The 230,686-nt window shown below is 38.0% G+C and carries 243 protein-coding genes, 3 pseudogenes and 2 riboswitches (1 of these 248 cut by a window edge); of the genes and pseudogenes, 202 read left to right on the plus strand and 44 right to left on the minus strand.

The window, feature by feature from the left end; all coding sequences use genetic code 11:
• Positions 1–259: 259 nt before the first annotated feature.
• Together J2Y03_RS00005 and vrrA are read right to left on the minus strand one after the other, a co-directional pair.
• Complete coding sequence (locus tag J2Y03_RS00005; RefSeq protein WP_310189626.1) at positions 260–1,198, minus strand: 4-hydroxy-3-methylbut-2-enyl diphosphate reductase; 939 nt, start codon at positions 1,196–1,198, stop codon at positions 260–262.
• Between the two features lie 164 nt (positions 1,199–1,362).
• Complete coding sequence (gene vrrA / locus J2Y03_RS00010; protein ID WP_310189629.1) at positions 1,363–2,022, minus strand: VrrA/YqfQ family protein; 660 nt, start codon at positions 2,020–2,022, stop codon at positions 1,363–1,365.
• Between the two features lie 255 nt (positions 2,023–2,277).
• Between vrrA and J2Y03_RS00015 the strand changes: the two genes are divergently transcribed.
• Both J2Y03_RS00015 and J2Y03_RS00020 read left to right on the plus strand, forming a co-directional pair.
• Complete coding sequence (locus tag J2Y03_RS00015) at positions 2,278–3,588, plus strand: DEAD/DEAH box helicase (RefSeq protein WP_310189632.1); 1,311 nt, start codon at positions 2,278–2,280, stop codon at positions 3,586–3,588.
• Positions 3,589–3,610: 22 nt separating this feature from the next.
• Entirely contained in the window at positions 3,611–4,504 is an 894-nt protein-coding gene (locus tag J2Y03_RS00020; RefSeq protein WP_310189633.1) for a deoxyribonuclease IV, read from the plus strand.
• A 35-nt stretch (positions 4,505–4,539) separates the two neighbouring features.
• Here the strand turns inward: J2Y03_RS00020 and J2Y03_RS00025 are convergent, their stop codons facing one another.
• Positions 4,540–4,794, minus strand: coding sequence for a DUF2624 domain-containing protein (locus J2Y03_RS00025; RefSeq protein WP_132088427.1), 255 nt, complete (start codon positions 4,792–4,794; stop codon positions 4,540–4,542).
• Between the two features lie 161 nt (positions 4,795–4,955).
• On the opposite strand from J2Y03_RS00025, the gene J2Y03_RS00030 reads away from it, so the two are divergent.
• Genes J2Y03_RS00030 through J2Y03_RS00040 form a run of 3 tightly spaced genes read left to right on the plus strand, consistent with a single transcriptional unit; the run spans position 4,956 to position 7,002 of the window.
• Positions 4,956–5,735, plus strand: coding sequence for a metal ABC transporter ATP-binding protein (locus J2Y03_RS00030; RefSeq protein WP_310189636.1), 780 nt, complete (start codon positions 4,956–4,958; stop codon positions 5,733–5,735).
• A complete protein-coding gene (locus J2Y03_RS00035; protein WP_132088421.1) occupies positions 5,732–6,595 on the plus strand; it encodes a metal ABC transporter permease in 864 nt (287 codons plus the stop codon). Before J2Y03_RS00030 ends, J2Y03_RS00035 begins: the two co-directional genes overlap by 4 nt.
• Positions 6,592–7,002, plus strand: a complete 411-nt coding sequence (locus tag J2Y03_RS00040; RefSeq protein WP_310189643.1) for a Fur family transcriptional regulator — start codon at positions 6,592–6,594, stop codon at positions 7,000–7,002. Before J2Y03_RS00035 ends, J2Y03_RS00040 begins: the two co-directional genes overlap by 4 nt.
• Positions 7,003–7,082: 80 nt before the next feature.
• Here the strand turns inward: J2Y03_RS00040 and J2Y03_RS00045 are convergent, their stop codons facing one another.
• A complete protein-coding gene (locus J2Y03_RS00045; RefSeq protein WP_132088415.1) occupies positions 7,083–7,646 on the minus strand; it encodes a hypothetical protein in 564 nt (187 codons plus the stop codon).
• Between the two features lie 108 nt (positions 7,647–7,754).
• Here J2Y03_RS00045 and J2Y03_RS00050 point away from each other — a divergent pair, with 108 nt between their 5' ends.
• Positions 7,755–8,135, plus strand: coding sequence for a DUF4190 domain-containing protein (locus tag J2Y03_RS00050; RefSeq protein WP_310189646.1), 381 nt, complete (start codon positions 7,755–7,757; stop codon positions 8,133–8,135).
• A gap of 70 nt (positions 8,136–8,205) precedes the next feature.
• Here J2Y03_RS00050 and ispG read toward each other — a convergent pair whose 3' ends face one another.
• The 3 genes from ispG to J2Y03_RS00065 form a co-directional block, all read right to left on the minus strand.
• Complete coding sequence (gene ispG, locus J2Y03_RS00055; protein ID WP_310191258.1) at positions 8,206–9,309, minus strand: flavodoxin-dependent (E)-4-hydroxy-3-methylbut-2-enyl-diphosphate synthase; 1,104 nt, start codon at positions 9,307–9,309, stop codon at positions 8,206–8,208.
• A 116-nt stretch (positions 9,310–9,425) separates the two neighbouring features.
• A complete protein-coding gene (locus J2Y03_RS00060; RefSeq protein WP_132088406.1) occupies positions 9,426–9,755 on the minus strand; it encodes a LysM peptidoglycan-binding domain-containing protein in 330 nt (109 codons plus the stop codon).
• Positions 9,756–9,843: 88 nt separating this feature from the next.
• Complete coding sequence (locus tag J2Y03_RS00065; RefSeq protein WP_310189649.1) at positions 9,844–10,623, minus strand: DUF1189 domain-containing protein; 780 nt, start codon at positions 10,621–10,623, stop codon at positions 9,844–9,846.
• Between the two features lie 138 nt (positions 10,624–10,761).
• Here J2Y03_RS00065 and J2Y03_RS00070 point away from each other — a divergent pair, with 138 nt between their 5' ends.
• Positions 10,762–11,244 (plus strand): DUF456 domain-containing protein, encoded by a 483-nt coding sequence (locus J2Y03_RS00070; RefSeq protein WP_132088400.1) that lies wholly within the window; start codon positions 10,762–10,764, stop codon positions 11,242–11,244.
• A 45-nt stretch (positions 11,245–11,289) separates the two neighbouring features.
• Here J2Y03_RS00070 and J2Y03_RS00075 read toward each other — a convergent pair whose 3' ends face one another.
• On the minus strand, positions 11,290–11,985 hold the full coding sequence (locus tag J2Y03_RS00075; protein ID WP_132088397.1) for a Crp/Fnr family transcriptional regulator: 696 nt from the start codon (positions 11,983–11,985) through the stop codon (positions 11,290–11,292).
• Between the two features lie 293 nt (positions 11,986–12,278).
• Between J2Y03_RS00075 and J2Y03_RS00080 the strand changes: the two genes are divergently transcribed.
• From J2Y03_RS00080 to J2Y03_RS00175, 20 genes are all read left to right on the plus strand, one after another.
• The gene (locus J2Y03_RS00080) at positions 12,279–12,887 is read left to right on the plus strand and encodes a superoxide dismutase (RefSeq protein WP_132088394.1); all 609 of its coding nucleotides are present in this window, start codon (positions 12,279–12,281) and stop codon (positions 12,885–12,887) included.
• A 107-nt stretch (positions 12,888–12,994) separates the two neighbouring features.
• Complete coding sequence (locus tag J2Y03_RS00085) at positions 12,995–14,212, plus strand: MFS transporter (RefSeq protein WP_310189653.1); 1,218 nt, start codon at positions 12,995–12,997, stop codon at positions 14,210–14,212.
• A gap of 161 nt (positions 14,213–14,373) precedes the next feature.
• Positions 14,374–16,494 carry a peptidoglycan D,D-transpeptidase FtsI family protein gene (locus J2Y03_RS00090; RefSeq protein ID WP_310189655.1) on the plus strand — a complete coding sequence of 707 codons (2,121 nt, stop codon included), beginning with the start codon at positions 14,374–14,376 and terminating at the stop codon, positions 16,492–16,494.
• 223 nt (positions 16,495–16,717) lie between these two features.
• On the plus strand, positions 16,718–17,695 hold the full coding sequence (locus tag J2Y03_RS00095) for a PstS family phosphate ABC transporter substrate-binding protein (RefSeq protein WP_310189658.1): 978 nt from the start codon (positions 16,718–16,720) through the stop codon (positions 17,693–17,695).
• A gap of 119 nt (positions 17,696–17,814) precedes the next feature.
• A complete protein-coding gene (pstC, locus tag J2Y03_RS00100; RefSeq protein ID WP_310191262.1) occupies positions 17,815–18,723 on the plus strand; it encodes a phosphate ABC transporter permease subunit PstC in 909 nt (302 codons plus the stop codon).
• Positions 18,723–19,601, plus strand: coding sequence for a phosphate ABC transporter permease PstA (pstA, locus tag J2Y03_RS00105; RefSeq protein ID WP_310189660.1), 879 nt, complete (start codon positions 18,723–18,725; stop codon positions 19,599–19,601). The genes pstC and pstA overlap by 1 nt, the downstream gene beginning before the upstream one ends.
• Positions 19,602–19,628: 27 nt before the next feature.
• Positions 19,629–20,429, plus strand: coding sequence for a phosphate ABC transporter ATP-binding protein PstB (pstB, locus tag J2Y03_RS00110; protein ID WP_132088379.1), 801 nt, complete (start codon positions 19,629–19,631; stop codon positions 20,427–20,429).
• A gap of 12 nt (positions 20,430–20,441) precedes the next feature.
• On the plus strand, positions 20,442–21,101 hold the full coding sequence (phoU, locus tag J2Y03_RS00115; protein ID WP_132088376.1) for a phosphate signaling complex protein PhoU: 660 nt from the start codon (positions 20,442–20,444) through the stop codon (positions 21,099–21,101).
• 265 nt (positions 21,102–21,366) lie between these two features.
• On the plus strand, positions 21,367–22,041 hold the full coding sequence (locus J2Y03_RS00120; protein WP_310189664.1) for a DUF4912 domain-containing protein: 675 nt from the start codon (positions 21,367–21,369) through the stop codon (positions 22,039–22,041).
• On the plus strand, positions 22,034–23,266 hold the full coding sequence (locus J2Y03_RS00125; protein WP_310189667.1) for a glycosyltransferase family 4 protein: 1,233 nt from the start codon (positions 22,034–22,036) through the stop codon (positions 23,264–23,266). The genes J2Y03_RS00120 and J2Y03_RS00125 overlap by 8 nt, the downstream gene beginning before the upstream one ends.
• 130 nt (positions 23,267–23,396) lie before the next feature.
• Positions 23,397–23,546, plus strand: a complete 150-nt coding sequence (gene rpmG / locus J2Y03_RS00130) for a 50S ribosomal protein L33 (protein WP_015594975.1) — start codon at positions 23,397–23,399, stop codon at positions 23,544–23,546.
• A 56-nt stretch (positions 23,547–23,602) separates the two neighbouring features.
• Positions 23,603–24,169 (plus strand): 5-formyltetrahydrofolate cyclo-ligase, encoded by a 567-nt coding sequence (locus J2Y03_RS00135; RefSeq protein WP_310189669.1) that lies wholly within the window; start codon positions 23,603–23,605, stop codon positions 24,167–24,169.
• Positions 24,166–24,957: a DUF92 domain-containing protein gene (locus tag J2Y03_RS00140; protein WP_310189671.1), complete on the plus strand. Its 792-nt coding sequence runs from the start codon at positions 24,166–24,168 to the stop codon at positions 24,955–24,957. Before J2Y03_RS00135 ends, J2Y03_RS00140 begins: the two co-directional genes overlap by 4 nt.
• Positions 24,958–25,082: 125 nt before the next feature.
• Positions 25,083–26,033 carry an L-lactate dehydrogenase gene (locus J2Y03_RS00145; RefSeq protein WP_132088361.1) on the plus strand — a complete coding sequence of 317 codons (951 nt, stop codon included), beginning with the start codon at positions 25,083–25,085 and terminating at the stop codon, positions 26,031–26,033.
• Positions 26,034–26,089: 56 nt separating this feature from the next.
• A complete protein-coding gene (locus J2Y03_RS00150) occupies positions 26,090–26,296 on the plus strand; it encodes a hypothetical protein (RefSeq protein WP_132088358.1) in 207 nt (68 codons plus the stop codon).
• A gap of 87 nt (positions 26,297–26,383) precedes the next feature.
• Positions 26,384–27,994: a rhomboid family intramembrane serine protease gene (locus J2Y03_RS00155; RefSeq protein WP_310189674.1), complete on the plus strand. Its 1,611-nt coding sequence runs from the start codon at positions 26,384–26,386 to the stop codon at positions 27,992–27,994.
• A 287-nt stretch (positions 27,995–28,281) separates the two neighbouring features.
• Positions 28,282–28,494: a YqgQ family protein gene (locus J2Y03_RS00160; RefSeq protein WP_132088352.1), complete on the plus strand. Its 213-nt coding sequence runs from the start codon at positions 28,282–28,284 to the stop codon at positions 28,492–28,494.
• A gap of 5 nt (positions 28,495–28,499) precedes the next feature.
• Entirely contained in the window at positions 28,500–29,474 is a 975-nt protein-coding gene (locus J2Y03_RS00165; protein ID WP_310189678.1) for an ROK family glucokinase, read from the plus strand.
• A gap of 101 nt (positions 29,475–29,575) precedes the next feature.
• A complete protein-coding gene (locus J2Y03_RS00170) occupies positions 29,576–30,763 on the plus strand; it encodes a M14 family zinc carboxypeptidase (RefSeq protein ID WP_310189682.1) in 1,188 nt (395 codons plus the stop codon).
• Positions 30,764–30,947: 184 nt separating this feature from the next.
• Positions 30,948–32,084 carry a YqgU-like beta propeller domain-containing protein gene (locus J2Y03_RS00175; RefSeq protein ID WP_310189685.1) on the plus strand — a complete coding sequence of 379 codons (1,137 nt, stop codon included), beginning with the start codon at positions 30,948–30,950 and terminating at the stop codon, positions 32,082–32,084.
• Between the two features lie 33 nt (positions 32,085–32,117).
• On the opposite strand, the gene J2Y03_RS00180 is transcribed toward J2Y03_RS00175, so the two are convergent.
• Positions 32,118–32,294: a DUF2759 domain-containing protein gene (locus J2Y03_RS00180; protein WP_132088340.1), complete on the minus strand. Its 177-nt coding sequence runs from the start codon at positions 32,292–32,294 to the stop codon at positions 32,118–32,120.
• 197 nt (positions 32,295–32,491) lie between these two features.
• On the opposite strand from J2Y03_RS00180, the gene J2Y03_RS00185 reads away from it, so the two are divergent.
• Positions 32,492–33,127, plus strand: coding sequence for an MBL fold metallo-hydrolase (locus tag J2Y03_RS00185; RefSeq protein WP_310191264.1), 636 nt, complete (start codon positions 32,492–32,494; stop codon positions 33,125–33,127).
• Positions 33,128–33,129: 2 nt separating this feature from the next.
• Positions 33,130–34,215, plus strand: a complete 1,086-nt coding sequence (locus tag J2Y03_RS00190) for a class I SAM-dependent methyltransferase (RefSeq protein ID WP_310189689.1) — start codon at positions 33,130–33,132, stop codon at positions 34,213–34,215.
• Positions 34,216–34,262: 47 nt separating this feature from the next.
• Here the strand turns inward: J2Y03_RS00190 and J2Y03_RS00195 are convergent, their stop codons facing one another.
• The gene (locus J2Y03_RS00195) at positions 34,263–34,505 is read right to left on the minus strand and encodes a DUF2626 domain-containing protein (RefSeq protein ID WP_132088334.1); all 243 of its coding nucleotides are present in this window, start codon (positions 34,503–34,505) and stop codon (positions 34,263–34,265) included.
• Between the two features lie 80 nt (positions 34,506–34,585).
• On the minus strand, positions 34,586–35,281 hold the full coding sequence (locus J2Y03_RS00200) for a helix-turn-helix transcriptional regulator (protein ID WP_310189694.1): 696 nt from the start codon (positions 35,279–35,281) through the stop codon (positions 34,586–34,588).
• Positions 35,282–35,586: 305 nt separating this feature from the next.
• Here J2Y03_RS00200 and comGA point away from each other — a divergent pair, with 305 nt between their 5' ends.
• The 8 genes from comGA (at position 35,587) to J2Y03_RS00240 (ending at position 39,840) form a co-directional block, all read left to right on the plus strand.
• The gene (gene comGA / locus J2Y03_RS00205; protein WP_310189697.1) at positions 35,587–36,669 is read left to right on the plus strand and encodes a competence type IV pilus ATPase ComGA; all 1,083 of its coding nucleotides are present in this window, start codon (positions 35,587–35,589) and stop codon (positions 36,667–36,669) included.
• Positions 36,656–37,687 (plus strand): competence type IV pilus assembly protein ComGB, encoded by a 1,032-nt coding sequence (comGB, locus tag J2Y03_RS00210; protein WP_310189698.1) that lies wholly within the window; start codon positions 36,656–36,658, stop codon positions 37,685–37,687. Before comGA ends, comGB begins: the two co-directional genes overlap by 14 nt.
• A gap of 18 nt (positions 37,688–37,705) precedes the next feature.
• Positions 37,706–38,023 (plus strand): competence type IV pilus major pilin ComGC, encoded by a 318-nt coding sequence (comGC, locus tag J2Y03_RS00215; RefSeq protein WP_310189700.1) that lies wholly within the window; start codon positions 37,706–37,708, stop codon positions 38,021–38,023.
• Positions 38,023–38,457 (plus strand): competence type IV pilus minor pilin ComGD, encoded by a 435-nt coding sequence (gene comGD / locus J2Y03_RS00220; RefSeq protein ID WP_132088321.1) that lies wholly within the window; start codon positions 38,023–38,025, stop codon positions 38,455–38,457. Before comGC ends, comGD begins: the two co-directional genes overlap by 1 nt.
• The gene (locus tag J2Y03_RS00225) at positions 38,447–38,779 is read left to right on the plus strand and encodes a hypothetical protein (protein ID WP_310189703.1); all 333 of its coding nucleotides are present in this window, start codon (positions 38,447–38,449) and stop codon (positions 38,777–38,779) included. Before comGD ends, J2Y03_RS00225 begins: the two co-directional genes overlap by 11 nt.
• The gene (gene comGF / locus J2Y03_RS00230) at positions 38,727–39,203 is read left to right on the plus strand and encodes a competence type IV pilus minor pilin ComGF (RefSeq protein ID WP_310189704.1); all 477 of its coding nucleotides are present in this window, start codon (positions 38,727–38,729) and stop codon (positions 39,201–39,203) included. Before J2Y03_RS00225 ends, comGF begins: the two co-directional genes overlap by 53 nt.
• Positions 39,200–39,583, plus strand: coding sequence for a competence type IV pilus minor pilin ComGG (gene comGG / locus J2Y03_RS00235; protein ID WP_132088316.1), 384 nt, complete (start codon positions 39,200–39,202; stop codon positions 39,581–39,583). The genes comGF and comGG overlap by 4 nt, the downstream gene beginning before the upstream one ends.
• Before the next feature lie 71 nt (positions 39,584–39,654).
• Positions 39,655–39,840 (plus strand): YqzE family protein, encoded by a 186-nt coding sequence (locus tag J2Y03_RS00240; protein WP_132088313.1) that lies wholly within the window; start codon positions 39,655–39,657, stop codon positions 39,838–39,840.
• A 27-nt stretch (positions 39,841–39,867) separates the two neighbouring features.
• On the opposite strand, the gene J2Y03_RS00245 is transcribed toward J2Y03_RS00240, so the two are convergent.
• Both J2Y03_RS00245 and J2Y03_RS00250 read right to left on the minus strand, forming a co-directional pair.
• Entirely contained in the window at positions 39,868–40,659 is a 792-nt protein-coding gene (locus J2Y03_RS00245; protein ID WP_310189709.1) for a YqhG family protein, read from the minus strand.
• Positions 40,637–42,325, minus strand: a complete 1,689-nt coding sequence (locus J2Y03_RS00250; protein ID WP_310189711.1) for a DEAD/DEAH box helicase — start codon at positions 42,323–42,325, stop codon at positions 40,637–40,639. The genes J2Y03_RS00245 and J2Y03_RS00250 overlap by 23 nt, the downstream gene beginning before the upstream one ends.
• Before the next feature lie 155 nt (positions 42,326–42,480).
• Positions 42,481–42,569: riboswitch (glycine riboswitch) on the plus strand.
• 184 nt (positions 42,570–42,753) lie between these two features.
• On the opposite strand from J2Y03_RS00250, the gene gcvT reads away from it, so the two are divergent.
• Genes gcvT through gcvPB form a run of 3 tightly spaced genes read left to right on the plus strand, consistent with a single transcriptional unit; the run spans position 42,754 to position 46,678 of the window.
• Positions 42,754–43,857 (plus strand): glycine cleavage system aminomethyltransferase GcvT, encoded by a 1,104-nt coding sequence (gene gcvT / locus J2Y03_RS00255; protein WP_310189714.1) that lies wholly within the window; start codon positions 42,754–42,756, stop codon positions 43,855–43,857.
• Positions 43,858–43,878: 21 nt separating this feature from the next.
• The gene (gene gcvPA, locus J2Y03_RS00260; protein WP_310189716.1) at positions 43,879–45,225 is read left to right on the plus strand and encodes an aminomethyl-transferring glycine dehydrogenase subunit GcvPA; all 1,347 of its coding nucleotides are present in this window, start codon (positions 43,879–43,881) and stop codon (positions 45,223–45,225) included.
• The gene (gene gcvPB, locus J2Y03_RS00265; RefSeq protein ID WP_310189720.1) at positions 45,218–46,678 is read left to right on the plus strand and encodes an aminomethyl-transferring glycine dehydrogenase subunit GcvPB; all 1,461 of its coding nucleotides are present in this window, start codon (positions 45,218–45,220) and stop codon (positions 46,676–46,678) included. Before gcvPA ends, gcvPB begins: the two co-directional genes overlap by 8 nt.
• A 259-nt stretch (positions 46,679–46,937) precedes the next feature.
• On the opposite strand, the gene J2Y03_RS00270 is transcribed toward gcvPB, so the two are convergent.
• Positions 46,938–47,321 (minus strand): rhodanese-like domain-containing protein, encoded by a 384-nt coding sequence (locus tag J2Y03_RS00270; RefSeq protein WP_132088295.1) that lies wholly within the window; start codon positions 47,319–47,321, stop codon positions 46,938–46,940.
• Between the two features lie 190 nt (positions 47,322–47,511).
• Between J2Y03_RS00270 and J2Y03_RS00275 the strand changes: the two genes are divergently transcribed.
• Positions 47,512–48,348 carry a lipoate--protein ligase family protein gene (locus J2Y03_RS00275; protein ID WP_310189722.1) on the plus strand — a complete coding sequence of 279 codons (837 nt, stop codon included), beginning with the start codon at positions 47,512–47,514 and terminating at the stop codon, positions 48,346–48,348.
• 41 nt (positions 48,349–48,389) lie between these two features.
• Here J2Y03_RS00275 and J2Y03_RS00280 read toward each other — a convergent pair whose 3' ends face one another.
• Entirely contained in the window at positions 48,390–48,869 is a 480-nt protein-coding gene (locus tag J2Y03_RS00280) for an SRPBCC family protein (protein ID WP_310189725.1), read from the minus strand.
• A gap of 386 nt (positions 48,870–49,255) precedes the next feature.
• On the opposite strand from J2Y03_RS00280, the pseudogene J2Y03_RS00285 reads away from it, so the two are divergent.
• The 4 genes and pseudogenes from J2Y03_RS00285 to J2Y03_RS00300 all read left to right on the plus strand — a co-directional run.
• Positions 49,256–50,071 (plus strand): annotated as a pseudogene (locus tag J2Y03_RS00285) (ribonucleotide reductase N-terminal alpha domain-containing protein); the annotation flags it as partial.
• Between the two features lie 333 nt (positions 50,072–50,404).
• Positions 50,405–51,025, plus strand: a pseudogene (locus J2Y03_RS00290) (vitamin B12-dependent ribonucleotide reductase); the annotation flags it as partial.
• Between the two features lie 176 nt (positions 51,026–51,201).
• A pseudogene (locus tag J2Y03_RS00295) lies at positions 51,202–52,314 on the plus strand (vitamin B12-dependent ribonucleotide reductase); the annotation flags it as partial.
• A 288-nt stretch (positions 52,315–52,602) separates the two neighbouring features.
• On the plus strand, positions 52,603–53,559 hold the full coding sequence (locus J2Y03_RS00300) for an LAGLIDADG family homing endonuclease (protein ID WP_310189729.1): 957 nt from the start codon (positions 52,603–52,605) through the stop codon (positions 53,557–53,559).
• Positions 53,560–53,710: 151 nt separating this feature from the next.
• Here the strand turns inward: J2Y03_RS00300 and J2Y03_RS00305 are convergent, their stop codons facing one another.
• Positions 53,711–54,895 (minus strand): chromate transporter, encoded by a 1,185-nt coding sequence (locus J2Y03_RS00305; protein ID WP_310189732.1) that lies wholly within the window; start codon positions 54,893–54,895, stop codon positions 53,711–53,713.
• 217 nt (positions 54,896–55,112) lie between these two features.
• On the opposite strand from J2Y03_RS00305, the gene J2Y03_RS00310 reads away from it, so the two are divergent.
• From J2Y03_RS00310 to J2Y03_RS00330, 5 genes are all read left to right on the plus strand, one after another.
• Complete coding sequence (locus tag J2Y03_RS00310; protein ID WP_310189735.1) at positions 55,113–55,847, plus strand: urease accessory protein UreH domain-containing protein; 735 nt, start codon at positions 55,113–55,115, stop codon at positions 55,845–55,847.
• A 173-nt stretch (positions 55,848–56,020) separates the two neighbouring features.
• Positions 56,021–56,227, plus strand: a complete 207-nt coding sequence (gene copZ / locus J2Y03_RS00315; RefSeq protein ID WP_310189738.1) for a copper chaperone CopZ — start codon at positions 56,021–56,023, stop codon at positions 56,225–56,227.
• 80 nt (positions 56,228–56,307) lie between these two features.
• Positions 56,308–58,722 carry a heavy metal translocating P-type ATPase gene (locus J2Y03_RS00320; protein ID WP_310189741.1) on the plus strand — a complete coding sequence of 805 codons (2,415 nt, stop codon included), beginning with the start codon at positions 56,308–56,310 and terminating at the stop codon, positions 58,720–58,722.
• Positions 58,723–58,851: 129 nt separating this feature from the next.
• Entirely contained in the window at positions 58,852–59,538 is a 687-nt protein-coding gene (locus tag J2Y03_RS00325) for a response regulator transcription factor (protein ID WP_310189742.1), read from the plus strand.
• Positions 59,539–60,909, plus strand: coding sequence for a sensor histidine kinase (locus J2Y03_RS00330; protein ID WP_310189744.1), 1,371 nt, complete (start codon positions 59,539–59,541; stop codon positions 60,907–60,909).
• 54 nt (positions 60,910–60,963) lie between these two features.
• Here the strand turns inward: J2Y03_RS00330 and J2Y03_RS00335 are convergent, their stop codons facing one another.
• The gene (locus tag J2Y03_RS00335; RefSeq protein WP_310189747.1) at positions 60,964–62,754 is read right to left on the minus strand and encodes an urease accessory protein UreH domain-containing protein; all 1,791 of its coding nucleotides are present in this window, start codon (positions 62,752–62,754) and stop codon (positions 60,964–60,966) included.
• Between the two features lie 196 nt (positions 62,755–62,950).
• Between J2Y03_RS00335 and splB the strand changes: the two genes are divergently transcribed.
• Together splB and J2Y03_RS00345 are read left to right on the plus strand one after the other, a co-directional pair.
• Positions 62,951–63,976, plus strand: a complete 1,026-nt coding sequence (gene splB, locus J2Y03_RS00340; RefSeq protein ID WP_396954152.1) for a spore photoproduct lyase — start codon at positions 62,951–62,953, stop codon at positions 63,974–63,976.
• Positions 63,977–64,072: 96 nt separating this feature from the next.
• Positions 64,073–64,957: a patatin-like phospholipase family protein gene (locus tag J2Y03_RS00345; protein ID WP_310189751.1), complete on the plus strand. Its 885-nt coding sequence runs from the start codon at positions 64,073–64,075 to the stop codon at positions 64,955–64,957.
• Positions 64,958–64,992: 35 nt separating this feature from the next.
• On the opposite strand, the gene J2Y03_RS00350 is transcribed toward J2Y03_RS00345, so the two are convergent.
• Positions 64,993–65,385: an SA1362 family protein gene (locus J2Y03_RS00350; RefSeq protein ID WP_310189753.1), complete on the minus strand. Its 393-nt coding sequence runs from the start codon at positions 65,383–65,385 to the stop codon at positions 64,993–64,995.
• A gap of 348 nt (positions 65,386–65,733) precedes the next feature.
• On the opposite strand from J2Y03_RS00350, the gene J2Y03_RS00355 reads away from it, so the two are divergent.
• The 16 genes from J2Y03_RS00355 to J2Y03_RS00430 all read left to right on the plus strand — a co-directional run bounded on the left by J2Y03_RS00355 (position 65,734) and on the right by J2Y03_RS00430 (position 77,882).
• Positions 65,734–66,228: a YqhR family membrane protein gene (locus J2Y03_RS00355; protein WP_310189756.1), complete on the plus strand. Its 495-nt coding sequence runs from the start codon at positions 65,734–65,736 to the stop codon at positions 66,226–66,228.
• A 95-nt stretch (positions 66,229–66,323) separates the two neighbouring features.
• Positions 66,324–67,385 carry a M24 family metallopeptidase gene (locus J2Y03_RS00360; protein ID WP_132088250.1) on the plus strand — a complete coding sequence of 354 codons (1,062 nt, stop codon included), beginning with the start codon at positions 66,324–66,326 and terminating at the stop codon, positions 67,383–67,385.
• Positions 67,386–67,405: 20 nt separating this feature from the next.
• Entirely contained in the window at positions 67,406–67,966 is a 561-nt protein-coding gene (gene efp, locus J2Y03_RS00365) for an elongation factor P (RefSeq protein ID WP_132088247.1), read from the plus strand.
• A gap of 169 nt (positions 67,967–68,135) precedes the next feature.
• Positions 68,136–68,579 carry a PCYCGC motif-containing (lipo)protein gene (locus J2Y03_RS00370; RefSeq protein WP_132088244.1) on the plus strand — a complete coding sequence of 148 codons (444 nt, stop codon included), beginning with the start codon at positions 68,136–68,138 and terminating at the stop codon, positions 68,577–68,579.
• A 9-nt stretch (positions 68,580–68,588) separates the two neighbouring features.
• Complete coding sequence (locus J2Y03_RS00375) at positions 68,589–69,272, plus strand: c-type cytochrome (protein WP_310189761.1); 684 nt, start codon at positions 68,589–68,591, stop codon at positions 69,270–69,272.
• A 343-nt stretch (positions 69,273–69,615) separates the two neighbouring features.
• A complete protein-coding gene (locus tag J2Y03_RS00380; RefSeq protein WP_310189763.1) occupies positions 69,616–70,680 on the plus strand; it encodes a hypothetical protein in 1,065 nt (354 codons plus the stop codon).
• 13 nt (positions 70,681–70,693) lie between these two features.
• On the plus strand, positions 70,694–71,146 hold the full coding sequence (locus tag J2Y03_RS00385) for a cytochrome c maturation protein CcmE (RefSeq protein WP_310189764.1): 453 nt from the start codon (positions 70,694–70,696) through the stop codon (positions 71,144–71,146).
• Between the two features lie 28 nt (positions 71,147–71,174).
• Positions 71,175–73,157 (plus strand): heme lyase CcmF/NrfE family subunit, encoded by a 1,983-nt coding sequence (locus J2Y03_RS00390; protein ID WP_310189767.1) that lies wholly within the window; start codon positions 71,175–71,177, stop codon positions 73,155–73,157.
• Between the two features lies 1 nt (position 73,158).
• Positions 73,159–73,662, plus strand: coding sequence for a cytochrome c-type biogenesis protein (locus J2Y03_RS00395; RefSeq protein ID WP_310189770.1), 504 nt, complete (start codon positions 73,159–73,161; stop codon positions 73,660–73,662).
• A 12-nt stretch (positions 73,663–73,674) separates the two neighbouring features.
• Entirely contained in the window at positions 73,675–74,052 is a 378-nt protein-coding gene (locus J2Y03_RS00400) for a hypothetical protein (RefSeq protein ID WP_132088226.1), read from the plus strand.
• A complete protein-coding gene (locus J2Y03_RS00405; RefSeq protein ID WP_310189773.1) occupies positions 74,049–75,044 on the plus strand; it encodes a hypothetical protein in 996 nt (331 codons plus the stop codon). The genes J2Y03_RS00400 and J2Y03_RS00405 overlap by 4 nt, the downstream gene beginning before the upstream one ends.
• A gap of 24 nt (positions 75,045–75,068) precedes the next feature.
• Complete coding sequence (locus tag J2Y03_RS00410; protein WP_310189776.1) at positions 75,069–75,773, plus strand: ABC transporter ATP-binding protein; 705 nt, start codon at positions 75,069–75,071, stop codon at positions 75,771–75,773.
• Positions 75,773–76,447, plus strand: coding sequence for a heme exporter protein CcmB (locus tag J2Y03_RS00415; protein WP_310189778.1), 675 nt, complete (start codon positions 75,773–75,775; stop codon positions 76,445–76,447). Before J2Y03_RS00410 ends, J2Y03_RS00415 begins: the two co-directional genes overlap by 1 nt.
• A 3-nt stretch (positions 76,448–76,450) precedes the next feature.
• A complete protein-coding gene (locus J2Y03_RS00420) occupies positions 76,451–77,212 on the plus strand; it encodes a cytochrome c biogenesis protein (RefSeq protein WP_310189780.1) in 762 nt (253 codons plus the stop codon).
• A gap of 12 nt (positions 77,213–77,224) precedes the next feature.
• Entirely contained in the window at positions 77,225–77,350 is a 126-nt protein-coding gene (locus J2Y03_RS00425; RefSeq protein WP_132088212.1) for a CcmD family protein, read from the plus strand.
• Between the two features lie 22 nt (positions 77,351–77,372).
• The gene (locus tag J2Y03_RS00430) at positions 77,373–77,882 is read left to right on the plus strand and encodes a TlpA family protein disulfide reductase (RefSeq protein ID WP_310189784.1); all 510 of its coding nucleotides are present in this window, start codon (positions 77,373–77,375) and stop codon (positions 77,880–77,882) included.
• 47 nt (positions 77,883–77,929) lie between these two features.
• Here the strand turns inward: J2Y03_RS00430 and J2Y03_RS00435 are convergent, their stop codons facing one another.
• The gene (locus J2Y03_RS00435) at positions 77,930–78,604 is read right to left on the minus strand and encodes an SIMPL domain-containing protein (protein WP_310189787.1); all 675 of its coding nucleotides are present in this window, start codon (positions 78,602–78,604) and stop codon (positions 77,930–77,932) included.
• 162 nt (positions 78,605–78,766) lie between these two features.
• Between J2Y03_RS00435 and spoIIIAA the strand changes: the two genes are divergently transcribed.
• The 13 genes from spoIIIAA to J2Y03_RS00500 all read left to right on the plus strand — a co-directional run bounded on the left by spoIIIAA (position 78,767) and on the right by J2Y03_RS00500 (position 86,933).
• Positions 78,767–79,690 (plus strand): stage III sporulation protein AA, encoded by a 924-nt coding sequence (gene spoIIIAA / locus J2Y03_RS00440; protein ID WP_132088203.1) that lies wholly within the window; start codon positions 78,767–78,769, stop codon positions 79,688–79,690.
• The gene (gene spoIIIAB, locus J2Y03_RS00445; RefSeq protein WP_132088200.1) at positions 79,691–80,206 is read left to right on the plus strand and encodes a stage III sporulation protein SpoIIIAB; all 516 of its coding nucleotides are present in this window, start codon (positions 79,691–79,693) and stop codon (positions 80,204–80,206) included. It abuts the gene before it with no gap.
• An 11-nt stretch (positions 80,207–80,217) separates the two neighbouring features.
• Positions 80,218–80,421 carry a stage III sporulation protein AC gene (gene spoIIIAC, locus J2Y03_RS00450; RefSeq protein ID WP_007084610.1) on the plus strand — a complete coding sequence of 68 codons (204 nt, stop codon included), beginning with the start codon at positions 80,218–80,220 and terminating at the stop codon, positions 80,419–80,421.
• A gap of 16 nt (positions 80,422–80,437) precedes the next feature.
• Positions 80,438–80,827 (plus strand): stage III sporulation protein AD, encoded by a 390-nt coding sequence (gene spoIIIAD, locus J2Y03_RS00455; protein WP_095247152.1) that lies wholly within the window; start codon positions 80,438–80,440, stop codon positions 80,825–80,827.
• 39 nt (positions 80,828–80,866) lie between these two features.
• Positions 80,867–82,066 (plus strand): stage III sporulation protein AE, encoded by a 1,200-nt coding sequence (gene spoIIIAE / locus J2Y03_RS00460; RefSeq protein ID WP_310191267.1) that lies wholly within the window; start codon positions 80,867–80,869, stop codon positions 82,064–82,066.
• A gap of 11 nt (positions 82,067–82,077) precedes the next feature.
• The gene (gene spoIIIAF, locus J2Y03_RS00465) at positions 82,078–82,710 is read left to right on the plus strand and encodes a stage III sporulation protein AF (protein ID WP_132088197.1); all 633 of its coding nucleotides are present in this window, start codon (positions 82,078–82,080) and stop codon (positions 82,708–82,710) included.
• Positions 82,700–83,353, plus strand: coding sequence for a stage III sporulation protein AG (gene spoIIIAG / locus J2Y03_RS00470; RefSeq protein WP_310189793.1), 654 nt, complete (start codon positions 82,700–82,702; stop codon positions 83,351–83,353). The genes spoIIIAF and spoIIIAG overlap by 11 nt, the downstream gene beginning before the upstream one ends.
• 15 nt (positions 83,354–83,368) lie before the next feature.
• Positions 83,369–83,923, plus strand: a complete 555-nt coding sequence (locus J2Y03_RS00475) for a SpoIIIAH-like family protein (RefSeq protein WP_310189796.1) — start codon at positions 83,369–83,371, stop codon at positions 83,921–83,923.
• Between the two features lie 129 nt (positions 83,924–84,052).
• Positions 84,053–84,568, plus strand: coding sequence for an acetyl-CoA carboxylase biotin carboxyl carrier protein (gene accB, locus J2Y03_RS00480; RefSeq protein WP_310189798.1), 516 nt, complete (start codon positions 84,053–84,055; stop codon positions 84,566–84,568).
• A 15-nt stretch (positions 84,569–84,583) separates the two neighbouring features.
• Positions 84,584–85,939, plus strand: a complete 1,356-nt coding sequence (accC, locus tag J2Y03_RS00485) for an acetyl-CoA carboxylase biotin carboxylase subunit (RefSeq protein WP_132088185.1) — start codon at positions 84,584–84,586, stop codon at positions 85,937–85,939.
• An 18-nt stretch (positions 85,940–85,957) separates the two neighbouring features.
• The gene (locus tag J2Y03_RS00490) at positions 85,958–86,365 is read left to right on the plus strand and encodes an Asp23/Gls24 family envelope stress response protein (RefSeq protein WP_310189801.1); all 408 of its coding nucleotides are present in this window, start codon (positions 85,958–85,960) and stop codon (positions 86,363–86,365) included.
• Between the two features lie 210 nt (positions 86,366–86,575).
• Positions 86,576–86,719, plus strand: coding sequence for a hypothetical protein (locus J2Y03_RS00495; protein ID WP_310189803.1), 144 nt, complete (start codon positions 86,576–86,578; stop codon positions 86,717–86,719).
• 64 nt (positions 86,720–86,783) lie between these two features.
• Positions 86,784–86,933 (plus strand): hypothetical protein, encoded by a 150-nt coding sequence (locus J2Y03_RS00500; protein ID WP_310189805.1) that lies wholly within the window; start codon positions 86,784–86,786, stop codon positions 86,931–86,933.
• A gap of 37 nt (positions 86,934–86,970) precedes the next feature.
• Here J2Y03_RS00500 and J2Y03_RS00505 read toward each other — a convergent pair whose 3' ends face one another.
• The gene (locus J2Y03_RS00505) at positions 86,971–87,876 is read right to left on the minus strand and encodes a nuclease-related domain-containing protein (protein ID WP_310189807.1); all 906 of its coding nucleotides are present in this window, start codon (positions 87,874–87,876) and stop codon (positions 86,971–86,973) included.
• Positions 87,877–88,136: 260 nt separating this feature from the next.
• On the opposite strand from J2Y03_RS00505, the gene nusB reads away from it, so the two are divergent.
• From nusB to J2Y03_RS00565, 12 genes are all read left to right on the plus strand, one after another.
• On the plus strand, positions 88,137–88,526 hold the full coding sequence (gene nusB, locus J2Y03_RS00510) for a transcription antitermination factor NusB (protein WP_310189808.1): 390 nt from the start codon (positions 88,137–88,139) through the stop codon (positions 88,524–88,526).
• Positions 88,527–88,553: 27 nt separating this feature from the next.
• Positions 88,554–89,408 (plus strand): bifunctional methylenetetrahydrofolate dehydrogenase/methenyltetrahydrofolate cyclohydrolase FolD, encoded by an 855-nt coding sequence (gene folD / locus J2Y03_RS00515; RefSeq protein WP_132088176.1) that lies wholly within the window; start codon positions 88,554–88,556, stop codon positions 89,406–89,408.
• Between the two features lie 13 nt (positions 89,409–89,421).
• Positions 89,422–90,780 (plus strand): exodeoxyribonuclease VII large subunit, encoded by a 1,359-nt coding sequence (xseA, locus tag J2Y03_RS00520; protein ID WP_310189811.1) that lies wholly within the window; start codon positions 89,422–89,424, stop codon positions 90,778–90,780.
• Positions 90,770–91,003 (plus strand): exodeoxyribonuclease VII small subunit, encoded by a 234-nt coding sequence (locus J2Y03_RS00525; protein WP_132088170.1) that lies wholly within the window; start codon positions 90,770–90,772, stop codon positions 91,001–91,003. The genes xseA and J2Y03_RS00525 overlap by 11 nt, the downstream gene beginning before the upstream one ends.
• Positions 91,004–91,006: 3 nt before the next feature.
• A complete protein-coding gene (locus tag J2Y03_RS00530) occupies positions 91,007–91,900 on the plus strand; it encodes a polyprenyl synthetase family protein (RefSeq protein WP_310189813.1) in 894 nt (297 codons plus the stop codon).
• Between the two features lie 138 nt (positions 91,901–92,038).
• On the plus strand, positions 92,039–93,934 hold the full coding sequence (dxs, locus tag J2Y03_RS00535) for a 1-deoxy-D-xylulose-5-phosphate synthase (protein ID WP_310189814.1): 1,896 nt from the start codon (positions 92,039–92,041) through the stop codon (positions 93,932–93,934).
• Between the two features lie 2 nt (positions 93,935–93,936).
• Positions 93,937–94,776, plus strand: a complete 840-nt coding sequence (locus J2Y03_RS00540) for a TlyA family RNA methyltransferase (RefSeq protein WP_310189816.1) — start codon at positions 93,937–93,939, stop codon at positions 94,774–94,776.
• A 145-nt stretch (positions 94,777–94,921) separates the two neighbouring features.
• Positions 94,922–95,371 carry a transcriptional regulator AhrC/ArgR gene (ahrC, locus tag J2Y03_RS00545; RefSeq protein ID WP_132088158.1) on the plus strand — a complete coding sequence of 150 codons (450 nt, stop codon included), beginning with the start codon at positions 94,922–94,924 and terminating at the stop codon, positions 95,369–95,371.
• Positions 95,372–95,384: 13 nt separating this feature from the next.
• Positions 95,385–97,085, plus strand: a complete 1,701-nt coding sequence (recN, locus tag J2Y03_RS00550) for a DNA repair protein RecN (RefSeq protein ID WP_132088155.1) — start codon at positions 95,385–95,387, stop codon at positions 97,083–97,085.
• 112 nt (positions 97,086–97,197) lie between these two features.
• Positions 97,198–98,487 (plus strand): SpoIVB peptidase, encoded by a 1,290-nt coding sequence (gene spoIVB, locus J2Y03_RS00555; protein ID WP_310189819.1) that lies wholly within the window; start codon positions 97,198–97,200, stop codon positions 98,485–98,487.
• 468 nt (positions 98,488–98,955) lie between these two features.
• Positions 98,956–99,747 carry a sporulation transcription factor Spo0A gene (gene spo0A, locus J2Y03_RS00560; RefSeq protein ID WP_132088148.1) on the plus strand — a complete coding sequence of 264 codons (792 nt, stop codon included), beginning with the start codon at positions 98,956–98,958 and terminating at the stop codon, positions 99,745–99,747.
• A gap of 203 nt (positions 99,748–99,950) precedes the next feature.
• A complete protein-coding gene (locus tag J2Y03_RS00565) occupies positions 99,951–100,109 on the plus strand; it encodes a hypothetical protein (RefSeq protein ID WP_310191381.1) in 159 nt (52 codons plus the stop codon).
• 61 nt (positions 100,110–100,170) lie between these two features.
• Here the strand turns inward: J2Y03_RS00565 and J2Y03_RS00570 are convergent, their stop codons facing one another.
• Entirely contained in the window at positions 100,171–101,580 is a 1,410-nt protein-coding gene (locus J2Y03_RS00570; protein WP_310189821.1) for a sigma-54 interaction domain-containing protein, read from the minus strand.
• Positions 101,581–101,794: 214 nt separating this feature from the next.
• On the opposite strand from J2Y03_RS00570, the gene pruA reads away from it, so the two are divergent.
• The 3 genes from pruA (at position 101,795) to J2Y03_RS00585 (ending at position 106,052) form a co-directional block, all read left to right on the plus strand.
• Entirely contained in the window at positions 101,795–103,342 is a 1,548-nt protein-coding gene (gene pruA / locus J2Y03_RS00575) for an L-glutamate gamma-semialdehyde dehydrogenase (RefSeq protein ID WP_310189822.1), read from the plus strand.
• 176 nt (positions 103,343–103,518) lie between these two features.
• The gene (locus J2Y03_RS00580) at positions 103,519–104,721 is read left to right on the plus strand and encodes an ornithine--oxo-acid transaminase (protein WP_310189823.1); all 1,203 of its coding nucleotides are present in this window, start codon (positions 103,519–103,521) and stop codon (positions 104,719–104,721) included.
• Positions 104,722–104,768: 47 nt separating this feature from the next.
• A complete protein-coding gene (locus J2Y03_RS00585) occupies positions 104,769–106,052 on the plus strand; it encodes a Glu/Leu/Phe/Val family dehydrogenase (RefSeq protein WP_310189825.1) in 1,284 nt (427 codons plus the stop codon).
• A gap of 142 nt (positions 106,053–106,194) precedes the next feature.
• On the opposite strand, the gene J2Y03_RS00590 is transcribed toward J2Y03_RS00585, so the two are convergent.
• Entirely contained in the window at positions 106,195–107,613 is a 1,419-nt protein-coding gene (locus J2Y03_RS00590) for a sigma-54 interaction domain-containing protein (protein WP_310189826.1), read from the minus strand.
• Between the two features lie 293 nt (positions 107,614–107,906).
• Here J2Y03_RS00590 and J2Y03_RS00595 point away from each other — a divergent pair, with 293 nt between their 5' ends.
• The 4 genes from J2Y03_RS00595 to J2Y03_RS00610 are packed head-to-tail and all read left to right on the plus strand — an operon-like array spanning position 107,907 to position 111,891.
• Positions 107,907–109,082 (plus strand): aminotransferase A, encoded by a 1,176-nt coding sequence (locus J2Y03_RS00595; protein ID WP_310189828.1) that lies wholly within the window; start codon positions 107,907–107,909, stop codon positions 109,080–109,082.
• 1 nt (position 109,083) lies between these two features.
• A complete protein-coding gene (locus J2Y03_RS00600; RefSeq protein ID WP_310189830.1) occupies positions 109,084–109,281 on the plus strand; it encodes a DUF3311 domain-containing protein in 198 nt (65 codons plus the stop codon).
• Entirely contained in the window at positions 109,278–110,756 is a 1,479-nt protein-coding gene (locus J2Y03_RS00605; protein WP_310189832.1) for a sodium:solute symporter family protein, read from the plus strand. Before J2Y03_RS00600 ends, J2Y03_RS00605 begins: the two co-directional genes overlap by 4 nt.
• 1 nt (position 110,757) lies before the next feature.
• Positions 110,758–111,891 (plus strand): M20 metallopeptidase family protein, encoded by a 1,134-nt coding sequence (locus tag J2Y03_RS00610; protein WP_310189834.1) that lies wholly within the window; start codon positions 110,758–110,760, stop codon positions 111,889–111,891.
• Positions 111,892–112,047: 156 nt separating this feature from the next.
• Here J2Y03_RS00610 and J2Y03_RS00615 read toward each other — a convergent pair whose 3' ends face one another.
• A complete protein-coding gene (locus tag J2Y03_RS00615; RefSeq protein ID WP_310189835.1) occupies positions 112,048–112,653 on the minus strand; it encodes a TetR/AcrR family transcriptional regulator in 606 nt (201 codons plus the stop codon).
• Positions 112,654–112,946: 293 nt separating this feature from the next.
• On the opposite strand from J2Y03_RS00615, the gene J2Y03_RS00620 reads away from it, so the two are divergent.
• The 7 genes from J2Y03_RS00620 (at position 112,947) to J2Y03_RS00650 (ending at position 121,224) form a co-directional block, all read left to right on the plus strand.
• Positions 112,947–114,545, plus strand: a complete 1,599-nt coding sequence (locus J2Y03_RS00620) for an ABC transporter substrate-binding protein (RefSeq protein ID WP_310189837.1) — start codon at positions 112,947–112,949, stop codon at positions 114,543–114,545.
• A 64-nt stretch (positions 114,546–114,609) separates the two neighbouring features.
• A complete protein-coding gene (locus J2Y03_RS00625; RefSeq protein WP_132089980.1) occupies positions 114,610–115,554 on the plus strand; it encodes an ABC transporter permease in 945 nt (314 codons plus the stop codon).
• 12 nt (positions 115,555–115,566) lie between these two features.
• Positions 115,567–116,466: an ABC transporter permease gene (locus tag J2Y03_RS00630; RefSeq protein ID WP_132089977.1), complete on the plus strand. Its 900-nt coding sequence runs from the start codon at positions 115,567–115,569 to the stop codon at positions 116,464–116,466.
• Between the two features lie 20 nt (positions 116,467–116,486).
• A complete protein-coding gene (locus J2Y03_RS00635) occupies positions 116,487–118,532 on the plus strand; it encodes an ABC transporter ATP-binding protein (protein ID WP_310189840.1) in 2,046 nt (681 codons plus the stop codon).
• On the plus strand, positions 118,529–119,329 hold the full coding sequence (locus J2Y03_RS00640; RefSeq protein WP_310189842.1) for an HpcH/HpaI aldolase family protein: 801 nt from the start codon (positions 118,529–118,531) through the stop codon (positions 119,327–119,329). The genes J2Y03_RS00635 and J2Y03_RS00640 overlap by 4 nt, the downstream gene beginning before the upstream one ends.
• A gap of 147 nt (positions 119,330–119,476) precedes the next feature.
• Entirely contained in the window at positions 119,477–120,007 is a 531-nt protein-coding gene (locus J2Y03_RS00645) for an RraA family protein (protein ID WP_310191269.1), read from the plus strand.
• A 44-nt stretch (positions 120,008–120,051) separates the two neighbouring features.
• Positions 120,052–121,224 carry an aminotransferase A gene (locus J2Y03_RS00650; RefSeq protein ID WP_310189844.1) on the plus strand — a complete coding sequence of 391 codons (1,173 nt, stop codon included), beginning with the start codon at positions 120,052–120,054 and terminating at the stop codon, positions 121,222–121,224.
• A gap of 245 nt (positions 121,225–121,469) precedes the next feature.
• On the opposite strand, the gene J2Y03_RS00655 is transcribed toward J2Y03_RS00650, so the two are convergent.
• Positions 121,470–121,604 (minus strand): YycC family protein, encoded by a 135-nt coding sequence (locus tag J2Y03_RS00655; protein ID WP_179157054.1) that lies wholly within the window; start codon positions 121,602–121,604, stop codon positions 121,470–121,472.
• A gap of 42 nt (positions 121,605–121,646) precedes the next feature.
• Here J2Y03_RS00655 and J2Y03_RS00660 point away from each other — a divergent pair, with 42 nt between their 5' ends.
• Positions 121,647–122,375 (plus strand): glycerophosphodiester phosphodiesterase, encoded by a 729-nt coding sequence (locus J2Y03_RS00660; protein ID WP_310189846.1) that lies wholly within the window; start codon positions 121,647–121,649, stop codon positions 122,373–122,375.
• A 151-nt stretch (positions 122,376–122,526) separates the two neighbouring features.
• On the opposite strand, the gene J2Y03_RS00665 is transcribed toward J2Y03_RS00660, so the two are convergent.
• Positions 122,527–123,156: an FMN-binding negative transcriptional regulator gene (locus tag J2Y03_RS00665; RefSeq protein ID WP_310189849.1), complete on the minus strand. Its 630-nt coding sequence runs from the start codon at positions 123,154–123,156 to the stop codon at positions 122,527–122,529.
• Positions 123,157–123,293: 137 nt separating this feature from the next.
• On the opposite strand from J2Y03_RS00665, the gene pdxR reads away from it, so the two are divergent.
• Positions 123,294–124,673 carry a MocR-like pyridoxine biosynthesis transcription factor PdxR gene (gene pdxR, locus J2Y03_RS00670; RefSeq protein WP_310189852.1) on the plus strand — a complete coding sequence of 460 codons (1,380 nt, stop codon included), beginning with the start codon at positions 123,294–123,296 and terminating at the stop codon, positions 124,671–124,673.
• 292 nt (positions 124,674–124,965) lie between these two features.
• Here the strand turns inward: pdxR and J2Y03_RS00675 are convergent, their stop codons facing one another.
• Entirely contained in the window at positions 124,966–125,202 is a 237-nt protein-coding gene (locus J2Y03_RS00675) for a DUF2627 domain-containing protein (protein ID WP_310189854.1), read from the minus strand.
• 186 nt (positions 125,203–125,388) lie between these two features.
• Between J2Y03_RS00675 and J2Y03_RS00680 the strand changes: the two genes are divergently transcribed.
• The 17 genes from J2Y03_RS00680 to J2Y03_RS00760 all read left to right on the plus strand — a co-directional run bounded on the left by J2Y03_RS00680 (position 125,389) and on the right by J2Y03_RS00760 (position 145,767).
• Entirely contained in the window at positions 125,389–127,470 is a 2,082-nt protein-coding gene (locus J2Y03_RS00680; RefSeq protein WP_310189856.1) for a sigma-54-dependent Fis family transcriptional regulator, read from the plus strand.
• 133 nt (positions 127,471–127,603) lie between these two features.
• A complete protein-coding gene (yqiS, locus tag J2Y03_RS00685) occupies positions 127,604–128,515 on the plus strand; it encodes a phosphate butyryltransferase (RefSeq protein ID WP_310189857.1) in 912 nt (303 codons plus the stop codon).
• 229 nt (positions 128,516–128,744) lie between these two features.
• The gene (gene bcd / locus J2Y03_RS00690) at positions 128,745–129,839 is read left to right on the plus strand and encodes a branched-chain amino acid dehydrogenase (protein WP_132089948.1); all 1,095 of its coding nucleotides are present in this window, start codon (positions 128,745–128,747) and stop codon (positions 129,837–129,839) included.
• Between the two features lie 118 nt (positions 129,840–129,957).
• Entirely contained in the window at positions 129,958–131,040 is a 1,083-nt protein-coding gene (gene buk, locus J2Y03_RS00695) for a butyrate kinase (RefSeq protein WP_396954163.1), read from the plus strand.
• Positions 131,041–131,060: 20 nt separating this feature from the next.
• The gene (lpdA, locus tag J2Y03_RS00700; protein WP_132089942.1) at positions 131,061–132,482 is read left to right on the plus strand and encodes a dihydrolipoyl dehydrogenase; all 1,422 of its coding nucleotides are present in this window, start codon (positions 131,061–131,063) and stop codon (positions 132,480–132,482) included.
• A 33-nt stretch (positions 132,483–132,515) separates the two neighbouring features.
• On the plus strand, positions 132,516–133,511 hold the full coding sequence (locus J2Y03_RS00705; RefSeq protein WP_310189863.1) for a thiamine pyrophosphate-dependent dehydrogenase E1 component subunit alpha: 996 nt from the start codon (positions 132,516–132,518) through the stop codon (positions 133,509–133,511).
• A 12-nt stretch (positions 133,512–133,523) separates the two neighbouring features.
• Positions 133,524–134,507 (plus strand): alpha-ketoacid dehydrogenase subunit beta, encoded by a 984-nt coding sequence (locus tag J2Y03_RS00710; protein ID WP_310189865.1) that lies wholly within the window; start codon positions 133,524–133,526, stop codon positions 134,505–134,507.
• Positions 134,508–134,522: 15 nt separating this feature from the next.
• Positions 134,523–135,812 carry a dihydrolipoamide acetyltransferase family protein gene (locus tag J2Y03_RS00715; protein WP_310189867.1) on the plus strand — a complete coding sequence of 430 codons (1,290 nt, stop codon included), beginning with the start codon at positions 134,523–134,525 and terminating at the stop codon, positions 135,810–135,812.
• Between the two features lie 232 nt (positions 135,813–136,044).
• The gene (locus J2Y03_RS00720; RefSeq protein WP_310189869.1) at positions 136,045–137,925 is read left to right on the plus strand and encodes a methylmalonyl-CoA mutase subunit beta; all 1,881 of its coding nucleotides are present in this window, start codon (positions 136,045–136,047) and stop codon (positions 137,923–137,925) included.
• 37 nt (positions 137,926–137,962) lie between these two features.
• A complete protein-coding gene (scpA, locus tag J2Y03_RS00725; protein ID WP_396954164.1) occupies positions 137,963–140,104 on the plus strand; it encodes a methylmalonyl-CoA mutase in 2,142 nt (713 codons plus the stop codon).
• A complete protein-coding gene (meaB, locus tag J2Y03_RS00730; protein ID WP_310189872.1) occupies positions 140,105–141,223 on the plus strand; it encodes a methylmalonyl Co-A mutase-associated GTPase MeaB in 1,119 nt (372 codons plus the stop codon).
• Between the two features lie 78 nt (positions 141,224–141,301).
• Entirely contained in the window at positions 141,302–141,739 is a 438-nt protein-coding gene (locus J2Y03_RS00735) for a BrxA/BrxB family bacilliredoxin (RefSeq protein WP_310189874.1), read from the plus strand.
• A gap of 215 nt (positions 141,740–141,954) precedes the next feature.
• Positions 141,955–142,731 carry a transporter substrate-binding domain-containing protein gene (locus J2Y03_RS00740; protein WP_310189876.1) on the plus strand — a complete coding sequence of 259 codons (777 nt, stop codon included), beginning with the start codon at positions 141,955–141,957 and terminating at the stop codon, positions 142,729–142,731.
• A 76-nt stretch (positions 142,732–142,807) separates the two neighbouring features.
• On the plus strand, positions 142,808–143,467 hold the full coding sequence (locus J2Y03_RS00745; protein WP_132089908.1) for an amino acid ABC transporter permease: 660 nt from the start codon (positions 142,808–142,810) through the stop codon (positions 143,465–143,467).
• A complete protein-coding gene (locus J2Y03_RS00750) occupies positions 143,460–144,182 on the plus strand; it encodes an amino acid ABC transporter ATP-binding protein (RefSeq protein ID WP_310189881.1) in 723 nt (240 codons plus the stop codon). The genes J2Y03_RS00745 and J2Y03_RS00750 overlap by 8 nt, the downstream gene beginning before the upstream one ends.
• 65 nt (positions 144,183–144,247) lie before the next feature.
• The gene (locus tag J2Y03_RS00755; protein WP_310191272.1) at positions 144,248–145,231 is read left to right on the plus strand and encodes an aromatic acid exporter family protein; all 984 of its coding nucleotides are present in this window, start codon (positions 144,248–144,250) and stop codon (positions 145,229–145,231) included.
• Positions 145,232–145,254: 23 nt separating this feature from the next.
• The gene (locus tag J2Y03_RS00760; RefSeq protein ID WP_310189882.1) at positions 145,255–145,767 is read left to right on the plus strand and encodes a L,D-transpeptidase; all 513 of its coding nucleotides are present in this window, start codon (positions 145,255–145,257) and stop codon (positions 145,765–145,767) included.
• Positions 145,768–145,818: 51 nt separating this feature from the next.
• Here J2Y03_RS00760 and prli42 read toward each other — a convergent pair whose 3' ends face one another.
• Positions 145,819–145,914 carry a stressosome-associated protein Prli42 gene (gene prli42 / locus J2Y03_RS00765; protein WP_165903066.1) on the minus strand — a complete coding sequence of 32 codons (96 nt, stop codon included), beginning with the start codon at positions 145,912–145,914 and terminating at the stop codon, positions 145,819–145,821.
• Between the two features lie 161 nt (positions 145,915–146,075).
• On the opposite strand from prli42, the gene mce reads away from it, so the two are divergent.
• The 4 genes from mce (at position 146,076) to J2Y03_RS00785 (ending at position 150,736) form a co-directional block, all read left to right on the plus strand.
• On the plus strand, positions 146,076–146,480 hold the full coding sequence (gene mce, locus J2Y03_RS00770; RefSeq protein WP_310189884.1) for a methylmalonyl-CoA epimerase: 405 nt from the start codon (positions 146,076–146,078) through the stop codon (positions 146,478–146,480).
• A gap of 7 nt (positions 146,481–146,487) precedes the next feature.
• Positions 146,488–148,038 (plus strand): acyl-CoA carboxylase subunit beta, encoded by a 1,551-nt coding sequence (locus tag J2Y03_RS00775; RefSeq protein ID WP_132089896.1) that lies wholly within the window; start codon positions 146,488–146,490, stop codon positions 148,036–148,038.
• A 224-nt stretch (positions 148,039–148,262) separates the two neighbouring features.
• Positions 148,263–149,384: a tripeptidase T gene (locus J2Y03_RS00780; protein ID WP_310189886.1), complete on the plus strand. Its 1,122-nt coding sequence runs from the start codon at positions 148,263–148,265 to the stop codon at positions 149,382–149,384.
• 74 nt (positions 149,385–149,458) lie between these two features.
• On the plus strand, positions 149,459–150,736 hold the full coding sequence (locus tag J2Y03_RS00785; protein ID WP_310189888.1) for a DNA polymerase IV: 1,278 nt from the start codon (positions 149,459–149,461) through the stop codon (positions 150,734–150,736).
• Between the two features lie 232 nt (positions 150,737–150,968).
• Here the strand turns inward: J2Y03_RS00785 and zwf are convergent, their stop codons facing one another.
• The gene (zwf, locus tag J2Y03_RS00790; RefSeq protein ID WP_310191275.1) at positions 150,969–152,438 is read right to left on the minus strand and encodes a glucose-6-phosphate dehydrogenase; all 1,470 of its coding nucleotides are present in this window, start codon (positions 152,436–152,438) and stop codon (positions 150,969–150,971) included.
• Between the two features lie 200 nt (positions 152,439–152,638).
• Here zwf and rnz point away from each other — a divergent pair, with 200 nt between their 5' ends.
• On the plus strand, positions 152,639–153,562 hold the full coding sequence (gene rnz, locus J2Y03_RS00795; protein WP_310189890.1) for a ribonuclease Z: 924 nt from the start codon (positions 152,639–152,641) through the stop codon (positions 153,560–153,562).
• Positions 153,563–153,698: 136 nt separating this feature from the next.
• Positions 153,699–153,833, plus strand: a complete 135-nt coding sequence (locus J2Y03_RS00800; protein ID WP_310189891.1) for a hypothetical protein — start codon at positions 153,699–153,701, stop codon at positions 153,831–153,833.
• 391 nt (positions 153,834–154,224) lie between these two features.
• Here the strand turns inward: J2Y03_RS00800 and J2Y03_RS00805 are convergent, their stop codons facing one another.
• Both J2Y03_RS00805 and proC read right to left on the minus strand, forming a co-directional pair.
• Positions 154,225–155,364 (minus strand): glycosyltransferase family 2 protein, encoded by a 1,140-nt coding sequence (locus J2Y03_RS00805; protein WP_310189893.1) that lies wholly within the window; start codon positions 155,362–155,364, stop codon positions 154,225–154,227.
• A 58-nt stretch (positions 155,365–155,422) separates the two neighbouring features.
• Positions 155,423–156,268, minus strand: a complete 846-nt coding sequence (gene proC / locus J2Y03_RS00810) for a pyrroline-5-carboxylate reductase (RefSeq protein WP_132089879.1) — start codon at positions 156,266–156,268, stop codon at positions 155,423–155,425.
• A 453-nt stretch (positions 156,269–156,721) separates the two neighbouring features.
• On the opposite strand from proC, the gene J2Y03_RS00815 reads away from it, so the two are divergent.
• On the plus strand, positions 156,722–157,684 hold the full coding sequence (locus J2Y03_RS00815; protein ID WP_310189895.1) for an MBL fold metallo-hydrolase: 963 nt from the start codon (positions 156,722–156,724) through the stop codon (positions 157,682–157,684).
• 10 nt (positions 157,685–157,694) lie between these two features.
• The gene (locus tag J2Y03_RS00820; protein WP_132089873.1) at positions 157,695–158,492 is read left to right on the plus strand and encodes an SDR family NAD(P)-dependent oxidoreductase; all 798 of its coding nucleotides are present in this window, start codon (positions 157,695–157,697) and stop codon (positions 158,490–158,492) included.
• A 35-nt stretch (positions 158,493–158,527) separates the two neighbouring features.
• Here the strand turns inward: J2Y03_RS00820 and J2Y03_RS00825 are convergent, their stop codons facing one another.
• On the minus strand, positions 158,528–158,722 hold the full coding sequence (locus J2Y03_RS00825; RefSeq protein WP_132089870.1) for a YqzH family protein: 195 nt from the start codon (positions 158,720–158,722) through the stop codon (positions 158,528–158,530).
• Positions 158,723–158,901: 179 nt separating this feature from the next.
• On the opposite strand from J2Y03_RS00825, the gene J2Y03_RS00830 reads away from it, so the two are divergent.
• Together J2Y03_RS00830 and J2Y03_RS00835 are read left to right on the plus strand one after the other, a co-directional pair.
• Positions 158,902–160,161 (plus strand): Y-family DNA polymerase, encoded by a 1,260-nt coding sequence (locus J2Y03_RS00830; protein WP_310191278.1) that lies wholly within the window; start codon positions 158,902–158,904, stop codon positions 160,159–160,161.
• Positions 160,162–160,178: 17 nt separating this feature from the next.
• The gene (locus J2Y03_RS00835; protein WP_310189897.1) at positions 160,179–160,514 is read left to right on the plus strand and encodes a YolD-like family protein; all 336 of its coding nucleotides are present in this window, start codon (positions 160,179–160,181) and stop codon (positions 160,512–160,514) included.
• Between the two features lie 52 nt (positions 160,515–160,566).
• On the opposite strand, the gene J2Y03_RS00840 is transcribed toward J2Y03_RS00835, so the two are convergent.
• From J2Y03_RS00840 to J2Y03_RS00850, 3 genes are all read right to left on the minus strand, one after another.
• The gene (locus J2Y03_RS00840; RefSeq protein WP_310189899.1) at positions 160,567–161,691 is read right to left on the minus strand and encodes a cupin domain-containing protein; all 1,125 of its coding nucleotides are present in this window, start codon (positions 161,689–161,691) and stop codon (positions 160,567–160,569) included.
• 79 nt (positions 161,692–161,770) lie between these two features.
• Positions 161,771–162,721, minus strand: a complete 951-nt coding sequence (locus tag J2Y03_RS00845; RefSeq protein ID WP_310189900.1) for a fumarylacetoacetate hydrolase family protein — start codon at positions 162,719–162,721, stop codon at positions 161,771–161,773.
• Between the two features lie 102 nt (positions 162,722–162,823).
• Entirely contained in the window at positions 162,824–163,585 is a 762-nt protein-coding gene (locus J2Y03_RS00850) for an IclR family transcriptional regulator (RefSeq protein ID WP_310189902.1), read from the minus strand.
• A gap of 180 nt (positions 163,586–163,765) precedes the next feature.
• On the opposite strand from J2Y03_RS00850, the gene J2Y03_RS00855 reads away from it, so the two are divergent.
• The 3 genes from J2Y03_RS00855 to J2Y03_RS00865 all read left to right on the plus strand — a co-directional run bounded on the left by J2Y03_RS00855 (position 163,766) and on the right by J2Y03_RS00865 (position 166,024).
• A complete protein-coding gene (locus tag J2Y03_RS00855) occupies positions 163,766–164,959 on the plus strand; it encodes an FAD-dependent monooxygenase (RefSeq protein WP_310189904.1) in 1,194 nt (397 codons plus the stop codon).
• 81 nt (positions 164,960–165,040) lie between these two features.
• Entirely contained in the window at positions 165,041–165,535 is a 495-nt protein-coding gene (locus tag J2Y03_RS00860) for a DinB family protein (RefSeq protein ID WP_310189906.1), read from the plus strand.
• A 156-nt stretch (positions 165,536–165,691) separates the two neighbouring features.
• Positions 165,692–166,024, plus strand: coding sequence for an iron-sulfur cluster biosynthesis family protein (locus J2Y03_RS00865; RefSeq protein WP_310189908.1), 333 nt, complete (start codon positions 165,692–165,694; stop codon positions 166,022–166,024).
• Between the two features lie 136 nt (positions 166,025–166,160).
• On the opposite strand, the gene J2Y03_RS00870 is transcribed toward J2Y03_RS00865, so the two are convergent.
• Both J2Y03_RS00870 and J2Y03_RS00875 read right to left on the minus strand, forming a co-directional pair.
• Positions 166,161–167,072: an alpha/beta hydrolase gene (locus J2Y03_RS00870; protein WP_310189910.1), complete on the minus strand. Its 912-nt coding sequence runs from the start codon at positions 167,070–167,072 to the stop codon at positions 166,161–166,163.
• A 108-nt stretch (positions 167,073–167,180) separates the two neighbouring features.
• Entirely contained in the window at positions 167,181–167,321 is a 141-nt protein-coding gene (locus J2Y03_RS00875) for a hypothetical protein (protein WP_165903065.1), read from the minus strand.
• A 264-nt stretch (positions 167,322–167,585) separates the two neighbouring features.
• On the opposite strand from J2Y03_RS00875, the gene J2Y03_RS00880 reads away from it, so the two are divergent.
• The 12 genes from J2Y03_RS00880 to J2Y03_RS00935 all read left to right on the plus strand — a co-directional run bounded on the left by J2Y03_RS00880 (position 167,586) and on the right by J2Y03_RS00935 (position 180,411).
• Positions 167,586–168,773: an acetyl-CoA C-acetyltransferase gene (locus J2Y03_RS00880; RefSeq protein WP_310189912.1), complete on the plus strand. Its 1,188-nt coding sequence runs from the start codon at positions 167,586–167,588 to the stop codon at positions 168,771–168,773.
• A gap of 28 nt (positions 168,774–168,801) precedes the next feature.
• Entirely contained in the window at positions 168,802–169,491 is a 690-nt protein-coding gene (locus J2Y03_RS00885) for a CoA transferase subunit A (protein ID WP_310189914.1), read from the plus strand.
• A 23-nt stretch (positions 169,492–169,514) separates the two neighbouring features.
• On the plus strand, positions 169,515–170,171 hold the full coding sequence (locus J2Y03_RS00890) for a CoA transferase subunit B (protein ID WP_310189915.1): 657 nt from the start codon (positions 169,515–169,517) through the stop codon (positions 170,169–170,171).
• A gap of 93 nt (positions 170,172–170,264) precedes the next feature.
• Positions 170,265–170,519, plus strand: a complete 255-nt coding sequence (locus tag J2Y03_RS00895) for a YqkE family protein (protein ID WP_310189916.1) — start codon at positions 170,265–170,267, stop codon at positions 170,517–170,519.
• Between the two features lie 91 nt (positions 170,520–170,610).
• Positions 170,611–171,510, plus strand: a complete 900-nt coding sequence (locus J2Y03_RS00900) for a LysR family transcriptional regulator (RefSeq protein WP_310189917.1) — start codon at positions 170,611–170,613, stop codon at positions 171,508–171,510.
• A gap of 139 nt (positions 171,511–171,649) precedes the next feature.
• Entirely contained in the window at positions 171,650–172,642 is a 993-nt protein-coding gene (locus J2Y03_RS00905) for an ABC transporter substrate-binding protein (protein WP_310189919.1), read from the plus strand.
• A 68-nt stretch (positions 172,643–172,710) separates the two neighbouring features.
• The gene (locus tag J2Y03_RS00910; RefSeq protein ID WP_310189920.1) at positions 172,711–174,870 is read left to right on the plus strand and encodes a hydantoinase/oxoprolinase family protein; all 2,160 of its coding nucleotides are present in this window, start codon (positions 172,711–172,713) and stop codon (positions 174,868–174,870) included.
• A complete protein-coding gene (locus J2Y03_RS00915; protein ID WP_310189922.1) occupies positions 174,867–177,056 on the plus strand; it encodes a hydantoinase B/oxoprolinase family protein in 2,190 nt (729 codons plus the stop codon). Before J2Y03_RS00910 ends, J2Y03_RS00915 begins: the two co-directional genes overlap by 4 nt.
• A gap of 21 nt (positions 177,057–177,077) precedes the next feature.
• On the plus strand, positions 177,078–177,962 hold the full coding sequence (locus tag J2Y03_RS00920; protein ID WP_310189924.1) for an alpha/beta fold hydrolase: 885 nt from the start codon (positions 177,078–177,080) through the stop codon (positions 177,960–177,962).
• A gap of 16 nt (positions 177,963–177,978) precedes the next feature.
• Positions 177,979–178,803: a DODA-type extradiol aromatic ring-opening family dioxygenase gene (locus J2Y03_RS00925; protein WP_310189925.1), complete on the plus strand. Its 825-nt coding sequence runs from the start codon at positions 177,979–177,981 to the stop codon at positions 178,801–178,803.
• On the plus strand, positions 178,796–179,053 hold the full coding sequence (locus tag J2Y03_RS00930; protein ID WP_310189926.1) for a hypothetical protein: 258 nt from the start codon (positions 178,796–178,798) through the stop codon (positions 179,051–179,053). Before J2Y03_RS00925 ends, J2Y03_RS00930 begins: the two co-directional genes overlap by 8 nt.
• A gap of 113 nt (positions 179,054–179,166) precedes the next feature.
• Entirely contained in the window at positions 179,167–180,411 is a 1,245-nt protein-coding gene (locus J2Y03_RS00935) for an MFS transporter (RefSeq protein WP_310189927.1), read from the plus strand.
• Between the two features lie 74 nt (positions 180,412–180,485).
• On the opposite strand, the gene J2Y03_RS00940 is transcribed toward J2Y03_RS00935, so the two are convergent.
• The gene (locus tag J2Y03_RS00940; protein WP_310189929.1) at positions 180,486–181,397 is read right to left on the minus strand and encodes an aldo/keto reductase; all 912 of its coding nucleotides are present in this window, start codon (positions 181,395–181,397) and stop codon (positions 180,486–180,488) included.
• Positions 181,398–181,460: 63 nt separating this feature from the next.
• Complete coding sequence (gene mciZ / locus J2Y03_RS00945; protein WP_310189930.1) at positions 181,461–181,592, minus strand: Z-ring formation inhibitor MciZ; 132 nt, start codon at positions 181,590–181,592, stop codon at positions 181,461–181,463.
• Between the two features lie 73 nt (positions 181,593–181,665).
• On the opposite strand from mciZ, the gene J2Y03_RS00950 reads away from it, so the two are divergent.
• From J2Y03_RS00950 to J2Y03_RS01045, 20 genes are all read left to right on the plus strand, one after another.
• The gene (locus tag J2Y03_RS00950; RefSeq protein ID WP_310189931.1) at positions 181,666–182,220 is read left to right on the plus strand and encodes an NUDIX hydrolase; all 555 of its coding nucleotides are present in this window, start codon (positions 181,666–181,668) and stop codon (positions 182,218–182,220) included.
• Entirely contained in the window at positions 182,217–183,380 is a 1,164-nt protein-coding gene (locus J2Y03_RS00955) for an endonuclease Q family protein (RefSeq protein ID WP_310189932.1), read from the plus strand. The genes J2Y03_RS00950 and J2Y03_RS00955 overlap by 4 nt, the downstream gene beginning before the upstream one ends.
• Positions 183,381–183,663: 283 nt before the next feature.
• Complete coding sequence (gene spoIIM / locus J2Y03_RS00960; protein ID WP_132089785.1) at positions 183,664–184,308, plus strand: stage II sporulation protein M; 645 nt, start codon at positions 183,664–183,666, stop codon at positions 184,306–184,308.
• A 110-nt stretch (positions 184,309–184,418) separates the two neighbouring features.
• On the plus strand, positions 184,419–184,883 hold the full coding sequence (fur, locus tag J2Y03_RS00965; RefSeq protein ID WP_132089782.1) for a ferric iron uptake transcriptional regulator: 465 nt from the start codon (positions 184,419–184,421) through the stop codon (positions 184,881–184,883).
• A gap of 186 nt (positions 184,884–185,069) precedes the next feature.
• Positions 185,070–186,260 carry an IS200/IS605 family element RNA-guided endonuclease TnpB gene (gene tnpB / locus J2Y03_RS00970; RefSeq protein ID WP_310189935.1) on the plus strand — a complete coding sequence of 397 codons (1,191 nt, stop codon included), beginning with the start codon at positions 185,070–185,072 and terminating at the stop codon, positions 186,258–186,260.
• 187 nt (positions 186,261–186,447) lie between these two features.
• Complete coding sequence (locus tag J2Y03_RS00975) at positions 186,448–186,675, plus strand: YqzK family protein (protein WP_310189936.1); 228 nt, start codon at positions 186,448–186,450, stop codon at positions 186,673–186,675.
• Between the two features lie 5 nt (positions 186,676–186,680).
• A complete protein-coding gene (xerD, locus tag J2Y03_RS00980) occupies positions 186,681–187,577 on the plus strand; it encodes a site-specific tyrosine recombinase XerD (protein ID WP_310189937.1) in 897 nt (298 codons plus the stop codon).
• 215 nt (positions 187,578–187,792) lie between these two features.
• Entirely contained in the window at positions 187,793–188,977 is a 1,185-nt protein-coding gene (deoB, locus tag J2Y03_RS00985; protein WP_310189939.1) for a phosphopentomutase, read from the plus strand.
• Between the two features lie 12 nt (positions 188,978–188,989).
• Positions 188,990–189,811, plus strand: coding sequence for a purine-nucleoside phosphorylase (locus J2Y03_RS00990; RefSeq protein WP_310189941.1), 822 nt, complete (start codon positions 188,990–188,992; stop codon positions 189,809–189,811).
• A 37-nt stretch (positions 189,812–189,848) separates the two neighbouring features.
• Positions 189,849–191,153: a pyrimidine-nucleoside phosphorylase gene (locus J2Y03_RS00995; protein WP_310189943.1), complete on the plus strand. Its 1,305-nt coding sequence runs from the start codon at positions 189,849–189,851 to the stop codon at positions 191,151–191,153.
• 126 nt (positions 191,154–191,279) lie between these two features.
• Positions 191,280–192,449, plus strand: coding sequence for a D-alanyl-D-alanine carboxypeptidase family protein (locus J2Y03_RS01000; RefSeq protein WP_310189945.1), 1,170 nt, complete (start codon positions 191,280–191,282; stop codon positions 192,447–192,449).
• A 125-nt stretch (positions 192,450–192,574) separates the two neighbouring features.
• Positions 192,575–192,925 (plus strand): anti-sigma F factor antagonist, encoded by a 351-nt coding sequence (gene spoIIAA / locus J2Y03_RS01005; protein WP_132089761.1) that lies wholly within the window; start codon positions 192,575–192,577, stop codon positions 192,923–192,925.
• A gap of 1 nt (position 192,926) precedes the next feature.
• Entirely contained in the window at positions 192,927–193,367 is a 441-nt protein-coding gene (gene spoIIAB / locus J2Y03_RS01010) for an anti-sigma F factor (protein WP_132089757.1), read from the plus strand.
• A gap of 12 nt (positions 193,368–193,379) precedes the next feature.
• Positions 193,380–194,138 (plus strand): RNA polymerase sporulation sigma factor SigF, encoded by a 759-nt coding sequence (gene sigF, locus J2Y03_RS01015; protein WP_132089754.1) that lies wholly within the window; start codon positions 193,380–193,382, stop codon positions 194,136–194,138.
• Between the two features lie 83 nt (positions 194,139–194,221).
• Entirely contained in the window at positions 194,222–194,842 is a 621-nt protein-coding gene (locus J2Y03_RS01020) for a stage V sporulation protein AA (protein WP_310189948.1), read from the plus strand.
• Positions 194,832–195,254 carry a stage V sporulation protein AB gene (locus tag J2Y03_RS01025; protein ID WP_132089748.1) on the plus strand — a complete coding sequence of 141 codons (423 nt, stop codon included), beginning with the start codon at positions 194,832–194,834 and terminating at the stop codon, positions 195,252–195,254. Before J2Y03_RS01020 ends, J2Y03_RS01025 begins: the two co-directional genes overlap by 11 nt.
• A gap of 25 nt (positions 195,255–195,279) precedes the next feature.
• Positions 195,280–195,879 carry a stage V sporulation protein SpoVABEA gene (gene spoVAEA, locus J2Y03_RS01030; protein WP_310189950.1) on the plus strand — a complete coding sequence of 200 codons (600 nt, stop codon included), beginning with the start codon at positions 195,280–195,282 and terminating at the stop codon, positions 195,877–195,879.
• Entirely contained in the window at positions 195,842–197,326 is a 1,485-nt protein-coding gene (locus J2Y03_RS01035) for a spore germination protein (RefSeq protein ID WP_310189951.1), read from the plus strand. The genes spoVAEA and J2Y03_RS01035 overlap by 38 nt, the downstream gene beginning before the upstream one ends.
• A gap of 167 nt (positions 197,327–197,493) precedes the next feature.
• Positions 197,494–198,798: a diaminopimelate decarboxylase gene (lysA, locus tag J2Y03_RS01040; RefSeq protein ID WP_132089742.1), complete on the plus strand. Its 1,305-nt coding sequence runs from the start codon at positions 197,494–197,496 to the stop codon at positions 198,796–198,798.
• A 379-nt stretch (positions 198,799–199,177) separates the two neighbouring features.
• A complete protein-coding gene (locus tag J2Y03_RS01045; protein ID WP_132089739.1) occupies positions 199,178–199,528 on the plus strand; it encodes a GNAT family N-acetyltransferase in 351 nt (116 codons plus the stop codon).
• Positions 199,529–199,551: 23 nt separating this feature from the next.
• On the opposite strand, the gene J2Y03_RS01050 is transcribed toward J2Y03_RS01045, so the two are convergent.
• Entirely contained in the window at positions 199,552–200,073 is a 522-nt protein-coding gene (locus tag J2Y03_RS01050) for a DUF309 domain-containing protein (RefSeq protein WP_310189953.1), read from the minus strand.
• 108 nt (positions 200,074–200,181) lie between these two features.
• On the minus strand, positions 200,182–200,274 hold the full coding sequence (locus J2Y03_RS01055) for a YjcZ family sporulation protein (RefSeq protein WP_132089733.1): 93 nt from the start codon (positions 200,272–200,274) through the stop codon (positions 200,182–200,184).
• Between the two features lie 197 nt (positions 200,275–200,471).
• On the opposite strand from J2Y03_RS01055, the gene J2Y03_RS01060 reads away from it, so the two are divergent.
• The 18 genes from J2Y03_RS01060 (at position 200,472) to J2Y03_RS01145 (ending at position 217,291) form a co-directional block, all read left to right on the plus strand.
• On the plus strand, positions 200,472–201,224 hold the full coding sequence (locus J2Y03_RS01060) for a segregation/condensation protein A (protein WP_310191281.1): 753 nt from the start codon (positions 200,472–200,474) through the stop codon (positions 201,222–201,224).
• 5 nt (positions 201,225–201,229) lie between these two features.
• Positions 201,230–201,817: an SMC-Scp complex subunit ScpB gene (scpB, locus tag J2Y03_RS01065; protein ID WP_132089728.1), complete on the plus strand. Its 588-nt coding sequence runs from the start codon at positions 201,230–201,232 to the stop codon at positions 201,815–201,817.
• Positions 201,818–201,917: 100 nt separating this feature from the next.
• Positions 201,918–202,337 (plus strand): hypothetical protein, encoded by a 420-nt coding sequence (locus J2Y03_RS01070; RefSeq protein WP_310189956.1) that lies wholly within the window; start codon positions 201,918–201,920, stop codon positions 202,335–202,337.
• Positions 202,338–202,370: 33 nt separating this feature from the next.
• Positions 202,371–202,859, plus strand: coding sequence for a YpuI family protein (locus J2Y03_RS01075; protein ID WP_132089722.1), 489 nt, complete (start codon positions 202,371–202,373; stop codon positions 202,857–202,859).
• A 121-nt stretch (positions 202,860–202,980) separates the two neighbouring features.
• Positions 202,981–203,871 (plus strand): superoxide dismutase, encoded by an 891-nt coding sequence (locus J2Y03_RS01080; RefSeq protein ID WP_310189959.1) that lies wholly within the window; start codon positions 202,981–202,983, stop codon positions 203,869–203,871.
• A gap of 144 nt (positions 203,872–204,015) precedes the next feature.
• Positions 204,016–205,161, plus strand: coding sequence for a D-alanyl-D-alanine carboxypeptidase family protein (locus tag J2Y03_RS01085; protein ID WP_396954153.1), 1,146 nt, complete (start codon positions 204,016–204,018; stop codon positions 205,159–205,161).
• Complete coding sequence (locus J2Y03_RS01090) at positions 205,154–205,741, plus strand: nucleoside recognition domain-containing protein (RefSeq protein ID WP_132089716.1); 588 nt, start codon at positions 205,154–205,156, stop codon at positions 205,739–205,741. The genes J2Y03_RS01085 and J2Y03_RS01090 overlap by 8 nt, the downstream gene beginning before the upstream one ends.
• Positions 205,742–205,746: 5 nt before the next feature.
• Positions 205,747–206,283 carry a spore maturation protein gene (locus J2Y03_RS01095; RefSeq protein ID WP_132089713.1) on the plus strand — a complete coding sequence of 179 codons (537 nt, stop codon included), beginning with the start codon at positions 205,747–205,749 and terminating at the stop codon, positions 206,281–206,283.
• 230 nt (positions 206,284–206,513) lie between these two features.
• Complete coding sequence (rluB, locus tag J2Y03_RS01100; protein ID WP_310189963.1) at positions 206,514–207,251, plus strand: 23S rRNA pseudouridine(2605) synthase RluB; 738 nt, start codon at positions 206,514–206,516, stop codon at positions 207,249–207,251.
• A 105-nt stretch (positions 207,252–207,356) separates the two neighbouring features.
• Positions 207,357–207,881 (plus strand): thiol-disulfide oxidoreductase ResA, encoded by a 525-nt coding sequence (resA, locus tag J2Y03_RS01105; RefSeq protein ID WP_310189964.1) that lies wholly within the window; start codon positions 207,357–207,359, stop codon positions 207,879–207,881.
• 23 nt (positions 207,882–207,904) lie between these two features.
• The gene (resB, locus tag J2Y03_RS01110) at positions 207,905–209,539 is read left to right on the plus strand and encodes a cytochrome c biogenesis protein ResB (protein ID WP_310189965.1); all 1,635 of its coding nucleotides are present in this window, start codon (positions 207,905–207,907) and stop codon (positions 209,537–209,539) included.
• The gene (ccsB, locus tag J2Y03_RS01115; protein WP_310189967.1) at positions 209,540–210,724 is read left to right on the plus strand and encodes a c-type cytochrome biogenesis protein CcsB; all 1,185 of its coding nucleotides are present in this window, start codon (positions 209,540–209,542) and stop codon (positions 210,722–210,724) included.
• A gap of 169 nt (positions 210,725–210,893) precedes the next feature.
• Positions 210,894–211,610, plus strand: a complete 717-nt coding sequence (locus J2Y03_RS01120; protein ID WP_132089697.1) for a response regulator transcription factor — start codon at positions 210,894–210,896, stop codon at positions 211,608–211,610.
• Entirely contained in the window at positions 211,607–213,388 is a 1,782-nt protein-coding gene (locus tag J2Y03_RS01125) for an ATP-binding protein (RefSeq protein WP_310189969.1), read from the plus strand. Before J2Y03_RS01120 ends, J2Y03_RS01125 begins: the two co-directional genes overlap by 4 nt.
• Before the next feature lie 329 nt (positions 213,389–213,717).
• The gene (sigX, locus tag J2Y03_RS01130; protein WP_132090025.1) at positions 213,718–214,269 is read left to right on the plus strand and encodes an RNA polymerase sigma factor SigX; all 552 of its coding nucleotides are present in this window, start codon (positions 213,718–213,720) and stop codon (positions 214,267–214,269) included.
• A complete protein-coding gene (locus tag J2Y03_RS01135; RefSeq protein WP_310189970.1) occupies positions 214,244–215,431 on the plus strand; it encodes a GerMN domain-containing protein in 1,188 nt (395 codons plus the stop codon). Before sigX ends, J2Y03_RS01135 begins: the two co-directional genes overlap by 26 nt.
• A 181-nt stretch (positions 215,432–215,612) precedes the next feature.
• Complete coding sequence (locus J2Y03_RS01140; protein WP_132089687.1) at positions 215,613–216,335, plus strand: peptidoglycan DD-metalloendopeptidase family protein; 723 nt, start codon at positions 215,613–215,615, stop codon at positions 216,333–216,335.
• Between the two features lie 89 nt (positions 216,336–216,424).
• A riboswitch (FMN riboswitch) is annotated at positions 216,425–216,558 on the plus strand.
• A gap of 163 nt (positions 216,559–216,721) precedes the next feature.
• On the plus strand, positions 216,722–217,291 hold the full coding sequence (locus J2Y03_RS01145) for an ECF transporter S component (RefSeq protein ID WP_132089684.1): 570 nt from the start codon (positions 216,722–216,724) through the stop codon (positions 217,289–217,291).
• A gap of 298 nt (positions 217,292–217,589) precedes the next feature.
• Here the strand turns inward: J2Y03_RS01145 and J2Y03_RS01150 are convergent, their stop codons facing one another.
• On the minus strand, positions 217,590–217,838 hold the full coding sequence (locus J2Y03_RS01150; protein WP_066060880.1) for a ferredoxin: 249 nt from the start codon (positions 217,836–217,838) through the stop codon (positions 217,590–217,592).
• A gap of 235 nt (positions 217,839–218,073) precedes the next feature.
• Between J2Y03_RS01150 and J2Y03_RS01155 the strand changes: the two genes are divergently transcribed.
• The 5 genes from J2Y03_RS01155 to J2Y03_RS01175 all read left to right on the plus strand — a co-directional run bounded on the left by J2Y03_RS01155 (position 218,074) and on the right by J2Y03_RS01175 (position 222,411).
• Positions 218,074–219,120 (plus strand): YpbB family protein, encoded by a 1,047-nt coding sequence (locus tag J2Y03_RS01155; RefSeq protein ID WP_310189973.1) that lies wholly within the window; start codon positions 218,074–218,076, stop codon positions 219,118–219,120.
• A complete protein-coding gene (locus J2Y03_RS01160) occupies positions 219,111–220,619 on the plus strand; it encodes a RecQ family ATP-dependent DNA helicase (protein ID WP_310189974.1) in 1,509 nt (502 codons plus the stop codon). The genes J2Y03_RS01155 and J2Y03_RS01160 overlap by 10 nt, the downstream gene beginning before the upstream one ends.
• A complete protein-coding gene (locus J2Y03_RS01165; RefSeq protein ID WP_132089675.1) occupies positions 220,616–221,224 on the plus strand; it encodes a CPBP family intramembrane glutamic endopeptidase in 609 nt (202 codons plus the stop codon). The genes J2Y03_RS01160 and J2Y03_RS01165 overlap by 4 nt, the downstream gene beginning before the upstream one ends.
• The gene (locus J2Y03_RS01170; RefSeq protein ID WP_310189975.1) at positions 221,217–221,867 is read left to right on the plus strand and encodes a LysM peptidoglycan-binding domain-containing protein; all 651 of its coding nucleotides are present in this window, start codon (positions 221,217–221,219) and stop codon (positions 221,865–221,867) included. Before J2Y03_RS01165 ends, J2Y03_RS01170 begins: the two co-directional genes overlap by 8 nt.
• 88 nt (positions 221,868–221,955) lie before the next feature.
• Positions 221,956–222,411, plus strand: coding sequence for a DUF2663 family protein (locus J2Y03_RS01175; RefSeq protein ID WP_132089669.1), 456 nt, complete (start codon positions 221,956–221,958; stop codon positions 222,409–222,411).
• A gap of 29 nt (positions 222,412–222,440) precedes the next feature.
• Here J2Y03_RS01175 and J2Y03_RS01180 read toward each other — a convergent pair whose 3' ends face one another.
• From J2Y03_RS01180 to J2Y03_RS01190, 3 genes are read right to left on the minus strand one after another with little or no spacing between them, the layout of a single operon-like run.
• The gene (locus J2Y03_RS01180; RefSeq protein WP_132090022.1) at positions 222,441–223,010 is read right to left on the minus strand and encodes a manganese catalase family protein; all 570 of its coding nucleotides are present in this window, start codon (positions 223,008–223,010) and stop codon (positions 222,441–222,443) included.
• A 30-nt stretch (positions 223,011–223,040) separates the two neighbouring features.
• On the minus strand, positions 223,041–223,301 hold the full coding sequence (locus tag J2Y03_RS01185; RefSeq protein WP_310189979.1) for a spore coat protein CotJB: 261 nt from the start codon (positions 223,299–223,301) through the stop codon (positions 223,041–223,043).
• Positions 223,298–223,528: a spore coat associated protein CotJA gene (locus tag J2Y03_RS01190; protein WP_310189980.1), complete on the minus strand. Its 231-nt coding sequence runs from the start codon at positions 223,526–223,528 to the stop codon at positions 223,298–223,300. Before J2Y03_RS01190 ends, J2Y03_RS01185 begins: the two co-directional genes overlap by 4 nt.
• 142 nt (positions 223,529–223,670) lie before the next feature.
• On the opposite strand from J2Y03_RS01190, the gene J2Y03_RS01195 reads away from it, so the two are divergent.
• The 8 genes from J2Y03_RS01195 to J2Y03_RS01230 all read left to right on the plus strand — a co-directional run.
• Positions 223,671–224,306, plus strand: coding sequence for a CBS domain-containing protein (locus tag J2Y03_RS01195; RefSeq protein WP_132089660.1), 636 nt, complete (start codon positions 223,671–223,673; stop codon positions 224,304–224,306).
• A 54-nt stretch (positions 224,307–224,360) separates the two neighbouring features.
• Positions 224,361–224,603, plus strand: coding sequence for a hypothetical protein (locus tag J2Y03_RS01200; RefSeq protein WP_310189982.1), 243 nt, complete (start codon positions 224,361–224,363; stop codon positions 224,601–224,603).
• 253 nt (positions 224,604–224,856) lie between these two features.
• Entirely contained in the window at positions 224,857–225,624 is a 768-nt protein-coding gene (locus J2Y03_RS01205; RefSeq protein ID WP_310189983.1) for a metallophosphoesterase, read from the plus strand.
• A gap of 47 nt (positions 225,625–225,671) precedes the next feature.
• A complete protein-coding gene (locus J2Y03_RS01210) occupies positions 225,672–226,583 on the plus strand; it encodes a MerR family transcriptional regulator (RefSeq protein ID WP_310189985.1) in 912 nt (303 codons plus the stop codon).
• A 71-nt stretch (positions 226,584–226,654) separates the two neighbouring features.
• A complete protein-coding gene (locus J2Y03_RS01215; protein WP_310189986.1) occupies positions 226,655–227,239 on the plus strand; it encodes a genetic competence negative regulator in 585 nt (194 codons plus the stop codon).
• 217 nt (positions 227,240–227,456) lie between these two features.
• Positions 227,457–228,734 (plus strand): Glu/Leu/Phe/Val family dehydrogenase, encoded by a 1,278-nt coding sequence (locus J2Y03_RS01220; RefSeq protein WP_132089640.1) that lies wholly within the window; start codon positions 227,457–227,459, stop codon positions 228,732–228,734.
• A gap of 113 nt (positions 228,735–228,847) precedes the next feature.
• The gene (locus J2Y03_RS01225; RefSeq protein WP_310189988.1) at positions 228,848–229,819 is read left to right on the plus strand and encodes a YpdA family putative bacillithiol disulfide reductase; all 972 of its coding nucleotides are present in this window, start codon (positions 228,848–228,850) and stop codon (positions 229,817–229,819) included.
• A 4-nt stretch (positions 229,820–229,823) separates the two neighbouring features.
• Positions 229,824–230,686, plus strand: the 5' portion of a protein-coding gene (locus J2Y03_RS01230) for an asparaginase (protein ID WP_132089633.1). It continues 94 nt past the right edge of the window; only the first 863 of its 957 coding nucleotides appear in the window; the start codon lies at positions 229,824–229,826; its stop codon lies beyond the right edge, outside the window.

Consider the following 230,686-nt stretch of genomic DNA (forward strand, 5'->3'; position numbering starts at 1 on the left):
TGGTAGAGCGGAAATTGGGTAACAATAGTAGCATGATTTTGCCTGAAAAACTTGGTAGAGCGGAAATTGGGTAACAATAGTAGCATGATTTTGCCCGAAAAACGTGGTGGAGTGGAGATTGGGTAACAATCCTTTTATATTCCTCTGTCCGGCCATGCCATTTGTCTGTATTATACTAAATACACATAAAAAAATAGATGACCTAATCGCCTTTGCGATAGGTCATCTATTCTTATTTACCATCAAATGCAACCAGTATTTATTTTTTTACTTTCGGCAGTATTCTATTTAACGGCACATTTTTGCGGCGTTCCCAAGTTGCTTCATTATTTGGATCGAATTGTTCTATGAATGAAATGACTTCCTTGGTGATCGGTGTTGGAGTGGAGGCTCCAGATGTAACAGCCACGTTCTTGGCATCCTTAATCCATTCGATTTCTAACTCAGAGATATCTGCGATCCGATAGGCCTTTGTTCCGGCAATTTCTTCTGAGACTTGTGCGAGTCGATTGGAGTTGTTACTCATCGGATCTCCCACTACGATGGTGACATCAGCTTCAGGTGCTTGACCCGCTACAGCTTCTTGACGTACTTGTGTTGCCATGCAAATTTCATTATGAGCTTCAGCGTGAGGATATTTTTCTAGCACCTTTTTCATGGTATCAGCAACATCCCACTGGCTCATGGTGGTTTGATTGGTAACAATCAATTTATCACTAGTAATGGTTAAGGCTTCTACATCTTTGGGTGTTTCAACAAGATGGACAGCACTAGGTGCTACACCTACAGCTCCTTCAGGCTCTGGATGACCTTTTTTACCGATGTAAATCACCTGAAAGCCCTGCTTTGTTTTCTCTTCAATCAAAACATGTGTTTTTGTAACATCAGGACAAGTCGCGTCAATCGTAACGAGACCTTTCTTTTTGGCAAGCTCTCTTACTTCTGGTGAGATACCGTGGGCTGTAAAAATAACAGTTCCCGTATCTACCTTCTCAAGTATGTCCTTACGATTTTTACCGTCAAGGGTAATAATCCCTTCTTCGGCAAAGGCATCGGTAACATGTTTATTATGAACGATCATTCCTAAAATGTAGATAGGGCGCGGTAATGATTTATCTAAAGCAGCATTTCTTGCTATTACCATGGCGTCAACAACACCATAACAGTATCCGCGTGGTGAAATCTTTATGATTTGCATATTTTAAGTCCTCCTAAGGAACATGTGACTTTGAATCTATGTAATTATTATATAAAACTAATAGAAATAATACAAAGATACATTTTTCCTATGAAATTTCTGTAAAAATTTCCTGTGAAATTTACAGAAAAATAAAAAGATGCTGTTTTTTCAGCACCCATTCATTAAATGTATAGTTTTGGCATAGATGTTCCGCCATTTCGTTTTTTTACTTTAACCATTTCCGGATCAATATCCTCTTTCTTTTTAGTTCTTTTAACCGGTTCAGATTTTGATAGGTCGGTCTCTTCTTCCATTAGTGGCGTTTCTGCGATACTTTCATCTGCCTTTTCTTCTGTTGGTAGGTCTTTAAACCCCTTATATAATTTCCACATCATAGGAAGATTCTTGACGATGGGTCCATATTGTTGAATCATTGGTCCAAACGATTCTGCAGTCTTCAAAACCTGTTGGGTGTTATTAAGAAACCCTGTAACACTGTCTGGATTGCTCAGGGTCCGCAGGATGGACCCAACTCCTCCTGAACCACTTTGAACAGCACGACCAGCCCCCTGGATACCTTGACGACCTGCTAGTTGACCACCTTGCTTTTTCCCGCCAAGAATTTTAGATAGTAATCCTCCGCCATTTCTTCTTTCTTGTCCTCTTCCCATCGCTTGACCCATCATATGTCTTCCGCCGTTCATTGGCTGCTGCAATCCCATCATTGGTCCACTGCCTCCATAGGGATTCATCATCTGTTGTTGATGACGTCCAAATGGCCCCGAACCCATCATTTGTGGACCCATATGCCCATGCTGGGAATATCTTTGTCTCGAGTACATACGAATGTCCTCCTCTCAAATAAAAGCCTTATTATTTAAGGTATGCAAATTCCTAAATATGGTTTAGGAATAAACACAAGGATAAACTTAAAATTTTCGTGATTAAAAGTAGTTCAAAGGTAAAAGATGATATTAACTGGTTATTTAGAGGAATTTTGTCTATAATTACATGATGGAAATAAAAGTGGAAGCTCTTGCTATTGTAAGAAAACTACTCCATAAACGGAAATTCATTAATATATGAGGAGCAATAACATGAAGGAAAATCGTTTTGAACGTTTTAATTTTCAACCTTTTATCATAGAAGCAGTTAAGGAACAAGGTTTTTATGAACCGACTGAAATTCAGGAACGGATGATTCCATTAGTTCTAAAAAATGAAAGTGCGATTGGTCAATCCCAAACGGGTACAGGGAAAACACTTGCTTTTGTCTTACCTATACTCGAAAGGATTAATCCAGAACGCCCAGAAGTCCAAGCTGTCATCACTGCACCAACGAGAGAGCTTGCTTCGCAAATCTATCATCAAATTTTAAAAGTAACAGAGCACTGCAGCCCTGACAAGTCAATCATGACCCGATGCTATATTGGTGGAACAGACAAGCAAAGAACGATTGATAAATTAAAGGTGCAGCCACACATCGTTGTAGGTACCCCAGGAAGAATTAAAGATCTTATGATTGAAAAAGCTCTTTTTGTTCATACTTCAGAAGTACTTGTAGTTGATGAGGCAGATATGATGCTTGATATGGGCTTTATCGAGGATTTGGATCAAGTAGCTGCAAAAATGCCTGAGAAATTGCAAATGCTTGTATTCTCTGCAACCATTCCAGAAAAGCTCAAGCCATTTCTTAAAAAGTATATGGAAAATCCGAAAATGATTCAGATTGATGCTAAAAGAAAAACAGCAGAAAATTTGACTCATTATCTCTTGCCGTCAAGGCACAGAAATAAAAAGCAGCTTGTTCACGATATGCTCATTCATTACAACCCATATTTAGCGATTGTTTTTACAAATACTAAAAAAATGGCTGAGGATGTTGCCAACTTTTTAATCGAAAAGGGATTAAAGGTTGCACGTGTCCATGGAGATCTAAACCCGCGTGAACGAAAAAAAATGATGAAACAAATACAAGATTTAGAATTCCAATATATTGTGGCAACTGATCTTGCTTCAAGAGGAATTGATATTGAAGGAATAAGTCATATAATAAACTATGAGTTACCTACAGACTTGGACTTTTACATCCACAGAGTAGGAAGGACCGCAAGAGCTGGAAATTCGGGAATTGCCCTTACTATCTATGATATCTCTGATGAAGATGCACTAAATCGATTAGAAAAGATGGGAATTCAATTCAAGTATGTAGATATTAAAAAAGAGGAATTTGTTGAATTAGAGGATCGAAACAAACGAAAGACTCGTGTAAGGAAAGAGGATGAAGTAGAAAAGACTGCTAAATCGATGGTTAAAAAACCTCAAAAAGTAAAGCCAGGCTACAAAAAGAAAATGCAATGGGAACTAGACAAAATAAAAAAACGTCAACGAAGACTAAATAAGAAGTAAGAATAGAAGGGAGAGAGAAGGGTTGTTGAAAATTGGTTCACATGTTTCAATGAGCGGAAAGAATATGCTTTTAGCAGCAAGTGAAGAAGCAGTTTCCTATGGTGGAAATACATTTATGGTCTATACCGGTGCACCTCAAAACACTAGACGGAAGAAAATAGAGGATTTGAATATTGAAGCTGGAAGACGGCATATGGAGGAGAATGGGATTTCTGACATTGTTGTCCATGCGCCATACATCATCAATATCGGCAATACCACAAATCCAGATACGTTTGAATTAGGGGTTAGGTTCCTTCGCACAGAAATTGAAAGAACTGAGGCCATTGGTGCGAAACAAATCGTGCTCCACCCTGGTGCACATGTTGGTGCTGGTACGGAAGCGGGGATAAAGAAAATTATCGAAGGCTTAAATGAAGTATTAACGGGGAAAGAGCAAGTGCAAATTGCTTTAGAAACAATGGCTGGCAAAGGGTCTGAATGTGGCAAGTCGTTCGAGGAATTGGCGATGATTATGGATGGTGTAAACTATAGTGACAAGCTATCTGTTTGTTTTGATACCTGCCATACACACGATGCCGGATACAACATTGTCGAGGATTTTGATGGTGTATTGAATGAATTTGATAAAATTGTTGGCTTAGATAAATTAAAGGTCCTTCATATTAATGATAGTAAAAATGCAGTAGGAATGAGAAAAGACCGTCACGAAAATATAGGATTTGGTCATATCGGTTTTACAGCACTTAATTATATCGTACACCATCCACAGTTGACTGACATACCGAAAATTCTTGAGACACCATATGTTGGTGAAGATAAGAATAATAAGAAGCCGCCATATTTATTTGAAATCGAAATGCTCCGGGAACAGAAGTTTAACGAAAATTTACTTGATAGAATCATACAAGGTTAACAAAAAGCTGTGCTCTTGGGCACAGCTTTTCGATTTTACTTCGTAAACTTTACAAGGAGCTTATTTACCTCTCTTGCTGTTTCAGGGCCAGCAATTTTTGCTATTTCTTTAATTAATGCCGATCTTTCTCGATCATCAAAAATATTTACATTTTTTCCTCTTAAGTACTGAGCGACCTTATAGGCTTGCTGCCGATTTACTTTAATATTAAATTGTTCTGCATACTTGAATAGTTCGTCACCGGTAATGGTATTCATCTTATGATTTATGACATTCTCAAAAATCTTCATACTCATCACTCCTTCATCTACTGTATGAAGGAGGAAATTAGAGTGTTACAAAACAAAACCTAAATTCGTGTAAAGGTAAAAGCTTTACATTAGGAAATTCATATTGTATACTACTTTAAGTTAAATCGGAATGATTCTTAAAATTAAAGGTGAGATTGTCTATGAACTCGCAGTCTATTATTGAAATAAAGCAGCTTTTTTATCGATATGAAAAGGATACAGTCCTTGAGAATATTAATCTAACCGTACCAAGTGGCTCATTTCTAGCAATTGTTGGTCCAAACGGTTCTGGTAAATCAACATTGTTAAAATTAATTTTGGGGCTTCTGAAGCCCCAAAAAGGCGATATTTCCTTATTTGGGCAAGAAATTAATAAATTTAATAATTGGCAGAAAATTGGTTATGTTTCACAAAAGGCTAACTCCTTTAATACAGGTTTTCCAGCTACTGTCTTTGAAGTGGTTTCCAGCGGCTTAACTAAGAAACTTGGATTGTTTCGTTTTTTTAAGAAAGAGCATGCCCAAAAAGTATATGACGCATTAGACTCTGTGGGAATGAAGGAGTTTACTAATCGAAATATTGGGGAGCTTTCAGGAGGGCAGCAGCAGAGAGTTTTCATTGCCCGGGCACTTGTGAGCGAGCCTAAGCTATTGATACTAGATGAACCAACCGTCGGAGTTGATGCTGAAAATGTCAATGCTTTCTACCTTATGCTTACTGAACTAAATCAAAAGCGGGGGATTACTCTCCTATTAGTTACACATGATATCGGAACCATTTCAGATAAAGTGACCCATGTGGCTTGTTTAAATAAACATTTACATTTTCATGGAGATACAAGTGAATTTGAAAAGCAGCGAATGGAGGGGATGTCTGAATTCTATGGAACGGATGTCCATCTTCTAGCCCATCAACATGACCACGGAGGCGTTTTTAAATGATTCAATCAATATTTCAATATGAATTTTTACAAAATGCCTTTTTAACAGGAATCCTAATTGGTTTTCTTGCACCATTATTGGGTGTCTTCATTGTGGTCAGGAGACTTTCTTTAATTGCAGATGCCTTAAGTCATGTTACCCTTGCAGGAATAGCCGCCAGTCTCCTTCTTGAAAAATACTTTGTTGCCTTACATGGACTCAACCCTCTTTACCTAGGTATGGCCTTTTCAGTCGGAGGCTCATTGTTCATTGAAAAGCTAAGAGGGGTTTACAATCATTATCAAGAGCTGGCTATACCCATTATATTATCCGGTGGTATAGGCCTTGGGGTGATTTTCATATCACTTGCTGATGGTTTTAATACAGATTTATATAGTTATTTGTTTGGTAGTGTGTCTGCTGTAAGCCGAACAGATTTATGGGTTATTTTCATTATTAGTATCGTGGTCGTTATAACCATCATTTTATTATATAAAGAGCTTTTTTTATTATCGTTTGATGAAGAGCATGCTAAGGCGTCCGGAATTGCTGCAAAAAGCATTCATTTTATTTTTATAATTATGGTTGCACTTGTGATTGCGGCGTCAATGAGAATTGTAGGGATTCTGCTTGTTTCTTCGTTAATAACATTGCCAGTTGCAGCAAGTATACGTATAGCCAAAGGATTTAAACAAACCATCTTTTTGTCAATCATTTTTGGAGAAATAGCCGTCCTCGGCGGGCTGTTTACATCTTATTATATTGACCTTGCCCCTGGTGGAACGATTGTTATAATCGCCGTGGTGATTTTAGTGTTTACAATCGTTTATAAAAAAATGCTGATAAAAAGTCAGATTTCAAAAGGGGGGACAGCAGGATGAATGTAAATGAAGCCATTCAATTCTTAAAAGAAAATGGATTTAAACAAACAGGAAAAAGAGAAGATATGCTTCAATTGTTTGCAGATAGTGATAAATACTTAACAGCAAAGGAAGTCTTAGATGAGTTAAAGGAAGACTACCCAGGGTTAAGCTTTGATACCATCTATCGGAATCTTTCACTTTTTGTTAAAATGGGAATTCTTGAAATGACGGAACTATCTGGTGAAAAACATTTTCGCTTTTCCTGTTCACGCCATCAACATCATCATCACTTTATCTGTATGGATTGTGGTAAGACGAAAGAAATTGAAACCTGCCCAATGAACAGTTTAAGTGAAGATTTAAAAGGGTACGATATCTCAGGACATAAATTTGAAATTTATGGACGCTGTCCAGATTGTAACTAGAAAAGCTGCAGCCCCTATGCGCTGCAGCTAGACATAAAAAGCAAAACAGCAGGCTTGCCTATGCTGTTTTGCTTTTTATTTTATCCAATCCAATTTTTTACCCAATGGTTGGCTTCATGCCAATTATTTACACGAACAACACCTTTTGGGATAGGGTCCTGATTATAGGGAGTATTAAACAATAAAACAGGAATGTCACATTCCTCATGAATCATAACAGCATTGTCGTGTTTATCCTCAAGGAAAATATCCACTTCATGAAGCTTAGCAGTTGAAACTTTGTCATGGGATCCAATTAATTCAATATGGTCGTAGGACAAGCCTTTTTTATTAAACCAATCCTTTGTATTTTCTAAAAGATGTGAACCCCTGGCACTAATAAAAAATAATTCATGTTCCTTTTGCCATATGGTAAGAATCTTTTCTGCGCCCTCAGCAAGTGGAGATTCCTGATAAATAATCGGTTCGTTTTCAATAAACCACTTTGCAAATTTTTCCTCTGGGACCTTAACGACCTTATTTAAGTCATAATCCTTCACATCAGCTAATGTAATGTTTAATCCAAATCCTTCATTTATGAAGGGTATAAGCGCCGATGGACATGTTACTGTACCATCAATATCAATTCCAAATCTCTTCCTCATCTGTATTCACCTTCAAATGCCAAGTTTTTAACTTTATTTTACCATACTAAAAAGCTGAAAGTTACAAACAATAATTAATGCTCCTATTACTGAAAGTGAGGGATTCGGATGGAAGATGAAAAAGACACGAAAGTGGCTGGGTATCTCCCAAGTCCAAACACTGATGTAAAAAGTACAAATAGCCCTTCAGAATATAGAGAAGAGACTGCTGCTGAAATTGCAGCACCTGTTCCTCTAACTCGACCAACTTTCCGGGAAAGATCAAAAGATGATACCGGGGCTGAAACGGGTACAGGTACAGGAATGGGTTGGGCTGCATTAGTCCTATCTATATTATCACTGTTTGTCATGCCGATTCTTTTTGGTGCAGCAGGTATTGTGTTAGGGTTCGTTGCCAGACGCCGAGGTGCAGAGGGTCTCGGTGCATGGGCTATCGGGATAGGTGCTATATCGATTGTTGTCGGTATCTTTATCCTCCCGTTCTTTTAACAGCAGCTTGCGAATATAGGGGCAAAAAAAGAAACCCGGCAGCTCATGCCGGGTTTCTTCAATTCGTTTATTAGTTTGTAACTTCAGCTTCTTCTGCTGCCTTCTTCTGGAAATATTCCTCAGCAAGTTGATCGATTTCCTTTTTTAATTCATCGACTAATTGATTTTCAGGGACTTTACGAACGATCTCACCTTTACGGAATAGCAAGCCCTCACCACGAGCACCAGCAATTCCAATGTCAGCTTCTCTTGCTTCACCAGGACCGTTAACGGCACAGCCTAGAACAGCTACTTTAATTGGTGCTTTAATTTTTGAAATATACTCTTCCACATCATTTGCAATGCTGATTAAATCAATTTCAATTCTTCCACAGGTTGGACATGAGATTAATGTTGCAGCATTTGAAGATAGTCCAAAATCTTTGAGGAGCTCTCTTGCAACCTTTACCTCTTCAACTGGATCAGCACTTAATGAAATACGGAGTGTATTACCGATTCCTTTGCTAATAATCGCTCCTAATCCAGCAGCACTTTTAACTGTTCCTGCAAAAAGTGTTCCTGATTCCGTAATCCCTAAGTGCAACGGATAATCAAATGCCTTTGCGGCTTTTTCATATGCTTCAATTGCAAGGTTTACATCAGAGGCTTTCATGGAAACAATAATATCATGGAAATCCAAATCTTCAAGGATTTTGATATGATGGAGGGCACTTTCAACCATTCCATCGGCAGTTGGATAACCATACTTTTCAAGAATTCGTTTTTCAAGCGAGCCAGCATTTACACCAATGCGAATTGGGATTCCTCGCTTCTTAGCTGCATTTACGACTGCTTCTACTTTTTCTCTTTTTCCAATATTTCCTGGATTAATCCGAATTTTATCAGCGCCGCCTTCAATAGCTTTAAGCGCTAATTTATAATCAAAATGGATATCTACTACTAAAGGAATGTTGATTCTTTTTTTAATTTCAGGTATAGCATTTGCAGCCCGTTCGTCCGGACAAGCAACACGAACGATTTGGCAGCCTGCTTCTTCAAGACGTTTGATTTCAGCAACGGTTGCTTCAACATCATGTGTTTTAGTAGTGGTCATGCTTTGTATAAATAATTCGTTACTCCCGCCAATCGTTAAGTTACCAACTTTAACGGGACGTGTTTTCGTACGATGTGTAATTTCACTCAAGGAAATTCGCTCCTTCAAATTGGATTCGAATAATAGATAGTTTAAACTCGCACCTATTATTTTATCAGTCCTTTATTCATCTTGACAAGACTGAAGCATTTATCTGCCTATTTTGAGTAATCAGGAAACTGATAGGTTGAGCCAATTTGAATTTTTTCTGGAGCTTGTCCTGGGTTTAAGGTTTGGAAATCTTCAATTAATTGATCAATCGAGACCGGTAAGGACTTTTCTATATGACTTTCTACAATAGAAATTAACGTTTCTCCAGGTTCAACTTCCGCTTCAAATGCTTCGATAGTGTTCTCAAGGCTGGACATTGTTACTGCTGTTTTTACGGCAGGCTGGGTTTCATCCTTTGATAAAGTACCTGCTGTTAGATCGATATATATAACATAAATTGTAAGAAGTCCAAATAAAAAAAGGAAAATTCTTTTCATGTGACATGCCTCCAAAATGGAATGTTTGTACATTCCTATGCTTGTCCACTTCTAAATAGAACGAAAAAAACGCACCCAGTGGATGCGTTTAGTTCTCAAGCGTATTTTTTTGGTTTGGAATTTCTTTTATTGCTAAAAATAAGATGATTATTTGTACAAACCAATTGATAACTATACTATTTGGTACGGTTGTATTAATTGCAGCCATAATGGTAAAGAACACCGTCGGCAAAGTTACACTGTAGGCAGCCATTCGCCACGAATGCCGGTAACTTATACTCCTCCCGGCTAGATTTTTCAATGCTAAGCCAATCCAAGCCAGAATCGATATTTCAATGAAGTTTATCGCACTTGAAAAGAGGAACATAAAGGTGGACACAACCGGAATAATAATTCCCTTCATTCCATCAACCTTATCGACGATATCGGTAAAGTCGTCTTTTGTTAACGACAATCCTTCGAGCATGGAATACGAATAGGTATCAACACGTCCTCCTCCCGCTACCGCAATTTCATTTTTAAGTAAAGCAAAAGCATTATCTTCGTCATTCACATCTTCGTTTGTGATAACTCCTGTTGGATCAACAATAATGGAAAAATCCCCTTTATCGATGGTAATAGGTAAATCTGTTTCTGCAGATAAGGTTCCATTTTCAATCGTAAAGGAGGGAATGTCATCATTTATTACTGATTTTGTACTCTCAATCCCAGCAGTAAGTAGTGTACTTAAGTAATAAATGGAAGGCAAAATGGATATGAGAGTAAGAATAAATACATATAAAATCGTTTTTCCGATTCCCTGAAATCGAAAAGAGGCAATGTCCTTTGGAGAATGAGTGCTTTTATAAAATTGCTTGAAAATATTCATGATTACCACCCTAATAAAGATTCACCATTCTATTGTAGCTTGAGGAGCTGTTAGAAACAAGAATGTTGATTTATGAAACTATTTAGGGAACTTTTGCGTATAGAGTACAGAATAAATTTTCTAAAGGATGGAGAAATAATGGAGATAGTTTATTGGTCGATTATATCAATTCTCTTTATCATCGGGTTTATTGGACTTGTTTATCCAATCATTCCAAGTGTATTGTTCCTATTAGCAGGGTATTTATTATATGGTGTCTTTTTTTCCTTTGAGCCTTTTGGATGGTTCTTTTGGATTATTCAAAGTTTGTTTATCATTCTTTTATTTGTCGCGGATTATATAGCAAATATGATTGGCATTCAAAAATATGGCGGTTCGAAAGCGGGGGTGTGGGGAAGTACGATTGGTCTTTTGGTGGGACCTTTCGTCATTCCTTTTTTGGGAATTCTGATTGGACCATTTATCGGTGCAGTAGGTGCGGAGCTTTTAGTTAATAAGAGAAACTTTAAAGATAGTTTAAAAATTGGTTTCGGATCAGTTGTTGGCTTTGTAAGTAGTGTTATAACAAAAACGGTTATCCAAATTCTAATGATTGCATACTTCCTGGTGGTTGTTCTTTAATTTATAGGATAATCCTCCTTACATGATAGTGAGGAGGATTATTTATTAATTTACACCGCATATCTCATGGGCACAATTTTGGCAGTCAACTTCTTCTTTCAGATAACTTATATTTTTTATCGTGAATTTTTGCTGATCGTAAGAAATTATTTCTTTTTCCCGTAATTCTTTTAAAGCACGTTGAATGACTTCCCTAGTCCCATAGGTTAAGTTAGCAAGTTCCTGGTGGGTTAATGGAAAATCAATGAGAATACCATCTTCTGTCTTCACCCCATAAGTATTAGAAAGTCGGATTAGTATTGAGTATAAGCCACCTTTTTTTCCATTCATGATTAAATCCTGGCATTTCATTTGAGCCTTAAGGTAGCCAGTGCTCAACCAAGATACAAAAGCATTCATCGCATCGGGGTCAGTCTTAATAAATGCTTCAAATTGTTCCTTTTTAATCGCAAGAATTTCACTATCAGCAAGTGTCTTCGCATAAGCCTGATAATGGGGATTATGTTTAAATAGTTGATATTCTACGATTAGTTCTCCACTGTTTAAAATCTTTAAAATAAAATCTTTCCCGCGCATGTGGACTCTCCCAAGAGCAACTGTTCCACTGAGTAATAGGTATACATATTCAACAGAATCCTTCTCCTGAAATAAAACGGTTCCCGCTTTGACCTTTTGAATTTGCTCTGTCTTCTGGAAGAATTGATTCAATAAACTATATATAGAAAAACTGCTTCTGAGCATATTTCCCACTCCTTTTATCCCTACAATTTGATTAAATCATTTATTAACACCATTTTAATAAGTGAAACATGACAATTTATTGAAAACATTAAAATAAATTATTAAAAGAATTATGTATAAAATATCACCTGGAGGGAAATTGTAAATTTGTTAGGTGTACAAGGCATTTTATTTGAAACAATAGACTATCTCTGATAATCTTAAGCTGGAAGCTTTAGGAATATTCTAAAATCGTTTTGATTATAGACAAAACTAAAGCCAAAAAATCTTTCAATACATAGGAGGAAATAATAATGGCATTTGAATTACCACAATTACCTTACGCATATGATGCGCTTGAACCACACATTGACAAAGAAACAATGAATATTCATCACACAAAACACCACAACACTTATGTGACTAACTTAAATAATGCATTACAAGGCAATGAAGAATTATTATCAAAATCTGTTGAAGAAGTTATTGCTAACTTAGATGCAGTACCTGAAGCAGCTCGTACAGCTGTACGTAATAATGGCGGCGGCCACGCTAACCACTCATTATTCTGGCAAATTCTTGCTCCCAATGCTGGCGGTGCACCAACAGGTGAACTAGCTGACGCAATCAGCAGTAAGTTTGGCAGCTTTGAAAGCTTTAAAGAAGAGTTTGCGAAAGCAGCTACAACTCGCTTTGGCTCAGGCTGGGCATGGCTTTCTGTAAGCAATGGTGAATTAGAAGTTTCAAGCACACCAAACCAAGACTCTCCATTAATGGAAGGTAAAACACCTATCCTTGGACTTGATGTTTGGGAGCATGCTTATTACTTAAACTATCAAAACCGTCGTCCTGATTACATTTCTTCTTTCTGGAACGTTGTAAACTGGGATGAAGTTTCTAAAAGATATACTGCAGCAAAATAATAATATAATTTGTTGATAAGGCAGCTGTTTTCAGCTGTCTTTTTATTTTTTCGTATAAAGGACCAATCCTTGTTAAAGACTAACCCTTATCACAAAGGGGAGTTTTTATGGCGAAAAAGTTTAAGTTTTTAGGTGACATAAAATTTACAAAAGATTTATCCTTGCTGTTAATAATCGGTGGGTTATATTCTTTAAGTGTTGCACTATCAAATACTTTTGTGAATATCTATTTGTGGAAACAAACAGGAGAATTTTCAGATCTAGCTCTTTATAACCTTTCGATTGTTATTTTACAGCCTTTAACCTTTATCCTAGCAGGTCGATGGGCAAAAAAAGTAGATCGGGTTAAAGTGTTAAGGATTGGAGTTATTTTTCTAGCTATTTTTTACTTGACGGTGCTAATAACCGGCAAACATGCCTCAACTTATTTACTCCTTTTAGGAAGCCTCCTCGGTATTGGATATGGTTTTTATTGGCTTGCCTATAATGTATTAACGTTTGAAATAACAGAACCAGAAACAAGAGATTTTTTTAATGGCTTTTTAGGAATTTTATCCTCAACTGGTGGTATGATAGGACCCATTGCCGCTGGCATTATCATTACTCGTTTTGAGAAATTTACAGGTTATTTTATTGTATTTGGGATATCCTTGTCACTATTTGCACTAGCTGTTTTCTTTAGTTTTTCATTAAAACCACGCCCGGCAAATGGTAAATATTGTTTCAAACGGATTCTCGAAGAACGAAAACAAAATAAAAACTGGCGTCTTATTACCAATGCACATTTTTTCCAAGGTCTTAGAGAAGGGACATTTTTATTTGTTATCTCGGTACTTGTCTACATTTCCACTGGAAGTGAACTGGCTCTAGGAACGTTTGGCCTTATTAATTCCGGGATTTCCTTTATAGCCTATTTTGCAGCCTCCCGGTTAATTAAAAAAAACAAGCGAAAAAAGGCGATCCTTGTTGGTGGTATCATCCTTTATTTAGCTGTTTTGTTAATCGTCTGGGATGTTAATTATGTAAAACTTCTAATATACGCAGCGATGATTGCGGTTGCCTATCCAATCTTACTGGTGCCATATGTTTCAACTACATACGATATTATAGGAACTGCTTGGAAAGCAGCAGAAATGAGAATAGAGTATATTGTTGTTCGAGAGATTTTTGTTAATATGGGAAGAATAGTTTCAATATTGTCATTCTTAGCTGCAGTAACTTGGTTTAATGAAAAACAAAGTATTCCGATCCTGCTTTTATTTTTGGGTGCCGGACATTCAATGATTTACTTTTTTGTAAGAAGAGTACAAATACCTACAACATAATGCAATGAGTAATTCAAATTACTCATTGCGTTTTTTTATTTATAAGGTTTTCATGGTTTTTTGATGAACGTTGTCAATTGGTAAGTGTTTTTCGTAGAAAGCAGGGTGATTTTCCGTTAAAATAAAACGTATCATGTCGAAATGACAAGGAAGTGAAAAACTTGAATATTAAGAAGAAAAAGAAGGAGCATGTTACCTTTCGTTTGAACATTGTTTTTTTAGTTGTATTTCTGTTGTTTTCTGTTCTTATTCTCCGTTTAGGTTTAGTCCAGATCGTTTATGGAGAGGATTTTAAACGGGAAATTGAACGGACTGAAGATATAACGGTTAATAGCCCAGTGCCGAGGGGGAAAATGTTTGACCGTAACGGTAAAGTTATTGTTGATAATACCCCGTTAAATGCTATCACGTACACAAAATTCCAAGATACAAGTCAAGAGGAAATGCTCGAAACAGCTGAAGTTTTGGCAAAGCTAATTGACAAAGATACATCAAAAATCCGTGATCGAGATAAACAGGATTTCTGGATGTTAAAAAACCCTGAGAAAGCAAAAGAAAAAATTACAGAAAAAGAATGGACCTTGTATGATCAAGACGAATTAGATGATAAAGAAATTTACAATCTCCAGCTAAAAAGAATTACCGATAAAGACTTAGCAAGTTTAACTACCCAAGATTTAGAAACCCTTGCGATTTTCAGGGAATTTAACAGTGGTTATGCATTAACTCAACAGATTGTTAAAAATGAAAATGTCACTCCTGAAGAATTTGCTGTTGTCAGTGAAAATCTAGAGGCATTGCCAGGTGTTGATACCACTACAGATTGGGAACGATATTATGCTTTTGGAAATACATTAAAAACTGTACTTGGAAATGTATCGTCTTCTGGTGAAGGCTTACCAAAGGATAAACTAGAGGAATATCTTGCTCGTGATTATAACCGGAATGATCGTGTCGGTAAAAGCTATATTGAGCTGCAATATGAAGATGTACTACATGGGCAAAAAGGGAAAGTGAAGAATGTAACGGATAAAGGTGGTAAAATTTTGTCCACTGAAGTGGTTTCAGAAGGGCAGCGTGGAAAAGACCTTGTCTTAACGATTGATATGAATCTTCAACTTGAAATTGAAAAAATTATTGAAGAAGAACTTTGGAATGCTAAGCAAAATTCTAGGTCTGCTCTTTTAGACCGCGCCTTTGTTGTTCTCATGAATCCACATACTGGCGAAATATTAACAATGGCCGGAAAGCAAATTGCTAAAAATGAGGATACAAATAAACAAGAAATGCGTGACTTTGCTCTTGGGAATATAACGACCTCTTATGCAGTTGGGTCTGTTGTCAAAGGAGCGACGATTTTAACGGGTTATAATACAGGGGTAATTCAGCCAGGTTCAACTCAATATGATTCACCTTTATTGATAAAAAATACACAACCTAAGTCTTCTTGGAAGAACTTTGGGATGATTAATGATTTAAGAGCATTACAAGTATCATCAAACGTATATATGTGGAAGACAGTAATTGAAATGGCCAAAGGGCACTATGCACCGAATAAGCCGCTGCCATTAGACTTAACTGCTTTTGATACGATGCGTCAATCGTTCAGTCAATTTGGTCTAGGAACAAAAACAGGAATTGACCTTCCAAATGAAAGTACTGGTTATCCCGGTCCGTTGAAACAGTCTGGTTTGCTTCTTGACTTTGCGATAGGTCAGTATGATACCTATACTGTAATGCAATTGGCACAATATGTTTCAACCATTGCGAACGGGGGATATCGCGTCCAGCCTCATATTGTGAAGGAAATTCGTGAACCTGTTCTAGAGAATAATGAATTGGGTCCGATTGTACAAGAGATTGAAGCAAATATTTTAAATCGAATTGATGGTAAGGATGAATGGATTGATCGGGTCCAGGAAGGCTTTAGAATGGTTATGCAGGTAGGGGATGGTACCGGTGTTAGTACCTTTAAGGGTGCGGAGTACAATCCTGCAGGTAAAACAGGAACAGCCGAGGCCTTTTATGATGGTCCTGAACGTAAGAAGTTTGGGAAAATACCTCCTGAAGTAATGAACCTTAGTTTGGTAAGCTATGCACCATCTGATAATCCAGAGGTTGCAATGGCTGTATTAGTACCATGGGCATACCAAGGAAACAGTGGTCCAGCTACAGCTAATATTATTGGCAAAAGAGTATTGGATACCTATTTTAATCTAAAAAAACAAGATCAAACAGTTGAAGCTAAAGATATGGAACAAACTAACGAAGCTGCTGAATAATAGAAATCAAAAACATCTGTCTCAAATTTTGAGACAGATGTTTTATTTTATAAAAAAAAGTACATGCTAACAATAGTAATATATTTATGATTTACAAAAGTCATACACACATTTACAAAACCTTTACAATTCGTTAAAACAAGCTTTACAGAAGGGGTATATTATTAGTCTTGTAAGGAAAAAGAACACAATTCGACAAAACAATCTTAGGGGGAATAAAGCAATGAAAAGCTTTAAAAAATTAGCATTAACAGCAATGATGACTGGAGTGCTTGCTGTATCTGCAGCTTGTGGAGCGCAAGGAACTGATAGCAACAAGAACAATGAACAAAAAGAACAAGCTGGTGAAGAAGTAAAACAACTTCAAGGTGAAATTAAAATAGACGGTTCATCCACAGTTTTCCCAATTATGGAAGCAATTGTTGAAGAATACGGCGCAGTACAACCTGGTGTTAAAGTTCCTGTTGGTTCATCTGGAACTGGTGGCGGATTTAAGGCTATGATTGCAGGTGAAACTGACCTAGCTAATGCTTCTCGTCCGATTAAAGATGAAGAGAAAGCTGCACTTACTGAAAAAGGAATTGATGTAACTGAATTTAAATTAGCGTATGATGGTATTTCAGTAGTAGTTAATAAAGATAATAACTGGGTAGAAAGCTTAACCATTGATGATTTAAAGAAAATTTGGATCGAAGATGGAACAGTAAAAAAATGGTCTGATATCAATCCAAAATGGCCGAATGAAGAGATTAAATTATACTCTCCTGGTGCAGACTCAGGAACGTTTGATTATTTTGATGAAGTAGTTCTTGCAGAAGCTCCAATCGTTCAAAAAGCTACACTTTCTGAAGATGATAATGTGTTAGTACAAGGTGTTAAAGGTGACAAGAACGCAATTGGTTACTTCGGATATGCTTATTATGCAGAGAATAAAGACGTATTGAAAGTTGTTAAAATCGATGGTGGCAAAGGTGCTGTTGAGCCTAACAATAAAACAATCGAATCAGGTGAATACGCACCTCTTTCACGTCCTTTATTCACATATGTAAAGAACTCAGCTGTTAAGGATAACGAAGCAGTATATGATTTTGTTAAATTTGCTATTGAAAATTCAGCGACATTATCAGAGGATGTTGGCTACGTGAAATTACCTGAAGCAGAGTACAAAAAAGATTTAGAAAAACTAGAAACTCTTAAATAAGAATTAGAATAATTCAATAGGTGAGAAGCACAAAAAATGTGCTTCTCATCTTGTCATGTGAATGAAAGGGGTTTTTGAAATTGGCCACTCAAAATACAAATTCTTTCTCTGTACAGAAAATGATTCAAGAGAAGAAAAAAAGAAAGAGCGCTGGTGGAATTACCGAAAAAATTATGCCGTATATTTTGTTCTTTACCGCGGCAGTCTCTGTTTTAACAACGATTGGTATTGTTCTTACACTCATTTTTGAAACGTTCTTATTCTTTGATGCTGTATCGATTAAAGAGTTTTTTACTGGAAAAACATGGTATCCTTTTTCCGAAACCAATGGATCATTTGGTATTTTGCCGTTAGTAATGGGAACGCTAAAGGTATCATTAATTGCAGCTATTGTTGCTGTTCCAATCGGATTAGCTTCAGCCATTTATTTGAGTGAATATGCATCAGATCGAACTCGCAGAATTATTAAACCGATATTAGAAGTTTTAGCTGGAATTCCAACGATTGTTTATGGATTTTTTGCACTAACCTTTGTAACTCCAATATTACGTGACATTATTCCATCCCTTGAAATTTTTAATGCATTAAGCCCTGGTATTGTAATTGGAATCATGATCACACCGATGATTGCTTCTCTCTCAGAGGATGCGATGACTTCGGTTCCTAATGCAATGCGTGAAGGTGCCCTGGCACTGGGTTCAACTAAGTTTGAAGTAGCAATCAAAGTTGTATTACCTGCTGCTGTTTCAGGAATAGTTGCCTCCATTGTGTTGGCGATATCTCGGGCGATTGGTGAGACAATGATTGTGGCTGTTGCGGGTGGTTCTACTCCAAATCTGGAATGGAATTTGACAGGCTCGATTCAAACGATGACTGCTTATATTGTCCAAGTCAGCCAAGGTGATGTAGGTTATGGTACGACAATCTACTATAGCATTTACGCAGTTGGAATGACGCTTTTTGTATTTACGTTAGTGATGAATTTATTCGCTCAATACATCACCCGTCGTTTTAGGGAGGCATATTAATGAATTTAATTAATCATGATTCCGTTGTAAAACGGATGAAACCAAGATTATCTAAAAATATATTTTCGAAATGGATATTTCTTGCATTAACCATGTTTATATTATTAATATTAGGAGTATTATTATATCGGATATTCTCTCAAGGATTTGGCTATTTAGATTTACAATTTTTACAAAGCCTTCCGTCAAGGAAGCCTGAAAATGCAGGTGTTTATGCTGCCTTAATCGGAACCATGTGGCTTATGGCTGTTGTTGCACCTGTTTCATTATTGCTAGGTGTGGGGACTGCCATTTATCTCGAAGAATATGCAAAAGATAATTGGATATCCAATTTTATTAAAGTTAATATTTCCAATTTAGCAGGTGTCCCATCTATTGTATTCGGGTTACTCGGATTAACTGTATTTGTACGTGCTTTAGCGCTTGGGACAAGTGTTTTAGCCGCAGGTCTAACCATGAGTCTACTTGTTTTACCGGTCATTATTGTTGCTTCACAAGAAGCTATTCGTGCTGTGCCTAATCAATTAAGAGAGGCTTCATTTGGGTTAGGGGCTACTAAATGGCAGACCATTGTGCGGATTGTTCTACCTGCTGCTATTCCAGGAATACTTACTGGGGCGATTTTGGCACTTTCACGTGCAATCGGAGAAACAGCACCACTTGTTGTCCTTGGTATGCCATTATTCCTTGCGTTTTTACCAAGAACAGTATTAGATAGCATGACCGTTCTGCCATTGCAAATTTACAACTGGACAAGTCGTCCTCAAGCAGAGTTTCATGCTTTAGCTGCAGCAGGTATTATTGTTTTACTGTTCATGTTAATCGTTATGAACTCAATTGCTGTGTTAATTCGAAATAAATTTCAAAAGAGATATTAAAGGCTAGGATCAGGGAGGCAAACAATTATGGAAACATCATCAGCCACTGCTAAAATTAATAATCCAGAAGAAAAACAAATTGTCTATAAAACAAAGGACTTAGATTTATGGTACGGTGATAATCAAGCGCTAAAGAAAATAAATTTAGATATTATGGAAAATGAAGTTACTGCTATTATTGGACCTTCAGGATGTGGGAAATCCACTTATATTAAAACCTTGAATCGAATGATTGAATTAGTTCCCGGAGTAAGAACAGATGGTGAAATTCTTTACAGAGGAAAAAATATCCTTGATAAATCCTATCAGGTAGAGGAATTGCGAACAAAAGTAGGAATGGTGTTTCAAAAGCCAAACCCATTTCCAAAATCTATCTATGAAAATGTTGCTTATGGACCAAAAATTCATGGAATTCGTGACAAGAAAATCTTAGATCAGATAGTGGAAAAAAGCTTAAGAGGTGCGGCCATTTGGGATGAGGTAAAGGACCGTCTTAACCAAAACGCTTATGGGTTATCAGGAGGACAGCAGCAGCGTCTTTGTATCGCTCGCTGTCTGGCGATTGAACCAGATGTTATTTTAATGGATGAACCAACTTCCGCACTAGATCCTATCTCTACTTTAAAAGTAGAGGAACTTATCCAGGAATTGAAGAAAGAGTTTAGTATCATTATCGTTACTCATAACATGCAGCAGGCTGCACGTATATCTAAAAAAACAGCTTTCTTTTTAAATGGGGAAGTGATAGAATTTTCAGAAACTAACAAAATATTCTCTACTCCTAAGGATAAGAGAACAGAGGACTATATTACAGGAAGATTTGGATAATGAGGTGAAGAGATGAGTACGAGATCAAAATTTGACAGTAAATTAATCGAATTAAAAGAAAACCTGCTAGAGATGGAAAAGCTAGCGGAAGCAGCAGTTCGGAATTCACTTAGTGCCCTTCTCAATCATGATATTGAGAAAGCTAAACAGGTTATTGATGGTGATGATAAAATTGATGCCTTAGAACATGAGATTCACGATAAAGCATTGTTATTGATTGCAAGAGAATCACCAGTTGCAAAAGATTTGCGAACACTTAATGTGGCTTTAAAGGTCTCATCCGAAGTGGAACGTATGGCAGATATGGCGGTAAATATAGCAAAAGCTGCTATGCATATTGGCAATGAAAAGCACTTTAAAGAAATATTAGACATCCCGAAAATGATGGATAATGCTCTCGAAATGGTAACAATGGCAGTTAAAGCATATGTTGATGAAGATGTCATGCTCGCACAGAAATGTGCTGAAAAAGACGATGCAGTAGATAACATGTTCGGCAAGTTAGTTCATGAACTTATCAGTATGGTTCCAGATAATCCGAACGCTACAAATCAAATCATTCAACTTGCATTTGTTTGCCGATTTATAGAAAGAATTGCTGACCATTCAACGAATATTGCAGAAAATGTAATCTACCTAGTAACAGGGAAACGATTTAACTTAAACGAATAAAAAATATTTCACCTTAAGAATGAGACGCATAATAAACGTCTCATTTTTTTTATTTTTCGGAGAAATTTGTCGTTTTATGGAGTACTTTAAAATTTTTAATTTTTTTCCATAACCCTGCATTCTTTTATAGCAAGGGACAAGCAAAATACGACAAAATACGTTTATTGTACAGTTTGATTAGTGATGTTACCATTAAAATTATCTATGAAGGAATATTTAGATTATTTATGCATAAAATAGGAGTTTGCAGAAATGGAGGATAACAATGATAGAAGAAATTATTAAATTAAGAGGGGATGGTTTATCGTTCCGAAAAATCGCCTCGCAATTAAATACGACAGTTGGAAGAGTCCAATATAGATGGAATAAATATGTTAATACTCAGGAAAATCAAATAGAAGATTTATCGGTTGAAGGTGAGGAGCAAAAAGAAAGCGGTGTATTAATACAGGCAACAATCGATGAAGGTCCGATAAAAGGTGAACTCTCAATTAAACTTGTTTCCCAAAGAAAGGTAATCGTATATTGGGAGGCATCCAAGATACCTGAAACGGTCTTCACCTTATTTTATAATCAATCATTTGAGGAGCTCGTCCATATTGTTAGATTATATGATGTAACAGATGTTATTTTCACGGGCAATAATGCACATCATTACTATGATATTACTGTTCCTTATAATAAAGGCTATTGGTTTATTAAAGGATTAACAGCGAGTCGGAGCTACGTGGCCGAATTAGGTGTTAAAATGAATGATAAAGACTTCTTTCCTATCCTTCGCTCGAATGCGATTCAAACACCTAATATGGGTGGTTCTGGTGTTTACAATCATTTAGTACTTAATCAACAGATCGAACATTATTCGCCTAAATGGATTGATCATGTAAGTACCTACAGCTATTACGAGGAATCAAAAATTATGGGGCAGAAAAATGGATAATGATGGAATGTACCTAAAACATTCTTATAATCGGAAATTAAAAATTCTTATTCTAACCTGGGAATACCCTCCCAATGTTGTTGGCGGGCTCTCGAGGCATGTCTACGGTCTTTCTGTCCATTTGGCCCAACTTGGCCATGAGGTTCATGTTATTACTGCAGGAAATGGCGGCTTGCCTGTTTTTGAGATGATAAATGGTGTTCATGTCCATCGTGTTACGCCTTTAAACTACCAAGACGATGATTTTCTTGCTTGGATTGCAGGCCTGAATTTAGCTATGAGTTATAAAGCTGAAAAAATAGCAGCAGAAATAAAGTTTGATATTATCCATGCGCACGATTGGCTTGTAGGAACGGCGGCAATCACGTTGAAAGAAGTGCTATCCATTCCTTTATTAACAACGATTCATGCTACTGAACATGGAAGGAATAAGGGAATTCACACTGAAATGCAGCGTTTTATTCATGAAAAAGAACATCGGTTAATGAAGGATTCCGATCAACTAATTGTTTGCAGTAATTTTATGAAAGAAGAATTATTAACTCACTTCCGTTTATCTGAACATAAAATGACCATTATTCCAAATGGTATTGAACAAGGGGATGTGAAGGTAGACTCAACTGAGATTTTCCCATCCTTAAAGGACAGGAAATATGTTTTTTCTGTAGGTAGAATTGTACAGGAAAAGGGATTTGAGACGATTATTGAGGCAGCAGAATCGGCAATGGAAATCGGGAGAAAAATTTATTTTGTTATAGCAGGCAAAGGTCCGATGCTTGAAAGATATCGTAAGATGGTATCGGAAAAACAATTAGATCATTACGTTGCTTTTATTGGCTATGTTTCTGACCAGCAAAGAAATGCCCTGTTAATAAACAGTGAAATAGCTGTCTTTCCAAGCTTGTACGAGCCCTTTGGCATAGTAGCTCTTGAAGCCATGATTCTTGGTAAACCGACGATTGTATCAGAAACAGGCGGTCTCAAAGGAATTGTCAAGCATTCACAGTCTGGTATGCTTATGGTCCCTGGAAATCATGAAAGTCTCCTATCAAACATAGACTTTTTGTTGCAAAATCCAGAAAAAGCAAAAGAGATTGGTGCAAAAGGACAGCAGATTGTAAAGAGTCTTTATGGATGGAAACGAATTGCATCTCAAACCGTAACAGTCATGGAAGATACTTTGTTGAATAAACGTGCGAATTTAAATGAAAAGACAAGTAAATAAGGGGTATATAAGCAAGATAATTAATCTAAAATGGTACTTTTAAAAAACACACTAGCATTTCCTTTTGAAAAATGATATTATAGAAAAGTCGTATGAACGAACTAGCTTAATCGTTTGGAGGGAAATTGACATGCGTGTAAATATTACGTTAGCTTGCACTGAGTGTGGAGATCGTAACTATATTTCAACAAAAAATAAACGAAACAATCCTGATCGTCTTGAGCTTAAGAAATATTGCCCAAGAGAAAAGCGTACAACAGCACACCGTGAAACAAAATAAGCAGTAGGGCTTCCTGCTGCTTTTTTTGTTGTCAAAAATAAGGAGAATACCATTTCATGAGTGAAAAAAATATCATCCGGAAAGAAATGAAAGATAAACTTTCCGCACTTTCAAAGCCGCTTTATGAACATTATTCCTATAAAATTGCCAGTACACTTTATAATCATGAAGACTGGATGAATGCCAAAGTAATCGGGATTACCATCTCAAAGGAACCTGAAGTGGATACATATCAAATTATTCGACGAGCGTGGGAGACAGGAAAAGAGATTGTCGTTCCAAAATGCCATCCAACGAAAAAGGCATTAACCTTTCATAAAATTACAGAATTTTCGCAGCTAGAATCTGTTTTTTATGGGTTATTTGAACCCATAATAGAGCAGACCATGGAGGTAAGGCCTGAGAATATCGATCTTTTAATTGTGCCGGGCTTAGCTTATACAAAAGAGGGATTCCGGCTAGGCTTTGGCGGAGGATACTATGATCGATTTTTAACCCATTTTAAAGGGAAAACAATGTCTCTTTCTTTTCATTTTCAGGTTATTCCACAATTTTCTATTGAAATGCACGATATACCAGTCTCAAAAATTATTACAAATAGTGAGGTAATAAATACAAAATGACACAGAACCTTATTCTTCTCGCCATCATCGTTTTAGGAGGTTTAGCGGGTTATTTGGAACGGTCATTAAGTAGTAATGGTGCGATTGCTGCAGTATTGGTAGGAGCAGCTGTCTACTTCGGGTTTGGAGTGAAGGGACTTCTCCTCCTTGGAATTTTCTTTGCCACATCTAGCTATTGGTCAAAATATAAAAGCACCAAAAAAAAAGAAATTGAAGAGAAATTAGCAAAGGGAGCGACAAGAGATTGGCGTCAGGTAATAGCCAATGGCGGTGGCGCTGCGCTGCTTAGCATCATCTACTATTTCAATCAGGACATCATCTGGTTGGTCGGTTTTCTTGTTTGCGTAGCTAGTTCAAACTCAGATACATGGGCTTCAGAGATTGGTACCCTAAGTAAAAGTAAGCCAGTATACATACGTACCCTTAAAAGAATAGAAAAAGGGACCTCCGGTGCTGTCAGCCTGTTAGGAACTATAGCAGCAATACTAGGGTCATTATTAATCGCTTTGACGGGTACTTGGCTTTTTCAATTGGAGTTATTCCACTTCTTTATTATTTTCCTATTTGGCTTCTTAGGAAATATCATTGATACTATATTTGGTGCCTATTATCAACAGGTCTATGTCTGTAGTAAATGTGGAATTGAAACCGAGAAAAAGGTACATTGCGAAACTCCTACAAAAAGAATAAAAGGCTATCATATAGTGGATAATGATATGGTGAATTTTTTATCTGGATTTGTTGCTGCATTGTTATCAATAATGGTTATTTATGTTGTAACAAAATAGATTTAAAGACAACGATTTCACAGAAAATTTAATATTGATAAAAATTTGTGAAATAATGAACAATTAAATTGTAACAAGGTTATCCTTTATTAAATAGTAAAAACCCACTATTGTGAGGAGGAAATATCATGGTAAAAGTGAATAGAGTTGTCCTTGTTGGAACAGGTTTTGTAGGCTCAAGCTATGCCTTTGCGTTATTAAATCAGGGAATAACAGAAGAACTAGTCTTAGTTGATTTAAATGAAGCTAAAGCTGAAGGGGATGCGATGGATTTAAATCATGGTCTTCCTTTCGCTCCTTCTCGTACAAAGATTTGGTATGGCAGCTATGCAGATTGCGACCAAGCTGATCTTGTCGTGATTACGGCTGGTGCTAATCAAAAGCCAGGTGAAACACGTCTTGACCTAGTTGAGAAGAACACCAATATCTTTAAAGGTATCGTGGAACAAATAATGGCTAGTGGTTTTGATGGGATATTCTTAGTAGCAACAAATCCAGTTGATATTTTAACCTATGCAGTATGGAAATTTTCTGGTCTTCCAAAGGAAAGAGTAATTGGTTCTGGTACCATTTTAGATACAGCGCGATTCCGTTTTTTACTTGGTGAGTATTATGATGTCGATACCCGAAATGTCCACGCTTATATTATTGGTGAGCACGGAGACACGGAACTTCCTGTTTGGAGCCACGCAGATATTGCAGGTATGAAAATATCGGAATGGACAAACAAACATGAGACCAACCAAGAAGATCTAGATCGAATATTTATTAATGTGCGGGACGCAGCCTATCATATTATTGAACGTAAAGGTGCAACGTACTATGGTATTGCGATGGGACTCGTCCGCTTAACAAAAGCGATTTTACGAAATGAAAATTCAGTTTTAACTGTCTCCGCCTATTTAGATGGAGAATATGGTCATAAGGATGTTTACATCGGTGTACCGGCAGTAGTAAACCGCAGTGGGATTAGAGAAGTGGTTGAACTTGACCTGAATAAGAAAGAAAAGGAAAAATTCACGCACTCCGTTAATGTATTAAAAGAAACAATGAATCCTGTGATAAGCAAGTACTAAAAAGGGTGGATAAAAATTGACTCCTATTCACACAATATGGGTAGGAGGGGATGATAATGTCTCGTATGTTGACATCCATATTTATGATTGGGTCAATTGGCTATTTTGGATACCGCTTCAGATATCGGATTATCAACCTTTTACTGAGGTCAGGCTGGATGCGTCGATTTGCTGTAGGTTCAGTCATGAGTTTTCCAGGTGTAAAAAGTAAAATGATGCAGACTGTATTTGGGAGATATGCTGAAAGACCATCTGAATGGTGAAAGCCACAGATGGTTTTTTTTGTTCGGAATTTGCACATGCAATCATTCCTCATTTGGTATGATAATCGTTTATAATAAAATAAACTAGTGAAAAAATTTACTAGGCAGTCCTATAAGAAAGTAGTGTGGGTATTGAACTTTAAAGAGGATTATTTATTTTGGAAATTAGCTGATTTCTTTATTTCGGAGCAAGGCTACCGAATGATTCAATTATTTGAAAATCAAAAAGAATTATGGCTGGAGAAACTCGAAAATAAAAAAGCCCCAATCGTTCGTTTGTTACGAATTGATCTAGATTGGAGCAATTCCATGCAAAGAGATATAGAATTTACAGCCTCTAATGGTGAAAAAATTCGAAAACAGATTGGTCATGGTGAACTCTTAGTTGTGAATATTTATATTAGTCAATTTCCTCCTGTTGATGACTACGAGTACCGGTTAGAAAGTCCATTTGTCTTTCCTCAGGGAAAAAAAACGATAGTTAGCTCAGTCTTATTGACGAGTGATCAATACGAAACAGGATTTAAAGTTTTATCAGAAAGATTAGAAAAAGAAGTGTCCATTCAAATTCATAGTGAGTATTCAGAGCAAGAGGCTGCTCTTCAAAAGAAAACTACGTTAGAATCTGCGATACAGAAGGCAAAAAAGGAAAATGAAATATTCACGAATGGCAAGCCATTATTTACATACTTTTTTATGATTATTCAGGTTGTAGTCTTTTTAATCTTAGAGCTTCAAGGAGGAAGTACTAATACATCTACATTGATTAAGTTTGGGGCAAAATTTAATCCTTATATCTATGAGGGTGAATGGTGGCGATTCATTACTCCCATTTTCCTACATATTGGATTTTTACACTTAGCAATGAATACGTTGGCTTTGTACTTTTTAGGTCCAGCAGTTGAAAGAATATTTGGAAATACTAGGTTTTTATTTATCTATCTATTTGCAGGCATATCAGGTGTCATTGCGAGTTTTATCTTTAGCCCAAATATATCAGCGGGAGCCAGTGGGGCTATCTTTGGCTGTTTTGGAGCATTACTTTACTTTGCACTCATTTATCCAAAGCTATTTTTCCGGACAATGGGTCCAAGTGTTATCACGGTGTTGGTCTTTAATTTAATATTTGGATTCACCGTTTCAATCGTTGATAATGCCGGACATTTAGGTGGACTAGCTGGTGGTTTCCTTGCTGCTGGTATCATGCATTTCCCTAAAAAGAAAAAGCCATTATTACAGTCGTTATTTTTGTTCGTATCTGCAGCAGTTATATATGGCTCTTTAGTATATGGTTTTCAAAATTCCGAATCGGGTGGTAATGAAAGCTCGACCATGATGTTAGCCCAAGAATATATTAAGCAGGAAAACTATGAACAAGCATATGACATTTTAACGAAATACGTAGAGAACTCAAGTAAAACATCATCTGCAGAGGTATATTTTGCTTTATCTTTTATTGAAATTAAGATGGGTTTGCTTGATGATGCAAAATCTCATTTACTCCAGGTGATAAAGTTAGATTCAGATTTACCTGAAGCTTATTACAATCTCTCATTAATCTATTTAGAAGAAAATGACCTATTGAATGCAAGGGAAAATGCTGAAAAGGCTGCAGAATTAAAACCAGACCAACAGGAATACGCTGATTTGGTTCAGGAACTTACTCGTTTGCTTCCACCATCTGCTGAAGGAGAATAGGCTTAATGGCATGTAAGAACATCTTGAGGGTGGCAGGGGCATAGGGTATACTTTTAATGTTAGGCTGTTTTCGGAAAGATTGTTGTTAAATCTTACAGCCGGTTTTAATGTGGCAATAGTTATTTTGTGCTTTTGAATTTAGTTTGCAGGCTCTTTTCTTAAAAGTATTTGCTATTTTCTGCGGAAAATTTAGCAAAAACTTTAAATTTTGATTCAAAAAGCAAAAAAGTATAATAAAAGGGCCTAATGTAATGTTTCTCATCCTTTATGTAAGAGGGCTAAATAAAATGAAATCAATTTATGAAATTCAGCAATTTTTAAAGCAATATGGAACGATTATTTATATTGGGGACCGAATCGCAGACCTTGAATTAATGGAGTCAGAATTAAAAGAGTTGTATCACGCTCAGTTAATTGAACCGAAGGAATACTCGACTGCACTGTTAATTTTAAGGCATGAAGTAAGATTTTTAAAAGAAAAAGAAGAAAAAAATAGGTGATTACAATGTCGGAAAAATGGATTGTTGGTGTTGACCTTGGCGGGACAACTACAAAGATAGCCTTTATTGATATAGACGGCGAACTCCTTCATAAGTGGGAAATCCCTACTGATAACTCGAACGAGGGGCAAAATATCACAATAAATATTGCAAATGCGATAGATCAAAAACTAGTAGAGTTAAAAGAGCAGAAAACAAAATTAATTGGGATTGGTATGGGTGCGCCTGGGCCAATGAATTATGATTCGGGTGTCGTCCTAAATGTCGTAAATTTGGGGTGGAAGGATAACTTTCCATTACAAGAAAGCCTGCATACACTAACGGCCTTACCAGTAGTTATTGAAAATGACGCTAACTGTGCCGCATTAGGTGAAATGTGGAATGGTGCTGGTAAGGGGACAAACGACCTAGTGTGTGTAACACTCGGAACGGGTGTAGGCGGTGGAGTAATCGCTAATGGTAATATTGTTCGAGGTATTAATGGTGCGGCTGGTGAAATTGGTCATATTACATCTATACCCTTTGGAGGAGCACCTTGTAACTGTGGTAAGTCTGGCTGTCTTGAAACCATTGCTTCTGCAACTGGCATTGTTCGGCAGGCAGAAAATGAGCTTTCTAAAGCAGATGTAAAGGGACCGCTAGCAACAATCTTTGCGGAAAATAGAAAAGTTACAGCCAAGGATGTCTTTGATTGTGCTCGAAATGGTGATGAAGTGGCAAAAAAAATAATTGATGAAGTCGCCTTTCATTTAGGATTTGCTCTAGCCAATATTGCGAATACATTGAATCCACAAATGATCGTTCTCGGCGGAGGAGTTTCTCGTGCTGGTGATATTTTATTAGACACAGTAAAAGTAAACTTTTCAATGTTTGCTTTTTCAGCGGTTAGAGAGTCTACAAATCTAGCGCTGGCAACACTTGGTAATGATGCCGGGGTAATTGGTGCTGGATGGCTAATAAAAAATAAACTCAACATTTAAAGGCTTATTAAAGAACCTGCAATTACATGCAGGTTTTTGTTTTGCTCATTTTCCCCCTCCATTCATCATATGATTTTTATCATGGAAGGAGGGAGAATGATATGGAAGTTCGAGTACGTGAAGGTGACACTTTTTCGTATTATGGGCGATTATTTATGGTTCCTCTTGAGCTCATTATCGATGCAAATGAGAACGTAAATCCATCTAGTTTAAAACTTGGTACAAAAATAATGATTCCAGGCTACGTATCCATTCCGTATACCATTAAAGAAGAAGACACGTTATGGAAAATTGGAAATGCGAAAAATTTATCCCTTGATGCTATGATGATCTTAAATCAAATGCAAAATCCTAATCAATTAGTCCCTGGTGAAATTATTTATTTACCAGAACGGATTTCACAGCCTAATGTTAGTTCAAAATTGCCATTTAGCGCCAAGATCCTCATGAAACAAATTACTACTCTTAAGAAATCTTATCCATTTATAAATGTGAAAACAATTGGCACGAGTGTTTTAGGTCAACCGATTCAAGAAATAAGAATTGGAAAGGGATTGAAGAAAGTTCATATGAATGCCTCTTTTCATGCTAATGAATGGATTACAACAATGGTGTTAATGAACCTCGTTAATCAATATCTTATTTCTTTAACGAACCGAAGCACAATAAGAGGAATAAATACAATTAATTTATATTATGAAACTGAATTATCTCTTGTGCCAATGGTAAATCCAGACGGGGTAGACTTGGTATTAAATGGACCGCCAACAAGCCGTCATGATGAGGTGATGAATATAAATGAAGGCAGTAATGAATTTGTTCATTGGAAGGCGAATATTAGAGGGGTGGACTTAAACAATCAATTTCCGGCGAATTGGGAGATTGAGCAAGAGAGGAAAGCACCGAAGTCTCCTGCACCTAGAGACTATCCAGGTAAGTCTTCTTTATCTGAACCGGAAGCCATTGCTATGGCGAATTTGATTAAGGACAATCAATATGATCGCATTTTGGCCTTTCATACTCAAGGTGAGGAATTTTATTGGGGATATGAAGGTTTTGAGCCGCCAGAATCTGAACTTCTGGCAAAAGAATTCGAACAAGTCAGTGGGTACAAGGCCATTCGAAATGTTGATAGTCATGCGGGATTCAAGGATTGGTATATTCAAGAGTTTAAAAGGCCTGGTTTCACTATAGAACTAGGAAGGGGAATCAATCCATTACCCCTATCTCAATTTAAGGACATTCTCCAAAAAGTTGAGGGCATTTTTCTAGCTTCACTTTATTTATAATTAGTTAGTTTCATGACTTGTAAAATCAAATTAATGACATTAAAATTAACTATTGTGTTGGTTTTTATAAGAAAAAGTCGTACATGCGACTTTCTCCTTATTTTTAGAATAATTCTGTTATTTTTGAAACATTTTTGTAATAAAAACGTACTAATCTATGTAAGGAAAAGGAGGGAGGGGGAAAATGCAGCTTCACAAGGTAATAAAATTTATTTTTCAAATTTCGTTTTTGCTCGTTTTTTCCTCCATTTTTAGTGCTTGTACGCATCAACAAGATGCCAAGCATAGCCCTTCTGAAGATATTGACAAGCAAAATGTCCCGCCATCACAGCCAGTAGAAGAAGCATGGAAACTCCCAATTAAAATTCCTGAGGGTGATTTTTATAAAATTGGCGGCTGGCTTTACGACAACCAATTACTCTATATAACGAATCTTGGACAATCATCGTCTATTTACCTCTATGATCTACTCACCGGTAATAGTGAATTACTATTTAAAAGTGAAGTACCCATTGTCACCTTGCAGATTAGCCCAACAAAAAAATATATCCTAGTTCAATCATCGCCTTCCACCTATGAAGGGCAAGTTACCATAATAACGCCAGAGGGATCGGAAATCTTTAAACAATCTATCCCCTCATATGAAATGGGCTTTGAATGGAACCCATATCATGAGTCTGAGATTCTAATCTCTTCTTTTAATGAAGATTGGACATTTCAAATGCAGCTTTTAGATATTGAACAGAGTAAATTAACTGAACTATCAATTCCTCAACCATTTATTAAATGGTTAGGAGAAGAGGAGATTGCCTTTTTGAACTGGGATGAAGCCAGTCCTTCACTTTTTGCTCCACTCATGAGGAATAAATTGGGTTCTGGGAAGGAGGAAGTTATACTAAACGATGTCCTCTATTTTTCAACCTACCAAAACCTTCTTATGACGATTACCGTCAACGATGAGGAAAAGTTACAGGCTACTTATACCTTTTACAAAACAGATAATAAGCAACTTTATTCTTTTTCAATACCCCATTTGACCATGTTTTCGAGCTGGTTAGTTCCTTACTATGACTTCAATGAAAGTAAAGGGAAATTTATTACCCTAAAGCCACTGAAAAGTGGTGAAGCGGATGCTTACTCGGAAGGTTTTGAACTTGTAAGCTATGATATTAATAAGGGTAGTAACAGCATTATTTTGCAAGGTCTTAAGAACGAACCCATTCTTTTATCCCCTTCGGGTGAATTCGCACTTTATGGAAATCGATTTGAAAAAATGATTGATCTCAAAACGAAAGAAATTCATGAACTTGTAAAAAAATAAAAGACTGCCATTTGGCAGTCTTTCAATTTTAACTTAGTGTGTTCCAGTAGGAAAACCACTTTCAATAAGTGTCATGATTGCAAACCAGCCAAAAACAGCTAGTGATGCTACTGCAAAAAATGCTCCTAAGAAATTTTTATTTTTTAGGGCAGTGAATGCGCCGTAAGCAGCAAGTAAGGCAACCAAAGCAAAAATAATAACTACTCCCATTAATAAAGCCCCCTTTATTTAATAATAATTGGGCTAAGCCCAACATTCCTAAAGATAGTTATGTAAGAATATTATATACATTCGACTCTAATTTTATATTCTTTTTATCCATTTGTCGAGGGCTAAAAAAGTTAGCAATGTTGCTTAGATAGTGTAGAATAAAATTAATGTAAAAATAGTTGGAGGTAGTGTAATTGATGAAGTGGTCCCAAATACCTTTAGGGGTTTTACAAACGAATTGTTACATAGTTGAAAGTCCTGATAAATCCTGTTTGATATTTGATCCTGGCAGTGAAGGGAAAAAGCTAATTAAGTGGTTAACAAAAAGGGAACTCAAGCCGATTGCCATTTTTTTAACACATGCACATTTCGACCATATCGGTGCAGTTGATGAGGTTAGAGATTATTACAGAATTCCTGTTTATATTCATGAAGAGGAAGAAGACTGGTTAATAGACCCTGCATTAAATGGTTCGAAGTTTTTTAAAATGCAAGAGTTAATAAAAATGAAAAAAGCAGACTATACCCTCAAAAAAGAAGAGACTATAACGATTGAAGATTTCACCTTTTCTATCTTTGAGACACCAGGTCATTCTCCAGGTAGTGTATCGTATTTTTTTGAGGCAGAGGGTTTTGTTATTTCAGGTGATGCGTTATTTCAAAACAGTATTGGTCGAACAGATCTTCCAGGAGGTAATCATAAACAACTAATTAAGAGTATTCATGAGAAGTTATTATTTTTACCTGAAGAAACAGTCGTTTTATCTGGGCATGGCCCAGTAACCACCATTGGAGAAGAGATGGATAGTAATCCATTTTTAAATGGGTTTTAAGTATGTTTGCTTATTTAAGGAGTTTAATTATAAACTCACCAACTCAATTGATTTCTTATGCAGAATACATTGACGCTGTCCTTTACCATCACGAATTGGGTTACTATATGAAAAATAAACAAAAAATTGGCAGTCAAGGAGATTTTATTACTACCAGTAATATTTCTGACATTTATGGTCGAATCACTGCGAAGTGGTTCGCAAGTGTTTGTAAGCAAAATAACCTTGAGCCAACTTTTTGTGAGATTGGCGCTGGCAATGGACGTTTTGCCTATGCTTTTTTACAGGAATGGAAGGATTCCATCAAAACTCCATTAACATACATGATTGTGGAAAGCAGTCCATATCATCTGAAGTTACAAAATGATTTACTAAAACCAAAGTATTCTATAACCCAAGTAAGTAAGCTAGATGATCTTGAGCCATTTGAAGGAATGGTTTTTTCTAACGAATTATTCGATGCCTTGCCTGTTCATGTAATTGAGAAAGAAACTGGTCAATTGTATGAGGTTATGGTGGGAATTAAAAATAATACTCTGTATGAGGTCAAAGTTCCATTAACAAATCCTGCTATACACTCTTTCTTAGGAGAGACTGGATTGGAATTAAAAGATGAGCAGCGGATAGAAGTACCTTTGTTAATGGCAGGGATGGTGCAGGATATATCGAGGGTGCTAGCAAAGGGGATTGTAGTAACAGCAGATTATGGTTATACCAATGAAGACTGGAAGCACCCTTCAAGAAGAAAGGGGAGCCTTAGAGGATATTATCAGCATCAAATGATCGATAATGTTTTGGAGCACCCAGGAGACATGGACATCACCACACACATCCATTTTGATTGGTTTATTCAAAAGGGTGAGCAAACAGAATTGTTATTTCATTCGAAACTAAGACAGGATGAGTATTTATTAAAAGCAGGGATTTTAAAAGAATTAGAAAACCATTATGATCCTAATCCATTTTCAGAGATAAGCAAACGAAATCGTGCGATTCGAAGTTTGATTATGCCGTCTGGAATTAGTTCGTTTTTTCACTTAGTTATTCAACAAAAGGGTTTTAATGAGTGCAAGCTCTTTGAAGAATAAAAAACACCGGAGAACAACTCCGGTGTTTTTTATGTACTAAAATCTTCTTAATGTCCTCCACCAAGCGGCATCATAAATGTTGTCCAATAAGTGAAGCCTGCGAAGAATACGGTTAAATATGCTCCGAAAACATACATATACATACGTTCGGAAAGTTTAAGATAGCTTAACAAAACAAAGAATCCAGTTTGGGCCAAGAAAAGCATTGCAGTTTTATCCATATCACCTAGATAGAACATTACGGTAAAAATACCCGTCCAGAAACCCAAAACTCTGAACATGCGATCCATATGTATCCCTCCTTTTCCCCTACGGTACCATCAAGCAATATTATAAAGAAAAGGAGTTCAAAAGTAAATAAGCTTTCAAATTAGTTTGAAACTAGGGCCTGGTAAGAGCATGTTTCACAGCCTGTGATGATATTTTCTTTTTCAACTAACTCTACTGAATCAAACAATGCTTCAAACATTCCTTTAAGGAATTCATGATGCATAGCACAAACTGATTCGTGTTCTTCTGCCACTTCTTTGAATGGGCAATTGTAAATCTTGAAATAAATTTTTGTATGATCATCATTTGCTTCAAATTCTGGATAAAATCCAGCTAATGTCGCAGCACTTTTTAAAATTGATAACTTTTGATCAAAATCTATATCTTCACCAAATGACCTTCTTGCCATTTCCTGGTCAATTATCTCTGTGCCAAATTTCTTTCCAGTTAAGTAAAGAGCTTGTTTACCTGCTTCACCTAATGTAAGCATTGTCGAAATGGCTACCTTAGAAAGGAGCATGTAATCACGGAATGGAAAGTGCAATTGAATGACATCGTCTGATAGACGGTATAATCTACTTGGTCTTCCACCTTTACCAGTCTTCTTTGTTTCAGAAGCTAACATGTTAACATCTTCAAGCTTTGATAAATGTAATCTTGCAACATTGGGATGGATATTAAAATTTTCTGCCACCTCTTGTACTGTAACTTCTTGGTGGCGTTTAGTAATGTATTGATAGATGTAGTACCTAGTTGGATCTGATAAAACATTTGTTATCTTTAATGTTTGTTCCATCTCTGTTCACCTCGGACCCCCATAATTTAATCCAATTATAATACAGCAATTTCCACTTGGGAATGAGGTTAACAATGTTAACACTATATGTTTAGAAATTGTTCACAATTAAAGAAAAGACAAAGTGCTATGATTGTACAATTGTTATACAAAACATAAACAGTTTGTATGTCAATAGTTGTTCTTTAAGAGGTATTTGTAAAAATGGTTTAAATAAAAAAGAAAAAATATTTTTTAAAAAAAGAAGAATCTTGAAGGAAAAGCTTGAAAGTTGTCGAATAACTATAAAGACAAATTAAAAGGTGGTGTTACTCATTGTAAGCGCAATCGAAATACTAGCAAATAGGATTGTCACAGATGCTGCCAGGAACCAGGCAACAGATATTCACATTATTCCAAGGAAGAAAGACACACTCATTCAAATCCGCTTAACAAACAAACTTATTCCCCGATTATCACTTCCAAAAGATGAATGCGACAAATTAATTTCTCATTTTAAGTTTACTGCTAATATGGATATCGGAGAACGAAGACGCCCTCAAAGTGGTGCGATTTTTTGTGAAGTGGATGGCAAAATAATGGGTCTCAGGCTTTCAACTCTTCCATCCAACAATCGAGAAAGTCTTGTTATTAGACTATTGCCCCAACAAGAACAGATTCCCTTTCACCAACTCTCACTTTTCCCTGGAATGACCAGAAAACTACTAGCTCTCCTGAAACACGCACACGGCTTAATTATCTTCACAGGTCCAACCGGATCAGGAAAAACCACAACTCTTTATTCCCTTTTAAATGAAACCGCACATCTTTTTCATCGAAATGTCATCACACTTGAAGACCCCATCGAAAAAAATTACGACTCTGTTTTACAAATACAAGTGAATGAAAAAGCGGGCGTAACATACGCTGCTGGCCTTAAGGCGATTCTTCGTCATGATCCCGACATTATTATGGTCGGTGAAATACGTGATGCGGAAACGGCTAAAATTGCAGTGCGGGCTGCATTAACGGGACATTTGGTTCTCAGTACAATGCATACAAGGGATGCGAAGGGGGCGGTATATCGTCTCCATGAGTTTGGTGTAAATTGGTTAGAGGTAGAACAAACCTTAATTGCGGTAACAGCGCAGCGATTAGTGGAGCTAACATGTCCATATTGCCAAGGGGAGTGTTCGCCCTTCTGCTACTCATATGGGAGATGGAAAAGGGCGAGTGTTTTTGAACTTCTATCAGGAAGAAATCTTAATGCTGCGATGAAAGAAGCAAAAGGAGAAAATATTATATCGCGATACACGACAGTTAGGGAAGTAATAAACAAGGGGATTGCTCTGGGTTATATTAAAGAGTCTGAATACGATCGCTTGGTGTATGACCATGAAGCTCCATAATTGGACCGTAGATGAGCAGGCAAAATTTTTAAAACGAATCGGAGAATTACTAGAAAGAGGGTACCCCATTGCTGAAGCAATAGAATCTATATCCTTGCACTTACCAAAGAATCGAAAGGAGGAGTTGTATAATTGCTTGGTTGATTTGAAAAATGGAGGTTCGTTCCATGATGTATTAGGTAATCTAGGCTTTCACAAAGATTTAATTGGGTATGTCTATTTTGCAGAGCAGCATGGAAGCTTTGCAGAGGCACTCATGGAAGGCAGCAATCTAGCTTTAGTAAAGGAGAATGATAGAAAAAAACTATTAAAACTCTTACAGTATCCCGCGTTGCTAATGTTTATTACTGGTTTTTTATTTGTATTTGTCCAAAAATCATTGCTGCCCAAATTTACTAGTCTCTTTCAATCTATGAGACTAGAAGCAAATTTCTTTATGAAATTACTTTATTCGTTTGATACGTATTTTCCAATTGTTTTCGGTTTGGTGGTGCTGCTAGTAGCAATAGTTGTACTCTATTATGTTATTGTATTTCGTAAAATCTCGGTCCTGCAACAAAGGTCACAACTCGTAAGAATTCCTTTATTAGGAAGTATCCTCAAATTATTGTTTACCCACTATTTTTCTGTTCAATTAAGTTTTCTATTAGCAGGTGGAATCTCTGTTTTTGAAGCCTTACAATTATTTGAGAAGAATCACAGACAGCCGTTTTTTAGTCAGTTGGGAATGGAAATAAAGAAAAAGCTGTTAACCGGTGAAAATCTAGAGTCTATTTTGGCTTGCTTTCCATTTTTTGAAAAAGAATTCCCGATGATTATTAAACATGGGCAGGAAAATGGAAAATTAGAGCAAGAATTACTTTTCTTTAGCCAGCACTGTGTAGTAAACATGGAAGAAAAAATTGAAAAAAGTTTTAAAATGATTCAGCCTGTTCTCTATCTTTTTATTGGATTACTAGTTGTTTCAATGTACTTAGCCATATTATTGCCTATGTTCAACCTATTAGATGGAATATAAAAAATGGAGGAATTTCTAATGAAGAATGAAAAAGGGTTTACACTTGTAGAAATGATGATTGTTATGCTAGTTATTTCGGTTTTACTAATCGTAACCATCCCAAATGTTGCCAAGCATAATACAAATATTAACAAAAAAGGTTGTGAGGCATATGTGAAAATGGTACAAGCCCAGGTTCAGTCGTATATCATTGACAAGAATCAAGTACCAACCTTGGCTCAACTTAGTTCAGATGGGTATTTAAATCAAAACGCAACTGGTTGTCCAGATGGAACAAAAGTTGTATCGATCGATTCTGAAGGAAATGTAACTGCAGTAACAAAAACTACACCATAATGCTCCGCAATCAAAAAGGATTTACCTTGATTGAATCTTTGATTGTTCTCTCCATCTTTCTAATTATCTCCTCAATAACAGCCTTTAACTTCAAGCCACAGTATAATTCAGCAAATGATAAGGCCTTTATTTCCCAATTAAAAGCAGATTTATATTATGGTCAACAATACGCGATCTCACATCAGATGGAAGTGAAAGTTATCTTCTATGAATATGACCATAAGTATACGCTCGTTTCTGGCAGTAATCCGATAGTTGAGAGAAATCATTCTCCAAAGATTCGTGTAAGCCAAGGCACCATCCCACTATTTTTTAAATTTAATCCGAATGGGAATGTAGATCGATTCGGTACATTATTTATCCGAACAGCAAAAAAAAATTATCGATTAACCGTTTTGATTGGAAAGGGACGGTTTTATGTTATTGAAGAATGAGGGTTTCTTTCTGCTTGAACTCCTTTTATCATTGTCTGCATTGTTAATGCTGTGTTTGTTTTTTATGCCTTTACTAATGGATGTATCCAATCAATCACACAGGCTTGCCAGTGGAAAAAAAGCTAAACAGCTTGTATTTGAGGAGCTGCAAGCAAATTTATTGGAAGACAGGATTTCTTACAACTACTCTAAATTTCATAATGGAACAGAATATAAGATTTACTGGAAACAATCACCACTGAATGGACAAAAGGAGGTGTGTGTAGAAGTTGTTGAACAGACATTTCATCCGCGAATTGAAATCTGTGCTATACCCGAATGAAAAAGCTTTTACCCTCCTTGAAGTGCTGTTTGCATTTTCAATCTTTTCGACTATTGTATTTTTCATGATTCCATTATTACAGATTATAGAAGACACAAAAGATTCAAATGGAAAACTTCAGGAAATGGAATGGGAAGTATTTTGCAGTCAGGTAAAAAAGGAAATCCATATGAGTTCTAAAGTGGAGGTGCTTTCAGGCAGGTTGGTGTTAACAAATAACAATGAAACCATTAATTACGAGAAATATGGCAGTAATATCAGAAGGCGTGTGAATTCTACTGGGCATGAAACACTACTGCAAAATATAGCTGTGGTCACTTTTACTAGGATTGGTAACTCGGTGGAAATTATCGTAGTTGATGTTTGGGGGAAGGAATACAGTGTAGTGGTGCATTCCTATATTAGGTGGGTTTCAGCAATATGAGGAATAACGAAAATGGATTTACCTACCCATTGACATTAGTTTTGCTTATCCTATTTCTAACTGTCTTTTCCTTTCGTGTAGAACAACTAGTAACGGAAAGGAAGTTGGCTCATGAAACGGCAGTTATTCTTCAGGAGGAATATTATTTTCACTCGTCGTCAAAAAAAATAGAAAAATTAATGCAATCAGGCGCGGTTATTCCAGCTAAAGGTACATTCTCCTATTTGAAAGGCATTATAGATTTTCAGGCTGACAGTCCCATAGGATCCGTACAGAAAATTAACTTTACCCTTAGACTGCATACAGGTGAAACAGTGGTGGGACGAGGTTTTTTCGATATTGCTACCAAAAAAATGATTAAATGGACTGAGATTAATTAATGCGTGCGAAGCTGTCTAAATTTTATAAACATGGATATACTTTTAGTGTAGAAATCAAGGCAGGTGTGTCCATGAAAACGAATGATTATGTAAAATATATGACTCAAACTCTTGTTAAATATGCGGACCAGCCAAAGGATGAACGAAAACGACTCCGGGAAGAGCGAAAGCAGGCAAAAGCATCTTTTTGGTATCGTTGGTTTGGGATTCTTCCTTATATTTTTTATATTGAAGTAAAGAATAGAAGAAAAAAGTAAGAAGCAGACTCATGTCTGCTTCTTATTTTATACCGCCTGATCGGTTAAATAAAACAATCCCCCATTAATAAACGATATGTTAATTTTGGGTTCATACTGATCTCGTAATGCTTTTTTCTCGGTTTCATAACTTTCATTTTCTTCCTCTATATCCTCGTAAAAATGGTCAAGAAGCTTTAAATCCTGTTCCCAGCGCTTTCTCGCATCTTCTGCCCAGGAATGGTCATCACCTTCAATTATTGCTTTCAGATAGTTTTCAATTCTCGATAAACCACTTTTGGGTTTTACAAGTGGTGAAAGCGTAAAGGAATAGTCTGGTATTTTCGGTGTCAGCTGAACATTCTGCAGGAGTTCATCAAAATCCTCCACCATTTGTCCATTAATGAGCTGTAAACCAATGGATTTATATATATCCCGTTTACGGTCGCATTGATAGGAAATCTTAACATTCATACACAACCATGGCATTAAGGGAGTTTGTTGATTGCCATTTAAATGATTCTCATATAGCCTGATGTAGCTTGCAAGCTTTTTGGTTGTTTGGAATATTTGGTGCAGGCGGGGAGAGCCAAAATGGATGGTTTCTCCCTTAATTTTTTCAGGTGCAATCTGTGTGTTCGTAATAAAAGTAAGCTTCATCGGATTAGCTATCCCACCTGTTTTTTCTAAGTAATGCCAATAAAATGGGCGATTCATCAATTCCTTATCGAGTTCAATCGATAACTGCACAGTTAAGTAACCAGGGCCATTCTCTGTTATTGCACATTCATTCGCTTGAAAATAGCGAATGAGAAAGTTATGAATTTCCAGCTGCTGCATGTGAATCCTCCTTCTGCATATCCTTAGCCAAATCTATCATCGATGTAAGGTTTTCCATCTTTATCCGCATTTCTCCTTCAGAACAGGATTGTCCAAATATATCAATTAAATGATCTTCAATATTACCAAAGTCTAGCTTCGTTAGAATGTCGTCTAAATCACCAATTACCTTTTCAAAGAGTTCAATTTTTTCATATAGCAGCTTTAGTATATGTTCTTCAACCGTGTTCTTAATGGCGAAATTATAAATCATAACATCTTTTTCCTGTCCAAGACGATGAATCCTCCCGATTCTTTGCTCAAGCTTCATTGGATTCCAAGGTAAATCAAAATTAATAATATGATTACAAAATTGAAGGTTAATACCTTCACCACCAGCTTCAGTTGCAATTAGTACTTGAGCATGCTTCTGAAAAAGTTCCCTCATCCAGTCTTTTTTGCCGCGTTTAAAGCCGCCGCGAAACGGAACCGATGAGATCCCATGTTGCTTTAAATACCATTGCAGGTACATTTGGGTTGCTCTATATTCGGTGAAAATAATAACTTTATCATTTATTTTTTGGATTAACTCCAATGTCTTTTCTGCCTTAGAATTGGTTTGAACTGCTTCTACCTTTGTAATTAAAGACTGAATTTGATCTTCGTATACCTTTGTTGGATTTTCTTTTTTTTGCAGCATATTTTTAAGTGTATAAAATACGGACTCCCTGCTGCTGCACGCTTCTCGCTGTAAAGTCATTACCGAGAAGGCACTCGTTTGAACCCAATCACCTTCGCTCTTTAAATCAGTAATGGCATCATATAATTTTCTCTCTTCAGGGGTAAATTCAATTGCGATCGTTTCAACCTGTCTTTTTGTCCATTCAATCCCGGTATCAGCACGGCGATTTCGAATCATGACTTTATTAACGAGCTCTTTTAAATGTTCGTTATCATTCAATGACCGGGCATCCCGTTTGTATTTATCAAAAAATGTTGTTTCACTTCCTAAATGTCCAGGTTTCAATAGGGAAACAAGATTAAAGATTTCCTCGATTCGATTTTGAATCGGTGTTGCAGTAAGAAGCAGACAAAACTTCTTTTTTAAATTTTGAACAAATTCATAGTTTTTTGTTTTATTGTTTTTTAGCTTGTGAGCCTCATCGATAATGATTAAATCATAGTCCTGCTTATAAATGATATCACGGTGAGGATCGCGTTTAGCTGTATCAATCGATGAGACGACAACGTCGCATTGTTCCCATACATAGCTTTTCCTTTGAGAAACCGCAGGAATAAAAAATTTACTATTCAATTCATAGGACCATTGTGTTACTAGGGAAGCCGGGACAAGAATCAGGACTTTTTTAACGAGTCCGCGAATCATGTATTCTTTTAAAATAAGGCCTGCCTCTATTGTTTTCCCGAGCCCAACTTCATCTGCTAGAATAGCTTTTCCATTCATATTCTCTATCACTTGTTTTGCAGTTTCGAGCTGATGTGGAAGCGGAGTCAGATTAGGCAAATGTTTTGGTGCCTGTAAACCTTCAAATTCAGGGATTATTAGATTTTTTTCGACTCCAACTGCCAGCTTAAAAAGCTCCCAATTTCCCCATGGGCCATCGTTCTCAATCCTATGTAAAAATTCATCTTGCCAGGAAGAATCAAACTCTATTTGAACGGTCATGGTTCCAGCTCCTTTATTCACAAAAATTTATTGCTCAATTTGATGCTTTAATGGTAGGATGGAAATAGCTTAGAAAGTTTTAAATATTGTAATAAAATAATTTTTTTTAGATGTATATTTTAGTATGACCCGTTTGTAAAATTATTATAATGCGGATGATGACAAGGGGAGAGACTACAAATGTAGCGCCGAAGGAGCAAGCACAATGTGTGAATCTCTCAGGCAAAAGAACTCTTGTTTGACGCAGCTCTGGAGAGTGCTGACTATTAGAGAGCAGCCACCAAAGGGGAAAGCCGAGCTAGGTAAACTTTCAGGTGCAAGGACAGAGACCTTCTTTTGTTAAGGGGAGGTTTCTGTCCTTTTTTGTTGTTTAATGCGCTGTAGTCTATCAACGAATGAAAAACAACTTGTTCGAAGGGGGATTATTAATGACTGAATTAAAACGCACACCACTTTATGAAGTGTATAAGGAATATGGTGGAAAAACGATTGACTTTGGCGGCTGGGACCTGCCAGTTCAATTCTCCAGTATTAAGGAAGAACATGAAGCTGTCCGTACTAAGGCTGGTTTATTCGATGTTTCTCATATGGGAGAAGTAGAGGTAAAGGGACCAGACAGCTTAAACTATTTACAAAAGATGTTAACAAACGACATTTCGAAAATTAAAGATGGTGGAGCACAGTACAATGCTATGTGCTATGAAAATGGCGGTACTATTGATGATCTCCTTGTCTACAAAATAGAGGACAATCATTACTTATTGGTTGTTAACGCCTCAAATATTGAGAAGGATTATAAATGGCTTGAAGAGCATTTAGAAGGGAATGTATCGATAGATAACCTATCTGAAAAAATGGCACTATTGGCTCTTCAAGGACCTTTAGCAGAAAAAGTACTTCAAAAGCTTGCTGGTGATAGCAATTTAACTGAAATAGGCATTTTTAAGTTCCAACAGGAAGTGAAAATAAACGGTAAAAATGCACTTGTGTCACGAACTGGTTATACCGGGGAAGATGGTTTTGAAATATATTGTGATTCATCAGATGCAGTTGAACTTTGGAAGGCGATTCTAGCAGCTGGAGAAGAAGAAGGCGTTGTACCATGTGGATTAGGTGCGAGGGATACGCTGCGATTCGAAGCCACACTTGCCCTTTATGGACAAGAGTTATCTCCTGAAATATCTCCACTAGAAGCAGGGATTGGCTTTGCTGTTAAGTTAAATAAAGAAGCAGATTTTATTGGAAAAGAAGCACTTAAGCAGCAAAAAGAAACAGGTGCAGCTAGAAAGCTAGTCGGAATTGAAATGATCGATCGCGGTATTCCACGTCATGGGTACCCAGTCTATAAAGGTGAAGAGTTAATTGGTGAGGTAACAACAGGAACTCAATCACCATCCTTGAAAAAAAATATTGGCCTTGTCCTTATTAAAAGCGAACATGCAGGTCTTGATTCTGAAATAGAAGTTGAGATTCGCGGAAAACGCCTAAAGGCAAAAATTGTACCAACACCTTTTTATAAACGAGAAAAGTAGACACGAAGGGAGATTAGGTTTATGAAACATCGTTATTTACCTATGACTGAAGAAGATAAAAAGGCAATGCTTGAAACAATTGGCGTTAGCTCCGTTGATGAATTGTTCAGTGATATTCCAGAAAAAGTGAGATTTAATGGTGAATATAATATCAAAGCTGCGAAATCTGAGACTGCTTTGATGAAAGAATTATCTAAAATGGCTTCCCGTAATGCCGATTTAAAACAAAATGTATCCTTTTTAGGAGCAGGAGTTTACGACCATTACATGCCAGTCATTGTTGATCATGTTATTTCTCGTTCTGAATTTTATACAGCTTACACACCATATCAACCTGAAATTTCTCAAGGTGAGCTTCAAGCCATTTTTGAATTCCAGACGATGATTTGTGAGTTAACAGGAATGGATGTTGCAAACTCCTCTATGTATGATGGCGGTACAGCTCTAGCTGAAGCTGCAATGTTAAGTGCGGGACATACAAAACGGAAAAAGATCATCGTATCAGGTGCAGTACATCCTGAATCTCGTGAAGTCCTTAAAACCTATGCAAAAGGGCAGTATCTAGAAGTGATTGAAGTACCTGTTAACGATGGGATTACTGATATTGAAGCGTTAAAGGGTTTGGCGAATGAAGAAATTGCAGCAGTTATCGTTCAGTATCCAAACTTCTTTGGTCGAATTGAGCCATTAAAGGAACTTGAAGAAATTGTCCATGCTAACAAATCATTGTTTGTTGTTTCTAGCAATCCACTTTCACTCGGGGTATTAACACCTCCAGGTAAATTTGGTGCAGATATTGTCATAGGGGATGCGCAACCGTTTGGAATTCCTACTGCGTTTGGCGGACCACACTGCGGTTATTTTGCAGTAACCACTAAGTTAATGCGAAAAGTACCAGGACGTCTTGTCGGTCAGACGACAGATGATCAAGGACGTCGTGGATTTGTATTAACACTACAAGCTCGTGAACAGCATATCCGTCGCGATAAAGCGACATCAAATATTTGTTCAAACCAAGCGTTAAATGCTTTGGCCGCATCGGTTGCCATGACAGCCCTTGGTAAAAAAGGCGTGCGTGAAATGGCAGCAGCAAACTTACAGAAGACACACTATGCAAAAAATACATTTAAAGAAGCAGGATTTGAAGTTGTCTATGAAGGGCATTCCTTCAATGAATTCGTTGTTAAATTAAACAAACCAGTAAAAGAGATCAATCAGGAGCTGTTACAAAAAGGAATCATTGGCGGTTACGATTTAGGACGTGACTATCCGGAGCTTGCTAACCATATGCTGGTTGCTGTAACAGAGCAAAGATCAAAGGAAGAAATTGATACTCTTGTGAAAGAAGTGGGGGATTTGCATGCATAACCAAGACCAGGCACTCATTTTTGAATCTAGTACACCAGGAAGAATTGGATACAGTCTCCCGGAAATGGATGTACCTGAATTAGACCTTAGCAGCCTTCTGCCTGAAGGATATCTACGCAGCGAAGAGCCAGAGCTTCCTGAGGTTTCGGAGCTTGATATTATGCGGCATTACACTGCTCTATCGCGGAGAAATCATGGTGTAGATTCTGGTTTCTACCCATTAGGCTCTTGTACCATGAAATACAATCCGAAAATCAATGAAAACGTAGCTCGTTTTAACGGATTTGCTCATGTTCACCCATTGCAGGACGAAAGCTCAGTCCAAGGTGCTCTTGAGCTGCTGTATGATTTGCAGCAGCATTTGATTGAAATTACTGGAATGGATGAAGTCACTTTACAGCCAGCAGCAGGTGCGCATGGAGAATGGACTGGATTGATGATGATTCGTTCCTACCATGAAGCAAATGGAGATCTAAAGCGTACGAAGGTTATTGTTCCAGATTCAGCACATGGTACAAACCCGGCTTCTGCTTCGGTAGCAGGTCTGGAAACCATTACTGTTAAATCTAATGAATATGGTCTAGTAGACCTTGACGATTTAAGACGAGTAGTTGGTGAAGATACTGCGGCCTTAATGTTAACAAATCCGAATACCCTTGGACTTTTTGAAGAAAATATCATGGAAATGGCTGAAATTGTCCATGGTGCCGGCGGTAAGCTTTATTACGATGGTGCAAACTTAAATGCCGTTCTATCAAAAGCTAGACCGGGAGATATGGGATTTGACGTTGTTCACTTAAATCTTCATAAAACTTTTACTGGTCCACATGGAGGCGGAGGACCTGGTTCAGGTCCAGTCGGTGTTAAAGCAGACCTTATTCCATTCCTTCCAAAGCCATTAATTACAAAACGCGGGGAAGAGTATGGGTTTGATTATGACCGTCCACAATCAATTGGACGCGTAAAACCTTTCTATGGGAATTTTGGAATAAATGTTCGTGCCTACACGTATATCCGCTCCATGGGTCCAGACGGCTTAAAGGCTGTAACGGAATATGCAGTATTAAATGCGAACTACATGATGAGAAGGCTTGCTGAGTATTATGATCTTCCATTTGATAAGCATTGCAAGCACGAATTCGTCTTAAGTGGAAGACGCCAGAAAAAATTAGGTGTTCGGACCTTGGATATCGCGAAACGCCTGCTTGATTTTGGTTATCATCCGCCAACCATTTACTTCCCATTAAATGTGGAAGAATGTATCATGATCGAGCCGACGGAAACAGAATCAAAAGAGACTCTTGATTCTTTCGTGGACATCATGATTCAAATTGCTAAAGAGGTAGAAGAGAGTCCTGAAATCGTCCAAGAAGCACCACACACAACCGTTGTCGGTCGTATGGACGAAGCAACAGCTGCACGTAAACCTATCTTAAAATATCAAAAGGCATAGTAATAGAAGGAGCCAGATTCAGAGTGCTGAATCTGGCTTTTTTTTCGGGTAAAGGGGATTGTGCCCGAAAATGTGTGGAATAGGAAATAGGGGCACAATAATAGGTTTATTGTTCCCGAAAATTAGACGGGAGGGAATAGGGGTAGAATCATGGGTTTATTGTGCCCGTAAATCACTTAGTCCAGAGAGTTGGGTAACAATTAGATAAAGTGTTTGGGTAATAAAAAAAGACTTCCGTATATGGGAAGTCTTTATCGATTTATTTCTTTGCTTTAATTTTACCAGACCATTTTTTAAACCCGCCTTGCAGCTGGGTAAGATCCTTATAACCTTTACGATATAACATTTGGGCTGCCCGGGCACTGCGCAAACCATTTTGATCATATAGATATACAGGTAGATCAGGACGGAGTTCCTTCAATCTCATTTTTAATTGAGACATTGGAATATTACGAGCTCCCAAGATATGACCAGCATCGAATTCGTTTGCTTCACGAACATCGATCAGCTGTGCCTTTCTATAACCGGCGCGAAACTCCTCTTCTGTTACCGTTTTAACAATCCTTTTTTGATAAAAATAGTTGAAAACGGAATAAGCTAAAACTGCTACGATTATGACTAGTAGGGTATAAAGTGAATTCAATTTCTTTTTGCTCCTTTCAAGCTTGTTACACTATGTTTTATTATATAAGTCAATCCAGTAAAGATAAAGAATAAACGACAAAATATTTCTATTCACATATAAAATTATACCAGAATCTTCTCGTTTTGAATTCATATCAGATTTTGGTAGACTTAAACTTGAGTAAACTACATAAAGATGAGGTTTTTATATGAATAAAGAGGTATGGCGTTTTATAGATTCTGGGAATTGTTCTCCTTCTTTTAATATGGCATTAGATGAAGCTTTACTTGATTGGCATAGCGAGGGAAAAATACCTCCTGTGATCCGCTTCTATGGCTGGAAACCTGCAACACTATCGATTGGATATTTTCAAAAGGTGGAAAAGGAAATTGACTTAGAGGCAGTTAAAGCTCATGGATTAGGTTTTGTTAGAAGACCGACAGGCGGCCGAGGAGTGCTTCATGAGCATGAGCTTACCTATAGTGTCATTGTTTCAGAAGACCACCCAGAAATGCCTAAAACAGTAACTGAGGCATATCGTGTGATTTCAGAAGGAATTTTAAAAGGATTTCATCAATTGGGTCTAGAAGCTTATTTTGCAGTCCCAAAAACAGATGAAGAACGAAGTGCACTTAAGAATCCTCGTTCAGCTGTTTGTTTCGACGCACCGAGCTGGTATGAACTAGTGGTTGAAGGCCGCAAAGTTGCTGGCAGTGCCCAGACAAGGCAGAAGGGTGTAATCCTGCAGCATGGATCGATTTTATTAGATATAGATGAAGATAAGCTGTTCAGTTTATTTAAATATCCGAATGAGAGAGTAAAGGAACGGATGAAATCTGCCTTTAAAAGTAAAGCCGTGGCGATTAATGATATTAGTCCTAGAAGGATTACATTGGACGAAGCAAAAGAAGCATTTTACAAAGGCTTTGCTGAAGGGCTTAATATCGAACTTGAATCCTATGAATTAACGGACGAAGAACTAGCTTATGTAAATCAAATTGCTAAAGATCGGTATGAAAATGATGAGTGGAACTTTAAAAGATAATTTGAGCAGGCGAACCCAGTATTAAGGGTTCGCTGGTAATATTATTGTTGATTTACTTTCTCGATTTCTTTAACATATCTTTCGTACCAGATTTTCCATTCTTCTTTACGTTCAATGGTTCTGCCGTCTAGCAATGCTTCGATCACATCTAAACAGACATGCCATCCTGCAAGGTCTCTTGGAGTATGGTCAGTAATCGTATGTATTTTTTCTATTAAACGCAATGAAGAGCCTTCTGATTCTTGGGACAATTCGAAACGAACGGTATCTGCCCACCAGGAAAATTCTAAAACAGAATTGATCTTTAATTCGAGGATAGAAAGCTCATCAAATGTTCCATCCCCCATATCAAATTTAATTACCCCACCTTTACGGAGCTCGTCTACATGTAACTCTGAAAACCATTTTGGCAGTTTCTCGTTATCGGTTAAATATGACCAGACCTCTTCTATTGGATGTTTAAGATTGCGTTCAAATGTGGCGGAGTAGCCATTTTCTCCATTTTGAATTCTTGCTATCATCTAGTTTTCCTCCTTTAAATCATTCTTTATTAAGTATACCTTTTTTAATATTCTTGTTAATCAAATAAACACCTTTTTTACGGGATTCTTCCTTTTATTAAAATCGCAACCTGCGAAATTTGTTAAATTTTCCTGTATTATGCCGAAATTTAAGAGATATCGTATCTTTCCTCCTGTTTATAGTTTATTTTGAGTTTGACAAACTAAATTTTTTCTGCATAAAACACAATATATAGTGGTGTCGAAAATATTTTCGGTACTATATATTGATTTGTGCATCCAACCTGTGTTAATTTATTTATATCAAGTCAACACGATATACAAGATATAGTCTAACTTACTAGAATTTTACACAAGATATAGAATTTTTTGAAGGAGTTGTTCTCATGTCTGTTGTTTTTAGACAAAAATTGAATATTGATTTTGAAAGGTTGAATGAGGATATCCACTTATTCCCCCAGGTCCACCCAGTAACCCCAGATATGAAAATAACTCATAAGGGTGTTTCACGTTTGGTCATGTTGGACCGCTACACCTTCAAAGATACTGCAAAAATAACCCTAACAAGTGGCGACTTTGTTGTACTCACAATAAAAGAAGATCCAAAATTCCCAGCACGCGGACTTGGATACATCATGGATATAGATTGGGAGCAGAAAAAAGCAAAGGTTTTAGTAGAAGAAGAATTTAGAGGTGTCCTTGATGCCCCTGAAGAAAGTGCAACTGGTTTAATTTGGCGGTCTCTTGATGTAATTGAAAAACCTCTGGAACTGTTTTATGAGCAAATCGCTAAGCGTAATGCAACGGGTCTTGCCTCAGTTGAAGAGACAGAAGAGAAGCGAATCGAGTGGTTTGAAAAGTTTTACAATGAGTTAGTTTCGATGAACTTCATTCCAGCAGGCCGTGTCCTTTATGGAGCAGGAGCAGAAACGGATGTTACATTCTTTAACTGTTACGTAATGCCTTTCGTTCCGGATTCACGTGAAGGGATTTCTGATCATCGTAAGCAGGTAATGGAAATCATGAGCCGCGGCGGCGGTGTAGGAACAAATGGTTCAACATTAAGACCTCGAAACACCTTGGCAAGAGGCGTAAATGGAAAATCATCTGGTTCGGTATCGTGGTTAGATGATATTGCGAAATTGACGCATTTAGTAGAACAAGGTGGTTCACGGCGTGGAGCACAAATGATAATGTTAGCGGATTAACTAAAGGTGCACTAGTCCGCGTCGTTCAGAAAATGAATGACTAGAAAATCGGGTGAATTGCAGGAAAATCCTTAGAGACTTGCAAGCTACAACGTGACCGGAAACGGTGAGCGTGAATGCTTTAAAAATTGTAAGTATTGGACAATCTGCAGCCAAGCGTCATAGGGCAAAGGTTATGGCGAAGGTTCAACGACTAGAGAGTGAGTCCCAACAATAAACTCTCATAAGCGCCCGGCCCCTAACAGTTTTAAGCTGAGGGTGATGATATAGTCTAGTCCGTCTGCCTTTAGTGGGCAGAGTAATATCCTGAAAAGGACGGTATATACGTGGCATCCAGACATAATTGAATTTATTATCTCAAAAATGCAAAACCCAAGAATTCTACGGTTTTTAATTGAAAATACAAACGATGAAACTATAAAGAAACATGCAAAGGATAAACTTAAATTCACTCCTTTAACAGCACAAGAGAAGGCAATGTACCAAGGAATCATCAATTACAAACACATTCCAGGATTGGGTGGTTTCGGTGAGGATGTTATTGCTGAGGCTGAAGAGAAGCTTCAAACTGGCGGTAACTACACTGTTCATAACCCAGAATTCCTAACAGGAGCAAATATATCTATTTGTTTGACGAAGGAATTCATGGAGGCAGTTGAAAATGATAGTGAGTACGAGCTTCGTTTCCCATATGTTGAACATTATAGTAAAGAGGAAATGAAGATTTACAATGAAGAATGGCATAATGTTGGAGACGTACGCGAATGGGAGAAACTCGGTCATAAAATACGGGTTTATAAGAAATTTCAAGCAAAAGAACTTTGGAACCTTATAAACATTTGCGCTACCTACTCTGCGGAGCCAGGAATATTTTTCATCGATAATGCTAACGACATGACAAATGCAAAAGCATATGATCAGCAAGTCGTTGCAACAAATCCGTGTGGTAAAGTGCTTGCCTCACGTTAAAAACTCGACCTAATTGACTTGGAACCTGACCACGTAATGGTGAAGGCAACAGGGCGGAACCCAAGGGACCGTGAGAGACTAAAGCGGTTGAGCCAGTATTTCGATACTGTAAGCGATAGTCCAATCCTCTTAGAAATAAGAGAGCGAGAAACAAGGAGCAACCTCTCGCACCATTCTCTGTATGTAACCTTGCAGCTGTTAACCTTGCGGAAATGGCTGATAAGGAAACAAAAACAGTTGATTTTGAGAAGTTAAAGAAAACAGTTGCTATTGGCGTTAGAATGCAGGATAACGTTATTAATGCTACACCATACTTCCTTGAAGAAAATAAGAAGCAGGCTCTTGGTGAGCGTCGAGTAGGTTTAGGAGTAATGGGCTTACACGATATGCTTATCTACTGTGAAACTGAGTACGGTTCTGAAAAAGGGAATAAACTTGTAGATCAGGTTTTTGAAGTAATTGCAACCACAGCGTATAAAACATCAGTGGAATTAGCCAAAGAAAAGGGAAGCTTCCCATTCTTAAATGGTGAAACACGAGAAGAAACGAACCGTTTACGACAAGCGTTTATCGATACAGGATATATGAAAAAAATGCCTGAAGACGTTCGCCACTCTATTTTAGAAAATGGAATAAGAAATTCACATTTGCTAACTGTTGCTCCTACGGGATCGACTGGTACCATGGTTGGGGTTTCTACAGGATTAGAACCTTATTTCTCATTCTCTTATTTCAGAAGCGGACGCCTTGGTAAATTTATTGAAGTGAAAGCTGATATCGTTCAAGAATACTTAGATAAGCACCCGGAAGCTGACCCAGAAAACCTTCCAAACTGGTTTGTTGCAGCGATGGAACTGGCTCCTGAAGCGCATGCAGATGTTCAATGTGTCATTCAACGTTGGATTGATAGTTCAATCAGTAAAACTGTTAATGCACCACAAGGTTTTAGTGTTGAGCAAGTTGAAAAGATATATGAGCGATTATATCGCGGTGGTGCAAAAGGTGGTACAGTTTATGTAGATGGTTCACGCGATTCACAAGTTCTTACCCTTAAAGCAGAAGAAAACGAAATTCCAACCCAGTTCAAAGAAAAGTCAAAACAGCACGTGGTCCTTCTAGATACTATTAGTGACCTACGTTCAACGGATGTAACCATTGGTTCAGAAGTTGGCAACACGTGTCCTGTCTGCCGCAAAGGAAAAGTAAAAGAAATTGGCGGCTGTAATACATGTTCTAACTGTGGAACGCAGCTTAAGTGCGGTTTATAGAATTCATTCTAAAGAAAATACATCACCATGAAAAATGCCGTTAGTATATTTTACTAACGGTCTTTTTTATATCGAAGATTAAATTCAATTTTTAAAAAGCCGGTTTAGTATCAAGGTTTTCGAAATTTATTTATGATTACAGTAAATATTTTCTCATTACTTTTTTTACTTATAAATACTATAATTGTGTCATTGACCTAATAAAAAAATTGTGATTTTTTCCCTTGTTAGTCGAGTTATTCTTATGCCTTTGTTAAAATCCTTATTATGTAAATACGGGGTGTGGAAATGGAAAAAATAGGGGATTTAACTGGTGAAACGTTTGGGGATTGGAAGATAATAGAAAAAGATGGAAACAAAAACAGAAATATCTATTGGCTTTGTAAGTGCAAAAATTGTGGAGAAATAAAAAGTAAACGAGGAATAAATTTATTGCAAGGAATTGGATTAAACTGTTGTTGTTTAACCGAGAAGCCTTATAAACATAAAGAATCTTTAGAAAAGTTAATAGAAAAATATAGTGATAGTGAAATTGGAAAAATGTTTAATGTGAAAAGAGAAACGATTAAGTATTTTAGGACTAAGTATGAGTTACCTCCATGTCCAATTAGGGATAGTAAAAGACCAAATAAATATACTTTAAATAAACAATTTTTCAAAGAAATTAATAATGAATTCCAAGCATATATACTAGGATTTATTTGTGCAGATGGTTATGTTCATAAGAATGGTAAGGTTGTAAGTATAGCCATTAAACAAAGTGATAAACAAATATTAGAGAATATTAAGGGTGTCATGGAAACGAATGCAGAGTTACGGGTAAAAAAGAAACCTTCAAATCAAGAGGATCTTTTGGTATTAAATATATCAAGTTGTGAACTAGTAAATGATCTAGCAACACTTGGAATAACTCCAAATAAATCAAAAATTATTAATTTACCATTAATAAAAACACATTTGTACAAGCATTTCTTCCGTGGCTTATTTGATGGTGATGGGTATATTGGAGAAAGGCAATTTACATTAACAAGCGGTTCAATTTATATCCTAACAAGACTGCGCGAAATAGTGCAGAAGGAAACTAAGCAAAAGCTGACCTTAAGAGAACTAAAAAAGGATGGTTACATTAGAGGTTATCAATTATATGGTGGAAAAAAGAATAAGGACGTGTTGGATTGGGCATATAGTAATTCTAAAATAAGTTTAGAAAGGAAATATAGAAGATATATTAAATTTTGGACTTAGTAATTTAAATGAAGAAACTTCACAAGGATGAAAAATAATAGTGTTTTCATTTTGTGAATTTCATTTTTTATCCATGGGACACAACTTAAGTGCGTTTATAAAAATTAAAAAAACGAGGATGTCCTAATAGGGCATCCTCGTTCTTGAAATATTATCCAATTAGGCTCATCAGGTAACCACCAATGGTCCCGGTAATCACGATTACCCATGGAGGCAGCTTCCAATAAGCTATCATGCTAAATAAAATGGCAGCAAAGACGAAATCAATAGGTGTTAAAATTGAACTTGTCCAGATTGGATTGTAAAATGCTGCGATTAAAATTCCAACAACAGCTGCATTTACCCCCATTAATGCACCCTTTATTTTTGGATTACGGCTTAATCTGTCCCAGAAAGGTAATGTACCTAAGACGAGCAAGAAAGCAGGCAGAAAAATTGCTACAGTTGCTAGCAGCCCTCCTGGCCAACCATCAACAACTGCACCTATATAAGCAGCAAAAGTAAACAGTGGTCCAGGGACAGCCTGTGTTGCTCCATATCCTGCAAGGAATTCTTCCTTATTAAGCCAGCCGGTTGGGACAAATTCACGTTCCAATAGAGGTAAAACCACATGCCCGCCTCCAAAGACTAAAGATCCAGAACGATAAAAACTATCAAACATTGCGATCCAATTAGTGGTAGTCAATTCTCTTAAAATAGGAAGAACAATTAGCAATCCAAAGAATAGTCCTAGACTTATGAATGCAAATCTACGGGAAAGTGGAAAATGCATCGAGGATTGAGGAGATTCTTTCTGATCCTTATAGATAAAATAACCGACAGCTGCAGAAATTAGGATTACAATTACCTGTATATAGGCAGTTTGCCATATAAGTGTACCTATTAAAGCAAACAAAGCTATCGATTTTCGTGATAAATCGGGGGTTAACTTTTGAGCCATACCTAAAATGGCATGAGCAACCACAGCAACAGCAACAATTTTTAACCCGTGAATCCAGCCAGTATTTCCAATATCCACGCCTTGGAGTATATGGGCAAAAAGTATAAGCGCTATAACTGAAGGAATCGTAAAGCCAAGAAATGCAAATATCCCTCCTAATAATCCACCCCGCAGAACTCCAATTCCAATTCCAACTTGGCTGCTTGCCGGTCCAGGCAAAAATTGACATAGTGCTACTAAATTAGCATACCCCTGTTCATCGAGCCACTTTCTTTTTCGAACATACTCTTCATGAAAATATCCTAAATGAGCGATAGGACCGCCAAAGGATGTAAGACCAAGCTTTGTAGAAACAATAAGAATTTCGAATAGTAGTGAAAGCTTTTTTTGATTCATATATCCCCCTTTTTTGGAGCTCAATAGTATTAATTATATTTTAAATGGTTACGTGAAAGATTTATGTTTATTGTTTGTAAAGATTTATTAACTTTATTATGACAATAAGTTGTCGCAAAATTGTCGAAATCTCTACATACGTTCTTCATATAACCTGAGTACTATTGAAATAGTAGTAATTCATAAGAACAATATTTACTAGAATTCAGGTGATCAAATGTACAATTTAATGAGCCAATTTAGTTCGTTTGTTAGCAAACCGTTTTTTATCATTGCCAATAACTTGGAGTCATTGCCAATCGTTTTCGCCCTTATATTAGGAATTGTAGGAGCGCTGGCACCCTGCCAACTTACGGGGAACATCAGCGCTTTAACACTTTATGGTAACCGATCTTTTCAACAGAAAATTGTTTGGAAGGATGTTATCTTCTTCACTTTAGGAAAAATAGCGGCATTTTCATTATTAGGTGGACTGGTATGGATTTTAGGAAGAGAAATTCAAGAAAGTCTATTATCGTATTTTCCTTGGATCCGTAAAATTATGGGACCATTATTAATCATTGTAGGGTTATATATGATTGGATTAATAAAACTAAAAGGGACCATTAATTTATTTAAAGGATTTAAAGATTACAAACAGGAAACACCATTTGGTTCATTTATGTTAGGTTTTAGTTTTTCCCTTGCTTTTTGTCCCACCATGTTTATCCTGTTCTTTGTTACTCTAATGCCGGTTGTATTGTCCAGTTCATATGGGTTTATTCTACCGTCTATTTTTGCGATAGGAACTGCCCTGCCGCTGATTCTTTTCATTTTGATTATTTGGTATCTAGGCGGTGGTGGGGTATTAATGAAAAAGGGAAGAGGAGTTGGTGTTATTATACAAAGACTTGCTGGAATCATTTTGTTACTTCTGGGGATATTTGACTCCATTACCTATTGGTCTTTGTAACATTTTCTGCATGAAAAATGGCTTTATGAACAAAATGTGAAAGTTGGAAAATAATAAAATATATCTATAAAAAGTGCTTTACATAGGGTAGGGGGGTATGGTTAAATGGAATCAAGAACCTTACCTCTATTACGAGGTTATAATAAGTGTAAATCAGGAAAGGGTGTATATAAGTGGAAAAAGTAACATTAAACGTTCAAGGTATGTCATGCGATCATTGTGTAAAAGCTGTTGAAGGTAGTGTTGGTGAACTTACCGGAGTTAGTGCAGTAAAAGTAAACTTAAAAGCCAATACAGTGGATGTTGAATATAACAATCAAGAGGTAACGCTGGATAAAATCAAAGAAACAATTGATGACCAAGGATACGATGTAAACTAAAAATAATGGCACGTGCTATTCATTAGCACGTTCTTTTTTCAAATATATATACCCGGGCAGGGTATGTGGAGGTGGCTTTTATGATTCAAAGTTTAAAAGAAACCAATTTGCAAATCTCTGGAATGACCTGTGCCGCTTGTGCCACAAGGATTGAAAAGGGACTAAATAAATTAGAAGGTGTACAAACAGCAACCGTCAATTTGGCTTTAGAAAAATCTGCTATTAAATACGACTCAGAAAAATTAAAAGTCGAGGACATTGAGAAAAAAATTAGAGATCTTGGGTATGACGTCGTTACCGAAAAGGCTGAGTTTGATATTACCGGTATGACATGCGCAGCCTGCTCTACAAGAATAGAAAAAGGTCTAAATAAACTTGATGGTATCGTTAAGGCAAATGTAAATCTTGCTCTTGAAAAGGCAACTGTTGAATATAATGGTTCGGCGTTAACAGCAAGTGACATTATTAAAAAGGTAGAAAACCTTGGTTATGGGGCTCATATAAAGGAGGACGCAAAAGAAACAAGCGACTATCGTCAAAAGGAAATTAAAAAGCAATCAAGAAAATTTATTGTTTCAGCAATTCTTTCACTCCCATTATTATGGGCGATGGTTGGACATTTTACATTTACTTCCTTTATCTGGGTTCCTGAAGCCTTTATGAATCCTTGGGTTCAGCTAGCATTGGCAACACCCGTTCAATTTATTATTGGTGCCCAGTTCTATATTGGAGCATATAAAGCATTGAAAAATAAAAGTGCCAATATGGATGTCCTTGTTGCCCTTGGTACATCTGCAGCTTATTTTTACAGTTTATATTTATCGATTATGTCGATTTCGATGGGTACACATTCACTTGAACTTTATTATGAAACCAGTGCAGTCCTTATAACATTAATCATTTTAGGTAAGCTTTTTGAAGCGAAAGCTAAAGGTCGTTCCTCAGAGGCAATTAAAAAATTAATGGGGCTTCAAGCTAAGACGGCAACTGTCGAAAGAAACGGGCAAGAACTGGAAATCCCGCTTGAGGAAGTTATCGTTGGTGATATCATATATATCAAGCCTGGAGAAAAAATTCCGGTGGACGGAAAAATTATCGAAGGAAATTCTGCAATTGATGAGTCAATGCTTACAGGTGAGAGCGTCCCAGTTGATAAGAGTATTGGTGATGAAGTAATTGGAGCAACTCTAAACAAAAACGGTTTCTTAAAAGTGGAGGCTAAAAAAGTTGGCAGGGATACCGCATTAGCTCAAATTATTAAAGTGGTCGAAGAGGCACAAGGTTCGAAGGCTCCTATCCAGCGCTTAGCTGATAAAATATCTGGAATATTTGTTCCGATTGTTGTTGGGATTGCGGTAATAGCTTTTATTATTTGGTATATGTGGGTGGCCCCTGGAGATTTTGCAGAAGCTTTAGAAAAAATGATTGCTATTCTCGTGATTGCCTGCCCATGTGCATTAGGATTAGCAACACCAACATCTATTATGGCTGGGTCAGGGAGAGCGGCAGAATTTGGTATTCTATTTAAAGGTGGGGAACATTTGGAAATGACCCATCGAATTTCAACCGTTGTATTGGATAAAACTGGGACAGTAACGAATGGAACACCTGTATTAACCGATGTTTTCACTAATGAATTAGTTGATGAGAATGAATTTTTATCCTTAGTTGCTTCAGCTGAAAAGCAGTCGGAACATCCACTTGCACAAGCAATCGTTCAAGGAATAAAAGAAAAAGGGATTCCTTTAAAAAATGTCACAGAATTTGAAGCCATTCCTGGTTTCGGTATTAAAGCAATGGTCGATGGTAAAGAATTATTAGTTGGTACAAGGAAATTAATGAACAAGTATAATGTACATGTTGAAGCTGCTCTTGCACAAATGGATGACATGGAAAGGGTAGGAAAAACAGCTATGCTTACCGCAATTAATGGTCAATATGCAGGTACCGTGGCTGTTGCTGACACCATTAAAGAAACGTCAAAAATGGCGATTAGCCGCCTCAAAAACATGGGACTCGATGTCATTATGATCACAGGTGATAATCAACAAACAGCTGAGGCTATTGCAAAGCAAGCAGGTATTGTTCACGTAATTGCCGAGGTTCTTCCAGAAGGAAAGGCAGCTGAAATTAAGAAATTACAGGAACAAGGCAAGAAAGTGGCAATGGTCGGAGATGGAATTAACGATGCTCCAGCACTTGCTGTGGCAGATATTGGAATGGCAATCGGTACCGGAACGGATGTAGCGATGGAAGCGGCGGATATTACCCTCATTCGCGGAGATTTAAATAGTATTGCAGACGCAATCTTCATGAGTAAGAAGACGATAACGAACATAAAGCAAAATCTTTTCTGGGCACTCGCTTATAATTCCCTTGGTATTCCATTTGCTGCCCTCGGCTTCCTAGCACCTTGGCTTGCAGGCGCCGCAATGGCATTCAGTTCAGTATCAGTTGTTCTAAATGCATTAAGGTTACAAAAAGTAAAATTATAATTGTGAAACTTCATAGATAAACCCTAAGGCTGACACATAATTGTCAGCCTTTTTCATATTTTCCACTATATTCAGCTAGTATACTTATTTTACAAAGGATTGAAAAAATAGTGAGCAGGGTGAAATAGTATGAATCATATTTTACTTATTGAAGATGAGGAAAGTGTATCAACTGTCATAAAAGGTTATTTAGAAAAAGAAGGATATAAAGTTCATAGTGCTGCAACTGGATTAACAGGAATAGACCTTTTTAAAACAGTAGATTTTAAACTTTTAATCTTAGATTTAATGCTTCCTGATTTAAGTGGCGAGGAAGTCTGTAAAATAATCCGTCAAACCTCTGATGTCCATATTTTTATGCTGACGGCAAAAGGATCACTAAATGACAAAATAGAAGGATTAAATATAGGTGCAGATGAGTACTTGATAAAGCCGTTTAGCCCAAGAGAACTAACTGCAAGGGTGAATGCACTGTTCAGGAGAATCAGTGCCAAATTTCCATCTTCAAAGGTAATTTTTGATGATGGTTATTTACAGATTGATTGTGACAAGAGATCCGTGCGAATTTTGGACCAAGAGATTCCGTTTACACCTAATGAATTTGATATTATCTGTGCTTTAGTAACTGTCAAAGGAAATGTACTATCAAGAGAACAGCTAATAGATAAAATCTTTGGAGTAGATTTTAGCGGATACGATCGAACAATTGATGTGCACATAAAAAATATTCGAAAAAAAATAGAAAATGACACCAAGAATCCTAAATATATCGTTACGGTAATGAAAGCGGGCTATAAATTTGGCGGTGAGAAGTAAGTGCAATCTATCAACAGAAGATTAAGTATTTTATTTGTTTTGTGTGCAATTGCTGCGATCTTTCTAGTCACAGTGTTTGTGAATATAACAGTTTCAAATAAATTTAACGAATACATGATTGATATTCAAAATAAGAGGTATGAACGAATCGTTTCCTATTTTGAGGAAGCATACAAGCGGGAAGGTAAATGGACTGTTGATACTGGTGTGGAATTAATGCATGAGGCTTATATGGGAAACTATTGTTTGACTCTTTTGGATCGTGATAAACAGCCTGTATGGGGAATGGACCCCAATGATTTATTAAATCAAATTCATATCGGTGAAATGTCTGTCCTTGATAAAGGTGTCTACACAACCAAAACGTTTGAAATAAAAGTGGATGGTATAGTTGTTGGCTTTGTTGATATTGGACAATATTCATCTGTATTGTTATCAGAAGAGGATATAAACTTTAAGGATTCTATTAATAAAAGTATTGTTGTCAGTGGGGTTATTACTCTAATAATCGTCAGTTTTTTAAGCCTTTATTTTTCAAAACAATTTTCTACTCCGATTCGGGAGGTAGCAAAAATGTCCGTTAGCTTATCCCAAGGGAATTTTGATGCTAAATCGGATGTAAAAAGTAATATAGAAGAGCTCGAGGATTTAAGGAAGAGCGTAAATATTCTTGCCGAAAAATTAAAGTATCAGGACGCGCTTAGAAAGAGGTTAGTATCAGATATAACACATGAAATTAGAACGCCATTGAATGTCCTGCAAAATAACCTCGAGGCCATGATTGATGGCGTGTTACCTGTAACAAAATTGGGGTTAAATTATTTAAATGAGGAAGTAATTCGGTTTGGCAAATTAATAAATGACTTAAATTTATTAAAGGAGTTTGAATCGGAAAGTATCAAGCTTAATTATGAACCCATCCACTTGGATGATTTTATAATAGAAATGAGTAAAGATTTCTTTATCGGGGTGGAAAGTAAAGGTATCTCCATCGAATATGAAATACTACCTAATGAAAAATTTCAAATTATTGGAGATATAGATAAAATAAAACAAGTTATCATAAACTTACTATCAAACGCTATTAAATTTACTGGAAATAATGGGAAAATTACTATTAAACTATATAAAGAAATGAAACAGATCGTTGTAGAAGTGATTGATAACGGCATCGGTATTAAGCAAGATGATTTACCCTTTATCTTTGAAAGGTTATACAGAGGAGATAAAAGCAGGAATCAAATTGAAGGAAATGGTATCGGGTTAACGATTGTTAAGAATATACTAGAGCTTCACAATGCAAAGATTGCGATTGATAGTAAGGAAGGAATAGGAACCAAGGTGAAAGTCTATTTTAATTCAGCAAATTAAATGAAGGTAAAAAAGAGCTTTGGTAATCAATATGATTGCCAAAGCTCTTTGTCATTACTGAATATATTTTGCTCTAACCTCTTCAACGTCCACTGTATTTAGATCTTCCACCACTTCAATGATACCAAGCAATTCTTGCTCATTTAAGAAGATGCCATAAGATCCACTATCTTCAATGGAGAATTCAATATTATTAATCCCTTTTGTACCTGTAAAATCAGTTACTATTTGCTTTGTTGATGAATTCAATATCATAAAGTAGCCTTCAGCAATATCAAAGGCCGTTAAATCTAAAGCCATTTTTGTATTAATTCCTTTATTCACTATAATAATAAGCGGTTCAAACTCATATCCAGTTCCTTTAATAGCTAATGTCTGTCCGTTTGCAGTAACTTCAGCTTTTTTAACTAAACGATCTGTCGTTACCTTACTGAAATCGTCACCGTAGATGCTAGGCTTGGCTGGTTCAGTTGGGGGTGCTGTTACAGCTGAATCAACACCCTCTCCGTCACTACTTGAAGCCGAGATAGATTCTAAATCATCTACAACTTTTATTACTCCACGCTTCATTCCCATCCAACAACTAAAGTTAAGATCATCATTTCCAGGTGTAAATTCAATCAGGTTATTCCCACTTTGCAGTTTCTGTTGAATGTTCATATCCGGTACGACAATCGTATTATTACAACCAGTAATCTCTTCGCCTTCGACAACCCATTTAAGAGGCATTCCCTTTTGTACATAAAGCGTTTTTGGAGTGTAGCCATAAACATTGGCAGTCATATTCAATACCTGAACACCGTCTTTAATTGTTGCTTTAACTGCATTGGATGGGTCTGTTGAGGCGCGTGTCTCACCAAATGCTCCAACGCTAGCCATAATCGCCATCGGGCTTATATTCATACCTGCAAGGGCAAGTCCCCTATTACTCATAATAAGGCCAAGCATAATAATTAAAACACCGCTAAATTTAAGTATTTTCTTTGTATAGCCTTTGCTTAATAATCCAGATAATGCTCCAAATGTCAGCATTAATGGAACCGTTCCGATTGAAAACATAAACATTGATAAAGCACCAGCTGCTGCACTGCCAGTTCCTAAAGCAAATATTTGCATGGTTTGTAATGGACCACATGGCATTAACCCGTTTAGAAGCCCGACAAAAAACGGAGCTTTCGGTTTACTCATTGCTTTACAGGCAACATTAGGTAATTTAATTTGGAATTTCCTAAAAGCCTTAAACCCTGACATATTAAATCCCATCATAATCATGAAAATACCAGCAAATAACTGTAATCCTGCTTTAGCATTTAGAGATAAGGCGAATACTGAACCAATGGCTCCAATGACTCCACCTAGAATGGTATAGGCTACTACCCTTCCAGCATTATATAAAAGTGCTGGTTTTATGGCTTCAAATTTATTCTTGCTTTCTTTACCGATACTTTGTGAAAGCATGATGCCGCCGCACATTCCAACACAATGGATAGAAGTAATCACACCTACAACAAATAATACAGCATAAGAAGCATTATTTAGTTGTGATTCCATATCGTAGTTACCAGAATTGATTCCGAGCAGCACAACCGTTACTACTGCGATCATAATGCCGATAAACTTATAGTCATTAGACTTTTCTGTGCTATAGCCAACACTTTGAATGGCTGCTTTTATTTTTTTTATACTGCAAAGGTCATCATCATATTCGATATCCGCAAATTGACCACTAAAACTTGCTTTTACATTTACTACACCATCTAATTTCTTTACTGTTCGTTCAACCCGCTTCTCACAGGATGTACAAGTCATCTCATACACCTTTATGCTTTCTTTTTTTATGCTCATAAGAGTTCCCTGCCTTTACTTGTTAATCAACATTAACTAATTAATAGGTAAAGTATAGTGAATTCTTGTGTTGATGATATGAAGAAAGAGAGTACTAAAGTGAACAATTTGTAGCCAAAATATAAACAAATTATGAACCATGTTAATAAAATTATTGCTCATACTATAAAAAATAGATTGAAAAGAGGAAAACAATTTGGAACCTTTTATGCCGCAATTAGTATATTTTGAACCGAGAGCCTTAGAATACCCACTTGGAAGAGAACTGAAAGAGAAATTTGAAAACTTGAATCTTGAAATTAGAGAGACTACCTCCCATAACCAAATTCGAGATTTGCCAGGGGAAAATGAAAACCAGAAATACCGAAATGCAAAATCAACCCTTGTTGTAGGAATTAGAAAGACTTTGAAATTTGATACTTCTAAGCCTTCAGCTGAATATGCCATTCCTTTGGCTACTGGCTGTATGGGGCATTGTCATTATTGTTATTTGCAAACAACACTCGGAAGTAAACCCTACATTCGCACCTATGTAAACTTAGATGATATTTTTGAGCAGGCCCAAAAGTACATGGATGAGCGTGCACCAGAAATCACAAGATTTGAAGCGGCTTGTACCTCGGACATTGTTGGTTTGGATCATTTAACACACTCACTAAAGAAGACAATTGAGTTCATTGGACAATCGGACTTTGGAAGGCTCCGATTTGTTACAAAATTCCATCATGTAGATCATCTTCTTGACGCCAACCACAATGGCAAGACAAGGTTCCGTTTTAGTGTTAATTCACGTTATGTGATAAAAAACTTCGAACCAGGGACCTCTTCCTTTGAAAATCGGCTGTCAGCTGCTAGAAAGGTCGCAAAGGCAAATTATCCTTTAGGGTTTATTGTTGCACCTATTTATTTGCATGAAGATTGGAAAGAGGGGTATCGTGAACTCTTCCAACGATTATGTGATGAACTTACAGGTATAGACATACCCGATTTAACGTTTGAACTTATCCAACACCGCTTTACAAAACCTGCAAAAAATGTGATTGCCAAACGGTACCCAAAAACAAAGCTAGAAATGGATGAGGAAAAGCGGAAATATAAATGGGGTCGCTATGGGATTGGAAAATACGTTTATCCTACAGAAGAAGCAAATGAATTAGAAACCACGATTCGCACTTATATTGAAGAATATTTTCCAAATGCTGTGGTCGAATATTTCACGTAGAAAATTAATTTAGTTTTTTTTACTTGTACACCGTACTATTTCTGCCTGCACCTGCTTAAAGATGTAACAATAAGTTCACCTTTAGGAGTGGCTGCCATGAAAATAGACGGTGTTTTTTCTGGAGGAGGAATTAAAGGTTTTGCCCTTATTGGGGCCATTCAAGAAATTGAAAAAAGAGGCTTTCAATTTGAAAGAGTTGCTGGAACGAGTGCTGGGTCGATAGTAGCTGCGTTAATTGCTGCAGGGTATGGGAGTGGAGAAATAGAACAACTTCTTGACGAACTGGATTTAACTAAATTTCTCGATCCACGGAAAATGATTATTCCTTTTCCACTTGCTAAATGGCTGTTTGTTTATTGGAAGTTAGGATTATATAAAGGAAATGAGTTGGAAAAATGGATTGAAGAAAAATTAGCTTCAAGGGGGGTAAGAACGTTTTCGGATTTGCCAGCGCAAAACCTAAGGATTATTGCATCAGACCTCTCAAATGGAAGATTAATGGTTCTACCAGATGACTTAGTGAAATATGGTATTTCACCTGAATCATTTTCAATCGCGAAGGCAGTAAGAATGAGCTGTAGTATCCCATACTTTTTTGAACCTGTAAAATTGAAATCAATGGATGGTGTAAATGTTATAGTGGATGGCGGGGTATTGAGCAATTTCCCCATGTGGCTTTTCGACAGAGATAACCTACAAAAAATAAGACCGGTAATTGGGATTAAGTTAAGCGCAAATGAATACGAGCATGAAAAACATCAAATCAAAAATGCCATTCAATTGTTTGGTGCATTATTTGAAACCATGAAGGATGCTCATGATTCACGTTATATTTCTAGAAAACATGAAAAAAATATTATATTTGTACCTAACGAGGGTGCCTTATCAATGGAGTTTCATTTGACTGCAGAAAAGAAACAGGAGTTGTTCGAGTTAGGCAGAAATGCTGCTCAAAAGTTTTTTAAGTCATGGTGTTATTAAATTGCAGAATTATCAGAAATAAAAAAGTCGAGCGTTTATAAGGACGCTCGATTTTTCTTTTTACCTTTTTTTCCATCGATGACAGTTAAGTGAACTGGAGATTTCTTTTTTATCTTCTTGCTTTTCTTTAATGAAGCTAGCGAGCCTAATGAAGAACTTTTAGTTTGAAGTTCTCCAGTTTTAGATTGCAATCGCTTTTTGGATTTCTTAGCTGCTTTAATAAATGCTTGCTGCTCTTTTTTCTGAGGATTTGCTCTAACAATTAGACGGAATACGAAAAATATGGCTAAGCCGACTAATGCAAAGACTGCTATACTCTGAAGAAAACCAATAGGATCACTCGTTAATGCCCCAATAATGCCAATTATACCCAGAACAATAACACTACCAACCAAAGGAACGGAAATCCGATTTTTCAAGAACGCCACCTCCCTAAGAGCATCATAAGCATTTTCTTAATTTTTTAAACACATAAATAATAATGTTTTAGAGTATTTCTACAGCGATATACTACTATTTAATCACCATTTCCCTATTTTTAAGTTCGTTAAAGGGAAGAACGGTTCTTAAGATGGATAACCAATGACATAAAGAAAAATTGTATATACTTAATTTAATTCTACTTCAAATAAGAAAAAACCTCTAGGATGACATAATATTTCCATTAAAAAATTTATTCTATGCAATTGAATGGTAAGGAAAGGGCATAATATGGTGGAATTCTAATGAGTTAATATTTAATTTAAAAAAATTCACCATTATTGGAGGTATTTATTATGGCTAATGAGCCAAAAAAATCAAATTACCCAAAACCAATGTCTTTTACCGCTCTAGTTTTCTGGACGGGATTATTTGGAGGACTTTTTTGGGGTACTATAGGTTTTATCGCATATTACTTCAACTTCACTGAAGTTCGTCCAAATGTCATCCTTGAACCATGGGCATTAGGGAAATGGAAAAATGAATGGTTAGGGACTGTTATTTCCATTATTTTGCTTGGTATTTTCTCCGTTGGTGCTGCATTTGTTTATTCCATCGCATTAAAAAAATTTAATGGAATATGGTTGGGATTAGGTTATGGAATAGTACTATTCCTATTGGTGTACTTAATATTGAATCCAATTTTTCCTGGAATAAAGCCATTTTTAGACCTAGGTCGAGACACGATTATTACGACAATCTGTTTATATTTGGTATATGGATTATTTATTGGTTATTCCATTAACTACGAATATGAAATCAATCATATGGAAGAAACTTCAGCCTCTTAACCTTTATTAGTCTTTAAGGAATAAGATATGGTAAAATGATTGTTGATATTACTGTTTATGGCAATATACTTTGCTGCTATAGGAGAGTGGGAGAAATGGGAAAGATAGATAAGTTACGATCAAGTTTTTCTACGTTTGGAATCGATGGTTTTTTAATTACAAGCCAATTTAACCGTCGCTATATGACAAACTTTACTGGTTCTGCTGGAGTGGTTCTCATTAGTGCTGACAAGGCACAATTTATTACCGATTTCAGATATGTAGAACAGGCTACAAATCAATGTGAAGGATATGAAATTGTTAAAATGGCAGGAACGCTTGTTGAAGAGGTTGCAAGGCAAGCAAAAAAACTTGGTATTAAAAAGCTCGGTTTTGAAGAAGATCATCTAACATTTTCTACATATAAAGCATATGAAAAAGAAGTTGAAGCAGAACTTATTCCGGTTTCGGGTGTAATTGAAAAGTTACGCTTGATTAAGACGGAAGCAGAGATTAAGATATTAAAGGTAGCAGCCGATATTGCTGACGCTGCATTTAAGCATATATTGGATTTTATTCGTCCCGGAAAAACGGAGCTTGAAGTATCCAATGAATTAGAGTTCTTTATGAGAAAGGCAGGAGCAACTTCTTCTTCTTTCGATACTATTGTTGCTTCAGGGCATCGATCTGCACTTCCTCATGGAGTGGCAAGTGATAAAGTCATTGAGTCTGGAGATTTTGTAACACTGGACTATGGGGCATATTACAACGGCTATATATCGGATATCACCAGAACAGTGGCAGTGGGAGAACCCGATCCAAAGTTAAAAGAACTTTATGACATTGTCCTTGAAGCACAATTAAGGGGAATGGCAGGAATTAAGCCAGGAATGACTGGGAAAGAAGCAGATGCATTAACCCGGGATTACATAACTGAAAAAGGATATGGTGAATACTTTGGACATTCAACCGGTCACGGTATCGGTTTAGAGGTCCATGAAGGTCCAACTCTTTCTTTCCGTTCAGATATTGTTCTCGAACCAGGAATGCTTGTTACTGTTGAACCCGGTATTTACATACCAGGCCTAGGCGGGGTTCGGATTGAGGATGATACGCTCATTACGAAAGACCTTAACGAAGCTTTGACTCATTCAACAAAAGAACTTATTATTTTGTAATAGACATAGGAGGATATAACATGAGTATTTCTGTTAATGATTTTAAAACCGGTCTAACCATTGAAGTTGATGGCGGCCTTTGGCGCGTTCTTGATTTCCAACATGTAAAACCAGGTAAGGGAGCGGCCTTCGTTCGTTCAAAGCTTCGTAACCTTCGTAATGGTGCAATTCAAGAAAAAACATTCCGTGCTGGTGAGAAAGTAGAAAAAGCACAAATTGACAATCGTAAAATGCAATATTTATATGCTAGCGGTGATCAGCATATCTTCATGGATATGGAATCATACGAGCAGGTTGAACTGCCAGCCAACAATATTGAATATGAATTAAAGTTCCTAAAAGAAAACATGGAAGTGCACATCATGATGTTTAATTATGAAACTCTTGGTGTTGAACTGCCAAACACTGTTGTATTAGAAGTTGCTGAAACGGAGCCAGGAATAAAAGGTGATACCTCTTCTGGCGGCACTAAGTCAGCAACCCTTGAAACAGGACTACATGTTCAAGTTCCGTTCTTCATTAACCAAGGCGATAAACTAATAATTAATACTACAGAAGCTTCGTACGTTTCACGTGCATAATTTACAAGCCTTAGTCCTTAATTGGACCAAGGCTATTTTTTTTGCAATTCTTTTTCGATTGCAAAGTTTTAAAACTTCACTAAATAGTAATAATTAGCTGATTCAGGTCAGAACTTAGTTTGCTAAAATTAAAATGAAATTACATTACAAACGAAGGGGTGACATATAAGTGAAAAAAGTCTATACACTAATGTTCTTTAGTATCCTATTAGTGATAATTGCAGTCGGTTGCAGCTCGAATAAAGAAAAATTAACTCTTGATAAGAAACATAGTGCATTACCTGATTATGTTTTGAACACATCTGAAAAAATTGAAGAGACATATACAATGGCGGCAACCTATCCCGAGGTTTTAGCTAGTGTTCCATGTTTTTGCGGTTGTGGAATGATTGGGCATGAAAGTAATCTTGATTGCTTCGTAGGGCAATTTGGAGATGAAAATGCGGTTACCGAGTGGTCCGATCACGGTGTATCATGTGATGTTTGTGTGGACATCGCACAGGACGCAGTAGAAATGCACCAAGACGGTAAAAGCCTTAAGAAAATCAATGATTTAATTATTAAAAAATATGAAGATTATGGAGAGGCAACGCAAACTCCTGAACCTAAGTAAGGGACAGCCATGAAAAAAATATTATATGGCCTCTATATACTTATTATAATTGGAATTATCGTTTGTCTTATTAATAGTGATATTTTTAATAAAAAGGAATCCGAAGCTATTTTTGCAGGAGAAAAAGTCTATAAAAAACAATGTTTGATTTGTCATGGTGAAACTGGAAAAGGTGAAGGACCGAATGCAGGAACAGCTATTAACAATCAAAACTATCTAAATACTGTTTCAAATAAGGATATTTACAATAGTATTAAATATGGTAGAAATGGTACAGGTATGCCAGCTTATGAAGAACGAATATCAGAAAACGATTTGAAAAATCTAGTGGCATTCATTAGAGATTGGCAGACTGAAGAAATTAAGTTTGATGTTCCCAAAGTAATAGCTGGGGATCCTGTAGCAGGTGAAAAACTTTACAATTTAAAATGTCTAAATTGTCACGGTGAAGCAGGAGTAGGTAAATTAAAAATGGGGCCTGCCATTTCTAATTCAGAGTATCTTAAATATACCAGTGATAAGCAAATATGGATTAGTGCAGCTTACGGACGTGAAAATACTTCTATGGGTCCGTCTTTAAAGGGCTTAGATGGTGTACGGCAGCTTAAAAAAGAAGAAATCACAGATATTGTTAGCTATCTACGTTCCGTTAAGGTACAAGAAGAAAGTCGAACGGATTATCTTAAACCTTGAATTCAATGAATGAATTCAAGGTTTTTTTATTGTTTTATACGGAGTTGCCATAGAAATAGTCTGATTGTGAGGAATTTAACAAAACGTTCATTTTCAAACCATCTAGGTATATAGGTTAGGGTTTATAGTACTAGTTGGGATATTAAAAAACAGGAGGATATTATTGATAGATAGGTAAATGTGAACATTATGTGGTCATTTTTTGACGAAACCGTAACGTTTTATCTCCTTTTACAAAATGTTCAAATGTGAATCAACTATACATAGGTGATTAATATTATATTTATTTCAAAGAGGGCTATAGTGAAAAATTGCTTTTTATTGGAGCTCAAGGAGGATCAATATGCTTAAAAAAAGGTTATTCGCTTTATTTGTTATCATGTCATTTTTAGTAAGTTTTATCGTTCCAAATGCATATGCAGAGACAACCTTTCAACCAGAAAAGTTTCCGTATACGGATATGCAAATCCAGATTATGCCTGAGTTTGACTATCCTGAAAACTGGCCAAAAGACACACCTTCATTACTTATCGGACAGTATGGCACTTTTACTAACAAAAGTGGGCAGGATTTTGATGGGAAAATTGAAATTGAAGTACCTGCAAATGAAAAAGGTTTCCAAGCTTACTTAGTTGCAGAATTTCCTGAAGACAATAAGCCTGAAGTACAGCGCCCATTTGATGTAGATAAAGAAAAGGGAATTATCTCCTGGAAACCGTCCAAACCAATAAAGAAAGATGAATCGTATAGATTCGTAGTTGAGTATTATACCAGCTCAGTGGAAGTAAAAGATGATAGAAGCTTTACTTTTGAATACAGTAACACAGCTGAAATTGGCACATTTGATGTAATCTTCTATGCCCCAATGGATGCAAAGGAAATCAAATTAGAGCCAAAGGCTCCAAACAATACGAAGAGTGAGTATGGGGAGGAACTTTTCTACTACCAATACAAAGATGTGAAAGTAGGAGAAAACTATACATATTCATTTTCCTATCAAAAAGATGGTTTTAAATCAACTTTAGACGCCATTAATGAGAAACAACCCCCTAATGACGAAAACCATACAGGTGTTGAAGGAACTGCAACAGATCAAATTACCGGGGGATCAAGTAGCCCAGGTAGCTCGGGCTCAGATCGACCACTGATTGGAATTGGCGGTGCAAGCGTAATTGGAATTGCAATCATCATTGCTGGTGTGTTTGTATACTTAGGGTTAAAAGGAAAGTCATATTCTGCACCTAGAGCTTCAAGTTCCAAAGCAACAAACCATCACCCAAAAAAGCAAACAGTAAAAAAAGAAAACAAGTCAATCAGTGTTGATGATAAGAAAGAACTGCGTAAGAAACTTCTAAATGGAAAGATTGACCAAGAAACATACGATGAGGAAATGAAAAAATTAATTTAACGGGGTGAATAGTATGAAAAAGAACACAATCGTCATGCTTGGCGGATTTATTATTGCTGGGGCTATTGTTTTCTTACTAATGGCTGCTACACCAGGATCTAGCGGTATTGAATTAACGATGAAAGAGCTTTTAGCGAATCAAGAAAAACATAAAGATGATTTTGTAACAGTTGAAGGTCTACTAATCGATGAATCTATTAAATGGAACCCAGATAAAATCGAGTTGAAATTTGATTTAAAAGATAATGAAGGTAATTTAATGCATGTCATCCATAACGGCACAAGACCTGATAACTTCTCAGAAGGTGTTATTGTTATCCTGCAGGGCGCACCTACAAAGAAAGATACCTTTGTTGCAGAAACGGTTAAAACAAGATGTCCTTCTAAATATGAGGGTGAAGATGTTGAAAACTATGATCCCGAAGCACATAAAAAATTATTAGATCAGCCACCAACGCAAAACTGATACGGCAAAATAATAAGAAGGTGACGATATGTATTTATTTGCTAACGCAACAATATATGTAGGCTTAGCGCTTGCAATATACTCTCTCCTTATCATTACATTAGGGATTAGTACAAAGAACCAAAAATTAATCAACAGTGGAAAAGGCGGAGTAATTGCAATCTTAGTCTGTGCTTCGATGGCTATGCTCTCATTATTCTACTTACTAGCAACCTCACAATTTCAATATGAATACGTTACAGATTATACGAGCAGTGAGCTTCCTATTATTTATAAGCTTACAGCATTATGGGCTGGGAATTCAGGTTCCTTGTTATTATGGACTTTCTTCTTAGTTCTTTACACGGTAATGATTGCCTTCTCTAGAAAAATGAGAGGAAATCCAATGGTTCCATATATTTCCGCGATTCTATTGGGGAATATTGTATTCTTCTTTCTGATCCTTGGATTCGTTGCTAAACCTTTCATTTTATTGGATCAAGTTCCGATTGAAGGTCATGGTTTGAACCCAATGCTGCAAAATCCGGGTATGATTATACATCCTGTTACACTCTACCTTGGATATGTAGGGCTCGCTATCCCATTTGCATTTGCAATGGCTGCGCTATTATTGAAAAATGTGGATGATTTCTGGATAAAAATGACTAGACGCTGGACGATAATTGCCTGGTTGTTTTTAAGTCTTGGTAATATCTTCGGCGGGCAATGGGCTTATGTGGAGCTAGGCTGGGGTGGTTACTGGGCATGGGATCCGGTAGAAAATGCCTCCTTTATGCCTTGGTTAACGGCAACTGCGTTCTTACACTCGGTCATGATCCAAGAACGTAAAAACATGTTGAAGATTTGGAACATAAGCTTGATCATTACTTCTTATGCTTTAACATTATTCGGAACCTTCCTAGTACGAAGCGGTGTATTAACATCTGTTCACGCATTCGCTAATTCAAACTTAGGATTATATTTCCTGATTTTCATGGGCGTTGCTGTAATCGGAGCCCTGTATGTGTTAATGAGTCGTTACAGTCTCCTAAAGCGAAGCGCAGGAGAATTCAATTCTTATATATCAAAGGAAAGCAGCTTCTTAATAAATAACCTATTGTTAGTAGGAGCAGCTTTTGGTGTATTTTGGGGAACAGTTTTCCCATTAGTATCTGAAGCTGTACGGGGTACAAAGGTTACAGTGGGTATGCCGTTCTTTAATACAGTTCAAGCTCCTATTTTATTATCGATGATGTTTGTAATGGCTGTATGTCCATTACTTGCATGGCAAAGGTCATCATTAAAGAATTTAAAGAAAAACTTCTTAATACCAGCAATCCTTGCAGTTGTTGCAATGGCTTTAATGGTTGTTCTCGGTATACAAAAAGCCTGGGCAGTAATTGGCTTTGGCGTAATCGTTCTACTATTTATCACACACTTCCTAGAGTTTTACCGAGGTGTCAAAGCACGTAGAAAAATGACGAAGGAAAAAGTTTATCTTTCTCTATATCGATTAATGACTAAAAACCGTCGCCGGTATGGCGGGTACATGGTTCATATTGGGATAGCGTTTATTGCAATGGGAATTATCGGTTCACAAAACTATGATGTGCAAACGATGAAAACTGTGAATCTAGGAGATTCCATTGAAGTCAAGGATTATCGTATTAATTACGAGCGTCTTGATCAAAAAAGGGAAGGTATTAATGATATCGTATACGCTGAAATGACCGTTTTCAAGAATGGAAAACGAATTGGAAACATTATGCCTGAAAAAGTATTTTACGGAAACTGGGATCAGCCTTCATCGGAAGTTGGCCTAATCTCATCCTTAAAAGAAGATCTATATGTTGTATTAAGTGATTGGGAAGATGATGGCAAAGCAACCTTTATTGTAAAAGTTAACCCAATGATCGCATGGCTATGGATTGGTTCATTCATGATTGTAATTGGTTCTCTATTTGCAGTTTGGAATGGAAAATATCAAAATATTACTCCACGATACACAGGAGTACGCAAAGAGGTGTCTTAATGTGAAAAATAAAATTTATATTGGACTCCTTCTGATTGCATTTATTTTTCAAGCTTCCATCGTTCGAGTAGGTGCTGAGGAATTTGATTACAAATCTAAAGAATTCGAAGCAGCTGCGTCACAATTTATGTGTACATGCGGCTGTGGACAGGATCACTTTGAGTGTGACCCAAAGACTTGTAATCTTACCATTGGCTTTAAGGAAGACATCGTTGAAATGATGAACAAGGGCTGGAATAAGGACAAAATTCGTGAATACTACGTTAATATTTACGGTGAAGAAATTTTAACAGCTCCTGAAAAAAGCGGGTTCAGTTTAGTTGCTTGGGTACTGCCTTTTGTAGTTTTAGGAATTGCAGGGGTAGCGATATTCTTCATCATTCGTAAATGGGTGAAGAAAAAGGGAACAGATGAAGGAGCCCTTGACAACGATATCGATAAGGATGAAGTAGAAGAGGAAATCCTTACATCTATGATTGAAGAAGAACGCAAAAAGTACCTTTAGGATGTGAACATAATGCAAGAAATCTCTATCATATCAATGATATTTACTGCAGCTCTTGTGCTAATCTGTTTATTTCTAGTGCTGGCACCATTCTTTTCGTTTGATTCATATTTAAGTTTCGCGAATAAGGATCAAGATTCAGCATCTAACAAAGAAGTGCTTTTATCCACTCTTAACGAATTAGAATTTGAATACAAGATGGATAAAATCTCCCACGTGGATTATAAAAATCTTAAGAAACAATATGAATCTCAAGTTGTCAGTATCATGAAGGATGAAGAAGAGCAAATGACTTCTCAGGCAGCTGATAAGGATTTAATGGCTGAAATCGAAAGTGAAATCGAAGCTACCATGAATAATTATAAAAATAAAAAGGGGGAAGGAAAGTGATCAAGAAAGTCACAGTATTCCTCCTCGGGCTGCTGCTGCTTATTCCGCTAAACGGAATGGCAGCTGCAGAATCACCGATATCAGTTGATATGCATTATCTAGTCGTTAGCCCCACTGAAGATGGTTCAACTAATATGATGAATATGGTGAACTTCACAAATACCACTTCAGAGGAATATAAAGGCGACGGCACGGGTGAAGCAGTATTGAATGTCACTATACCCACGGGAGCAACAGGATTTTCTTTTTTAGATAACAAAACAGCTCAAAAACAAGTAGATACAGGATTTATCACAACGGATCCTATCCCAGCTAATCAGACAGTAGTTCTGCCTTACAGCTATCGAATGGTAAAGGGCGAAGAAATTAATTTAAGCTTCGAATATCCTGTACAGGCAATGCAAATTCTTGTTCCAGAGGGAATGGGAAGTATTGAATTTAAAAATGTTACTGCTACTAATCAAGGTCTATTCAAAATGGACGATCAAAATTATCAGGGTTACAGCGTTGAGGGCATTCAAGCCAAACAATCCTTTACAATGATTTATGACAAAGATAAACAGCCTGCAGCGAGTGAAACCCAAGGTTCTTCAGAACTAGGAGCAGGAGAAGCGAACACAAACGTAACAAAAACAGCTCCTGCGTTTCATAATCCTGGCCATCTTAGGATGTGGGCACAATCCCCTTTGAAAACCTTTGATCCGCATGTTTTCATAATTGTTATGGCAGCCATTATAATCGCTGCATTGTCCTACTTTGGTTATTTTAGAATGAAGGCTAGGGCAGAAGAAAAGAGAATTGGCGCAGACAAGGAAGAAAGTGCATTTAAAAATCTAATGGCGAAGCAAAAAGCAATAATGGATAAAATCCTCGAATTAGAAGAAAACTTCGGTGATGGAAATATGTCAGAAGAGGATTATCAAGCCAAATTGGCAGCTTATAAGCAGCATTTAGTACAAGTAAAAATTAATTTACGCCAATTTGTAGAGTAACAGTCGGAATGCGAGGGATACTTGATGATTGAAATAAAAAAGCTTACAAAGCAAGCCGACAATAAGTTAATCCTACGAGGTGTAGACCTATCAATAAAACAAGGTGAAACGGTGGCTATCCTTGGTCCAAATGGTGCAGGAAAGAGTACTCTGCTAAAAGTGATAGCAACATTAATTAAGCCTACATCGGGACTTGTAAAGATTAACGGATTGGATTTGAAAAAGGAACATATTGAAGTGAAAAAATTGTTCGGTTACTTACCTCATTCCAGCTTGCTTTATGATCACTATACTCCTTTAGAAAACCTTATTTTCTTTGGGAATTTATACGGTGTCAAGGATGTTGAAAATATAGCAAGGCAACTTGTAAAAGAAGTGGGTCTCTCATTCTTTATCAATGAACCTGTAAAGAATTTCTCTCGTGGGATGATCCAGAGGATTGCGATAGCAAGAGCCATTATCCATGATCCAAAAATTATGCTGCTAGATGAACCACATACAGGCTTGGATCAAGGTGCCATTAATATCCTAAATAATGTTGTACTTTCTATGAAAGAGAAGGGTTGTACAACATTAATGGTCACACATGATTTTAAACAGGCAGCAGAAATATGTGATCGAATTATCATTTTGAAAAACGGCAAGATTGCAGATGATTTTAAAATCAACAATCGTTCATTGGCTTTAGTTACAGAAAAATACCAGGTTTTAGTGGAGGGAGTATCGTAATGTTAAGAGCAGCCCTCACAATTGCCAAAAAAGATATCTATTCAGAAATAAGAACGAAGCAAGTTTTGGGGACGATGATCATTTTTGCTGGTTTAGTTATTTTAGTACTTAGCTTTGCATTTGACCCAGCAAACAATACGACAAAAGCAGTTATTCCTGGCGCTGTCTGGATCATCATCGTTTTTTCAGGAATTTTGGGCCTTAACCGTTCTTTAGTGTCAGAACAGCGAAATGATACTATGCATGGTTTATTGGTTGCTCCAATGGATGCATCCAGTATTTATTTAGGCAAGTTCATGGCAAATTTCTCGATGATATTAATAGTAGAAATTGTTGCTATACCGTTTCTGTTTCTGTTATTTGATTTTAAAATGACTGGAAGTATTTTATATTTCATTTTAGTGCTTTTTGTTGGTAGTTTCGGCTTCGTCGCCATTGGAACCTTTTTGGCTGCACTTGCTTCCAATTCAAAGAGCAGTGAAATGTTATTACCACTTTTGCTTTTCCCAATGACAAGCCCTGTCTTAATTGGTGTTACGCAAGCGACCAAAATTATCTTAACAAATATGGAGAAATTACCGAATGCTATTGCTTGGATGCAATTGGTTGCAGCCTATGACGTAATCTTTTTTGTTCTTTGTTTTATCCTAATTGAGTATGTCCTGGAGGTTTAAAAAATGAGTATGAATCTCGAAAGAGAAACAGCAATCCTTCCCATAGAAGAGGTAGTCCAGATAAAAACATCAATGCTTACGAAAGTTTTATACGCAGGAATGGTAGTATCCATGTTAGCAGCATTTTACTTTATTTTTATGTATGCAGAAGTTGAAAAGACAATGGGTGTCGTACAAAAGATATTTTATATGCATGTTCCATCAGCATGGGTAGCCTTTTTAGCATTCTTCGTGACATTTGTTTTCAGTATCTTATTTTTGATAAAGCGCAAACGAATTTTTGACACATACGCCTATGTATCTGCAGAAATCGGGGTAGTTTTTACTGCTATCGTTTTAACAACAGGTCCAATCTGGGCAAAGTCTTCTTGGAATACGTGGTGGGCATGGGAACCACGCTTAACCACAACCTTGATTCTGTTCTTCCTTTTTATGGCTTATCTAATGGTTCGCCAGATGGATGGAGTTTGGGATAAAAAAGCAAGACTAGCTGCTGTATTTGGGATTATCGGGTTTGCAGATGTTCCTATCGTATTCTTTGCGATTCGTTGGTGGCAGTCAAAATTCCATCCAATTGTATTTGGGGATGGTCCTTCACAACAAGGCGGAGGAATTGCACCTAGTATGCTCGTTGCCTTGCTGGTTACAATTGCGGCATTTACCTTCCTTTACGCTTACCTTCTTCATAAGGGAGTTTCATTTGAAAATATGAAAATCAAAGTAGGTCACTTCAAAGAAAAATTACGTGAAAGATTAGAAAACTAGGAGGAATTTAGTATGGGATTCATGTATGCAGCATATTCAGTCGTTTGGATAATCATTTTTGGTTATATGCTTCTTATCGGAAAGCGTCATAACAGCCTTAAGAAAGATATTGAATTCTTAAAACAACTGGATAAATAAGTGGTTGTCAGGAGGAAACACAATGAGCAGACGGGTCATTAACTTACTCGTATTGTTTCTATTGATAGGAATGTTTGGTTTTTTTGGATATAGTTTAGCAAGTAAAGGTGACAATACTGATGTTGGAGATCAAGCCTATAATTTTGAACTGCCTAACTTAGATGGAACCAATACAAAGCTCTCTGATTACAAAGGTGAAGTAATTATCTTGAATTATTTTGCATCGTGGTGTAAACCATGTGTAGATGAAGCTCCAGAGCTTGAAGCATTTGCAAAAGATTATGGTGATCAATACAGATTAATCATGATTAACAAGGGTGAGACAAAAGACCGCGTTAAAAAATTCCTTGAAAAATATAATACACCTGCCGTTTATGTATTTGATTACAATTCTAAAGTTGCAAAAAAATATAATGTAACGGGGCAGCCTGAAACCTTCGTCATCGATAGACAAGGCGTAATAAGAGAGCACTACAATGGACCCTTAACATCCGCACAACTTTACGGAATGGTTAAGAAATACGATCAATAAAAAATGAAAAAGGATTGAAGCCACTCATCATGGTTCAATCCTTTTTTTTATCCATTTATTGAGCTATATCTATACTCTGTTGAAACACTTGCTCGGATAAGGAGCTGGCCCGGTTGAATTGGTGTGGAGCTAACCCCTTTAGCAAACGCAACGTGCTGGCTCTCAAAGGGCTGGATAGTGTCTCCGCGTTCCACCACGAGAATAGGTGTAGGATTTAATGTCACTTGTATAGTATTGGCAATGGTTTTCGCCTTGTTGCTTGCATTATTTAAAGCCATGGCTAGTGCTTGTTGGTAATAAGCTTCCTTGTACTTTGATGTGAAAAGAACATTAGCAACATAGTTGGCTCCGTTTTCAACTCCTGTATCTACTACCTTTCCAATAATAGATAAATCATCTATTTTCACCTGCAAAATATGTGTTATTTTATAGCCTCGGAAAATTTGTTGTCCAGAAGAATAATCATATTCTGGTTCAATCCGATATTCAACCGTCTGTATCTGATTTTTATCAATCCCTAAGGCAATAAGAGCATTAATTACTTTGTTCGCAATGATTGAATTCTGCTGCTGTGCCTCCATCAATTCTTTACTTTCCGTCACAACTCCAAGATTAACTGTTGCTGTATCAGGCTGAACAGCAATTTCCCCTTCACCATACACTTTTATTATATTATTCCTCTTCGTCAGGTTATTCCGGTCTCCAGCATTCGGCATGTACATGAATTTTTCCTCCTTACTTTTTACTCTTTATTTCATTCTACTAACTCTCTTAGAAAAATAGAATATAAGAGAATATTAAAAGAATTGAAATTTTCAAAGTCATATTGCGTATCGAAAGGCATACATTTTAAATAATGAGACAAGCAACAAGGAGGAATGAATGTGGAAAAGATCCTAAAATTCTTACCAAAAAACATTGCAGATCTAATCAGTAAAATCCCTCCTAATCAAAAAGAAGAATTGGAAGAAATCCGAATTCGCATCGACCGCCCAATTGAAATTACGATGAAAGGAGCCCCAAGGTTTCTATCGTACATTATAAGGCAGGAAGATGCTTTCCATTTAATGAATAAGATTAGCCAATTCTCCATATATACACTCGAGGAAGAATTGAAGCGGGGGTATATCACTGTTTCAGGAGGACATCGAATTGGACTTGCAGGAAAGGTAATCCTTGAAGAAGGAAAGGTAAAAGCGATAAGGGATATTTCTTCTTTTAATATCCGGATTGCCAAGGAAAAGATCGGAATTGGAGAAAAGATTACACCGTTTATTTTCAATGGTTCTTGGATGCATACCATGATTGTTGGACCACCACAAACAGGGAAAACAACACTATTACGGGATATTGCCAGAATTATTTCCACTGGAAATCATGAAAAAGGCATTCAAGCATATAAGGTAGGAATCGTAGATGAACGTTCCGAAATAGCAGGATGTGTAAATGGGATTCCTCAAATGTCGTTCGGGCACCGTCTAGACGTGCTCGATGCCTGTCCAAAAGCTGAGGGGATGATGATGATGATCCGTTCAATGAGTCCAGATGTGTTAGTAGTTGACGAAATCGGCCGAAGGGAAGACGCAGTAGCAATTCAAGAAGCTGTCCACGCCGGTATAAAACTAGTCATGACTACTCATGGGGCAAGTTTGGGAGAAGTTAGGAACAGACCTTCATTAATGAACATAATAGACCAAAAAATATTCCAACGATATATTATCCTAAACAGGTCTCAAGGACCAGGAACGATTACACATATTTTGGATAGCACGGGAAAAGAACTGAGTCAAAAAGTGAGAGTGACATAAATGATTAAATTACTTGGAGCCATTTTTATTATTCTCGCTACCACATGGACAGGATTTGAATCCGCCAAACACTTAAGTGAGCGTCCTAAACAGCTTAGGCAATTAAAATCTGCACTTCAATCGCTTGAAGCAGAAATTATGTACGGGCATACACCTCTTCATGAAGCTGCAAGAAGATTAGCGGCACAATTACCAAAGCCATTATCATCATTCTTTGAGGGTTTCGCAAAGAAACTGACAGATACTGAAACAACTGTAAAGGATGCCTGGGAAGACAGCTTGAAGGAGGTTTGGAAGCAGACAGCCTTTAAACAAGGTGAATTTGAGATTATGAAGCAATTTGGTGAAACCCTGGGTCGGCACGATCGCTTTTCCCAGCAAAAACATATTATGCTAACTCTTTCCCATCTAGAAAGAGAGGAAGCAGATGCAATTGATAAACAAGCAAAATATGAAAAAATGGTAAAGAGTTTAGGGTTCTTTTCAGGATTATTACTGATTATTTTATTAATTTAGGGGGAAAAGCAATGGGCTTAGAGGTAGATATTATTTTTAAAATTGCCGGAGTGGGAATCGTCGTTGCGTTTTTGCATACAGTGCTGGATCAGGTTGGGAAAAAGGAATATGCCCAGTGGGTTACTTTATTCGGTTTTATCTATATATTGTTCCAAGTCGCGTCGATTGTGGATGACCTCTTCCAAAAAATAAAATCAGTCTTCTTGTTTCAATAGAAAGGAGGGCTTCGCCATTGAAATTATTAAAATAGTTGGAGTGGCACTTGTCGCAACCTTTCTTGCATTAATCATAAAAGAGCAAAAACCTAATTTTGCCTTCCTCTTAATTGTATTTGTAGGCTGCAGCATCTTCCTTTTTTTAGTCGATAAAATCTATGAAATTATTCATATGCTTGAAAAGCTCGCAGTGAATGCAAATGTGAACCTTGTTTATGTAGAGACAATCCTAAAAATTATTGGAATTGCCTATATTGCCGAGTTTGCATCTCAAATAACCAAGGATGCAGGGCAGGGTGCTGTGGCTTCTAAAATTGAACTTGCTGGAAAAGTGTTAATTCTTGCGATGGCCATTCCGATTTTAACCGTTATGATTGAAACAATAATCAAGCTGATTCCAAGCTAGTAAGGTCATTTTCGTTTGAACAATAAGAGGTGAAAAATGATGAAGCAAAGGCTGCAGATTATTCCCATTATGATTCTATTATTTTTGTTATTTACTTCGACAAGTGTACAAGCTAACGAAGAAGAGAATGTTGTTCAGGCACCTCTTTCACCACAGGAATTAGTTGACGCGCAGCTTAAAAATATGGATTTAACAGAGCTTAAACAATATTGGGAGGATATCCAAACGAAATACGGCGGCTTCCTCCCAGAAAGCCAAAAAGGGAGTTTGTATGATTTTGTCAAGGGAGATAAGACATTCTCCTTCAAGGGATGGACACAAGGGATACTAAAGTTCTTATTTCATGAATTTGTTGTAAATGGTAAATTGCTTGGTTCATTAATCCTTCTTACGATATTTAGTATGTTTCTCCAATCGATGCAAAATGCGTTTGAAAGCAGCACGATAAGTAAAGTTGCCTATTCAATTGTTTATATGGTTCTAGTAATTCTTGCACTTAATAGTTTCCATGTGGTCATAGAATATACTAATGAGGCGATTGGCAGCATGATATCCTTTGTCCTTGCCCTTATTCCTCTTTTGTTAGCGTTAATCGCTTCTTCTGGTGGAATTATCTCAGCCGCTTTCTTCCATCCAGTCATTTTGTTTTTAATGAATATCAGTGGGATGTTTATGCAATTTGTCATTCTCCCGCTGCTCTTCCTAGCCACTCTGTTGAGTATTGTAAGTACGATGTCAGACCAGTATAAGGTAACACAGCTGGCCCAGCTGATAAGAAATTGGAGCATAGGGTTAATGGGTCTTTTCTTGACAGTTTTTCTTGGGGTTATTTCTGTACAAGGGGCTTCTACAGCGATAACAGATGGAGTAGCGATCCGCACAGCGAAATTCGTTACAGGTAACTTTATCCCTGTAATTGGGAGAATATTTACGGACGCCGCGGACACAGTAGTCAGTGCCTCTGGATTATTGAAAAATTCTGTTGGTATTGCAGGTGTAGCTATCCTACTAATTATCGTTGCTTTCCCCGCTATTAAAATCTTAATGATTGCCTTTATTTATAAATTTGCAGCGGCCGTTTTACAGCCCTTAGGCGGGGGTCCGGTTATTAAATGCTTAGATATTATCAGCAAAAGTGTCATTTATGTATTTGCTGCATTGGGTATTGTCTCTCTCATGTTCTTTTTAAGTATTACAGTAATTGTCGCAGCTGGGAATCTAACGATGATGATGAGATAGGGGAGAACTTTATGGAGTTTTTAATTGAATGGGTAACCAATATTATTCTTTTTATCCTCTTGGCAACCGTTATAGATATGCTGCTTCCAAATACTAGTATGCAGAAATATACAAAAATGGTTACAGGGCTTCTGCTGATTGCCATCATTTTGACACCTATTTTTAAGTTAATTTCAAAGGATTTTGAAACAGCAATGGCTCAAATCCCAACATTTCAAGGTCCAGGAGAAAAAAATATGGAAAATTTAATAGAATTGCAAAAAAAAGAAATACAAGCATCCAATCATGCATATATTTTAGAAACGATGGCTGTCCAGCTTGAAAAGGGAGTAGAAGAGGAGTTGATGGAACAATTTAATTTGGAAATTGCAAAAATAGAACTAACAACCAAGGATGATAGTCAAGAGTCATTCCCTGAAAACCTTGAAATGGTTACAGTTCGCCTGAAGCAGCCAGAAACAACTGTTACGACAGTCGAAGCTATACAACCAGTAAGTATTACTACAGAAACGCCTCTTCCATCTAAGGATCCAACAGAGGAATCTGAAAAAATCGCCGCATTTCTTTCGCAGCAATGGAATGTAACTGAAAAAGCCATTGAAGTCTCGGTTGAAGGGGGGAAGAATAAACTGAATGGAAAATAATAATAAAGGGCCATTTTCATGGCTTAAAAACATTGTTTCAAAGGGAGAGAGTTCGGATAAAAAGGCAGGAAAATATCAATATATGATTCTAGTTCTTTGTATCGGTGCTGCCTTCATGATTGTCGGCAATGTAATATTTTCTGACAAAACAACTCCGGTTGATAGTCAGGCAGTCAATAGCAGTCAAGGTCAAACTGAAGATGTGGAGACATTTAGTCTTAAAAAGGATTCGAACAATAAGACTATCTCAGGCTATGAAGAATCATATGAGAAAGAGCTGACGAAGGCACTTGAAGAAATGCTGGGTGTAGACGATGTAACGGTAGTAGTGAACATTGATTCCACCGATAAGCAAGTGCTTGAGAAAAACAAAGTAACAAAATCACAAACAACGGAAGAAAAGGACAACGAGGGTGGGGAGCGAAAAGTTCAAGATACTTCAACAGATGAGCAAGTAGTCATCATTCGTAATGGGGAGAAAGAAGTTCCCATTATTGTTGGAGAGATTAAACCGGAAATTCGCGGCGTACTGGTAGTTGCTAAAGGTGCAGAAAATATTCAAGTTAAAAAATGGATTATTGAGGCAGTAACAAGATCGCTTGATGTGCCAAGCCATCGCGTTGCCGTTATGCCTAAAAAATAAAAGGGGGATTTACAAATGCTATTGAAAAAACAAACTGTTTGGTTATTAACAATGTTAAGTTTGGTGGTTGTATTATCGGTTTATTACATTACTTCACCTGAACAAAAAAGCAATGAACTTGCTACAGTGAAGCAAGAAGAGAAATCTGACCAAAAGGAAACGAAAACAGAAGCTGAAGCCAAAGAGGGAGATACTATTATTTCTCAGGTTGCTGGCGATGAAGAATTTGAAGCACTTCGTTTGAAGCTTCAAGATGATCGCAGCGAATTAAAGGAACAATTAAACACAGTTGTGGCAACCACTGACCTGCCTGCTAGTGAAAGAAGCGAAGCAGTTGACCAAATGAAAAAATTAAATGATATTGCCCAAAAGGAACAAATGCTTGAAACATTAATTAAAGCTAGAGATTATGAGGATGTCCTCGTTAGAGCAGATGGTTCAACAGTCAAAATTATTGTAAAGTCTAAAAAGGAATCTTCCAAATCAGAAGCCAATGCCATTATTCAAATGGTAAAGAAAGAAATTGGTGAAACTAATTTTGTTGCTGTAGAATTCCAACCTACTAAATAAGTCTAAAAAAGGAAAGCCCGCCGGCTTTCCTTTTTTAGCTGAACGAGAAGAAGCATATTGAACTTTAACAAGGTATTAGCGTATAGTATTAATAGATAGTCTTAATCTAATGGACAAGGAGTGTTCAGATTGTTAAAAGTACAAGAAATTCGTGAGTTAATTAAATTAGTTGACCAATCCTGCATTGATGAATTCGTATATGAAAATGAAGGTTCAAAAATCAAAATGAAAAAAAATACCGGAACAACTGTAGCTACCATACAAACCGTACCACAAGTAGCGGCACAGGCAGCTCCTATGATTCAACCAGCAGCACCAGTAGCCGTAACAGCGGCAGCACCTGTTCAAGAAGCAGCACCGACGGCAGCAGAAAATACCGTAGCAAGTCAAACCGATACTTCAAATTTACACAAAATTACTTCTCCTATGGTTGGGACATTTTATGCTTCACCAACACCAGAAGCAGATGTATACGTAAAAGCCGGATCTGTTGTTTCGAAAGATTCTATTGTATGTATTGTTGAAGCAATGAAATTATTTAATGAAATTGAAGCAGAAGTTAATGGTGAAATCGTTGAAATTCTTGCAAAGAATGGTCAATTAGTAGAATACGGACAGCCATTATTTTTAGTAAAACCGGAATAAGGAGCGGGTAACAGGATGATAAAGAAACTGTTAATTGCAAACAGAGGAGAAATTGCGGTCAGAATTATTCGCGCATGTAGAGAAATGGGAATAGAATCTGTTGCCGTTTTCTCCGAAGCAGACCGTGAAGCTCTTCATGTACAACTTGCAGACGAAGCCTATTGTATAGGACCGATATTATCAAAAGATAGTTATTTAAATGTAACCAATATTATAAGTGTGGCAAAATTAACAGGTTGTGAAGCGATACACCCTGGCTATGGATTCCTAGCCGAAAATGCAGATTTTGCTGAACTATGCCGTGAATGTAATATTACCTTCGTCGGACCAAGTCCTGAAGCGATTACAAAAATGGGAACAAAGGATATTGCCAGAGAAACCATGCGCGAAGCAGGTGTTCCGATTGTGCCAGGTTCAACAGGTATCATAAACGATATCGATGAGGCGCTTGAGCTAGTTAAAGAGATACAATACCCCGTAATCATTAAAGCGACAGCTGGCGGAGGCGGAAAAGGTATCCGCGTGGCAAAAAATGAACAAGAACTAATTAAGGGGATAAGTATTACCCAGCAGGAGGCTTTAACTGCTTTTGGTAATCCTGGTGTGTACATAGAGAAGTATATTGAGGATTTCCGCCATGTCGAAATTCAAATACTTGCTGACACCTATGGAAACACAATCCATCTGGGGGAAAGAGACTGTTCGATTCAACGGAGACTTCAAAAGCTCTTAGAAGAGACACCTTCACCAGCATTAGATGGAGAAATTCGCACAGAAATGGGAAATGCGGCAGTTAAAGCAGCAAAAGCAGTTGATTATTCAGGTGCAGGAACGGTAGAATTTATATATGACTACCGCAATCGTAAATATTATTTTATGGAAATGAACACAAGGATACAGGTGGAGCACCCTGTAACTGAATTGGTCACAGGAATCGATCTAATTAAGGAGCAAATCAGAGTTGCTTCTGGAGAAAAACTATCGGTAAATCAGCAAGAAGTTACCTTTACAGGCTGGGCGATTGAGTGCCGAATCAATGCTGAGAATCCGGAAAAGAACTTCATGCCTTCAGCAGGGAAGATTAATATGTATTTGCCTCCTGGCGGCTTCGGAGTTCGAATTGATTCAGCTGCATACCCAGGTTATACCATTCCACCGTATTATGATTCCATGATTGCGAAAGTCATCACATATGGTAGTAGCAGGGAAGAAGCAATCTCACGAATGAAACGTGCACTCAGTGAATTTGTGATTGAGGGTGTTCATACCACTATCCCATTCCATTTGAAATTGCTGGAGCATGATGCATTTGTAGAGGGACAATTCAATACGAAGTTTCTTGAGTTACATGATGTGATGAAGTCTAGCTAAAATCTGGAGGTGTCCTTTATGAGCGAGTATAATGTACTGGAAATGAATCAAGGAAACAGTGGCCATGGTAAAGTGGAAATTGCTCCTGAAGTAATTGAAGTCATTGCGGGTATTGCTGCTTCTGAGGTCGAGGGAGTTTCACAAATGCGTGGAAATTTCGCGACTGGTGTGGTTGAACGGTTAGGAAAGAAAAACCACGGCAAAGGTGTTAAGGTAGAGCTATCAGAAGAAGGAATTAAAGTTGATGTATACTGCATAATGAAATTCGGTGTATCGATTCCGACTGTAGCAGGGAAAATACAAGATAACATTCGCCAAGCATTGCTCAATATGACAGCATTAGAGGCTGAGGCAGTAAACATCCACGTTGTCGGGATCTCTTTTGAAAACCAAAAGCCAGAACTTGAAATAGAAGAAGAGGTTTAAAAGTAAGACCAAAGGAGTAAATCCTTTGGTTTTTTCTTTTGAAGGACAAAACTCATGAAGGGGCCGAAAGATTTGTCCTTCATCCAGGTCATGAAGGACAAAACTCACGAAGAGGCCGAAAGATTTGTCCTTCATCGAGGCAATGAAGGACAAAACTCATGAAGAAACCGAAAGATTTGTCCTTCATCCAGGTCATGAAGGACAAAACTCATGAAGAAACCGAAAGATTTGTCCTTCATCCAGGTCATGAAGGACAAAACTCACGAAGAAGCCGAAAGATTTGTCCTTCATCCAGGTCATGAAGGACAAAACTCACGAAGAGGCCGAAAGATTTGTCCTTCATCGAGGCAATGAAGGACAAAACTCATGAAGAAACCGAAAGATTTGTCCTTCATCCAGGTCATGAAGGACAAAACTCATGAAGAAACCGAAAGATTTGTCCTTCATCGAGGCAATGAAGGACAAAACTCATGAAGAAACCGAAAGATTTGTCCTTCATCCAGGTCATGAAGGACAAAACTCACGAAGAAACAAAAAGATTTGTCCTTCATCTCATAATCGATTATAAAACGCACTAAAAATAACAGATGTCGCTTCTCTAAGATTCATTCATAATATGTCCATTGGTGAACACCACAAATTTTAAGATTCTTCCCCAGGATTCTCCTTATTCTTTTTTTAGAATCGACTAGGTCACACCATTCATGAATAACATTTGTCGTGATTTTACGATCTGGAAAAAGGAGTTTGAATTCCTCTACATTACGCATAACGGCAACAGTTACAAATTCTTCGCGTCCACATTTACCACAGATCAATTTCTTCCCAAAGATCGTCACTGAAAATGAATCACATTTACAGCAGGACATCCCTTTTTTCACTGTCTCATACCTATAGTTAGGTAGCTGGATTTTTGGGGGTACTGGTTGGTGCAACGAAATGAGTTTGTCCGCCAAATCTTTATGCGACTGATTGAGCCGTGATGGCTTTTGGTCTAGTTTTTTCATAAAGCTGTTAAGCTGGGTTGGAAGTATAAAAGGCAGGTCAGCTGGAGTTTTATATAACGTAAAATGAGGGTTAATGAAAATAACGTACGCCTCAACAGTAAGTTTACTTCCAAGCGATTGAAGAAGTTGGCTCAGCAATAATTTACTTCGTTTTAATTGATCAAGCGGATTTTGGATGTCCTTTCCAGAAGGTGTTTTAAAATATTCAGAGTCATAAACATACTCGCCTTCGAAATTTTTCACCTCAAAAATGGAATAGGTTTCTTGGAAAATAAGGGATGAATCAAGTTGGAAACTAGATTTATTGCTCTCAAGCTGCAGATCATTCAAAATATGACAGTCACGTTGGAGTTTCACCGTCAATAAATCAAACTGAACTTCCCCTTCAAATCCTTTTTCTTGGTTTAGATAATACCTCTGCTCATCCCCAGATAATTTTATCCGCTTGTTTAAAATTCGTAAAATCTTTAATACTACTGGTTCACTCCGAGCTCTGTATGGCATATCCTACATCCTTTCTACCTCCCATCATATCGAAAAAAATAGAATAAAAAGTATGAAAATGTTATCAAATTCCGAAAATTTCAGGCTCTTCTTTTCATTTTACGGTTATTAGCATACTGCATCTAGGTAAAAATAAGTTCTTACAGTGCGAATCGTTTTTAGTTATGCTATTATCTTTTTATGTACAAAACATTAATATGACATTGTTGTATAAAATTAGACAAAAATTAATTATTTTCTCTAAAGGAGTTAACGGTATAATGAAAAGAAGAACAGCAAGAGAAAAAGCCTTACAGGCACTTTTTCAAATCGACGTAAGTAACACAGATTCAAAATCTGCAATTGAACATGTTTTGGAAGGTGAACCAGGAGACGACTATTTAGCAAGCCTTGTTTTGGGAGTTGTCGAACAAAAAAATGAAATAGATCCGTTGATCAAAGAACATCTTGAAAAATGGACACTTGATCGTTTAGCTACTGTAGACAGGAATTTATTAAGAATCGCCGTGTATGAATTAAAATTTTCCCAAAATGAAATTCCCGCAAATGTTATTTTAGACGAAGCAATCGAAATTGCTAAAATATATGGAGATGAACAATCAAGCCGATTTATTAATGGTGTACTTTCGAAAATAAAAGAAAAACTCTAAGCGTCAATTTGGATAGGAGGAAATGTTATGACTGCTGTGATTATTGATGGGAAAGAAATTGCCTCAAAGAAAAAGGTAGAAATTGCACAGGAAGTACAAAAATTAAAGGAATTAGGGATTACGCCAGGACTTGCTGTCGTGCTGGTGGGAAATAATCATGCCTCAAGAACCTATGTAACAAATAAAGAAAAAACCTGTCGAGACCTCGGCATGTACTCAGTGCTGATTGAATTACCAGAAGAAGCTTCACAGGAAGAATTGCTTTCTAAAATTAAGGAACTAAATGAGAATCCTGCAATCCACGGTATTCTCGTGCAACTTCCTCTTCCTAAGCATATTGATGAAATTAGAGTAATTGAATCTATCTCCCCTCTTAAGGATGTCGATGGGTTCCACCCAATTAATATTGGGAGAATGATGACAGGTCAGGATGCGTTCTTACCGTGTACACCTTATGGAATTATGGTGCTCTTAGAAGAAATGGGTATATCTGTTGCTGGTAAACATGTTGTTGTGGTTGGGAGAAGTAATATTGTTGGAAAACCTGTAGGTCAGTTATTCCTTAACCAGCATGCAACGGTAACATATTGTCATTCAAGGACAAAGGATTTGCAGTTCCATACATCACAAGCGGATATTATAGTTGCAGCAGTTGGTATAGCCAACTTTATTAAAGCTGACCATGTAAAAGAAGGTGCTGTCGTTATTGATGTAGGAATCAACCGGAATGAGGCTGGTAAGCTTTGCGGAGATGTTGCTTTCGACGAAGTGAGTGAGAAAGCCGGTTATATCACCCCTGTTCCAAAAGGAGTAGGTCCGATGACAATAACTATGCTTATGTATAACACGCTTAAATCAGCAAAAAATACGCTGCGGTTCTAATAAGGAGTTTGTTATGCAGGAAAAAAAGTATTTAACTGTGCTGGCCTTAACAAAATACATAAAAAGAAAATTTGATGCTGACCCTCATTTACAGGATGTCCATGTTCGAGGTGAAATTTCAAACTTTAAACAGCATTCGAGCGGACATATGTATTTTACATTAAAGGATGAAAAAGCACGCATTCTAGCAGTTATGTTCTCAAGTCAATCACGGACTATGAAGTTTTCGCCAGAAAATGGGATGAAAGTGGTTGTGAAAGGCGATATTTCTGTCTATGAACCAAGCGGTCAATACCAAATATATATTAAGGAAATGCAGCCAGATGGAATTGGAGAATTATTCTTAGCTTATGAGCAGTTAAGAAAAAGGCTTGAAGCGGAAGGCTTATTTTCTGTTGAACATAAAAAGACAATTCCGAGTTATCCGAAAACGGTGGGCGTCATTACATCACCAACAGGAGCAGCAATAAGAGATGTTATCACGACGATTAAAAGACGTTATCCGATTGCTAATATTCTAGTATTACCTGCCCTCGTACAAGGAGGGAATGCAGCCTCGTCGATTGCAAGAGCTATTGAAAAGGCAAACACGTTGGATGGGATTGATGTTCTAATTGTCGGGCGTGGAGGCGGCTCTATTGAAGAATTGTGGGCATTTAATGAGGAGTTAGTCGCTAGAGCTATTCATCAATCAGAAGTCCCAATCATTTCTGCTGTTGGCCATGAAACAGATTTTACCATTGCTGATTTTGTTGCCGACATGCGAGCTCCAACACCTACTGCGGCAGCAGAGCTAGCAGTTCCCCATATTGATGAATTAATGGAGAGACTATTGCAGAGGAAAACTCGTATGCTTCAGTCTATGAATGGAAGATATCGCTTTGAAAAACAACGATTAGACCGTGTACAAAAATCTTATGCTTTTCGTTATCCACATCGTCTCTACGAACAAAAGCTGGAACAGGTTGATAAATTAACGGAAATGCTTGTTCGTGGTGCGTCTAGATTAACGGATGTAAAGAAATCACAACATGAAACGATTCATAACCGTCTAATGCGAAACCATCCAAGAGTAGCTCTACGAGAAGCGGAGAGCAGATTTGTCCGCTCGCAAAAAGATATCGGGCGGGCAATGGAACAAATTCTTTTGAAGAAACAGACCGAATTTAAAAGGATTATTTCAACCCTTCAAGCCTTAAGTCCGCTGAAAATTATGGAACGTGGGTACAGTCTCGTCTATTCAGAAGAAAATCAATTAATAAAAAGTATAAAACAAGTTAAAGAGAACGAACCACTTCAAATACAATTAACAGATGGCAGCCTTCTCTGTAATGTACAGAACATAAAGGAGAGCGAAAACCGTGACGAATGAACAAAAGGTTTCCTTTGAGGAAGCGATGAATAAGCTCGAACAAATTGTAGATAAGCTTGAAGAAGGAGATGTCCCATTAGAAGAGGCGATAGCCTTTTATAAAGAAGGGATGGAGTTGTCCAAGCTTTGTCATAATAAGTTAAAAAGTGTTGAGGAACAATTAACGCAGATTATCACGGAGGATGGAAGTAAACAAAACTTTGCGATTGAAGAGGAGGAGTAGGCTTTGAATACTAAAGTTCTAGATGCTTTTACACAAGAACATAAACAACTGCTTGAATCAGAGCTTCGAACCTTGGTGGAAAAGCTGGAAGCACCTCCTATTATCAAAGAAGCCATGCATTATTCCCTTGAGGCAGGCGGAAAGAGAATCCGCCCCTTACTTGTATTTGCTACCCTTGCAGCCTTTGGGAAGGATTCTAAAATGGGGCTGTTGGCAGCCTCAGCTATAGAAATGATTCACACCTATTCATTAATCCATGATGATTTGCCAAGCATGGATAACGATGATCTTAGAAGAGGTAAGCCGACAAATCACAAAGTGTTCGGTGATGCAATTGCGATATTAGCCGGAGATGCATTATTAACTTATAGCTTCGAGGTAATCGGAAAAATTCCAAACGAAATGGCTTCAAGTCAGACCAAACTCCAATTGGTTATCGAGATGGCCAAAGCTGCTGGCTGTGAAGGTATGGTTGGCGGTCAGGTTGCAGATATGGAAGGCGAGGGGAAGAGCCTTACAATAGATGAGCTTGAATATATCCATATTCATAAAACAGGGAAGCTTTTAAGATACAGTGTTATTGCAGGTGCGTTGTTAGGAGGAGCTAATCCAACTCAACTTGAAAACTTATCTTCATTTGCCCATCATCTTGGTCTTGCTTTTCAAATTCGAGATGATATTCTCGATTTAGAAGGGAATCCTGAAGTTTTAGGTAAACCCGTTGGAAGTGATACAGCTAATGAGAAAAGCACTTACCCCCAGCTATTATCAATGGAAGGTGCGAAAGAAGCTTTACAAAAACACTTAGACCTGGCTAAGCAATACTTAGAAAAGACAGGACTTAATATTAAACTGCTCAAAGAAATTGCAGAACTAATAGCATCAAGAGACCACTAGAATAACTGGTATTTGAACAACAACGTAATTGTGTTATAATTGTTGTCAATGTAGAGAACGTTGTCAATGCCGTTACCACTTTTGTGTTAGCGGCTATTTTTTCTAGGTGAAAAACGAAAGAAAGTGAGTGGTCCAAACATGGATCTGTTATCAATAAAAGACCCTTCCTTTTTAAAAGGAATGTCAAATCAAGAATTGGAGGTTTTAAGTCAAGAAATACGCAAATTCTTGATTGAAAAGCTATCTGTAACTGGAGGCCATATTGGACCAAACTTAGGTGTCGTCGAATTAACTATAGCCTTACACAAATGTTTTGACAGCCCCAATGATAAATTTATTTGGGATGTCGGACATCAGTCCTATGTTCATAAGATTCTTACAGGCAGGGCTTGTGATTTCGATACATTGCGTCAATACAAAGGATTGTGCGGCTTCCCGAAAAGAATTGAAAGTGAACATGATGTTTGGGAGACTGGTCATAGCTCAACTTCACTTTCAGCAGCAATGGGGATGGCGATTGCAAGAGATTTGAAAAAGGAAAATTCCTTTGTCATACCAATTATTGGTGATGGTGCGTTAACAGGTGGAATGGCCTTAGAAGCATTAAACCATATTGGTCATGAAAAGAAGAACATGATTGTGATTCTTAACGATAATGAAATGTCGATTGCCCCAAATGTCGGTGCAATCAATAATATACTTGGTCAATTGAGAACAGCTGGAAAATATCAATGGGTGAAGGATGAATTAGAGCTGCTCTTGAAAAAGGTTCCTGCTGTTGGGGGTAAACTGGCAGCAACAGCCGAACGTATAAAAGACAGTTTAAAATATTTATTTGTTTCTGGCATGTTTTTTGAGGAAATGGGCTTCACTTACTTAGGCCCCGTTGATGGGCATGATTATGAAGCATTATTTGAAAACTTTCGATATGCGAGAAAAACGGAAGGTCCTGTTCTTCTTCATGTAATCACGAAAAAGGGGAAAGGCTTCCATCCTGCTGAAAGTGATACGACAGGTACATGGCACGGAACGGGACCTTATAAAATGGATACAGGTGCTTTTGTTAAACCAGCTAAGACACCACCGCCAGCCTGGAGCAGCTTAGTTAGTGAAACAGTTCGCAAGCTCGCTCGCGAGGATGAGCGGATTGTGGCGATAACTCCTGCTATGCCAGTTGGCTCAAAGCTAGAGGGCTTTGCAAGTGAGTTTCCAGAGAGAATGTATGATGTTGGGATTGCAGAGCAGCATGCTGCTACAGTTGCTGCTGGATTGGCCACTCAAAAAATGAAGCCATTTTTAGCGATTTACTCGACATTTTTACAACGGGCGTACGATCAGGTTGTTCATGATATTTGTCGTCAAAATTTAAATGTGTTTATTGGAATTGATCGAGCTGGATTAGTAGGGGCAGATGGTGAGACACATCAAGGTGTGTTTGACATTGCTTTTTTAAGACATGTACCTAATATTGTTTTAATGATGCCCAAAGATGAAAATGAAGGTCAGCATATGGTTTATACAGCGTTAAATTATGATGATGGGCCGATTGCGATGAGATTTCCACGTGGTAATGGACTGGGTGTTCCGATGGATGAAAAATTCGAAAGTATTCCAATTGGTACATGGGAGATTTTAAAAGAAGGCGAAGATGCTGCAATCTTAACCTTTGGCACAACCATACCAATGGCGCTGGAAGCAGCGGATATCCTTGGAAAACAGGGGATTTCTGTCAAAGTCGTAAATGCTCGTTTCATAAAGCCATTGGATGAAAAAATGCTCAACCAATTATTCTTTAATAATATCCCGATTCTGACCATTGAAGAAGCAGTATTACAGGGTGGTTTTGGAAGCTCTGTTCTAGAATACGCACATGATAAGGCGTATTATCATCAAGCAATTGACAGAATGGGAATTCCAGACCAATTTATTGAACATGGTGATGTGAATTCACTTCTTGAAGAAATTGGATTGACTACTTCTGAGGTTGTTAATAGAATAACCATACTTGCTCGAAAAAAACAAAAAAGGGCATAACCATGAAAAATAAAGAACGATTAGATGTGTTATTAGTTGAAAGAGGATTAGCCGAAACTAGGGAAAAGGCCAAACGTTCAATCATGGCTGGATTAGTTTATACGAATGAAGAACGTTTAGATAAACCTGGAGAGAAAGTAAAAGTTGATATCCCTCTCATGATAAAAGGAAATGCACTTCCATATGTCAGCCGAGGCGGTCTTAAGCTGGAAAAGGCTTTAAAGATTTTTGATGTGTCAGTCAAAGATAAGACGATGCTCGATATTGGAGCTTCAACAGGTGGTTTTACGGACTGTGCACTGCAGAATGGTGCGAAAATGTCATATGCCCTTGATGTAGGTTATAATCAGCTTGCTTGGAAGCTGCGTCAAGATGAGCGAGTAGTAGTAATGGAAAGAACCAATTTTCGATATGTAACACCGAAAGATCTAGCAGGAGAAATGCCTAATTTTGCAACTATCGATGTATCTTTTATTTCTTTAAGGTTAATATTACCTGTTCTAAAGACACTTCTTGTACCACAAAGTGATATTGTTGCACTTGTGAAGCCACAATTTGAGGCTGGACGTGAGCAAGTTGGAAAAAAAGGTATCGTTCGTGATGAAAAAGTACATTTACAAGTTGTGAATAAAATTGTCGATTTTTCCATTGAACAGGGATTCAATGTGGTTAACCTTTCCTTTTCTCCGATAACGGGCGGAGACGGAAATATTGAGTTTCTTCTACACCTTAAATGGTTAGGAAGTCAGGATAAAGGTCAGAATCTATTACCAATCCAGCCTTCCCAAATTGTAAAGGACTCACATCAAGAATTTAAATCGAAACAAGATGTGGAAGGATAAGCATGTGCTTATCCTTCTATTTTGTTATGGTCATTTTTTGCTAAATAATCATTGTACTTCTTCGGAAAAATCGGCTAACATAGGGTTAGAAGCGACATTTTTGTACAAAATACGGAGATGTTTCAATGACTACGGGGTGAATACATTGAATAAAGGGCAACGACATATAAAAATTAGAGAAATTATTGCTAGTAATGATATTGAAACACAAGATGAACTGGTTGATGAGTTAAAAAGTGCAGGGGTTAATGTGACTCAAGCAACTGTTTCTCGGGACATTAAAGAGTTGCACCTAGTTAAAGTACCATTGTCTGATGGGAGATACAAATATAGCCTTCCAGCAGATCAACGGTTTAATCCATTGCAAAAATTAAAAAGGTCATTAATAGACGCGTTTGTTCGGATAGACTCAGCTGGACATTTACTTGTCATGAAATGTTTGCCTGGTAATGCGATGGCAATTGGGGCTCTCTTGGATAACCTTGATTGGGAAGAAATAATAGGAACCCTTTGTGGCGACGATACCATCTTAATTATTTGTCGTACACCCGAAGATACAGAAACAATAACCAATCGGTTCCTTGATATGCTTTAAGGGAGGAAGCACCATGTTATCAGAATTATCGATTAAGAACTTTGCTATTATAGAGGCCATTTCCTTATCATTTGAAAAGGGTATGACTGTGTTAACTGGTGAGACCGGTGCCGGGAAGTCAATTATTATCGACGCTATTCATCTTCTAGTAGGCGGTAGGGGCTCAGCTGATTTTGTCAGGCATGGGGAGGAAAAAGCCGAAATTGAAGGACTTTTTCAAATGGATGAACACCATCCCGTGTTTTCAAAAGCATTAGAGTTTGGAATTGATATTGAAGAAGGTATGGTTGTTTTACGCAGAGATATTTTTCGTACAGGCAAAAGTGTGTGTAGAATCAATGGTAAACTTGTGACTATTTCAACTCTTCGGGAAGTTGGTTCAACATTAGTTGATATACATAGCCAGCATGAACACCAAGATTTAATGGATGAAAGCAGGCACATACATCTGCTTGATCAATTTGGGTCAGAAGATATTTCACTTTCACAGGCAGAATATCATGAAGTGTTTCATCGCTATGAACAAACCTTACAAAAGCTTAAGTCTTTAACTGAGAATGAGCAGAAAACAGCACATCGTCTGGATTTAATTCAATTTCAATTTGACGAGATTCAAAATGCACATTTAAAGCTGCATGAAGATGAGGAGCTTTTTGAAGAAAAAAGAAAACTAGCTAATTTTGAGCGAGTTTTTGAAGCGGTTCAATCCAGTTATAATGCCTTAACAGGTGAACAAAAGGGTCTTGATTGGATTAGTTTGGTGATGGGACAGCTTGAAGACGCAGCTACGTTAGATTCTTCTTACAAAGAAGTATTTGAAAACGTCATGAATTGCTTTTATCAATTAGAGGATGCTTCTCGTACATTAAGGAATGAACTTGATGTCTTAGAATATGACCCGCAACGTTTAAATCAAATTGAAGAAAGACTAAATGAAATCAATCAACTAAAACGGAAATACGGAAAAACGATTGAAGAAATTTTAGAATATGCAGCAAAAATTGAGGAAGAAATTGAAACCTTGCAAAACAAAGAAACGCATATTGGACAATTAGAGAAGCAATTAGCTTCGATTAGGAAGGATTTAAGTCTTGAAGCCAAACAGCTAACAGAGCTTCGCAAAAGTTGGGCGAAAAAGCTAACAAAATTAATACATAATGAGTTAAAAGGGCTATACATGGCAAAAACAGTCTTTGAAATTCGCTTTGAATCGATTTTACCTCATTTTACAAAAAATGGAGTTGATCATGTCGAGTTTTTTATCTCAACAAATCCTGGTGAACCGTTAAAGCCATTATCGAAAATTGCCTCTGGTGGTGAGTTATCAAGGATTATGCTCGCACTTAAGAGCATTTTTTCGAAACACCAAGGTATTACCTCGATTATTTTTGATGAGGTGGACACCGGAGTCAGCGGCAGGGTGGCACAATCAATCGCTGAAAAAATTTATAAAGTGGCCGTAGACTCCCAGGTTTTATGTATTTCTCACTTACCTCAAGTAGCTGCCATGGCAGATATCCATTTGTTTATTTCCAAAGTGACAGAAGGCGGTCGAACTAAAACCTCGGTAAGTCCTCTCAGTATGAAAGAAAAAATAAAGGAAATTGGCCGAATGATTTCTGGGACTGAAATTACCGACTTAACCAAAAAACATGCTGAAGAATTGTTGTTTTTAGCATCTGAAAATAAAAAAATTGAAAAGCTTCCCAAATAGGGGAGCTTTTTTATGTAGTCTCAGGTTATAAATGCCGCAGATACAGGCAAAATTAAAGATGTAGCCATTTAATAAAGAGTGAAGTGAAACGCAAACGAGGAGAGTGAAGATTTTGAAGTTAGAAATAATTAGAAAGATCATTGGTGGAATTCTCCTTGTTTCATTAATCAGCGTTCTTTTTTTTCAGCCAATTCAGAGGTACCTTGATATACCAAAGACCATTACAGTCTTTGAAGGACAAGATTATACTTTCCAAAAGGCTGTACCGGTATCAGCCTCTTTTGTATCTCACAATTCGAATATCACGCTTGAACAAGATCAAAAGGACATTACATTGAATGCAAGTGAAAAAGGCAAAGAAGCAATGTTATTAGAATTTGCAGGAATCCCCGTAAAAAAGGTCGATGTAAATGTCTTAAAGGATTTCAGAGTCCAACCAGGTGGACAATCCATTGGCGTTAAATTAAATACGGTTGGCGTATTGGTCGTAGGTCACCATTTAGTTAATACCGAGGATGGAAAAAAATCACCTGGAGAAATTGCAGGAATCAAAATCGGTGATATCATTACAGAAATCAATGGAAACAAAATAGAAAAGATGACTGATGTGGCACCCTTTGTACAAACAGCAGGACAAAATGAGAAAGCATTAGATATGGTTATCAGCAGGGAAAGTGGTAAGTTCACCACGAAACTTACCCCATTAAAAGAAAAGGGAGAAAATTCCTATAAGCTTGGTTTATATATTCGCGATTCAGCAGCAGGAATTGGAACCATGACATTTTTTGATCCTCAATCAAAAAAATATGGTGCCTTAGGGCACGTTATTTCCGATATGGATACGAAAAAACCGATTGTTGTTGAGGATGGTCAAATCGTTCGTTCTACGGTTACATCGATTGAAAAAGGGAGTAACGGAGATCCAGGTGAAAAGCTTGCACGCTTTTCCTCAGACCGCGAAATTGTCGGAAACATCCAAAAAAATAGTCCATTTGGCATATTTGGGGTGTTAAATAAAGATTTAAAGAATGGAATTATGGATAAACCACTGCCAATTGCCTTATCTCACCAAATAAAGGAAGGGAAGGCAAAAATTTTAACAGTGGTAAATGACGACAGAGTTGAAGAATTCGAAATTGAAATTGTCAGCACTATCCCGCAGAAATTTCCAGCAACTAAAGGCATGGTAATAAAAGTTACTGACCCAAGACTCCTTGAAAAAACAGGAGGAATCGTTCAGGGGATGAGCGGAAGCCCAATTATCCAAGATGGCAAGTTGATTGGTGCAGTAACACATGTCTTTGTCAATGACCCAACCTCCGGTTATGGAGTACACATTGAATGGATGTTGAATGAAGCAGGAATTAACATATATGAGAAAATACAGGAAAAAGCAAGTTAAATAAGATCAGTAAACAAAATAGGCGAAATACGCCTATTTTGTTTTTGCATAAGGCTGTTTTTGTAACGATTGTTGTTAAAATCCTAAAGCCGATTTTAACGTGGAAATAGTTATTTTGCGCCTTAGATTAAAGTTTGCAAGCTCTTTTCTTTTTTAATTTCTGCTGTTTTCTGCTAAAACACAGCATAATCATTAATTTTTGTTATTAACAGCAACAAAGTTTAAGAAAAGAGCCTTGCATAAAGAAAATTCGACAACCATTGGTGATATTTAGCAAACCATGCGAATTAAGTCGAAATTTAAAGGAAAACAAAGAAAAGATAAGATTTTATCACTATTTTAAGAAATATTAAAAAAACTAGAGGAATTTTAGTTGCATTGTCGAATTTGTAATTTAGAATAGAAATGAGAGAATAAAATTAAATGATTAAATAGATATGACCATTTGGACTTGAGGAGGATATAAAGGTGAAAAAGATTAAAGTATGTGTCGTTGATGACAATAGGGAGTTAGTGGGATTACTAGAAGACTATATTTCTTCCCAAGATGATATGGAAATTGCGGGTATCGCACATAATGGTCAAGATTGCTTAGAACTTCTTGAATCAACAGATACGGATGTACTCGTTTTAGATATTATTATGCCGCATCTAGATGGTTTAGCCGTTCTAGAGCGCTTAAGAGAGCTGAAAAAGGGCGCTATTCCTAATGTAATTATGCTAACTGCATTTGGACAAGAAGACGTTACTAAGAAGGCTGTAGAGCTTGGTGCTTCCTATTTTATTTTGAAGCCATTTGATATGGAGAACCTAGGAAATCATATTCGCCAAGTAAGCGGTAAAAGCAGTCAGGTTAGCCGCAAGGTTCCATCAGGAAGTTATCGATCACATACTGAAAATAAACCAAGAAACCTCGATGCCAGCATTACAAGCATTATCCATGAAATTGGTGTTCCGGCGCATATTAAGGGTTATTTATATCTGCGCGAAGCGATTTCAATGGTTTACAACGATATTGAATTACTCGGTTCTATTACCAAAGTGTTATACCCTGATATTGCGAAAAAATACAACACTACAGCCAGCCGTGTGGAACGAGCTATTCGCCATGCAATCGAAGTAGCTTGGAGTCGTGGAAATATCGATTCGATTTCGTCCCTATTCGGTTACACTGTAAGCATGTCCAAGGCTAAACCGACAAACTCAGAGTTTATCGCTATGGTTGCGGATAAACTACGTTTAGAGCACAAGGCCTCTTGAAGGGAAACGGAATAAGGGTATACAGGTTATTTTTTGCCAACCAATTATTTCAGATTTAAAGCCAACAAACTTATACCATCTCACCCAATAAATCATTTGATTTGTTGGGTTTTGTATTTGTTGGGATGATTAGGTTTTTGGTACACTTCTTGCATATTAATTAGTTGCCTTATTTAAATTTCAATATGAAGGAGGAAATGATTGTGTGGGTATTAACTTATTATGTAAAAGGCAGCATCCAATTGTTTGAATTTGATAATAGGGATGAGGCAAAAGCGAAGTATGATAAATTAGAAGGCAGTAGAATCCTTTCAGAGGTCATTTATTATAATGACTTTGAAAAGGTACCAGTGTTATCATAAGGTTATTAGGTCATTCCAAGGCAAAAAGGCGGGGCAGTGCCTCGCCTTTTTTTATATCGTGTTAGTCTTTGCTTATTTTGTGCTTTTTCACACGGTACTGGAGGTTTTGTCGGCTCATGCCAAGAGATTTGGCAGCTTGCGTAATATTGAAATTATTTTGCTTTAAAACCGTCTTTAAATAATAGATTTCAGCTTCCTCCATATATTGATCTAAAGGTATAACTTGCCTGCCCTTTTGAATCGGCATTTCGTCTGGCAGTACGGGTGAGGCGTTATTCGATTTCAATTGCTGCTTATTTCGAAAATGAATCGGCAGGTGAATATAGGATATAGTATCTTCGTGGTCGATTAAATTCATAGCACCTTCGATAATATGCTCCAATTCACGGACATTACCAGGCCAATCGTATTGATCAAAAGCCCTCAAAACCTCATCATTAATCCCTGTAACCCGCATACCAAATAATTGATTATATTTCTCTATGAAATCCTGAACAAGATCCCGGATATCCTTTCTTCTCTTATTCAGAGGTGGAATAAAAAGGGAAACGACACTAAGCCTGTAGTATAAATCCTTGCGAAGTCTCCCGGCGGAAATGGCATCTATCGGATCTTCATTAATCGTCGCAATTACTCTGACATCTACTTTCTGGTCCTTTGTATCACCGATTCGACGTATGGTCTTTTCCTGTAAAACCCGTAATAGCTTTGCTTGTAAGGGTGGATTTAATGAATTCAGTTCATCCAGCAGCAGTGTTCCGCCTTCTGCCTGTTCAAATAATCCAGGACGCTCTATTGCTCCGGTGAATGCTCCTTTTTTTGTTCCAAAAAGAAGCCCTTCGATAAGACTATCAGGCAATGCTGCACAGTTTTGAGAAATGAAAGGCTTTGAGGATCGGCTGCTTCCATTATGAATACTTTGAGCGAAGATTTCCTTTCCTGTTCCTGTCTCCCCGGTGATAAGAATGGATGAATTTGTACGGGTGGCTCTTTTGCTCGCTTCAATAACCTCCTGGATTTGCTCGCTGCTCCCAATAATACTGTTAAAGGTATAGCGGGTATCGCCCTTTTTATTCATATTTTCCCTGATCAGTTTCTCTAATTTCGTGACGTCACGGGCAATTTCCATGGCACCAATACGCACTCCGTTGTCTGTAATGGGTATCGTATTATTAATTGTGGTAATTTCTTGCCCTTGATTATTAAAATAAGTCTGCTTTGAGTTTTTAATCCTTGTTCCTTTTTGAAGTACTTCAAGGAGAGTGCTGTCCTCATTTTTGTGAAAGGAGAAAACATCCAGCAGGCTTTTATCCAAAACGTCTTCGAAATTCATGCCCTCGATTTCGGCCATTTTCCTATTGTAAATCATTGTTTTTCCTTCATGATTTACAACATGAACACCAACATCTATTTCATCTAGAATCTGCTTAAAAAATTTATTCATTAAATTTAGATGTACAACATCCTTCATGTTAAAACTCCTTTTTCTTACTCCTTTTATTTTATATAGAGTGAAGCAAAGGTGCAATAAAATTTTGCACTTTGTGGAGCAAAAAAAATTAGCACAGAAAAAATAATTTGCTCTAAAAAATTTAAAAGCATTGCCATCCTTCATTTGTGAAGTTGGCACAATTCTTGCATTAATGTATATTGACCGAAAAAATTAATTATAAGGGGATGAAATAATGGTACAACCATATAAACATGAACCATTCACAGATTTTTCTTTAGAAGCTAATCAAACTGCATTTAAAAAAGGATTACAAACAGTGGAGAGCTACTTAGGCCAAGATTACGATCTAATAATCGGGGGAGAGCGTGTCACTACTGAGGAAAAAATCGTATCAATCAATCCAGCTAATAAAGAAGAAGTCGTTGGACGCGTATCAAAAGCAAACCGTAATTTAGCTGAAAAAGCTATGCAAGCGGCTGTAAAAGCCTTCAAAACATGGAAAAGGGTGGCACCGGAAACACGTGCGGACGTATTATTTAAAGCGGCTGCAATCATTCGCCGCCGTAAGCATGAGTTTTCTGCCTTAATGACAAAAGAGGCAGGAAAGCCATGGAGAGAAGCAGATGCTGATACAGCTGAAGCCATTGACTTCCTTGAATTTTACGCTCGCGAAATGCTAAGAATCAAAGATGGTGTTAAAGTAAACAGCCGTCCGAATGAATATAACCGTTATGATTATATTCCATTGGGTGTTGGCGTTATCATCTCACCTTGGAACTTCCCGTTTGCTATCATGGCTGGAACAACTGTGGCTGCAATTGTTGCCGGAAATACAGTTCTATTAAAACCAGCTTCTACAACTCCGATTATCGCTGCGAAATTTGTTGAAGTGATGGAAGAAGCAGGTCTTCCCGCAGGCGTTCTTAACTTCGTTCCAGGAAGCGGTTCTGAAGTGGGAGATTATTTAGTTGACCATAAAGATACTCGTTTCATTTCATTCACTGGTTCTCGTGATGTTGGTCTTCGCATCAACGAGCGTGCTTCTAAATTGAATGAAGGCCAAATCTGGATTAAACGTGTAATCGCTGAAATGGGCGGTAAAGACACAATCGTTGTTGATAAGGAAGCAGATCTTGAACTAGCAGCTCAGTCTATTGTGACTTCAGCGTTTGGTTTCTCTGGACAAAAATGTTCAGCATGTTCCCGTGCAGTTATCGTTGAAGATGTATACGACCAAGTGTTAAGCCGTGTTGTTGAATTAACAAATGAATTAACACAAGGGGATCCAGCAGACCTTGGTAATTACATGGCGACAGTCATTGACCAAAATGCATTTGATAAAATCATGAGTTATATTGAAATTGGTAAAGAAGAAGGAAAGCTGATGACAGGCGGAGAAGGAGACAGCTCTAAAGGCTTCTTCATCAAACCGACAGTATTCGCTGACCTTACGCCAGATGCACGTATCATGAAGGAAGAAATCTTCGGACCAGTAGTCGGCTTAACTAAAGCAAAAGATTTCGATCATGCCATTGAAATCGCAAACGATACAGAATACGGCTTAACAGGTGCAGTGATAACAAACAACCGTGTTAACATCCAAAAAGCCCGTGAAGATTTCCATGTAGGTAACCTTTACTTTAACCGCGGCTGTACGGGCGCGATTGTTGGCTACCAGCCATTTGGCGGATTCAACATGTCAGGAACAGATTCAAAAGCAGGCGGTCCTGACTACGTTCAGCTTCATATGCAAGCCAAAACAACTTCTGAAATGTATTAAGAATAGCTTGTCCAGCGGCCGGCACCTTGGGGAGCGCCGGACACTAGCTAAATGGCAGGTTCGGAGAATAATCTTGGATTTTCGCAAATAAAATTTAGATTTTTTTTTAAAGAAAGTGCTTACTTGTAACCAGAACTATCTATTAAATTCAACTTTCCACAAGGAGGAAATATTATATGATTGCACAATCAACAAAGACACAATCATTAATTGATCAATCTGAAAAATTTGGGGCACACAACTATAACCCGCTGCCAATTGTTATTTCAAAAGCTGAAGGAGTATGGGTAGAAGACCCTGAAGGCAATAAATATATGGATATGTTAAGTGCTTACTCAGCAGTTAACCAGGGGCACCGTCATCCAAAAATCATTCAAGCGTTAAAAGATCAGGCTGATCGTGTGACGTTAACTTCCCGTGCATTTCATAATGACCAGCTTGGCCCATGGTATGAAATGATATGCAAATTAACAAATAAAGAAATGGCTCTTCCTATGAATACAGGGGCTGAAGCAGTTGAAACGGCAATTAAAGCTGCTCGCCGCTGGGCTTATGATGTAAAAGGCGTAGCTGAAAATCAAGCCGAGATTGTTGCATGTGTAGGAAATTTCCATGGCCGGACTATGACAGCGGTTTCGCTTTCCTCTGAAGCAGAATATCAACGCGGATTCGGTCCAATGCTGCCAGGTATTAAACTTATCCCTTACGGTGACTTAGAAGCCTTGAAAAATGCCATTACAGAAAATACAGCAGCTTTCCTAATTGAGCCTATCCAAGGTGAAGCTGGAATTGTGATTCCGCCGGAAGGATTCTTGAAGAATGCATCTGAATTATGTAAAGAAAATAATGTTCTCTTCGTTGCCGACGAAATTCAGGCTGGGCTAGCTCGCACGGGTAAAATGTTTGCATGTGAATGGGAAGATGTTGATCCTGATATGTTCATCTTAGGAAAAGCATTAGGCGGCGGAGTGTTCCCGATTTCTTGTGTAGTTGCTAGTAAAGACATTCTTGGCGTATTTAACCCAGGATCACACGGTTCAACATTCGGTGGAAACCCAATGGCATGTGCTGTTTCAGTTGCTTCTATGAATGTACTTGTTGAAGAAAAACTGGCGGATCGTTCTCTTGAACTTGGCGAATATTTTGTGGGCAAATTAAAAGAAATTAAAAACCCAATCATTAAAGAAGTTCGCGGACGAGGTTTATTTATCGGTGTCGAGCTAACAGAGCCTGCCCGCAAATATTGTGAAGCATTAAAAGAAGAAGGTCTTTTATGTAAAGAAACGCATGATACAGTTATTCGTTTTGCTCCCCCATTAGTAATCAGCAAAAAAGAATTAGATTGGGCAATCGAACGTATCAGCATAATTTTAGGTTAATTTAAACGGGAGAAGTTTTTTTATATAACTAATTAAGAGGTGCCATTATGGGGACTGCAGTGGTAACGGAGAAACCGGATCAAAAAGTGGAGGAAACATTAAATCTATTTACTTCAACTCAAGTTGTTATCAAAGATGCTTTGAATAAATTGGGTTATTCAGATGTGATGTATGAGCTTCTTAAAGAGCCGTTAAGAATGCTGACAGTTAGAATTCCTGTAAGGATGGATAGTGGTGAGGTTAAAATTTTTACCGGTTATCGCTCACAGCATAATGATGCGGTAGGGCCAACTAAAGGCGGCGTAAGATTCCATCCTGAAGTCAATGAAGATGAAGTGAAAGCATTATCGATGTGGATGAGTTTAAAATGCGGTATCGTTAATCTTCCGTACGGGGGCGGTAAAGGCGGAATCATTTGTGATCCACGCACCATGTCTATGGGCGAATTAGAACGTTTAAGTCGTGGATACGTAAGAGCCATTAGCCAAATCGTAGGTCCAACAAAAGATATTCCTGCACCTGATGTTTATACGAACTCTCAAATCATGGCTTGGATGATGGATGAGTACAGCCGTTTGCGTGAACACGATTCTCCAGGATTCATTACGGGCAAACCTATTGTACTTGGTGGATCACAAGGGAGAGATAAGGCTACTGCCCAAGGCGTTGTCATTTGCATAGAAGAAGCAGCAAAGAAACGAGGTATTTCAATTGAAGGTGCCCATGTCGTAGTTCAGGGATTTGGTAACGCAGGCAGTTTTTTAGCAAAATTCATGCATGATGCTGGAGCGAGGGTAATTGGAATATCTGATGCATACGGGGCTCTACATGATCCTGATGGCCTTGATATTAATTATCTTTTAGACAAAAGAGATAGTTTCGGAACGGTAACAACACTATTTGAAAATACGATTTCGAATAAAGAGCTGCTTGAATTGGATTGCGACATTCTTGTACCGGCCGCTATATCCAATCAAATTACAGCTGAGAATGCTGATAATATTAAAGCATCTATCGTTGTGGAGGCAGCTAATGGACCGACAACAATTGAAGCTACAAAGATCTTAACTGACCGCGGAATTCTCCTTGTTCCTGATGTGTTAGCAAGCTCTGGCGGGGTAACTGTTTCTTATTTTGAGTGGGTTCAAAACAATCAGGGCTATTACTGGACGGAGGAAGAAGTGAACGATAAACTTCGCAAAGCACTCGTTCAGGCCTTCAGTAATGTGTATGATACAGCCCAGCATAGAAAAGTAAATATGCGTCTTGCTGCCTACATGGTTGGCGCCCGCAGAATGTCTGAAGCATCTCGCTTTAGAGGCTGGGTTTAAAATTGGAAAATCCTTGTGCTTGTGCGCAAGGATTTTTTTTTGTTATTCATTTTTTATAACTTATACGTGTTGGGGGTTATCCTGAAATTTGGATTGGATATCCGCGATTTTATCATTTTATCCGCGTTGAGTTTCCTAAAAACTACTCCTCAACCAATTCCTTCTCACTTATTCTCAAATTGAATTTTTTTAACCGACGAATGATATAGGATTGGGATACACCGAGTTTTTTTGCCGTTTTCCATGTGCTATTCGTTTCATTATAGGTTTTAATTAAAATGCTTTTTTCAATCTGTTCTAAATAGAATGGTAAACTCACTTCTTCTACGATTTGAGGGAGCTTTTGCTGAGACTGCTGAAGGGGGAAGTCGCTTGGTAAATCATTTATATCAAGTTTTGGACCTGGAGATGTAATCACTAATCGTTCTATTAAATTTTCAAGTTCACGAATATTTCCTTCCCAACGGTAATTGTATAGGGTATCCAAAATGTTTTTTGATAAAGTATGCTGCCGACCATACTTTTGGTTGAATTTACTTAAATAAAAATTTAAAAGTGGAATAATATCTTCTTTTCTTTCGCGTAAAGGTGGTAGTTTCATAGGAAGGATGTTTAAACGATAAAATAAGTCCTTACGAAATGTTCCTTCTTTGACGCGTTCCACTAAATTTACATTCGTGGCTGCAATAATTCGCACATCCGCTTGTTGTACTTGGTTATCCCCAATCATTCGAAATGTCTTGTTTTGTAAAAATTGCAGAAGCTTTGATTGTAGATGAAGAGGGAATTCCCCGATTTCGTCTAAAAATAAAGTTCCCTGATCAGCCGCTGCAATTAAACCGAGTTTTCCAGTCGTATTGGCCCCTGTAAATGCCCCTTTTTTGTATCCAAATAATTCAGATTCAATGAGAGATTCTGGAATTGCACCGCAGTCTAAATGAATAAATGGTTTTTTATTACGACTACTCAGCTGATGAATTCGATAGGCAAAGGCTGTTTTCCCAACACCTGTTTCTCCTGTTAATAGAATCGTTGTATCGATATCAGCAATCTTTTGAAACCATACAGAAATGGATTGAGCAGCTTTACTTTTTCCAACATAGAAATCTTCATCCTGCTGAGTTTTTTGCAAGATTAGTTCGCGAATTTGCTGTTTATATAGTTGTAAAATAGATTCGACTTTTTCTAATTCACTCGATTGATTGATAGCTTGGGATAATTGTCTTGCATGTGTAATGATATATTCAATATCCCCGTTCTCGTCTGGAATATAGTCACCAGAAACAAGCAAGTGAACATTATTTTGGGTAATCTGGGCGGTGCTAATAAACCGTTTCTGTTCGATGACAAGCCTTGCGATAGAAGGTGAAAATAGACCTTTTTTTTCCATTTCAAAAACATTTTGGCCTTTCAGATCACCGATTGAAAAAAAATCATCAGCTGCCTGATTTACCCACAATACATTTCCATTTTTATCGTTAATCCAAATAGGGTCTTTTAATGTATTAAGAATCTTTAAAAGTAATTGCCCATCAAATTGTTGTAAGGCCTTTGCTGTCAAAGTGTTTGCCCCCATTCCATAAGAATTTCAACATATAAGAAAAGTTTTAAACCTTCAGTATTGATTCGTAACCGACTCATTCTAAACCCCTATGTAAGAAACTATAGCATATAATTAGGCGTAGTTATACATTTTTCGACACGGAGTGAATCTAATTAGAATCAATAAGTTGGAATTGAATTATAAATTCAATTTAAGTTTTTAGAAAGTACTGATTTATCAGTATTTTAAAATTGGCATGCTTCTTGCGTATTACAAAGTGTACTCAATTATAGATTGAAGGGGAGAGCATCATGGATCATTTACTTAGTAAAACAGTAAAAAACATCAAAATTTCTGCCATTCGTGAAATTGGAAATAAAGTGGCGAATGATCCGTCGATTATTAACTTTACAATTGGGCAACCGGATTTTGTAACACCGGATTCCATTTTAGAAGCAGGGAAACGTGCAATTGAAGCGCGTATGACTGGTTATACACATAACTCAGGTCTGCTTGAACTTAGACAAGCTGCGTCTGACTTTGTAAAAAGACGTTACCATCTAAATTATCGCCCAGAAGATGAAATTTTAATTACAATGGGCGCAAGTGAAGCGCTGGATATTGCCTTCCGTACGATATTAGAGCCAGGTGATGAAGTCATTTTACCAGCACCAATTTATCCAGGTTATGAACCACTTATTCGAATGTGCTACGCAACACCTGTGTTTGTGGATACTCGTAAAAATAATTGTAAAATCTCTGCAAAATTAATTGAAGAAAATTTAACAGAAAAAACAAAATGTGTTGTTTTACCATATCCTTCAAACCCTACAGGTACTATTTTAAACGCTCAAGAAATAGAAAAAATTGCAAACCTATTAAGAGGAAAAGATATACTTATTATTTCAGATGAAATATACAGTGAACTAACATATGGATTGAAACATATTTCAATCGCTTCATTCCCAGAAATGAAAGAGCAATGCATAGTCATTAATGGTTTATCAAAGTCCCATGCTATGACAGGTTGGAGAATTGGCTACACATTAGCCCCTGCATATATAACAGACGAAATGTTTAAAGTTCATGCATATAACTGTGTGTGTGCAAGTTCAGTGAGTCAATACGCTGCAATCGAGGCATTAAATCACGATTTACCAGAAGTCGAAGAAATGCGTCAGCAATATGAAAAACGACGTAACTATATTTATCAACTTATTACGGACATGGGCTTAGAAGCAATTAAACCAGATGGTGCGTTTTATTTATTTGTTTCAATCGAAAAGACAGGTTTAAGTTCGAATGAATTTATCCATCAACTAGTGGATAAAGAGAAAGTGGCCGTCATTCCGGGCTATGGTTTTTCTGAATATGGCGAAGGGTACATCCGTATTTCATATGCATGTTCAATGGGAAATCTGGAAAAGGGCATGTACCGTATGAAACGGTTTGTACAAACTTTATTAAAAGTAGAGGAGGTTGTTTAATTTGAAACCATTATATTTTCTGGTGTTTATTCCGGTTGTTGCTTTTCTTATTGGTGTACCTTTAGCGAATCGGATTGAACCTTATGTATTAGGGCTGCCATTTTCAATGTTTTGGACCGTATTGTGGGTTATTTTAAGTTCTTTAACTATATTTATTTTGTATAGGTTTGATCAACATGATGAGGAGGTGTCAGATTGAATATTTCATTATTGATTATGATAGCCGTTGTAATCTTTTGCATGTATACGGCGATACAAGCAGGTAAAGGCAAAAATGACAAATTGGAAGAGTGGGCATTAGGTGGACGAGGCATGGGCGCTATCATTACTTTCTTTTTATTAGCAGGGGAGTTTTTTACCGCCTTCACTCTAACTGGGTTAGTAGGACTAGCTTATAATAGTGGGATTGCGACTCTTTATATCATGTCATATATCTCGATTGCTTGCATTATTGGCTATTTTCTATTACCGAAAATTAGACATTATAGTAAAAAGCATAATCTAATTTCACAAGGTGACTTTTTTGAGAAAAAATATAATAGTCCGTTTTTAGGGAAGCTTATTACAATCGTAGGAGCTATAGCAATTATTCCTACATTAGTAATGGCATTAAAAGGGATGGGACTAATTGTGTCAGTCGCATCCTACGGAGCAATATCTTCTACAGCAGCAATTTGGTTTGGAAGTATTATTGTCTTAATCTATACATTAATTTCGGGTCTTCATGGATCTGCTCGTGTAGCCTTGATTAAGGATATTCTTCTGTTTGGTGTGCTTCTATTTTTAGGTCTTTACTTCCCATTCCATTATTATGATGGAGTTGGATCAATGGTTAAAGAAGTTGCTGAGGTTAGGCCTCAAGTATTAATATTTCCAGATAAAGGTCTAAGTCTTGTATGGTATGTCTCTACTGTCGTATTAATGTGTTTAGGGTTATATCTTTGGCCAAATTCATTTTTATCGATTTATGCAGCGAAAAATGACAAAGCCCTTCGTAAAAATACTATTTTAATGCCGTTATATTCATTGATGCAGCTATTTGCATGTCTTGTCGGATTAACGGCGATATTAGCGATTCCGACACTAACAGGAGCTGAAAGTGATTTAGCATTAATTAAGTTAGTATTTGAAACATTTGATCCTTGGTTTGTAGGATTCATTGGAGCAGCGGGGTTACTGGCATCTTTAGTACCGTGTTCTGTCGCGCTCATTACAATTGGTTCAATGATAACTTCGAATATTTATATGCCGTTGAAACCAGATACTTCAGTTCGTAAGCAAATGAATATTGCACGTCTTTTCGCAATTGTTGCAGCAATTATTAGCTTATACTCAACATTAAATTCACACGGTGCAATCGTGTTCCTGCAATTAATTAGCTATAACTTTATTATGCAGCTATTCCCAGCTCTTATTTTTAGTTTACAAAAGAAAAACTTTGTTACGGAACAAGGTGCAATCAGTGGTATTGTCATGGGTGTATCATTAGCTTTATACTCCGCAGCGACAGGTACAACTGTGGCAACATTATTCCCGGACCTACCTTCATTTATTTTAGATATTAATAATGGTTTATATATGTTAATCATTAACGCAATCGTAACGGTAGTTGTCAGTCTTGTAACTCAAAAATCAACAGCGGAAATAAAAAGTTTAGAAAGTGAGATTATATAAAATGAAAATTCAAAATTATGAATTGGCAAAAAAACTACGACACGAATTGCATCAACATCCTGAACTTTCTAACGAAGAAGTTTGGACAAAACAACATTTAATGGAGTTTTTGAAAGCGAATACAGAACTTGAACTTGTAGATAAAGGAAATTGGTTCTACGCGATATATCGAGCAGGAACAGATAAACCAAATATTGCTTTCCGTGCAGAGTTTGATGCACTTCCAATGGATGAATTCATCGAACTGCCATGGGCTTCTCAATTCCCTGGAAAAGCACACAAATGTGGTCATGATGGCCACTCAGCAACTCTAGCAGGATTTGCGCTTGAAATCAATCAGGTGGGTGCAGATAAAAATATCTTTTTCCTCTTTCAGCCTGCTGAAGAAACAGGAGATGGTGCTATTCAATGTATTGATTTCATTAAAGAACATAATATTGATGAAATTTATGCCTACCATAATATGAGTGGTTTCCCTTACAAGACTGTAGGAATTATCGATGGAACGATGATGTGTGCATCTAAAGGGATGACGATACATATGGAAGGTGCTCCTGCCCATGCTAGTCAGCCAGAAACGGGGATTAATCCATCCTTCGCAATCGGTAATATTCTCGGAGCAATCCCTGAATTCACCTCTCCGGAAAAAAATAAAGGTCTTATCCTATGCACAGTTGTCCAAATCGATGTAGGTGAAAAAGCTTTTGGTATTGCTGCATCAAAAGGAGATCTTCGTATGACAATACGTGCTCTTTACGAAGAAGAGTTGGATCGACTACAAGAAAACCTTGAAAACTCTGCGAAAGAGCAGGCCGAAGAATTCGGGTTAAAAGTAAGTTTCCAATATAATGATGAATTCCCGGAAACGTTTAATCATAAAGAAAGTGCAGATAAGATTCGATTGGTTGCACAAGCCAAGGGAATGGAATTATTTGAAATGAAAGAAGCATTCCGTGCTTCAGAAGATTTTGGACACTTTACAAAGTTAACAAAAGGTACATATTTCTTTATTGGAAATGGGGAAGATTATCCACATATTCATACGCAAGAGTATGACTTCCGTGATGAACTGATTGAATCGGGAGTTGAACTATTCAAGGGGCTAGCTGAGCAGGCATTTTGCGAAAAATGTTAGAAAGATTTAGAGAATTAACTAACATTTTATAGCTATTTTTAAGCTGAACTAATTTTAACAATTAGTTCAGCTTTGAAAAAGCCAGCCTCAACTATAGAATCAAGACTGGCTTTTAACGAAACGAATCTTACGCGTGTATTTGTTCCTAAGCAGCCCTTATTTTTTCACACACTCCAGTTTAGGATCAAAAGTATCGAAAAACGGAACAAGCAGCCTCAAATGTTCGGGCCCTAATTTATCTGTAGAATGGAGCAGCCAGTCGAAGATAATGCCTCTGGTAAAAATGAGAATCATGTGGGCGATAAATCCGGCATCCATATCTCGGCGGAATTCATTTTGCTTCTGTCCCTTTTGAATAATCCCTTTAAAATGGTTAAACATTCGCCGTTCTTGTGAAATCATGTAGGAAGGCTGTTCGTCATTGATTTGCAAGGTATAGATGGTCACTGTCCATTCTCTGCGCCCTTCATTTACATAATTGTACATTCCCTCACATAGGGCGATCAATTCTTCTTTATTAGTTTGATAGGTTTGTGATGATACACTGGTAATCACATCCTCATCAAGGTCAAACCAGGAACTAAGGATAATTTCACCTTTATTTTTAAAATGATTATAAAAAGCCCCTTTGGTGACCCCAGCTTTTTTGCAAATGTCGTCAATTGTTGTATTATGGTAGCCTTTCTTAAGAAAGAGGTCCAAACTAATCTGGTTCAGCATATTGCGTGTTTTTTTCGCTTCTTCTCTGCTTTTTCGGGCCATTTTGACATCGTTCCTTTACTTAAAATACATTTTTTCCAGATAGTGTAATTCACAAGTAAATCATATCACAGAATGAAATCCAACAAAAATAGAAGGAGTATAATAATATTTTTTATTTTTCAAATTATTGAAATATTTAAAAATATATAGTAAGATAAAAACATTAATTAGATACCGTAGTATCTAAATGATAATGTATGTCCTTGGTTTAATCAATCACGAAGGAGGAAAATAGGGAAAAGTACTTATGTTTTTCTAAATTAGATTAAGAGATTCAAAGGAGGGTTCTTTTTATGACCAAAAGGAAATCAAAGTTTTTATATCTTAATGCTATGATTGGTTTGATAATTGCTGTTATACTTTCCGGCTGTTCGGTATCAAAATCTACTACCTCAGATTCTCCATCTTCCTTGCAAAACCAGGAAGATTTAGGAAAGCCACAGTATGGCGGCTTATTAAAAATTTCCTCACCAATTGAACCCGCGAATTTAGGAAATCCACCTGAGCAAGTTGGAAGCGGTTTCTTGCACATGATGACACCAGTTCTTGAAACTTTAGGGAAATTTGATGAGAAGGGCGTTATGCAGCCGCTTTTGGCAGAAAAGTGGGAAACCGACCCGCAGGCAAAAACCATTACCTATTATTTGAAAAAAGGAATTAAGTTCCATGACGGTACTGATTTTAACGCAGAGGCTGTGAAATGGAATCTTGAGTTGTTCCAAAAAGCCAAACGGGGCGAAGTAAATGGGATTAACTCGATTGACGTAGTAGATGAATCTACCGTAAGAGTGAATCTGGAGAAATGGAACAGCAGCTTGAACAACGCGCTTTGTTTCTGGATTCAAATGATTTCACCAACAGCCTATGAAAAGAATGGAAAAGACTGGGCAGCCATCCATCCAGTGGGTACCGGTGCATTCATGTATGACAACTGGGAACGTGGCGTCACCATTAAATATAAGAAAAACGAGAATTACTGGCAAAAGGGTCTTCCGTATCTTGACGGAATCGAATACAAAATCATTTCAGATCCAATGACTGCCTCTGCTGCTTTCCAGCAAAGAGAAGTGGACGCATCCTTCTATTTACCAGTTGATAGGGTCCTAGAATTAGAAAAGAACGATCAATACAAAGTCGTCACACTTCAAACAGGCCTTGGTAACAGAGAAAACGGGCTTATCCCAAATAGCGGAAATCCGGATTCTCCATGGGCCAATTTAAAGGTCAGGGAAGCATTAGCCTATGCTATTGATAGGAAAACCATTGTTGAAAAGGTTCTAAAAGGAGGCTATGAAGTAACAGACCAGTGGGGGCCAATGACAGGTTCTTCTTACAATAAGGACGTAAAAAAATTCGAATTTAATCCTGAAAAAGCGAAGAAATTGCTGGCAGAAGCCGGATATCCAAACGGCTTTAAAACGAAGCTAATCTCTTGGCCTGGTCTTCAGCATGAATCACTGCCGCCTGTTTATCAGAGCTATTTAAAGGAAGTTGGAATTGATGCGGAAGTCGTGCCTGTTGATACTGCAAGAATGTATGACCTAATTGGCACAGAGTGGGACGGGCTGATGTACTTTGACGTCATTACCGATCCAGACCTGCCGCTTTACATGGAACGTTACTTAAGTAAAAATGCCAAATTATACGTAAACATTGACCATCCGGAAAAAGTGGAAGAGCTCATTAGTAATGGTAAAGCTGCAACCGATCCGGAAACAAAACAGCAGACAAATCTTGAATTACAGAAGGCTGCCTTCGAGGAAAACCATATGTTCTTCCCATTAGCTGTTACGACTATGCCAATTGTCATGTATCCGAATATTCAAGACAGCGGATTTAATGAAACATATGGCAATGTGTATTCTCCAGAAAAGACATGGCTTTCAAAATAACGAAAACCTAGAGGGGATGATGTTATTCATCTTCCCTCTTATCTAACTGAAAAGGAGAGCTGTCATGATTGCGTTTATAATCCGCAGGCTATTGCAGACCGTTATTGTTTTGATTATGGTGAGCCTCATCGTATTTTCCATTCTGCAGGTTCTGCCGGGAGATCCCGCACGGACTTTGTTAGGACCCGAAGCCTCGCCGGAACAAGTAGAACAAATTCGCGAAGAATTAGGGCTGAACCGCTCGCTGCCAGTCCAATATTTTACCTGGGTCGGACATGCCATTCAAGGGGATCTGGGCAAGTCGATTGCCTTTAGAGAAGATGTTACGGGAATTATTGGCGAACACTTACCAAAAACCATTTATATCAGTATTCTCTCGATGGTATTAGCCATCATTATTGGGGTGCCGGCCGGGATTATTGCAGCTATTAAAAGGGGAGGAAAAATTGATTCCCTCATTTCCGTCGTCGCAAACTTTGGAATGGCGGTACCTGCCTTTTGGCTCGCTGTTTTATGTATTTATTTCTTTAGCCTCAAACTGGGATGGTTTCCGGTGCAAGGATATACCTCCCCATTTGAAGATTTATGGTTAAGTACACAGCAGGTCATCATGCCTGTTATCTGCCTCGCCTTTGCCGCCCTAGCTTCCTTTGCCCGCCAGACCAGGTCGGCCATGCTAGAAGTGATTATGCAGGATTTCACCAGAACGGCCCGTTCCAAAGGATTAAAGGAAGGTACTATTATCATCAAACATACGTTGAAAAATGCCATTATTCCTGTTATCACCTTAGTGGGGCTACAGGTGCGAAACATCGTGGGCAGTACCATATTTATTGAACAGGTCTTCAATATTCCCGGTATGGGGCGGCTCGTCGTTCAAAGTATCTTTAATCAAGACTTTGTTGTCGTTCAGGGCTGCGTGCTCGTCATTGCCATAATCGTTGCACTTACCAATCTATTAATTGATATTTCATATGGCTATGCAGACCCAAGGATACGGATTAAATAAGGAGGGACAAAGATGACAACAGAAATCATTGCTTCTGAAAAAGTCGTAGAACAGGAGGTTGAAAATACAAGCAATACTCTGCGCTTTTTTCGTGTATTCCTTGCCCGAAAAACAGTGGTAGCAAGTTTAGCCATTATACTTATTATGATTATTTGTGCTATTTTCGCTCCGTTAATTGCTCCATTTGATCCATATAAACAAGACTATACGCAGGTACTTGCGGATCCATCACTAGCCCATCCATTAGGAACAGACCTTGTTGGACGGGATGTCTTAAGCCGGATTATTTACGGCAGCCAGGCAGCACTGCTGGTTGGTATTGTATCCGTCGCAATTGCAAGTGTGATTGGAATCATCCTGGGATTATTTTCAGGCTATGTTGGTGGGTTGATTGATGCCATTATTATGAGAGCAATGGACGCCCTCATGGCGATTCCTCCTATTATATTGGCGGTGGTTTTCGTAGCAGCTTTTGGCGGCGGTTTAACGAACGTCATCATTACGTTAGGCCTTTCGCTTGTACCGACTTACGCACGGTTAATGCGGGGCCAGGTACTAGCGATAAGAGAATCGGATTTTATTGTGGCTCAGGAGCTCATGGGCTCAACGAATTTACGAAATATGATCAAGCATGTACTGCCAAACTGTATTTCACCGCTGATCGTCTTAATTACTTTAAACTTTGGTGTGGCAATTTTGGCTGAAGCGGGACTCAGCTTTTTAGGGCTTGGTATTGTACCGCCTAAAGCTGCCTGGGGTTCCATGATCAATGATGGCTATAAATATTTATTATCGAATCCAATCCTCTCCTTTGCCCCTGGAATGGCCGTTGTTCTCGTAGTGGTGGCCTTCAATATTGTCGGTGACGCATTAAGGGATGCCCTTGATCCACGTCTTAAAGGAACCTTATAAAAAAAAGGAGGTGTTCATGAATGAGTCATTTGCTCGAGGTTAAAAATTTACAAACACAATTTACAGTCGACCGCAATGTCGTAAAAGCAGTTGATGGCGTTTCCTACTACGTAGATGAGGGAGAGGTTGTGGCCATCGTTGGTGAGAGCGGCAGCGGGAAATCCGTTACCCAGTATTCCGGCATCCAGCTAATCCCAACGCCCCCAGGGAAAATTGTCGGCGGGGAAGTCCTGTTTAATGGTAAAAACTTGCTTCAGTTAAGCGGGGAGGAACTGCGGCAGGTACGCGGCGGGGAAATCGGGGTCGTGTTCCAGGAACCGATGACATCGCTAAACCCTGTTTTAACGATTGGTTATCAAATAATCGAGACGATTGTCCTCCATCTAAAGATGAATAAGAAATATGCCCGCAAACATGCGATTGAATTGCTGAAAAGTGTGGGGATTCCAGATGCGGAAGAGCGGATTGACTATTACCCTCACCAATTCAGCGGAGGTATGCGTCAGAGGGTGTGCATTGCAATGGCTATGGCCTGCAATCCAAAAATTCTGATTGCGGATGAAGCAACCACAGCGCTTGATGTTACTACACAGGCACAAATCTTGGAGATGCTAAAAGATATTGTAAAAGAAACAAAGACTTCTATTGTATTAGTGACCCATAATTTAGGGATTGTGGCCCGCTATGCAGACCGTATTTATGTCATGTATGCTGGCGAAATCGTTGAATCAGGCACCACGAAGGAAATTTTCTCAAGTCCAAAGCACCCCTACACGATTTCCTTGTTGAATGCCATCCCTAGATTAGATGATCCAAAAGGCCGGAAGCTGATTCCTATTGACGGTATTCCTCCATCCTTGATTAACAAGCAGGACATTTGTGCCTTTTTACCAAGATGTCTGCACCGGACGGCAGCCTGCTCCTTCAAGCCGGCGCCAAAGCTTGAGTCTATGGGTGGCAACCATTATTCAGCCTGCCATGAAGATATAAATGCGGAAGCAATTCTAGAGGTGGCAGCCGCCAGAGCCGCTGCGGAGGATTCTTCTACAGAAGTATTCCATCATCGGCAATTGGATAACGAAAACCTTTTAGAGGTTAAAAACTTAAAAATGTATTTTCCCGTCACAAAAGGGATTCTAAAGCGAAAAGTAGCAGATGTCAAAGCCGTGGATGACGTGAGCTTCTCGATTAAAAAAGGGGAAACTCTTGGTTTGGTTGGGGAAAGCGGATGCGGAAAAACAACAATCATCCGCAGTATCTTACGGATGTATGAACCTACTTCGGGTGAAGTAATTTTTGACGGACAAAACATTGCCAAAATGCCAAAGGGCAAACTGCGTCCGATACGCAAAAACATATCCCTGGTATTCCAGGATCCATATAGTTCACTTGACCCCCGTCAAAGTGCGGGCAGTATTGTCGGAGAGCCTTTGATCATTCATCAATTAACGAAGACGAAACAGGAATATGAAAAACGGGTCGATGAATTATTTGAACTAGTGGGCCTAAACCCTGCCTGGAAAAATAGAGTTCCTCACGAATTCAGCGGCGGGCAACGGCAGCGGATAGGAATCGCCCGGGCCTTGGCCAGTAACCCATCGTTTATCGTGTGTGACGAGGCCATTTCCGCACTGGATGTTTCGATCCAGGCACAAATTATTAATCTATTAGAAGATTTACAGAAAAAACTGGGCCTTACCTATTTATTTGTGGCCCACGATCTATCTGTTGTCCGCCATATCAGCGACCGGGTTGTCGTCATGTATCTAGGTAAGATAGTCGAGGTAGCGGATTGGAAGTCGCTGTATGAAAACCCATTGCATCCTTATACAAAGGGACTACTTGCGGCCGTACCTATACCAGACCCGTTCGTAGAGGAAACCCGGGATCATGTGATGCTGGAAGGGGAAATCCCAAGCGTGATGAACCGGCCAAAAGGCTGCGCCTTTATTAACCGCTGTCCGATGGCAACCAAGGAATGCAGTGAAGTGGAACCGCCGCTTGTGGAGACCGAAGAGGGGCACAGTGTTGCTTGCATTAAAGTAGGAAAGGAAGTGGGAGTATGAGCCATACGAAAAGAATTGATCAAGCATTAGAAACAAGAGGCATTGCGGTTGGTACCTTTATTTCCTTTAACAATCCTGACGGCGCTGAGTTTGCTGCCCATTCTGGTTTCGATTTTGTTCTAATTGATGCGGAGCACGGAGCTTTCTATTTTGAAGGCACCGTTGCGATGATGCGTGCGGCCGCAGCAGGCGGAGCAGCATCTGTTGTCCGGCTCCCAACTAGTGAGCATTCCGGCATCACCAAAATCTTAGACGCTGGTGCAGCAGGTGTACTGATCTCGAGCATTCGCACTGGCGAGGAAGCAAGAAGGGTTGTGCAGGCAGCCAAATACGGGCCAGTTGGTAAGAGAGGCTTTAGCCCAGGTACCCGGGCTATGGATGGTTTTAACAACAATAAGGAATACCGGGAGTGGAGCGATAAAAACACCCTGATTTGGGCAATTATCGAGAATGAAGAGGCGCTCGAGAATATCGAGGATATACTTGATTCTGGCATCTCCGGCATTATGCCCGGTCCTTATGATTTATCGATGGCCATGGGGTATGAAGGGGACACGACACATCCAGTAGTCGTGAAGGCGCTAGATCGTGTTGCCGAGATTGCTGTCAAGAAGGGTGTCGACCTCGTTGTCTTTACCGAGGTGCCAGAAGGGGAAGGCGCACCCACTCCATATGAAATCGCCATGTCTTGGAAAAAGCGCGGAGCCCGGTTTATTCATTTCAGCACAGACCGGATGATTATGGCGTCAGGTTACGGAAAAATCTTAGACGGTTTGAAGGAACCGTTAGACGTTTAACAAGTAGATAGAAGGAGCTGTGTAAAGATGAAAACCATAAATACTTCCATTAAAAGACCAGACCCTGAATTGGTAAGACAATTGGGGGAGATTACTCCAAGTGATTACGGTCACCAGCTTAATTTTCAATTCATTACGGCAAGCAAAATGAAGCCGCTATTTGAGATTGAAAAACCTTTTGCAGGCCCGGCGGTAACTGTGCGAATCCCACCAAACGATACGGTATTTACCTGTAAGGCATTGGATAATATCCGGCCAGGTGACATTGTCGTGATTGATGCATCCGAAGAGGAACGTTATGCCTGCTGGGGTGAAGTGACCACCAGAATTGCGATGGAAAAAGGGGCAGCAGCGGCGATTGTCAATGGAGCCATAACGGACACTATTGCCTTAAGAGATTTAGGGTTTAAAGTGTATTCGCATGCAGTGTCGCCTATGACGACGAAATTCTACGACCTCGGCGGCGATGTCAACGTTCCTGTTTCGATTTCTGGCTGTGTCATCCAGCCTGGAGATGTGATCGTCGGCAGCAATGACGGGCTTTTAGTTGTGCCACAGGATGAAATTGATGCGTATTTAAAGATCGGGAAAGAGGCAAAGGAATTAGATGAACAAAACCTCCGAGACTTAAAGATGTTAGGAGCGGAAACGCTCTTGCGCCGTTGGGATTCAAAATAGGTGGATATGGTGGAAAAGGATGAAAACTAAGGGGATGGTAACAGATGCTTCATTTAATTAACAAGAATGTAAGACAAATAGAAATATCCGGCATTCGGAAAGTTTTTAATAAAGTATTAAAGGATCCAAGTATCATCAATTTATCCGTGGGCCAGCCGGATTTTGCCACTCCTGAGAAGGTGATAAAGGCCGGCATCAAATCACTGGAGGAAAAACGAACAGGTTATACAGCCAACGCCGGATTACCCGAACTAAGACAAGCGATTGCAAGCTTCGTAGACCGCCGCTACGGACTCCAATATGATGCGGAAGAGGAAATTCTTGTTACCATCGGTGCAAGTGAGGCGCTTGATATTGCCTTTCGCACCATTCTTGAAGAAGGTTGTGAAGTGATTGTGCCGGGACCCGTTTACCCGGCATATGAACCGCTCATCAGATTATGCGGTGCCATCCCCATTATTATCGATACAAGAGAAAATGGTTTCAAATTAAGCCCGGAGATGCTCAAAGCAAAACTAACGGATAAAACCCGCTGTGTCCTTCTTCCTTATCCATCCAATCCATGCGGATGCATTTTGGAAAAAGAAGAACTTCAAGAGATTTCTAATCTTTTAATGGAAAAAGATCTCTTTGTGATCTCCGATGAAATTTACAGTGAATTAACCTATGGAACAAGACATCATTCGATTGCGTCTTTTCCTGGGATGAAAGAAAAGACCATTGTCATTAATGGTGTTTCAAAGTCCCATGCCATGACAGGCTGGAGAATTGGATTCACACTGGCACCACAATACCTAACAAAAGAAATGATGAAAATCCATGTATACAATACCGTTTGTGCCACTACTGCGAGCCAATATGCTGCTTTAGAGGCATTAGCAACAGATTTAATCGAAGTAGAACAGATGAAGGCAGAGTACCAAAAACGCAGGGATTATGTATTTGATCGTATCAAATCAATGGGTCTTGATGTGAAATGGCCAGAAGGCGCTTTCTACATATTTCCTTCTGTAGAAAATACAGGATTGAGTTCTGAGGAATTTGCCGACCAATTAATTGATCAGGCGAAAGTAGCAGTCATACCTGGCAGTGCCTTCTCTACCTATGGCGAGGGATATATTCGAATTTCTTATGCCAGCTCAATGGAAAATCTAGTAGAAGGGTTAAATAGGTTAGAAACATTTTTGGAAAAAATAAATATCAAAATGGATTGCTAGAATAGTTTTTCCAAAAAAATGGGGTCAATCAGAGCGGCTAAGCATAGGTCGTAATAAATAGCAGGTGGGATTCCAAGCCTTCATTATCAAAATGAAGGTTTTTTTGTCTAGCTGCATCGGGTAGCGCTTAGGAAGGCAGAAAACGCCTTCTGTCAGCGCTCGTCTTATGCCTGTCGCCACTAGGAAAAAATGAACTGCTTTTTTCCTGGGCAAGGCGCTGCTCCGCTTTTCTTACTTATTAAATATTATTTTTCTTTTTCTAGTTCCATTAATTTTTGAATAAGTATATGCTGAGGCATATGCATAAGCTGTTCTATCGGAACATTTAGTTTTTCTGCAAGCTTAATGGCAGTTTCAGGTGATAATTGTAAGGGTTTCATTGCAAGTTCATACCTCCATTTTTTTAGTTAGGATGTGAAAAAATGACACAGATTTTTGCACACCGAGGTTTTTCTGCAGCTTATGCTGAAAACACCATGAGTGCTTTTATTGCAGCCGAAAAGGCAGGTGCAAATGGCTTAGAGCTTGATGTTCAATTAACAAAAGATGATGAAGTGGTCGTCATTCATGATGAAAAAGTTGACCGGACAACAAGTGGTAATGGCTATGTAAAAAATTTAACATTTAAAGAGATTCGAAAGTTTAATGCCAATAAAAAAGGTATGAAAAAAGAGCCAATACCATCATTAATTGAAGTTTTAGAATGGATGCAAACCAACCAATTAATTTGTAATATTGAGCTGAAAAACGGGATATTTCCATATGAAGGAATGGAAGATAAAGTGATTCAGCTTATACGGAAGTATGACTTAAGCGACCGAATTATCATTTCATCTTTTAATCATTATAGCATCGTACTAAGTTATCGGATGGCACCCGAGATTGAAACAGCACCACTATTTAATGAGCGAATGTATATGCCTTGGGTTTATGCGCAATCCATTCGAGCGCAAGGAATTCATCCGAAGCTAACATCGATAACAGATGAGATTATCAAAGGTGCACTCGAAAATGGAATAGCAGTAAGACCTTACACAGTAAACAAAGAGGCAGATATGCATAGGCTTTTTAAAATAAATTGTACTTCGATTATTACAGATGATCCAGTTACAGCCATAAAGATTAAGAAACAATATGAAACGAGACTATAATGAATTATATAGTAAATAATTATACAAAAACTTAATAATAATTACCTAAAACAGCCTTATTCTGAATAAATAGGGCTGTTTTCTATTCCATTACTTTATAAAATAGCACATTGAGTTGAAAATGTTTAGGTATATACATAATTTATTCTCCTCATTTCACCATATTAATTACTCTCTTTTCCATCACTTCTGCCATTTGTTGAGAATTTAGATTTTCCTCACTATGCAGTTGGTCAATGATGTTAAGATAATCCTCCTCATTCCGATTCTGACTTAATTTATAAGAAGCTTGAATATCTTGTACTTTAATCTTAAATCCAACAATGCCTTTAAGTTCGCTTTCTAATAACTGGGGTGAAAGTTTATCCCATAAAATTGGATTTTTCCGATGCTTTTCATATTTTTCTAGTAATAGAATCAGGTCTTGTTTTAACTCTTCTTCCCCCAATATGTTCGCCCTTCCATAAACGTGGACAGATTGATAATTCCACGTTGGAACATTTTCATGTCCATACCAAGAAGAAGAGATATAAGCATGCGGTCCTTGGTACATAATCAGTACCTCCTCGCAGGTTTCAAACGTTCTCCATTGAGGATTCCCATAAGCCATGTGACCAGTTATATAGTGATCGTCCCCTTTTTTACTTAACTCCAAAGGTAAGTGTGTAGCTATTGGTTTCCCTTTCTTTGTTGTTGTAACAATAGTCCCAAATGAGTTTACATGGACAAATTCTCTAATTTCATCAAAATCTGTAACCTTAAAATATTTAGGTATATACATATTTTTAGCTCCTCCTTATATGAAGACTTTATTAAGAAACTTTTTAAAATAATTATTCGTTATGAGTTATTTTATAATGCAGACTGACATAAAAAAAGGTACAATAATAAAAAAATACACATGTCAATGGTGATTTAATGAAAAATACAATATTTTCCTTTATGAATGATTCCCCCAAATACAAACAAATTTACGAACAGTTTAAATTATTTATAGAGCGTGGTGACATACCAGCTGGAGATCCATTACCCTCCATTCGTCAACTTGCAGACTCCCTGCAAGTAAGTCGCAATACCACATTAATGGCATATGAGCAGCTTGTAGCTGAAGGCTATATACGTGGAGAAGGTCGAAAAGGGTTTTTTGTAAATGAATTAGAGCCGCTTTTATTTAAAGATGCTCAGATCCTTTCTAATAAGACGAAAACAATGTCGGTGAAATCCGACTTAATTGATTTCCGAGCAGGAGCCGTAGATCAAACTAATTTCCCCTTAAAAATTTGGAGGAGAATAGCAAATCAAGTTTTAACATTACAGGAGAGCTTTCGATACGGGGAACCCTTTGGTGAACTGTGCTTGCGTGAACAAATCGCCACATATTTACTCCAATCTCGTGGGGTGAAAACATATCCAAATGCGATTATAATCGGCAGTAGTACCCAACAAATGTTGATTTATCTAGGACAAATCCTGAAGGATGATTTCACTAGCATTACTGTAGAAGACCCAGGGTATGATGGAGCAAGGGAGGTTTTTCAATTTCATTGTTTCACGCTTGAAACTTTACCAGTGTATGAATCAGGTGCTGATTTTTCAAAATTAGAACAAATGACTTCAAGGTTAATTTATGTAACACCTTCCCATCAAAGTCCATTAGGAGTAACCATGTCTATTCAACAAAGACAAATGCTTATTCATTGGGCTAACAAGATGGATGGATATATTATCGAAGACGATTATGATAGTGAATTCCGTTATAAGCAGCAGCCATTTCCAGCACTTACTTCCATTGATTCATCAAGAGTTATTTACCTAGGGAATTTCTCAAAGTCCTTTCTTCCAGGAATCCGTTTGAGTTATATGGTATTGCCACAGCAACTTTTAAACCGTTATAAAAATCAATTCCTTCATTTCGAGAGTACCACTTCACTTCTTAGCCAGCTTACAATGGCTAAATTTATGGAAGATGGAGAATGGTTTCGCCATATTAAACGAATGCGTCTTGTTTATAAGAGAAAAATGCAGTGCTTAGTTTCAGAATTAAAAATACAATTCAAACAAAATATATCCATTATTGGGGAGCAGTCAGGTTTGTTCGTATTAGTTAAGATACATCTAAAACGTTCAGAAGAATGGTTAATCGAGCGTGCTTCCTTTTATCGGGTTAAAGTGTACCCTACCTCCATCTATTTCATAAAGAATCATACTGATGAAGCAATTATTAAACTTGGATTCAGTAATCTTACTTGTGAGGAAATCGAGTTAGGTGTGAAGCTTTTAAAAAAGGCTTGGTCATAAATAAACACCCCGTAGTCGTTAGTACACTAACGAATGCGAGGTGTTCCATTTGTAAGACAGCTTTCACAGTATTCAATCAAGATGGTTTGTATAGCAATGTAAAATGAAATGTAAAGGAATTTGTAGTGGTAAATACACTGTAAAAAGCGAGGTTTATACATTACACCTGGCTTTTTTTGTTAATAAGATTTCGTATATGTTTTCGTGCATATACCAAAACCTAAAACCAGTAATATCATGGCTCGACTGTGTTTTGGTATAGATATTGCTATATATTTCATTAAAGTCTCGTTTATTTTTTCGTAAACCTCGTTTGCACTTTGTTTCTTTTTCGGTCTCGATGAAATATGAAACCAGCAACAAATCCAAGACCACCAAGGAAAAATATAAGTCCAATAAGAAATTGCATCCATAAGAAAGGGATCGGTCTTTGAAGAATTCCAAATGTCATATCTCGCATTAATTTAATCCCATAACCAGCCAAAAAACCTGGAATTACTAGTATAAGTAGAGCAATAATCCGCTTCATAATTAATCCTTCCAATTGTTTAGTCAAACCCAATGAGATAAACCCACAAGAAAAATATTAGTACAAAGATATAATTTGTCAAGACATCTAAAAAAATATAGAATAAATAATGAAATATATTGCATGTTTTCGATTATTTGGTATGAAAAGGTTTTCTAGCTTTAAATTTAATTAAGGGGCTAAAAAATGCAAAATGTCATGATTGTTGGAGCCGGGAAGGGCGGAACAGCGATCCTTAAATTACTCAATGAGACAGAAGTGCTTAAAGTTCAGGTTGTGATTGACAGGAATTTGGATGCACCGGGTATTTTAGCAGCGCAAAGTGAAGGGATTAAAACAGGGACTGATTGGAAGCCGTTTTTAAGTGAGAAAGTTGATATAATTATTGAGGTAACAGGAGATGAACATGTATTTCAAGAGTTGAGGAACACAAAGGATAAGAAAACAGTCTTAATTCCTGGCAGTGTAGCCTTTCTGCTTGCGAAGCTTCTTGAAGAAAAAGAAGAATTAATTGTTAATCACCAAAATGCTTTATATCAACAAGAGTTAATCTTTAATGCGGCAAATGATGGGATGCTAGTAATTGATATAAAAGGCAACTTGATCTTATTTAATCGTCGAGCTGAAGAGATGACAGGTGTAACACGTGACCAGGCAATCGGGAAATATGTGGTTGAAGTGATACCAGAAAGCAGGCTCCCACTAATTCTTGAATCGAGAAGAATAGAAACAAACCAAGAAATGATTTTAGGAAATGGTCGAAAAATTATTACAACCCGTATTCCTATTATCGAAGAGAATGGAACGTTAATTGGGGCATTTGCAGTCTTTAAAGATATTACAGAAGTAGTAAACCTAGCTGAAGAAATTACAAATTTAAAAGAAATTCAAACGATGCTTCAGGCAATCATCCATTCTAGTGATGACGCTATTTCAGTAGTTGATGAAAACGGCAGGGGTATTCTCATTAATCCAGCCTATACCCGGCTTACCGGGCTTGCGCAAGAACAGGTAATTGGACATCCTGCCACAGCTGACATATCCGAAGGTGAAAGTATGCATATGAAGGTGCTGCAAACAAGAAGAGCAGTCCGCGGGGTTCCGATGCGAGTCGGCGCCAATAAACGTGAAGTCATTGTGAATGTAGCCCCGATTATTGTAAAAGGGAAACTAAAAGGCAGTGTCGGTGTTATACATGATATGTCAGAAATAAAGTCTCTCAATCGAGAATTGAACCGTGCTAGACAAATCATTCGCACACTTGAAGCGAAATATACCTTTGAAGATATCATAGGAAGTTCTGAAGAAATGAGCTTAGCGATTGAGCAGGCAAAGCTTGGTGCAAAAACGCCTGCAACCGTCCTGTTACGAGGGGAATCTGGGACAGGAAAGGAATTGTTCGCACACGCTATACATAATGCAAGTGATCGAAAATACAACAAGTTTATCCGTGTTAATTGTGCCGCTATTTCCGAGTCACTTCTAGAAAGTGAATTATTTGGTTATGAAGAGGGAGCATTTTCTGGGGCAAAAAGAGGAGGAAAAAGAGGATTTTTTGAAGAGGCGAATAACGGTAGTATCTTTCTAGATGAAATAGGTGAATTATCTGCCAATACTCAAGCAAAATTACTCAGGGTGCTGCAAGAACATGAAATTATCCGAGTTGGCGGGACAAAGCCTGTTCCGATAAATGTTCGAATCATTGCGGCAACCCATGTGAATCTTGAGAAAGGAATTGCAAAAGGTTCTTTTAGGGAAGACTTATACTATCGTTTAAATCGCATGCCAATACATATACCTCCATTAAGAAATCGTAAAGAGGAAATTCCTGTTTTATGTGAAATGCTTATTCAAAAAATAAATCGTGATTACGGAAGAAATGTTGAGGGTGTTACGCAAGCAGCTGTGCTTAAATTGATGAATTATGATTGGCCGGGAAATGTAAGGGAACTAGAGAATATACTTGGCAGGGCGATGATTTTTATGAATTATTATGAAACATTGATTAATGTACATCACCTGCCGGAGCTAAGACCTAAAAAACTGGGCAATAAACCCCCACTAGCTGATACAAGCAAAAATGAATCTATTCAGCAGGACCGTTCCCTAACATCAATGGTTGAAGAGTATGAAGCGGAAATTATCTCGCAGACACTTCACCGCTTGAATGGAAATAAAACCGCAACTGCTAAAGCTCTTGGATTATCGGTAAGGAATCTTTATTATAAGTTAGAAAAATATAAGATTGAAAATAACAGCATGCAATAATCTTCATGGTATGAAAATTATTGCAGTTAGAATTCTATGTTTTGAAGCGCTTTCATTGGGAAATAACTTGGCACGTATATTGCATATTAAATTGATGGAGTTTTAGTAGAAGAGAGAAAGGGTTGATGACAACTTGTTGCTTGAATCACTGATAGACAAAGCAACCCAACTTGAAGGTAATACGGTAGCAGTTGCAGTGGCAGAAGATGAAGAAGTCATTGAAGCTGTTATTGAGGCATTAAATCGTGATATCGCCAATTTTATTTTATTTGGTGATAAAGAAAAAATTAATACGATATTGGAACTTAACGACAACAAATATCAAAACACAAATAACAAAAAACTTACGGTGGTTCATGCTGATTCAAATGCACTGGCTGCAGAATTAGCAGTAAGGGCTGTTTCCAAAAGGCAAGCAACGGTGTTAATGAAAGGGCATATCCCTACTAATGTTCTTTTAAAAGCAGTACTAAATAAGGAATATGGTCTTAGAACAGGAAATATTTTATCCCACTTGGCCGTTTTTGCAGTTCCAGAATTCGAGCGGTTTATCATCGTGACGGATGCTGGGATGAACATTTCCCCGGATTTAGAGCAAAAAGCTCAAATCATAAAAAACGCTACAGCACTGGCAAAGGCAATTGGAATAGAATATCCCAAGGTAGCACCAATAGCTGCCGTAGAAGTAGTAAATCCATCGATGCAGGCAACTGTTGATGCAGCTGCATTAACAGTTATGAATAAGCGTGGGCAAATCACTGGCTGTATTGTAGATGGACCATTAGCATTAGATAATGCCGTTTCTGCTTTAGCTGCTGAACATAAAGGGATTCATAGTGAAGTAGCAGGAAAAGCTGATATTTTATTAGTCCCCACTATAGAGGTCGGAAACGTCTTATATAAGTCATTAATTTATTTTGCAAAAGCAAAGGTAGGGGCGATTATTGCAGGTGCAAGAGCTCCCATCGTACTAACCTCAAGATCTGATTCGGCTGAAAGTAAGCTATATTCACTGGCACTCGCGATCTGCTCTGTAACTAAATAGCATTATTTTTTTAGCTTTTAAAATAAGGCTGTTTTCTTAAAGATTATTGTTAAAATCTTAAAGCTGATTTTAACGTGGAAATATTATTTTGCGCTTAAGAATATCGTTGCAGGCTCTATTCTTATTAAATTTATGCTATTTTCTGCGGAAACATAGTACAATCATTAAATTTTGTTCCAAAAAGCAACAAAGTTTAAGAAATGAGCTTAAATTAAAGGAGGATTTTCACATGGAAATTTTTAAGTACTTAGAACAATATGATTACGAGCAGGTTGTATTTTGCCAAGATAAACAATCTGGACTAAAAGCAATTATTGCCATACATGATACAACATTGGGACCAGCATTAGGTGGTACCCGCATGTGGACATATGAATCCGAGGAAGCTGCAATTATTGATGCATTACGTTTAGCAAAAGGAATGACCTATAAAAACGCAGCAGCTGGATTAAACCTTGGCGGTGGTAAAACGGTTATCATTGGTGACCCGCGAAAGGATAAGAGCGAAGAACTGTTCCGTGCTTTTGGACGCTATGTTCAAGGGTTAAATGGTAGATATATTACGGCAGAGGATGTTGGAACAACGGTTGCTGATATGGACTTAATTCATGAAGAAACAGACTATGTTACTGGTATTTCACCTGCATTTGGTTCATCAGGTAATCCTTCACCTGTAACGGCATATGGTGTCTATGTTGGTATGAAAGCTGCTGCAAAAGAAGCTTTTGGCTCCGATTCTTTAGAAGGTAAAGTGGTTGCAATTCAAGGAGTAGGGAATGTTGCGTATACTCTTTGTCAATACTTGCATGAAGAAGGTGCTCAATTAATTGTTACGGATATTAACAAGGAAGCTGTACAGCGTGCAGTAGATGACTTCGGTGCTCGTGCGGTTGATCCAAATGAAATATATGGTGTTGAATGTGATATTTATGCTCCTTGTGCTTTAGGTGCCACCATCAATGACGATACGATTCCACAGCTTAAGGCAAAGGTTATTGCTGGTTCTGCCAATAACCAGTTAAAAGATACCCGTCACGGTGATAGTATCCATGAATTGGGTATTGTCTATGCTCCGGATTATGTAATCAACGCTGGAGGCGTAATCAATGTTGCCGATGAATTATATGGTTATAACCATGAACGGGCAATGAAAAAAGTAGATCAAATTTATGCAAGTATCGAAAAGGTAATTGCTATTTCAAAGCGTGATGGTATTCCAACCTATGTTGCAGCAGACAGAATGGCCGAAGAGAGAATTGAAAAAATGCGTAACTCTCGCAGTCAATTTCTACAAAATGGCCACCATATTTTAAGTCGTCGATAAGGCAATTGAGAATAGTAAGGGCTGAGCGCTGAATGGGTAATTCAGCGTCTTTCCCTTTAATAAATGTGAAATGTAGAAAAAATGGAGGACAAATACCTTGCCTGATATTAAATATCGAATGCTCGTCATCAACCCAGGTTCCACTTCAACTAAGATCGGGGTCTTCGATAATGAAATTTCCATTTTAGAAAAAACAATCCGTCATGGTTCAGAAATGATTAATTCATTTGCCAATATTATTGATCAATATGAATTTAGAAAGAAAACCATCTTGGAAACACTTGATAATGAAGGAATCAATATATCCAAACTGAGTGCTGTTTGTGGCCGTGGAGGGTTGCTGCGACCGATTGAGGGTGGAACCTATGCAGTCAACGAGACCATGTTAAATGATTTACGGACTGGTTTTGCTGGGCAGCACGCTTCAAATCTGGGTGGTATTATTGCCTACGAAATTGCTTCAGGTTTAAATATTCCTTCCTTTATTGTGGATCCGGTTGTTGTTGATGAACTTGACCCGATTGCGAGAATCTCTGGTTTTTCTTTAATTGAGAGAGTGAGTATTTTTCATGCGTTAAATCAAAAAGCGGTAGCACGAAGAGTTGCAAATGAATTAGGGAAAAAATATACCGAGTTAAACCTTATTGTTACACATATGGGCGGCGGGATTACTGTTGGGGTACATAAGCAAGGCAAAGTCATAGATGTAAATAATGGTCTCCATGGTGATGGTCCTTTTAGCCCTGAACGTGCAGGAACTGTTCCTGTTGGGGATTTAGTTGCACTTTGCTATTCAGGACAATATTACCGGGATGAAATAATGAAAAAACTCGTAGGTCAAGGTGGACTAGTCGGTTATCTAGGAACCAACGACGCTGTGGAAGTTGAAAGAAGAATTGAAGCTGGTGATGAGCAGGCAGCTCTCGTTTACGAAGCAATGGCCTACCAGGTTGCAAAGGAAATTGGTGCAGCCAGTGCAGTATTAGCAGGTAAAGTAGATGCTATAGTGCTGACAGGCGGTCTGGCTTATGGTAAAGGATTTGTGAAATCCATCACCGATAGGATTAATTGGATATCTGACACGATTGTCCATCCAGGTGAGAATGAACTTCAGGCGTTAGCTGAAGGTTCCCTAAGGGTCTTGCGTGGAGAGGAAAATGTAAAAGAATATCCGGGTACGTTCAAAACAGCAAAAATCTAAGAATTTGGGGAGGGAATACAGTGTCACAAGAATACGATTTAGTCATTCTTGGCGGTGGTACCGGCGGTTATGTGGCTGCCATTCGTGCCTCTCAGCTCGGTTTAAAAACAGCAATCGTCGAAAAAGGGAAGCTTGGAGGAACATGCCTTCATAAAGGGTGTATCCCTAGTAAGGCACTTCTTAGAAGTGCTGAAGTTTATGCGACAGCTAAACACAGTGAAGATTTTGGTGTTATCACAAGTGAAGTTTCCTATAACTTTGGAAAAGTACAAGACAGAAAAAATAAAATTATCGATACTCTCCATAAAGGCGTACAACACCTCATGAAGCAAGGGAAAATTGACGTATACGAAGGATTAGGCAGAATTTTGGGACCTTCCATTTTTTCACCAATGCCCGGGACCATTTCTGTTGAAATGAATAATGGTGAAGAAAATGAAATGCTCATTCCAAAAAATGTGGTGGTTGCTACTGGTTCAAGGCCAAGAACTCTACCAGGATTGGATATTGATGGAGAATTTGTCCTAACCTCTGATGAAGCATTGGAGCTAGAAACATTACCAGCTTCCATCATTATTGTTGGCGGGGGTGTTATCGGGATTGAATGGGCATCGATGCTTTCTGATTTCGGTGTCGAAGTTACGGTTATAGAATATGCTGACCGCATTATTCCAACAGAAGATCACGAGATTTCTAGAGAAATGCAGCGACTTATGAAGAAAAAGGGCATTAAGCTTGTGACTGGAGCAAAGGTTCTTCCTGAAACTCTTGTAAAAGGTGAGGGTGTAACGATTTCTGCAGAAGTAAAAGCTGGCTTGAAAGAATTTAAAGCAGAAAAGCTTCTTGTTTCGGTAGGTCGTCAAGCAAATGTCGGGGGAATTGGATTAGAAAATACAGAAATCCAAGTTGAAAAAGGGTTTATCGTGACCAATAAATTTTACCAAACAAAAGAATCTCATATCTATGCCATTGGTGATGTAATTGGCGGCTTACAGCTGGCACATGTTGCTTCCCATGAAGGTATTATTGCAGTGGAGCATATTGCCGGAAAAGATCCATCTGTGCTCGATTACAACCTAGTTTCTAGATGTATTTATAGTAATCCAGAGGTTTCTAGTGTTGGTATAACAGAAGAACAGGCGAGTGATAAGGGTCATAAAGTAAAAGTGGGTAAGTTTTCATTCCGAGCAATCGGAAAAGCGCTCGTATTCGGAGAATCTGATGGCTTTGTCAAAATTGTTGCTGATGAAGAAACCAATGATATTCTAGGGGTACATATGATTGGTCCGCATGTGACAGACATGATTACAGAAGCTGGTTTGGCAATGGTATTGGATGCGACTCCATGGGAGATTGCTCATACTATCCACCCACATCCAACACTTTCTGAAGCAATTGGTGAAGCTGCACTAGCAGTAGATGGCAGAGCAATCCATTCGTAGGAATTTTTGTTTGAACAAACGGGAGGTATAAAAATGGCTGAAAATCGTCATCATGCAATAGGTTTAAGTGATGAAAAGGTTTTGGAAATGTATGAAACTATGCTTTTAGCCCGCCGGATTGATGAGCGGATGTGGTTGTTGAATCGTGCTGGTAAAATACCATTTGTTATTTCATGTCAAGGGCAAGAAGCAGCTCAAGTAGGTGCAGCGTTTGCTCTCGATAAGGAAAAGGATTACGTGTTGCCTTATTACCGTGATATGGGGGTTGTCTTAACTTTTGGAATGACACCAAAGGAACTAATGTTATCTGGTTTTGCTAAGGCTGAAGATCCAAACTCAGGCGGTCGTCAAATGCCTGGGCACTTTGGTCAAAAAAGAAATCGCATTGTAACCGGATCATCTCCAGTTACAACCCAGGTTCCACATGCTGTCGGTGTAGCGTTAGCAGGGAAAATGGAAAGAAAAGACCTCGTAACCTTTGTAACCTTTGGAGAAGGTTCCTCCAACCAAGGGGATTTTCATGAAGGAGCTAACTTTGCTGGAGTCCATAAATTACCAGTCATATTCTTGTGTGAAAATAATAAATATGCCATCTCTGTTCCGATTGAGAAACAATTGGGCTGCGAAAAAGTCTCAGATCGTGCAATTGGTTATGGTATGCCAGGATTCACTGTTGATGGAAACGATCCATTAGAAGTATATAAAGTGGTAAAAGAAGCAGCTGACCGTGGACGCCGTGGCGAAGGTCCTACATTAATAGAAACCATCTCATACAGGCTTACACCACACTCTTCTGACGATGATGACCGTTCGTATCGCGCCCCTGATGAAGTGGCTAAAGCGAAAACGAAGGATCCAATCATTACATTTGGCGCCTATTTAAAAGAAACAGGTGTGATGAATGATGTGTTGGAAAAAGAAATCAACGATCGTATGATGAAGTTAGTGAATGAAGCCACTGATTATGCTGAGAATGCACCGTATGCAGCACCTGAACACGCGTTGAAATATGTTTATGGTGATAAGTAAGGGGGATGGAACATGGCAGTAATTTCTTATATTGACGCGGTCACAATGGCCATTCGCGAAGAAATGGAAAGAGACCCAAAGGTTTTTGTTCTTGGTGAAGACGTTGGGGTAAAAGGCGGAGTTTTTAAGGCAACACAAGGCTTGTATGAACAATTTGGTGAAGAGCGTGTAATTGATACACCGCTTGCTGAATCTGCGATTGCCGGAGTAGGAATTGGTGCAGCGATGTACGGAATGAGACCCATTGCTGAAATGCAATTCGCTGATTTTATTATGCCTGCTGTAAACCAAATTATTTCAGAAGCAGCCAAGATTCGTTATCGCTCAAATAACGATTGGAGCTGTCCGATGGTTATTCGTGCACCATATGGCGGCGGTGTACACGGTGCACTTTATCATTCTCAATCTGTTGAGGCATTATTTGCGAATACACCAGGTTTAAAAATTGTTATGCCGTCCACTCCTTATGATGTAAAGGGGCTATTAAAAGCAGCTATTCGAGACAATGATCCAGTATTATTCTTTGAGCATAAGCGAGCATACCGTTTAATCAAAGGAGAAGTACCTACGGAAGATTATACTTTGCCGATTGGAAAAGCAGATGTGAAGCGTGAAGGTGATGACATTACTGTTATTACCTATGGCCTTTGTGTACATTTTGCCCTACAAGCAGCAGAAAAATTAGCCAAGGATGGTATCTCGGCACATATCCTTGATTTAAGAACGGTCTATCCTTTAGATAAAGAAGCGATTATCGAAGCTGCTTCCAAAACTGGTAAAGTCTTACTCGTAACAGAGGCTAATAAAGAAGGCAGCATTATTAGTGAAGTATCTGCGATTATAGCTGAAAATTGCTTATTTGAATTAGACGCTCCAATTATGCGCTTAGCTGGTCCAGATGTCCCAGCGATGCCATATGCGCCAACCATGGAAAAATTCTTTATGATCAATCCTGACAAAGTCGAAAAAGCAATGCGCGAGCTTGCTGAATATTAATTGGAGGTCGTAATCTTGGTTATTGAACAAATTAAAATGCCTCAGTTGGGGGAAAGCGTAACCGAAGGAACAATCTCAAAGTGGCTTGTTTCTGTTGGTGATAAGGTTAATAAATACGATCCATTAGCTGAAGTAATGACAGATAAGGTAAATGCGGAAGTTCCTTCTTCCTTTGCAGGGACCATTAAAGAATTAATTGCTAATGACGGAGATACACTAGCAGTCGGCGAAATCATTTGTACAATCGAAGTCGAAGGCGGCAATACCGAAGAAGTGGTGGTTAGTGACCAAAAAATAGAAGCAGCTGAAACAGATGCTGTTTCGCCAACGGATTTAGGAAACAAAGCTCGCTACTCACCTGCCGTGTTGAAAATTTCTCAAGAACATGGAATTGATTTAGCACAGGTGACAGGTACCGGTGCTGGCGGCCGTATAACAAGGAAAGATTTATTGAAATTGATTGAATCGGGTAATATCCCAAGGGCGGGTGCGCTGAAAGAAGCACCAAAGCAGCCTGAGGTTCAACCAACAGCTGTACAAGAAAAGGTACCAGCGGCTTCAACTCATCCAGCTGCTCCTGCAGTAAATATCCCCGCTGAAGTTGGCGACATTGAAATACCAGTTACGGGAATTCGTAAAGCGATTGCGGCCAACATGCTTCGCAGTAAGCATGAGGCACCGCATGCTTGGACGATGATTGAAGTAGACGCAACAAATCTTGTGGAATACCGCAATTCCTTAAAGGATGAATTTAAGAAAAAAGAAGGCTTCAATTTAACGTTTTTTGCCTTTTTCGTAAAAGCTGTGGCGCAGGCATTAAAGGAATTCCCACAGATTAATTCCATGTGGGCTGGAGATAAAATTATCCAGAAGAAAGATATCAATATTTCGATTGCTGTTGCAACAGATGATGCATTGTATGTTCCGGTTATTAAGCATGCGGATGAGAAAACTATTAAGGGAATTGCCCGCGAAATCACTGATCTTGCAGGAAAAGTCAGGACAGGAAAACTTCGTTCAGAAGATATGCAGGGTGGTACTTTTACTGTCAATAACACTGGGTCATTTGGCTCAGTTCAATCAATGGGAATTATCAACTATCCACAAGCAGCGATTCTCCAAGTAGAATCAATCGTCAAGCGCCCGGTCGTTATGAACAACAACATGATTGCCGTTCGTGATATAGTAAACCTATGTATGTCACTCGACCATAGAGTATTAGACGGACTCGTCTGCGGACGATTCTTACAACGAGTAAAAGAAATCCTTGAAAATACATCTAAATCAACAACATCCATTTATTAATAAGACTGTCTTCGTAAAGATTGTTGTTAAAATCTTAAAGCCGATATTAACGTGGAAATAGTTATTTTGCACTTAAAAATTTAGCTTGCAGGCTCTTTTCTAAGACAAGAGCTATTAATGAAAATAACCGCTGCCTGAATGGCGGCGGTTATTTTCATTGCTTGTACTGTCATTGTGTCATAAAATAGAGTTTAAAGAATATTAAGTTTTTTAATCGTTAGGGGGGAAACATATGAGTTTAGATGATTTACGAGATCAAACTTTTCCTTTAAAGACACAAGATGATTGGGAAGTAAAAGCAGAGGAATCTTTAAAAGGCAAAAGTATTGAGTTACTTAAAAGCATTACATATGAGAATATAGTTTTGAAACCGCTTTATTCAAGACTAGATCAAAAAGATGTTCCTGATTATCCTGGAGGTTCAGATTTTCGCAGAGGTGTTTACCCATTAGGTTATGTTACGAATGACTGGAGGGCAGCGCAGCGAATATCCTATGTAACGGTTGGTGAGCTGAAAGATAAGCTCCATCAAGCGGTTGAAAAGGGACAGACGGCACTATCATTTGAAGTTTCTAAGGCTCTTTTTGAAACAAAAGGCATCTTAGATGAAATACTAGGGGATTTACCTGCAACATTTCCCTTTGCAGTTAATAGTAAAGGTTTGCAAACTGCATTTCTAGGTGCATTGGCAGAACATAAGGGGGCTAATCAAGTTACAGGATATGTGGGAAATGACCCGATTTCGATGTTTGCTGAGGAAGGAATGCTTTCAGAGGACTTTCTCAATGAATGGCTAGAGGAAGTTAAACACGCAAACGAAAAACTTCCAAATTTACGGACAGTGTTAATCAATACATCTACCTATCATCAAGGAGGAGCAAATGCGGTTCAGGAGCTTGGAATTGCGGCTGCAACCGGTACTTTCTACCTTCAACAGTTACTTGATAGTGAAGTGAAGCTTGAGGAAGTCCTATCGAAAATGATCTTTCAATTCTCAATCGGCAGTAATTTCTTTATGGAGCTGGCAAAACTGAGAGCTGCTCGGATTCTATGGGATAAAATAACCAAAGTATACGGAGCCAAAGTTAAATACAGAGGAATGCAGATTGCAGCAGAAACTTCTTCTTTAACTAAAACGGTATATGACCCTCATGTAAATATACTCCGAGCTGGTAATGAGGCATTTGCAGCTGTTGTTGGCGGAGTTCAATACTTACACGTAACAGCTTTTGATGATATTTCAGGCAGTTCTCATCTTTCAGAACGAATTGCGAGAAACACCCAAAATATTCTAAAGGAAGAAGCACATCTTCAAAAAGTTGTCGATCCTGCGGGCGGTTCCTGGTATGTAGAAGCATTGACAACTGAGCTTGCTGAAAAGGCTTGGCAGTATTTTCAACAGATTGAAGCAAAAGGCGGCATACTGGAAGTATTAAAATCTGGCTGGCTACAAGATGAAATATTCTCCGTTTACACTGAACGGAAGCAAGATATTTTCACAAGAAAACAAAGTATTATAGGGACGAATGTATATGCCAATCTTGCAGAGGCAGTTGCTCCGGATATAGAAAAAACCTCTGACAACTATTTTAGATATGCTAGTTCAACTATTAAGATTAAGGCAATTACAAATACAAGAATATCAAAGCCTTTCGAGGAACTGCGAAAAATTAGCGAACGAATTGAAGTGAAATTAGGCAACAAACCTGAGATTGGAATGATTTGCCTTGGCGAGCTGAAACAATACAAACCAAGACTGGATTTCATGAAAGGATTTCTGGCTGCTGGTGGTCTTACAGTTGCCGAAAGTGATTCGATAACTTCTTTGGAAACGGCTAAACAATTTATTTTTAATCAGGATACCAAGTATTTCTGCCTATGTGGTGGTAATGATCAATATGAATTGTTAGGACATGAAATTCTTGCTGGCCTAAATCAGGAATTTTTGGATCGAATCTTTTATCTAGCAGGTTTGCCAGAAAATGAGCAGCAGCCCCAATGGATAAAAGAGGGAGTTAAACAATTTATACATTTAAAAAGTAATTGCTATGAAGTTCTCTCTACCATTCTTACAGATATGGAGGTGGCACTAGATGAGTTCACAAAAGCCTGATTTTCAACATATATCCCTGTTTGATGAGCAAGATTCCATGACAAAAGAACAATGGCAGGAACAGGTTGATAGAGAGATAGAAGGTTCTATTGACGAAATGTTGTTTGAGACCAATGAACAAATTCAACTAAAACCACTCTATACATCAGAGGACAGAGAAGGAATACAGCATTTAGATGATCTCCCAGGTCTCCCGCCATTTACACGAGGCCCGTATCCGACCATGTATGTAAATCGTCCTTGGACTGTCCGGCAATATGCTGGATTTTCAACTGCTGAGGAAAGTAATGCCTTCTATCGCCGGAATCTAGCAATGGGTCAAAAAGGCTTATCGGTTGCCTTTGATTTAGCCACACACCGCGGCTATGATTCTGACCATCCCCGCGTTGTTGGCGATGTCGGTAAAGCCGGGGTGGCAATTGATTCTGTGCTTGACATGAAAACACTCTTTGATGGAATTCCATTGGACCAAATGTCGGTTTCCATGACCATGAACGGTGCAGTTTTACCAATCCTCGCCTTTTTCATTGTTACGGCAGAAGAACAGGGAGTTACACAGGATAAGCTGTCCGGTACGATTCAAAATGATATTTTAAAAGAGTATATGGTCCGTAACACCTATATCTATCCACCAGAGATGTCGATGAAAATCATTGCGGATATCTTTGAGTACACATCTAAATATATGCCAAAGTTTAATAGTATCAGTATTTCAGGCTATCATATGCAGGAGGCTGGCGCTCCAGCAGATTTAGAATTAGCATACACTCTTGCTGACGGATTAGAGTATGTAAGAACTGGCCTAGAGGCTGGAATTGACATCGATAAATTTGCGCCGCGTTTGTCCTTCTTCTGGGCAGTTGGAATGAATTATTTTATGGAAGTGGCCAAAATGCGGGCCGCCAGGTTGATTTGGGCAAAAATGATGAAATCATTTGAACCGAAAAACGAGAAATCAATGGCACTCCGAACTCATTCTCAAACATCAGGCTGGAGTTTAACGGAGCAAGATCCATTTAACAATGTAATGAGAACCTTACTTGAAGCGCATGCAGCGGCTATGGGGCACACTCAGTCTCTCCATACCAATGCTTTGGACGAAGCGATTGCTCTGCCAACGGATTTCTCTGCGCGAATTGCCCGGAATACACAGTTATTTTTACAAGAAGAAACAGGAATTACCAAGGTAATTGATCCATGGGCAGGTTCCTATTATGTTGAAAAGCTTACCGATGAATTAGTGAAAAGGGCTTGGACACATATTGAGGAGATTGAAAATCTCGGTGGAATGGCGAAAGCAATTGAAACGGGCCTTCCAAAAATGAGGATTGAAGAGGCAGCAGCAAGAAGACAAGCCCAAATCGACTCCGGAAAAGAAAGCATTATTGGAGTAAATCGTTATCGTCTCGAAAAAGAGGATGCCATCGATATTTTAGATATTGATAACACGGCAGTCCGCTTAAAGCAACTTGAAAAATTATCTACCTTAAAAGCTGGTCGTGATGACAGCGAGGTAGCGGAAGCTTTATCCGCATTAACAAAGGCTGCAGAAACAGGAGAAAGGAACCTGTTGGAGCTTGCAGTCCAAGCGGCAAGAGTGAGGGCAACATTAGGTGAAATTTCCGATGCAATTGAGAAGGTGGCAAACAGGCATAAAGCAGTGATTCGCTCGATTAGTGGAGTATACAGCAAAGCATTTACCAATGAAGATGAAATTTCAGAAGTGAAAAAGATGACTGATGAGTTCCTTGAGAACGAAGGAAGAAGACCACGAATTCTAATTGCGAAAATGGGTCAGGACGGACATGACCGTGGTGCGAAGGTCATTGCTACTGCCTTTGCCGACCTAGGATTTGATGTTGATATCGGACCATTGTTCCAGACTCCAGAAGAAACTGCGATGCAAGCGGTTGAAAATGATGTTCATGTTATTGGGATGAGCTCGCTTGCTGCAGGTCATAAGACATTATTGCCACAGCTTGCTGCTGAATTGGAAAAGCTTGGTCGCGAAGATATTTTACTTGTAATCGGCGGTGTTATCCCGGCACAGGATTATCAATTTTTATATGAAAATGGTGCTTGTGCTATCTTTGGTCCGGGTACAATTATCCCAGTTGCCGCTCAAAAGGTGATCAAGGAAATTTATAATCAGCTTGGCTATGAGGAAGTGGGAAAATAGATGGCTGAGGACATGAAACCGGAATGGAGCGACCCAAATGAACCGGAGAAATTCTCAACCGTAATCAAAAAAGGGACAGAGCAGGAAGGTTACCCTGCTTCCATCGAAAAAAACATGGTCTTTCAAAAACGCAAATCTAACGAACCTACAGTTGAAGAATTAGTGGATGGGGTTTTATCAGGAAATAGAGGGCAGCTGGCACGTGCTATTACTTTGGTTGAAAGTAATGCAGAACAGCATTTTCATAGGGCACAGGAGCTTCTGCAAAAGCTCCTGGTGCACAGTGGTAAATCAATCCGGATCGGAATTACCGGTGTGCCTGGTGCAGGAAAAAGTACCTTTATCGAAGCATTTGGAACGTACCTTTGCAGCCTGGGGCTTCGGGTCGCAGTCCTTGCAATCGATCCAAGCTCTAGTCTCACGGGTGGCAGTATCCTTGGCGATAAAACTCGAATGGAGCAATTGTCACGCAACCCATTGGCCTTTATCCGTCCTTCACCAACGGCAGGAAAGCTTGGCGGTGTGCATCGGAAAACAAGAGAAGCGATGTTGATTTGTGAAGCGGCAGGTTTTGACGTGATCTTAATCGAAACCGTGGGAGTCGGCCAAAATGAAGTGATCATCAGAGACATGGTCGACTTCTTCATGCTTCTCGTTCTGACAGGCGCTGGTGATGAATTGCAGGGGATGAAAAAAGGAATCATGGAGCTTGCAGATGCAGTTCTAGTTCATAAAGCAGATGGATCCAATAAAGAGAAAGCCGAGCAGACGAGAAAAGAGTATAGCCGTATCCTGCACTTTCTCCAGCCAGCAACTAAAGGGTGGTCCTCCAAGGCATATTCCTGCTCATCGTTAACAGGAGAAGGAATTAAAGAAGTTTGGGAAGTAATTAAGGATTTTGAGCATAAAGGAAAAATCTCTGGAGTGTTTGCAGAAAGACGAAAAGGGCAGCAGCGTGATTGGATTTATTCGCTAATTACCGATCAGCTCCATTACAGCTTTTTCCACCATCCAGAAGTAAAACATAAACTACCTCAATTGGAAAATGAAGTAATGGCAGGAGAAAAAACCGCCGCCACTGCGGTAGAAATTCTATTTAATACATTCCTATCTAAATAAAAAGTAACGATTATTTGAAAAAAACATATTTTTACTGTTATCATGTAGTTATATCGACATAAATTAGGAGTGAAAAGTATGAGCATGGATTTCAATTTTTTCATGAACGATGTTGTGACGGGGGCGCGCACAGAAATCGTAGCTGCTGGTTATAAAGAACTCAAAACACCTGAAGAGGTTGAAGAGGCATTAAATCAAAAAGGAACAACCTTAGTAATGATTAATTCAGTTTGCGGTTGTGCGGGTGGTATTGCACGTCCAGCAGCGGCTCATGCCCTTCATTATGATAAACGACCAGACAATCTGGTTACCGTTTTTGCTGGACAGGATAAAGAAGCAACAGAAAAAGCACGTAGTTATTTTACTGGTTATCCACCATCCTCACCTTCTTTTGCCTTGCTTAAAGACGGGAAGATTATTTCAATGGTTGAAAGACACCAAATTGAAGGCTACGATCCTGCTTCAGTGGTAGCTAGATTACAGAAGGAATTCGAAGAAAACTGTGAAGAACTATAAATTGCAGTCAAAAGGGCTAATCTCTTTAATCAGAGGTTAGCTTTTATTATTTTAGAAAAATAATATTAAATTAAATAAATATACTTGCAAAACTATTTTATCCTGTGTTAAAATTCATTACGTTGCATAAATATTAACCTTTTATTGTATTAAGTTAGTAAAAGTTCAAACTAAATTAATAATATTATTCAGAAAATTATAGGAGGAAAACAAAAATGAAAAAAGCAATTATATTATTCATGACAACAATATTATTTGCGGGTATATTAGCAGCCTGCGGTAAAAGTGAAAGTGGTAATGCAGGTGATAATAAGACACTAGTGATGGCAACCTCAGCCGATTATGCACCGTTTGAATATATTGAATCAGATAAAAGTGACGAAATTATTGGTTTTGATGTTGATTTAGCTAATGCAATTGCTGGAAAACTTGGCTATGAAGTTGAAGTAAAAGATATGGATTTTGGCGGTTTGATTCAGTCACTTAAATCTGGACAAGCAGACTTTGTATTAGCGGGAATGACTCCAACCGAAAAAAGAAAGAAAAACGTAGATTTCAGTGATATCTACTATACAGCACAGCACATGGTTATTTCTAAAAAAGAAAGTGGTATTGCAACAATAGAAGATTTAGAAGGTAAAACAGTTGGTGTTCAGTTGGGTTCTATTCAAGAAGGTAAAGCAGAAGAAATTAATAAAACGGTAGCAATAAAAGTAGAAAATCGTAACCGTATCCCAGAGCTTATTCAAGAATTGAAAGCCGGCCGTTTTGACGCTATCATTATTGAAGACACAGTAGCTAAAGGCTATCTTGAGAAAGAAGCGGATTTAACGAACTTCACAATGAGTGATGACCCTGAAGAAGCAGGATCTGCGATTGCATTTCCAAAGGATAGCGATCTAACAGAGAAATTTAACAAAGAGCTTCAAAACATGAAGGAAAACGGTGAATTACAAGAATTGATTGTTAAATGGTTTGGCGGGGAAAACTAATTCTACAACTAAGACGTTCAGAAGTCTTCTGAACGTCTTCCTGATTTTTCATTATTTTAGAGAGGACGGCAGATGAATGAACTTAGATTTTACGCAATTCATTCCTTCGATGCCATACATTTTAGAAGGAATATACGTTACACTTAAAATTGTCATTTTGGCAGGGATATTAGGATTTGCTTTAGGTATTATTCTTTCGTTGTTTAAAATTAGCAAATTTAAATTTCTCGGCTGGTTTGCGGACGCTTATACTTCAATTTTTCGTGGTACCCCATTAGTTTTACAACTGATGTTGATTTATTATGGTTCGCCACAGTTGATCGGTTATCAAATTGAACCTTATACAGCTGCTATATTATCCTTTGCCCTTAATTCGGGTGCTTACATATCTGAGATTATTAGAGCAGGGATCCAGGCAATTGATAAAGGACAGCAGGAAGCAGCAATGGCCCTTGGTGTGCCTTATACAAAAATGATGTGGGATATCATAATGCCTCAAGCACTTAAAAATATCCTGCCTGCATTAATGAACGAATTTATTACCTTAACAAAGGAATCGGCAATTGTTACGACAATTGGGGTAATGGATATTATGCGCCGTTCTTATCAGGTAGGGGCAGAAAATTATTCATTCTTCGAACCATTATTAATAGCTGGACTTATTTATTACGTTATGGTCGTTATCCTGACCTTCTTAGGAAAAGCAGTTGAAAGGAGAATGAGACGCAGTGATTAAGGTAGAGAATTTGTATAAAAATTATGGCAAGCTTGAAGTATTAAAAGGGATCTCCACGACAATCGAGGCAGGAGAAGTGGTTGCAATTATTGGACCCTCTGGTTCTGGTAAATCTACCTTCCTGCGCTGCATGAATCTCCTTGAAAACCCAACAAGCGGAAGAATTTTAGTAGGGGGCCAAGACGTAACGGATAAGAAGACAAACATTTTGAAAGTACGGCAGAATGTGGGAATGGTTTTTCAACATTTTCATCTTTTTCCGCATAAAACCGTTTTACAAAATCTCACTTATGCACCGATAAAGGTAAAAGGTTTATCAAATGCTGAAGCAGAAAAAATTGCCTATGACCTATTAGATAGAGTCGGTTTATCAGAAAAAGCAAATGAATATCCGACAAGATTATCTGGAGGACAAAAGCAACGGGTTGCAATCGCAAGAGCATTGGCAATGGAACCAGAGGTTATGCTCTTTGATGAACCAACCTCAGCACTTGACCCTGAGATGGTGAAAGAAGTTTTAGAAGTAATGAAATCCCTTGCCCATACAGGGATGACGATGGCTATTGTAACGCACGAAATGGGATTTGCACGGGAAGTAGCAGATCGGGTTCTTTTCCTTGATGGCGGTGTACTTGTGGAAGATGCTAAACCACAAGAGTTTTTTACCCGTCCTAAAAGCCAGCGTGCACAAGATTTCTTGCAAAAAATGCTATAAAAGGGATAAGCTAAAGATGGTCAAAGTTGATCATCTTTTTTTATTGGGGAGAAATGCAAATGCTAATGAAATACAAAATCGGGTATCGGACAATTAAAACGGCTTTAGGGACTGCGATCTCTATCTTAATCGCTCAACAGCTTGGATTAGACAACTTTGCCTCAGCAGGTATATTAACGATTTTATGTATCAAGGTTACGAAAAGAAAGTCTTTAAGGGCGTCATGGGATCGATTTTTAGCTTGTGTTTTAGCCATGCTATTTTCAAGCATATTTTTTGAAGTCATCGGCTACCATCCAATCGTCATTGGAGTCATGCTATTATTTTTTATCCCAACCGTTGTGATGTTTAGAGCTAACGATGGAATCGTTACCAGCAGTGTCATTGTCTTACATATATATATGGCGAACAAGTTATCCGTTGATCTTTTTCTTAATGAACTGGGGGTTATTATCATCGGGATTGGTGTTGCGCTTTTGATTAATTTATACATGCCGAGTGCGGATGATAAATTAAAACACTATCAATTGAGAATCGAGGAAACCTTTAAAGTTATCTTCTGTGAAATGGTTTCTTATCTAAGAACAGGGGAAAGTGATTGGTCTGGAAAAGAAATTACTGAAACGGCAAAATTGCTCGAAGAAGCAAAGTCTTTCGCCTATCGAGATGTAGAAAATCATTTTTTAAGAGAAGAAAATGACTATTTTCATTATTTTAAAATGAGAGAAAAGCAATTTGAAATTATCGAAAGGGTGCTACCGATTGTTACTTCACTTACAGTGACACTGCCCCAAGGAAAAATGATTGCCGAATTTCTCGAGGAATTATCCGAAAATATCCGCCCGGGAAACACAGCGCATATTTATCTTGGTAAATTAAAAGAAATGAAAACGGAATTTGAAGAAATGGAGCTACCGAAAACAAGGGAGGAATTTGAAGTCCGTGCTGCACTGCTTCAATTAGTAAAAGAGATGAATGAATATCTCATCATTAAAAGTTCCTTTAAAACATCGAAATGGAATAATTCAAGGAAAATCGAAGCAAACTAAGGAAAAAATGGCAGGTGGATTTCATGATTAAAATACTATCACCAATCCTGTTTGCTTTTTTTATTTCCCCTCTCTGGCCGTTAGGACCAAATCCGCTTCCTGGTGACCCTTTTGTTATTGTAAATAAAACAACAAATGAAATGGCATTAATTGATGATAATAGGGTCCAGACCGTAGTGAGTGTTGGTACGGGTGTGACAGGAGAGTTAACACCAGAAGGCTTATTTACAATAACTGTGAAGGCAGAAGAACCATACTATCGCCGAAAGAATATCCCTGGCGGGGATCCTAATAATCCGCTTGGTTCCAGATGGATTGGCTTTGACGCAGAAGGAACAGATGGACGGATATACGGAATACATGGAACGAATCAGCCTGCATCAATTGGAAAATATGTCTCAAATGGTTGTATACGAACTCAAAACGAAGTAATTACATCTCTTTACCCAATGATTCCTCTCGGGACAAAAATTCTTGTTACCTCTACTAATAAGCCTTTTGAATTGCTCGCAAAAGAAATTGGAGCCATTCAATAGACATTAAAAGGGACTGTTCCTTCGCGGAACAGTCCCTTTGCTATTTTTTTATTAAATGAATTGAGCGATCCCGATTAGCAGTGTTGAGGCTAACATAGCAAATAACATTAAATATACTACAATTTTTCTCGTTTTCTTCTTAGACAATGTGGGTTCCCCCTTTTAATAATATGCTTTATCTATATTCTACAGGGAAAAGCCTAAATGAACAATGGAACAACATCTCAATTTGGGAAGGAATTATGAATTTTTTAGCGAATAAGGTAATTGTCGAAACTATTAAAATTTTGAAAAACAGAGGGGTAAAAATGATAAAAAAAGTAGATCACATAGGTATCGCTGTTCGATCACTTGAAACGACACTTCCCTTTTATACTGAGGTGTTGAATCTTCCTTTATTAGGGATTGAAGTGGTTGAAAGCCAAAAGGTCAGAGTGGCTTTTCTGAAGGCTGGGGAAACCAAGCTTGAGCTTCTTGAGCCAACGTCAGAGGAAAGTCCAATTGCCAAATATATCGAAAAACGTGGTGAGGGGATACACCATGTTGCCCTTGGCGTTGATTCTATTGAAGAGAGAATCCAGGAAATGAATGAAAAGGGAATTACGATGATTGATTCAGAACCAAGACTTGGTGCCGGTGGAGCTCATATAGCCTTCATGCATCCTAAGTCAGCTTCAGGAGTTCTGGTAGAGCTTTGCGAAAAGAAGGGGTGAAGAGGTAATGATAGACATCTATGAAAAAATTAATGAATTATATGATAAGCGCCGGGAAGTTGAACTAGGGGGCGGAGACGAAAGAATTGAGAAGCAGCATGAAAAGGGAAAATTAACGGCAAGAGAAAGAATTGAGATTTTAGTAGATAAAGGAACATTCGTAGAATTAAGTCCATTTATCGAGCACAGAACTAACGACTTTGGTCTTGATGAACAGAAAGGACCTGGCGACGGTGTTGTAACCGGTTATGGGAAAGTAAACGGTAGGCCAATCTACTTATTTTCTCAGGATTTTACGGTATTTGGTGGGGCTCTTGGGGAAATGCATGCTAAAAAAATCGCTAATGTCATGGATTTAGCGGCTAAAAGCGGTACACCGTTTGTCGGCTTAAATGATTCCGGCGGGGCACGAATCCAAGAAGGTGTTGTCTCACTAGACGGGTACGGTCATATTTTTTACCGTAATGCCATTTATTCAGGAGTAATTCCACAAATATCTGTTATTATGGGACCTTGTGCCGGTGGAGCCGTCTATTCACCAGCGATAACCGATTTCGTCTTTATGGTTGAAAAAACAAGTCAAATGTTTATTACAGGTCCAAAAGTAATTGAAACCGTAACAGGTGAGAAGATCTCAGCAGAAGACCTTGGTGGAGCCCATGTGCATAATAGCATTAGCGGGAATGCTCATTTTGAATCTCCTTCTGAGCAGGAGGTATTAGAAGAGGTTCGAAAACTACTAAGCTATCTTCCGCAAAATAATGAAGAAAAGCCTCCAAGGCTTGCGGTCGAAGATGAAAATGATTATCGTCCGGACTTAACTGACGTAATTCCATTTGACGCGATTCGTCCCTATGATGTTCGAAAGGTAATTGAACAAGTAGCAGATGCAGACTCTTTTATGGAAATTCAAAAGAATTTTGCAAAAAATATCGTAGTAGGCTTTGCGCGTATCAAAGGTGAAACTGTCGGGTTAGTTTGCAATCAGCCAAAGGTTATGGCTGGCGGGCTTGACATCAATTCATCTGACAAGGCTGCGAGATTTATCCGCACCTGTGATTCGTTTAATATTCCGATTATTACATTTGAAGATGTTACTGGTTTCTTCCCAGGAGTAAAACAGGAGCATGGAGGCATTATTCGACATGGAGCCAAGATCTTATATGCTTATTCAGAAGCGACAGTTCCAAAACTGACAGTGATCACAAGAAAAGCTTATGGAGGGGCGTATGTAGCACTTAATAGCAAGTCCATCGGTGCAGATTTAGTCTTTGCCTGGCCAAATGCTGAGATTGCTGTAATGGGTCCACAGGGTGCGGCAAATATCATATTTGCTAAAGAGATTCAAAATAGTGAAAATCCTGAACAAGTGAGGCAACAAAAGATTGAAGAATATCGTGAAAAGTTTGCCAATCCATATGTCGCTGCCAGCAGAGGGATGGTCGATGATGTGATTGACCCGCGTGAAACGAGAATAAAGATTATTCAAGCATTAGAAATGCTGCGAAACAAAAAAGAATCCAGACCGTTCAAGAAACACGGGAATATCCCACTTTAAAGCAATCATTTGAAGACAGGTTTATGAAGGAGTATACTGAGAAAAGCAGAAGCGACCGTTTAGCGACGTATGAACTGGACCGCTCCGAACGAGATAAAGAAAACACGAAGAAGCGATAGCGATTCGATGTTGACTTATCGTAAGGAGGAGAGGGAAGTTCACTAGTCGTTGGTCGCTGGAGCTCGACATGTAGTAGTCAGTACATAAAACGGAGGTCTATTCTGATGATTAATCATGAGCGTCTTTTGAATGAATTTTTAGAGCTTGTCCAAATTGATTCAGAAACAAAATTCGAAACAGAAATTGCGAAAGTGCTAAAACAAAAGTTTACCGATTTAGGTCTTGATGTGTTTGAAGACGATACAACGGCTGTAACAGGTCATGGAGCAGGAAACTTAGTTTGTACCCTTGCTGCGACTAAAGAAGGCGTAGATCCTATTTATTTCACTTCTCATATGGATACAGTCGTTCCAGCAAGAGGTGTGAAGCCATCGATTAAAGACGGCTATGTGGTTACGGATGGAACAACGATTTTAGGTGCAGATGATAAAACTGGATTATCGGTTATGCTTGAAACCATCCGCGTTTTAAAAGAGCAGAATATTCCTCACGGGATGATTCAATTTGTCATCACAGTTGGAGAAGAATCTGGTCTTGTCGGTGCTAAGGCTCTTGATTCTTCGTTATTGAAAGCAAAGTATGGTTATGCGTTAGACAGTGACGGGTTAGTAGGGAACATCGTGGTTGCAGCTCCGACACAGGCTAAGATAAAAGCTGTTATCTACGGTAAAACGGCTCATGCTGGTGTTGCACCAGAAAAAGGGGTTTCCGCGATTACGATTGCTGCGAAATCGATTGCGAAAATGCCATTAGGCAGAATTGACTCCGAAACCACTGCAAATATCGGCCGGTTCGAGGGTGGTACTCAAACAAATATCGTTTGCGACCGTGTTGATATTTTAGCAGAAGCGCGTTCACTGATCCCAGAAAAAATGGAAGCACAAGCTGCCAAAATGAGAGCAGCCTTTGAAACGGTTGCGGCTGAAATGGGCGGAAGAGCGGAAGTGGAAATTGAGGTCATGTACCCAGGTTTTAAATTTGGCGAAGGTGATTTGGTAGTTGAAATCGCACGCAAAGCGGCAGGGAAAATTGGCCGCAGCTGTGAATTGCAGCATAGCGGCGGCGGAAGTGACGCAAATGTCATAGCTGGCTTTAACATCCCAACTGTAAACCTTGCTGTTGGTTATGAAGATATTCATACAACCAATGAACGTATGCCTATTGAGGAATTATACAAGCTTGCAGAAATGACAATTGCCATTATCGAAGAGGTTACGAATCAATAAGGGTAGGACAGAGGAGAGCCATTTGGTTCTCCTCTTTGCTATAATATAGGTACTTTTGTTTAGGAAGTGCGACCATGAAGGAAATGTATCCAAAAAAGGGAAGAGTCATACTACATGTAGATATGAATAGCTTTTATGCCTCTGTGGAGATGGCTTATGACCCTGAGCTTAAGGGCAAGCCACTTGCCGTTGCTGGAAACGTCGAGGAGCGACGGGGAATCATTATTACTTGCAGCTATGAAGCAAGAAAATTTGGTGTCAAGACGACTATGCCACTATGGGAAGCGAAGAAGCTCTGCCCGCAGTTAATTGTGAGGAAGCCCAATTTTGAGCGGTATCGGACTGCGTCGATTGCTATGTTTGAGATCCTGAGAAATTATTCTGAACTGGTGGAACCTGTATCGATTGATGAAGGGTATTTGGATATAACGGATTCTTATGAATTGGGCAGTCCAATCGAAATCGCTCAAAGTATTCAAAAAAGGGTCCTCGAACAACTGGATTTGCCGTGCAGCATTGGAATCGCGCCTAATAAATTTTTAGCAAAAACAGCTTCTGATATGAAAAAACCAATGGGAATTACAATCCTTCGCAAGCGGGATATCCCATCAGTGCTGTGGCCGTTAAATACGAATGAAATGCATGGTGTGGGTAAAAAAACAGCTGAGAAGCTAACGACCATTGGGATTCACACGATTGGGGAGTTAGCTGTTGGAAATGAGATACAACTGAAATCACTGCTTGGTATTAATGGTATTCGAATAAAGGAAAGGGCAAATGGAATCGATAATCGACCTGTAGACCCTGAGGCGGTTTCGGAGTTTAAAAGTATTGGGAATTCAACGACTTTGCCAAAAGATACGAGTAATCAACAAGAGTTGTATCGGGTATTGGAATCATTGGCTGAAACTGTTTCAGTAAGGCTTAAACGAAAAAATGTCCTTGCAACCACATTAGGGATCACAATCCGTTTTAAAGATCGAAAAACAATAACACGAAGTAAAAAACTTTCCAATCCCATTCAACATAAAGAAGACATCGCAACACTAGCAAAGCAGATTTTTCTCAAGCATTGGAATGGGAACCCTGTCCGATTGTTAGGCATTACAGGATATGATTTAGTGGAGCAAGAATTAGCTTTTAAGCAGCTTGATTTGTTTTCTTTTGAAAAAGATGCCAAAAAAGAGCCGTTACTTAAAACCCTTACTACTCTACGTGATAAATATGGGAAACATATCATTGAAAATGCCGGCACGCGAAAAGTGGACAATGCTGATAATGTGGGAACAGGAACTAGTTTTAATAAAGATTTTCTTCGCACCTTCCCGCAAAAAAATAAAGAAGAAGAGTAAAAGGCCCCGCTATTGTTGGAATAACAAAAGCGGAGCCTTTTTTTTATTTAGGCTGTTTCCGTAATACTTGCTGTTAAAATCTTAAAGCCGATTTTAACGTGGAAATAGTTATTTTGCGTTTATGAATTTAGCTTGCAGGATCTTTTCTTAATAAATTTATTCTATTTTCTGCAGAAACTTAAACAATCATAAAATTTTGTTCAAAAAGCAACAAAGTTTAAGAAAAGAGCCTCTATTTACAAATATCAACATCTAAAGCATTAACTGGCCACCAGAAGAAACCGTCTTCTTCTAATAGCTTATCTGCAGCCTCTGGACCCATTGATCCGGATGGATAGTTTGGATAGTATTTTGCCTTGTTTTTTTCCCATACTTCAGAAATATTATCTACAAACGCCCAAGAGTATGCAACCTCATCCCAGTGTGTAAAGTTCGTCGCATCTCCATGCATACAGTCATAAAGGAGTTTTTCATATCCTTCAGGGGTATTCATAGCGTGAATTCCTGTATTGGCAAAGCTTAGTTTAACTTCTTGGGCATCAAGATGGCCGCCAGCTTTTTTAGCATTAAGATGAAGCGTAATTCCTTCCTCTGGCTGGATATGAATCACAAGTAGATTCGGATTTAACAGTTTTTCAGGCTGATAATAAAGGTTCATCGGAATGTCTTTAAATTGAACAACGATTTTCGTTGATTTTGTTGCCATTCTTTTTCCGGTACGGATATAAAATGGAACTCCTGCCCAGCGGAAATTATCAATCATAATTTTTCCAGCTACGAATGTTTCTGTGTTTGATTCCTTATCCACCATTGTCTCGGCACGGTATTCAGGCACATGTTCATCCTCGACCATTCCGGCACCATATTGCCCCCGGACAAAATATTTATCTACCTTCTCACCCTTAATCATTCTTAATGAACGAAACACTCTTACTTTCTCAGAACGGACCTCATCTGTTGTTAACTTTATCGGTGGTTCCATTGCAAGCAGTGCTACCATCTGCATCATATGGTTTTGCACCATATCCCGAAGGGCTCCGCTTGTTTCATAATAACGGCCGCGTTCTTCTACTCCGAGTACTTCACTGGAGGTAATTTGAATATTGGAGATATAACGGTTATTCCATAAAGGTTCAAAAATGGCATTGGCAAAACGAATAACTTCAATATTCCTAACCATTTCTTTCCCTAAATAGTGATCAATTCGGTAAACCTCTTCCTCTGAAAAAGCAGTTCGAATTTGCTTATTCAACTCTTTTGCAGATTCTAAATTATGACCGAATGGTTTTTCAATTACAAGACGTTTGTACCCCTTAACATCTGTTAATCCATCAGATTTTAAATGTAAGGCAATTGGACCGAAAAATTCAGGTGCCATCGCAAGGTAAAAAATTCGATTTCCTTCTAACTCATATTGGTCATCAATCTGTTCTGCCAAATCTTTTAGAGCTAAATAAGAGCTGGAATCCGCTACATCATGTGACTGATAGTAGAAATGAGACACAAACTCATCGATTTTATCTTTCTTACCTAGAGCGTTTAAAACAGATTCCTTCACAGAATTTTGAAAATCTTCAGTTGATAATGGTCTCCTGGCTACACCAACGACCGCAAATTTATCTAACTTTCCTTTTTGAAACAAGCGGTAAAGGGAGGGAAAGAGCTTTCGAATAGCTAAATCTCCTGTTGCACCGAAAATCATGATTAATGATGTCATATTTCTTGATTGTTCCACTGTCATTACCTCTCCTTAATATGTATTCAATTTAGATTTAGCAAAAATCGACTGAAGCATGTATTGAAATCTAAATCCCTTTAAAAGAGAATACCACGGATATAGGGCATTTGTGCAAGTGATATGCTATATTATTTGTAACATTATACCGAAAAGGAGGAGTTGGGTTGGATATCCTTTTTTTAGGAACGGGTGCTGGTGTTCCTGCAAAGCTTCGCAATGTCACTTCAATTGCCTTAAAATTACTCGAAGAGCGCGGCGCGATTTGGTTATTTGACGCTGGTGAAGCAACCCAGCATCAAATCTTACATACATCCATAAAACCTCGCAGAATCGAGAAAGTTTTCGTCACTCATCTTCATGGCGATCATATCTATGGTATTCCTGGTTTATTAGCGAGTCGTTCTTTTCAAGGCGGTGAATCAGAAGTAATCGTCTACGGTCCAAAAGGTATAAAAGAATATATAACGATAAGTCTTTCTGTCAGCCAAACCTACTTAAAATATCCGTTAAAGATTATAGAAATTGATGAGGGAATTATTTTTGAAGATGAACAATTTCGTGTAGAAGCACGGCTGCTTCAGCACGGCATTCCCTCATATGGGTATCGCATTGTCGAAAAAGACAAACCTGGGACTCTTTTGGCTGATAAGCTTGTTGAAGCCGGAGTACAGCCGGGTCCTATCTTTCGAAAAATAAAAGAAGGTGAAAGTGTGACGCTTGAAAATGGCAGAGTCATCATCCCTGAAGATTACCTAGGTCCAGATCAAAAGGGACGGATTGTGACTATTCTTGGCGATACAAGATACTGCGATAATGCTATTTCATTGGCAAAGGACGCTGATTTGTTAATACATGAAGCCACTTTTTCAAAAGGGGAAGAGCAGCTTGCCTTTGATTATTTCCACTCGACCACTCACCAGGCCGCAGAAGTGGCTAGGCGCTCTGGCAGCAAGCAGCTCTGTCTAACCCATATTAGCTCACGTTACGATCGTCAGGAGTGGCGTGAACTCGTGATGGAAGCACAGGAAATCTTTACGAATACGGACATTGCCGAAGACTTTAAAGAAATAAACATACCGAGTAAATAAATGTATCTGTGGGATATTGTTTAGGACATACATTATGAGCCGGTCTTTACACCACTATCTATAGTGATTCAAACCTAATATGAATGAAGCTGCCGGTCACTATCGACCACCTTTAGTGACCGCAACCGGTCCAAAAATGAGTTTCGGGTCACGGCAAGCTGGAGTGACCGAACTCGATTCAGAAAAGAGTTTTGGGTCTATGCAGACCAGCTGGAGTGACCGAACTCGATTCAGAAAAGAGTTTTGGGTCAATGCAGACCAGCTGGAGTGACCGAACTCAATTCAGAAAAGAGTTTTGGGTCAATGCAGACCAGCTGGAGTGACCGAACCCGATTCAGAAAAGAGTTTTGGGTCAATGCAGACCAGCTGGAGTGACCGAACTCAATTCAGAAAAGAGTTTTGGGTCAATGCAGACCAGCTGGAGTGACCGAACCCGATTCAGAAAAGAGTTTTGGGTCAATGCAGACCAACTGGAGTGACCGAACTCAATTCAGAAAAGAGTTTTGGGTCAATGCAGACCAGCTGGAGTGACCGAACCCGATTCAGAAAAGAGTTTTGGGTCAATGCAGACCAGCTGGAGCGACCGAACCCATTACAGAAAAGAGTTTCGGGTCACTCCAGATTACTATTAGACCTAAAACTAACCCCCCAAAAATAACCCCCTACTCCTTTTCCCGTAACTCGCTTAACTTGTACAGTGTGCCTCTCCACATGATGCCGCCGCGTTTATAGGTTAGCCAGCTGGCACGGATGATTGAATAGATAAACAAGAGAGCAGTCACCGGTAACACTAGAAACATAGCAGGAGAGAAGATGGTCATTTTTTTAATGACCAGTACGTAGTGGATTCCACTTAAAAAAATGACTCCTAAGCTCAACATGGCGACAATTTTATCAGAAGAAAAAATCGTAATAAAGGGCAGGACATTGGTAATAAATACACCGAATACTGCAAAAAACACCATGCTTACCCGGTAATGTAATCCGGCAAATGTATTCTTTTCCAGCCCGACAAAAGCTTCCTGCAAACTTCCATACCATTCGACCTCAATCAGCCTAAGTGCCGTGACAATTCTTTGACGATAACCAGATTGTTTCATTCTCATTCCAAGCTGCAAGTCGTCGTCCGGTCGCATTTTTACCATTTCATGTGTTCCAAAGCTTTCATATGCTTTTTTCGTAACGAGATTAAAGGCGCCAATTCCAGTCCCAATTTTTGATTTTGGGTTATTGGCGGCCCAAGGTCGTTTAAAATAGGAAAATCCAAACATAAAAAAGGCAACAAATGATTTAAGCCAAAAGTTTTTTGCGCTCAAGTTTGGGGCAGCTGTTAAATGGTCTAGCTTATGCCTTTCAAAATAATGAAGCGCCTTGGCGAATGCCTGTTTTTCAAATTTTACATCAGCATCGGTAAATAAAATCCATTTCCCAGAGGCTTGAAGGAATCCTCTATATAAGGCGTTATTTTTTCCAAGCCAGCCTTCTGGTAATTCCTCAATATGAATAACGGAAACGCGCATATCTTCTTTTTTTAACTCTTCCATTATAAGCCCAGTGGCATCGGTTGATCGATCGTTGACGAGAATCCATTCAATATTTCTGTATGTTTGCTCTAACTGACTAAGGACACTGTCTTTAATTTGAATTTCTTCATTGCGGGCAGCAACAATGACCGATAACAAAGGTCCATTTTCTAAGCTTTCTTCAGCTTCTAAAGCGTCCATTTTTCGTAAACCTAGTAATCCGTCTAGGAGAAACACAATCCAGACAAGGATTCCCATAGAAAATAAAATGGTTAGCATTGCGTACACTTCCCAATTTTTTATAACTAGTTTAAATGAATAGAACTAAACATCCAAATTAGGTAGTTGGTTCTGTAACCTCTAGCTTTGAACGTAAGTCAGCTCCCATTTTTTTCGATTGTGCCGTTGCAGCTTTAATACAAGAAATAAACGCTTGTTGCACTCGATGTTCTTCAAGCACCTTGACCCCAGCCTCTGTGGTTCCCCCTGGGCTGGTAACATCCCTGCGTAATTGCTCAGTTGATTTTGTGGAGTTTTTCACCATTTCGGCAGCCCCAATTAAGGTTTGCACAATTAACTCACTTGCCATTTCCTTATTGAGCCCAACATCCACTGCACTTTTTTCCATGGCTTCAATAAGGTAATAAATATAAGCAGGTCCGCTGCCTGAAAGTCCTGTTACGGCGTCAAGCTGCTCCTCCTCGACAAAAGTAGTCAAGCCGACCGTTCCAAACAGGTTTTTCATTAATTCAATTTGTTCGGAGGTAACACGATTATTGACAGCAACTGCAGTGGCTGATTTCCCAACAGCTGCGGATGTATTCGGCATTGCTCTTACAATGGCAATGGGTAGTCTTGCCAATGTTTCCATGGTACTAATGGACACTCCAGCTAATACAGAAACGACCAGCATTTGTTCCGTTAAATATTCCCGAATAGATTGAATGGCTGTTGCAGCATCCTTTGGCTTCATGGATAGTATGACCATGTCTGCTCCTGCAAATAATTCGTTTAAATCATAGGTTGTACGGACACCATAAGTGTCGCTTAGCTTCTTTAATTTCTCGGCATTTGAATGATTGGTAACCCAAACATTTTTTCTATCCATTAATTTATTCTCAAGAATCCCTGAAATTAATGCCTCTGCCATCGAACCTGCACCGATAAACACTAGTTTTTTCAAAAATAATAGCCTCCTCAAAATATCTTAATAAACACAAAAAGACCCTCATCCAAAAAAGGACGAAAGGTCTATCTTATCTTCCGCGGTACCACCTTCATTTACCCTGCTAACAAATAATAGTCAGGGTTCACTCGACTCCGATAACGCCGGATTTACGTTAGGTTTTCCTAAGTGCTCGTAAGGTAGGTTCAATGATAAAGAGGGCTGCGAAGCCTTACAGCCGGTGGACTTCACTCTCTTTCGCCATTTTTCATTTACTGGTCTCAGTCATTGCAATTTACGAATCAAATTTTACTAGTGATTATGCTTGATATACACCCTGTCTGTCAAGGGATAAAATTGCAGAATTTTTTATTTATTTGAATCAATTATGCAGAAATAATGACAATGAGCAAGAAAATCGCTACACTTTACCTTATATATAATTGTCAAAAAATGATAGGAGTTTTTTGAATGAGCGAATGGAAAGACGGTATTACAAAAATAAACTTGCCGACTCCTTTTGCGGTCGGGGATGTTAATGTCTATTTAATTAAAGGAGAGCGTTTGACACTTGTCGATTGTGGTGTGAAGACAAAAGAGTCATGGGTGGCATTCAAGAAGCAGCTGGCTGATTTACACTTAACACCGGATGATATTGAACAGGTAATTATTACCCATCATCATGTTGATCATGTTGGAATGCTGGATTTTTTATCAGATAACATCGAGGTATATGGTCACTCTCTAAATGAAAGATGGATCAATCCAACGGATGCATTTTTTGAAGAACAAGAGAAATTTTTTGGTGCACAATTTCTTGACTATGGTTTACCACAAGAACTTTTTCCATCTCGTTCCATGTTAAGGCATACACTGAAGTATTCCTGTAATCGCTCCTTGACGGGAGAGCTGAGTGAAGGGATGAATCCGCCTGGACTAAGTGAGTGGACGGTCATTGAGACCCCTGGTCATGCCCAGAGTCAAATTGCTCTTTTTCGAGAAAAAGACGGGGTACTCATTGGAGGCGATTTAATTCTTGCACATATTTCACCCAACCCATTCCTTGAGACGCCAGCGCCTGGTGAAAAAGAAAGACCGAAGCCTCAGCTGCAGCATAATCACTCGATGAAGAAACTATTGTCTTATCCAATTCAGTTTGTCTACACAGGTCACGGGGATGAAGTTTTTCAACTAAAAGAGTTGATTGAAAAAAGGCTGATTCACCAACATGAAAGGGCGATGAAGGTCAATAATTGGCTTAAAGAAGATCAGCAAACCGTATTTGCACTTTGCAAACGTCTTTTTCCGTCCGCATACAAGCGTGAATTAATGCTGACACTATCGGAAACAGTAGGGCAGCTTGACTATTTAGCCTCTATCGGTGAGATTATTAGTATTAAGGATAATCACCCTGTCCTTTATCAAGCTAGATGAGGTGTAATATATGGCGAGAGAACAACTTAAAGGTAAAAATATTGTTATTACCGGTGCCTCCGGGGGAATAGGTGCTGAAATTGCCAAGCTTTGTGGAGCGAGTGGTGCTAATCTTGTCCTCATCGCACGCAGCATTGAAAAGCTGAATCAGCTGCAAACGGAATTGCAGCAGAAGCATCAAGTAAGGGTAGATGTCTATCAATTAGATGTCTCTGATACGGATAAAGTAAAGGAAGTTTTCAACAAGATTTTGGAAAAAATTGACCATATTGATATTCTTGTGAATAATGCGGGATTCGGTGTTTTCCGTGAAGCCCATGAAGCAACAATGACTGAAATCAAAGGGATGTTCGATGTCAATGTTGTTGGGCTGATGGCGTGTACTAGCATGGTTCTGCCCAAAATGCGCGAACGCCGCTTTGGACATATTATAAACATCGCCTCCCAGGCAGGGAAAATCGCTACGCCAAAATCGAGTGTTTACTCTGCTACCAAGCATGCCGTTCTTGGCTACACCAATTCTCTCCGGATGGAGCTTAGTGATTACAATGTGTGGGTGACATCTGTGAATCCTGGACCGATTGCAACGAACTTTTTTAACATCGCCGATGAAAAAGGCACGTATGTTAAAAATGTTAAAAGATATATGCTGCAGCCAGAATATGTGGCAAAGAAAGTCGTTGACAGCATGCTGACGAAAACGAGGGAGATCAACCTGCCGCGCTGGATGAATATGGGCAGCGTCGTATATGTTCTCTTTCCAAGACTTTTTGAACGGATTGGGAAAAAGGCGTTTAACAAAAAATAAAACCGCGATTTGCGGTTTTTTTTGATTTGAAGTGATTATCCTGTTAAAAATTCATATACCGTATCATTTACAGCCTCGTATAAATCTACAGCGGGTTGTTCTACTTTTATTTGAATAATCTTATCCGCTAGTTCCTCTAAATCTTTACTGTTCATTGGCAGGGAATCCACTTCGGAATAATATTGTTTAAAACAATTCTTTATCATTTTGATGATCAATTTTTTCTCCATTTACCTGCACCTCACTCATAATTATACCGCTTTTTCCTCCAATAGCCATTTAAGAAAATAACCAAAACCATGAAATCTGTCAAAAAATTTCCATTGAAAGCGAACGTATATTCGTTTAAGATGTGTATATAATATAAAGAACGGATGTTCGATAATTTGAGGTGAAGGAAGGAAAAGCCATGATTGATTACAGCACGTTACCGCACAATCAAATTTTATGCGTAGACATGAAGAGCTTTTATGCAAGCTGTTCTGCTGTCATGCTTGGTCTTGATCCCTTGACTTGCTATTTAGCTGTGGCCGGTAACAAAGAACGGAATGGAAGTGTTGTGCTTGCCGCTTCACCGCGTTTGAAGAAAGAATTTGGAATTAAAACAGGTTCCAGGCTATTTGAGATTCCTGATGATCCCCGCATTCAAGTAGTCGAGCCGAAAATGGCCACTTATTTGCGTATTTCTACTGAAATTACCCGCGTGTTTAATCGTTATGTACCAAAGGAAGCCATCCACACGTACAGCGTTGATGAAAGTTTTATTAAGGTGGATGGAGCACTTCATTTGTGGGGGGATGCCTTTACGATTGCAGCAAAAATAAAGAATGATATTGAACGTGAGTTCCAGCTTCCCTGTGCGGTTGGAATCGGTCCTAATATGTTACTGTCGAAGCTTTGCCTTGATCTTGAAGCAAAGAAGCATGGAATTGCCGAATGGATGTACGAGGACGTCCAGACAAAGCTTTGGAACGTATCACCGCTGAGAGAAATGTGGGGAATTGGCAGGCGTGTTGAAAAAACATTAAATGGGATGGGCATTTTCACGGTTGGTCAGCTTGCGCGCTATGATTTAGAAGCGCTGGAAAAGAAATTTGGAATTATGGGCAATCAGCTTTACCATCATGCTTGGGGAGTAGACCTTTCAGACTTGGGAGCCCCCCTGATTGAGGGGCAAATAAGCTTTGGAAAAAGCCAAATTCTTTTAAGAGATTATAAAGAGGAAGAAGACATAAAGCATGTGATTTTAGAAATGTGTGAAGAAGTTGCCCGGAGAGCGCGATCTCGCCGTAAAGCCGGCAGGACGATTAGCCTTAGCATTGGCTACAGCCAAGATGAACTGGGTGGGGGCTTTCATCGCTCAAGAACGATTAAGCAGCCAACAAATGTAACCATGGAACTATACCGTGTCTGTCTCGAATTATTTCACGAACATTATACAGGAAAGACGGTAAGGCAAATTGCGATCAGCATCGGAAATATCGTCGATGACCGTGAGTTTCAGCTCGATCTTTTTGACATGGGTGCGGTAAAGCGACGGGAGCTTGGCTATGTGGTTGATTCTGTCCGCAGACGTTTTGGCTCAGGTTCCCTATTACGGGCTGTTTCCTATACAGCTGCTGGAACCGCCAAGCATCGGGCCACGCTTGTTGGAGGTCATAAAAGGTAAGGGAGGGACTAGAGAAGATGATTCGTGACCGAGGAAGGATTAAATGGGTTTCGATGATGCTTCCTGAACACATCAATTTGCTCAGGGATTGGGTAAAGGAAGATCAGTATGAAGAGCAAAAAGAAATGGATGAACAGCAGCTCGAAGTCATGAATGCGACCTTATCTGAAGCAATCGAATTCGATCAATTCGTTACCATTACTCATTATCGAAATCGTAATTATGAAATCGTCATTGGAAAAATTCATTATTGGGATGAAATGGTGCTAAAGCTTCATATCGTCGATCACTTTGAAGAAGTACACCGTATCCCGATTGCAGCCATTGCGGATATCAGGATTACAGATATGTAAATATTCAACAAGAGCGGACCCTAATCGGAGCCGCTCTTGTTTGGGTATTCAATTAACGGAAGTCCGCTTTAAATTCACCAGTAATTTTTTGGTGGCCGTTATTTTCATCGAACGATTGCTCTTGTTCTAGGTCGAAACGGTTCATAATTGGTAAATCATTTACTGAGAATAGGTAAGAGTCTTCTGATGCAGAGTGTTCATACCAAGCCCAGTTTGGAACAACGAAGTAATCTCCTTTTTTCCAATCGAAGCGAATGCCATTAATGACTGTGTGACCTGAACCTTTGTGTACTTGGTAAACAGTTGAGTGTGTATGGCGTAATGCCTTTGTTTTGAAACCATGTGGCAAATGCTGCATTCTGGTGCCAAGCGTCGGGTTAGCGGATTTACCTGTAGATGGGTTAATGTACTCTACAGCATATCCGTGATGTGGATCTGGATCGAATTCCATCAGTCCTTTAATTCCTTCTACCGTGCGGTCCCATTTATAATTCGCAAGTGGTGCAACTGTGAATTTATCATCACCAACAGGACGAACCATGCCGCCGCGATAACGTCTCTCTGAAAAATTATCTGGAATATCTGGCTGCTGTAAACCATCTTCATAAGGTTCAAAGAATGTACCGCCAATTGCGTAAATAGTAGGAATATCTAAGGCATCCATCCAATACATAGGCTCTGTCCCTAAATGTGCATGCCCATGCCATAAATTCTTTGGAGTAATTAAAAAGTCGCCTTCTTCCATGAAAATACGCTCACCCTGTACGATTGTGTATGCACCTGAACCTTCAGAAATGAAGCGCAATGCACTTTGTGAGTGACGGTGAGATGGCGCTTTTTCACCAGGCAATAACATTTGAACAGCGGCATAAATCGTTTGAGTAGTAGATCCCCATCCCCAAGGTTCACGATAAGTTAAGCCAGGATTTTGGAAATAGATCGCACGACGTTCACCACCGCGTTCTGGTGTGAAGATTTGAGCTGCTTCAGCCATTTTCTTTTTAATTAATTCATCGCTCCAAAGATAAGCTTGAGCTTGAGGCTTTGGCGTTTTGTGCATAATTGTAGGAATTGCTTCCCAAAGAGGTCCTAAGTTGTATTGTTGAATATCTTTTGTGTAATCGGTTACAATTGAGCTCTTCATAAACTCTTGAACTTCTGGATTTACTTCAGCCATTTCTCATTCTCCTTTATTATTCATTTTTATAGAGAAAAGGGGAGCAGCGTATGCTGCTTGACCCCTTGCAAAATCCTAATTAAACAGTGGCTAAGACTTCAGTTGCCTTTACTTTATTTTCAAGGGCACCAATTTGGTCGATTTCAATACGAACGACGTCTCCATCTTTTAAGAATTGCTGAGGATTCATCGCAACTCCAACACCCCCAGGAGTTCCTGTTAATACAACATCTCCTGGCTCTAATGTCATTAAATTGGATAAGAAAGATACTAATTTTTGAACAGAGAATACTAGATTTGCAGTATTTGTTTTTTGACGTACTTCACCATTTACTTTAAGTACAACATCTAAGCCGGATGGATTTTGTAATTCATCGGAAGTTACTAAATATGGTCCCATTGGTGCACTGCCATCCACTGTTTTTCCTTGTAGCCATTGAAGTGTGCGTCGTTGAATATCACGATATGTTACATCGTTTGTAATGGTATAACCTGCTACATAGTCTAATGCATCTTCTTCGGAAACATTGCGAGCTTGTTTGCCAACAACAAAAGTAAACTCTGCTTCATAGTCAAGCTGGTCAGAAATTGGATAGTGTGGAATATCGTCCTCTGGTCCTAAGATTGTATTTGCGAATTTCGCAAAAATAACTGGGTTCGATGGGATTTCTCGACCCATTTCTAAAATGTGTTCACGGTAGTTGTGACCAACACAAATAATTTTGCCGGGCTTTTGAACAGGCGCTCCTACCTTAACTTCCTCGCGATTGTAAATGACTTTTTTATCAAAGCTTTCAGGATTAGCTAAAATGAAATCGATTGCATTTTGGGCGAGAATCAGCGATTCTTTACCACCTTGGTATAACTCGTCTGTATTTTCTGGCACATATGCTTTTGCGATTGCTTCGAATCGGTATTTTCCTTCTGTTTTTAACTGTGCTTGGAAGGCATAGTTTAAGTCGATTACTTGGTTGTCAACGATTGCCCCTGCACGTGTATGCCCAGCGACAGTATAATTAATAAGTTTCATGATTGTCCTCCTAATACTCACTATTTGTGAAACTAGTTCACTATTTATAAAAAATATTAAAAGAAATCGAGAGAATTGTCAATATTATTTGTTTTCAGAAATTTACTTTCTAAAACCAAAATACTCTGAAATTTCCTTTGCGACAATGAGAACATATTGTCCAGTCAGATGGTCCGCTGATTTTGGTACTGTCTCAGTAATACCAACGATGGTAATGGCACCCATTAGTTCATGGTTGAAATTTAATATAGGGACACTAAAAGAAGAGACATGCTTTATTAGAGGTTCCGTTTTTGATGCAAAAAACACTCCTCTTGTCTTTTCTTTTTCACCTTGAAATTCCTGTAATTCACTTTCATTGAACTTCGATAATTCTTTTTCTTCCCATTCTTTCATAAGGATGTCTTTCTCAAAAGCAGAAAAAACAACGCCAGTAGAGGAGGAGAGCGGTAAGTGTGTCCCCATTTGTGCACCAATATTTATTCCATAATCAGCACTTAAAATATATGAAATGAGTGGACCCTTTTTAGTAGGTACAGCCAAAAGTACTGTTAGGTTCGTTTTCTCAGTAATCTTTTTGAAATAGGGAATAACCACTTCTATTAAAGAAGATTGACCTAAAGCAACATTTCCTAACTGTACTAATTTATGTCCAAGCGTATACGCGTTTGTATGAGGATTACGATAGATTAATCCAAATTGGGATAGTGTAGACAAATATTTATATAAATTACTTTTTGTCATTGAAGTTAGGTTTTGAATATCAGTAAACTTTAGAGGTTCTTTTTCCATTGCTAAGATTTCTAATATGTTTAACCCAATTTGTAATGATTGAATACCGATCGTTTTCGTTTCAGTTGTCATAATGCTCACCCCATTTTCGATTGATTTTGGATAGTAGTAGAAAAAATGATTAATAGAAATTTCTAAATTTTTAAAAGTTTTTGTTGACGAATTGATAAAAAATGATTTAAAGTTTTCTTATCAGGTAACAAAGTTCTCTATTTGTGGAAGATAATAACTCAATCGAAGGGGAAATGTCAAATGACTAATGTAAGCGACATCATTATAGTAGGCGGAGGAATTGGCGGTTTAGCAGCAGCATTATCAATTCAAGAAACAGGTAAATCAGTAGCAGTTTTTGAGCAAGCACCTGAATTTGGTGAAGTAGGTGCAGGAATTCAGTTAGCACCAAATGCGTTAGAAGTTTTAGACCGTTTAGGTGTAAAGGAAGAAATCTTAAAGCATGCGGTAATACCAAAACGTCTGGTACTAAAAGATGTATATACAGCAAAAGAATTAGCAACTCTTGATTTAGGGGAAGGTTTCCAAAAAGAATTCGGCCAGCCCTATATCGTATTGCATCGCTCTGACTTACACAGAGTTCTTTATGAAGCATGTCAAAAAAGCAGTAATATCAAATTCTTTACAAACCAAATGATTCAAACGGCAGAACAAAATAGTGATACTGTAACAATTGTTAACCAAAATGGTGAAACGTTTAGTGCAGAAGCAGTTATTGGTGCGGATGGGGTAAAATCAAACATGCGTAAGCAGCTAGTTGATGATAACCCAGTAAACTCTGCGTATGTAGCTTACCGTGGAACAATTCCAATAGAAGAAGTGTCTACTAACGCAAACTTAGACTTAGATGATGTCATCATGTGGATTGGACCAAACCTGCACATGGTACAATATCCAGTTCGTCGCGGAGAGCTTTATAACCAAGTAGTAGTATTTAAATCCTATGATGCTACTGTAGAAGACTGGGGAACTCCAGAAGAAATGGCACGTCGTTTTGAGAATTGTCATCCAAAGGTTGAAAACGCTTTAACTTACATTAACCGTCAATTCCGTTGGCAAATGTATGATCGTGAACCAATCGACAATTGGACAAATGGCAACATTACGCTATTAGGAGATTCTGGTCATGCAATGCTTCAATATTTAGCTCAAGGCGGCGTTCAGGCTCTCGAGGATGCATTTGTATTAGGTGAGAAATTGAAAGAACATACTTCTTACGAAGAAGCATTTAAAGCGTACCAAGATATTCGAATCCCACGTTCTGCAATGGTACAAGGATCAGCACGCAGATGGGGCGAAATTATTCATGCGGAGGATCCAACTGCACTTGCACTTCGTAACTTTATTTTCGAACAACACAAACCAACTGATTACAATGTTGTTGATTTCCTATATGGCTATTTCAATAAAAATTACCAACGTGTAGATTGCTAGTTTACAAAAAAACGCGTTAGAGCTAACTCTAACGCATTTTTTTAATTTATATATGGATGAATTAAAGGAGGAAGTAATTTTATGGCAACAGCAGTACTGAATGAAAAATTGGAAACTTTTAAAAAGAGTATAGATGATATTGTATCGGTATTGAAAAATACTGAAGAGGCAACACTTTATGTGAAACCGTCTGAAACAGAATGGTCAGCAATGCAAATTGTTTCTCATATTTTAGAGGCTGTAGAATTTTGGGTTGCTGATTTGGAAGCGTTGTTAGTTGTTCCAGGTGCAAAATGGGGACGTAATCATGAACATGTACGTCGTTTAGCTGCAGTAGAGGAAAACGTTGTATCTCGAATTAAGAAAGAGGATGCCATCACTGCGCTACAAAACTTAGTCCCGAAAGTAGAGTCAGGCCTTGTAAAAGTGAAAGAAGAGGATTTAGTAAAAACAGCTCCAAGTTATAATCCAAACTTTGACGGAAAACCATTATCTTTTTTAGTCGACCATTTAATCGTTAAGCACGTGACTGGACATTACGGGCAACTCGTTCGTCATTTAGAAAAAGTTCAATAAGTTGAAAAAAATATATTACTCAGAAAAAGGACTCCCATAGAGGAAGTCCTTTTCTGATGGCATTAATCCTCCTTTAGCGCAAGCAAGCAAAAACAATAGCTGCTGCAAAAAGTTATGTTACAATCAGCGTATGTCATCTAGTGGGGAGATTTAAACATGGAGATTATGATAACAACGGCAGCAGCTGAGAAACTTAATGAGCGAATAAATGGCCGTGAAGGTTATTTAGAGCTAAAATACGATACAGAAGATTGCGGATGTGCGGTAAACGGTGTGATTGCCTTGTGGTTTGTACCGGAACTTGATGCAGACGATATTACATTCGAAACAAACGATCGAAACGTTTATATGGAAAAATCAAAAATGGTTTTCTTTGATGAAAAGATGACGATTGATTTTTCAAATGCAAGTAATACCTTTCAACTAAAAAGCCCACAGCAAATCTTAAACGGATACATGAGTTTTGTTGTAAAAGAAAAAGCAGACTGACCACTTGGGCAGTCTGCTTTTTTCGGAACGCAGATATATTTCATTTAACGCAGAAAATTCGAATTTATGCAGATATAATCGATTTAACGCAGATATATTCAAATTATCGCAGATAAATAGAAATACCAACGTGAGTTTAAGCTTTTTCAACGTATTTTGACAAAAAATTATCTAGGACACTGCGATACTCTTCAGGATTTTCATTAAATGACTGGGCGTGGCGGCCATTTGTAGCGAGATAAAGCATTTTTGGACCTTGTTTTTTCTTATATAATTCCTTCGTCATGCTTGGAAGGATAAAATCATCGTTCTCGCTGTGAATAAATAGAATGGGATGTTTAATATGTTCAATAACAGATATAGGTGAGACGTGACGGATTGAATATTTTTCACGAAGGCGCAAAATAAAATCAGCAATCGGAATTAATAGTGTCGGTATCATTTTGTATTCTTTTTTTAGCTGATAAGAAAGCTGCTCTTTCAAGTCGGAAAACGGACAGTCGGCAATATAAAAATCTGCGCCATCCTCAAGCATACCAGCGTACAAGAGCATCGTAGCCGCCCCCATTGATTCACCATGGATACCGAGTGTAAGAGTCGGTCCCTTCTCGTTTTTTAACCAATCAATAACAGCCTTTAAATCAAATTTTTCATAGTGGCCAAAGCTGGTTGTCTTTCCCCCGGACTCCCCGTGGCGGCGATGGTCATAAATGATTGTATTAAATCCGCGCTCTAAAAAAAGATTCATATATTTTATTGAATTAATTTTTGTTTCCGTTACACCATGAGAAATAATAACATAACGATTTGACTCGTGCGGCTCTGCAAGCAAAGCTTTGATCGGATAGCCGAAAGGGGATTCAATGGTAACCTCCCGCTTTGGAAGAGATTCGAACTGTTCGGGGTTAAATCTGCCCGCTTCCTTTTCCCGTTGAACAATAAATTGCTCATCCTTCTTTTTCATATACATAAGCCGATTTGTAAAATAAAAACCTAAAGAAAATGTAAACAAGAATGAAATTAAAAGAGCTCGCAACGCCTTTCTCACAAGTACACCTCCAAAAGGTCCTCGGGTAGTCATTATTTGGTAATGCTGGCTTTAATTTTAACATAGGAAAAGCCGCTAACTCCATTTAGCGGCTTAACGAAAAAATAATTATTGCTCAGCATTCTGTCTCTTAGTAGGATGAATTGCTTTTTCTATTTCCTCGGCAGAAATCATTCGCTTTCCTGTACCTGCAGATTCGGCGTAATCCTTACCTTTTTGGCTGTGACCTTTATCGCGTTTTTGGCTCATAATCGTCAGACTCCCTTCGAAGTGGTTTACTTTAATAAGGTGCTTATAAGAGAGCATGATTATTCATGTGAAAAAACTATATCGTTTGGACAGGAAGCTAAATGTTTTTAGGATAATTAAACATTTTTTTCCCTCGTGCGTTTATTGTAGAGTGTTGCAATTTTAATAAAAAGAATAATAAAAATTTTGACAAAATAGGAGGAATTTCTATGTTCGAGGTCGAATTAGTATAAGGTAAAAATTATTTAATAGGAGTGTTAGAAAATGACTCAAACAGAAGTAGTAATAGTAAGCGCTGTGCGTACTGCACTAGGGAATTTTAGCGGAAGTTTAAAAAATGTACCGGCTACAGAATTAGGAGCAACAGTTATCAAAGGAGCACTCGAACAAGCAGGTATTAAGCCAGAACAAGTGGATGAAGTTATTTTAGGAAACGTTTTGCAGGCAGGTCTTGGACAAAATCCAGCCAGACAGGCTGCTATCGCTGCTGGAATTCCTGAAAGTGTTTCCTCATTGACAATCAATAAAGTCTGCGGCTCAGGATTAAAGGCTGTACACCTGGCAACTCAAGCAATTTTAGCAGGAGATGCTGAGATTGTTGTTGCTGGAGGAATGGAGAACATGAACCAAGCTCCTTACATATTAAAAAATGCCCGTGATGGTTTTAAAATGGGTGATCAAAAATTAATAGATACTATGACTAGTGACGGATTGACATGTGTTTTTAATCAATATCATATGGGAATTACAGCTGAAAACTTGGCAGATAAATATTCCATTACCAGAGAAGAGCAGGACCAATTTTCAGCATGGAGTCAGGAAAAGGCTGTTAAGGCGATTGAAGAAGGTAAATTTAAAGATGAGATTGTGCCTGTTGTCATTCCACAGCGCAAAGGTGATCCAATTGTTTTTGATACAGATGAATATCCAAAAAAAGGGTCAACAGCAGAAAAACTCGCAGGATTACGTCCAGCATTCAAAAAAGATGGCAGCGTAACAGCAGGTAATGCATCCGGAATCAATGATGGAGCTGCAGTTTTAGTTGTGATGAGCAGGAAAAAGGCAGACGAATTAGGGATTAAACCTTTAGTAACAATTAAAGGGAATGCAAGTGCTGGTGTTGATCCAAGCATCATGGGAATTGGTCCAGTTCCAGCGGTGAAAAAGGTTCTGGAAAAAACCTCTATTTCTATGGAAGAGATTGAGTTAATTGAAGCGAATGAGGCATTTGCTGCCCAAGCACTGGCAGTTGACCGTGAACTTCATTTTAATAAAGAAATCTTAAATGTTAATGGCGGTGCGATTGCGCTAGGTCACCCAATCGGCGCAAGCGGTGCTAGAATTCTAGTTACGCTGATTCATGAAATGAAACGTAGAAACGCGCAAAAAGGATTGGCAACTCTTTGTATTGGCGGCGGTCAAGGGGTAGCAACGATCGTTGAGTTAGCATAAACCTTACAATGAGGGGAGAACGAACACAATGAAGAAAATTAGTACATCCTTCCAAGAGGCTGTCGCTGATATTCAAGATGGAGCGACGTTGATGGTTGGCGGTTTCGGTTTGTGTGGCATTCCTGAAAATCTGATTTTAGCCTTGGTTGATAAGGGTGTAAAGGATTTAACCGTTATATCGAATAACTGTGGAATCGATGATTGGGGTCTTGGGCCACTCTTGAAAAATAAACAGATTAAAAAAATGATAGGTTCCTATGTGGGAGAGAATAAAGAGTTTGAAAGACAGGTTTTAGCAGGCGAGCTGGAAGTAGAATTGACACCACAAGGTACATTAGCGGAAAAAATAAGAGCTGGTGGAGCTGGGATTCCCGCTTTTTATACTCCTGCAGGGGTAGGAACTCCGATTGCGGATGGCAAAGATACAAAGGTCTTTAATGGCAGAGAGTATCTACTAGAAGAAGCATTGACTGCTGATTTTAGCCTTGTTAGGGCATGGAAGGGAGACAAGATGGGAAATCTTGTTTACCACAAAACAGCACGGAACTTTAACCCGATGATTGCTACAGCTGGTAAAGTAACGATTGCTGAAGTAGAGACACTCTGTGAAATCGGGGAACTCGACCCGAATTTTATCCATACTCCGAGCGTTTACGTTCAGATGATTATAGAAGGTAAGCAGGAAAAACGGATTGAAAGAATGACAGTTAGGAAATAGATTGGTGCAGGGAGTGAGAGTCAATGGTCTCTGTTAGAGAGAGAATTGCAATTAGGGCAGAGAAAGAAATCGAAGACGGTTTTTATGTAAACTTAGGTATTGGTATGCCGACACTAGTTGCTAATTATATATCTGAAAATAAACAGGTTGTTCTTCAATCGGAAAATGGGCTGCTTGGAATTGGTCCTTATCCAACGGAGGAAGAAGTAGATCCTGATTTAATCAATGCCGGAAAAGAAACGGTTACAGCGATTAGCGGGGCATCTTATTTTGATAGTGCTGAATCCTTCGCGATGATTCGCGGGGGACACATCAACGTGGCTATCCTTGGAGGCATGGAGGTTTCTGAAAATGGGGACCTGGCAAACTGGATGATTCCAGGGAAAATGATTAAAGGGATGGGCGGAGCTATGGATCTCGTCCATGGAGCTCAGAAAATCATTGTCATCATGGAGCATGTGAACAAGCGCGGCGAATCAAAAATTTTAAAACAATGCACTCTTCCATTAACAGGAAAAAGTGTCGTTCATCGAATTATCACTGAACGTGCTGTAATGGATGTAACCGAGGCAGGGTTAAAGCTTGTTGAAGTTGCTAAAGGCTATACTGTCGAGGATGTAATAAACTCAACAGAGGCTTCATTAACAGTGAACGATAACGTAGTTCTAGAAGCATATTAATAGAAGGTATGGCAGGCTGATCAGCAGAACAGCCTGCTTTTTCTATTAAAAATGCTATAATACATATGAAATGATGTTTATGGGGGATTTAGGATGAAAAAGAAATCGAAACAAAAAAATCAATCTAAACCAAAAAAAGAAGATGCAGCGGTTACGCTTAAAGATATGATTAATCCGGAATTAATTAAGCAGCTGAAAGAACAACAGGATCAGCTCAAGGCAGCAGAGGAGCGAAAAAAAGAAGAGGTAGAGCAGCGTAAACGCGAAGAACGCCGTTTAAAAGAAAAGAATAAATCATTTGAGGAGCTGCTGAACGAAAGCGGGATGAACTGGAAGGAGTTTAAATAGAAAATGCAAGATAAAATGCCTATCGAATTGCAGGATAATTTGATAGGTATTTATTGTTGGTATAAATTGTCTATTGAGGGGGTTTTTTGCAATGAGTTTGTCTATTTATAATTTAAAAGTACTAAGAATGGTTTACGAATCTGAGAGTATAAAAGCTGTTGCCGAAAAAATGTTTGTTTCACAGTCTGCTGTAAGTCATCAGTTAAGAGTTATGGAAGAATACTTAGGTGTGGAATTATTTGAGAGGAAAGGTCGAAATACTATCCCTACAAAAGCAGGTCACATGGTTTATGGATTTGTTGTCAACATTTTAGATGAATTTGATAAATTACATACTTCTGTACAAGATATAAAGAAGTCTAAGACAGGAGAAATAAACATAGCAGGAAGCATTAATTTAGGAACATATCTGCTGCCTTCCATTGTAAGTCGTTTTAAAGAGGATTATCCACTTGTTCATCTTAATCTTCATGTCTATGGCAGCTCAGAAGTTTTGAAAATTACGGCAAATGGTAATATTGATTTTTGCATCGTACCAGTTAAAGTAGAATCAGAACATTTAATCTATGAACATATAAGATCAGAAGAAATAGTCTTAACCATTTCGCCAAATGCAAGAGAAGATTTAACACCAAAGATCATGAAGGATTTAGAATCTCTCCCGTTTGTCTGCGCTCCTAAAGACACTCAATTTAGAAAAACCATAGATTCTGCACTTGAATCTTACGGAATTATTCGTTCAAACATTGTGATGGAGGTAGGACATCCTGAAGGGACCAAACAGGCTGTTCGAGCTGGACTAGGATTAGGAATGAACTTCCGTTTTGTAGTTCAAGAGGAAATTGAAATGGGATTATTAGAAGAAATAAGGATTGATGGACTTAGACTCTATGGTGATATATATCTAGCATATAGACCACATAAATATTTTTTACCTATTGAAAAAAAATTAATTAACTTTATAAAAAATGAACTAACATTAATAGAATAAGTATATTATGAAAAATAAACATGAGAAAAACCTCAAGTATTGATAATTTTATTGAACTATTAATTGTCTGAATCTTATGATAACGTTAGGTTGTAAGCGTTATAGACTAATAAATTTACATATTAAGAGGTGGAGTTTTTTGTCGAGATTATCTTTGTCATTTGGTTGTTGGGATTATGACCGAGTTAGACCAATAGTAGAGGGCTCAGTAAAACCTGAGGGGATAGAGCTAAATTGGTTAAATATGCCTGTGGAAGAAACCTTTTTTCGTATGATGCGTCATCAAGAATTTGATGTAGCTGAATTATCACTATCATCCTATTTAATAGCAAAAGATCGGGGATTTCCTAATTTTACAGCCATACCAGTTTTTATGTCACGTATGTTCAGGCATTCTGGAATTTATATAAACACAAATTCTGGAATAAAAGAACCAAAGGATTTAATCGGAAAGAGAATTGGGATTCCAGAGTATCAGTTAACAGCTTGCGTTTGGATAAGGGGAATTTTAAATAATTATTATGGTGTTAAACAGTCTGATGTCGAATGGTTCATGGGGGGAGAGGAGACTCCTGGGAGAGTTGAGAAAGTAAAGGTCGATTTACCGCCTGAAATAAAAATTTACCAAATAGGTGAGGAGGAAACATTAAACGAATTATTGGAATCAGGAAAAATTGACGCATTTATTGGACCACGTGCACCGTCAAGTTTTTTAAATGGCTCTCCTAATGTAAAGAGACTTTTTACAGACTATGCTTCAGTTGAACAAGAATATTACAGGCAAACGGGAATCTTCCCAATCATGCACGTTGTTGCAATTAAAGACGAAATCCTTGAAAAACACCCATGGGTCGCACGAAACTTATACCAAGCGTTCCTAAAAGCAAAAGAAATGATATACGATGGCTTTAATCAAACAGCTGCATTAAAAGTGACGGTACCGTGGTTAATTCCGGAACTAGAAAGAACAAAAGAAATCTTAGGTGAAGACTTCTGGCCGTACGGTTTAGAAAGTAATCGAAAAACATTAGAAGCGGTTATCCAATATTCCTATGAAGATGGATTAATCAAAAACAAATTAAATATTGAGGATTTGTTTGCTAAATCTACTTTTGAAGAGTATGTCATTTAAGGACAGATAATTATAAATTTAATTATTTGAAAAATAAAATAGTTTATGTACTTTGAGGAGGAAGAACTGTGAAGTATTTTGTCGGAACGGATACCGGGGGAACTTTTACAGACACAATAGTAATGGATGAGAACGGCCACCTAAGGATGTACAAAACGCACACAACACCACATGACCGGAGTATTGGAATAATGAAGGCTGTTTCGCTGGCAGCGAATGATCTAGGAGTGAGCGAAAATGCATTCCTTGAAAATGTTAGTTATTTCGGCCATGGCTCGACAGCTGCTACAAATGCATTTATTGAACGAAAAGGAGTTCGAACAGGCTTAATTACTACAGAAGGCTTTGGGGATACCATGTTAATCCAACGGACTATGGGACAGTGGGCAGGACTCGGGGATCAACTTACACATTACAGTATTAGGAAACTGCCTGACCCTATCATTCCTAAACATTTAATTGCGGAGGTGCCGGAAAGAATTGATTATAAGGGAGCCGTGATTGTAGCCCTGAATGAGCAGAAAGCAAGACAGGCAGTGCGAAGTTTGCTGGGGCAAGGTGTAGAAGCAATCGCAGTGAGTCTGCTCTGGTCTTTTGCAAATCCAGTTCATGAACAACTAATCAAAAGGATTGTTCAGGAAGAAGCTCCCGGCATCTTCCTCTCGATTTCTTCTGAAACCGCACCGGTATTAGGAGAATATGAACGTACAGCAACAACTGCAATTAATGCTTATTTAGGACCAAGTATTGATTCGTACGTTACGACTTTAGAAGATAAGTTAAAAGCGAAAGGTTTTAATGGTATTTTTACAATAATGAATTCAAACGGGGGTGTAATTCCCGCAGAAGAGGCACGAGAAGCGGCTGTATCCTTATTAACATCTGGTCCAGCTGGCGGAGTGTTAGCATCTGTTCATTTAGCCGGGAAGCTCGGTTACCCGAACGTGATCACATCTGATATGGGTGGAACTAGTTTTGATGTGGGCTTGATTATTGATGGAAAGCCTATAGTGAGCAATAACTCAGAGGTTGAAAGTTATCATATTGTGCAGCCAATGGTAAAAGTAACAGCCATCGGTGCTGGTGGAGGAAGTATTGCATATGTAGAAAACGGCCACTTGTTTGTAGGGCCTCAAAGTGCAGGAGCAGTTCCAGGGCCTGTTTGTTATGACCAAGGGGGAACGGAGCCAACAATTACAGATGCGGATGTCGTGTTAGGAATTATCGACCCAGATCACTTCCTAGGTGGAAAAATGAAGCTGAATAAAGCAAAGGCAGAAGATGCGATTCGCACGAAGATTGCAGAGCCATTAGGAATGACTGTTGTTGAAGCTGCAGCTGGTATTCGCACTATTTCAGACAATCGAATGGCTGATTTATTAAGACAGGCCACGATTAGTCAAGGGCACGATCCCCGAGATTTCGTACTGTTTGCATACGGTGGGGCAGGACCAGCACATAGTTACAGCTTTGGGGCTGAAAGTGGTGTTAAGGCAATCATTGTTCCTTACACAGCGACAGTTCACTCAGCTTATGGAATAGGGACATCGGATATTCATCGTTCTTATTATCTATCTAAGCGAATGCAAACACCAGCAATGTTCCAAGTGGCATCAGATCATATTTCAGCATCAGAATTTAATAAAGTGTTTGAACAGCTAGAGGAAAAGTGTGAAAAAGCATTGATAAATGACTTTGTAACAAAAGAAAATGTACGCTTTAGTCGTTTAGTGGATCTACGCTTTCGAGGCCAATTTAACCAGGTTTCAGTTGAAATTGAAGGTGGCGAGTTGACAGCACAGCACATTAACGACCTAATTGCTCGTTTTGAACAAAATTATGAAGAACGCTATGGGAATGGTACGGGTTATCGCGAGGCAGGAATTGAAATTACAGGATTCCGTGTGCATGGTAAGGCACCTGTTCCAAAAGCAACGATTGCTAAAAAATTGAGTCATTCGAATGGGAAAGCAACGCCACGTACTGAAAGAAATGTTTATTTCCATGAGGTGAATGATTTCATGACAACTTACATTTACAACGAAGAAGATTTAGAGGCAGGAATGGAAATTACAGGACCAGCTATTATTGAACATCCAGGGACTACAATCGTAATTGGTCCACAACAAAAGGCGATGATTGATGAATATTTAAACACGGTCATTTTGCCGGAAGCAATTCTTCTTAACGACAAGCAAATCCATAACGAAGGGGAAATGGTCCATTGAAACAGATTGTAGAAAAGGATGTATCAAGAGTTGCTGTTGACCCTGTGACATTTGAAGTTATTCGAAATCGCTTAATGGCGATATCAGAAGAGATGTCCATTAATTTGCAGGCTGTTTCTGGATCACCAATCGTAGTGGAAGCGGCAGATTTTAACGTTGGTATTTTTACTGCTAACGGTAATCTTGTGACGATGGGAAAAACGGTTATTGCACATACGGGATCGCTCGTTAAAATGCTGGAACATATTATTGCGGACTGCGCGGAAGACCCAGGAATAGAAGATGGAGACATGTTTGTTGTCAACAGCCCTTACAAAGGTGCCCTGCATGCTCCGGACATGGGTGTTCTTGCTCCAATTTTCTATGAAGGCGAAAGAATCGGCTGGGCTGGGGCGTGTTTGCATCAATTGGATGTAGGGGGCATGGTTTTTGGCAGTTTGGCATCTTCGGCCACTGAGGTGTATCAGGAATCCATGATTATTCCGCCAGTGAAAATTATCGAACGAGGCAAGTTGAGAAAAGATGTATGGAACATGATCTCAGGTATGTCACGTTTGCCAAAAAATTTCACTTTGGATTTTCGGGCTATGACATCCGCAAACAAAGTGGCAATTAAACAAGTATTACAACTTGTTGACCGATACAGTTTCCCCACCATTAATACGGTATTTGAAGATATTATTCAATTAACAAAAGATAAAATTGCATTCCGGTTAAGACAACTGCCGGACGGGGTGTATCGGGCACGAAACTATCTCGATCACGATGGGCAAAGTAATCGACTGTACCATATCTCACTTTCGCTAACCAAAAAAAATGATAAATTGACCTTTGATTTTAGCGAATCCTCTGAACAAACACCAGGTTTCGCAAACTGTACGGAAAGCGCATTAGTAGGAGGAATCTTTTCGGGAATGCTGCCGCTGCTTGCCTATGACATCCCTTGGAATGACGGCGTTCTTGATCCTGTTGAAATTATCGCACCAGAGGGAATTATTTGTAATGCAAAATGGCCGGCAGCTGTTGGTCATGCAACATTAAGTGTTATGTGGCTTGTTGAATCACTAGTTGTAGAAGCAATTTCAAAAATGTTGGCCAGCTCTGACGAATATTTATCAGAAGCACATTCATCGTACTTTGGTGGTGCTGATTTATTGAATGTTGCTGGCTTAAATCAATATAAAGAACCTTTCGGTAATACATTTACGGAGCAAATGGCTTCTGGTGCAGGCGCTTATCATCATCGTGATGGTATAGATGCGGGGGGCTGTCACCATATTCCTGCTCAAAAAATTCCGAATGTTGAAACGATGGAAAGTGGTACGCCGGTTCTTTACCTATACCGAAGATATATGGAAGATACAGCGGGAGCTGGCCGTAATCGTGGAGGAATGTCTTTAGGCTCGGCATTTGTCGTACATGATACACCATCATTAATGGGTATCCCTATGGCCCACGGATTAGAAGTCCCGAATGCCTTTGGATTATGGGGTGGAAAACCAGGTTCATGTATTGTTCGGTCCATGTATCGTGAAACAGATATTCAAGTCAAATTTGCCGCACAAGAATGGGTATCAGATCCGTCACAATTAAATGCTAAAAAAGAATCTTTGTCTGCCAAGCCTGGCCCAATTTTCTTCCAGCCTGGTGATGTATTTGAGTGGTCCTGGCAAGGAGGAGGAGGTTGGGGTGACTCCCTTGACCGTGAACCAGAGCGCGTGTTAAAAGATGTCAACAATGGCGTTTATCTAAAAGAAACAGCGGAAAATCTGTTCAAAGTTGTCATTGTGGATGGGAAAATTGATCAAGAAGCAACACAAAAGGCTAGAGACGATAAACGTCGTGAACGGATGAATTATAAGATGACAAAGCGGTTACCAAACTCTTTACAAAATGAAAATAGTGTAGTTATAGGACCAATAGGCGATACCCTACAACGAGTTCAAGTAGCAGATGACGTATACGTTCAGTGCGGATGTAAACAACTACTTGCTCCAGCAAACGAAAATATTAAAGAGTATCTTGGGGTGAAAGCAATAGCAGCTGAGGATATTGGAACAAGAGCAAAACTACATGAAGAATTAGAAATGCATGAATATGCATGCCCAAGCTGCGGTTTAGCCCATTTTACAGAAGTAAAACGTAAGGGAACAGCTTCATTACACGATATTAAACTAGTAGATTAATAAAAAGGAAGTGTCATCAAAATGAATACGTCTTGGATAGATTTTCTTGGTGGGCAGATTAGTTATTACGATGCAGGAGGTGTCCGAACTCGCTGCCTTGAAGCAGGTCAAGGTGAAACGGTATTTTTCCTTCATGGCATCGGAGGACATGCCGAAGCCTTTGTTAAAAATGTAACCACTTTATCGAAACATTATCGTGTCGTGGCAGTAGATTTATTAGGTCATGGCTTAACAGACAAACCAGATTGTGATTATGAGATTCCGGATTATGTTCAACATATGAAGGATTTAATGAAAGCAATGGGCGTTGAAAAGGCTCACTTTGTTGGTGAATCTCTGGGTGGCTGGGTTAGTTTTTGGTTAGCTTACAATCATCCAGAACTGGTACATTCATTCATCTCTGTAACAGGGGCTGGACTATTAGTAGACGATTTTGATGTTACGAGATCGGATGCACTAAAAAATCTGCGTAATTTAAGTAAACGGTCTTCTGCAACAGAAGTAACCCGAGATTCTGTAAGAGAACGATTAAAGTGGTTATTCTATGAACCAGAAAAATCAATCACCGAAGAACTAGTTGAAATTCGTTATCGCTTATATGCAAATCTAGATTGGCAGCGAATCCAGCCAAAAATTCAGGCCATGATGGATCCAGAACGGGCAACGAAATGGTACATCAGACCGGAACATCTTCAAGCGTTCACTGTACCAACTTATATTGTATGGACGCGCCATAACCCAAGTACGCCATGGCAGACAGGTGAACGAGCGAGTAAATTGGTGAAGGGTGCAAAATTTGACTTAATGGAAGATTGTGGACATTGGCCGCAATGGGAACAGCCTGAAGAATTTGACCAATTGATTCACCAGTATATCCTAAGTTTAAAATCTAGCGTTCTTCAATAATATAGGGGGAATATCTATGGCTAAAATTGTAGCGGCGGGGGCAGTATCACATACTGCCCTTATGGTAAGAGCGAAAGATAAAGCACCGATAGAACAAGCTCACAACGTTTTTGAGGCTTTCTCAGAATTGGGACGCCGTCTGATAGAAAAACAAGTGGATACGATAGTGGTTCTATCTGCTGATCACTTAAAAACCTTCTTTTTTGATAACATGCCATCGATTTGTATAGGCATTGGTGAAACAGGCAAAGGTTGGGGAGATGCAGGGGTTCCACAATATGATGTACCTATGGATCAACCTTTAGCGAAACACTTATTAACCTATGGCTTAGAAAATGAATTTGACCTATCTTCTTCCTATGAAATGAGATTGGATCATGGATTTATGGCACCGCTTCATTATTTAACACCACAAATGGATATTCCAATCGTACCGATCTTTATTAATGCTGCAACTCCGCCAATCTCTCCTCTTAAAAGAATGTATCGTTTTGGGGAGATGATTGCGAAAGCGATAAACGAATGGGAAGAGGATAAAAGAGTGGCCCTAATTGCTACCGGAGGGCTGTCACATTGGGTAGCTGTACCACGGATGGGGGAAATTGCAGAAGAATTTGACCATCGCATTATCAATCAATTATTACAAAATCAAAATCTAGAAATTCAACAATGGAGCAATGAAGAGATTGAAAAAGAAGCTGGAAACGGAGCCTTAGAAATTCGTTCTTGGGTTGCAGTTGCAGGTGCATGTCCAAATGAAAAACGCGAACTTCTTTGCTACGAACCAGTCACAGAATGGGCAACTGGTATCGGAATCATGGATTTTATGGGCGGTGAATGATGATATGAACGCTTATCGGATCAATAAATTTCTCTCCCAACTGTCAAAGGATGAAGAAAAGACAGCAAGATTTTTAGAAGGAGATATGTCCCTATTTGAAAACGATGGATTAACTCGAGAGGAAAGAGAAGCGGTGATTTCTTGCCAGGCTACAAAACTATATGAAGCAGGCGTTCATCCTTTAATAATGATGCATCTTTCAATTATTTTGAAAAAAGATATTAAAGAACTGTATCAAAAAGGCTTGTAGTTGGTTGAATATTAGGAAAGGCTTTCGTCAAAAGTATTGACGTTAAGCCTTTTTTAAAGAAATCAATATCCATTGGGTATAAAAATCAAATTTAAATAGGACAGGGTGATAAAATGGGAAACCGCAAATTTTGGAATTATGAAAATAAGTTAGTAGCAATTTTTTTCTTTACAATTGGATTTGTATTCTTTGATAGACTAGCTATTAATTTCCTTATTCCATATATACAGGAGGATTTTAGTTTAACAAATACCCAAATTGGATTACTAGCTTCTGCTTTAGCAATCAGCTGGGCAATCTCGAGCCCGCTTGTAAGCTATTTATCTGACAAGGTGAAAAGTAAAACTGCAGTTCTACTAATTTTTGTACTGTTATTCTCCTTACTATCGTTTGCACACGGTCTAACTGCAACATTTGGTTCCCTACTAATCCTTCGCTTACTGATGGGGTTTGCTGAAGGACCGATTATCCCTATCACTTCATCTATTTTGGCTCAAGAATCAACCAAAAAGCGCCTGGGCTTTAACTTAGGATTTACGACAGGTACTTCTTATGGTGTGTTTGGTGGTTTACTGGCACCAATTGTAATTGTAGCTTTAGCAAATGCGTTTGATTGGAAAACAGCATTTTATTTAACCATAATACCTGGACTTGTAATCACTTTCTTTATTTGGAAGACTGTAAAAAACCCTAAAAACAATCAGGAAGTATCAAATTCTCCAGCAGCTAAGGCTGAAAAGGTGAGCTTAAAAGCTATCATGAAGAAGCGAAACGTTTGGTTATGTCTTGTCATTGCTTCTAGCTTATGGGTATTCCTGTTACCTTTCTCAATCTTTACGCCTCTGTATTTAGTGAATGTAAAAGGATTGTCTGCAAGTACGATGAGTTTTGTAATGGCGGCATTTGGAGCGGGGATCGCGGTTTGGGGATTCATTGTTCCAGCCATTTCAGATCGTATTGGACGTAAACCTGCTACTTTTGGATTCATGATTTTAACTGTATTTGCACCATTCGTTATTATTTACGTTGATAATCTTGTATTAATGTGTGTATTACTATTCATCTTAGTATCAGGTATTGGTGCATTAGCAATGTTAACAACCATTATTCCATCGGAATCTGTACCGGTAAAATATGCAGCGGCTACGATGGGGTTAATCCTAGCTTCTACGGAAATTGTTGGAGGCGTATTAAGCCCATTATTTACAGGTATGGCAGCGGATGCTTGGGGACTAGCAGCGCCGCTATTGATTAGTTCTTGTGGTGCGCTTGTTGCTTGCTTGTTTGCTTTATTCCTGAAAGAAACTGCACCAGTTAAAGTTCAAGTAACTAAAAATGTAGAAAATGTTGTGTCATAATAACTGTAAAGTATTTAGGGCTGTTCGCTATGGAACAGCCCTAATATATTTTTCATAAGAAGTTTTCTACCTTTTTAACGATGTTCTTGATAGGCATTAGCTTTTGAAATTTTTTTTATTAAAGAAAGTTCTTCTTTTGTTAGTGGTTGGCTTTTAATAGCTCGGGCATTGCTTCTTACTTGCTCCGGACTGCTTGCCCCCGTAATAACCGAGGCAACAGCAGGATTGGCCAAATTATATTGAAGTGCAATTTCTGTAAAAGAGCGTTGTGCAGCCAACTTGTCCTTCAGTGCCGGTAACACTTCAAGTAGCTCTTTCTGACTATAGTCTTGATAGCCTTTTTGTGCCACCTTTTCAAGCATTTTATCACTTAATAGTCCTTTTGCGAGAGGACCGCGGGTTACTACGCTTATTCCTTGCTGATGTAGAAGCGGCAATGCTTCTTCTTCTGGGCGTCGGTCTAAAATACTATATTGCATCATACAAGAGGCAATATGAGATTTCTTTACATATTCACGTATGACATTAGGACGAATCGATGAAATTCCATAATAGCGGATATAGCCTTCAGACTTTAATTCCTCAAATGCTTCAATTGTTTCATCAATTCGATCCTCAATCGTACCGCCATGCAGCTGGTAAAGGTCAATATAATCCGTGCCCAATCGTGTCAAACTTTGTTTGACTGCTTCCTTTATGTAATGTTTGGACGGATCCCAAGACCACCCAGACTGATCAGGCTTCCAACGGTTTCCAACCTTTGTGGCAAGAATTACGTGTTCACGTACTTCCTTTAAGGCAGTGCCGACGATTTTTTCATTTTCACCAAAATCATATAAGTCTGCGGTATCAAAATAATTGATTCCCTCATCCAAAGCAGTCTCAATTATCTCCCTAGCAGCTCTCTCTTCTGTACCAATTGACATACAGCCTAAGCCTAACTCTGTTACCCATAAATCAGAGTTTCCGAGTTTTCTTTTTTTCAAATCATCACCCCGTCCTTTTCTATAATTTTAGTAAAGAACGGGGGAGACTACAAATGGAAAGGGTTATTTAGCCGCAACATTTTCTATCCATTCGGAAACAGTAGAAAATTCTTTATTATATTCTTTTATCTTTTGGATAATTTCCCATCCCTTACCTACAAGAATAATCCCTTTATCATGCACGTATACCTTCATCCATACCCCTCCAAATAATGTATGGTAAAATGTATGAGGTGCACATACCGAATTAGAACAGGAGTTGACATAGATGGGTAATCTTAATGAAAAAACGATACATAGCGAAGAAATATTTTCAGGTAAAGTGATTAGCCTTCACCTTCAGGATGTTGAACTTCCAAATGGAAGACAGTCCAAACGGGAGATTATAAAACATCCAGGTGCAGTCGCTATTTTGGCGGTTACCGATAATAATAAAATTGTGATGGTAGAGCAATTCCGCAAAGCACTGGAACGGACTATCGTTGAAATACCAGCTGGAAAGCTAGAAAAAGGCGAAGAGCCTGCACTTTGTGCGCGCAGAGAATTAGAAGAAGAGACAGGGTATGAATGTGAAAATCTGGAGCTTCTCGTCTCGTTTTACACATCTCCTGGATTTGCGGATGAAATCGTTCATCTGTTTGTTGCCAAAGGATTAACGAAGAAGGAAAATCCCGCCACGCTGGATGAAGATGAATTTGTAAACCTCGAAGAGATAACTCTTGATGAAGCGGTTCAATATATTAAGGATAAAAAAATCTTTGATGCCAAAACTGCCTATGCTGTTCAATACCTGCAACTACAAGAGGCGTTAGCGAAAAAATGAAACGATATTATGTAGATTTACATATTCATATCGGAAGAACATGGACGGGGAAGCCTGTAAAAATAACCGGTGCCAAATCATTAACGTTTACAAACATCATTGAGCATGCGCGCCATGAAAAAGGTCTGAATATGGTTGGAATTATAGATAGTCATTCACCAGAAGTTATTCTGGAAATGGAGAGCTTGGTTTCGAGTGGAGACATTGTTGAACATCCAGACGGCGGCTTGGTATTTGGTGATTTAACGGTGATTCTCGGTTCGGAGTTAGAAATCTATGATGAACAATGCAATGGACCAATCCATGTACTATGTTATTTTCCTACTATCGCCATCATGAGAGAGTTCTCTAATTGGCTATCCGCTCATCTAAAAAATGTTCAATTGAGTTCGCAGCGGATATATGCGTCAGGTCTCGAATTACAAAGTAAAGTAAAAGGAATGGGTGGATTATTTATTCCTGCCCATGTGTTTACTCCTTTTAAAAGTCTTTACGGGAAAGGTGTCAATAAATCACTAACAGAAGTTTTTGAACCCGCCCTTATAGATGGGATTGAGCTAGGGTTGAGTTCTAATACAAGAATGGCGGACCAAATAAAAGAATTACACGACTATACCTTTGTGACTAATTCTGATGCCCACTCATTAGCGAAAATTGCCCGCGAATATCAGGTTATCTCAATGAAGGAACCTTCATTTAAAGAATTAGAGAAGGCTTTGAAAAAGAAAGATGGAAGACAGATTGTAGCGAATTATGGTCTAGATCCGCTCCTTGGAAAATATCACAAAACCGTCTGTGCAGAATGTCTGCATCCAGCTGGCGAGAAAGACCAAATTTGCAGTCAGTGCGGTAATAGAAAGATCATTAAAGGTGTAGCGGACCGTATCCTTGAATTGAAGACAGCTGAACAAAGCCCGGAAGGACGTCCTCCATATGTCCATCAAGTCCCGCTCGAATTTATCCCTGGGTTAGGACCAAAATTGCTTGAAAAGCTGGTCAATCATTTTGGTTCGGAAATGGCAATTTTACACGAAGTTCCTTTTGAAGTATTGATTGAAGTAGTTCCAGCGAAAATAGCAGACCTCATCATGAAAGCCCGAGAAGGAAAAGTAAACTTAGCTGCAGGCGGCGGTGGAAAATACGGAAAAATAGCCGATTAATTTCATATCTCTATTTAAAAACCTGGCAGAGTCACTAAAATCTGCCGGGTTTTTAGTCGTAATCGACTCGAAAAACTGATATATCTGCGTTAAATGGAGTTTATCTGCGATAAACCAAATATATCTGCGTAAATGGAATTATATCTGCGATAAATCAAATATATCTGCGATGCCCCACATCTCTCTCTTTTAAAAATTTAATTCTATTAATTTATCGTCATAGAAATACTAGAACCGCATAAAATGTAATAACTTATACCGAGAAAAATAGGAGGAACCGCAGATGAAGAAACGATTGTACCCGAACGATGCCGCCAGTTATTTCCGTGAACATTCCTCAATTTTTTTATTTATTGTCATTTTATTTTTAATGGGTGTGATTTTTGGTGCTATTGTCGTCAACAGCATGAGTATCACCCAAAAAGAAGATTTATTTTATTATCTTTCACAGTTCTTTGGTCAAATTTTAAATGGAAAAGTTGCAGAAAATAATGATTTATTTGCACAAAGCTTTCTTCATAACAGCAAGTTTATTGGGCTGATTTGGATTTTGGGAATATCGATCATTGGACTGCCGGTAATCCTCATTGTCTTATTTATTAAAGGTTTGGTGGTTGGTTTTACTGTTGGTTTCCTTGTAAGTCAATTGGGGATAAAAGGATTTTTACTTGCATTTGTGTCCATTTTGCCACAAAATCTGATTATCATTCCCGTTTTCATTATGATGGCTGCATTATCTGTTATATTCTCATTGAGAATGATTAAAAAACAATTCTTTAAGAAATCTGGACAGCCTATCCTGCCATTTTTTAAGAACTATATATTAACCTTCGTTGTAGCTGTTGTTCTTATTTCTGCGGCTTCTGGAGTTGAGGCATATGTATCACCTTGGCTGATGAAAACCATGATGGGATCACTTAATTTATAATAATAATTAAATAATAATTAATATAACCACTTGTTTATAATAATTTTATTTTGACACCTCTTTCTCATCTGTTATAATGAGAATAGCAGCGGCGAGGGAGGGACTTCGGGATGGAAACTAGAATTGAGAGAATTAAAAAGCAGTTGCATTCATCAAGCTATAAGCTAACACCTCAACGTGAAGCAACCGTACGGGTATTGTTAGAGCATGAAGAGGATCATTTAAGTGCAGAAGATGTATACCTCCTCGTTAAGGAAAAATCCCCTGAAATCGGATTAGCAACTGTATATCGTACACTTGAATTACTAACTGAATTAAAAATTGTAGATAAAATTAATTTTGGTGATGGAGTTTCACGTTATGACCTTCGCCAAGAAGGGGCAGCTCATTTTCATCATCATCTCGTTTGCATTGAATGCGGTGCAGTTGATGAAATTCAAGAAGACCTTCTTGAAGATGTGGAGGCTACAGTCGAACGCAGGTGGAATTTCATAATAAAAGATCACCGCCTCACATTTCATGGCATCTGTTATCGTTGCAAAGATAAGGGAAATGCAGAGGAAAATAACATATAATACACGAAGTCCTTTTTGAGTAAAGGGCTTTTTTTATCGTTCTCCGACAGAAGACTCCTACCTCAAGGAATGTGAAGGGCGAAGCCCAATGAGTAGGTCGGATATGAATGTCGGTTGGCGTTAGCCAAAAAGGACCTCACCATGGTATAATAAGAACAAATGTTTCTATTTGGTGAGGTGAGATTCATGCTGATCAACAAAGCCTATAAATTTCGTATTTATCCAAAAAAAAAACAGATCGAATTAATTAATAAAACCATCGGTTGTTCAAGATTTGTATTCAATTTTTTTCTAGGCAAACAACAAGAAAAAGATGCCTATTGGTGTATAGTCGAAGAAATGGTTCAAAAAGGTCAACTTCCGATAAATAACTGGAGGGGCCAATTCCTTAACAAATACGAAACAGTAAAATCACTGCCTGAACTTAAGAAACATTATTCTTTTTTAAAAGAAGTCGACAGTATCGCTTTGCAAAAATCAGTTGAGAACTTAGCGGATTCCTATAATCGCTTTTACAAAAAGCAGAATAAAAAACCACGTTTTAAATCAAAAAAGAATCGAGTACAATCTTATACCACTAAACAGACGAATGGGAATATAACGGTCATGAACAACTATGTAAAATTACCAAAGCTAGGACTTGTCCGTTTTGCGAAAAGTCGTGAAGTAGAAGGAAGAATTTTGAATGCAACCATTAGACGCAATCCTTCTGGTAAATATTTTGTTTCTCTAGGAACAGAAATAGAAGTAGCAGAATTACCTAAAATAAACGCTGTCGTTGGAATAGATGTCGGCATTAAAGACCTTGCCATTCTTTCAGATGGAACGATCTATTCCAATCCAAAGTTTTTCAGTAAATTAGAAGAAAAGTTAGCCAAAGCACAACAAGTGATGAGCAGACGAACAATAGGCGGTGCAAACTGGTACAAAGCTAAAAGAAAAGTCGCTTGTATCCATGAAAGAATAACGAACGCAAGAAAAGACTATTTAGACAAAATCTCCACTCAAATTGTCAAAAACCACGACATTATTGGGATGGAAGATTTGTCAGTATCAAACATGCTGAAGAATCATCATCTTGCCAAAGCGATTAGTGATGTATCTTGGTCACAATTCAAAAGTATGATTGAATACAAGGCGAGATGGTACGGTAGACAAGTCATAACCGTAGCAAAGAACTTCGCCAGCAGTCAGCTTTGTTCTTGTTGTGGCTATCAAAACAAAGACGTTAAAAATCTTGGATTACGTGAATGGGAATGTCCCAAATGCCATACCTATCATGAGAACAGAGATATTAACGCAAGTATCAATCTTAAAAATGAAGCTATAAGACTTCTAACCGCAGGGACTGCGGAGCTAGCCTATCAAGAAAACTGAAGGATACTTTGGTGTTTATAGGAAACCCCTTCTTCAATCAGAGCGTAAGATTTGATAAGGAGGGGTAGTTCAAGTCTATCATTTTTCTTACAATTCTAAATTTATTCCCCGAAAATAGTTATTATAGGTATAAAAGTTGGACAAATTGGCATATCTTTTACTAGGCTAACTGTTTGGGGGAAGATAAATGTTCTCTTTTATTAAAGTAATATTACAAACCTTAAAGGTTTTTATTATATTCACTGGGTGCACTGTACTCTTTTATTATGGTATTATGTGGGTAAATGAGGAGTATCAAAATTATCATCGCTATGAGTCACCGGAAGGTTCTGCTTTAAAGGTTTCCACACTAAATACTGAGCAAAACCCTTCTTGGCTGGATCGGCTGATTTTGTTTTACTTAAATGGGGAGTAATCGTAATGGATGATTATTTAAAAAAGTTTATACAGTTTTCGCAAGTAGAAAAAAGGATGGCGAAGAATACGTTGCTCTCATATGAACGAGATTTGAAAAGCTATCTTCAATATATAAAACATGTGGAAGCAGTCGAAACATTGAATTATGTTCAGCGGGTTCATATTGTCCAGTTCTTGTCCTTTTTAAAAGAGCAAGGGAAATCTGCAAAAACTTTGGCAAGACATGTTGCATCTATTCGTGCTTTTCATCAATTTTTATTACGTGAGCAGGTAACAAACCAGGATCCATCTGTCCTTATCGAAACTCCTAAGTCAGAGAGATCAATGCCAAAGGTATTAAGTTTAGAGGAAGTAGAAAAACTTTTAGACTTATCTAATGGACAAGGGCATTTTGGTTTACGGGACAAGGCGATGCTAGAGTTACTTTATGCAACGGGTATTCGTGTCAGTGAACTTATTCAAATTGATTTAGAGCATGTGAATGTAACAATGGGGTTTATCCATGTTACCGGTAAAAGTAATAAAGAGCGAGTTATTCCAATTGGTAAAACAGCGGCTGAGGCACTAAAACGTTACATTGAACATGGGAGAGCAAATTTCACTGCAAAAAATGAAATTCTTGAGAGTGCTTTATTCTTAAACCACCATGGAAAACGATTAACACGTCAAGGGTTTTGGAAAATCTTAAAAAAGCTGGCTAAAGAAGCGGGAATCCAGAATGAACTGACTCCACACACACTACGTCATTCATTTGCGACACATCTTTTGGAAAATGGAGCTGACTTAAAGGCTGTTCAAGAAATGCTGGGGCACGCGGATATCTCTACAACACAAATATATACTCATGTATCGAAATCAAGGTTGAAGGATGTCTATAGCAAATTCCATCCAAGAGCTTGATAGAATCATAGTTTCAATAAAAAGTTCAAAACTGTTGAAAAGCTGCCGAAATTAGTGGCAGCTTTTTCTTGTAATTTTACAAGATTTTAGTAAACTATAGAGGTCAGACTTCTGACATTAGATGTATTAAAGTAATCATAATCCTATTTTAATAAGGGTAATCTATTCTTAATAATTAGCAAAAGATTCAATACAGAAAAAGGAGGAAGACTAGCATGTCTTTTTATACATATAAACGTCTTTTTGTAATTGTCATGGATTCTGTAGGTATTGGGGAATCACCGGATGCAGATAAATTTGGTGACAAAGGTGCGGATACACTTGGTCATATTGCAGAAAGTATGAACGGCCTAAACATGCCAAATATGGGGAAATTAGGTTTGAGCAATATCCGTGAAATTAAGGGAATCGAAAAGGCAGAAAAACCATTGGCATACTTTACAAAAATGATGGAAGCGTCGAATGGCAAGGACACCATGACTGGTCACTGGGAAATTATGGGGTTGAATATCCAAACCCCTTTTCGTGTATTTCCTGATGGTTTCCCGGATGAGCTACTTTCTGAAATAGAAGAACGCACGGGAAGAAAGATTATTGGAAATAAACCAGCTAGTGGAACAGAAATCCTCGTTGAACTAGGGGAAGAGCATATGAAAACCGGAGCATTGATTGTCTATACCTCGGCAGATTCAGTGCTTCAAATAGCAGCACATGAAGATATAATTCCAATTGATGAACAATATAAAATTTGTAAAATTGCTCGCGAATTAACTCTTGATGAAAAATACATGGTCGGACGTGTTATTGCTCGGCCATTCTTAGGTGAACCAGGTAATTTTAAAAGAACAGCTAATCGTCACGACTATGCATTAAAACCCTTTGATAGAACGGTTATGAGTGAGATGAAGGACACTGGTTTAGATGTAATTGCGATTGGGAAAATTTCAGATATTTTTGATGGTGAAGGAGTAACACAGTCTCTAAGAACAATTTCTAATATGGATGGTATGGATAAACTAGTCCAAACACTTGATATGGATTTTACTGGAATGAGCTTCTTAAATTTGGTTGATTTTGATGCATTATACGGACACCGCCGCGACCCCGAAGGCTATGGGAAAGCACTTGAAGAATATGATGCACGCCTGCCAGAAGTTTTTGCAAAGATGAAAGAAGATGATTTATTAATCATTACGGCTGATCATGGTAATGATCCAGTTGCGCCTGGAACAGACCATACACGTGAGTATGTACCTTTACTTATTTACTCTAAAAACATGTCAACTGGAAAAGAATTGCCGATTAGAGAGACATTTGCTGACATTGGTGCAACGGTTGCAGACAACTTTAATGTGAAAATGCCTAACTTCGGAAAAAGCTTTTTAAATGAACTAACTTAAAGGAGAATGAAAATGGGAATTAAAAAAATTCAAAAAGCATCAAGCTTCTTAAAACAGAAATATGCTAACACACCAAAGATTGGACTTATTCTAGGCTCAGGTCTTGGTGTTCTAGCGGATGAAATTGAAAACCCTGTTAAAATTCCTTATAACGAGATACCTAAATTTCCAATTTCAACGGTTGAGGGACATGCTGGTCAACTTGTATTTGGGATAATTGAAGGAGTTGAAGTGGTAGCGATGCAAGGTCGTTTCCATTTTTATGAAGGGTATGGAATGGACAAGGTGACCTTCCCTGTTCGAGTTATGAAAGAATTAGGTGTCGACATGTTAATCGTAACGAATGCTGCAGGCGGAGTGAATGAAAGTTTCGAAGCAGGAGACCTGATGATTATTAGTGATCATATTAATTTTACAGGGACGAATCCATTGATTGGTCCGAATGATTCAAAAATTGGTCCGCGCTTCCCAGATATGTCAGAAGCTTATACCAAAGATTTAAGGAATGCAGCAAAAGAAATTGCTGCCCGCTTAAATATTGATGTAAAAGAAGGCGTCTATTTTGGATTTTCGGGACCAGTTTATGAAACGCCTGCTGAAATTAGAATGGTCAGAACACTTGGCGGGGATGCTGTGGGGATGTCAACAGTACCAGAAGTAATTGTTGCTCGGCATAGTGGTTTGAAGGTTCTCGGAATTTCTTGTATTACAAATATGGCTGCAGGGATTCTTGACCAGCCTTTATCACATGAAGAAGTAATCGAAACAACAGAAAGAGTAAAAGAGAACTTCCTTTCCTATATAAAAGAAATCGTTAAAACAATTGGGAAATAATCCTGTAATGTGATTCTAAATAAAGTGGTGAATATAGATGAGAATGGTTGACTTAATTGAAAAAAAGCGTGATGGGTATGAACTAACAACAGAAGAAATTAAATTTATTATTAATGGATATACAAATGAATCAATTCCCGATTATCAAGTTAGTGCCCTGATGATGGCTATCTTTTTTAAAGGAATGACTGAAAAAGAAAGAGCTGATTTAACCATGGCAATGGTCGAATCAGGCGATCAAATTGATTTATCACAAATAACAGGTATTAAAGTAGATAAGCATTCTACTGGCGGGGTCGGCGATACAACAACACTTGTTCTCGGACCGCTTGTTGCAGCATTGGATGTTCCTGTTGCAAAGATGTCAGGACGCGGTTTAGGTCATACTGGGGGAACGATTGACAAATTAGAAGCAGTAAAAGGGTTCCATGTTGAAATTGAGAACGAGGAATTTATTGAATTGGTAAACAAAAACAAGATTGCGGTAATTGGTCAAAGTGGTAACTTAACCCCCGCTGATAAAAAGTTATATGCGTTAAGAGATGTAACAGCAACAGTAAATAGTATTCCGTTAATTGCCAGCTCGATTATGAGCAAAAAACTTGCTGCTGGTGCTGACGCAATTGTTTTAGATGTAAAGACTGGTGCTGGTGCCTTTATGAAGACACTTGATGACTCACGAGAATTAGCTAAAGCGATGGTAGGTATTGGAAACAATGTTGGCAGAAGGACGATGGCGGTCATTTCTGATATGAGTCAGCCACTTGGTTATGCTATCGGGAATGCTCTTGAAGTGAAGGAAGCGATTGATACTTTAAAGGGGGAAGGTCCTGAGGACTTAACAGAGCTTTGTTTGACGCTTGGTAGTCATATGGTTTACATAGCTGAAAAAGCGAGTTCATTAGACGAAGCACGCACAATGCTTGAAAATGTCATTAAAGACGGATCTGCACTTGAAAAATTAAAGGTATTCTTAAGCTCACAAGGAGGAGACGCCTCAATTGTCGATGATCCTTCCAAAATGCCGCAGGCTCAATTCACGTTTGAATTAGAAGCGAAGGAAGATGGTTATGTTTCTGAAATCGTTGCAGATGAAGTAGGTACGGCTGCAATGATATTAGGAGCAGGAAGAGCGACAAAAGAGTCCGTAATTGATTTAGCTGTAGGGCTTGTCCTTAGAAAGAAAATCGGCGATCAGGTAAAAAAAGGCGAATCATTAGTCACGATATACAGTAATTTTGAAGATGTAAATGAGGTTAAGCAAAAGCTGTATGAAAACATCATTGTTTCTCCCGAAAAAGTAGACGCACCAATCCTCATTCATGGCGAAATAACAGAATAGTTTTTAGTAGGCAGAAGCCCAGGTATATACTTGGGCTTTTTTTATTTTTATTAATAGGAAAATACTGTATAAAGTTGTTGAATTTGGAAAAAATGGAATCTATATAAAGAATGGAGGGTTATGCGAATGAAACGATATTTCTCTTTACTAGTAATAGCCTTGTTTTTGACAAGTTTATGGATACCATCCGTAACTGCAGAAGAAAAACCAAGCACCGATATCACTAATAACGTAAGATCAGCGATATTAATTGAGCGTGATACAGGTCAAATTCTTTATGAAAAAAATAGTAATGAGGAGCTGCCACCAGCGAGCATGACAAAAATCATGACCATGCTGCTTATTATGGAAGCAATTGACCAAGGAAAACTTAAATGGGATGAAAGTGTTCGAACAAGTGAGTATGCTGCGTCAATGGGAGGCTCGCAAATTTTCCTTGAAGCTGGAGAAGAAATGACCGTAAAGCAAATGCTCCAAGGCATTGCGATTGGTTCAGGAAATGATGCTTCTGTTGCTATGGCAGAAAAAATAGCAGGGTCTGAAGAAGCCTTTGTGGATATGATGAATAACAAAGTGAAAGAACTTGGTTTAAAGAATACTATTTTTAAAAATACAACCGGCCTTCCGGGAAGCGGTCACTTTAGTTCAGCGCATGATATGGCGATTATGTCCAAGGAACTACTAAAATATGAAGACATTACAAAGTTTACTGGTATGTATGAAGCGTATCTTCGTGAAAATACCGACAAAAAATTCTGGCTGGTTAATACCAATAAATTAGTACGCTTTTATCCAGGGGTAGATGGTCTGAAAACAGGCTACACAGCTGAGGCAAAATATTGTTTGACAGCAACTGCTCAAAAGGATGGTATGCGTGTCATTGCAGTCGTTTTTGGAGCACCAACCTCCAAAGAAAGAAATGCCCAAGTGACAAAGATGCTTAACCACGCGTTTGCCCAATATCAAACACACCCAATGTTCAAACGAAACCAAGTGATTGGCAATGCCCATGTAAATAAGGGGAAGGACAAGAAAGTTGAGGCCATAACGAGTGAACCTCTATCCTTACTCACTAAAAAAGGCGAAAAAACGGAGGATGTAACACGGAAAGTCACTCTTGATAAAAACCTTGATGCCCCCATTGAAAAAGGAGATAAGGTTGGGACCATCCAACTCCTGAAAGATGGAAAGGTTGTCCTTGAAAGTGAGTTAGTTGCGAGAAATGCCGTAAAAGAAGCAAGCTGGTGGACACTTTATAAACGCTCATTTGGAATGTTTACAAAGGCTGGAAAATAATATTTCTTTAATTGTCGAAAACTAACTTTTTTTAGCAAAAATCAACTAGTTTTGTCTTGATAGAAGGAGATTGCTCTAACGGTAACGAATTGACTCACTATACCAGATGAAGGAGGCTAGGGATAGTGAGTCTTAACATTGAAATGGAAATAAAACATGATGTTTTATGCTTGCGTTTAAGTGGTGAACTAGATCATCATACAGCGGACGAATTGCGTGAACAAGCTGCTAATGCAATTGAAAAAAATGATATTCGTCATATAGTTTTAAATCTAGAGCAGCTTTCTTTTATGGATAGCTCTGGATTAGGTGTCATTTTAGGGCGGTACAAGCAAATAAAGCAGGTGCATGGTGAGATGGTGGTTTGTGCGATTTCCCCTGCAATACAACGTTTATTCGATATGTCGGGGATGTTTAAGATTATTAAGCTAGAACCGTCAGAAGAGTTTGCATTGCAAAGATTGGGGGTGGCATGAGATGAAGAATCAGATGAATCTTCAATTTAGTGCCTTAAGTCAAAATGAATCATTTGCGCGTGTCACTGTTGCAGCCTTTATTGCGCAGCTTGACCCTACAATGGACGAACTGACTGAAATCAAAACAGTTGTTTCTGAAGCAGTAACCAACTCTATCATTCATGGTTATGAAAATGACCCAGATGGAATTGTTTATATCCAGGTTTCGATTGAAGAGAATCTAGTGGATATTTCGATTAAAGATGTTGGATTAGGAATTGTAGATGTGGAAGAAGCTCGACAGCCATTATTTACAACGAAGCCAGATTTAGAAAGATCTGGCATGGGATTCACTATCATGGAAAATTTCATGGATGAGGTTGAGGTTCTCACACAACCAGGTAAAGGAACCGAAGTAAGACTAAAAAAGCATTTACACACAAGCAAAATGCTATGCAATTAAGGAGACTTGCCAATGGATGTGGAGGTCAAAAAAGATAAAGCGCAAACGTATTTAAAGGACAATGAAGTTAAAGAACTTATTAAAAAAAGCCAAGACGGAGACCAAGCAGCTAGAGATTTAATTGCTGAAAAAAATATGCGTCTTGTATGGTCCGTTGTCCAGCGATTTTTAAATAGGGGATATGATCCAGATGATCTTTTCCAAATTGGATGTATCGGATTGCTGAAATCAGTAGATAAGTTTGATCTTTCCTATGATGTGAAATTTTCTACCTATGCGGTTCCAATGATTATTGGTGAAATCCAAAGGTTTATTCGTGATGATGGAACGGTAAAGGTTAGCCGTTCATTAAAGGAAATGGGAAACAAGATAAGAAAGGCGAAGGATGAATTATCGAAAACATTTGGAAGAATTCCAACTGTTAATGAAATTTCAGAGCACCTTCAGCTATCGCCAGAGGATGTCATTCTCGCTCAGGAAGCAAGCAGGACACCGTCTTCCATTCATGAAACTGTTTATGAGAATGATGGGGACCCTATAACGTTATTAGATCAAATAGACGACGGAAATGAAGGCAAATGGTTCGATAAAATAGCTTTGAAAGAAGCAATTCGAGAATTGGATGAACGTGAGCGTCTTATTGTATATTTGCGATATTATAAAGACCAAACGCAATCGGAAGTAGCAGTGAGGCTTGGTATTTCTCAGGTTCAAGTTTCAAGACTCGAAAAAAAGATACTGCAGCAAATGAAAGACCGTATGGATCTCTAATCCATTCGGTTTTTTTTTAGTAAAGATTGAAATTTTGCTCATACTAGTTATACAAGGAAATCAATGTATGGGGAGTGAATGTTTTGGAAAAAACAGTCTACATCCGCATGCGGAATCGTGTTTTGGCGAAACCGGAAGAATGTATCTATTTAACGGACATTGCTCAGATAATTGCTCCTGAAACCATCATACCTCAATTAAAAAAACTGAAAGTTTACCAAATATCAGAAAGTGATAAAAATATTATCATCATTGATGTTATGAAAATAATCAGATTGATTTCCAGTTTAATCGAGGATGTAGAAGTTCAAACCATTGGACCAGCGCAAACCATTGTAGAAGTTATACTAAAGAAAAAACAAATGTCGTTTCCATATTTTATCTTAATATGGTTTTTATTATTTTTTGGTTCAGCTATGGCCATCATGAACTTTCATGACGATGTAAGCATGCGGAGTGTTCAGGAAAAATTGTACAGAATTATTACAGGTGTCGAAGATTCAAAGCCATGGATTTTTCAAATTCCCTATTCGATTGGATTAGGTTTAGGGATGATCTTATTCTTTAATCATGTATTTCAAAAAAGGATCAATGAAGAACCGAGTCCCTTGGAAGTTGAGATGTTTAACTATCAAATGGATTTAGATAACTATGTCATTATTCATGAAAATAAGGAAAGTATGAAACATACCAATGACGATTAAAGTAATTGCCGTAATGTTTATTGGTCTTGCAGGGGGATTAGCCGTTGGTTCAGGTTTTGTAGCGTTTCTAACAGTACTAGGTATCATCCCTAGACTTACGCAGCTGACAAAAACAATGAAAATGATCAGGCACTACGAATGGTCTGTGGTTTTGGGGGCGTTAACTGGTGTGGCGGGGAGTTTAAGGGATCCGATTTTAGGGATATCTCCATATTTTATGCTGCCTCTTGGATTAGCCGGCGGTGTCTTTGTTGGAATGTTAGCCGCAGGGCTAACAGAGGCATTGAACGTTTTTCCTGTCCTCGCGAAGAGGCTAGGGATTGATGGGAAGATTATCATCTTAATTATGGCAATTGTTTTAGGTAAAATTGTTGGATCAATTTTTCAATGGGTTTATTTTGTTCATCAATAAAGTCAGCCCCGAAAGGACATCCAGAATGAGTATTCGCAGTCGTGTTATATTAATCACTGATGGAGATGAGTATGCAAAAAGGGCAATCGAACTTGTCGCCCATGAAGTAGGTGGGCGATGTATTACGATGTCTCAAGGGAATCCCTCTGTATTAACAGGGGAGGAGCTCGTAAATTTAATTAAAAAGGCTGCTAATGATCCAGTATTAGTCATGTTTGATGACAGTGGACTTGTTGGAGAAGGTGCGGGTGAACGGGCATTGAAATATGTCGCTTCCCATAAAGATATAGAAGTTTTGGGAGTTATTGCCGTTGCCGCAAAAACCCATCAAGCCGAGTGGACGAGAATCGATGTAAGCATCGACCGAGATGGTGAAATAACGCCTTATGGCGTAGATAAACACGGAATTCCAGAGCTTGAAATAGGAAGGTTAAATGGTGATACCGTAACCTGCCTTGATGAATTAGATGTTCCAATCATAGTTGGAATTGGAGATGTGGGGAAAATGGCCCGACGTGATGATTATGAACGAGGGGCACCGATTACGAAAAAGGCGGTAGAGTTAATACTCGAAAGGAGTAGATATCGTGACGAGAGAGAACGAGCAAACATGGCCGATACCTGAATCGCTGCTAGAAATTGAACATTACATGAAACAGCGAGTCGGTTTAGGTGTAAGTTTTGATTTTGGTGTTCGTAAGTTAAAAATCTTAAAAAAAGATGTACACTTTTACTGGGTGACAGGATTATGTGATACAAGGTATATCATAGAAATAGTAGAATCATTAGTCGCGATTAATGACCATGAAAAACTGTCTGCAAATCTTTTTAAAATCGTTGAAAATCGTCTCGTTAATCAATCCGTTCAGCCAATCGAAACACTGGATGAAATGGTTACACAGGTTTTATCTGGATTAATTGTAGTAGTGGTTGAAGGGGCGAATATTGCTCTTGGGGTTGACGTCAGAAGCTATCCCGGTCGTACCCCGCAAGAGCCGGATACTGAAAAGGTTGTTAGAGGCTCTCGCGATGGGTTTGTAGAAAACTTTGTTTTAAATACAGCGCTTACCAGAAGAAGAATTCGCGATGAACGACTTCGATTTGAAATATTAAAAGTTGGGGTTCGCTCAAAAACAGATGTCGCAATTGGCTATCTTGAAGATGTTGCTGACCCAGACTTAGTTAATATTATTCGTAAAGAACTTAAGGCCATTAAAATTGATGGGATTCCGATGGCCGATAAAACAATAGAAGAGTTTATTTTAAAACAAGGATTTAATCCTTATCCATTGGTAAGATACACGGAGCGAGCAGATGTTGCTGCTGCACATATTCTAGAAGGTCATGTGGTCATATATGTTGATACCTCACCAAGTGTAATTATTGCACCAACCACATATTTCCATCATGTACAACACGCTGAGGAATTCCGTGAAGCACCTGTCATGGGTACCTTCGTTCGTTGGTCACGGTTTTTAGGTATTTTAACATCAATATTTTTACTTCCATTATGGTTATTGTTTGTGTTAGAACCGTCCCTGCTGCCAGATAACCTATCGTTCATCGGACCTAATAAAAAAACCAATATACCAATTGTTCTTCAAATTCTTTTAGCAGATTTTGGACTTGAATTTTTAAAGATTGCAGCCATACATACACCCACTCCCTTATCAACCGCCATGGGCTTAGTTGCAGCAGTATTGATTGGTCAAATTGCTATCGAAGTCGGTTTGTTTGTTCCTGAAGTCATTCTTTATGTAGCAGTAGCAGGTATAGGTTCTTTTACTACACCGAGTTATGAGTTAAGTGTTGCAAATAAAATAGGCAGAATGGTCCTAGTGATTCTAGTATCCATATTCCATACACCAGGATTCGTTATTGGATCTACTCTGTTGTTTATTCATCTAGTAGCGACCCGAACCTTTAATACTCCGTATTTTTGGCCGTTTCTTCCTTTCGAACCAAAGGGATTTTTGCAAATTATTTTCCGCCGTGCAATACCAGGGGCAATCCTTAGGCCGAGTATCGTTCATCCGAGAAATCGTTACCGTCAGCCGCCTAACAATAAATGATTGCGGAATACAAAATGGTGTGCTAAAGTATTTTTAATTAAAAAAAGGATAAAAGGCTAATAATTAGGCAGAATCCTTTGCGGATTCTGTCTATTTATTTATTACTTTTTTTATGCTTGACCATACAATAAATAAAGAGTCAGTCTATACGGAAGAGAGGGAAGATCATGTATTTTTACGGAACAACAGGGGTAAACGGCAAGGGTAATTTAGAAATAGGCGGAGTAGATGCAGTAGAGTTGGCCGAGCAATTTGGAACTCCCCTCTATGTTTATGACGTAGCATTGATGAGAGAGAGAGCAAGAGGATTTAAAAAGACCTTCGATGAGCAAAATGTGAAAGCACAGGTTGCTTATGCTAGTAAGGCATTTTCGACAATTGCCATGCTCCAGCTTGCTGAGGAGGAAGGTTTGTCTCTAGATGTAGTCTCTGGTGGCGAGTTATATACAGCCATTAGGGCAGGTTTTCCAGTTGAGAGAATTCATTTTCATGGCAATAATAAAAGCCGGGAAGAATTAGAAATGGCGCTAGAGCATAAAATTGGTTGTATTGTAGTCGATAATTTTTATGAATTAGAACTTTTAAAAACGATTTGTCTTGAAAAAAGTGAGACCATAAGCATTCTACTCCGGGTTACTCCTGGAATTGAAGCACACACACATGATTACATCTTAACAGGGCAGGAAGATTCAAAATTTGGATTTGATTTGCAAAATGGACAGGCGGAAGAAGCGTTAGCCACTGCTCTTCGTATTAATAACTTTAATGTTTTAGGGTTACATTGTCATATTGGTTCGCAAATATTTGAAACAACCGGTTTCTTGCTTGCCGCTGAAAAAATTGTTGGCAAAATGAATCAGTGGAAAGATTCACTTAACTTTGAAGCAAAAGTACTAAATCTCGGAGGCGGTTTCGGGATTCGCTATACAAGTGAAGATGAACCACTATTGCCATCTCAATATGTTAGTCAAATAATTAAAGAAGTGAAGAGATTAATACAGCAATACTCCATGGAAATGCCTGAAATATGGATAGAACCTGGACGGTCACTTGTAGGTGATGCAGGTACAACACTGTACCAAATAGGTTCTTCTAAAGAAGTACCTGGGGTTAGAAATTATCTAGCAGTAGATGGGGGTATGAGTGACAATATTAGACCTGCTCTTTATCAGGCTAAATATGAAGCTGTTCTTGCCAATAAGCCTTTAGCGAAAAGCACGAAAAAGGTGTCGATAGCTGGTAAATGTTGTGAATCTGGTGATATGTTGATTTGGGATTTGCCACTCCCAGAAACAGAAGAAGATGACCTTCTCGCTGTTTTTTGTACTGGAGCATATGGATATTCAATGGCAAACAATTATAACCGTATCCCGCGTCCAGCAGTGGTATTTGTTGAAAACGGCAAGGCAGCGCTTGTTGTAAAAAGAGAAACATATGAAGATTTGATTCGGCTAGACCTTCCATTAAAGTAATGAACTGCCGCGTAATGCGGCGGTTTATTTGTTTTATTGAGAGAATGGATTATTTTTGAGATATAGTGTAGAATGACACATGTACGCTATCTTCAAATCCTATTTGGAGGCTTTGTTATGAAGAAAAGTAATTGGACGGTTTTCGGTATCCTTCTTGGACTAGCACTAATTTGGGGAATCAACTATTGGGTTTTTATTGTACCAAAATAATAATCAATGTTGGGATTGATAGATAAACATTTATTATGTATGATTGACAATAACGAAACACTTTACGTGATTGACTACATATTATAGAGTAAAACAGTTTATTTATGAACAAATTGGTAAAAATATACTATCCCTAACTGGGTTTATTTAATATAATGAGGGAGCTATTATGTTAATTCGTTATAAGAAAACTTTTGAAAAAATAGCCATGGGCTTATTGTCCTTTATGCCTACAGAAAAGGACTTAAAGAAACTGCAACTAACCATTAAGGAGTACGAAACGGAAGAGAACTTACAGCTCTTTCTTTGGAAGGAAGAAGATATTATCGGCCTTATTGGTGTTCAAATGAGCGACGATGATTCTTCACTATTGATTCAACATATCTCTGTCAATCCGTCCCATCGTCACCAAGGGGTTGGGAAAAAAATGGTTAAATCGTTAAAGGACATGTATCCAAACAAGCAAATAACAGCAAATGACACGACTGCACCCTTTGTGGAGAAATGTGATTTTTGCTAAGTGGTAAAAAGGCAACGGATGCTTTATTCGTTGCCTTTTCTATTCTGTAGTGCTTCCATACGTTCTTTAATAACATTTGTTCTGTCACGAGATTTATGTTTATGCACTAAGAATTTATCCTCTAGGTTACTATCCTGTCCCCAAATAAATCCTAATTCTTTACATTTCTTTTTACAGGCTTCTAAAAGAACGGGGTCTGTTACTGGCATATTAAAGCTTTGATAGCTTACCTCTTTATGAATTTGGTCAAGAAGTTTTGAAAGCAAAGGAAATAAAATATCCACATCCAAGCCTAGCAGGGATTGTTTAATTTCTTGAATGGACAAGATATTTATAGCTTTTTCCAATGTTCTTTTGGCACCCTTAAAATTTCCACGCCGGTGATGATATCTCGACACCGCCAATAGAATAAAGCCTACCCAAATAGAATCCTTTTTCAAGTCGTTAGATTTTTTCCAATACTCTTCTAATATTTCGTGACATTCAAAGTAATCACGATCACCATTAAAATGGATTAAAAATTGAATATACTCCTTCGGGTACAAAAAATCACCCCTAATTAATATGGTATGTACAGTTTAGCATATTAGGTTCGTTTCTTCAGTTAATCGACAAAGAAAAAAGCCCGCTATAAAAAGAAGCGGGCTGTGGCGTTAGCAGAACCAAGAAGCACCAACGATAATTAACAGAATGAATAGTACCACGATTAATGCAAAACCTCCACCAAAATGAGAACCATCAGACATATTCAAATACCTCCTATAAAGTTTTGTTATTGTTTTCACTCTCATCATATGTAGTGGCCTTGTCCAGTGTTATGGGCAAACACCATATTTTCAATAATTAGTGAAACGAATAAATTTTCTATTGGATAACGATATGTGAATCCTCTATACTAATACTAGTCATGATTAAATTACTTCAAGGATTCTGGTGAAAGATGATACATTATAATGTAAAAATTGATGCGTTTGAAGGTCCATTGGATTTACTCCTCCATTTAATAAATCGACTTGAAATTGATATATATGATATTCCTGTTGCCCAAATTACCGAGCAGTACTTAATATATATAAAAACAATGACAGAACTTAAATTGGATATTGCCAGCGAGTTTTTAGTGATGGCAGCCAGTCTTTTAGCAATTAAAAGTAAAATGTTATTACCAAAGCATGAAGAGGAATTGGATGAATTTGATGCAGATATGACCTACGAAGAAGACCCTAGAGACGAGCTTGTTGAAAGGTTGATTGAGTATCGAAAATACAAAGAGGCTGCACATGACTTAAAGTCACTGGAGGAAGAACGAGGATTAATGTATACAAAACCCCCTAGTGACCTTTCGGACTTTGCAAAGGAAAAGCAACCGGAAAAAACAGAAATAAATATCACACTCTATGATATGCTGGCCGCATTTCAAAAACTTTTACGAAGAAAAAAGCTGCAACGCCCAATGGCCACAAAGATATCTAGACAAGAAATATCGATTGAAACAAGAATGACTGAAATCATGCGTGAGTTAAACCATCTAAAAGGCAAGAAAAACTTTAATGATTTATTTACAATTCCTGCTAAAGAGCATATCGTTGTAACGTTTTTGGCGGTTCTAGAGCTTATTAAAAGAAAAGAAATAGACGTAGAACAATATGAAAACTTTGGTGATATCTTTGTTCATACTGTAGAGGAAGGAGAGTAAAGAGCTTGGAACTAATTATTTGGCATAGTATCTTAGAGAGTCTTTTATTTGCTTCAGGTGATGAGGGACTTACTTTAAAGCATGTGGCAGAGGTCCTTGAGGTAGAGGAACTAAAGGCTAGTGAGATTATCGAAGAATTGAAACAAGTTTATGAAAAAGACATCAATCGGGGCATTATGATTGTCGAGCTCGCTGGCACCTATCAGCTTGCGACAAAAAAAGAAAATGCTGCCTACTTAAAAAGGCTTGTTGACTCGCCTAATACTTCAACTCTATCGCAGGCAGCTTTGGAAACATTGGCAATTATTGCTTATAAACAGCCAATTACACGTGCTGAAATTGAAGAGATACGCGGTGTGAAAACAGAAAGACCACTTCATACACTAATGTCTAAAGCACTTATTAAAGAAGTGGGAAGGGCTGAAGGGACAGGCAGAGCTTATTTATATGGAACCACAAAGGAGTTTCTTGATTATTTTGGTTTAAAAAATATTGAAGAGCTGCCCAAGCTCCCTGATAGAGTGGAAGAAGAATTTGTCCAAGAAGAAGCAGATTTATTTTTTGAAAAATTTCAAGAGACCATAAATTCTTGAAAACAAAACAATTACCTCAATTTGTGATAAAATAGAAGTAATTTCATAGGAAATTCCGAAAATTCAACTTTTTATTAATGGTAAAAGGGGATTGATTTATTTGTTCATAAAAGAATGTATCGGGTTCGAATTAGAAAAGGAAAAATCAAATACTTCAGAGGACTTCTTTAATAGAAGTGAAGTAACATTTAGTGAAGGTTCTGAAGAAAAGACCCTACATGTTTTATATGTTAGATACTTTGATGAATTTTTCCAAGAATTCACTCCTTATCAGCAAAACCCAATTTTTACTAAAGAAGATATCCAAGTAACTTTCAAGGACATTGTTGCCTTAGTGTGTTTAATAAAGAATCCGGGTTTGCGCAATCGCAAACGGTTATATATTAATTCTAAACATGAATTTGCATCTTATTTTCAAGATATTGATTTTGATAAATTAACTGAAATAGTACTTGCAGTTAAGCAAAACAATAAAGTTGAACTCCAATCTCCGCTCGACTTTATTAAGCAGCCGAGTTAAGAAGGTTTAAAAGAATTCAGGAGGGGTGTAGAGATGGGGAATTCATTAGTAAAAACGCAGTTAAAAGATGTGAGAGGGTTTTTAACCTCAACAATAAGTACATTAGAAGCTTATTTAAATGAAACAACTATTTCACAAATGGAACAACAGTTAACAGGTGATGAGAACTATTATAAATTAATCCTATCAAATTTGAGAAAACTTCTTGTTTATTGTGAGGAAGGCTTAGATGCGTGCTCAGTCATTTTACAGAGTGAACCGTTTCAGAAAGCCACTGCTGAAAAAACCCTTTATCGCATTTTTCACCAGTGTGTTGAAGAATTTTTCTCACCTAAAAATGACGCCTGGTTTGAAGATAGTCGTTCTGCCTATACTGGAAAGAATTCCATTAAATTTTATAAAAACGTACCTGAAAGCGTGCAGAAATTAATTAAAGGATTCGAGGGGGAATTTCAACAAGTACGAGAAGAACTTGAATACTATGAAACAGATTATCGTACAAAGATGATACAAACGAAATAAAAAAAAGAGAAACTGTCCTTTTTTAAAGGGCAGTTTTTTTGTTTTGAACAGGTTCGATTGTTCATAATCACGAATATTTTTCATACCTTTTAGTTAGATTCGATATGAAGGGTGGATGAAAATGAATCGATTTAGTGAGTATGTTCATGAACTTTTTGAATGGAATGAGGAAATGAAACGATTTCTAGATTCAGGTGATGTGAAAGATAACCTAGAGCTATGGGAGCATCTTGAACATTTTACTGAGCTGATAGAAAATACAAGTGAATCACTTTCTGATCATGACATGCTGAGTCTTCAGTCAAAAGCCGAGGAAATTCATGAACAAATGGAACGTTATTTTTCTAGCAAACAAGGTGTTGGGAGTATTTGGGTAGAAAATAAAGCTGTTCCCCCAGGTGGTCATACACTCCCAGATCTGCCTTATGCCTACAATGCACTTGAACCCTATATCTCTGAAGAAATAATGCGGCTGCACCATGATAAGCACCATCGCTCCTATGTTGATGGATTAAACAAAGCGGAGATAAACCTAAAGAAGGCTAGAGATAGCAATGATTTTTCCCTTATAAAACATTGGTCAAGGGAATTAGCTTTTCATGGTTCAGGGCATTACTTGCATACGATATTTTGGAAAAACATGATCCCGAAAGGTGGAGGAACCCCTCAAGGACTCCTTAAGCGAGAAATCGACCATTATTTTGGCAGTTTCGATAAGTTTAAAAAACAATTCTCAGAAGCAGCCAAACAGGTAGAAGGAGTCGGGTGGGCTATCCTCGTATGGTCACCGCGGGCAAGGCACCTTGAAATATTGCAATCAGAAAGTCATATGTTATTAACACAATGGGACACCATTCCCCTGCTAGTTCTTGATGTTTGGGAGCATGCTTATTATCTCCAGTATAAAAACAACCGGGCTAACTATGTAGACAATTGGTGGAATCTAGTAAACTGGAACGATGTAGAAATGAGATTTGACAAAGCCTCTGAAATTACATGGCCAGCATTTTAAACCTTTGACAATCGGCATGATGCTGATTGTCTTTTTCATTTTTAAAGACAAATTGTCATATCAAGCCTTGTCCTGCATAAAATTTTAGAAAGCTAGTCTCACAATTGATGCTAGACATGTTAAAGAAGGGGACGAGGTAAACTTATGAGAATGATTTGGAAGCTAGTCATTTTTGCCCTCATGGTCTCACTATTCATTACAAACATTCCTCAAAAGGTGGATGCTTCCGTTTCCGTAAGTGCACGTGGTGCAGTTCTAATGGAGCAAGAATCAGGGCGTGTCCTATTTGAGAAAGATGCCCACACAAAAAGAAGGATCGCTAGTATTACGAAAATAATGACAGCGATTCTTGCTATCGAATCGGGTAAAATGAATGAACTAGTGAAAGTAAGTGAACAAGCTACCCGAGCTGAAGGCTCGTCTGTGTACTTAAAGCCAGGAGAAAAAATCACGCTTGAGCATTTAGTATATGGCTTGATGCTGAGGTCTGGGAATGACACTGCCGTTGCCATTGCCGAGCATGTCGGAGGAAGTTTAGATGGGTTTGTTTATTTGATGAACCAAAAAGCGAAAGAAATTGGCATGTTAAATACTCATTTTTCTAATCCTCATGGTCTAGATGATCATGAAGACCATTACTCAACTGCCTATGACATGGCACTATTGACTCGGTATGCGATGCAAAGTAAAACATACCAAAAAATTGCTGGAACGAAGAAGTATAAAGCTCCAAATCCCACTGAAAATTGGAATCGTGAGTGGAAAAACAAAAACCGTTTACTTACAAAATATAAGTATACGACTGGCGGTAAAACGGGGTATACGAAACGTGCAAAAAGAACCCTTGTTACAACAGCAGCCAAAGGGGACATGAGTCTAATTGCTGTTACATTGAATGCTTCAGATGACTGGAATGATCACATATCCATGTATGAAAATGGTTTTAACACCTATGATATGGCGGAAGTGTTGTCAAAAGGAAAAATAGATATCAAAACAAATAAGATTTATCAAAAACATCTATATTTAAAAAACACGATTGTTTATCCAGCCACTGATGAAGAAATGGACTTGTTCTCTATTAAATATAAATTGAATAAGCCGGGAGAAGATTGGAACGATTCGAACCATACCGGTGAGGCTGTTGGGAAAGCACAGGTTTTCCTTGATGGAAAAGTGGTAAGAGAAACTCCAATTTATTATCAGGGAGGTCCTGAGAAGAAGAAGGGACTATTTGATTACTTAAGAGATATATTTCTATCCGTTATAGGCGTGAAACTAAATGGTTAACTATATTTGGGTTTTTATGACGATCGTTGGCTTTGTTTTTGCAATGTTTAATGGGACATTGGAAGAAGTGAATAAGGCGATATTTGATGGAGCAAAGGAGGCTGTTACACTTTGTATTGGGTTGATCAGCATTCTTGTGTTTTGGCTAGGGATGATGCGAATTGCAGAGGAATCGGGATTGCTTAATAAATTGTCCATGTTATTTCGTCCCATAGTGAACAGGATATTTCCTGATGTACCATCGAATCATCCCGCAATGGGGTATATATTATCCAATATGATTGCGAATATGTTTGGCTTAGGTAATGCAGCTACACCTCTTGGCATTAAAGCGATGGAGGAATTAAAACAACTAAATGGCGGCAAGAATTCCGCAAGCAGGTCAATGGTTACCTTCTTGGCTATCAATACTGCGAGTATCACGATCATCCCAACAACAGTCATTGCAATCCGAATGAATTACAATTCTGCCTCCCCAACTGAAATTGTTGTACCAACATTAATTGCAACCATAATCTCAATGCTCGGAGCTGTAATGATAGACCGTTATTTTTATAATCGACGACGTCGTAAAGGATGAATAAAATGGAATTTCTTTCGCTTATTTCACTAGGATTTATCCCTGTATTAATCGGTTTTATCCTCCTATATGGAACCATTAAACAAGTTCCGACATATGAAAGCTTTGTTGAAGGAGGAAAGGAAGGAATTAAAATTGCATTCTCTATTATTCCGTTTCTGGTAGGCATGCTTGTAGCTATTACTGTCTTTCGGGCTTCAGGTGCATTGGAAGCACTTATGAATTGGATTAGACCTGCAATGGAGGCAATCGGCGTTCCAGCGGAAATTGTTCCCCTTATCTTAATTAGACCAATCTCTGGAACAGCTGCACTTGGCATGACAAGTGACTTAATCGCGGTTTATGGTCCAGATTCTTTTATTGGTAGACTTGCCTCGGTTTTACAAGGCAGTACAGATACGACATTTTACGTGTTAACCGTTTATTTCGGTGCTGTTGGAATTAAAAAAATGGGAGACGCATTAAAGGTTGGACTTCTTGCAGATGTAGTCGGGATTATCGCAGCTATAATTGTAGTGGTATTCGTATTCGGTTCTAATTAAATGAACAGAAAGAGGAAGTTTTATAAATATAAAGCGGGTTCCTAGCAGTGGTAAACATGAATAGGAACCGGCTTTTTATATTTTTTCTAGGATAAAATAGTCGTTACTTTGAAAAAGGGCAATAATGTGTCATAATTCAGTAGGAAAGAATAACAAATTTGTTTCCTAGTAAACTGTGGTGCTGTCACCCAGTACTCCAAAATAACGGTAAACAGCTGAGGTGGATCATATTGGAAAGATTGCAAAAGGTAATTGCTCGTGCAGGAATAGCGTCAAGAAGGAAATCTGAAGAATTGATTAAAGAAGGTAAGGTAAAAGTTAATGGGAAAATTGTTACAGAACTTGGGATAAAAGTTACCCAGTCTGACAGAGTTGAAGTTAATGGGATCCAGATTGAGAAGGAGGAACCTGTTTACTTTCTATTATATAAACCGCGTGGTGTTATTTCGAGTGTAAGTGATGATAAAGGAAGAAAAGTCGTAACTGATTTCTTTCCATACATTCAAGAAAGAATTTTTCCAGTAGGACGACTTGATTATGATACTTCGGGATTATTGGTGTTAACAAATGACGGGGAGTTTGCTAATTTACTTATGCACCCCAGCAATCAAATTGATAAGGTGTATGTCGCGAAAACGAAGGGAATTCCATCAAAGGAGAATCTGAAAAAATTAGAAAGAGGAATTCATCTTGAAGATGGGAAAACGGCTCCGGCTAAAGTCAAACTGCTTTCAGCTGATAAGCAAAAGCAAACTTCAATCATTGAAATAACGATTCATGAAGGACGGAATCGCCAAGTCAGGAGAATGTTTGAAGCAATTGGGCATGATGTTTTGAAACTAAAAAGAGAACGATATAGCTTTTTAACTTTGAATGGTTTATCAGCTGGGGAAGCTAGACAGTTAACACATCATGAGGTAAAGCTATTAAGAGGATTATCACTAGAGTCTACTAAAAAAAATTCATAAAGATGTCACAATTACGCTTGGATGTTTTTACTATAGATACAGTGATAAATGATATAATTTAGACAAATTGTGTCTATTTTTGTAACTTTCAGGGAGGGGAGAAATATGAAAAAACGGCGATTAATAATGAGGACCACAATTCTAATTATTCTTGCTGCTGCCGTTGTCTACACGCTGTATGCCAACCTGACAAAGGATAATCGAATGAAAGTGGAAGTTGGTAAACAAGCACCTGATTTTGCGTTGGTTGATATGAATGGTGAGAAGCATAAGCTTTCTGATTATAAAGGGCAGGGTGTATTTTTAAATTTCTGGGGAACTTGGTGCAAGCCGTGTGAAGCAGAAATGCCTTATATCAATAATCAATTTAACCATTACAAAGATCAGGGTGTTCAAGTGCTGGCGGTTAATGTGAGTGAGTCAGAACTAGCCGTTAATCAATTTGCAGAACGCAAGAAACTAGATTTTCCAATCGTGATTGATACAGACGGACAGGTTCAAACAGCATATGGAATAAATCCACTGCCAGCAACCTTTTTGATTGATAAGGACGGGAAAGTGGTTAAATATCATACAGGTACGCTGACCGAAAGAACTGTCAGGGAGTTTATGGAGAAAATTAAACCTTAAGGGGTTGTAGGGAGTTTTTAGCAATGAAAGAGGTTAAATGTGAATGCGGACATGTTAATCCACACGGGACCGTATTGTGTGAGGCATGCGGAAAAGTCCTCGATGAACAGTCACAAGATAAATCGCTGCTGGATATGCGTTATGAAGGCAGTGCCCGCCGCTCACAAACATATAATAAGTCCATTGTTGATAAAATATGGAACTTTTTTTCTTCCGTCAAGGTTGGTGTATGGCTCATCGTCATCACGTTAGTTGCTTCTGCAGCTGGAACGATTCTTCCGCAGGAAATGTACATACCTCCAACAATGCCAGCGGAAGAATACTATGAAGATCAATATGGCTGGTTTGGAAAGCTATATTATGAATTAGGATTTAATAATTTGTATAGTTCTTGGTGGTATTTAGTATTTATAGCCATGATAGGTATTTCCCTCGTGATTTGTAGTCTAGACAGGGTTGTGCCATTGTATAAAGCACTAAAAGCGCAAAGAGTAACTAGACACGAAGGATTTTTAAAGCGTCAACGCGTGTTTGGAATAAGCAAGAATGTTGATGAGAATGACATTCTAGTGGTTAAACAACGATTACAGGCTAAACGCTATCATGTAAGGGAAGAAAATGGCGATTTACTTGCTGAAAAAGGTCGTTTTTCTCGTTGGGGCCCATATGTAAACCATGTAGGACTAATTATTTTCTTAATTGGCGGCATGCTGCGATTTGTTCCAGGAATGTATATAGATAAAGTCTTATGGCTTCGTGAAGGTGAAACTAAGGTTGTCCCTGAAACGGATGGACAATATTATGTTGCAAACGAAAAGTTTATTTTGGAAAATTATGATAAAGAAAAAGAAAACAAAGCATTCGAAGCCGCAATTGATCGAGCAGGGATGGTCGTTAAAAATTATCAGACAAACGCAGTCCTTTACAAAAGAGTTGGACCAGCAATTCCAGGTGAACAGCCAGAATTAGAAAAAGTGAAAGAACACCAAATTCGAGTAAATCAGCCTTTGAAATTTGAAAAGTTTGCTTTATATCAAGTAGATTACAAACTCGATGAACTAAATACAATGTCCTTCTCATTAACAAACAAAGAAACAGGTAAAACATTTGGAGATGTAAAAATAAGTCTTTATGACCCAAAGCCAAAATATGACCTTGGGAATGGATACGGGGTTGAAGTGTTGAGCTTTTTCCCAGACTTTGAATTTGCAGAAAATGGGGAGCCGACAACAAAATCTCGAATACCTAATAATCCTGCTTTTGTTTTTAGAATGACATCACCAGAAGTTCCGGATGGGGAAACAAGTTTTGTTGCGATTCAGCAAACCATTGAGCCATTAGGTGATAATCAATATAAAATGGCTTTCAAAGGGATTGAAACCAAAAATGTTACTGCTTTAACCGTTCGTAAAGACTTAACGATTTGGATTATCGTTTTGGGTGGTATTCTCTTTATGATTGGTGTTATGCAGGGAGCTTACTGGAATCATCGCAGAATTTGGCTACAACATAAGAATGGTGAAATTTGGATTTCTGCTCATACGAATAAAAATTGGTACGGGTTAAAAAGAGAAATTGAATCCGCACTTTCAGAAACGAAAATTAATATTCCCGATGATCAAGTTCAAAAGGAAACTATGGATAAGGAGAGTGTCTAGTTGGTAACAATAAGTAGTAATTTACTTTATATTGCATTTATTCTTTATTTAGTTGCGACCCTCTTCTTTGGCGGAGCCATTAAGGCTAAGAGGGATATAGGAGATAAGAAAGGCACAAATCGGTGGGGAAAAATTGCTGTCTTTTTAACAATAATCGGTTTCCTTTCTCAGGTAGGATACTTTATAACAAGATGGATTGCAGCAGGACATGCACCTGTTAGTAATCTATTTGAATTTACAACGTTCTTTGGAATGTGTCTTGTTGGTGCATTCATCGTTATTTATTTTATTTATCGGACACCTCTTCTTGGATTGTTTACTATGCCTGTTGCCATACTCGTTATAGCTTACGCAAGCATGTTTCCAAGAGATATATCTCCATTAATACCTGCATTGCAAAGTGACTGGCTTCATATCCATGTTACGACTGCAGCTTTAGGAGAAGCAATTTTAGCCATTAGTTTTGCGGCAGGATTAATTTATCTTGTAAAGGTTATTGACCAATCTAAAGCAAGTAAGAGAACCTTTTGGCTTGAAGCCGTAATGTTTGGATTAGTGACAACATTAGGGTTTGTTCTTGTATCCACTCTTTTCTCTTCTATCGATTATAAAGCCGAATTTAATTGGATTGATAAGAACGACCGAGAGGCTGTAATAGAATATACCATGCCAGCCATTACGGGACCGCATGAAGGGGAGTTAACAACAGACGGGAAGTTTCAACCGCTTGTTGAAATGCCAGCTCTAATTAACGCTAAAAAAATGAATTCTGTTATTTGGTCATTGATAGGCGGAATAATCCTATATGGTTTAATAAGACTCATTTTAAGAAAACGTATTTCAGCAGCGCTCCAGCCTTTGGTTAAAAACATTAACTTGGATTTTGTTGATGAAATAAGCTATCGTTCTGTGTTAATTGGATTCCCTGTCTTTACTTTAGGTGCATTAATTTTTGCGATGATTTGGGCACAAATTGCCTGGACGAGGTTCTGGGGCTGGGATCCTAAAGAGGTTTGGGCATTAATTACTTGGTTATTTTACGCAGCATTTTTACACCTTCGCCTATCCAAGGGATGGCACGGTGAAAAATCCGCATGGCTTGCCGTAATTGGTTTTGTCATAATCATGTTTAACTTGGTGGCTGTAAACTTAGTGATTGCTGGACTTCATTCCTATGCTGGTTAATGATAAAATTTATAGCCTTTACTTTTTTCTAAGTGAAGGCTTTTTTGCAAATATTTAGTTTAAAAAAACTCAATTGTCGAAAATTCGACACTTTTTACGAGGACAATTACTTTTAGTTATAGATTAAAATAGTCACATTTTGTAAAATAACTGCATGGGGGGATTAATAATGGATAAAGATGTGAAGATTTTAGTAGTAGATGACGAGGAAAGAATTCGCCGGTTATTAAAAATGTATTTAGAGCGTGAAGAATATTCAATTGACGAAGCGGAAGATGGAAATGAAGCGTTAACAAAAGCAATTGCAAATGATTATGATGTAATCCTTTTAGACTTGATGATGCCTGGTAAGGATGGGTTAGAGGTTTGCCGTGAATTAAGGGAAAAGAAAGCTACACCTGTAATCATGTTAACAGCTAAGGGTGAAGAGGTTAATCGTGTACAGGGGTTTGAAGTTGGTACTGACGACTATATTGTTAAACCATTCAGCCCAAGAGAAGTTGTGTTACGTGTTAAGGCTCTATTAAGAAGGTCTTCACAAACTAGTTATCTCCAAACAGACACAACAACCAAAGATGTAATTGTTTTCCCACATTTAACGATTGACAATGACGCGCATAGGGTTTTAGCGGATGGTAAAGAAGTAAGTTTAACTCCAAAAGAATACGAATTACTTTATTTCCTTGCTAAATCACCTGACAAGGTTTTTGATCGAGAGCAATTACTGAAAGAAGTTTGGCATTACGAATTTTTTGGTGATTTGCGTACGGTTGATACACATGTTAAACGTTTGCGTGAAAAGTTAAATAAAGTCTCTGAGCAGGCTGCACGAATGATTGTAACGGTTTGGGGAGTGGGCTACAAATTTGAGGTAGTTAATGAATGACCTTTTTACGAAGTGTAGTTGGTAAGCTTTGGTTTACCATAATATTTTTGGTTGCCTTTATACTTTTCATCTTAACTGTCATGCTTCTAGAGTTTTTTGAGAATAACACTATTATTGAAACCAAAAATGATCTTACTCATCAGGCTGAGAAAATAGCAAAAGTTTTGGAAAATCATCCTGGTGAGCAATTTTCTTTAGGATTAGAAATCTCTTGGGAAATTATTGATGAAGTCACAAATGTTGTCATCATTAAAAATGACCAGGAAGTTTATTTCTCTCCCAACTCGGAAAAATCAGTAAAATTATCGGTTCCAGACATCCGCAATGATGTCGAGTTATCCAAAGTTTTTGAGGAGAACATTTCGGTCGAAAAGGTTTCAAAGCTTTCATCCAACCAATCAGAAAAAGACATTGCCAAATACTCAATTATTGGTGTACCACTGCACATGGATGATAGACAAAATGGTGCGGTATTTATCTATCAATCCTTGGAAATAGTCCAAGAAACTACACATTCAACCACTAATTTTATATTACTAGTTGCGGGTGTCGCTATTATCCTAACCACTATTTTTGCCTTTTTCTTATCAACCAGGATTACTGCGCCATTAAGGAAAATGAGAGAAGCTGCCTTTGAAGTAGCAAGAGGGAAATTTGATACGAAAGTACCGATTCTGACCCATGACGAAATTGGGGAACTTGCTACAGCGTTCAACCAAATGGGGCGGCAGTTAAAATTCAATATGAATGCACTTAGTCAGGAAAAAGAGCAGCTTGCTAGTATCCTAAGTAGTATGGCAGATGGAGTAATTACTTTTAACCGAGATGGAACAATCTTGATAACAAATCCGCCTGCGGACCGATTTTTGCAATATTGGTACTATGAAAAAGGTGGAACGGGCGCCACTAGGGAAGAAATTCCAACAGAAGCAATGGGTCTTTTTCAAAAAGCGGTTGATACAGAGAAAGAGCAAATAGGGGAAATTACTCTTCAAGGACGCCATTGGGTCGTTCTGGTCAGCCCACTATATAGCAATCGATTCATCCGTGGAGCTGTAGCTGTTCTAAGAGATATGACAGAAGAACGTGTATTAGAAAAGATGAGAAAAGACTTTATTGCAAATGTTTCTCATGAGCTTAGAACACCAATATCAATGTTACAGGGCTATAGTGAAGCTATTGTTGATGATATTGCGGAATCTCAGGAAGAGAAAAAGGAAATGGCTAAAGTTATTTATGACGAATCATTGAGGATGGGTCGACTTGTTAATGAGCTGCTTGATCTCGCAAGAATGGAAGCAGGGCATATTCAATTAACGCTGGATGAGGTTAGCCTCCATTCGTTTATGAATAGAATTGTTCATAAATTTCAAGGGCTGGCAAGAGATAATGAAATACTACTAAGTGCTAACTTGGAGCACAATATACCTAATATTTTATTTGATCCAGATCGTATCGAACAAGTATTGACCAATTTAATTGATAATGCCATCAGACATACTCCACAAGGCGGGTCAGTTACATTACTTGTAAAAAGCGATGACTTCGGAATTAAAGTGGAAGTATCGGATTCAGGGTCAGGTATACCGGAAGAGGATTTACCATTCGTTTTCGAACGCTTCTATAAAGCAGATAAAGCACGTACTAGAGGAAGAGCAGGTACTGGATTGGGACTAGCGATAGCAAAAAATATTATTGATGCTCACAGGGGGCATATTTCTGTTCAGAGTAAAATTGGACAAGGAACGACATTTACCTTCTTGCTGCCACGAAAATAAGAAAAAAATGCCGATTTCTCTTGATTCACGGGAAACAATTAAAAGCGGAAGCGCCTTGTACAGGAGCGACAAGCATAAGACGAGCGCTGACAGAAGGCGCGTTTTTTGCCTTCCGAAGCGATTGTCTTATGACTCGAGCTCCTAGGCGCTGGAGCTAGATAACATTTTTCTAAACTCTAAACTCATCTAATTAGATGGGTTTTTTGTCGTTTACGTAGAAACCATCCGAAGCACCCTTCACTTTTTTCTATAAAAAGTCTATAGTTAATATGTGAAACCTTTTATACATAAGTAACGACTAATTCTATGAACGGGGAGGGGAATTGATGATGGACTCCGTTTTCGATGAGCTATATCAAAAATATCATCATGACGTTTTTCAATTTCTATTTTATATGGTAAGAAACAAAGAACAGGCAGAAGACCTGGTCCAAGAAGTTTATATTAGGGTTTTTAAATCCTACCAACGGTTTGAAGGGAAGAGCAGTGAAAAAACTTGGCTATATTCTATTGCACGCAATGTTGCGATTGATTCATTTCGAAAACAAAAGGGATGGAAAGGCAGGCTGCTAGATAAATTTGATTGGTCCTCGAGCCAAGTAAAGGATGAGTCTCCGATTCCAGAAGAAATTACGATTCAAAACGAAGAGATTAAGTGGATTTATCAATGTTTGGATTATTGCACAGTGGATCAACGCTCTGTTGTCATCTTGCGTTTTTTAAACGATTTATCCATAACTGAAACTGCCGAAGCGCTGGGATGGACTGAAAGTAAAGTGAAAACAACACAGCACCGTGCATTGAAAGTATTAAAAAAGCAAATGGAAATATTAAATGAGAAGGAGGGATTAGAAAGTGAAAAAGTCAGAGTGGAGCGATAAGCAGCTCGAAGAATTACTACGACAGATGCCTAAAATACAAGATCATCGCAATCCTCGTGACATATATCAAAATCTTTCTATCAAAAAGAGAAAAAGACCTGCATGGTTAGTACCTGGCTTCGCTACAGCCGCAGCGTTACTCCTTATTTTCTTATTAGTTCCTAAAATGTTGGATGGTACTGAATCTTCTTTTAATAGTGCAAAACAGGAAGAATCGTCCAGCGAGGAGAAGATAAGCCTCTCTGACGATAACTCATCTATTATGATGAAAAAAGAAGATGTTGCTGAAACAGAGAATGGAATTTCAGGTGCAGAACCCAAAATGCTGATGACCGGAAGTGATAAAACGGCATTATATGATTATGAAGTAGGAAATGGGACAGTAATGACTTATTGGATTCCTGATTCTCAAGCACAAATATTAGTACCTATATCAACAGTGGTTAATATAGATAGTAATAAGGATTGGCTGACAACTTTTACCGAATCAATGGGCCTTTTAAAAGAAGAGGAATGGGGACTAACAGACTATTACCCTCTTAACGCAACGTTTAAATGGGATAGTATTAATAATACCGTCACTGTAGATGTTCCTAAAGATCATAAATATGGGCAAGGGTCTGCGGCTGAAACTAATTTTATAAATTCATTGAAGAATAACATTGTTTCGAATAGCCAAGTAAGTAAAATTAAGTTAACTACAAACGGTCAGCCAGGAATGGAACTAGGTAATTATGGTGTAATCGAAGAAATAGAGGTTGAACGAAAGGGAAAACAAGCATATTTCTTTTATACACCAGACGGAATGGATACTACCTACTTGGTACCTTCGACAGACAAATATCAAGATATTAACGCAGCTTTTGAAGCTATGAAGATAGGGCAACAAGAACTAGGATTAGCAGCTTCATTAGTACCTTCCTTTACTATTAAGGAATTCACTATAAAAGATAATAAGTTAGTAATTACCATGGATGATAACGCCGCACTCGAGAATAACCGGGAAACGATTAATTCCTACGAAGCTATTTTATTAACTGCAAAGGGATTTGGAATAGAGACTGTTACGATTTTGAATCCGCCGATCCAGATTTTAGGACCTTTTGATTTATCGAAGGAAATGAAAGTGCCAATAGGAGCAAATCTTCACCAAATTCAATAAAGTGATGTGAAAAAAGATTAACTATTATAAGGTTAATCTTTTTTAATGCATAAAAAATCATTACTCTCCAAATTATAACAAGTATGCTTAACCACTCTTACCATACGTTATGTTCTAAACATCAAAAGATAAACATATGGTGTCTGGAAGAGAGGACAAGATTAAGGAGGAAAACAGTAAAATGCGAGACTACATAAGGCGGCTTCTAATCGCCGCAATTATGGCGCTTTGTGTCAGTTTATTATTTTTAGGAGGTAAACAAACTGAAGCGAGTATGCAAGATTCAAAAGAAATACAAGCTGGATGGATATGGCCCACAGATGGTGTCATATCTGATACATATGGGACAAGGCATGGAACACATAAAGGAATCGATATTGCTGGAAGTCTAAATTCTCCTATTGTTGCTGTGGAGGATGGAGTAGTAGGTAAATCTTATTATTCAAAGACGTATGGAAATGTCATTTTTATTAAACACCCAAATAATTTTGTCACGGTGTATGCCCACTTAAATAATCGACTTGTAAATGAAGGACAGGAGATTAAAAAGGGTGATAGAATCGGGACAATGGGAAGAACAGGCGAATCTACAGGGGTCCATCTTCACTTTGAGAGTCATCAAATAGAATGGACATTTGATAAGAAAAATGCAATTGACCCTGAAAAGCTGCTTGGACATGCTGAGGTAGGTGTCGCAGTCCAAGGTGGAATGGCTGGCAGAACAGATAGTTTAGAAGTCAGTACGACTTTAAAAGGTGACATAGCCCGTTACATTGTCCAAGCAGGAGACACTTTAACTTCGATTGCTAAAAAAAGCAACCTTACAGTTGCCAAACTAAAAGAAGTCAACCAGCTAAAATCAGATCTCATCAGGCCTGAACAAATATTAGTAATCGATAAATAATTGATTATTACGCTAACCTTCTAAAGGTTAGTGTTTTTTTCTTTTCATAACGAATTATTAATAGTATAATAAAAAAGAATTTAATATCGATCTATCTTCGGGGCAGGGTGAAATTCCCGATCGGCGGTATTGAGAGCAAAGCTCTCTGAGCCCGCGAGCCTTTATGGCAGGATTTGGTGTGATTCCAAAGCCGACAGTATAGTCTGGATGGGAGAAGATGGAGGTTCTGCGACGTTCAAAAAATGCTGACTTATTGAACGTTTATTAAGAGTGCCTTTGTAAACTCCCTCAAGAAATTTATCTTGAGGTTTTTTATTTTACAGGACACCTTAACGCGGCACGAACCTCTCTTCCTAACGCGATGGATCTAAAAGGAGAGAGGAAAAATGAAGAAAAAAATGAGTGTCAAAGCAATTGTATCAATCGGAATGCTGAGCAGTATCGCATATCTCTTAATGCTGATTAATTTCCCGCTGCCGTTATTTCCAAATTTCTTGTTTATTGATTTCAGCGATATTCCAGCATTAATCGCAGCGTTAATTTTTGGCCCAGTTGCAGGTATATTAGTGGAGTTTTTCAAAAATGCACTCAATTATTTTGCTACTGGAAGCGCAACGGGGGTTCCTGTTGGTCATATTGCAAATTTTCTAGCTGGTATTCTGTTTGTATTGCCTACTTACTTTGTATACAACAAAATGAAAACTAGAAAAGGAATGACACTTGCACTAATAGCGGGGACTTTTATTATGGCGGTAATGATGAGCATTTTAAATTACCTATTTATCTTACCGGCATACACATCGCTGCTAAAGTTTCCTGACATGCGTAATTTAGTGGTACCGGCTATCTTACCTTTCAATATCATTAAGGGCATAATTATGTCTTCATTATTCATGCTACTTTTCATCAGAATGCAGACATGGATAAATAAATTAACTATAGTAAAAAATGCATAAAATCAACTAGAAATCAGGTTTCTGCCTGGTTTCTTTTTATTTTAAGGCTCTTTTCTTAAACTTTGTTGCTTTTTATAACAAAAATTAATGATTCTGCTGTGTTTTCGCAGAAAACAGCATAAATTTACTAAGAAAAGAGCTTGCAAACTAAATTCACAGCCGCAAAATAACTAGTTCCACGTTAAAATCGGCTTTAAGATTTTAACAACAATCGTTACGAAAACAGCCTATTTTAAAGCATAAAACCCCCACCATTATGGCGAGGGTAGTAACTTAACAATATTGTAATGACAAAATATTATTCGAATTTTGTTGGGTTGCCATCAAATGATTCGTCAGCAACTTTGATTGAGTCAGTTGGACAACCTTCGAAAGCATCCATCATGTCATCGATTAAAACATCAGGGATTTCAACAATACCCTCGTTATCGTCAAGCGTTACAAATGCAATGCCCTCATCATCATAATCATAAATATCTGGTGCCGCTGCCCCACATGCTCCGCATGCAATGCAAGTTTCTTTGTCAACAATCGTATACTTTGCCATGAAAAAAAAACCTCCCAATAAAATAACTTACTAACTTTCCCATATTAATATGGAAACGCATTACTCATTCCTATTGTAAAACTGAATGATTAACTTTTCAATAGGAAAATGCCTATAGGAATTGGATTCTCTAATCTTCCACATATTTTAGCAACATGAAAATCAGTTTCATGATAGAATAGGAATAGAAATTTAGGTGATTTTGTCGATTATAAGCAAAAAGTGGTGAGATGGAATGCGTTATATTGAAAACATTTTATTATATTGTTTAAAACAGTTAAATGGTGAAAGAACCATTTATTCCATCTATCATCTTTTAAATGGAAAAAAATCTTCTCAAACACTTCAGGATGCCCATTTATTTTCACTCAAAAAGTATTTTCGAATACTCGAACCATTAACGCGCGAGTCTTTTGTAGAGATTTTTAACAGCTTACATGAAAAAAAACTGGTGGAAGCCTGTGGGGAACAAAGATTTCAACTTACCAAAGCAGGTGAGGAATATTTAGTAAATCATCCACAGCCGTATTACATAAATGGTTGGAGATATCAGGCCTATACATTATTAGTATGGGAAAGACTTTCCTTGTTAATCCAAGTAACATCTAACATTACATTCCAAGAAACGAAATATATTCCTATTCAAAAAAATACTGAGGTTCATAACTGGTTAAAAGAATTCTTGAAAGTTTGCTCAATACCAAAGCAAACACTAGGGAAAATCCTTTTTTCAGAATTAGTGGATTGCCTGGAGCAGGCAAGGGGTATAAATCCTGCAATACTGGTTTTTCGATTAACAGGATATCGGCAAATTGGCTTGACCTCTACGCAAACAGCAAAAATGTTGAATGTTGATTCTATCCAGTATCATCTAGAATTTATAAATATACTTCATTGTATAATTCAAAAACTTGAAGATGCCCCTTCTGGTTTAAAGGTGTTGCCTTCACTGCTTACAGATATGGAACAAAAGGATTCGTTAACTCTTTCTTCTCGTAAAACCTGGCAACTGTTAAATCAAGGATTTTCACCGGAGGAAATCGCAAGCATTCGGAATTTAAAAATAAGTACGATTGAAGATCATCTTGTAGAATTTGCTTTAAATATAAAAGACTTTTCCATTAATACGTTTGTAGAAGAAGAAGTCCAACAGAAAATCTTAGAAATTTCTCGGAAAGAAGCTACAAGGCAGCTTAAAGTTATTAGAAACAGTTTAATATCTGCTTCTTATTTTCAAATAAGGATTGTTCTTGCAAAGTATGGTGATAGAAAATGGAATTAGAAAAACTTTTATATAAGTATTTTGGTTATCGGACATTTAAAACCGGGCAAAAAGAAGTGATTTCATCTCTCCTTGAAGGAAACCATACCATTGCAATGCTTCCAACAGGTACTGGTAAATCTTTATGTTACCAACTACCAGGCTATTGTCTTGATGGTCAGATTTTAATTATTTCTCCCCTTTTATCTCTTATGCAGGATCAGGTGGAGCAATTAATGAAGTTTGGTGTGAAACGTGTTGTTGCTTTGAACTCTTTTCTTGATTCTGAAAAGAGAGGCTTCGTCTTAGGTAATTTAACAAAATACAAATATATCTTTGTCTCACCAGAAATGTTAGGTATTCCTTCTATTATAAAAAAACTGCAAGCATTAAACATTTCATTATTTGTAGTGGATGAAGCCCATTGTATTTCACAATGGGGCTATGACTTTCGCCCGGACTATTCTAAACTTGGAGAATTTCGAAAAAAACTTGGGAATCCTCTAACTCTCGCTTTAACAGCAACGGCAACGAAAAAAGTACGGAAGGATATAATCCAATCTCTTGGCTTACAGGAGTTTAACAAAATTGAGTCAACGATTGATCGTCCTAATATTGCTTTTTATGTTGAACATGTACCAAACTATTATGATAAGCCATCACGGTTGATAGAATTAGTTCTACAGCTGCAAAAGCCTGGAATTATTTATTTCTCAAGTAAGAAGGTTGCTGAACAAATGGCTTCTCTATTAGCTGAGAAGGGAATAAACAGGGTCATGGCCTACCATGGAGGTTTAGATCAAGAACAAAGAATCTTAATACAACAACAATTTATCCACGGCCAACTTGATGTGATTTGTGCAACAAGTGCTTTTGGGATGGGAGTAAATAAGGAAAATATTCGATTTATCATTCATTACCATATGCCAATGCAAATTGAATCTTACCTTCAAGAGATAGGTAGATCTGGACGTGACGGTGATGCAAGTATTGCGATATTACTATATTCCCCTGGGGATGAACAGCTTCCAATGCAGCTTGCGGAAGGCGAACTACCAACAGAGCTGCAAATTGATTGGCTGTTTTCACAATTTCCCCACAGAGAATTGCTTGATCATCATTTTCTAGAGGGGAATCTACATTTAAGGGACATTGGGGGTTTCTCCGAGGTCCAATGGCGTATTATTAAGGAATTTATCAAAAATCCTCAAGTGCCTTCAAATCCTGATCGGCTCAAGCAGAGTTTGAAGGAATTTGTAAATGAAAGAATAACAGTTAAGAAAGATAGTATTCATTATTTGAAAAAGTGGATTAAGTCAAACTCATGTAGAAGAGATTTAATTTTAGACTATTTCGAGGAAGAGGCTATTAAAGAGAAAGTAAGTAATTGCTGCGATGTTTGCGGTGTTCAGCTAGATCAATACAATGCGAAGGAAAGTGCCCAAACCTATCCTGCTAATGAAGGAATGTGGAAGGATTATTTAGCCAATATTCTACTAAATAGTGAGTTGAGTGAATGAAAAATAAATATCATGAATTAATCAAAGGATTAACAGATAAAGAACTTCTCTTTCATTTATACATGACCCAAATCATCCTGCTTGTCATTACATTTATTTTAGGTATTCTTTTGTTTGATCATTTTTCATTTTTACAATCTATAGATTTTTCTAATCTTAGAATTCTATTGATTGGTGTTCTTGCAGGGGGAGTGGTGGTCTTTATAGATATCCTATTAATGAAATTGCTTCCGCTTTCTTTTTATGATGATGGCGGTTTGAATGAAAGAATCTTCAAAAATAAAAGTGTCATTCACATTGCTTGGATTGCAGCATTTGTAGCACTCAGTGAAGAATTACTTTTCCGCGGTGTCATTCAAACAAAAGTTGGATTAATCCTAGCAAGCCTCATTTTTGCCATCATACATTATCGATATCTGTTTAATTGGTTTTTATTTTCGAATATTGTAATCATTAGTTTTTTCATAGGATTCATTTACAATTGGAGTGACAATTTAGCTGTTACTATTATAATGCACTTTACAATTGATTTTTTATTAGGCCTGTATATTAGATTTAGACACTCCATAGATGACGATGAACAGGGGGGACCACTTCATGAATAAAGAAGAACCTTTCAGAAACCAAGCAGAACGGCTTAAGCAGCGAATTGAAAAACTAAATGAAGAAACAACTGAGGTTCGTGATCAGTTACCTCCGAGAGAGCAGATTCATAGGGAAAAACGAAAGAAAACGAAATGGAAATTAAAGTATCCTGTTATTCGAATATTGGTTTTATTTTTTATCCTTCTTCCAATTGTTATTTTTAGCGCTTACTCCTATCTTGAAGAAGGGAAAAGTAAAGGGACTGGGAAAGTCTCTGGAGATTCATCTGGCTATGAGGTCATAAATATTGAAAAATCCGAAACAGAAAGCATCACAGATAAAAAAGAAGAAGAAGAAACAGAAAATCCTCCACGAGACAATGTTGAAGTGGCTGTCGAAGTGCAACAGTCAGTTAACCCGACCCCCGTTGAGGCTTCAAGTTCGGAACAAGTTACGAGCAGTGGCCAAGGCACTGATAAGAATGTTAGTACTCCCACAGAAACAGTCATTTATCATACGGTTAAAAGGGGAGAAAATCTTTATCGAATTTCATTAAAATATTATCATTCTAAATCCGGAGAGGAAATTATTCGAAAAGCAAACAACCTAAAGGGGAATGAAATTTATTTGGGGCAAGTCTTAGAAATCCCATTAAGCAAGTAGCCGATCAATCTTGATCGGTTTTTTTGATGCAATACTTTCATAATTTGCCGGACAAGTTCATATTTATGGTAAAGAGGTGATTACTAGTATGGATAAACCAATCCGTTCACTGGAGCATACTGATGAAGCAACGAAACAAATGCTTGAAAACGTACGTAAAAGAAAGATTAAGTTTGATACTGCAAAAAGATGGCATTATTTAGCTATTTATTCTATGTTGCTCTTTGCTTTCCTCTTTTTTAGTTATTTCTATTTTATGATTGCCAAACAATATTCTTATTCTTTTTTCGCCATGTTTTCTGCTTCGGTTAGTGATGCCGTAAATATTAGTTTGTTAGCGATAACAGCCATACTATATGGGGCAATGAATGTATTAAAACAGCAAAAAGATAAAAAGGAAAAAGAATACCAAGAATTAAGGTGTGAAATTGTAAACCGAAGTAAGGATTTATGGAAGAAGGAAGAGCATTGGAAAAATCGCCATATTGATTTTGAAGCAATGAAAAAAACGTACGACATTAATCTTTATCATGAAAAAAAATAAGAAGCAGCGCGGGTCTGCTTCTTCTGTCATTAAAAAAATATTTTCTTACCTTGCTCATCTTTTAATATTTCTACTGCTTCACGGAAACGTTGGGAATGGATAATCTCTCGCTCCCGAAGGAAACGCAGACCATCATTTAAATCAGGGTCATCACTTAAATTAATAATCCATTGATAGGTGGCTCTTGCCTTTTCCTCAGCGGCGATATCCTCATAAAGGTCAGCAATTGGGTCTCCTTTTGCTTGTATATAAGATGCTGTCCAAGGAACCCCAGAGGAGTTTGCATAATATAAGGCGTTATCATGAATAGCATAGTGATCCCCTAAACCGGCTGCCTTCATCATTTCTGGCGTGGCATCTTTTGTGAGTTTATAAATCATTGTGGCAATCATTTCCAGGTGTGCGAATTCCTCTGTACCGATATCCGTTAATAATCCAATTACTTTATCAGGTATGGAATATCTTTGATTTAAATATCGTAATGCTGCTGAAAGTTCGCCATCGGCACCACCATATTGCTCAACTAAATATTTTGCTAATGTTGGATTACAAGTACTCACCCGAACTGGATATTGAAGCTTCTTTTCGTATATCCACATGTACAAAAATCCCTCCCTTAATTTTTAGATTTAGACTTGCCACGGCCAAGGTGGTTCGTTCCAATTCCATGGGTGTCCCGAATAGCTGTTGCCAAACTGTAATAGGGGACCGAATTGACTTTCAAATGCTTTTTTTATCGTTTTTCTTTCTTTTGCATAATGATTGAATTGCTTAATAGCTTCAAGGTCATCAGGGTGTGTATCTAAATATAAGGTTAATTCGACTAAGACAAAGTCAACCGTTTGTAACTGCTCCATGATTTGATAATATTCTGGTGGGATTTGTTTCATCTAGGTAATCCCCCTTTGGCTTTCTCAAATGGGTTGAAGTAGGGGTCATAAAATGCTTTCCAGAGTGTTCCTGCTCGTAGTGCTTCCTGCGGTGAAAATTGTGGAAGATTTGGCGGTTGAAATCCTATATATAGATTCGGTGGAGTAGAAAACGTTTTTTCTAAAATTGGCTTGCAGGGGTCAAATGGACTAGCGATAGGGTGCCAAGTTTTATATAGTGTAAACATAGTTGCCCTCCCTTAATTAATATCATTAATAAATATGAAAAATCTCAAGATTCATTACATAATATTGAATAAAAAGGATAATCCCAATGTTTTGTTGAAGTATAATTAGGTAAGTAGGATAATTACATAGAGGTGATTGATAGTGTTTGTAAAAAATATGATGATTCCGAATCATGCCTGTGTGACGGTTCAAGAAGACACAACATTAGCGGATGCATTAGAACAATTAGAGAAAAATGAAATTGATGGTGTTCCAGTTTTACAAGGAGAAAAGTATTTAGGAGTTGCTACTCGTTATAAGATTTATGAGAGCTACTTTCAATCCGACAAAACAAAGGATGAGTATTTAAATTCTATCACAGTTAAAGATATTGCTACCCATCAGGAAAAGTTTTTAGAGGGTGAAGAAGTTTTTGAAAAAACACTTCTTGATTTAAAGGATTTCCCGTTATTAGCGGTGGTTGACTCAAAGCGTAAATTTCTTGGGGTTGTCACACGCTCAGATGTACTCTCCACGTTTCAGAGTGCTTTCGGAGTAAATCGACCAGGGGTAAGAATTGCCTTTACATCTGTAGAAACAGAAGGGCGTATCGCTCGGCTTTCTGAAATTGCCCATCACTTCCATGAACATATAATTTCACTTGTAACATTTGATGAGACTGATAAATTAGTTCGGAGAATTGTTATGAAAGTTGAAAAGAAGGATAATATTGATAAGTTCACGAAGAAGCTTGAAGAGCAAGGTTTCCGTATCTTAAGTATTCAGGAAGATAAGTAAATCTAAACGGAAAGAAATGAAATCCTCCTCATACACTGTATGGGAGGGATTTTTTTGTTAAGAATCATTTGGCGACTATTTTTTATTCTTTTGTGTGGATATTTACTTATTGAGTGGTTTCCTATTTCATACCCATTTCATTTTGCTGATATTTTGGTCGGACCGATTATTTATCCCTTGGAATTTTTTGCTGCCTCATTAGCTTTTTTCTTTGGATTAATCGTCAGTCTACAACTATTTCAAGAAATTTTTCAACTAACTAAAAAGATAGTAAAGAAAAAACGGAGCAAACGTTAGTCCTGTTTGGTTTTAGTTTCCTTTATGGTATGATTTTAAGTAGAACATTGAGGCTCTTTTCTTAGACTTTGTTGCTTTTGGAACAAGAATTTAAGGATTGTGCTAAGATTCCGCAGGAAAATAGATAAATATAATAAGGAAAGAGCCTGCAAACTAAATTCTAAAGCGCCAAATAACTATTTCCACGTTAAAATCGGCTTTAAGATTTTAACAACAATCATTACGAAAACAGGCAACATATAAAGGGGAAAATATGGGTATTATAATCATTTTGCTTCTGATTGCAGGAGCAGGTCTTATCTTGTATATGCTAAAAGAAGCTTTCCTAAATACTGTGGTACTTCACGAGATGACGTACGAGGATTTTCCAGCCTCGTTTGGTAAGGTTTCGATATTTTTTATCTCTGATATACATAAGCGTCTTATTTCCGATGATGTTATCACCGAAGTTACTGGGAAATCGGATATCGTCGTAATTGGCGGGGATTTAACTGAGAAGAAGGTTCCTTTTGAAAGGGTAAAGAAGAACCTCGAGAAATTAAAAAAGTTAGGACCTGTGTATTTTGTTTGGGGCAATAATGATTATGAAACGGACTATCGTAAGTTAGATGCCATCCTTTTGGATTATGGAGTAAAGGTATTGGATAATACCGCGGCAACTTTTGAATCTGAAAATGGAGATAAATTATCCTTGCTTGGTGTGGACGCATTAAATCAAGAGCGTGATAGACTGGATCTAGCATTATTAGATGCTGGGGATAAAAACTTCAAAATTTTAGCAAGTCATTACCCAGATATCACAAAAAAAATATTGCCAGAACATAATATACGACTTGTTTTAAGTGGTCATACCCATGGAGGACAAATTCATATACTTGGTTACAGTCCATATGAAAAAGGGAAAGTGGAAAAATTAGATAATACTACATTATTAATTAGTAATGGCTATGGTACAACGGGAGTTCCTTTACGATTAGGGGCACCTGCACAGTGTCATTTAATTACCATTAAGAATGGTTAGGATAGTTGATTCAATAATGGTTTGGGTAAATATCGGAGGATTCGAGGATGGCGGACCAAGTAGGTAAATATAATATTAAAGCTGCAGCATTAATGCTAGGGATTCAACCAGGTACGTTAAGAGCATGGGAAAGACGTTATCAAATGATTGCACCAGTAAGAAATGAAGCAGGTCATCGATTATATACAGAAGAGCATATTAAAATACTAAAGTGGTTAATAAAAAAGATAGACCAAGGCTTTACCATCAGTCAGGCCATCTCCTTAATGGGGCATACTCATGAGCATATGGATGGAGAAGAGATAAATCTGAAGCAGGGTAATCCTATAACCAGTCTAACTGAAGCATTGTATGACGCCTTAATTCACTTTGAGCAAGATAAGATAAACGAAGTATTCGATAAAATGTTTAGTATTTTTACGATGGAAAAAGTAATCATTGATATTATTAGTCAGGTCTTTGTGAAAATAGAGGAATCTTTTAAGAATGGACAAATCATTAATGCCCAAAGAAATTTTTCTTCAGGACTATTAAAAGCAAAGATTACAACAATTATTCAAAGCTTTCCAAATAATGCTCATATGAATAAAGCTATATGTGCTTCTTGCTCCAAAGAAGGGGATCCAATAGGGTTACTCATGTTCACTTATTATTTAAGAAAACGGGGTATAGAAGTAATAAACATAGGTACTTATGGTTCTGAAGTCGATATTTATAAATCAATAGAAATCATTCATCCCGATTTATTTATCTTCTCATGTGAGGAGCATAACAATCTAAATGAAGCACTTTCGCTTATTAAACGCCTATCCTTAAACCACAAAGAAATTACTATTGGCCTTTGTGGAGAGGCTATAAGGACAATGAACACTGCAGATAAAGAACAGTTTTCAACTTACATTTTCGGACAAACTGTAAAAGAATGGGAAATGTGGCTATTGAAACGGATGGTATACTAGACAAAGCACCAACCAACGCCATTGACATACACTAGGGATAAGAGTTATGTCACGGCAGGGGGCAAAAGAGCATGCGCTTAGAACGCTTAACAGTCAATAAGATAAAAATTTTTTTAACCTCTGATGATTTACATGATAGGGGACTTTCCAAAGATGATATTTGGAAAGATTCCATAAAATGGCATCAACTTTTCCATGATATGCTGGAAGAGGCAAGTGAGGAATTTGATGTTGAGATTCAGGGTTCAGTAGCAGTTGAAATTTTCTCCTTGCAGGCTCAAGGAATGATTATGATTATTACGGTTGATGATAATATTGAAGAAGAGGAAGAAATATTATTTGACGGCTTTCTAGAAATGCAGGTTAGGGTGGAAGGGTGTGAAAATCTCCTTTACCATTTTGAAAGCTTCGAAGATATCATCGTACTCACACACAGGTTGTTTTCATTACAAGTTAGTGGCGGCAGTTTATACGCTTATAATAATCAATATTACTTACTTATGAATAATTTAGACCCTTCCAATATTGAAAAGATTGCTGCCTTTTTATCGGAATATGGTAGTCCATCTATTCTTAGTACGCATGTGCTAGCAGAATATGGGAACCTAATTATTGAAAATAAAGCGGTGGAAACAATTCTAAAATATTTCAAATAAATGAGGTTTTGAGGAGCAGTTCACCGCTCCTTTTTGTTATGTAATGCAGCAAATATTTTGTCTCCAATACCCGATATAATAATGATGATAGCGATTACAAATGATAACTAGGTAATAATGAATTGTGTATTTTCCATCTTGCATAAATCCATTAAACGTGTATACTTGTGTCTGAAAGCGACAACATAGTTAAAGTGATTTTCTAGGAGGTTTACAGATGGTAGCCGAAAAAAGTAATGAAAAAACTAATCAAGAGGAAGAAAATAATGTATTAACTTCAACACAGACAGTTATACATAAAGCTCTTGAAAAGTTAGGTTATCCTGAAGAGGTATATGAGCTCTTAAAAGAGCCGTTACGTATGTTGACAGTGAAAATTCCAGTAAGAATGGATGACGGATCAATAAAGATATTTACCGGTTACCGTGCACAGCACAATGACGCAGTCGGTCCAACTAAGGGTGGGATCAGGTTTCATCCCAATGTAACGGAGACCGAAGTAAAGGCTCTTTCCATTTGGATGAGCTTAAAATGTGGAATTGTTGACCTTCCATATGGAGGCGGAAAAGGCGGAATCATTTGTGACCCACGTGATATGTCATTTAGAGAGCTTGAAAGATTAAGTCGTGGGTATGTACGAGCAATCAGTCAAATCGTTGGCCCGACTAAAGATATTCCAGCACCGGATGTTTTTACAAATTCTCAAATTATGGCTTGGATGATGGACGAGTATAGTCGTATTGATGAATTTAACTCTCCTGGTTTTATTACTGGTAAGCCACTTGTCTTAGGAGGATCTCACGGTCGTGAATCTGCTACAGCTAAAGGTGTAACGATTTGCATCCGTGAAGCTGCTAAAAAGAAGGGGGTTCAGATCGAGGGTGCAAGGGTCGTAGTTCAAGGCTTTGGTAATGCTGGAAGCTTCCTATCGAAATTTATGCATGATGCAGGAGCTAAGGTTGTGGGTATTTCCGATGCTTACGGTGCATTGTACGATCCGGAAGGACTAGATATTGACTACCTGCTAGACCGTCGTGATAGTTTCGGAACAGTAACCAAATTGTTTAATAATACGATTACAAATAAAGAATTGCTTGAACTTGAATGTGACATTCTCGTGCCTGCTGCAATTGAAAATCAAATTACTGCAGAAAATGCACATAATATTCGTGCAGGTATAGTTGTTGAGGCTGCTAACGGACCGACAACACTAGAGGCAACTGAAATTTTAACTGAGCGGGGTATTTTACTTGTACCAGACGTACTAGCATCTGCAGGCGGGGTTACGGTTTCTTACTTCGAATGGGTTCAAAATAACCAAGGTTATTATTGGTCTGAAGAAGAAGTAGAAGAAAAACTTGAAAAAGTAATGGTGAAGTCATTTAATAATATTTATGATACTGCCCAGACACGCCGTGTTGATATGCGCTTAGCTGCATATATGGTTGGTGTAAGAAAAATGGCTGAAGCAAGCCGCTTCAGAGGCTGGATTTAAAAGCAATACTATTGAAAGATAATAAAAAAACTCCTATCATTATTCAGGTAGGAGTTTTTTTATGGAATAATAAATTTTATATATTAAGTAATGCTTCTTAGGGGGTAATTAATTTGCAAGTTGAAGATATTATTATTGTGGGCGGTGGACCATGTGGATTGGCCGCTGCGATTGCTTTTAAAGAGGCTGGGTTCAACCCTCTTGTTATTGAAAAAGGGAATGTAGTTAATGCTATCTATCATTATCCAACACATCAAACGTTTTTTAGTACAAGTGAAAAGCTAGAAATTGGAGATGTTCCGTTCATAACAGAGAGCTATAAACCGAAACGAAACCAAGCCCTCGTATATTATCGAGATGTTGTAAAGCGGAAACAACTGCGTGTCAACTCCTTTGAAAAAGTATCAGAGGTGGTAAAAGAGGGAAAACAGTTTCAGGTTGTAACAGATAAACAAACATACCAAGCTCAGTTTGTTGTGATTGCTACAGGATACTATGACAACCCAAACCTTATGAATGTTCGCGGGGAAGATTTGCCGAAGGTGTTTCATTATTTTAAAGAAGCACATCCATATTTTGATAAGGATGTCTGTGTAATTGGCGGAAAAAATTCTAGTGTAGATGCAGCCCTTGAACTCGTAAAAGCGGGTGCTAGAGTTACTGTTTTATACCGTGGAAAAGAGTATTCTTCTAGCGTTAAACCGTGGATTCTCCCGGAATTTGAAGCATTAGTACGAAACGGTATCATTAAGATGGAATTCAACTCCCATATAGTAGAAATAACGGAGGACCAAGTTCGATATAAAAAAGATGAAGAAGAAAAGTCAATATACAATGATTTCGTTTTTGCGATGACTGGCTACAGACCAGATCACCAATTCCTAAAAACTATGGGGATAATAATTGACGAGGAGTCCGGAAGACCATTATTTAATCCTGATTCAATGGAGACGAATGTTGAGGGCATATATATTGCGGGAGTTATCGCTGCAGGTAATAATGCCAACGAAATATTTATTGAAAATGGCCGGTTCCATGGTGGTCTTATTGCACAATCAATCCAAGAAAAAGCAATAAGAGGGTGAAAATATGAAAAAAGTTGTTTTGTTAACGACTGGAGGAACGATTGCGAGTAAACCAAACAAGGAATCAGGGAAATTAGCTTCGGGTGAATTAACCGGTGAAGAGCTTGCTGCGATGTGTAATCTCCCAAATGATATTGAAGTCATAATAGAATCTGTATTTCAAAAGGCGAGCATACATATTACCTTTGATGATTTAATTGTATTAAAGAATAAGATTGAAAAATATTATGAGGACGATACCGTTTCAGGAGTGGTCGTAACCCATGGTACGGATACTCTTGAAGAAACAGCCTATTTTCTTGACTTAACCATCAAAGACCCAAGACCTGTGGTCATAACTGGATCCCAACGTTCTCCAGAGGACTTAGGAAGCGATGTATACATCAACCTGAGGCATGCTATTTATTCTGCTTGTTGTGAAGAACTAAAGAACGCAGGAGCTGTAGTTGTCTTCAATGAACGAATATTTGCTGCCAGATATGTAAAAAAAGAACATGCCTCAAATATCCAAGGATTTAACGTTTTTGGATTTGGTTATCTTGGTATTATCGATAATGATGTGGTGCTTATATTTCAAAAGCCAATAAAGCGAGAATATTTTGCTATTCAATTACCGATTCCTCAAGTAGAGATAATAAAATGTTATATAGGTGCTGATGGGAAATTCATTAAGGCTGCAAGAGAGTCCGGGGTAAAGGGAATTGTTCTTGAAGGTGTAGGGCGTGGTCAGGTTGCTCCGCAAATGATGGAGGAAATAGAGAAGTCACTTTCAGAAGGAATCGTTTTGGTTATTACAACAAGTGCTGAAGAAGGTTCCGTTTACACTACCTATGATTATAAAGGCAGTGCATATGACTTATCTAAAAA

Source organism: Neobacillus niacini (genome assembly GCF_031457145.1).
Lineage (GTDB): Bacteria > Bacillota > Bacilli > Bacillales > Cytobacillaceae > Neobacillus > Neobacillus niacini_J.

Coding starts and splice junctions, on each gene's coding strand:
- J2Y03_RS00005 (WP_310189626.1), bottom strand. CDS start 1,198: ATGCAAATCATAAAGATTTCACCACGCGGATACTGTTATGGTGTTGTT.
- vrrA (WP_310189629.1), bottom strand. CDS start 2,022: ATGTACTCGAGACAAAGATATTCCCAGCATGGGCATATGGGTCCACAA.
- J2Y03_RS00015 (WP_310189632.1), top strand. CDS start 2,278: ATGAAGGAAAATCGTTTTGAACGTTTTAATTTTCAACCTTTTATCATA.
- J2Y03_RS00025 (WP_132088427.1), bottom strand. CDS start 4,794: ATGAAGATTTTTGAGAATGTCATAAATCATAAGATGAATACCATTACC.
- J2Y03_RS00030 (WP_310189636.1), top strand. CDS start 4,956: ATGAACTCGCAGTCTATTATTGAAATAAAGCAGCTTTTTTATCGATAT.
- J2Y03_RS00035 (WP_132088421.1), top strand. CDS start 5,732: ATGATTCAATCAATATTTCAATATGAATTTTTACAAAATGCCTTTTTA.
- J2Y03_RS00040 (WP_310189643.1), top strand. CDS start 6,592: ATGAATGTAAATGAAGCCATTCAATTCTTAAAAGAAAATGGATTTAAA.
- J2Y03_RS00045 (WP_132088415.1), bottom strand. CDS start 7,646: ATGAGGAAGAGATTTGGAATTGATATTGATGGTACAGTAACATGTCCA.
- J2Y03_RS00050 (WP_310189646.1), top strand. CDS start 7,755: ATGGAAGATGAAAAAGACACGAAAGTGGCTGGGTATCTCCCAAGTCCA.
- J2Y03_RS00060 (WP_132088406.1), bottom strand. CDS start 9,755: ATGAAAAGAATTTTCCTTTTTTTATTTGGACTTCTTACAATTTATGTT.
- J2Y03_RS00065 (WP_310189649.1), bottom strand. CDS start 10,623: ATGAATATTTTCAAGCAATTTTATAAAAGCACTCATTCTCCAAAGGAC.
- J2Y03_RS00070 (WP_132088400.1), top strand. CDS start 10,762: ATGGAGATAGTTTATTGGTCGATTATATCAATTCTCTTTATCATCGGG.
- J2Y03_RS00075 (WP_132088397.1), bottom strand. CDS start 11,985: ATGCTCAGAAGCAGTTTTTCTATATATAGTTTATTGAATCAATTCTTC.
- J2Y03_RS00080 (WP_132088394.1), top strand. CDS start 12,279: ATGGCATTTGAATTACCACAATTACCTTACGCATATGATGCGCTTGAA.
- J2Y03_RS00085 (WP_310189653.1), top strand. CDS start 12,995: ATGGCGAAAAAGTTTAAGTTTTTAGGTGACATAAAATTTACAAAAGAT.
- J2Y03_RS00095 (WP_310189658.1), top strand. CDS start 16,718: ATGAAAAGCTTTAAAAAATTAGCATTAACAGCAATGATGACTGGAGTG.
- pstC (WP_310191262.1), top strand. CDS start 17,815: ATGATTCAAGAGAAGAAAAAAAGAAAGAGCGCTGGTGGAATTACCGAA.
- pstA (WP_310189660.1), top strand. CDS start 18,723: ATGAATTTAATTAATCATGATTCCGTTGTAAAACGGATGAAACCAAGA.
- pstB (WP_132088379.1), top strand. CDS start 19,629: ATGGAAACATCATCAGCCACTGCTAAAATTAATAATCCAGAAGAAAAA.
- phoU (WP_132088376.1), top strand. CDS start 20,442: ATGAGTACGAGATCAAAATTTGACAGTAAATTAATCGAATTAAAAGAA.
- J2Y03_RS00120 (WP_310189664.1), top strand. CDS start 21,367: ATGATAGAAGAAATTATTAAATTAAGAGGGGATGGTTTATCGTTCCGA.
- J2Y03_RS00125 (WP_310189667.1), top strand. CDS start 22,034: ATGGATAATGATGGAATGTACCTAAAACATTCTTATAATCGGAAATTA.
- rpmG (WP_015594975.1), top strand. CDS start 23,397: ATGCGTGTAAATATTACGTTAGCTTGCACTGAGTGTGGAGATCGTAAC.
- J2Y03_RS00135 (WP_310189669.1), top strand. CDS start 23,603: ATGAGTGAAAAAAATATCATCCGGAAAGAAATGAAAGATAAACTTTCC.
- J2Y03_RS00140 (WP_310189671.1), top strand. CDS start 24,166: ATGACACAGAACCTTATTCTTCTCGCCATCATCGTTTTAGGAGGTTTA.
- J2Y03_RS00150 (WP_132088358.1), top strand. CDS start 26,090: ATGTCTCGTATGTTGACATCCATATTTATGATTGGGTCAATTGGCTAT.
- J2Y03_RS00160 (WP_132088352.1), top strand. CDS start 28,282: ATGAAATCAATTTATGAAATTCAGCAATTTTTAAAGCAATATGGAACG.
- J2Y03_RS00165 (WP_310189678.1), top strand. CDS start 28,500: ATGTCGGAAAAATGGATTGTTGGTGTTGACCTTGGCGGGACAACTACA.
- J2Y03_RS00170 (WP_310189682.1), top strand. CDS start 29,576: ATGGAAGTTCGAGTACGTGAAGGTGACACTTTTTCGTATTATGGGCGA.
- J2Y03_RS00175 (WP_310189685.1), top strand. CDS start 30,948: ATGCAGCTTCACAAGGTAATAAAATTTATTTTTCAAATTTCGTTTTTG.
- J2Y03_RS00180 (WP_132088340.1), bottom strand. CDS start 32,294: ATGGGAGTAGTTATTATTTTTGCTTTGGTTGCCTTACTTGCTGCTTAC.
- J2Y03_RS00185 (WP_310191264.1), top strand. CDS start 32,492: ATGAAGTGGTCCCAAATACCTTTAGGGGTTTTACAAACGAATTGTTAC.
- J2Y03_RS00190 (WP_310189689.1), top strand. CDS start 33,130: ATGTTTGCTTATTTAAGGAGTTTAATTATAAACTCACCAACTCAATTG.
- J2Y03_RS00195 (WP_132088334.1), bottom strand. CDS start 34,505: ATGGATCGCATGTTCAGAGTTTTGGGTTTCTGGACGGGTATTTTTACC.
- J2Y03_RS00200 (WP_310189694.1), bottom strand. CDS start 35,281: ATGGAACAAACATTAAAGATAACAAATGTTTTATCAGATCCAACTAGG.
- comGB (WP_310189698.1), top strand. CDS start 36,656: ATGAAGCTCCATAATTGGACCGTAGATGAGCAGGCAAAATTTTTAAAA.
- comGC (WP_310189700.1), top strand. CDS start 37,706: ATGAAGAATGAAAAAGGGTTTACACTTGTAGAAATGATGATTGTTATG.
- comGD (WP_132088321.1), top strand. CDS start 38,023: ATGCTCCGCAATCAAAAAGGATTTACCTTGATTGAATCTTTGATTGTT.
- comGG (WP_132088316.1), top strand. CDS start 39,200: ATGAGGAATAACGAAAATGGATTTACCTACCCATTGACATTAGTTTTG.
- J2Y03_RS00240 (WP_132088313.1), top strand. CDS start 39,655: ATGAAAACGAATGATTATGTAAAATATATGACTCAAACTCTTGTTAAA.
- J2Y03_RS00245 (WP_310189709.1), bottom strand. CDS start 40,659: ATGCAGCAGCTGGAAATTCATAACTTTCTCATTCGCTATTTTCAAGCG.
- J2Y03_RS00250 (WP_310189711.1), bottom strand. CDS start 42,325: ATGACCGTTCAAATAGAGTTTGATTCTTCCTGGCAAGATGAATTTTTA.
- gcvT (WP_310189714.1), top strand. CDS start 42,754: ATGACTGAATTAAAACGCACACCACTTTATGAAGTGTATAAGGAATAT.
- gcvPA (WP_310189716.1), top strand. CDS start 43,879: ATGAAACATCGTTATTTACCTATGACTGAAGAAGATAAAAAGGCAATG.
- gcvPB (WP_310189720.1), top strand. CDS start 45,218: ATGCATAACCAAGACCAGGCACTCATTTTTGAATCTAGTACACCAGGA.
- J2Y03_RS00275 (WP_310189722.1), top strand. CDS start 47,512: ATGAATAAAGAGGTATGGCGTTTTATAGATTCTGGGAATTGTTCTCCT.
- J2Y03_RS00280 (WP_310189725.1), bottom strand. CDS start 48,869: ATGATAGCAAGAATTCAAAATGGAGAAAATGGCTACTCCGCCACATTT.
- J2Y03_RS00300 (WP_310189729.1), top strand. CDS start 52,603: ATGGAAAAAATAGGGGATTTAACTGGTGAAACGTTTGGGGATTGGAAG.
- J2Y03_RS00305 (WP_310189732.1), bottom strand. CDS start 54,895: ATGAATCAAAAAAAGCTTTCACTACTATTCGAAATTCTTATTGTTTCT.
- J2Y03_RS00310 (WP_310189735.1), top strand. CDS start 55,113: ATGTACAATTTAATGAGCCAATTTAGTTCGTTTGTTAGCAAACCGTTT.
- J2Y03_RS00320 (WP_310189741.1), top strand. CDS start 56,308: ATGATTCAAAGTTTAAAAGAAACCAATTTGCAAATCTCTGGAATGACC.
- J2Y03_RS00325 (WP_310189742.1), top strand. CDS start 58,852: ATGAATCATATTTTACTTATTGAAGATGAGGAAAGTGTATCAACTGTC.
- J2Y03_RS00335 (WP_310189747.1), bottom strand. CDS start 62,754: ATGAGCATAAAAAAAGAAAGCATAAAGGTGTATGAGATGACTTGTACA.
- J2Y03_RS00345 (WP_310189751.1), top strand. CDS start 64,073: ATGAAAATAGACGGTGTTTTTTCTGGAGGAGGAATTAAAGGTTTTGCC.
- J2Y03_RS00355 (WP_310189756.1), top strand. CDS start 65,734: ATGGCTAATGAGCCAAAAAAATCAAATTACCCAAAACCAATGTCTTTT.
- J2Y03_RS00360 (WP_132088250.1), top strand. CDS start 66,324: ATGGGAAAGATAGATAAGTTACGATCAAGTTTTTCTACGTTTGGAATC.
- efp (WP_132088247.1), top strand. CDS start 67,406: ATGAGTATTTCTGTTAATGATTTTAAAACCGGTCTAACCATTGAAGTT.
- J2Y03_RS00375 (WP_310189761.1), top strand. CDS start 68,589: ATGAAAAAAATATTATATGGCCTCTATATACTTATTATAATTGGAATT.
- J2Y03_RS00380 (WP_310189763.1), top strand. CDS start 69,616: ATGCTTAAAAAAAGGTTATTCGCTTTATTTGTTATCATGTCATTTTTA.
- J2Y03_RS00385 (WP_310189764.1), top strand. CDS start 70,694: ATGAAAAAGAACACAATCGTCATGCTTGGCGGATTTATTATTGCTGGG.
- J2Y03_RS00390 (WP_310189767.1), top strand. CDS start 71,175: ATGTATTTATTTGCTAACGCAACAATATATGTAGGCTTAGCGCTTGCA.
- J2Y03_RS00400 (WP_132088226.1), top strand. CDS start 73,675: ATGCAAGAAATCTCTATCATATCAATGATATTTACTGCAGCTCTTGTG.
- J2Y03_RS00410 (WP_310189776.1), top strand. CDS start 75,069: ATGATTGAAATAAAAAAGCTTACAAAGCAAGCCGACAATAAGTTAATC.
- J2Y03_RS00415 (WP_310189778.1), top strand. CDS start 75,773: ATGTTAAGAGCAGCCCTCACAATTGCCAAAAAAGATATCTATTCAGAA.
- J2Y03_RS00420 (WP_310189780.1), top strand. CDS start 76,451: ATGAGTATGAATCTCGAAAGAGAAACAGCAATCCTTCCCATAGAAGAG.
- J2Y03_RS00425 (WP_132088212.1), top strand. CDS start 77,225: ATGGGATTCATGTATGCAGCATATTCAGTCGTTTGGATAATCATTTTT.
- J2Y03_RS00430 (WP_310189784.1), top strand. CDS start 77,373: ATGAGCAGACGGGTCATTAACTTACTCGTATTGTTTCTATTGATAGGA.
- J2Y03_RS00435 (WP_310189787.1), bottom strand. CDS start 78,604: ATGTACATGCCGAATGCTGGAGACCGGAATAACCTGACGAAGAGGAAT.
- spoIIIAB (WP_132088200.1), top strand. CDS start 79,691: ATGATTAAATTACTTGGAGCCATTTTTATTATTCTCGCTACCACATGG.
- spoIIIAC (WP_007084610.1), top strand. CDS start 80,218: ATGGGCTTAGAGGTAGATATTATTTTTAAAATTGCCGGAGTGGGAATC.
- spoIIIAE (WP_310191267.1), top strand. CDS start 80,867: ATGAAGCAAAGGCTGCAGATTATTCCCATTATGATTCTATTATTTTTG.
- spoIIIAF (WP_132088197.1), top strand. CDS start 82,078: ATGGAGTTTTTAATTGAATGGGTAACCAATATTATTCTTTTTATCCTC.
- spoIIIAG (WP_310189793.1), top strand. CDS start 82,700: ATGGAAAATAATAATAAAGGGCCATTTTCATGGCTTAAAAACATTGTT.
- J2Y03_RS00475 (WP_310189796.1), top strand. CDS start 83,369: ATGCTATTGAAAAAACAAACTGTTTGGTTATTAACAATGTTAAGTTTG.
- accC (WP_132088185.1), top strand. CDS start 84,584: ATGATAAAGAAACTGTTAATTGCAAACAGAGGAGAAATTGCGGTCAGA.
- J2Y03_RS00490 (WP_310189801.1), top strand. CDS start 85,958: ATGAGCGAGTATAATGTACTGGAAATGAATCAAGGAAACAGTGGCCAT.
- J2Y03_RS00495 (WP_310189803.1), top strand. CDS start 86,576: ATGAAGAAACCGAAAGATTTGTCCTTCATCCAGGTCATGAAGGACAAA.
- J2Y03_RS00500 (WP_310189805.1), top strand. CDS start 86,784: ATGAAGAAACCGAAAGATTTGTCCTTCATCGAGGCAATGAAGGACAAA.
- J2Y03_RS00505 (WP_310189807.1), bottom strand. CDS start 87,876: ATGCCATACAGAGCTCGGAGTGAACCAGTAGTATTAAAGATTTTACGA.
- nusB (WP_310189808.1), top strand. CDS start 88,137: ATGAAAAGAAGAACAGCAAGAGAAAAAGCCTTACAGGCACTTTTTCAA.
- folD (WP_132088176.1), top strand. CDS start 88,554: ATGACTGCTGTGATTATTGATGGGAAAGAAATTGCCTCAAAGAAAAAG.
- xseA (WP_310189811.1), top strand. CDS start 89,422: ATGCAGGAAAAAAAGTATTTAACTGTGCTGGCCTTAACAAAATACATA.
- dxs (WP_310189814.1), top strand. CDS start 92,039: ATGGATCTGTTATCAATAAAAGACCCTTCCTTTTTAAAAGGAATGTCA.
- J2Y03_RS00540 (WP_310189816.1), top strand. CDS start 93,937: ATGAAAAATAAAGAACGATTAGATGTGTTATTAGTTGAAAGAGGATTA.
- recN (WP_132088155.1), top strand. CDS start 95,385: ATGTTATCAGAATTATCGATTAAGAACTTTGCTATTATAGAGGCCATT.
- J2Y03_RS00570 (WP_310189821.1), bottom strand. CDS start 101,580: ATGAAGGATGTTGTACATCTAAATTTAATGAATAAATTTTTTAAGCAG.
- pruA (WP_310189822.1), top strand. CDS start 101,795: ATGGTACAACCATATAAACATGAACCATTCACAGATTTTTCTTTAGAA.
- J2Y03_RS00580 (WP_310189823.1), top strand. CDS start 103,519: ATGATTGCACAATCAACAAAGACACAATCATTAATTGATCAATCTGAA.
- J2Y03_RS00585 (WP_310189825.1), top strand. CDS start 104,769: ATGGGGACTGCAGTGGTAACGGAGAAACCGGATCAAAAAGTGGAGGAA.
- J2Y03_RS00595 (WP_310189828.1), top strand. CDS start 107,907: ATGGATCATTTACTTAGTAAAACAGTAAAAAACATCAAAATTTCTGCC.
- J2Y03_RS00610 (WP_310189834.1), top strand. CDS start 110,758: ATGAAAATTCAAAATTATGAATTGGCAAAAAAACTACGACACGAATTG.
- J2Y03_RS00615 (WP_310189835.1), bottom strand. CDS start 112,653: ATGGCCCGAAAAAGCAGAGAAGAAGCGAAAAAAACACGCAATATGCTG.
- J2Y03_RS00620 (WP_310189837.1), top strand. CDS start 112,947: ATGACCAAAAGGAAATCAAAGTTTTTATATCTTAATGCTATGATTGGT.
- J2Y03_RS00625 (WP_132089980.1), top strand. CDS start 114,610: ATGATTGCGTTTATAATCCGCAGGCTATTGCAGACCGTTATTGTTTTG.
- J2Y03_RS00630 (WP_132089977.1), top strand. CDS start 115,567: ATGACAACAGAAATCATTGCTTCTGAAAAAGTCGTAGAACAGGAGGTT.
- J2Y03_RS00635 (WP_310189840.1), top strand. CDS start 116,487: ATGAGTCATTTGCTCGAGGTTAAAAATTTACAAACACAATTTACAGTC.
- J2Y03_RS00640 (WP_310189842.1), top strand. CDS start 118,529: ATGAGCCATACGAAAAGAATTGATCAAGCATTAGAAACAAGAGGCATT.
- J2Y03_RS00645 (WP_310191269.1), top strand. CDS start 119,477: ATGAAGCCGCTATTTGAGATTGAAAAACCTTTTGCAGGCCCGGCGGTA.
- J2Y03_RS00650 (WP_310189844.1), top strand. CDS start 120,052: ATGCTTCATTTAATTAACAAGAATGTAAGACAAATAGAAATATCCGGC.
- J2Y03_RS00655 (WP_179157054.1), bottom strand. CDS start 121,604: ATGAAACCCTTACAATTATCACCTGAAACTGCCATTAAGCTTGCAGAA.
- J2Y03_RS00660 (WP_310189846.1), top strand. CDS start 121,647: ATGACACAGATTTTTGCACACCGAGGTTTTTCTGCAGCTTATGCTGAA.
- J2Y03_RS00665 (WP_310189849.1), bottom strand. CDS start 123,156: ATGTATATACCTAAATATTTTAAGGTTACAGATTTTGATGAAATTAGA.
- pdxR (WP_310189852.1), top strand. CDS start 123,294: ATGAAAAATACAATATTTTCCTTTATGAATGATTCCCCCAAATACAAA.
- J2Y03_RS00675 (WP_310189854.1), bottom strand. CDS start 125,202: ATGAAGCGGATTATTGCTCTACTTATACTAGTAATTCCAGGTTTTTTG.
- J2Y03_RS00680 (WP_310189856.1), top strand. CDS start 125,389: ATGCAAAATGTCATGATTGTTGGAGCCGGGAAGGGCGGAACAGCGATC.
- bcd (WP_132089948.1), top strand. CDS start 128,745: ATGGAAATTTTTAAGTACTTAGAACAATATGATTACGAGCAGGTTGTA.
- buk (WP_396954163.1), top strand. CDS start 129,958: ATGCTCGTCATCAACCCAGGTTCCACTTCAACTAAGATCGGGGTCTTC.
- J2Y03_RS00705 (WP_310189863.1), top strand. CDS start 132,516: ATGGCTGAAAATCGTCATCATGCAATAGGTTTAAGTGATGAAAAGGTT.
- J2Y03_RS00710 (WP_310189865.1), top strand. CDS start 133,524: ATGGCAGTAATTTCTTATATTGACGCGGTCACAATGGCCATTCGCGAA.
- J2Y03_RS00720 (WP_310189869.1), top strand. CDS start 136,045: ATGAGTTTAGATGATTTACGAGATCAAACTTTTCCTTTAAAGACACAA.
- scpA (WP_396954164.1), top strand. CDS start 137,963: ATGACAAAAGAACAATGGCAGGAACAGGTTGATAGAGAGATAGAAGGT.
- meaB (WP_310189872.1), top strand. CDS start 140,105: ATGGCTGAGGACATGAAACCGGAATGGAGCGACCCAAATGAACCGGAG.
- J2Y03_RS00735 (WP_310189874.1), top strand. CDS start 141,302: ATGAGCATGGATTTCAATTTTTTCATGAACGATGTTGTGACGGGGGCG.
- J2Y03_RS00740 (WP_310189876.1), top strand. CDS start 141,955: ATGAAAAAAGCAATTATATTATTCATGACAACAATATTATTTGCGGGT.
- J2Y03_RS00745 (WP_132089908.1), top strand. CDS start 142,808: ATGAACTTAGATTTTACGCAATTCATTCCTTCGATGCCATACATTTTA.
- J2Y03_RS00755 (WP_310191272.1), top strand. CDS start 144,248: ATGAAATACAAAATCGGGTATCGGACAATTAAAACGGCTTTAGGGACT.
- J2Y03_RS00760 (WP_310189882.1), top strand. CDS start 145,255: ATGATTAAAATACTATCACCAATCCTGTTTGCTTTTTTTATTTCCCCT.
- mce (WP_310189884.1), top strand. CDS start 146,076: ATGATAAAAAAAGTAGATCACATAGGTATCGCTGTTCGATCACTTGAA.
- J2Y03_RS00775 (WP_132089896.1), top strand. CDS start 146,488: ATGATAGACATCTATGAAAAAATTAATGAATTATATGATAAGCGCCGG.
- J2Y03_RS00780 (WP_310189886.1), top strand. CDS start 148,263: ATGATTAATCATGAGCGTCTTTTGAATGAATTTTTAGAGCTTGTCCAA.
- J2Y03_RS00785 (WP_310189888.1), top strand. CDS start 149,459: ATGAAGGAAATGTATCCAAAAAAGGGAAGAGTCATACTACATGTAGAT.
- zwf (WP_310191275.1), bottom strand. CDS start 152,438: ATGATTTTCGGTGCAACAGGAGATTTAGCTATTCGAAAGCTCTTTCCC.
- J2Y03_RS00800 (WP_310189891.1), top strand. CDS start 153,699: ATGAGTTTCGGGTCACGGCAAGCTGGAGTGACCGAACTCGATTCAGAA.
- J2Y03_RS00805 (WP_310189893.1), bottom strand. CDS start 155,364: ATGCTAACCATTTTATTTTCTATGGGAATCCTTGTCTGGATTGTGTTT.
- J2Y03_RS00815 (WP_310189895.1), top strand. CDS start 156,722: ATGAGCGAATGGAAAGACGGTATTACAAAAATAAACTTGCCGACTCCT.
- J2Y03_RS00820 (WP_132089873.1), top strand. CDS start 157,695: ATGGCGAGAGAACAACTTAAAGGTAAAAATATTGTTATTACCGGTGCC.
- J2Y03_RS00825 (WP_132089870.1), bottom strand. CDS start 158,722: ATGGAGAAAAAATTGATCATCAAAATGATAAAGAATTGTTTTAAACAA.
- J2Y03_RS00830 (WP_310191278.1), top strand. CDS start 158,902: ATGATTGATTACAGCACGTTACCGCACAATCAAATTTTATGCGTAGAC.
- J2Y03_RS00835 (WP_310189897.1), top strand. CDS start 160,179: ATGATTCGTGACCGAGGAAGGATTAAATGGGTTTCGATGATGCTTCCT.
- J2Y03_RS00840 (WP_310189899.1), bottom strand. CDS start 161,691: ATGGCTGAAGTAAATCCAGAAGTTCAAGAGTTTATGAAGAGCTCAATT.
- J2Y03_RS00845 (WP_310189900.1), bottom strand. CDS start 162,721: ATGAAACTTATTAATTATACTGTCGCTGGGCATACACGTGCAGGGGCA.
- J2Y03_RS00850 (WP_310189902.1), bottom strand. CDS start 163,585: ATGACAACTGAAACGAAAACGATCGGTATTCAATCATTACAAATTGGG.
- J2Y03_RS00855 (WP_310189904.1), top strand. CDS start 163,766: ATGACTAATGTAAGCGACATCATTATAGTAGGCGGAGGAATTGGCGGT.
- J2Y03_RS00860 (WP_310189906.1), top strand. CDS start 165,041: ATGGCAACAGCAGTACTGAATGAAAAATTGGAAACTTTTAAAAAGAGT.
- J2Y03_RS00865 (WP_310189908.1), top strand. CDS start 165,692: ATGGAGATTATGATAACAACGGCAGCAGCTGAGAAACTTAATGAGCGA.
- J2Y03_RS00875 (WP_165903065.1), bottom strand. CDS start 167,321: ATGAGCCAAAAACGCGATAAAGGTCACAGCCAAAAAGGTAAGGATTAC.
- J2Y03_RS00880 (WP_310189912.1), top strand. CDS start 167,586: ATGACTCAAACAGAAGTAGTAATAGTAAGCGCTGTGCGTACTGCACTA.
- J2Y03_RS00885 (WP_310189914.1), top strand. CDS start 168,802: ATGAAGAAAATTAGTACATCCTTCCAAGAGGCTGTCGCTGATATTCAA.
- J2Y03_RS00890 (WP_310189915.1), top strand. CDS start 169,515: ATGGTCTCTGTTAGAGAGAGAATTGCAATTAGGGCAGAGAAAGAAATC.
- J2Y03_RS00895 (WP_310189916.1), top strand. CDS start 170,265: ATGAAAAAGAAATCGAAACAAAAAAATCAATCTAAACCAAAAAAAGAA.
- J2Y03_RS00900 (WP_310189917.1), top strand. CDS start 170,611: ATGAGTTTGTCTATTTATAATTTAAAAGTACTAAGAATGGTTTACGAA.
- J2Y03_RS00920 (WP_310189924.1), top strand. CDS start 177,078: ATGAATACGTCTTGGATAGATTTTCTTGGTGGGCAGATTAGTTATTAC.
- J2Y03_RS00925 (WP_310189925.1), top strand. CDS start 177,979: ATGGCTAAAATTGTAGCGGCGGGGGCAGTATCACATACTGCCCTTATG.
- J2Y03_RS00935 (WP_310189927.1), top strand. CDS start 179,167: ATGGGAAACCGCAAATTTTGGAATTATGAAAATAAGTTAGTAGCAATT.
- mciZ (WP_310189930.1), bottom strand. CDS start 181,592: ATGAAGGTATACGTGCATGATAAAGGGATTATTCTTGTAGGTAAGGGA.
- J2Y03_RS00950 (WP_310189931.1), top strand. CDS start 181,666: ATGGGTAATCTTAATGAAAAAACGATACATAGCGAAGAAATATTTTCA.
- J2Y03_RS00955 (WP_310189932.1), top strand. CDS start 182,217: ATGAAACGATATTATGTAGATTTACATATTCATATCGGAAGAACATGG.
- spoIIM (WP_132089785.1), top strand. CDS start 183,664: ATGAAGAAACGATTGTACCCGAACGATGCCGCCAGTTATTTCCGTGAA.
- fur (WP_132089782.1), top strand. CDS start 184,419: ATGGAAACTAGAATTGAGAGAATTAAAAAGCAGTTGCATTCATCAAGC.
- tnpB (WP_310189935.1), top strand. CDS start 185,070: ATGCTGATCAACAAAGCCTATAAATTTCGTATTTATCCAAAAAAAAAA.
- J2Y03_RS00975 (WP_310189936.1), top strand. CDS start 186,448: ATGTTCTCTTTTATTAAAGTAATATTACAAACCTTAAAGGTTTTTATT.
- xerD (WP_310189937.1), top strand. CDS start 186,681: ATGGATGATTATTTAAAAAAGTTTATACAGTTTTCGCAAGTAGAAAAA.
- deoB (WP_310189939.1), top strand. CDS start 187,793: ATGTCTTTTTATACATATAAACGTCTTTTTGTAATTGTCATGGATTCT.
- J2Y03_RS00990 (WP_310189941.1), top strand. CDS start 188,990: ATGGGAATTAAAAAAATTCAAAAAGCATCAAGCTTCTTAAAACAGAAA.
- J2Y03_RS00995 (WP_310189943.1), top strand. CDS start 189,849: ATGAGAATGGTTGACTTAATTGAAAAAAAGCGTGATGGGTATGAACTA.
- J2Y03_RS01000 (WP_310189945.1), top strand. CDS start 191,280: ATGAAACGATATTTCTCTTTACTAGTAATAGCCTTGTTTTTGACAAGT.
- spoIIAB (WP_132089757.1), top strand. CDS start 192,927: ATGAAGAATCAGATGAATCTTCAATTTAGTGCCTTAAGTCAAAATGAA.
- sigF (WP_132089754.1), top strand. CDS start 193,380: ATGGATGTGGAGGTCAAAAAAGATAAAGCGCAAACGTATTTAAAGGAC.
- J2Y03_RS01025 (WP_132089748.1), top strand. CDS start 194,832: ATGACGATTAAAGTAATTGCCGTAATGTTTATTGGTCTTGCAGGGGGA.
- spoVAEA (WP_310189950.1), top strand. CDS start 195,280: ATGAGTATTCGCAGTCGTGTTATATTAATCACTGATGGAGATGAGTAT.
- lysA (WP_132089742.1), top strand. CDS start 197,494: ATGTATTTTTACGGAACAACAGGGGTAAACGGCAAGGGTAATTTAGAA.
- J2Y03_RS01045 (WP_132089739.1), top strand. CDS start 199,178: ATGTTAATTCGTTATAAGAAAACTTTTGAAAAAATAGCCATGGGCTTA.
- J2Y03_RS01055 (WP_132089733.1), bottom strand. CDS start 200,274: ATGTCTGATGGTTCTCATTTTGGTGGAGGTTTTGCATTAATCGTGGTA.
- J2Y03_RS01075 (WP_132089722.1), top strand. CDS start 202,371: ATGGGGAATTCATTAGTAAAAACGCAGTTAAAAGATGTGAGAGGGTTT.
- J2Y03_RS01080 (WP_310189959.1), top strand. CDS start 202,981: ATGAATCGATTTAGTGAGTATGTTCATGAACTTTTTGAATGGAATGAG.
- J2Y03_RS01085 (WP_396954153.1), top strand. CDS start 204,016: ATGAGAATGATTTGGAAGCTAGTCATTTTTGCCCTCATGGTCTCACTA.
- J2Y03_RS01090 (WP_132089716.1), top strand. CDS start 205,154: ATGGTTAACTATATTTGGGTTTTTATGACGATCGTTGGCTTTGTTTTT.
- J2Y03_RS01095 (WP_132089713.1), top strand. CDS start 205,747: ATGGAATTTCTTTCGCTTATTTCACTAGGATTTATCCCTGTATTAATC.
- resA (WP_310189964.1), top strand. CDS start 207,357: ATGAAAAAACGGCGATTAATAATGAGGACCACAATTCTAATTATTCTT.
- resB (WP_310189965.1), top strand. CDS start 207,905: ATGAAAGAGGTTAAATGTGAATGCGGACATGTTAATCCACACGGGACC.
- J2Y03_RS01120 (WP_132089697.1), top strand. CDS start 210,894: ATGGATAAAGATGTGAAGATTTTAGTAGTAGATGACGAGGAAAGAATT.
- J2Y03_RS01125 (WP_310189969.1), top strand. CDS start 211,607: ATGACCTTTTTACGAAGTGTAGTTGGTAAGCTTTGGTTTACCATAATA.
- sigX (WP_132090025.1), top strand. CDS start 213,718: ATGGACTCCGTTTTCGATGAGCTATATCAAAAATATCATCATGACGTT.
- J2Y03_RS01140 (WP_132089687.1), top strand. CDS start 215,613: ATGCGAGACTACATAAGGCGGCTTCTAATCGCCGCAATTATGGCGCTT.
- J2Y03_RS01145 (WP_132089684.1), top strand. CDS start 216,722: ATGAAGAAAAAAATGAGTGTCAAAGCAATTGTATCAATCGGAATGCTG.
- J2Y03_RS01150 (WP_066060880.1), bottom strand. CDS start 217,838: ATGGCAAAGTATACGATTGTTGACAAAGAAACTTGCATTGCATGCGGA.
- J2Y03_RS01155 (WP_310189973.1), top strand. CDS start 218,074: ATGCGTTATATTGAAAACATTTTATTATATTGTTTAAAACAGTTAAAT.
- J2Y03_RS01160 (WP_310189974.1), top strand. CDS start 219,111: ATGGAATTAGAAAAACTTTTATATAAGTATTTTGGTTATCGGACATTT.
- J2Y03_RS01165 (WP_132089675.1), top strand. CDS start 220,616: ATGAAAAATAAATATCATGAATTAATCAAAGGATTAACAGATAAAGAA.
- J2Y03_RS01170 (WP_310189975.1), top strand. CDS start 221,217: ATGAATAAAGAAGAACCTTTCAGAAACCAAGCAGAACGGCTTAAGCAG.
- J2Y03_RS01175 (WP_132089669.1), top strand. CDS start 221,956: ATGGATAAACCAATCCGTTCACTGGAGCATACTGATGAAGCAACGAAA.
- J2Y03_RS01180 (WP_132090022.1), bottom strand. CDS start 223,010: ATGTGGATATACGAAAAGAAGCTTCAATATCCAGTTCGGGTGAGTACT.
- J2Y03_RS01185 (WP_310189979.1), bottom strand. CDS start 223,301: ATGAAACAAATCCCACCAGAATATTATCAAATCATGGAGCAGTTACAA.
- J2Y03_RS01190 (WP_310189980.1), bottom strand. CDS start 223,528: ATGTTTACACTATATAAAACTTGGCACCCTATCGCTAGTCCATTTGAC.
- J2Y03_RS01205 (WP_310189983.1), top strand. CDS start 224,857: ATGGGTATTATAATCATTTTGCTTCTGATTGCAGGAGCAGGTCTTATC.
- J2Y03_RS01210 (WP_310189985.1), top strand. CDS start 225,672: ATGGCGGACCAAGTAGGTAAATATAATATTAAAGCTGCAGCATTAATG.
- J2Y03_RS01215 (WP_310189986.1), top strand. CDS start 226,655: ATGCGCTTAGAACGCTTAACAGTCAATAAGATAAAAATTTTTTTAACC.
- J2Y03_RS01220 (WP_132089640.1), top strand. CDS start 227,457: ATGGTAGCCGAAAAAAGTAATGAAAAAACTAATCAAGAGGAAGAAAAT.